Annotated in this window: 207 protein-coding genes and 1 pseudogene (2 of these 208 only partly in view); 87 read left to right on the top strand and 121 right to left on the bottom strand. The window is 62.4% G+C overall.

Features of this window, described 5'->3' with window-relative positions; genetic code table 11:
• The 4 genes from AAZQ98_RS01850 to AAZQ98_RS01865 form a co-directional block, all read right to left on the bottom strand.
• On the bottom strand, window positions 1-2,053 hold the 5' portion of the coding sequence (locus tag AAZQ98_RS01850; RefSeq protein ID WP_434689375.1) for an ABC transporter ATP-binding protein. 38 nt of this gene lie to the left of the window's left edge; the window shows 2,053 of its 2,091 coding nt (coding positions 1-2,053); it begins with the start codon at window positions 2,051-2,053; its stop codon lies off the left edge, out of view.
• A complete protein-coding gene (locus AAZQ98_RS01855) occupies window positions 2,054-3,787 on the bottom strand; it encodes an ABC transporter ATP-binding protein (protein ID WP_434689377.1) in 1,734 nt (577 codons plus the stop codon). It lies immediately after the preceding gene.
• Window positions 3,788-4,043: 256 nt separating this feature from the next.
• Complete coding sequence (locus AAZQ98_RS01860; RefSeq protein WP_434689379.1) at window positions 4,044-5,294, bottom strand: M20 family metallopeptidase; 1,251 nt, start codon at window positions 5,292-5,294, stop codon at window positions 4,044-4,046.
• A 142-nt stretch (window positions 5,295-5,436) separates the two neighbouring features.
• Entirely contained in the window at window positions 5,437-6,087 is a 651-nt protein-coding gene (locus AAZQ98_RS01865) for a 4a-hydroxytetrahydrobiopterin dehydratase (RefSeq protein ID WP_434689381.1), read from the bottom strand.
• 190 nt (window positions 6,088-6,277) lie between these two features.
• On the opposite strand from AAZQ98_RS01865, the gene AAZQ98_RS01870 reads away from it, so the two are divergent.
• Window positions 6,278-6,814: a hypothetical protein gene (locus tag AAZQ98_RS01870; protein ID WP_434689383.1), complete on the top strand. Its 537-nt coding sequence runs from the start codon at window positions 6,278-6,280 to the stop codon at window positions 6,812-6,814.
• On the top strand, window positions 6,814-7,269 hold the full coding sequence (locus AAZQ98_RS01875) for a DUF421 domain-containing protein (protein WP_133834812.1): 456 nt from the start codon (window positions 6,814-6,816) through the stop codon (window positions 7,267-7,269). Before AAZQ98_RS01870 ends, AAZQ98_RS01875 begins: the two co-directional genes overlap by 1 nt.
• Window positions 7,270-7,343: 74 nt before the next feature.
• On the opposite strand, the gene AAZQ98_RS01880 is transcribed toward AAZQ98_RS01875, so the two are convergent.
• The 4 genes from AAZQ98_RS01880 to AAZQ98_RS01895 are packed head-to-tail and all read right to left on the bottom strand — an operon-like array spanning window position 7,344 to window position 8,769.
• Window positions 7,344-7,682, bottom strand: a complete 339-nt coding sequence (locus AAZQ98_RS01880) for a hypothetical protein (protein ID WP_105656083.1) — start codon at window positions 7,680-7,682, stop codon at window positions 7,344-7,346.
• Complete coding sequence (locus tag AAZQ98_RS01885; protein WP_434689385.1) at window positions 7,673-8,269, bottom strand: cysteine hydrolase family protein; 597 nt, start codon at window positions 8,267-8,269, stop codon at window positions 7,673-7,675. Before AAZQ98_RS01885 ends, AAZQ98_RS01880 begins: the two co-directional genes overlap by 10 nt.
• A complete protein-coding gene (locus AAZQ98_RS01890) occupies window positions 8,266-8,478 on the bottom strand; it encodes a hypothetical protein (RefSeq protein ID WP_434689387.1) in 213 nt (70 codons plus the stop codon). Before AAZQ98_RS01890 ends, AAZQ98_RS01885 begins: the two co-directional genes overlap by 4 nt.
• 36 nt (window positions 8,479-8,514) lie before the next feature.
• Complete coding sequence (locus AAZQ98_RS01895) at window positions 8,515-8,769, bottom strand: hypothetical protein (protein WP_146112202.1); 255 nt, start codon at window positions 8,767-8,769, stop codon at window positions 8,515-8,517.
• Between the two features lie 193 nt (window positions 8,770-8,962).
• Between AAZQ98_RS01895 and AAZQ98_RS01900 the strand changes: the two genes are divergently transcribed.
• Complete coding sequence (locus AAZQ98_RS01900; protein WP_105662078.1) at window positions 8,963-9,379, top strand: CBS domain-containing protein; 417 nt, start codon at window positions 8,963-8,965, stop codon at window positions 9,377-9,379.
• A gap of 105 nt (window positions 9,380-9,484) precedes the next feature.
• Here the strand turns inward: AAZQ98_RS01900 and AAZQ98_RS01905 are convergent, their stop codons facing one another.
• The 3 genes from AAZQ98_RS01905 to AAZQ98_RS01915 are packed head-to-tail and all read right to left on the bottom strand — an operon-like array spanning window position 9,485 to window position 10,201.
• Complete coding sequence (locus AAZQ98_RS01905) at window positions 9,485-9,733, bottom strand: hypothetical protein (RefSeq protein WP_146112949.1); 249 nt, start codon at window positions 9,731-9,733, stop codon at window positions 9,485-9,487.
• A 27-nt stretch (window positions 9,734-9,760) separates the two neighbouring features.
• Window positions 9,761-9,916: a hypothetical protein gene (locus AAZQ98_RS01910; protein ID WP_166650857.1), complete on the bottom strand. Its 156-nt coding sequence runs from the start codon at window positions 9,914-9,916 to the stop codon at window positions 9,761-9,763.
• Between the two features lie 24 nt (window positions 9,917-9,940).
• Window positions 9,941-10,201 carry a DUF7218 family protein gene (locus AAZQ98_RS01915; RefSeq protein WP_105656077.1) on the bottom strand — a complete coding sequence of 87 codons (261 nt, stop codon included), beginning with the start codon at window positions 10,199-10,201 and terminating at the stop codon, window positions 9,941-9,943.
• A 311-nt stretch (window positions 10,202-10,512) separates the two neighbouring features.
• Between AAZQ98_RS01915 and AAZQ98_RS01920 the strand changes: the two genes are divergently transcribed.
• The gene (locus AAZQ98_RS01920; RefSeq protein ID WP_434689391.1) at window positions 10,513-11,433 is read left to right on the top strand and encodes an SDR family oxidoreductase; all 921 of its coding nucleotides are present in this window, start codon (window positions 10,513-10,515) and stop codon (window positions 11,431-11,433) included.
• A 37-nt stretch (window positions 11,434-11,470) separates the two neighbouring features.
• On the opposite strand, the gene AAZQ98_RS01925 is transcribed toward AAZQ98_RS01920, so the two are convergent.
• Window positions 11,471-12,565: a hypothetical protein gene (locus tag AAZQ98_RS01925; protein ID WP_434689393.1), complete on the bottom strand. Its 1,095-nt coding sequence runs from the start codon at window positions 12,563-12,565 to the stop codon at window positions 11,471-11,473.
• A 245-nt stretch (window positions 12,566-12,810) separates the two neighbouring features.
• Between AAZQ98_RS01925 and AAZQ98_RS01930 the strand changes: the two genes are divergently transcribed.
• The gene (locus AAZQ98_RS01930) at window positions 12,811-12,981 is read left to right on the top strand and encodes a hypothetical protein (RefSeq protein WP_426733327.1); all 171 of its coding nucleotides are present in this window, start codon (window positions 12,811-12,813) and stop codon (window positions 12,979-12,981) included.
• A gap of 47 nt (window positions 12,982-13,028) precedes the next feature.
• Window positions 13,029-14,201, top strand: coding sequence for an alcohol dehydrogenase catalytic domain-containing protein (locus tag AAZQ98_RS01935; protein ID WP_402696760.1), 1,173 nt, complete (start codon window positions 13,029-13,031; stop codon window positions 14,199-14,201).
• A gap of 3 nt (window positions 14,202-14,204) precedes the next feature.
• Here AAZQ98_RS01935 and AAZQ98_RS01940 read toward each other — a convergent pair whose 3' ends face one another.
• Complete coding sequence (locus AAZQ98_RS01940) at window positions 14,205-15,188, bottom strand: Ku protein (RefSeq protein WP_434689395.1); 984 nt, start codon at window positions 15,186-15,188, stop codon at window positions 14,205-14,207.
• A 165-nt stretch (window positions 15,189-15,353) separates the two neighbouring features.
• Here AAZQ98_RS01940 and AAZQ98_RS01945 point away from each other — a divergent pair, with 165 nt between their 5' ends.
• The 3 genes from AAZQ98_RS01945 to bcp all read left to right on the top strand — a co-directional run bounded on the left by AAZQ98_RS01945 (window position 15,354) and on the right by bcp (window position 19,005).
• Window positions 15,354-17,870, top strand: coding sequence for an ATP-dependent DNA ligase (locus AAZQ98_RS01945; protein ID WP_434689396.1), 2,517 nt, complete (start codon window positions 15,354-15,356; stop codon window positions 17,868-17,870).
• A gap of 14 nt (window positions 17,871-17,884) precedes the next feature.
• Window positions 17,885-18,142, top strand: a complete 258-nt coding sequence (locus tag AAZQ98_RS01950; RefSeq protein WP_105656071.1) for a DUF4235 domain-containing protein — start codon at window positions 17,885-17,887, stop codon at window positions 18,140-18,142.
• A gap of 386 nt (window positions 18,143-18,528) precedes the next feature.
• A complete protein-coding gene (gene bcp / locus AAZQ98_RS01955) occupies window positions 18,529-19,005 on the top strand; it encodes a thioredoxin-dependent thiol peroxidase (RefSeq protein WP_434689398.1) in 477 nt (158 codons plus the stop codon).
• 114 nt (window positions 19,006-19,119) lie between these two features.
• Here bcp and AAZQ98_RS01960 read toward each other — a convergent pair whose 3' ends face one another.
• A complete protein-coding gene (locus AAZQ98_RS01960) occupies window positions 19,120-20,199 on the bottom strand; it encodes a carboxylate-amine ligase (protein ID WP_434689400.1) in 1,080 nt (359 codons plus the stop codon).
• Between the two features lie 804 nt (window positions 20,200-21,003).
• On the opposite strand from AAZQ98_RS01960, the gene AAZQ98_RS01965 reads away from it, so the two are divergent.
• Entirely contained in the window at window positions 21,004-21,321 is a 318-nt protein-coding gene (locus AAZQ98_RS01965; RefSeq protein WP_434689401.1) for a hypothetical protein, read from the top strand.
• A 142-nt stretch (window positions 21,322-21,463) separates the two neighbouring features.
• Here AAZQ98_RS01965 and AAZQ98_RS01970 read toward each other — a convergent pair whose 3' ends face one another.
• On the bottom strand, window positions 21,464-22,840 hold the full coding sequence (locus AAZQ98_RS01970; RefSeq protein ID WP_434689403.1) for an NAD-dependent succinate-semialdehyde dehydrogenase: 1,377 nt from the start codon (window positions 22,838-22,840) through the stop codon (window positions 21,464-21,466).
• Window positions 22,841-23,270: 430 nt separating this feature from the next.
• Between AAZQ98_RS01970 and AAZQ98_RS01975 the strand changes: the two genes are divergently transcribed.
• The 4 genes from AAZQ98_RS01975 (at window position 23,271) to AAZQ98_RS01990 (ending at window position 26,692) form a co-directional block, all read left to right on the top strand.
• Window positions 23,271-24,143 carry a hypothetical protein gene (locus tag AAZQ98_RS01975; protein WP_434689405.1) on the top strand — a complete coding sequence of 291 codons (873 nt, stop codon included), beginning with the start codon at window positions 23,271-23,273 and terminating at the stop codon, window positions 24,141-24,143.
• A gap of 9 nt (window positions 24,144-24,152) precedes the next feature.
• Entirely contained in the window at window positions 24,153-24,572 is a 420-nt protein-coding gene (locus AAZQ98_RS01980; RefSeq protein ID WP_066142299.1) for a phage holin family protein, read from the top strand.
• Window positions 24,569-25,147 (top strand): DUF3618 domain-containing protein, encoded by a 579-nt coding sequence (locus AAZQ98_RS01985; protein ID WP_434689407.1) that lies wholly within the window; start codon window positions 24,569-24,571, stop codon window positions 25,145-25,147. Before AAZQ98_RS01980 ends, AAZQ98_RS01985 begins: the two co-directional genes overlap by 4 nt.
• A gap of 156 nt (window positions 25,148-25,303) precedes the next feature.
• Window positions 25,304-26,692, top strand: coding sequence for a cryptochrome/photolyase family protein (locus AAZQ98_RS01990; protein ID WP_434689408.1), 1,389 nt, complete (start codon window positions 25,304-25,306; stop codon window positions 26,690-26,692).
• A 44-nt stretch (window positions 26,693-26,736) separates the two neighbouring features.
• Here AAZQ98_RS01990 and AAZQ98_RS01995 read toward each other — a convergent pair whose 3' ends face one another.
• The 12 genes from AAZQ98_RS01995 to AAZQ98_RS02050 form a co-directional block, all read right to left on the bottom strand.
• Window positions 26,737-28,356 carry a cytochrome b/b6 domain-containing protein gene (locus AAZQ98_RS01995; protein ID WP_434689410.1) on the bottom strand — a complete coding sequence of 540 codons (1,620 nt, stop codon included), beginning with the start codon at window positions 28,354-28,356 and terminating at the stop codon, window positions 26,737-26,739.
• A 73-nt stretch (window positions 28,357-28,429) separates the two neighbouring features.
• Entirely contained in the window at window positions 28,430-29,404 is a 975-nt protein-coding gene (locus tag AAZQ98_RS02000; protein WP_434689412.1) for an electron transfer flavoprotein subunit alpha/FixB family protein, read from the bottom strand.
• A 42-nt stretch (window positions 29,405-29,446) separates the two neighbouring features.
• A complete protein-coding gene (locus tag AAZQ98_RS02005) occupies window positions 29,447-30,226 on the bottom strand; it encodes an electron transfer flavoprotein subunit beta/FixA family protein (protein WP_434689414.1) in 780 nt (259 codons plus the stop codon).
• Between the two features lie 56 nt (window positions 30,227-30,282).
• Window positions 30,283-30,996 (bottom strand): TetR/AcrR family transcriptional regulator, encoded by a 714-nt coding sequence (locus AAZQ98_RS02010; RefSeq protein ID WP_434689415.1) that lies wholly within the window; start codon window positions 30,994-30,996, stop codon window positions 30,283-30,285.
• 63 nt (window positions 30,997-31,059) lie between these two features.
• The gene (locus AAZQ98_RS02015; protein ID WP_434689417.1) at window positions 31,060-32,259 is read right to left on the bottom strand and encodes a CaiB/BaiF CoA transferase family protein; all 1,200 of its coding nucleotides are present in this window, start codon (window positions 32,257-32,259) and stop codon (window positions 31,060-31,062) included.
• Window positions 32,260-32,284: 25 nt separating this feature from the next.
• Complete coding sequence (locus tag AAZQ98_RS02020) at window positions 32,285-33,454, bottom strand: flavin reductase (RefSeq protein WP_434689419.1); 1,170 nt, start codon at window positions 33,452-33,454, stop codon at window positions 32,285-32,287.
• Between the two features lie 17 nt (window positions 33,455-33,471).
• On the bottom strand, window positions 33,472-34,434 hold the full coding sequence (locus AAZQ98_RS02025) for a phosphotriesterase family protein (RefSeq protein ID WP_434689421.1): 963 nt from the start codon (window positions 34,432-34,434) through the stop codon (window positions 33,472-33,474).
• Window positions 34,435-34,518: 84 nt separating this feature from the next.
• Window positions 34,519-35,811 (bottom strand): hypothetical protein, encoded by a 1,293-nt coding sequence (locus AAZQ98_RS02030; RefSeq protein WP_434689422.1) that lies wholly within the window; start codon window positions 35,809-35,811, stop codon window positions 34,519-34,521.
• Window positions 35,812-35,840: 29 nt separating this feature from the next.
• Window positions 35,841-36,653 carry an enoyl-CoA hydratase/isomerase family protein gene (locus AAZQ98_RS02035; RefSeq protein ID WP_434689423.1) on the bottom strand — a complete coding sequence of 271 codons (813 nt, stop codon included), beginning with the start codon at window positions 36,651-36,653 and terminating at the stop codon, window positions 35,841-35,843.
• A 5-nt stretch (window positions 36,654-36,658) separates the two neighbouring features.
• Window positions 36,659-37,447 (bottom strand): enoyl-CoA hydratase/isomerase family protein, encoded by a 789-nt coding sequence (locus AAZQ98_RS02040; protein WP_434689424.1) that lies wholly within the window; start codon window positions 37,445-37,447, stop codon window positions 36,659-36,661.
• Window positions 37,444-38,694: an acyl-CoA dehydrogenase family protein gene (locus tag AAZQ98_RS02045; protein ID WP_434689426.1), complete on the bottom strand. Its 1,251-nt coding sequence runs from the start codon at window positions 38,692-38,694 to the stop codon at window positions 37,444-37,446. Before AAZQ98_RS02045 ends, AAZQ98_RS02040 begins: the two co-directional genes overlap by 4 nt.
• A 12-nt stretch (window positions 38,695-38,706) precedes the next feature.
• Window positions 38,707-39,792, bottom strand: coding sequence for an LLM class flavin-dependent oxidoreductase (locus tag AAZQ98_RS02050; protein WP_434689427.1), 1,086 nt, complete (start codon window positions 39,790-39,792; stop codon window positions 38,707-38,709).
• 290 nt (window positions 39,793-40,082) lie between these two features.
• Between AAZQ98_RS02050 and AAZQ98_RS02055 the strand changes: the two genes are divergently transcribed.
• The 6 genes from AAZQ98_RS02055 (at window position 40,083) to AAZQ98_RS02080 (ending at window position 46,380) form a co-directional block, all read left to right on the top strand.
• Window positions 40,083-40,868 carry an SDR family oxidoreductase gene (locus AAZQ98_RS02055; RefSeq protein WP_434689429.1) on the top strand — a complete coding sequence of 262 codons (786 nt, stop codon included), beginning with the start codon at window positions 40,083-40,085 and terminating at the stop codon, window positions 40,866-40,868.
• A 146-nt stretch (window positions 40,869-41,014) separates the two neighbouring features.
• Entirely contained in the window at window positions 41,015-41,785 is a 771-nt protein-coding gene (locus AAZQ98_RS02060) for an SDR family NAD(P)-dependent oxidoreductase (RefSeq protein ID WP_434689431.1), read from the top strand.
• 65 nt (window positions 41,786-41,850) lie between these two features.
• On the top strand, window positions 41,851-42,396 hold the full coding sequence (locus AAZQ98_RS02065) for a TRAP transporter small permease (protein ID WP_434689433.1): 546 nt from the start codon (window positions 41,851-41,853) through the stop codon (window positions 42,394-42,396).
• Between the two features lie 35 nt (window positions 42,397-42,431).
• Complete coding sequence (locus AAZQ98_RS02070) at window positions 42,432-43,901, top strand: TRAP transporter large permease (protein ID WP_434689435.1); 1,470 nt, start codon at window positions 42,432-42,434, stop codon at window positions 43,899-43,901.
• A 380-nt stretch (window positions 43,902-44,281) separates the two neighbouring features.
• Window positions 44,282-45,037: a carboxymuconolactone decarboxylase family protein gene (locus tag AAZQ98_RS02075; protein ID WP_434689437.1), complete on the top strand. Its 756-nt coding sequence runs from the start codon at window positions 44,282-44,284 to the stop codon at window positions 45,035-45,037.
• Between the two features lie 50 nt (window positions 45,038-45,087).
• Window positions 45,088-46,380: a hypothetical protein gene (locus AAZQ98_RS02080; RefSeq protein ID WP_434689439.1), complete on the top strand. Its 1,293-nt coding sequence runs from the start codon at window positions 45,088-45,090 to the stop codon at window positions 46,378-46,380.
• Between the two features lie 166 nt (window positions 46,381-46,546).
• On the opposite strand, the gene AAZQ98_RS02085 is transcribed toward AAZQ98_RS02080, so the two are convergent.
• Genes AAZQ98_RS02085 through AAZQ98_RS02095 form a run of 3 tightly spaced genes read right to left on the bottom strand, consistent with a single transcriptional unit; the run spans window position 46,547 to window position 50,415 of the window.
• Window positions 46,547-47,917, bottom strand: coding sequence for an NAD-dependent succinate-semialdehyde dehydrogenase (locus AAZQ98_RS02085; RefSeq protein ID WP_434689441.1), 1,371 nt, complete (start codon window positions 47,915-47,917; stop codon window positions 46,547-46,549).
• Window positions 47,918-47,958: 41 nt separating this feature from the next.
• On the bottom strand, window positions 47,959-49,185 hold the full coding sequence (locus AAZQ98_RS02090) for an acyl-CoA dehydrogenase family protein (protein ID WP_434689443.1): 1,227 nt from the start codon (window positions 49,183-49,185) through the stop codon (window positions 47,959-47,961).
• 24 nt (window positions 49,186-49,209) lie between these two features.
• A complete protein-coding gene (locus tag AAZQ98_RS02095) occupies window positions 49,210-50,415 on the bottom strand; it encodes a CaiB/BaiF CoA transferase family protein (RefSeq protein WP_434689444.1) in 1,206 nt (401 codons plus the stop codon).
• Between the two features lie 130 nt (window positions 50,416-50,545).
• Here AAZQ98_RS02095 and AAZQ98_RS02100 point away from each other — a divergent pair, with 130 nt between their 5' ends.
• The gene (locus AAZQ98_RS02100; RefSeq protein WP_434689445.1) at window positions 50,546-51,448 is read left to right on the top strand and encodes a LysR family transcriptional regulator; all 903 of its coding nucleotides are present in this window, start codon (window positions 50,546-50,548) and stop codon (window positions 51,446-51,448) included.
• On the opposite strand, the gene AAZQ98_RS02105 is transcribed toward AAZQ98_RS02100, so the two are convergent.
• Together AAZQ98_RS02105 and AAZQ98_RS02110 are read right to left on the bottom strand one after the other, a co-directional pair.
• Window positions 51,445-52,320, bottom strand: a complete 876-nt coding sequence (locus tag AAZQ98_RS02105; RefSeq protein WP_434689446.1) for a 3-hydroxyacyl-CoA dehydrogenase family protein — start codon at window positions 52,318-52,320, stop codon at window positions 51,445-51,447. The genes AAZQ98_RS02100 and AAZQ98_RS02105 overlap by 4 nt on opposite strands.
• A gap of 23 nt (window positions 52,321-52,343) precedes the next feature.
• Window positions 52,344-53,162: an enoyl-CoA hydratase/isomerase family protein gene (locus AAZQ98_RS02110; RefSeq protein WP_434689448.1), complete on the bottom strand. Its 819-nt coding sequence runs from the start codon at window positions 53,160-53,162 to the stop codon at window positions 52,344-52,346.
• Between the two features lie 523 nt (window positions 53,163-53,685).
• Between AAZQ98_RS02110 and AAZQ98_RS02115 the strand changes: the two genes are divergently transcribed.
• Together AAZQ98_RS02115 and AAZQ98_RS02120 are read left to right on the top strand one after the other, a co-directional pair.
• Window positions 53,686-54,096 carry a DUF4383 domain-containing protein gene (locus AAZQ98_RS02115; protein ID WP_041650329.1) on the top strand — a complete coding sequence of 137 codons (411 nt, stop codon included), beginning with the start codon at window positions 53,686-53,688 and terminating at the stop codon, window positions 54,094-54,096.
• Window positions 54,093-54,767, top strand: coding sequence for a hypothetical protein (locus AAZQ98_RS02120; RefSeq protein ID WP_434689450.1), 675 nt, complete (start codon window positions 54,093-54,095; stop codon window positions 54,765-54,767). The genes AAZQ98_RS02115 and AAZQ98_RS02120 overlap by 4 nt, the downstream gene beginning before the upstream one ends.
• A 59-nt stretch (window positions 54,768-54,826) precedes the next feature.
• On the opposite strand, the gene AAZQ98_RS02125 is transcribed toward AAZQ98_RS02120, so the two are convergent.
• On the bottom strand, window positions 54,827-55,888 hold the full coding sequence (locus tag AAZQ98_RS02125) for a 2,3-butanediol dehydrogenase (protein ID WP_434689452.1): 1,062 nt from the start codon (window positions 55,886-55,888) through the stop codon (window positions 54,827-54,829).
• Between the two features lie 185 nt (window positions 55,889-56,073).
• Between AAZQ98_RS02125 and AAZQ98_RS02130 the strand changes: the two genes are divergently transcribed.
• From AAZQ98_RS02130 to AAZQ98_RS02160, 7 genes are all read left to right on the top strand, one after another.
• Window positions 56,074-56,604, top strand: a complete 531-nt coding sequence (locus tag AAZQ98_RS02130) for a very short patch repair endonuclease (protein ID WP_434689453.1) — start codon at window positions 56,074-56,076, stop codon at window positions 56,602-56,604.
• Window positions 56,605-56,657: 53 nt separating this feature from the next.
• Window positions 56,658-57,941, top strand: coding sequence for an MFS transporter (locus AAZQ98_RS02135; RefSeq protein ID WP_434689455.1), 1,284 nt, complete (start codon window positions 56,658-56,660; stop codon window positions 57,939-57,941).
• Between the two features lie 216 nt (window positions 57,942-58,157).
• Window positions 58,158-59,702: an ABC transporter substrate-binding protein gene (locus tag AAZQ98_RS02140; RefSeq protein WP_434689457.1), complete on the top strand. Its 1,545-nt coding sequence runs from the start codon at window positions 58,158-58,160 to the stop codon at window positions 59,700-59,702.
• Window position 59,703: 1 nt separating this feature from the next.
• Window positions 59,704-60,657: an ABC transporter permease gene (locus tag AAZQ98_RS02145; RefSeq protein ID WP_434689459.1), complete on the top strand. Its 954-nt coding sequence runs from the start codon at window positions 59,704-59,706 to the stop codon at window positions 60,655-60,657.
• On the top strand, window positions 60,650-61,501 hold the full coding sequence (locus tag AAZQ98_RS02150; RefSeq protein WP_286172304.1) for an ABC transporter permease: 852 nt from the start codon (window positions 60,650-60,652) through the stop codon (window positions 61,499-61,501). The genes AAZQ98_RS02145 and AAZQ98_RS02150 overlap by 8 nt, the downstream gene beginning before the upstream one ends.
• The gene (locus AAZQ98_RS02155) at window positions 61,494-63,032 is read left to right on the top strand and encodes an ABC transporter ATP-binding protein (RefSeq protein ID WP_434689461.1); all 1,539 of its coding nucleotides are present in this window, start codon (window positions 61,494-61,496) and stop codon (window positions 63,030-63,032) included. The genes AAZQ98_RS02150 and AAZQ98_RS02155 overlap by 8 nt, the downstream gene beginning before the upstream one ends.
• 68 nt (window positions 63,033-63,100) lie before the next feature.
• Window positions 63,101-63,847: a transporter substrate-binding domain-containing protein gene (locus AAZQ98_RS02160; RefSeq protein ID WP_434689463.1), complete on the top strand. Its 747-nt coding sequence runs from the start codon at window positions 63,101-63,103 to the stop codon at window positions 63,845-63,847.
• A gap of 104 nt (window positions 63,848-63,951) precedes the next feature.
• Here the strand turns inward: AAZQ98_RS02160 and AAZQ98_RS02165 are convergent, their stop codons facing one another.
• Entirely contained in the window at window positions 63,952-64,725 is a 774-nt protein-coding gene (locus AAZQ98_RS02165) for an SDR family NAD(P)-dependent oxidoreductase (protein WP_105656057.1), read from the bottom strand.
• A 245-nt stretch (window positions 64,726-64,970) separates the two neighbouring features.
• Here AAZQ98_RS02165 and AAZQ98_RS02170 point away from each other — a divergent pair, with 245 nt between their 5' ends.
• The 4 genes from AAZQ98_RS02170 to AAZQ98_RS02185 all read left to right on the top strand — a co-directional run bounded on the left by AAZQ98_RS02170 (window position 64,971) and on the right by AAZQ98_RS02185 (window position 69,024).
• The gene (locus AAZQ98_RS02170; protein ID WP_434689466.1) at window positions 64,971-66,308 is read left to right on the top strand and encodes an MFS transporter; all 1,338 of its coding nucleotides are present in this window, start codon (window positions 64,971-64,973) and stop codon (window positions 66,306-66,308) included.
• Window positions 66,309-66,360: 52 nt separating this feature from the next.
• Window positions 66,361-67,245 (top strand): transketolase, encoded by an 885-nt coding sequence (locus AAZQ98_RS02175; RefSeq protein ID WP_434689468.1) that lies wholly within the window; start codon window positions 66,361-66,363, stop codon window positions 67,243-67,245.
• Window positions 67,246-68,238, top strand: coding sequence for a transketolase family protein (locus tag AAZQ98_RS02180; RefSeq protein ID WP_434689470.1), 993 nt, complete (start codon window positions 67,246-67,248; stop codon window positions 68,236-68,238).
• A 123-nt stretch (window positions 68,239-68,361) separates the two neighbouring features.
• A complete protein-coding gene (locus AAZQ98_RS02185) occupies window positions 68,362-69,024 on the top strand; it encodes a GntR family transcriptional regulator (RefSeq protein WP_434689472.1) in 663 nt (220 codons plus the stop codon).
• 85 nt (window positions 69,025-69,109) lie between these two features.
• Here the strand turns inward: AAZQ98_RS02185 and AAZQ98_RS02190 are convergent, their stop codons facing one another.
• The 8 genes from AAZQ98_RS02190 to AAZQ98_RS02225 form a co-directional block, all read right to left on the bottom strand.
• Window positions 69,110-70,183, bottom strand: coding sequence for an alkene reductase (locus AAZQ98_RS02190; protein WP_434689474.1), 1,074 nt, complete (start codon window positions 70,181-70,183; stop codon window positions 69,110-69,112).
• Window positions 70,184-70,394: 211 nt separating this feature from the next.
• Window positions 70,395-71,147 (bottom strand): SDR family NAD(P)-dependent oxidoreductase, encoded by a 753-nt coding sequence (locus AAZQ98_RS02195; protein WP_434689476.1) that lies wholly within the window; start codon window positions 71,145-71,147, stop codon window positions 70,395-70,397.
• 115 nt (window positions 71,148-71,262) lie between these two features.
• Entirely contained in the window at window positions 71,263-72,663 is a 1,401-nt protein-coding gene (locus tag AAZQ98_RS02200; RefSeq protein WP_434689478.1) for an ABC transporter ATP-binding protein, read from the bottom strand.
• Window positions 72,660-73,418 (bottom strand): energy-coupling factor transporter transmembrane component T family protein, encoded by a 759-nt coding sequence (locus AAZQ98_RS02205; protein WP_434689480.1) that lies wholly within the window; start codon window positions 73,416-73,418, stop codon window positions 72,660-72,662. The genes AAZQ98_RS02200 and AAZQ98_RS02205 overlap by 4 nt, the downstream gene beginning before the upstream one ends.
• 7 nt (window positions 73,419-73,425) lie before the next feature.
• Window positions 73,426-74,232, bottom strand: coding sequence for a glycosyl transferase family 9 (locus AAZQ98_RS02210; protein ID WP_105659162.1), 807 nt, complete (start codon window positions 74,230-74,232; stop codon window positions 73,426-73,428).
• A gap of 117 nt (window positions 74,233-74,349) precedes the next feature.
• The gene (locus tag AAZQ98_RS02215; protein WP_434689482.1) at window positions 74,350-75,447 is read right to left on the bottom strand and encodes a nucleoside hydrolase; all 1,098 of its coding nucleotides are present in this window, start codon (window positions 75,445-75,447) and stop codon (window positions 74,350-74,352) included.
• A 37-nt stretch (window positions 75,448-75,484) separates the two neighbouring features.
• Window positions 75,485-78,469, bottom strand: a complete 2,985-nt coding sequence (locus AAZQ98_RS02220) for a DEAD/DEAH box helicase (RefSeq protein WP_434689484.1) — start codon at window positions 78,467-78,469, stop codon at window positions 75,485-75,487.
• A complete protein-coding gene (locus AAZQ98_RS02225; RefSeq protein ID WP_434689485.1) occupies window positions 78,469-78,858 on the bottom strand; it encodes a (deoxy)nucleoside triphosphate pyrophosphohydrolase in 390 nt (129 codons plus the stop codon). Before AAZQ98_RS02225 ends, AAZQ98_RS02220 begins: the two co-directional genes overlap by 1 nt.
• 1,240 nt (window positions 78,859-80,098) lie before the next feature.
• Here AAZQ98_RS02225 and AAZQ98_RS02230 point away from each other — a divergent pair.
• Together AAZQ98_RS02230 and AAZQ98_RS02235 are read left to right on the top strand one after the other, a co-directional pair.
• Entirely contained in the window at window positions 80,099-82,342 is a 2,244-nt protein-coding gene (locus AAZQ98_RS02230) for a hypothetical protein (RefSeq protein ID WP_434689486.1), read from the top strand.
• A 774-nt stretch (window positions 82,343-83,116) separates the two neighbouring features.
• Complete coding sequence (locus tag AAZQ98_RS02235) at window positions 83,117-83,299, top strand: hypothetical protein (RefSeq protein WP_434689487.1); 183 nt, start codon at window positions 83,117-83,119, stop codon at window positions 83,297-83,299.
• A 261-nt stretch (window positions 83,300-83,560) separates the two neighbouring features.
• On the opposite strand, the gene AAZQ98_RS02240 is transcribed toward AAZQ98_RS02235, so the two are convergent.
• Window positions 83,561-84,076 (bottom strand): polyketide cyclase / dehydrase and lipid transport, encoded by a 516-nt coding sequence (locus AAZQ98_RS02240; protein WP_434689489.1) that lies wholly within the window; start codon window positions 84,074-84,076, stop codon window positions 83,561-83,563.
• Window positions 84,039-84,303: pseudogene (locus AAZQ98_RS02245) on the bottom strand (IS481-like element ISAar28 family transposase); the annotation flags it as partial. The gene AAZQ98_RS02240 and the pseudogene AAZQ98_RS02245, both read right to left, overlap by 38 nt.
• A 187-nt stretch (window positions 84,304-84,490) precedes the next feature.
• Here AAZQ98_RS02245 and AAZQ98_RS02250 point away from each other — a divergent pair.
• Both AAZQ98_RS02250 and AAZQ98_RS02255 read left to right on the top strand, forming a co-directional pair.
• Window positions 84,491-85,246, top strand: coding sequence for a sce7726 family protein (locus AAZQ98_RS02250; protein ID WP_434690096.1), 756 nt, complete (start codon window positions 84,491-84,493; stop codon window positions 85,244-85,246).
• Window positions 85,247-85,300: 54 nt separating this feature from the next.
• Window positions 85,301-86,236 (top strand): sce7725 family protein, encoded by a 936-nt coding sequence (locus AAZQ98_RS02255; protein WP_434689490.1) that lies wholly within the window; start codon window positions 85,301-85,303, stop codon window positions 86,234-86,236.
• A gap of 103 nt (window positions 86,237-86,339) precedes the next feature.
• Here AAZQ98_RS02255 and AAZQ98_RS02260 read toward each other — a convergent pair whose 3' ends face one another.
• Window positions 86,340-87,065 (bottom strand): FadR/GntR family transcriptional regulator, encoded by a 726-nt coding sequence (locus AAZQ98_RS02260; protein WP_434689491.1) that lies wholly within the window; start codon window positions 87,063-87,065, stop codon window positions 86,340-86,342.
• Window positions 87,066-87,238: 173 nt separating this feature from the next.
• On the opposite strand from AAZQ98_RS02260, the gene eat reads away from it, so the two are divergent.
• The 5 genes from eat to AAZQ98_RS02285 are packed head-to-tail and all read left to right on the top strand — an operon-like array spanning window position 87,239 to window position 93,161.
• Window positions 87,239-88,675 (top strand): ethanolamine permease, encoded by a 1,437-nt coding sequence (eat, locus tag AAZQ98_RS02265; protein ID WP_434689493.1) that lies wholly within the window; start codon window positions 87,239-87,241, stop codon window positions 88,673-88,675.
• Between the two features lie 51 nt (window positions 88,676-88,726).
• Window positions 88,727-90,118, top strand: coding sequence for a glutamine synthetase family protein (locus AAZQ98_RS02270; protein WP_434689495.1), 1,392 nt, complete (start codon window positions 88,727-88,729; stop codon window positions 90,116-90,118).
• 19 nt (window positions 90,119-90,137) lie between these two features.
• The gene (locus AAZQ98_RS02275; RefSeq protein ID WP_434689496.1) at window positions 90,138-90,908 is read left to right on the top strand and encodes a gamma-glutamyl-gamma-aminobutyrate hydrolase family protein; all 771 of its coding nucleotides are present in this window, start codon (window positions 90,138-90,140) and stop codon (window positions 90,906-90,908) included.
• A complete protein-coding gene (locus AAZQ98_RS02280; protein WP_434689498.1) occupies window positions 90,905-92,305 on the top strand; it encodes an aldehyde dehydrogenase family protein in 1,401 nt (466 codons plus the stop codon). Before AAZQ98_RS02275 ends, AAZQ98_RS02280 begins: the two co-directional genes overlap by 4 nt.
• A 55-nt stretch (window positions 92,306-92,360) precedes the next feature.
• Entirely contained in the window at window positions 92,361-93,161 is an 801-nt protein-coding gene (locus AAZQ98_RS02285) for a 3-oxoacyl-ACP reductase (RefSeq protein WP_434689500.1), read from the top strand.
• Between the two features lie 100 nt (window positions 93,162-93,261).
• Here the strand turns inward: AAZQ98_RS02285 and AAZQ98_RS02290 are convergent, their stop codons facing one another.
• From AAZQ98_RS02290 to AAZQ98_RS02315, 6 genes are all read right to left on the bottom strand, one after another.
• Window positions 93,262-93,891 (bottom strand): TetR-like C-terminal domain-containing protein, encoded by a 630-nt coding sequence (locus tag AAZQ98_RS02290; RefSeq protein ID WP_434689502.1) that lies wholly within the window; start codon window positions 93,889-93,891, stop codon window positions 93,262-93,264.
• A complete protein-coding gene (locus AAZQ98_RS02295) occupies window positions 93,888-94,652 on the bottom strand; it encodes a tyrosine-protein phosphatase (protein WP_434689504.1) in 765 nt (254 codons plus the stop codon). Before AAZQ98_RS02295 ends, AAZQ98_RS02290 begins: the two co-directional genes overlap by 4 nt.
• A complete protein-coding gene (phnE, locus tag AAZQ98_RS02300) occupies window positions 94,649-95,485 on the bottom strand; it encodes a phosphonate ABC transporter, permease protein PhnE (RefSeq protein ID WP_434689505.1) in 837 nt (278 codons plus the stop codon). The genes AAZQ98_RS02295 and phnE overlap by 4 nt, the downstream gene beginning before the upstream one ends.
• Window positions 95,475-96,311 (bottom strand): phosphonate ABC transporter ATP-binding protein, encoded by an 837-nt coding sequence (gene phnC, locus AAZQ98_RS02305; RefSeq protein WP_434689507.1) that lies wholly within the window; start codon window positions 96,309-96,311, stop codon window positions 95,475-95,477. The genes phnE and phnC overlap by 11 nt, the downstream gene beginning before the upstream one ends.
• A complete protein-coding gene (phnD, locus tag AAZQ98_RS02310) occupies window positions 96,308-97,195 on the bottom strand; it encodes a phosphate/phosphite/phosphonate ABC transporter substrate-binding protein (RefSeq protein WP_434689509.1) in 888 nt (295 codons plus the stop codon). The genes phnC and phnD overlap by 4 nt, the downstream gene beginning before the upstream one ends.
• Window positions 97,196-97,340: 145 nt before the next feature.
• Window positions 97,341-98,066: an ankyrin repeat domain-containing protein gene (locus tag AAZQ98_RS02315; RefSeq protein ID WP_434689510.1), complete on the bottom strand. Its 726-nt coding sequence runs from the start codon at window positions 98,064-98,066 to the stop codon at window positions 97,341-97,343.
• Between the two features lie 441 nt (window positions 98,067-98,507).
• On the opposite strand from AAZQ98_RS02315, the gene AAZQ98_RS02320 reads away from it, so the two are divergent.
• Window positions 98,508-98,684: a hypothetical protein gene (locus AAZQ98_RS02320; RefSeq protein WP_434689512.1), complete on the top strand. Its 177-nt coding sequence runs from the start codon at window positions 98,508-98,510 to the stop codon at window positions 98,682-98,684.
• A 48-nt stretch (window positions 98,685-98,732) separates the two neighbouring features.
• Here AAZQ98_RS02320 and AAZQ98_RS02325 read toward each other — a convergent pair whose 3' ends face one another.
• The 3 genes from AAZQ98_RS02325 to AAZQ98_RS02335 all read right to left on the bottom strand — a co-directional run bounded on the left by AAZQ98_RS02325 (window position 98,733) and on the right by AAZQ98_RS02335 (window position 101,908).
• The gene (locus AAZQ98_RS02325) at window positions 98,733-99,203 is read right to left on the bottom strand and encodes a GNAT family N-acetyltransferase (RefSeq protein WP_434689514.1); all 471 of its coding nucleotides are present in this window, start codon (window positions 99,201-99,203) and stop codon (window positions 98,733-98,735) included.
• 70 nt (window positions 99,204-99,273) lie between these two features.
• Window positions 99,274-100,638: an MFS transporter gene (locus tag AAZQ98_RS02330; RefSeq protein ID WP_434689515.1), complete on the bottom strand. Its 1,365-nt coding sequence runs from the start codon at window positions 100,636-100,638 to the stop codon at window positions 99,274-99,276.
• Between the two features lie 184 nt (window positions 100,639-100,822).
• Window positions 100,823-101,908, bottom strand: coding sequence for a carboxylate-amine ligase (locus AAZQ98_RS02335; protein ID WP_434689517.1), 1,086 nt, complete (start codon window positions 101,906-101,908; stop codon window positions 100,823-100,825).
• Between the two features lie 421 nt (window positions 101,909-102,329).
• On the opposite strand from AAZQ98_RS02335, the gene AAZQ98_RS02340 reads away from it, so the two are divergent.
• The 3 genes from AAZQ98_RS02340 (at window position 102,330) to AAZQ98_RS02350 (ending at window position 104,623) form a co-directional block, all read left to right on the top strand.
• Window positions 102,330-103,124, top strand: a complete 795-nt coding sequence (locus AAZQ98_RS02340) for a YsnF/AvaK domain-containing protein (protein ID WP_434689519.1) — start codon at window positions 102,330-102,332, stop codon at window positions 103,122-103,124.
• 178 nt (window positions 103,125-103,302) lie between these two features.
• Window positions 103,303-104,001 carry a hypothetical protein gene (locus AAZQ98_RS02345; RefSeq protein WP_434689521.1) on the top strand — a complete coding sequence of 233 codons (699 nt, stop codon included), beginning with the start codon at window positions 103,303-103,305 and terminating at the stop codon, window positions 103,999-104,001.
• Between the two features lie 154 nt (window positions 104,002-104,155).
• Window positions 104,156-104,623: a DUF4383 domain-containing protein gene (locus AAZQ98_RS02350; protein ID WP_434689522.1), complete on the top strand. Its 468-nt coding sequence runs from the start codon at window positions 104,156-104,158 to the stop codon at window positions 104,621-104,623.
• 142 nt (window positions 104,624-104,765) lie between these two features.
• On the opposite strand, the gene AAZQ98_RS02355 is transcribed toward AAZQ98_RS02350, so the two are convergent.
• The 5 genes from AAZQ98_RS02355 to AAZQ98_RS02375 form a co-directional block, all read right to left on the bottom strand.
• Entirely contained in the window at window positions 104,766-105,074 is a 309-nt protein-coding gene (locus AAZQ98_RS02355) for a DUF4193 family protein (protein WP_365945421.1), read from the bottom strand.
• 159 nt (window positions 105,075-105,233) lie between these two features.
• Window positions 105,234-105,788, bottom strand: a complete 555-nt coding sequence (locus AAZQ98_RS02360) for a type 1 glutamine amidotransferase domain-containing protein (protein WP_434689524.1) — start codon at window positions 105,786-105,788, stop codon at window positions 105,234-105,236.
• Window positions 105,789-105,977: 189 nt separating this feature from the next.
• Complete coding sequence (locus tag AAZQ98_RS02365; protein WP_434689526.1) at window positions 105,978-107,507, bottom strand: tripartite tricarboxylate transporter permease; 1,530 nt, start codon at window positions 107,505-107,507, stop codon at window positions 105,978-105,980.
• Entirely contained in the window at window positions 107,508-108,068 is a 561-nt protein-coding gene (locus AAZQ98_RS02370; protein ID WP_434689528.1) for a tripartite tricarboxylate transporter TctB family protein, read from the bottom strand. It abuts the gene before it with no gap.
• On the bottom strand, window positions 108,065-109,051 hold the full coding sequence (locus tag AAZQ98_RS02375; protein WP_434689529.1) for a Bug family tripartite tricarboxylate transporter substrate binding protein: 987 nt from the start codon (window positions 109,049-109,051) through the stop codon (window positions 108,065-108,067). The genes AAZQ98_RS02370 and AAZQ98_RS02375 overlap by 4 nt, the downstream gene beginning before the upstream one ends.
• A gap of 155 nt (window positions 109,052-109,206) precedes the next feature.
• Between AAZQ98_RS02375 and AAZQ98_RS02380 the strand changes: the two genes are divergently transcribed.
• From AAZQ98_RS02380 to nhaA, 6 genes are all read left to right on the top strand, one after another.
• Window positions 109,207-110,844 carry an ATP-binding protein gene (locus tag AAZQ98_RS02380; protein ID WP_434689530.1) on the top strand — a complete coding sequence of 546 codons (1,638 nt, stop codon included), beginning with the start codon at window positions 109,207-109,209 and terminating at the stop codon, window positions 110,842-110,844.
• The gene (locus AAZQ98_RS02385) at window positions 110,837-111,601 is read left to right on the top strand and encodes a response regulator (RefSeq protein ID WP_434689534.1); all 765 of its coding nucleotides are present in this window, start codon (window positions 110,837-110,839) and stop codon (window positions 111,599-111,601) included. The genes AAZQ98_RS02380 and AAZQ98_RS02385 overlap by 8 nt, the downstream gene beginning before the upstream one ends.
• 95 nt (window positions 111,602-111,696) lie before the next feature.
• Window positions 111,697-113,184 carry an FAD-dependent tricarballylate dehydrogenase TcuA gene (gene tcuA / locus AAZQ98_RS02390; protein ID WP_434689536.1) on the top strand — a complete coding sequence of 496 codons (1,488 nt, stop codon included), beginning with the start codon at window positions 111,697-111,699 and terminating at the stop codon, window positions 113,182-113,184.
• Window positions 113,185-113,272: 88 nt separating this feature from the next.
• Window positions 113,273-113,914, top strand: a complete 642-nt coding sequence (locus tag AAZQ98_RS02395; RefSeq protein WP_434689537.1) for a GntR family transcriptional regulator — start codon at window positions 113,273-113,275, stop codon at window positions 113,912-113,914.
• Window positions 113,915-113,982: 68 nt separating this feature from the next.
• On the top strand, window positions 113,983-114,144 hold the full coding sequence (locus AAZQ98_RS02400; protein ID WP_166650850.1) for a hypothetical protein: 162 nt from the start codon (window positions 113,983-113,985) through the stop codon (window positions 114,142-114,144).
• Between the two features lie 134 nt (window positions 114,145-114,278).
• Window positions 114,279-115,511 carry a Na+/H+ antiporter NhaA gene (nhaA, locus tag AAZQ98_RS02405; protein WP_434689538.1) on the top strand — a complete coding sequence of 411 codons (1,233 nt, stop codon included), beginning with the start codon at window positions 114,279-114,281 and terminating at the stop codon, window positions 115,509-115,511.
• A gap of 54 nt (window positions 115,512-115,565) precedes the next feature.
• On the opposite strand, the gene pstS is transcribed toward nhaA, so the two are convergent.
• Together pstS and AAZQ98_RS02415 are read right to left on the bottom strand one after the other, a co-directional pair.
• Window positions 115,566-116,642: a phosphate ABC transporter substrate-binding protein PstS gene (pstS, locus tag AAZQ98_RS02410; protein WP_434690097.1), complete on the bottom strand. Its 1,077-nt coding sequence runs from the start codon at window positions 116,640-116,642 to the stop codon at window positions 115,566-115,568.
• Window positions 116,643-116,852: 210 nt separating this feature from the next.
• Window positions 116,853-118,412, bottom strand: a complete 1,560-nt coding sequence (locus AAZQ98_RS02415; protein ID WP_434690099.1) for an FAD-dependent oxidoreductase — start codon at window positions 118,410-118,412, stop codon at window positions 116,853-116,855.
• Between the two features lie 199 nt (window positions 118,413-118,611).
• Between AAZQ98_RS02415 and AAZQ98_RS02420 the strand changes: the two genes are divergently transcribed.
• The 6 genes from AAZQ98_RS02420 to AAZQ98_RS02445 all read left to right on the top strand — a co-directional run bounded on the left by AAZQ98_RS02420 (window position 118,612) and on the right by AAZQ98_RS02445 (window position 125,153).
• A complete protein-coding gene (locus AAZQ98_RS02420; protein ID WP_434689540.1) occupies window positions 118,612-119,316 on the top strand; it encodes an ATP-binding cassette domain-containing protein in 705 nt (234 codons plus the stop codon).
• On the top strand, window positions 119,313-119,987 hold the full coding sequence (locus tag AAZQ98_RS02425; protein WP_434689542.1) for an ATP-binding cassette domain-containing protein: 675 nt from the start codon (window positions 119,313-119,315) through the stop codon (window positions 119,985-119,987). The genes AAZQ98_RS02420 and AAZQ98_RS02425 overlap by 4 nt, the downstream gene beginning before the upstream one ends.
• Before the next feature lie 66 nt (window positions 119,988-120,053).
• Entirely contained in the window at window positions 120,054-121,589 is a 1,536-nt protein-coding gene (locus tag AAZQ98_RS02430) for an ABC transporter substrate-binding protein (protein ID WP_434689544.1), read from the top strand.
• Window positions 121,589-123,394: an ABC transporter permease subunit gene (locus AAZQ98_RS02435; RefSeq protein ID WP_434689545.1), complete on the top strand. Its 1,806-nt coding sequence runs from the start codon at window positions 121,589-121,591 to the stop codon at window positions 123,392-123,394. Before AAZQ98_RS02430 ends, AAZQ98_RS02435 begins: the two co-directional genes overlap by 1 nt.
• A 200-nt stretch (window positions 123,395-123,594) precedes the next feature.
• Entirely contained in the window at window positions 123,595-124,176 is a 582-nt protein-coding gene (locus tag AAZQ98_RS02440; RefSeq protein ID WP_434689547.1) for a TetR/AcrR family transcriptional regulator, read from the top strand.
• On the top strand, window positions 124,173-125,153 hold the full coding sequence (locus AAZQ98_RS02445; RefSeq protein ID WP_434689548.1) for a DMT family transporter: 981 nt from the start codon (window positions 124,173-124,175) through the stop codon (window positions 125,151-125,153). Before AAZQ98_RS02440 ends, AAZQ98_RS02445 begins: the two co-directional genes overlap by 4 nt.
• A gap of 186 nt (window positions 125,154-125,339) precedes the next feature.
• Here AAZQ98_RS02445 and AAZQ98_RS02450 read toward each other — a convergent pair whose 3' ends face one another.
• Genes AAZQ98_RS02450 through arsB form a run of 3 tightly spaced genes read right to left on the bottom strand, consistent with a single transcriptional unit; the run spans window position 125,340 to window position 127,078 of the window.
• Window positions 125,340-125,555 (bottom strand): hypothetical protein, encoded by a 216-nt coding sequence (locus tag AAZQ98_RS02450; protein ID WP_434689550.1) that lies wholly within the window; start codon window positions 125,553-125,555, stop codon window positions 125,340-125,342.
• Window positions 125,556-125,597: 42 nt separating this feature from the next.
• Window positions 125,598-126,011 (bottom strand): arsenate reductase ArsC, encoded by a 414-nt coding sequence (locus tag AAZQ98_RS02455; RefSeq protein ID WP_434689551.1) that lies wholly within the window; start codon window positions 126,009-126,011, stop codon window positions 125,598-125,600.
• An 11-nt stretch (window positions 126,012-126,022) separates the two neighbouring features.
• Window positions 126,023-127,078 carry an ACR3 family arsenite efflux transporter gene (gene arsB, locus AAZQ98_RS02460; protein WP_434689552.1) on the bottom strand — a complete coding sequence of 352 codons (1,056 nt, stop codon included), beginning with the start codon at window positions 127,076-127,078 and terminating at the stop codon, window positions 126,023-126,025.
• 143 nt (window positions 127,079-127,221) lie between these two features.
• On the opposite strand from arsB, the gene AAZQ98_RS02465 reads away from it, so the two are divergent.
• On the top strand, window positions 127,222-127,596 hold the full coding sequence (locus AAZQ98_RS02465) for an ArsR/SmtB family transcription factor (RefSeq protein ID WP_434689554.1): 375 nt from the start codon (window positions 127,222-127,224) through the stop codon (window positions 127,594-127,596).
• A 155-nt stretch (window positions 127,597-127,751) separates the two neighbouring features.
• Here AAZQ98_RS02465 and AAZQ98_RS02470 read toward each other — a convergent pair whose 3' ends face one another.
• Window positions 127,752-127,967, bottom strand: a complete 216-nt coding sequence (locus AAZQ98_RS02470; protein ID WP_434689556.1) for a CDGSH iron-sulfur domain-containing protein — start codon at window positions 127,965-127,967, stop codon at window positions 127,752-127,754.
• Complete coding sequence (locus tag AAZQ98_RS02475) at window positions 127,964-128,992, bottom strand: iron-containing redox enzyme family protein (protein WP_434689558.1); 1,029 nt, start codon at window positions 128,990-128,992, stop codon at window positions 127,964-127,966. Before AAZQ98_RS02475 ends, AAZQ98_RS02470 begins: the two co-directional genes overlap by 4 nt.
• A 429-nt stretch (window positions 128,993-129,421) precedes the next feature.
• Here AAZQ98_RS02475 and AAZQ98_RS02480 point away from each other — a divergent pair, with 429 nt between their 5' ends.
• The gene (locus AAZQ98_RS02480) at window positions 129,422-129,856 is read left to right on the top strand and encodes a hypothetical protein (RefSeq protein WP_434689560.1); all 435 of its coding nucleotides are present in this window, start codon (window positions 129,422-129,424) and stop codon (window positions 129,854-129,856) included.
• Window positions 129,857-129,961: 105 nt separating this feature from the next.
• Here AAZQ98_RS02480 and AAZQ98_RS02485 read toward each other — a convergent pair whose 3' ends face one another.
• Complete coding sequence (locus AAZQ98_RS02485) at window positions 129,962-130,924, bottom strand: cation diffusion facilitator family transporter (protein WP_434689562.1); 963 nt, start codon at window positions 130,922-130,924, stop codon at window positions 129,962-129,964.
• Complete coding sequence (locus AAZQ98_RS02490; RefSeq protein WP_434689564.1) at window positions 130,921-131,418, bottom strand: transporter substrate-binding domain-containing protein; 498 nt, start codon at window positions 131,416-131,418, stop codon at window positions 130,921-130,923. The genes AAZQ98_RS02485 and AAZQ98_RS02490 overlap by 4 nt, the downstream gene beginning before the upstream one ends.
• A 284-nt stretch (window positions 131,419-131,702) precedes the next feature.
• Here AAZQ98_RS02490 and AAZQ98_RS02495 point away from each other — a divergent pair, with 284 nt between their 5' ends.
• Window positions 131,703-132,923, top strand: a complete 1,221-nt coding sequence (locus tag AAZQ98_RS02495) for an MFS transporter (protein WP_434689566.1) — start codon at window positions 131,703-131,705, stop codon at window positions 132,921-132,923.
• Between the two features lie 75 nt (window positions 132,924-132,998).
• Here AAZQ98_RS02495 and AAZQ98_RS02500 read toward each other — a convergent pair whose 3' ends face one another.
• The 6 genes from AAZQ98_RS02500 to AAZQ98_RS02525 all read right to left on the bottom strand — a co-directional run bounded on the left by AAZQ98_RS02500 (window position 132,999) and on the right by AAZQ98_RS02525 (window position 141,035).
• Window positions 132,999-134,042, bottom strand: coding sequence for a hemolysin family protein (locus AAZQ98_RS02500; RefSeq protein ID WP_105662358.1), 1,044 nt, complete (start codon window positions 134,040-134,042; stop codon window positions 132,999-133,001).
• Window positions 134,039-135,385: a hemolysin family protein gene (locus AAZQ98_RS02505; protein WP_434689568.1), complete on the bottom strand. Its 1,347-nt coding sequence runs from the start codon at window positions 135,383-135,385 to the stop codon at window positions 134,039-134,041. Before AAZQ98_RS02505 ends, AAZQ98_RS02500 begins: the two co-directional genes overlap by 4 nt.
• 1,782 nt (window positions 135,386-137,167) lie before the next feature.
• Window positions 137,168-138,007 (bottom strand): SDR family oxidoreductase, encoded by an 840-nt coding sequence (locus AAZQ98_RS02510; RefSeq protein WP_434689570.1) that lies wholly within the window; start codon window positions 138,005-138,007, stop codon window positions 137,168-137,170.
• A gap of 11 nt (window positions 138,008-138,018) precedes the next feature.
• Complete coding sequence (locus AAZQ98_RS02515; protein WP_434689572.1) at window positions 138,019-138,435, bottom strand: nuclear transport factor 2 family protein; 417 nt, start codon at window positions 138,433-138,435, stop codon at window positions 138,019-138,021.
• Window positions 138,436-138,493: 58 nt separating this feature from the next.
• A complete protein-coding gene (locus AAZQ98_RS02520) occupies window positions 138,494-139,900 on the bottom strand; it encodes an NAD-dependent succinate-semialdehyde dehydrogenase (RefSeq protein WP_434689574.1) in 1,407 nt (468 codons plus the stop codon).
• Window positions 139,901-140,036: 136 nt separating this feature from the next.
• On the bottom strand, window positions 140,037-141,035 hold the full coding sequence (locus AAZQ98_RS02525; RefSeq protein WP_434689575.1) for an oxygenase MpaB family protein: 999 nt from the start codon (window positions 141,033-141,035) through the stop codon (window positions 140,037-140,039).
• A gap of 224 nt (window positions 141,036-141,259) precedes the next feature.
• Here AAZQ98_RS02525 and AAZQ98_RS02530 point away from each other — a divergent pair, with 224 nt between their 5' ends.
• A complete protein-coding gene (locus AAZQ98_RS02530; protein WP_434689577.1) occupies window positions 141,260-141,940 on the top strand; it encodes a hypothetical protein in 681 nt (226 codons plus the stop codon).
• A gap of 67 nt (window positions 141,941-142,007) precedes the next feature.
• Here the strand turns inward: AAZQ98_RS02530 and AAZQ98_RS02535 are convergent, their stop codons facing one another.
• The 3 genes from AAZQ98_RS02535 to AAZQ98_RS02545 form a co-directional block, all read right to left on the bottom strand.
• Complete coding sequence (locus AAZQ98_RS02535) at window positions 142,008-144,272, bottom strand: beta-glucosidase (protein WP_434689578.1); 2,265 nt, start codon at window positions 144,270-144,272, stop codon at window positions 142,008-142,010.
• A 226-nt stretch (window positions 144,273-144,498) separates the two neighbouring features.
• Window positions 144,499-146,724: a family 78 glycoside hydrolase catalytic domain gene (locus AAZQ98_RS02540; RefSeq protein WP_434689580.1), complete on the bottom strand. Its 2,226-nt coding sequence runs from the start codon at window positions 146,722-146,724 to the stop codon at window positions 144,499-144,501.
• Window positions 146,725-146,745: 21 nt separating this feature from the next.
• A complete protein-coding gene (locus AAZQ98_RS02545) occupies window positions 146,746-148,035 on the bottom strand; it encodes an MFS transporter (protein WP_434689582.1) in 1,290 nt (429 codons plus the stop codon).
• 219 nt (window positions 148,036-148,254) lie between these two features.
• On the opposite strand from AAZQ98_RS02545, the gene AAZQ98_RS02550 reads away from it, so the two are divergent.
• Window positions 148,255-148,881, top strand: coding sequence for a TetR/AcrR family transcriptional regulator (locus AAZQ98_RS02550; RefSeq protein ID WP_434689583.1), 627 nt, complete (start codon window positions 148,255-148,257; stop codon window positions 148,879-148,881).
• A gap of 124 nt (window positions 148,882-149,005) precedes the next feature.
• On the opposite strand, the gene AAZQ98_RS02555 is transcribed toward AAZQ98_RS02550, so the two are convergent.
• Window positions 149,006-149,209 carry a hypothetical protein gene (locus AAZQ98_RS02555; RefSeq protein ID WP_434689585.1) on the bottom strand — a complete coding sequence of 68 codons (204 nt, stop codon included), beginning with the start codon at window positions 149,207-149,209 and terminating at the stop codon, window positions 149,006-149,008.
• Between the two features lie 159 nt (window positions 149,210-149,368).
• On the opposite strand from AAZQ98_RS02555, the gene AAZQ98_RS02560 reads away from it, so the two are divergent.
• Entirely contained in the window at window positions 149,369-150,601 is a 1,233-nt protein-coding gene (locus AAZQ98_RS02560; protein WP_133833961.1) for a glutaminase, read from the top strand.
• A 10-nt stretch (window positions 150,602-150,611) separates the two neighbouring features.
• On the opposite strand, the gene AAZQ98_RS02565 is transcribed toward AAZQ98_RS02560, so the two are convergent.
• Window positions 150,612-152,498 carry a glycerophosphoryl diester phosphodiesterase membrane domain-containing protein gene (locus AAZQ98_RS02565; protein WP_434689586.1) on the bottom strand — a complete coding sequence of 629 codons (1,887 nt, stop codon included), beginning with the start codon at window positions 152,496-152,498 and terminating at the stop codon, window positions 150,612-150,614.
• 136 nt (window positions 152,499-152,634) lie between these two features.
• Complete coding sequence (locus tag AAZQ98_RS02570; protein ID WP_434689588.1) at window positions 152,635-153,111, bottom strand: hypothetical protein; 477 nt, start codon at window positions 153,109-153,111, stop codon at window positions 152,635-152,637.
• Window positions 153,112-153,391: 280 nt separating this feature from the next.
• Between AAZQ98_RS02570 and AAZQ98_RS02575 the strand changes: the two genes are divergently transcribed.
• The gene (locus AAZQ98_RS02575) at window positions 153,392-154,309 is read left to right on the top strand and encodes an LLM class flavin-dependent oxidoreductase (protein ID WP_434689589.1); all 918 of its coding nucleotides are present in this window, start codon (window positions 153,392-153,394) and stop codon (window positions 154,307-154,309) included.
• 125 nt (window positions 154,310-154,434) lie between these two features.
• Here the strand turns inward: AAZQ98_RS02575 and AAZQ98_RS02580 are convergent, their stop codons facing one another.
• Entirely contained in the window at window positions 154,435-155,136 is a 702-nt protein-coding gene (locus AAZQ98_RS02580) for a FadR/GntR family transcriptional regulator (RefSeq protein WP_434689591.1), read from the bottom strand.
• A 168-nt stretch (window positions 155,137-155,304) separates the two neighbouring features.
• Here AAZQ98_RS02580 and AAZQ98_RS02585 point away from each other — a divergent pair, with 168 nt between their 5' ends.
• The 4 genes from AAZQ98_RS02585 to AAZQ98_RS02600 are packed head-to-tail and all read left to right on the top strand — an operon-like array spanning window position 155,305 to window position 159,967.
• Complete coding sequence (locus AAZQ98_RS02585; protein WP_434689592.1) at window positions 155,305-156,753, top strand: four-carbon acid sugar kinase family protein; 1,449 nt, start codon at window positions 155,305-155,307, stop codon at window positions 156,751-156,753.
• A 28-nt stretch (window positions 156,754-156,781) separates the two neighbouring features.
• Complete coding sequence (locus AAZQ98_RS02590; protein WP_434689593.1) at window positions 156,782-157,675, top strand: NAD(P)-dependent oxidoreductase; 894 nt, start codon at window positions 156,782-156,784, stop codon at window positions 157,673-157,675.
• Between the two features lie 58 nt (window positions 157,676-157,733).
• Window positions 157,734-159,119, top strand: a complete 1,386-nt coding sequence (locus AAZQ98_RS02595; RefSeq protein WP_434689595.1) for a GntP family transporter — start codon at window positions 157,734-157,736, stop codon at window positions 159,117-159,119.
• Window positions 159,120-159,139: 20 nt separating this feature from the next.
• Window positions 159,140-159,967 carry a class II fructose-bisphosphate aldolase gene (locus tag AAZQ98_RS02600; protein WP_434689597.1) on the top strand — a complete coding sequence of 276 codons (828 nt, stop codon included), beginning with the start codon at window positions 159,140-159,142 and terminating at the stop codon, window positions 159,965-159,967.
• Window positions 159,968-160,100: 133 nt separating this feature from the next.
• Here AAZQ98_RS02600 and AAZQ98_RS02605 read toward each other — a convergent pair whose 3' ends face one another.
• The 6 genes from AAZQ98_RS02605 to purU all read right to left on the bottom strand — a co-directional run bounded on the left by AAZQ98_RS02605 (window position 160,101) and on the right by purU (window position 165,946).
• Complete coding sequence (locus AAZQ98_RS02605; RefSeq protein ID WP_434689599.1) at window positions 160,101-161,324, bottom strand: amidohydrolase family protein; 1,224 nt, start codon at window positions 161,322-161,324, stop codon at window positions 160,101-160,103.
• A 148-nt stretch (window positions 161,325-161,472) separates the two neighbouring features.
• Window positions 161,473-162,540: a M14 family zinc carboxypeptidase gene (locus AAZQ98_RS02610; protein ID WP_434690102.1), complete on the bottom strand. Its 1,068-nt coding sequence runs from the start codon at window positions 162,538-162,540 to the stop codon at window positions 161,473-161,475.
• Between the two features lie 78 nt (window positions 162,541-162,618).
• Window positions 162,619-163,113: a hypothetical protein gene (locus AAZQ98_RS02615; protein WP_434689600.1), complete on the bottom strand. Its 495-nt coding sequence runs from the start codon at window positions 163,111-163,113 to the stop codon at window positions 162,619-162,621.
• A complete protein-coding gene (locus AAZQ98_RS02620) occupies window positions 163,106-164,653 on the bottom strand; it encodes a sodium/proline symporter (protein WP_434689601.1) in 1,548 nt (515 codons plus the stop codon). The genes AAZQ98_RS02615 and AAZQ98_RS02620 overlap by 8 nt, the downstream gene beginning before the upstream one ends.
• A complete protein-coding gene (locus AAZQ98_RS02625; RefSeq protein WP_400341641.1) occupies window positions 164,650-164,778 on the bottom strand; it encodes a hypothetical protein in 129 nt (42 codons plus the stop codon). Before AAZQ98_RS02625 ends, AAZQ98_RS02620 begins: the two co-directional genes overlap by 4 nt.
• Window positions 164,779-165,073: 295 nt before the next feature.
• Complete coding sequence (gene purU, locus AAZQ98_RS02630) at window positions 165,074-165,946, bottom strand: formyltetrahydrofolate deformylase (protein WP_105658923.1); 873 nt, start codon at window positions 165,944-165,946, stop codon at window positions 165,074-165,076.
• A 450-nt stretch (window positions 165,947-166,396) separates the two neighbouring features.
• On the opposite strand from purU, the gene AAZQ98_RS02635 reads away from it, so the two are divergent.
• A complete protein-coding gene (locus AAZQ98_RS02635; RefSeq protein WP_400341643.1) occupies window positions 166,397-167,065 on the top strand; it encodes a GntR family transcriptional regulator in 669 nt (222 codons plus the stop codon).
• Window positions 167,066-167,092: 27 nt separating this feature from the next.
• Here the strand turns inward: AAZQ98_RS02635 and AAZQ98_RS02640 are convergent, their stop codons facing one another.
• The 3 genes from AAZQ98_RS02640 to AAZQ98_RS02650 form a co-directional block, all read right to left on the bottom strand.
• Window positions 167,093-168,964, bottom strand: coding sequence for a BCCT family transporter (locus AAZQ98_RS02640; protein WP_434689604.1), 1,872 nt, complete (start codon window positions 168,962-168,964; stop codon window positions 167,093-167,095).
• Between the two features lie 211 nt (window positions 168,965-169,175).
• Window positions 169,176-170,390, bottom strand: a complete 1,215-nt coding sequence (gene fdhA, locus AAZQ98_RS02645; RefSeq protein WP_133833949.1) for a formaldehyde dehydrogenase, glutathione-independent — start codon at window positions 170,388-170,390, stop codon at window positions 169,176-169,178.
• Window positions 170,391-170,518: 128 nt separating this feature from the next.
• Window positions 170,519-171,457 carry a LysR family transcriptional regulator gene (locus AAZQ98_RS02650; protein ID WP_434689606.1) on the bottom strand — a complete coding sequence of 313 codons (939 nt, stop codon included), beginning with the start codon at window positions 171,455-171,457 and terminating at the stop codon, window positions 170,519-170,521.
• A 151-nt stretch (window positions 171,458-171,608) separates the two neighbouring features.
• Between AAZQ98_RS02650 and AAZQ98_RS02655 the strand changes: the two genes are divergently transcribed.
• From AAZQ98_RS02655 to AAZQ98_RS02675, 5 genes are all read left to right on the top strand, one after another.
• The gene (locus AAZQ98_RS02655) at window positions 171,609-172,913 is read left to right on the top strand and encodes an aromatic ring-hydroxylating oxygenase subunit alpha (protein ID WP_434689608.1); all 1,305 of its coding nucleotides are present in this window, start codon (window positions 171,609-171,611) and stop codon (window positions 172,911-172,913) included.
• Window positions 172,910-174,301 (top strand): flavin reductase family protein, encoded by a 1,392-nt coding sequence (locus tag AAZQ98_RS02660; protein WP_133833948.1) that lies wholly within the window; start codon window positions 172,910-172,912, stop codon window positions 174,299-174,301. The genes AAZQ98_RS02655 and AAZQ98_RS02660 overlap by 4 nt, the downstream gene beginning before the upstream one ends.
• A 43-nt stretch (window positions 174,302-174,344) precedes the next feature.
• Window positions 174,345-176,864: a GcvT family protein gene (locus AAZQ98_RS02665; protein WP_434689611.1), complete on the top strand. Its 2,520-nt coding sequence runs from the start codon at window positions 174,345-174,347 to the stop codon at window positions 176,862-176,864.
• A 250-nt stretch (window positions 176,865-177,114) separates the two neighbouring features.
• Window positions 177,115-177,591: a hypothetical protein gene (locus AAZQ98_RS02670; protein WP_434689612.1), complete on the top strand. Its 477-nt coding sequence runs from the start codon at window positions 177,115-177,117 to the stop codon at window positions 177,589-177,591.
• Window positions 177,592-177,683: 92 nt separating this feature from the next.
• Complete coding sequence (locus tag AAZQ98_RS02675; RefSeq protein ID WP_434689613.1) at window positions 177,684-178,148, top strand: hypothetical protein; 465 nt, start codon at window positions 177,684-177,686, stop codon at window positions 178,146-178,148.
• Window positions 178,149-178,510: 362 nt separating this feature from the next.
• Here AAZQ98_RS02675 and AAZQ98_RS02680 read toward each other — a convergent pair whose 3' ends face one another.
• Both AAZQ98_RS02680 and AAZQ98_RS02685 read right to left on the bottom strand, forming a co-directional pair.
• Window positions 178,511-179,398 (bottom strand): bifunctional 5,10-methylenetetrahydrofolate dehydrogenase/5,10-methenyltetrahydrofolate cyclohydrolase, encoded by an 888-nt coding sequence (locus AAZQ98_RS02680; protein WP_434689614.1) that lies wholly within the window; start codon window positions 179,396-179,398, stop codon window positions 178,511-178,513.
• Window positions 179,395-180,045, bottom strand: coding sequence for a cyclodeaminase/cyclohydrolase family protein (locus tag AAZQ98_RS02685; protein WP_434689615.1), 651 nt, complete (start codon window positions 180,043-180,045; stop codon window positions 179,395-179,397). Before AAZQ98_RS02685 ends, AAZQ98_RS02680 begins: the two co-directional genes overlap by 4 nt.
• A 470-nt stretch (window positions 180,046-180,515) precedes the next feature.
• On the opposite strand from AAZQ98_RS02685, the gene AAZQ98_RS02690 reads away from it, so the two are divergent.
• Window positions 180,516-180,950 carry a MarR family winged helix-turn-helix transcriptional regulator gene (locus AAZQ98_RS02690; protein WP_434689616.1) on the top strand — a complete coding sequence of 145 codons (435 nt, stop codon included), beginning with the start codon at window positions 180,516-180,518 and terminating at the stop codon, window positions 180,948-180,950.
• On the top strand, window positions 180,947-182,344 hold the full coding sequence (locus tag AAZQ98_RS02695) for an MFS transporter (RefSeq protein WP_434689617.1): 1,398 nt from the start codon (window positions 180,947-180,949) through the stop codon (window positions 182,342-182,344). The genes AAZQ98_RS02690 and AAZQ98_RS02695 overlap by 4 nt, the downstream gene beginning before the upstream one ends.
• A gap of 74 nt (window positions 182,345-182,418) precedes the next feature.
• On the opposite strand, the gene AAZQ98_RS02700 is transcribed toward AAZQ98_RS02695, so the two are convergent.
• The 13 genes from AAZQ98_RS02700 to AAZQ98_RS02760 form a co-directional block, all read right to left on the bottom strand.
• A complete protein-coding gene (locus tag AAZQ98_RS02700; RefSeq protein WP_105662322.1) occupies window positions 182,419-182,715 on the bottom strand; it encodes an antibiotic biosynthesis monooxygenase family protein in 297 nt (98 codons plus the stop codon).
• A gap of 102 nt (window positions 182,716-182,817) precedes the next feature.
• The gene (locus AAZQ98_RS02705) at window positions 182,818-183,348 is read right to left on the bottom strand and encodes an ASCH domain-containing protein (protein ID WP_434689618.1); all 531 of its coding nucleotides are present in this window, start codon (window positions 183,346-183,348) and stop codon (window positions 182,818-182,820) included.
• A 71-nt stretch (window positions 183,349-183,419) separates the two neighbouring features.
• Window positions 183,420-185,666: a sigma-70 family RNA polymerase sigma factor gene (locus AAZQ98_RS02710; protein WP_434689620.1), complete on the bottom strand. Its 2,247-nt coding sequence runs from the start codon at window positions 185,664-185,666 to the stop codon at window positions 183,420-183,422.
• Between the two features lie 408 nt (window positions 185,667-186,074).
• Window positions 186,075-187,385, bottom strand: coding sequence for a hypothetical protein (locus AAZQ98_RS02715; protein ID WP_434689622.1), 1,311 nt, complete (start codon window positions 187,383-187,385; stop codon window positions 186,075-186,077).
• Window positions 187,382-188,746 carry a glycosyltransferase gene (locus AAZQ98_RS02720; RefSeq protein WP_434689624.1) on the bottom strand — a complete coding sequence of 455 codons (1,365 nt, stop codon included), beginning with the start codon at window positions 188,744-188,746 and terminating at the stop codon, window positions 187,382-187,384. Before AAZQ98_RS02720 ends, AAZQ98_RS02715 begins: the two co-directional genes overlap by 4 nt.
• A complete protein-coding gene (locus AAZQ98_RS02725; RefSeq protein ID WP_434689626.1) occupies window positions 188,743-189,663 on the bottom strand; it encodes an ATP-grasp domain-containing protein in 921 nt (306 codons plus the stop codon). The genes AAZQ98_RS02720 and AAZQ98_RS02725 overlap by 4 nt, the downstream gene beginning before the upstream one ends.
• Window positions 189,663-190,577 (bottom strand): PIG-L family deacetylase, encoded by a 915-nt coding sequence (locus AAZQ98_RS02730; RefSeq protein WP_434689628.1) that lies wholly within the window; start codon window positions 190,575-190,577, stop codon window positions 189,663-189,665. The genes AAZQ98_RS02725 and AAZQ98_RS02730 overlap by 1 nt, the downstream gene beginning before the upstream one ends.
• A 616-nt stretch (window positions 190,578-191,193) precedes the next feature.
• Window positions 191,194-191,412: an LPXTG cell wall anchor domain-containing protein gene (locus AAZQ98_RS02735; RefSeq protein ID WP_434689630.1), complete on the bottom strand. Its 219-nt coding sequence runs from the start codon at window positions 191,410-191,412 to the stop codon at window positions 191,194-191,196.
• A gap of 59 nt (window positions 191,413-191,471) precedes the next feature.
• Window positions 191,472-191,789 carry a hypothetical protein gene (locus AAZQ98_RS02740; RefSeq protein ID WP_434689632.1) on the bottom strand — a complete coding sequence of 106 codons (318 nt, stop codon included), beginning with the start codon at window positions 191,787-191,789 and terminating at the stop codon, window positions 191,472-191,474.
• A gap of 249 nt (window positions 191,790-192,038) precedes the next feature.
• Window positions 192,039-193,421: an allantoinase AllB gene (gene allB, locus AAZQ98_RS02745; RefSeq protein WP_434689634.1), complete on the bottom strand. Its 1,383-nt coding sequence runs from the start codon at window positions 193,419-193,421 to the stop codon at window positions 192,039-192,041.
• 151 nt (window positions 193,422-193,572) lie between these two features.
• Window positions 193,573-195,366 (bottom strand): glyoxylate carboligase, encoded by a 1,794-nt coding sequence (gene gcl / locus AAZQ98_RS02750; protein ID WP_434689635.1) that lies wholly within the window; start codon window positions 195,364-195,366, stop codon window positions 193,573-193,575.
• A gap of 267 nt (window positions 195,367-195,633) precedes the next feature.
• Window positions 195,634-196,533, bottom strand: coding sequence for a 2-hydroxy-3-oxopropionate reductase (locus tag AAZQ98_RS02755; protein WP_434689636.1), 900 nt, complete (start codon window positions 196,531-196,533; stop codon window positions 195,634-195,636).
• A gap of 37 nt (window positions 196,534-196,570) precedes the next feature.
• Window positions 196,571-197,374, bottom strand: coding sequence for a hydroxypyruvate isomerase family protein (locus AAZQ98_RS02760; RefSeq protein ID WP_434689638.1), 804 nt, complete (start codon window positions 197,372-197,374; stop codon window positions 196,571-196,573).
• A 642-nt stretch (window positions 197,375-198,016) separates the two neighbouring features.
• Here AAZQ98_RS02760 and AAZQ98_RS02765 point away from each other — a divergent pair.
• Together AAZQ98_RS02765 and AAZQ98_RS02770 are read left to right on the top strand one after the other, a co-directional pair.
• Window positions 198,017-199,540, top strand: coding sequence for an NCS1 family nucleobase:cation symporter-1 (locus tag AAZQ98_RS02765; RefSeq protein WP_286134071.1), 1,524 nt, complete (start codon window positions 198,017-198,019; stop codon window positions 199,538-199,540).
• An 8-nt stretch (window positions 199,541-199,548) separates the two neighbouring features.
• Window positions 199,549-200,295 (top strand): aspartate/glutamate racemase family protein, encoded by a 747-nt coding sequence (locus AAZQ98_RS02770; RefSeq protein WP_434689640.1) that lies wholly within the window; start codon window positions 199,549-199,551, stop codon window positions 200,293-200,295.
• Between the two features lie 160 nt (window positions 200,296-200,455).
• Here the strand turns inward: AAZQ98_RS02770 and AAZQ98_RS02775 are convergent, their stop codons facing one another.
• The 12 genes from AAZQ98_RS02775 to AAZQ98_RS02830 form a co-directional block, all read right to left on the bottom strand.
• Complete coding sequence (locus AAZQ98_RS02775) at window positions 200,456-202,339, bottom strand: FAD-dependent monooxygenase (protein ID WP_434689642.1); 1,884 nt, start codon at window positions 202,337-202,339, stop codon at window positions 200,456-200,458.
• A gap of 335 nt (window positions 202,340-202,674) precedes the next feature.
• Window positions 202,675-204,168: an aldehyde dehydrogenase family protein gene (locus AAZQ98_RS02780; protein WP_434689644.1), complete on the bottom strand. Its 1,494-nt coding sequence runs from the start codon at window positions 204,166-204,168 to the stop codon at window positions 202,675-202,677.
• Window positions 204,165-204,833: an HD domain-containing protein gene (locus tag AAZQ98_RS02785; protein WP_434689646.1), complete on the bottom strand. Its 669-nt coding sequence runs from the start codon at window positions 204,831-204,833 to the stop codon at window positions 204,165-204,167. Before AAZQ98_RS02785 ends, AAZQ98_RS02780 begins: the two co-directional genes overlap by 4 nt.
• Window positions 204,834-204,840: 7 nt before the next feature.
• The gene (locus AAZQ98_RS02790; RefSeq protein WP_434689648.1) at window positions 204,841-206,136 is read right to left on the bottom strand and encodes an NAD(P)/FAD-dependent oxidoreductase; all 1,296 of its coding nucleotides are present in this window, start codon (window positions 206,134-206,136) and stop codon (window positions 204,841-204,843) included.
• Window positions 206,137-206,138: 2 nt separating this feature from the next.
• Window positions 206,139-206,459, bottom strand: coding sequence for a 2Fe-2S iron-sulfur cluster-binding protein (locus AAZQ98_RS02795; protein WP_434689650.1), 321 nt, complete (start codon window positions 206,457-206,459; stop codon window positions 206,139-206,141).
• A 50-nt stretch (window positions 206,460-206,509) separates the two neighbouring features.
• Window positions 206,510-207,256: an SDR family NAD(P)-dependent oxidoreductase gene (locus AAZQ98_RS02800; RefSeq protein ID WP_434689651.1), complete on the bottom strand. Its 747-nt coding sequence runs from the start codon at window positions 207,254-207,256 to the stop codon at window positions 206,510-206,512.
• Window positions 207,257-207,362: 106 nt separating this feature from the next.
• Window positions 207,363-209,234: a PEP-utilizing enzyme gene (locus AAZQ98_RS02805; RefSeq protein ID WP_434689653.1), complete on the bottom strand. Its 1,872-nt coding sequence runs from the start codon at window positions 209,232-209,234 to the stop codon at window positions 207,363-207,365.
• Window positions 209,235-209,285: 51 nt separating this feature from the next.
• Window positions 209,286-210,365 (bottom strand): PEP/pyruvate-binding domain-containing protein, encoded by a 1,080-nt coding sequence (locus AAZQ98_RS02810; RefSeq protein WP_434689655.1) that lies wholly within the window; start codon window positions 210,363-210,365, stop codon window positions 209,286-209,288.
• A gap of 2 nt (window positions 210,366-210,367) precedes the next feature.
• Window positions 210,368-211,669, bottom strand: a complete 1,302-nt coding sequence (locus tag AAZQ98_RS02815) for a cytochrome P450 (RefSeq protein WP_434689657.1) — start codon at window positions 211,667-211,669, stop codon at window positions 210,368-210,370.
• Between the two features lie 132 nt (window positions 211,670-211,801).
• Window positions 211,802-212,629, bottom strand: a complete 828-nt coding sequence (locus AAZQ98_RS02820; RefSeq protein WP_434689659.1) for an IclR family transcriptional regulator — start codon at window positions 212,627-212,629, stop codon at window positions 211,802-211,804.
• 130 nt (window positions 212,630-212,759) lie between these two features.
• Complete coding sequence (locus AAZQ98_RS02825; RefSeq protein ID WP_434689660.1) at window positions 212,760-213,443, bottom strand: HD domain-containing protein; 684 nt, start codon at window positions 213,441-213,443, stop codon at window positions 212,760-212,762.
• Window positions 213,444-213,575: 132 nt separating this feature from the next.
• On the bottom strand, window positions 213,576-214,262 hold the full coding sequence (locus tag AAZQ98_RS02830; protein WP_434689662.1) for an SDR family oxidoreductase: 687 nt from the start codon (window positions 214,260-214,262) through the stop codon (window positions 213,576-213,578).
• 174 nt (window positions 214,263-214,436) lie between these two features.
• On the opposite strand from AAZQ98_RS02830, the gene AAZQ98_RS02835 reads away from it, so the two are divergent.
• From AAZQ98_RS02835 to AAZQ98_RS02860, 6 genes are all read left to right on the top strand, one after another.
• Window positions 214,437-214,649 (top strand): hypothetical protein, encoded by a 213-nt coding sequence (locus AAZQ98_RS02835; protein ID WP_105656406.1) that lies wholly within the window; start codon window positions 214,437-214,439, stop codon window positions 214,647-214,649.
• Window positions 214,650-214,682: 33 nt separating this feature from the next.
• The gene (locus AAZQ98_RS02840) at window positions 214,683-215,216 is read left to right on the top strand and encodes a DUF488 domain-containing protein (protein ID WP_434689664.1); all 534 of its coding nucleotides are present in this window, start codon (window positions 214,683-214,685) and stop codon (window positions 215,214-215,216) included.
• Between the two features lie 348 nt (window positions 215,217-215,564).
• Window positions 215,565-216,551, top strand: a complete 987-nt coding sequence (locus tag AAZQ98_RS02845) for a siderophore ABC transporter substrate-binding protein (RefSeq protein WP_434689665.1) — start codon at window positions 215,565-215,567, stop codon at window positions 216,549-216,551.
• A gap of 92 nt (window positions 216,552-216,643) precedes the next feature.
• Window positions 216,644-217,624, top strand: coding sequence for an ABC transporter permease (locus AAZQ98_RS02850; protein WP_434689667.1), 981 nt, complete (start codon window positions 216,644-216,646; stop codon window positions 217,622-217,624).
• 4 nt (window positions 217,625-217,628) lie between these two features.
• On the top strand, window positions 217,629-218,663 hold the full coding sequence (locus AAZQ98_RS02855; protein ID WP_434689669.1) for an iron chelate uptake ABC transporter family permease subunit: 1,035 nt from the start codon (window positions 217,629-217,631) through the stop codon (window positions 218,661-218,663).
• Window positions 218,660-219,415: an iron ABC transporter ATP-binding protein gene (locus AAZQ98_RS02860; protein WP_105656411.1), complete on the top strand. Its 756-nt coding sequence runs from the start codon at window positions 218,660-218,662 to the stop codon at window positions 219,413-219,415. The genes AAZQ98_RS02855 and AAZQ98_RS02860 overlap by 4 nt, the downstream gene beginning before the upstream one ends.
• 181 nt (window positions 219,416-219,596) lie before the next feature.
• On the opposite strand, the gene AAZQ98_RS02865 is transcribed toward AAZQ98_RS02860, so the two are convergent.
• The 3 genes from AAZQ98_RS02865 to AAZQ98_RS02875 are packed head-to-tail and all read right to left on the bottom strand — an operon-like array spanning window position 219,597 to window position 222,565.
• Complete coding sequence (locus tag AAZQ98_RS02865; protein WP_359195257.1) at window positions 219,597-220,247, bottom strand: RraA family protein; 651 nt, start codon at window positions 220,245-220,247, stop codon at window positions 219,597-219,599.
• Between the two features lie 23 nt (window positions 220,248-220,270).
• Complete coding sequence (locus tag AAZQ98_RS02870; RefSeq protein WP_434689671.1) at window positions 220,271-221,248, bottom strand: hydroxyacid dehydrogenase; 978 nt, start codon at window positions 221,246-221,248, stop codon at window positions 220,271-220,273.
• Between the two features lie 9 nt (window positions 221,249-221,257).
• Window positions 221,258-222,565, bottom strand: coding sequence for an MFS transporter (locus AAZQ98_RS02875; RefSeq protein ID WP_434689673.1), 1,308 nt, complete (start codon window positions 222,563-222,565; stop codon window positions 221,258-221,260).
• A 363-nt stretch (window positions 222,566-222,928) separates the two neighbouring features.
• Between AAZQ98_RS02875 and AAZQ98_RS02880 the strand changes: the two genes are divergently transcribed.
• Complete coding sequence (locus AAZQ98_RS02880) at window positions 222,929-224,434, top strand: IclR family transcriptional regulator (RefSeq protein WP_434689675.1); 1,506 nt, start codon at window positions 222,929-222,931, stop codon at window positions 224,432-224,434.
• 539 nt (window positions 224,435-224,973) lie between these two features.
• On the opposite strand, the gene AAZQ98_RS02885 is transcribed toward AAZQ98_RS02880, so the two are convergent.
• Window positions 224,974-225,212, bottom strand: partial view of a hypothetical protein gene (locus tag AAZQ98_RS02885; protein WP_434689677.1) — the 3' portion only. 28 nt of this gene lie beyond the right edge of the window; the window shows 239 of its 267 coding nt (coding positions 29-267); its start codon lies beyond the right edge, outside the window; the stop codon is at window positions 224,974-224,976.

A 225,212-nucleotide genomic window follows, 5' to 3' on the forward strand; every position in this document is an offset into this window, starting at 1 on the left:
GCGTCTCAGCCAGCGGAATTCCGCCGGTTACCGCGGGCACCGCAGCCGTATCCGGATTCGCATCCACGTCCTCGGCCGGGCCGGCGAACTGCGACTGGTACAGCCGGTAGTAGGCGCCTTGGGTCCCCAGCAGGTGCTCGTGGTTGCCCTGCTCCACGATCCGGCCGGACTCCATCACCAAGATGGTGTCCGCATCGCGGATCGTGGACAGCCGGTGGGCAATCACGAAGCTGGTGCGGTCGCTGCGCAGCGCGGCCATCGCCTGCTGCACCAGCAATTCGGTACGGGTATCCACCGAGCTTGTCGCCTCGTCCAGGATCAGCAGCGACGGGTTGGCCACGAACGCGCGGGCGATGGTGATCAGCTGCTTTTCGCCGGCCGACACGTTGGTGCCTTCCTCGTCGATGATGGTGTCGTAGCCATCGGGCAGCGCGCGCACGAAACGGTCCACGAAGGTCGCCTTCGCGGCCGCGATCACTTCCTCATCGGTGGCATCCAGCCGGCCGTAGCGGATGTTCTCCATGATGCTTCCGCCAAAGAGCCATGCGTCCTGCAGCACCATGCCCACCTTCGAGCGCAGGTCGGCGCGGGAAAGATCGGTGATATCGCGGTTATCAAGCATGATCTTCCCGGAATTCAGCTCGTAGAAGCGCATCACCAGGTTCACCAGCGTGGTCTTGCCCGCGCCAGTCGGCCCGACAATCGCCACCGTGTGCCCCGGATCCGCGTCGAAGGACAGGTCCTCAATCAGCGGCTTGTCAGGGCTGTAGGAGAAGGACACATTCTTGAAGGAGACATGCCCGTCGGCGCGGGCAGGAAGGCTGTCCTGCGCGTCGTCCGGTTCCTGTTCCTCGGCGTCCAGCAGCTCGAAGGTGCGTTCAGCCGAAGCCACGCCGGACTGCAGCATGTTCGCCACGCCGGCAATCTGGCCCAGCGGCTGGGTGAACTCGCGGCTGTACTGGATGAACGCGGTCGCGTCGCCCAAGCTCATCGTGCCCGAAGCCACGCGCAGCCCGCCCACCACGGCGATGCCCACGTAGGCCAGATAGGACACGAAGTTCATCACCGGCATGATCATGCCCGAGACGAACTGGGCGCCGAAGCTGGCCTTGTACAGTTCCTCGTTGCGGGCGGTGAAGCGGTCCACCATGTCCGCTTCGCGGCCGAAGACCTTCATCAGCTCGTGGCCGGAGAAGGATTCCTCGATCTGCCCGTTCAGCGCGCCGGTGTTCTTCCACTGCGCGGTGAACAGCTTCTGCGCCCGGGTGCCGATGATGCCCGCGGCAGCTGCCGACAGCGGCAGGGCCACCAGCGCGATCAGCGCCATCTGCCAGGAGACCACGAACATCATGATCACGATGCCGATAACGGTCATGGCCGAGGAGACCAGCTGGCTCAGCGCCTGCTGCAGCGCATTCTGGATGTTGTCCACGTCGTTGGTCACGCGCGAGAGCAGATCGCCGCGCTGGCGCGTGTCGAAGTAGTTCAGCGGCAGCTTGTTGATCTTGTCCTCTACGTCCTTGCGCAGGTTGTAGACCACGCGCATGACCAGCTTGTTCAGCAGCCAGCCCGAGGCCCACGAGAAGAGCGAGGCGACGAAGTACATGGAGAGCACGATCAGGATGTACTGCGAAAGCTGGGTGAAGTCGATGCCCTGCCCGGGGACGAAGTCCACCTTGGAGAGCATGTCGGCCTGGGTTCCCTGCCCGGAGTCGCGCAGCTGCTGGATCACCAGCTCCGCGGGCGTGCCGGCCGGGATGTTCTTGCCGATCAGCCCGGCGAAGATCACGTCCATGGCCTTGCCCAGGATCCGCGGTGCGATCACCGAGAGCACCACGTACACGGTGATCAGCGCGAACACCAGGACCATGCCCAGCTTGTACGGGGACATCAGCCCGACCAGGCGCTTGGCCGATGGCCAGAAATGCTCGGCCTTGCGCACCGGGGCGCCGCCGCTCCAGTCGTCGGCTCCCGCCGCGGCATCGAATTCGTTGACGTCCGCAAGCTCGCTTTCGAGCTGCTCCGGATCGATATTCTTCTGCTTCTTCGCCATTTAGGCCACCTCCTCCACGCTCAGCTGGGATGCCACGATTTCCTGATAGGTTTCCGAGGTTTCGAGCAGTTGCTCGTGGGTTCCCCGGGCCACGATTTCGCCATGGTCCAGAACCAGGATCTGGTCCGCACCGGTAATGGTCGATACGCGCTGGGCCACGATGATCACCGCGGCGTCCTTGGTCGGTTCGGCCAGGGCCGCACGCAGCCTGGCATCGGTGTTCACATCCAGTGCCGAGAAGGAATCATCGAACAGGTAGGTGCTCGGCTTCGCGGCCAAGGCCCGGGCAATGCACAGGCGCTGGCGCTGGCCGCCGGACACGTTGGTGCCGCCCTGGGAGATCTTCGAATCCAGCTGGCCTTCGCGTTCGGCGACGAAACCGTCGGCCTGGGCCACCCTCAGCGCATCCCACAGGTCATCTTCGGTAGCGTCCTGTGCGCCGAAGCGCAGGTTGCTGGCGATGGTCCCGGAGAACAAGTAGGGGCGCTGCGGCACCGCGGAGATGTTCCGCGAAATGGTGTCGCGTCCCAGTTCCCTCAGCGGCACCCCGCCGATCAGGATTTCGCCTTCGGTGGCGTCGTAGAGCCGCGGGATCAGGTTCAGCAAGGTGGTCTTGCCCGCACCGGTGGAGCCGATGATGGCAGTGGTCTGCCCCGGCTTGGCGGTGAAGGAGATATCGTTGAGCACCGGCGCCTCGGCTCCGGGGTATCCGAAGCTGACGTTCTTGAATTCCACGGTGCCTGGGGTGGGCAGCGCGATCTGCCGTTCGGCGGCATCGAGCATGCTCGGCTCGCTGTCGAGCACCTCGGAGATGCGGTCGGCCGAGACCATGGCACGGGGAATCATCATGGCCATGAAGGTACCCATCATGACCGCCATCAGGATCTGCAGCAGGTACTGCAGGAAGGCGGTCAGCGCGCCGACCTCCACCTGGTTGTTATCCACCCGGTGCCCGCCGAACCACAGCACGGCGGCGGTGGACAGGTGCAGGATCATGGTGATCGCCGGGAACATCAGCACGAACAGGTTGCCGACCTTGACACCGAGGTCGGTCAGCTTCTGGTTGGCGTCGGCATAGCGCTGCGTCTCATGCTCTTCGCGCACGAAGGCGCGCACCACGCGGATGCCGGTGATCTGCTCGCGCAGCACGCCGTTGATCCCGTCGATGCGGGTCTGCATATCGCGGAACAGCGGCATGAGCTTGATGACCAGCAGGCCCACGACAATGAGCACCAGCGGTACCGAAACCCAGACGAGCCAGGACAGTCCGGGATCTTCGCGGATCGCCATGATCACGCCGCCGATGGACATGATCGGCGCGGTGATCATGAAGTTCAACGCCATCAAGGTGAGCATCTGGATCTGCTGCACGTCGTTGGTGCCGCGGGTGATCAAGGTGGCGGCGCCGAATTTGTTGACGTCCTGTGCCGAGAAGGTCGAGACCTTCTCGAAGACCGACTGGCGGATGTCGCGGCCCACGCTCATGGAGGTCTTGGCCCCGAAGTAGACGGCGGCCACCGCGGTGGCTACCTGGATGAGGGCCACCACCAGCATCAGTCCGCCGGTACGCCAGATATAACCGATATCGGCAGTGACCACGCCGACATCGATGATCCTGGCGTTCAGGCTAGGGAGATAAAGTGTGGCCATGGTGGTGGCCAGCTGCAATATGACTACTGCAATGATCCACCCCGTGTACGGCTTGGAGTGTTTCAAGATGAGCTTGAGAAGCATGTGGAAAATCCTCGCTGGCATCAAGCTCTCCGGCATGCTTGACCTTCGGATTAAGGGCAGCGTGATTGAAGAGCGATTGCCAGTCTAGCGCTCGCCTTGGACACTTTGAATCATCCTTGCGATTGATTTTTATCAATCACTGGCAGACACCCGCATTCCCGCAGGATCCCGGGCATGGTGGCGTCAATCATAAACCGTGTATTTACCGGCAGGACAGGTGCTGGTTACTTGCCGCCAGCTCCACTTGCGGTGGACATCATCGTTCTGCCTGGTCCTGTGCCCCGCGGCCCAGATAGGCCAAGGCGGCCACCACCTGGGCGCGGGTTCCGGTTTCCAGGGTCGGATGGATCACCGGGGCGAAGAATGGCGAGTGGTTCGCCGGGATCTTCGAGGCAACGGTGCCCTCGGCGACCGCCGCCCGGTAGGCGTCCGGATCCGCGCAGCCCACCGTCCAGTAGGCGTACGGGATGCCGAAGGCATCGGGGATGATGCTGAAGTCCTCCGAGGCGGTGGCCGGTTCGGCCTGGTAGACCTGGCCCTGGTCGAAGTGGGCTTCGAAAGCCTTGGTGATCCGGTCGTTGGCCCCCGCGTCGTTGCTGGTCAGCGGGAACTGGTCGTAGAACTCGAAGTCCGGTTCCCGCGGCGAGCCGGCCGCGGCGCATTCGCCGCGCACGATGCGCTGGATGGAGTCGATGACGTGCTGGCGCAGCTGGAGATCATAGGTGCGGATGTTCAGCAGCAGCTGGGCCCGGTCCGGGATGATGTTCGCGGCGCTGCCGGCATTCAACGCGCCGACGGTCAATACGGCGAATTGCCCGGGCCGGGTTTCACGCGAAACAATGGTCTGCAGCTTGAGCACGATGGACGAAGCCATAACCACCGGGTCCACCGAATTATGCGGCATCGAACCGTGCGCCCCGCGCCCGTAGACGGTGATGCGCAGGCTGTCGCCGGCGGAAAGGATCGGTCCCGCGGTGGTGCCGATCTTCCCCGCTTCGACGGGCATCACGTGCTGGGCCAGCGCCACATCGGGCTTCGGGATCCTCTCCACCAGCCCGTCGGCCACCATGGCCTTGGCCCCTGCGGCGGTTTCCTCGGCTGGCTGGAACAACGCCAGATAGGTGCCGGACCAGCGCTCGCGGTTCCCGGCCAGGAACTTGGCCGCTCCCAGCAAGGTGGCCATGTGCATGTCATGGCCGCAGGCGTGCATGGCACCGGGGACCGTGGAGGAATATTCCAGCCCGGTGTCCTCGGCGACCGGCAGGGCATCCATGTCGGCCCGGGCCAGTACCGCAGGCCCCTCGCCATTGCGCAGGATTCCGACGATTCCGGTACCGCCGATCAGGCAGGTTTCATAGCCCAGATCCTCCAGTTCCTCGCAGATTCGCGCCGAGGTCTCATGCTCGGCCAGGCCCAGTTCCGGGTGCCGGTGGAAATGCTTATAGAGCTCGGCCTGCCAGGGCAGCTGCTGCGAGATCGAGGCGGTGATTTCCTGTGCGGTGCCCATTGGCTTCCTTCCATCGCGCCCAGCATCCGAGCCCCCAGAGGCCCCGCTGGCTTATCCGCTGTCAATCTATCCCCTGGCCGGCAGGACAGTCCAGATTCCGGCCGATTGCAACGGGAGCAATGGCCGGCTCAGGCCAAGGCCGCTAGCGGTCCTGCTCGGTGCAGATGCAGAAGCGGTTGCCCTGGTGGTCGCTGGCTATGGTGAAACCCGGAGCGCTGCGCTCATCGAGCACCGCACCTTGGCTCTCCAGCTGCGAAAGCACGGCAGCGCTTTCGGTGTGGGGAACCCACACATCCAGATGCAGCCGTGAGGGATGAGGCGTCGGGGTGTGCTGGAACCAGATGGCCGGCAACCTGCCCGCAGGATCGGCGAGGCTGCCGTCGGGCTGCTCGCGGTAGCCCAGGCCAGTGGCCCAATCCCCGGTTATGGCTTGGGCGTCGTCGGTGTCGATGCCGATTTCCACCACCTTGATCAAATCCAGGCGCGCTTTGGCATGCAAGGCGGCGGCCCGCTGCGAGATTTCGGAGGCCAGCGCGAGGTCCCTTTCGGTGATGTCGCCCCCGGCATCGTGGGACACGGTCGAAACGAACAAGAGGTTGTAGCGCCAGTCCACATCAGGATGGTGGTTGGCCATCTGCGCTGCGCCAGCGATGTCGCTGAACAATTCAATGGCCTCTGCCGAGCTCTTGGCCTCGTACACGGTGCAGAGCTTCCCGGCCAGCTTGCGCCACTGCGGCAGAGCCTCCAGCCGAGAGGCCAATTCGGTGCTTTCAATGCGGTCGTTTACGGTCATGATCTCCTCCTCCTGGTGCAACTGTGGCACCACTTCCGGGCCGGCTCAAGCGGTCGGCCGCAACGCACAGGTTGGCGCCAGCGCCAGCCGCTGCGAACTGGATGCCGCCTGTGAACCGGAACCCGGCTGGTCCTGGCGCAGGCGAATCGGCTTAGCCTCGATAGCAAGAGCGCAAGGAGGGCCCCATCCCATGCTGAATATCTTCCAGGCCAAGATCAGCGACTCGACGCTGGATGACATCACCTCGGAGGACAGCAATCGCAGGCGCCGGTTGCTGAGCCTCGCCGCCCTGCTCGTGATTGCATCCTTCGTGCTGGCGGCTCTGCTCGGCGCATTCGACCAGAAGAAGAGCATGGAACAACAGGCCGACGGCTTCGCCGTCCAGCTGCAGTTTCCCGCGGTGGTCCGTGCCGGCAATGAAATCCAGCTGAGGGTTGGGATCAGCTCTGCCGACCCTTTGCCCGAGACCGTCACGCTGGACCTGAGCGAGGACTATCTCATGCTCTTCGAGGACTTCTCGGCCTTTCCCGAACCCGAGTCCGAGTCGAGCCGAGCTGACGGAACCATTGAATTCGAGGTGGCCCCGGCACCGGGGTCGCGGCAGATGGTTGCCACCCTCACGGGCCGGGCTTCGGACGAATGGTCGCCGAGCGCCAAGGGCGTGCTCGGAATTACGGTCAACGGCGAAAGCACCGACCTGAAGATCAGAACTTGGAGGATCCCCTGATGGAAATAGTCATCCGCGCAGCCACCGCCTTCATCATCCTGTGGCTGGTCACGCGCGCCGCCGGCAGATCGACCCTGGGCGAGCTCAGTTCCTTCGAGCTGGTGCTGTTCGTCGTCCTGGGCGACCTGGTGCAGCAGGGCATCACCATGGAGGACCGTTCGCTCACCGGCAGCCTGCTGGCAGTATTCACCATGGTGGTCCTGGCCGCTGCGCTGAACTTCGCCAATATGCGCTGGCCCAAGCTGGGCAAGCTGATGCAGGGTCGCCCGATTGTGCTGATCCGCGACGGGGTCCTGGACCGCAAGGCCCTGCACAACGAGCGCATTGGGCTGGACGAATTGAGCATGCTCGCCCGCCAGGCAGGCATCGAGAACTACAGCAGCATCCGGCTGGCGATCCTGGAAGCCAGCGGCAAGATTTCCTTCTTCACCCAGGAAGCCGAATCCCGTCCGTGACCATGGGATGGCAAGGGCAGAAGGGGCATCCCTGCACGGGATGCCCCTTCTGCGGTTCTCAGCCCACCGGTGCGCTACTGCTGATCGGGTGTTTCGCGCTGGTCCGGCAGGTTGGCGGTCCGCTCGGCGTCCAGCCCTTGCTCGTCATCCTGGTCGGGGTAGTCCAGCAGCGTATCGTCGACCGGACGCTGCCCGTCAATCGGTTCGGGTAGCAGCGTTTCGGGATTGAGCGCCAAGGGATCGCCGTCGTTTTCCTCCAGCACCCGGTCTGCTCCGCGCAATGGATCCTCGGCGTCCTGGGCCTGGGGTGCATCCGATGACCCAGCCGCCGGCTGGCTATCGCGCCCATCCAACGGCTCGTCCGTGTCCGAGTCCTTGCGCACGTCGTCGAATTCAGAATTATTCAGTGACATTCCAGCTCCTTCTCGTGTTTCCAATCGGAAATGATTTCCGAGGTGGTCTTCAGCTTCTGCCGATGCTGCTTGCGCATGAATTCCAAGGTAGTCCCTTCGAAATCCGGGTCGGCCGATGCGGTGGCGTCGGTGGCCACCGCCACCGGCAAGTTCGCCGCGAAGGCATCGGCCGCGGTGGCGGAGATGCACGTCTCGGAAGAAACCCCGGCGAGCACCAGCGAACTGGCGCGGTGCCGCAGCAGCAGGTCCTTGAGCTCCGTATCCCAGAACGCGCTGTCCCGGCGCTTGACCACTTCGATGGCCCCGTCCAGTTCCAGCTCCGCCAGGTACGCGGCCTGCTCCGTGCCTTCGAACAGGTAGCCCTGGTCGTCTTCGAGCATCTTCAGCGTCCAGGTGGATTTGTCTTCCTTGTGCACGGTGCGCACGCTGATCACCGGGTACCCGCAGGCCCTCGCCGCCACAGCCAGCTGGTTGCAGCGGGCTGCCAGATCCTGGCGGGCCAGCGCCAGAGCCGGTTCCTCGAAGAATCCTTCTTGCAGGTCAATGAGCAGCAGCGCGGGGTGGCTGAAGTCGCTTGTCGCGCTCATGGCTCAGCGTGTTCGGCGCAGTGCTGGCAGCAGTACGCCTCCGGGCCGTGGTGGACGGCGTGGCCCAGAATGGCGCAACCGCAGTGCGCGCACCTTTCGGCCATGGCGTGGATGGCGCATTCGAAACTGTCGAAGCGGCCCGAGCGCCCGTTCCGGCTGAGCGTGAACACCGTTTCGCTTGCATTGCCGCAGATATCGCAGGTCTGCATGGGTTGCCTCCTGAACTCGGTTTGGCCATGGGACAGCTAGCGGTCCCCGTCGCCTTCGGAATACTGGTCTTCCGGGGAATCGTCGAGGTCCGGGTCGGCTCCTTGGACAGGAGGCAGGTGATTGCCGGGCTGTTCCAGTCCCTCTTCTGCCGGTTCCCCGGAATCGGCTGGCAGGTGCTCGTCGTCGGGTTGCCCCAGCGGCCAGAGATTCTCAACCAGGTCCTTGTCGGGATCCTTGAACCTGTCGGCAGCATGCGAAATGGCATCTTTGGCTTTGTCGATGAATCCCATGGTCGTTCTCCTCACGTTGCGTTTCCCGGTTCTCTACCAACTACCAGCTATCGGCTGCACAAGTACATGATTAATCGGCTGTTGCCAGAGTCGAGGGGGCTCATCTGCAAGCTCGCTGGCAATGGTTGAAGACCTGCTTGCTGTGCTGGAGCGTGGAGGGTGTCCCACAAAAATACGCGAAAGGAGCACGATCATGGTTGCAGCCAAGGAACTAATGACCTCGCCTGCCAAATGCGTCAAGGAGCAGGACTCGATTCAAGTGGCCGCCCAGATGATGAAGGACTTGCAGGTCGGCATGCTGCCCATCTGCGGCAAGGATGACCGGTTGGCCGGCACGATCACCGACCGGGACATCGTCATCAACGCCGTGGCCGACGGTGTGGTCACTTCCAGCACCAAGGTCGCCGATTACGCCCAGGGCAAGCCGGTCACCATCGGAGCCGATGATTCGGTCGAAGAAGCAATCCGCACCATGCAGGAGCACCAGGTGCGCAGGCTTCCAGTCATCGACGGGCATTCGCTGGTCGGAATGCTCGCCCAGGCGGATATTGCCCGCTATTACGACCAGCAGAGCACCGGCAATCTGGTCGAGGGGATTTCCCAGGACTAGAGCTGCCAGCCAAGCAGGATCGCAAGGGCAGAGCGTCCGGGAAAACCATGGTTTTCCCGGACGCTCTGCCCTTGTTCTGCTGCGATTCTCCTATATGGATCGCCGTCACCGTCCGTTGGCGTCGGTGCCGGCGCGTGGATCATCCAGTGAGCTCGGTCCTCGAATAATGCGGTACAGGCCGTAGATGAAGACCAATGCGCCCCAGCCGGCCACGATCCATAGCGGCCCCGAGGTGCTGTCCGGCGCTGCGAGCAGCGCATAGATGGCGAATCCCACGGCCACCAGTCCGCCCACAATCGCCAGCCACAGGCCTGGCCGACGCCTGCGGGTGCTGTCCACTGGTTTGCCAGTCATGGCGTGTCCTTTCGCTGGCAGGAAAGTTCAGCCCGCGTCATAGCGTTCTTCCCTCTCCTCGGATTCATCTTCGGTGTTCTCGTTGATGCTGCCCCGGCGAACCACGCGCTCGTCCCCTGGCTGGGCATCGTCATCGGGCTGCGTGGTGCGAGCCGGATTCTCGGGCTTCTCGCGTTCACTCATTGTGTCTCCTTCCGTGGCGGTCTGCTATGAATTGCGCAGGGCTTCGATGAGTTCGGCCTTGCGCATTTTCGAACGGCCATCAATGCCGATTTCCTTGGCCCGGTCCTGCAGTTCCCGGACCGTCCAGTCCTCGTAGTCCCCGGCCTTTCCTCCGCGCTTGCCCACTGCTGACCGGCCATCGCGGGCGGCGGCGTTGGCGATGCGCGCCGACTTCTGCTTGGAGTTCCCCTCCTCGCGCAGCTCCTCGTAGAGTTCTTCATCCTTGATCCGGCTCTTGCCTGCCATGGGTTTCCTCCCTCGTACGCTTCGCCAGCTGGCTCCTTGCAGTGCCAGCACTGTGCGTTCCACGCTAGCCACTTCGCTGATCAGGGGACAGTGCCCCTGACGGACTTTGCGCTGAATCCCAGACTTCAGCGGTAGCACAATTCATGCAGCGGGGTGCGAAACTGGATCTTCGCAGAAAAAAGTCTGGCTGTTGCCGCCGAAGGTGGAGGGGACCCTCGCGCAGCGGAAGGCCCGGAGCACACTGGATGTGAACCCGGACGCCGCTGAGCGCACCGCGCCGGCGTCCTGCCGCAACAGCAGGAGGAAATCCCATGCCCGAGAAGAACCCCCAGGACCGCACTGAGCCGCTCGGTACCGGAAGCGAAGACCGCGCCGGCAAGGAAAAGATCAGCCCGCCCGAACAGCGCCAGGAGGAACCGGGCCTGGACCGGGACCTGAAGCCCAAGGCGGATCACGGCGAGCGCAGCTACAAGGGCCGGGACCGGCTGTCTGGAAAGCGCGCCCTGATCACCGGCGGCGACTCCGGCATCGGCGCGGCGGTGGCCATCGCCTTCGCCCGCGAAGGGGCCAAGGTCGCCTTGGCCTATCTGCCCGCCGAACAGCCTGATGCCGACGCCATCGCCGGGGTCCTGGAAGATGCGGGAGTCGAAGTCCACCTGCTGCCCGGGGACCTGCGGGACCGCAATTACCGCGATTCATTGATCGATGAGGCGGTGACCGCGCTGGATGGCTTGGACATCCTGGTGAACAACGCCGGCAAGCAGATCAGCGTCGAGTCCCTGGAAGAGCTGAGCGACGAGCAGGTCGAAGCCACCTTCGATGTGAATATCTTCGCGATGTTCGCCTTGAGCCGCGCAGCCCTGCAGGTGCTTCCCGAAGGCGGCTCCATCATCAACACCACCTCCATCCAGGCCTTCGATCCGTCGGATCACCTGATGGACTATGCCGCCACCAAGGGCGCGATCAGCAACTTCACCAAGTCGCTGGCGTCCCAGGCAGCGAAGAAGGGCATCAGGGTCAATGCCGTGGCTCCGGGCCCCATCTGGACTCCATTGCAGCCTTCGGATGGCCAGCCGATCGAGGCGCTGCCTGAGTTCGGCCACGATACCTGGCTTGGCCGGGCCGGCCAGCCGGTGGAAGTGGCCCCGGCCTATGTGTTCCTGGCCAGCGATGAGGCTTCCTACGTGGTCGGTTCCACGGTGCACGTGAACGGCGGCAAGAACCAGCCGTAGGACGGTGAACAGGTCCCCGGGCCATAGGGCCCGGGGATCATTCCACGTCATCCTTGCTGATGGTGAATTCCATATTCCTCCGCTCGTATTCGCGCTGGCTGAAGGTAGCGCGCTGGACTTCCTTGACCTCGTCAAAGCTGGAGCCGATGGCTCCGCCCATGGTTCCCAGCGAGGATGCCAGCCAGGCAAGGTTGATGTATTCGGCCAGCGTGACATCGTGGCGCAACTGGTAGGCGAGGTATTCCTGGTCAATGACAATCAGCGAGCCTGCCAGCAAGGCGAGGAACAAGAGCAGGTACATGACCGTCGCGGCAAACCCGACCGTCAGCACGGTGGCCGCGTTGTAGACGACCATCCGCTCGCGGCGGCGGTTGCCCTTGGGCCTCTCCCACAACCGGTTGTGCAGCAGCAGCCAGAGCGTGAGGATCAGGATGCTTGAGACCGTGATCAGCGAAAGCCGCCCGGCAGGCAGGTAGTCGGCCATGGACCAGATGCTCGTGTAGAACACGCCGAAAGCACCGGTGGCCACCGCACCTGCCATCGCGGAGGAAAGCCGCGGCACCAGTGTCCACGGCTGGTTGCTGCGCACCATCCCGGCGATCAGCAGCAACCGCCCGCGCAAACCCTCGATGCTCGAGATGCGGTTCTGCTCGTTCTGCCCGTCCTGCCGGCTGGCGTGCACGCTCATCGCCCGTCCCAGCGGGGTCGGAGGCGGAGCCGGCTGCTTGCCGGTAGCCAATTCCCTGACCAGTTCGGCCAGTTCCCGTGCCACGGTGCGTGGTCGGGCCAACCCGAGGCTGGGCATGGAAAGCACGGCCGAGGCATCCTCGACGGAAATTACCGAACGCACTGGCCGGTTCTGCACGTAGTGCGGTGCATCGGTCAGGTAGATGATGAAGTCCCAGCCATGCTTTTCCCGCAGCCTGGGCACCTTGTCGTTCAGCGCGACCCGTCCGCTCTCCCCCAAGGGCAGGGAAAAGGGAGCTACCTGCACGTCCCACTGCTGCTCGTGCGCCTGCAGCTTCTCCATGACCCCTTCCAGCCGGGCAGCGATCCGATTGGCCATCGCATCGGCTATGCCAGGGTCGGCAATTAATCCCACCGTGCGCTTCTCGGGCTCTTGCACGCTCATCAGCACCTCGCAGCTCTCAGGGCAGCAGCTTGGCCCGCTCCCACAGCACACACTAGGAAGTCGCGCCCGGGCCTGCAGTGCCGTTCAGCAACCTTGCAGGAATCAGCACCGGCAGTGCACGCTTAATCCCCGGAATTCCGGGGATCACCGACTCACAGGCAATGCCCATCAAACTTGCCTTGTTGCCTGCTGCCCGGTGTGGAATGGTCGGTGCCATCGCCCATCTGATGAAGAAAGGACAGTCCATGGAATCCAACCAGCCAGAAGAAGAGCGGCACCCGGGGATCACTCCAACGCCCGATGAGCCCGCGGAGGAAAAGGAGAATTCTGTCGGGGACCACGAAGACGCGTTCGAGCAGCCAGCCGAGGAGCAGGATCCGGACCAGGTGGACACCGACCAGTTCAATACCGACTGATCCGCGCTTGCGTTCGGCCGGCAACGATACGACTAGGAGATAACCTCTTGAAAGCATTGACATGGCAAGGCAAGCGAAAGATCGGTTTCAGCGATGTCCCTGATCCGGTGATCCAGGATCCCGGGGACATCATCATCAAGGTCACTTCCACCGCGATTTGCGGATCGGACCTGCATCTCTATGAGCTGCTGGGCCCCTACATGCATGCCGGCGACGTGCTGGGCCACGAAACCATGGGCATCGTCCAGGAAGTCGGCAGCGGCATAACCAAGCTGTCGGTAGGCGACCGGGTAGTCATCCCGTTCAACATCTCCTGCGGCCACTGCTGGATGTGCCAGCACGACCTGCAGTCGCAGTGCGAGACCACCCAGGTGCGCAAGCACGGCAAGGGCGCCCAATTCTTCGGGTACTCCGAACTCTACGGACAGGTGCCCGGCGGCCAAGCCGAATACCTGCGCGTGCCCCATGCCGATTACGGTGCGGTAAAAGTAGGCGACCAGCTGCCCGACCACCGCTACCTTTTCCTCTCCGATATCCTGCCCACCGCGTGGCAGGGCGTGCACTACGCCAATGTCCCCGACGGCGGAACCCTCGCGGTCTACGGGCTCGGGCCGGTGGGGCAGCTCGCCGCGCGCATCGGCCGGCACCTGGGCTATGAGGTGCTGGGCATCGACCCGGTGGCAGAACGCCGCGCCATGGCCGAGCGCCACGGCATCCAGACCCTGGACTTCACCAAGGACACCGTGGGCGAATTGCGCGGGCGCACCGGCCGCGGCCCCGATGCCGTGCTCGATGCGGTGGGCATGGAAGCCCATGGTTCCCCGGTCTCCTCGATGTTCCAGCAGGCCACCGGGTTGCTGCCGGACAAGGCAGCGCAGCTGGCCATGGAGAACGTCTCCGCGGACCGCACCAGCGTGCTGGATTCGGCCATCGATGCCGTGCGCCGCGGCGGCACCCTGTCGATCAGCGGTGTCTATGCCGGGGCCGCCACCCCGATGCCGATGGTGAAGCTGTTCGACAAGCAGATCCAGATCCGCCAAGGCCAATGCAATGTGCGCTCATGGACCCAGAAGCTGCTGCCGCTGGCCGAGGATGCAGCCGATCCGCTGGGCCTGGACGACTTGGTCACCCACGAGCAGCCGCTCTCGAACGGTCCGGCGATGTACGAGACCTTCCAGAAGAAGCAGGATGCGTGCATCAAGGTGGTGCTCAAGCCCTAGCGGCTAGGCGCTTTTCTTCCCGGAACCGGAGGCCTTCTTCTTGTGTGGCGAGGAGGAGGCCTCCTTTGCCGTTGCCTTCTTCGTGGCTGGCTTCTTCGTGGCTGGCTTCTTGGCTGCCGCCGTTTTCTTCGCAGGTTTCTTCGCCGCTGGTTTCTTCGCCGCCGCGGCCTTCCCATCCTTGGCTGCCTTGGCCGGGGCCTTGGCATTGCGCCCGTCAATGCTGCGCTTGAGCGCCTCCATCAGATCGATGACCTCGCCGGACTCGCTGCCCTGGTCCGGGGAACCGAAGGTCGCCTCGGTATCCAGGTCCTCGCCCTGCTCGATTTTCGCTTCGATCAGCGCCTGCAGCTGGACCTGGTAGTCATCCTGGAACTCGTCCGGCGTGAAATCACTGCTGTACTGGTCCACCAGGGCGGCAGACATCTTCAGTTCCTGCTCGCTGATCCGCGGTGATTTCTCCGGTGCCACTGCCTCGGCATCGCGCAGCTCGTCCGCCCACATGACCGCTTGCAGCACCATCACCTTGGAACGGACACGCAAGATGCCCAGCCGGGTCTTCTGGCGCAGGGCGAAGCGCACCACTGCCAGCTTCTCGGTGTCCTGAAGCGTTCGGCGCAACAGCTCGTAGGCCTTGGGCGATTTGGAGTCCGCCTGGAGGTAGTAGCTCTTCTCCAGCATCAAGGGATCTACTTGGCTGGCCGGGACGAACTGGACCACTTCGATTTCACGGCTCTTCTCCGCAGGCAACGCATCCATGTCCTCATCGGTGAGCACAATGGTCCGCTCCCCGTCCTCATAGGCCTTGTCCAGATCCTTGTAGGCGATTTTCTTCCCGCACACTTCGCATCGGCGCTCGTAGCGGATCCGTCCGCCATCCTTGTCATGGACCTGGTGCAGGTCGATGTCGTGGTCCTCGGTGGCGCCGTAGGCCTTGACCGGCACATTCACCAGGCCGAAGGCAATTGATCCAGTCCAGATAGCTCGCATGGGCACAGTGAAGCATCTTTCCAGCCAGCGCGTCACGGCCCCCGGCGATATTGGCAGGCGGCGCTGAGGTTAGGCAGCGCGAAACGCAAAGCTTGCTTGGAACGCTGGATTCCCCGGCGCCGCTCGGGAAGATTGGCCCTCATAAGGCAAAGCAAAGGACAGCGCATGGCACGCAGGGAGCAAACCGTCACCGTCGCGGGGCACACGCTGAAGGTCAGCAATTTGGATAAGGTCCTGTACCCGCAGACCGGGACCACCAAGGGCGAAGTCATGGACTACTTCCAACAGGTGGCCCCGGTGCTGATTCCGCATGCCGCATGGCGCCCGGCCACCCGCAAGCGCTGGGTGGACGGCGTGGGGATCCCCGAAGAACCGGGCAAGGTGTTTTTCCGCAAGGATCTCGAGGACTCCGCCCCCGGCTGGATTCCCTCGGCCAAGCTGCAGCACAAGACCCATTCCAATACCTATCCGCTGGTCAACAACGAGGCGGTGCTGGCCTGGATGGCCCAGGTGGCCGCGCTGGAAATCCATGTTCCCCAGTGGCGCTTCGATTCCTCGCTGGAACCTGCCAACCCGGACCGGCTGGTGCTGGACCTGGATCCCGGTCCGGGTGCTGGTTTGGAGCAGTGCGCTGAAGTCGCCTTGATCTGCCGGGAGATCCTTGACGGCATGGACCTGCCCAGCTTTCCGGTGACCTCCGGTTCCAAGGGCATCCACCTCTATGCCGGACTGGATGGCAAATACACCTCGGAGCAAGTCAACGAGGTGGCCAAGGAATTGGCCTCCACCTTGCAGAAGGAGCATCCGCAACTGGTCCTCGCCAGCATGAAGCGCTCGCTGCGCGAAAACAAGGTGTTCGTGGACTGGAGCCAGAACAACGCCTCGAAGACTACCGTCTGTCCGTATTCGCTGCGCGGCCGCGCACGGCCCACCGTCGCCGCCCCGCGGACCTGGGAGGAAATCGAAGCGCCGGGGTTGGAGCAGCTGGACTTCCACGAGGTGCTGGACCGCATTGCCGATGGAATCGATCCGCTGGCGCAGCTGGCCTCGGGACAACAGCAGGACCCCGATCGCCTGGCGGTCTACCGCTCCAAGCGCGATGCGGCGCTGACACCTGAACCGGTGCCGGAGCAATCCGGGAATTCCCAGTCCGTGCAGCCGGGCGGAAAGGACGGCACCGGGCTGTCCTTTGTCATCCAGGAACATCATGCCCGCGCGCTGCATTGGGATTTCCGCCTGGAGCACGACGGAGTGCTGGTCTCCTGGGCGGTGCCCAAAGGCCCACCCTTGGAACCAGGAATCCAGCGCTTGGCGGTCATGACCGAAGACCATCCGCTCTCCTACGCAAGCTTCGAAGGCAGCATCCCCAAGGGCCAATACGGTGCCGGGGAAGTATCGATCTGGGATTCGGGCAGTTGCACCATCGAGAAGTGGCGCGAAGGCAAAGAAGTCATCGCAGTGCTCACCGGCTCCCGCGAGGGCGGGCTGGGTGGAGTGGACCGGCGGTTCGTGCTGATCCAGGCCGCAGGGATGGGCGGCAAGGACAATTGGCTGCTGCAGCTGGCCAAGGAACAGCCGGCCGGAGCCGATGCGGGAACGTCCGCTGATTCCGGTGGCGAAGAACCGGAGGCTGCTCGCGAGCCTAGCGCCAAGCAGGCCGTGGCTGACCTATCGGGCCAAGCGTTGCGCCCCATGCTGGCCACTGCCGGCACTGCTCGGGAGATCTCCGGCGAGCGGGGTTGGAGCTTTGAAATGAAATGGGACGGCTACCGCGCGTTGGCAGTAGTCGATGGCGCCAAAACCAAGCTGATCAGCCGCAACGGCCACGACCTGACCGGAGACTTCCCGGAACTCGAAATCCTCGGTTCACTGCTGCCGGAGCGCGCCGTGGTGGACGGGGAAATCGTCGCCCTGGATTCTTCGGGCCGCCCTGACTTCTCGCTGCTCCAGCAACGGGTGGCCCACCAGCGGAAGAAACGCACGAAGCAGGCCTCGGCCATCAGGATCCAGTACCTGGTCTTCGACGTGCTGCAATTGCCATATGACAAGGATGCAGGACTGGTGGATCTGACTGCCCTGCCCTACGAGCAACGCCGCCAACGGCTTGCGGGCCTGGATCTCGACCACCAGTACGTGCAGGTGCCGCCGGCCCACACCGGGACCTTGAAGCAGGCCATCGATACCAGCCGCGCGCTGGGCCTGGAAGGCGTGATGGCCAAGGAACGCGACTCGGTCTACGAGCTGGGCCAGCGCAGCACCAGCTGGGTGAAGCTCAAGCACCAGCGGCACCAGGAAGCTGTGGTGATTGGCTGGCGGTCTGGACAGGGGTCGCGCAGCCGCAGCCTGGCCTCGCTGCTGCTGGCCATTCCGGGAAATGGCGGCTTGGAATACGCCGGCCGGGTGGGCACCGGATTCAGCGACGCGCAACTGGCCGAAATCCGCGAGAGGCTTGAAAAGATCGAACGCAAGACTCCCCCGGCCAAGAACATCCCGGCAGCGCATCAAAGCGATGCGCACTGGGTGAGCCCGAAATACGTGGCAGAAGTCCGATACAGCGAACTGACCTCGGACCGCCTTCTGCGCCATCCGGTGTGGCGTGGCTGGCGCGATGAGAAGCAACCGGATGAGGTCCGCTGGGAACCGGCGGATCCGGCCGGGAACCAAACTCCAACTAACCGTTAACAGAGGAGCAGAACATGAAATTGCTGGTAAAGATCTTCGGAACCCTGATTTCGCTCGGTGCAGGCTGGCTCGGAGCCAAACTCGTCTCCGGGGTCTGGCATAAAGCCATGGGGGAAGAACCGCCATCGCTGGCCAACCCCGAAAAGCAGCAACAGGCCGCTGTAGGGAAGGTGCTGGCGTTCGCCGTGATCTCGGGGGCAAGCGCTTCTGCCATCCAGGCCATGGCCAAACGGTGGACGCGTTCCCTCGAAGCCAAGGCCGCCAACCGCTAGCAGGCCGCATTCTGGCCCGTACCCGGATGCACCGGGTCGCGCAGCTGCTGCCCAGTTGCACGGCTCGGTGTTTTCGTTGGTGCCGGGCAGCTTTCTGCGCGGTGTCCATTGCCCTGGTGCATCGCGGATGGCTGAAGGCCTGCGGAAATGTCATGGCGATTATTTGGCCGGTCGACAGCTTCTCCAGCAGGCAGAACTGCCAACGGGAACGCAAGCTTTTGCAGCATTCAAGCCTTCCTTGATGCCTTGGAAGTGTGCGTCACGGTCCATGGCGAGGTTATTGCCTTCCAGAAGTCCGTCGGAAATATATCCCAGAAGTCTCTGGCATTGAGTGCATCCACTGAATTAGAATGAAAACAAAATATCACTATATGAAAGTTGTATCGATGACTGCCCATTCTTCTCCGCTCACCGCCGGCCAGCCAGCGCCAGCCTTCTCCCTGCAAGATGCCAAGGGAGAGACCATCTCGCTTTCGGATTATTCAGGGCAGAAAGTGATCGTGTATTTCTACCCCAAGGCCGCGACTCCCGGCTGCACCACCGAGGCCTGCGATTTCCGCGACAACCTCAATTCGCTGCAGGCCGCAGGATTCTCCGTACTGGGCATCTCCCCGGACGCGCCAGAAGAGCTGGCAGCCTTCGCAAGCGATGAATCGCTGAACTTCCCGCTGCTTTCCGACCCGGGCAACGAAGTTGCCAAAGCCTACGGCTCCTACGGTGAAAAGAACATCGGCGAAAAGACCGTCGTGGGCACCCTGCGCTCCACCGCAGTCATCGATGAAGACGGCAGCATCCGCCAAATTGAATATTCCGTGGATGCCCAGGGGCATGTGGCGCGACTTCGCGATTCCCTCGGAGTCTAGAGGATTCCGCACCCGGATCTTTCCGGTGCCAGCCCGGATGCTTCGAGCCGGGGCCAGCCTTAACCGGCCCCGGCCACACGCTGCAGACTGCGTTGAGGATCCCTGGACAGCAAGCTACATCTGCATCTCGGAATGGGCATTGGCCAACAGATGCGTGAAAGCACCACGCTCGAATGCGGCCCGCTGGCGGACGGCGCCATTGCCTGTCTCCAGCATGTTCCTGAGTGAAATCACGGCATAGTCGTAATCTCCATGTTCCTTCAGTGCGCCCTCAATGAGTCGGAGCATTCTGCGAGCCAGTTCCTCCACAGCGACCGGCTCTCCGGTTCGCGTGTCCACGTGCACTCCGGTGATTCCGTTCTTGGCCGCTTGCCACAGTGACAGATCCAGGACTTCGGGCAGATACTCCAGCGCATCGAATTCGCCGGCCACCGCAGTCTCGACCAACCCTCGCATGAGCACGGCCACCAATACCGAATCCTGCGCTCGCAACTGCGAATCCGCGACCCGAATTTCGAGTGTCGGGTACTTTTCCGACAATCGGGCGGACCATCCGATATGGCCAGGGTCGGGAACCGCATCGGTTCCATTGATTCGCGCAAGCCGAGTCCCATAGTCTTTCGAATCCTTGAAATACGGCGGAATCCCCTGGACGGACCACTTTCGGTAATGAATGGTTCTCCACGATGAAAAGTTGCTGTCGACCCCTCTCCAATACGGAGAATTAGCGCCCAGGGCGCAAAGAAATGGCAGCCATCCGCGCAAGAAGTTCAGCGCACGAATTCCCGCTTCGGAATCAGGAATGGACACATGGACGTGCAAACCGCACATGTAATGCTCTGACGCTATTCCGGACACGAAGTTGCCGATTTCCCGATACCTTGCATTATCGGTCAGCTCCGGAGCCTGCTGGGCAATCATCGGCGCCGCGCCCAAACCCGCGACCAGCAGGCCGCGGGATGCCGCTTCGCCTGCCAGAGCCCTGCGGAAACTTCCCAGCTCATGCAGGGCCTGATCCCGGTCTTCGCAGATGGCGCTGGCATGTTCTATTTGGCAAGCAAGCAGTTCGTTCTGCACTTCGCCATCGCGTTGCGAATCCAGCGCTTGCCGTAGCGCTTCTTTATCCGTGCTGGCCGGCAACCCTGTTTCTGCGTCGAACATGAAGAATTCTTCTTCAATGCCAAAGGTGCTCATTTCGTGCCTCCCGGAATATGGTTGCTAGGGCGTCGGACCAGCAACCGGCCTGTGTGGACTTACTGCTGGCTGACCTGGTCTGCCTGATGCGAACTAGCGGGGAACTGCTCATCATTCTTCTTGCGCGGAACGGAATGCCACATGATCAATCCCCCTTCAGCTAGGCTGCGAATTTCCGGATGGCCGCAGCTTCATCCGCCTCGGCGGCTTGCGTTCCGCGAAAGCGGATTCTGAAACAGTAGATCCCGTAGCCTGGCTGCATCTGCTTGCCCGATGGATTCTCATGGTTTTCCCATCAACCCAGAATGAATCGGACATGAAATCCGAACTAGCTCTGGAAGCGGCAACAATCTGCCCGCAGCCGCGGGGAACAGCAAGCTCGGCTGTGGACCTTGGAAATGCAGTCCGTTCGGGCGTACATACGGAGCCTAGCCACGGGCAGTCCGCGGCAGGCCAAACAAGCTACTGACGAGGCCAGGAAATAAGTTCAAAAAGCTCTCCTCTATGCCTGTCAATAAGCTGGGAGCCCTAGGCCACCCCTCCCGGTCGCAGACGAAGTGGCCTAGGTTGGAAACACACTCCGCTTCCCAACGACGGCGATCCTTGCCCACTGGCAGGCTCGTCGGCAATCTGCGAAGTGGCGTGACTTATGGGGAGCACTCGAGAGTTACGAACAAAGTGGAGGTAGTACTAATGCCAGGACGTATAGTCAGGTCCAAGACTGCTGAACGTGTCGCCGAACTCCTGGGATCGCGCGAAGGACGCTCCCATCTGAGCGAGTACGGGTGGATCCAAGGAATGCCCGTGATCATTGCACAACTCAACGAGCCGGTAGACGATGTCATGGGCCTCGCTTCCGTTCACAATTGCGCTGTTCTCGTGGCGATACTGGACGGCCAGGGCGAGCAGCTTCGTTTCATCCATGTCTCGCCTCCCAACGGTGCTCTTCGAATCGTCGATGAGACTCCTGCGAATACCCGGATCTGCACGCTCTTCGAGCAAGCGGAGGAAAAAGGAATGCTGGCTTTCCGGGTTCGGTACTGGACCCACACGGCCATTGCCAACGCCCTGCCAGTCTTCACCCCGGAAGAACAGTGGCCGCTGGCGATGACGCGCAGCTAGCTGCCGGGGCACCGGAGGCCCCGCCCAGGTGCCGCTGATTCAACGACTCGTTGCTAACCTCATCTAGGCCATTTTCGACTGACGGTCCTGGCTTTCCCGGAACTCTCCGGGAAAGCCAGGACCGTTGCCGCAATCCCCTGGCTTAGCGCCCGGCGATCTTCACCAGCTTGTGGTTGATGAATTCGTCCATGCCGTACTTGCCCAGCTCGCGGCCAATGCCCGAGCGCTTCACGCCGCCAAAAGGCAGCTCAGGGTAGGAAGCCGAAGGCTCGTTGACGGCCACCATGCCGCTTTGCAGCTGCACGGAAACGCGCTCTGCGCGTTCCATGTCCCGGGTGTGGATGGAAGCTCCCAGCCCGTAGTCGGTGTTGTTGGCCAAGGCCACGGCTTCCTCTTCGCCATCCACCTTGTAGAGCACGGCGACCGGGCCGAAGAGCTCCTCGGAGAAGGCGCGCATCTCGGGGGTCACCCCGGCGAGGATGGTCGGCTCGTAGAATGCGCCCTCGCCCTGAATCGGCTTGCCTCCGGCCAGGACCTGGGCACCCTTGTCGATGGCATCCTGCACCTGTGCGGCCAAGCCGTCGCGGGCCGCGGCCGAAGACAGCGGGCCGAGGAAATTCTCCGGCTGGGCCGGGTCGCCCACCTTGATTCCGGCCACCTGCTCCACCAGCGCCTGGGAGAAGTCCTCGTAGACCGAGGAATCGATAATGAAGCGCTTGGCCGCGTTGCAGGCCTGGCCGGTGTTCCCGAAGCGGGCGCGCATGCCCAGCTTGGCGGTGCGCGCCACATCCGCGTCATCGAAGACCACGAATGGATCCGAGCCGCCCAGTTCCAGCACCACCTTCTTCAAGTTGCGCCCGGCAATCTCTGCCACGGCCGCTCCGGCGCGCTCGGAACCGGTCAGGGATACTCCCTGCACCCGGCGGTCGGCGATGATGTCCGCGACCTGGTCATTGGTGGCGAAGATGTTCACATACGCGCCCTGCGGGGCGCCTGCTTCCTTGAAGATCTCTTCCATGGCCAGCGCCGATTCCGGGCACTGCGGCGCGTGCTTGAGCAGGATGGTGTTGCCGTTCATCAGGTTCGGCCCGGCGAAGCGTGCCACCTGGTAGTACGGGAAATTCCACGGCATGATGCCCAGCAGCGCGCCGACCGCTTCCTTGCGCACCAGCGCCTTGCCGCCCGAAGCGATCTCCAGCTCCTCGTCGGCCAGGTACCCCGGACCGTTCTTGGCGTAGTAGCGGTAGATCGCCGCCACGATGCCGATTTCCCCCAGCGACTGCTTGATGGGCTTGCCCATCTCGCGGGTGATGATCGCGGCCAGCTGATCGGCGCGTGCCTCGTAGATGTCTGCCACGCGCTCCAGCAGGGCGACGCGTTCATCCAGGGCGGAGACCGACCACTGGGTGTAGGCGTTGTGCGCCTGGGCGATGGCATCCTGGATCTGCGCATCGGTGGCAGTCGGGTAGGTTGCTTCGACTACGCCGGTGGCGGGATTGGTAACGGCATAAGTGGACATGGTGCTCCTTCGAAGATTCGCTTGTTGGACACTTAGCGCCCAGTCTTCCAGCTCCCGTCGCCAATGCCCCGGACTCTTCGGGTATTGGCGTGTTCGCCACGGAAACTGCCGCTGCTCCTCCAACGCCGCGGACTGGGCCGCAGCAGGGATTGCAGTGCTGCTGGACTCCTCGCAGCTGCGCCGGGTGGTGCGCTGGACGCTCGGGATCCGGCTCGATCCTACTCGCTTGCCTCCTGCTTTCCTGGAAGCTCCGAGCTGTCGCCATCGAACCTGAATGCTTCCTGCGGATTGGCCGCGATCCGTGACCTGCGGCGCGCTCTTGCCTAGCGTCGTAGGCAACCAGCAGCGCTCCGCACGGACTGCGGAGCCGGATGCGCGGCCACCTGCCGCGCCACCCGCAGCTGACGACAGCAGCAGAGGAAGGGAAGACATGAGCACCAACGATTACACCAGTTCGAATCCATTCCCCGATGACCCGCGCAGCACCCCGCAACCCGGAACCGTCCGCCACGGCCTGAACGATCCGGATCCGTTGACCGAGCCGCAAACCGACCTGTTCCCGTCGGGCACTGTCGAACCGGTACCTGCCGACGCGCATGATTCCGATGACCTGCAGTCCGCAGGGAGCGGCAGTACGTCGGGCAAAGCGCAGGCAGCCCAGGATCTGGCGCGCGAGGGCCAGGAATCCGCCACCCACGTGCTTGACAGCGCCAAGCAGGAAGCCTCGATGCTCGCTGAGCAGGCCAAGGACCAGGCCACCCACCTGTGGGATGAACTCGGCTCCGACCTGAAGGAGCAGACCTCCGCGCAGCAGCGGAAGGTCGCGGCCAACCTGCGCGACATCAGCGATGAGTTCCGCGCCATGCTCGACCAGTCCAGCGCGAGCGGGACCGCCTCCATGCTGGTGGACCAGGCTTCGCATCACAGCGGACAGGCCGCCGATTGGCTCGAACAGCGCGAGCCGCACGACTTGCTGGATGAGGTCAAGGGCTTTGCACGCAAACGCCCTGCGGCCTTCTTGGGGCTGGCGCTGGGCGCCGGCCTGCTGGCAGGACGCATGACCCGAAATGCCAGCGAGCCGAAAGAGGGCACAGGGCACCGCGACCAGGCACCGCGCCCCGGCACCACCAGCGCACCGAACGCCGCGGCCGGAGATGGGCCAGGTCCGGTGCGGGTTGACCCGTCCTTCCAGGGAACCACCCGCGTGGATTCGGCAGGCAACCCGCTGCATGCCGATTCGGTGGACGTTGACCCGCTGCGTTCCTACCCTCCTGGGGATCCGCGCAGCACCGACTACCGCTAGGAGCATTCGATGACTCACACGACGCCAGATCCCGATTCCGCAGAACATGAACGCAGTTCCCTCGGCGCCCTGTTCAATGACCTGACCCAGAACGTATCGCTGCTGGTTCGCCAAGAGATCGAGCTGGCAAAGACGGAGTTGAAGGAGTCGGCCAGCTCCGCCGGCAAGGGTGCGGGCATGTACGCCGGTGCCGGTGTTGCCGGCCATTTCGTCTTGCTGTTCCTTTCCGTTGCGGCTTTCTTCGGATTGTCGCTCTGGATTGGCTACGGCTTCTCGGCCTTGGTGGTCGCCGCCCTCTGGGCGGTGATCGGTCTGGTCTTGGCAAGCGCAGCCAAGAAGAAGATGCAAGAGATCAAGGGATTGCCTAATACGGCCGAGACAGTCAAGAGGATTCCATCAGCTTTTACTCCGAAGGATGATGCACCATGAGCAAGAATTCAGAAGAACTCCGCGCGGAAATCGCCCAGACACGAGGCGACATGCAACAGGATGTGGATGCGATTGCCGACAGGGTCAGTCCCAGCCATATTGCCCACCGACAATCCGAAAAGGTCAAGGACTCATTCAGGAAGGTGAAGGACTCCGTCATGGGAACCGGTGAATCAACGAGTGACCAGCTGCACCACTACGGCGAGGACGCCGCGGAAGCCGTCAGGGACGCACCGCACAGGGTGGTGGAGCAGACCAAGGGCAATCCGCTGGCCGCCGGAATCATCGCCTTCGGGGCAGGACTGCTAGCCTCGTCGCTGCTTCCGGGGACCCAGAAAGAAGCCGAGCTGGTCCAGCGGGTCAAGGACAAGGCAGAACCGCTGGCCGAAGAGGCCAAGGATGCGGCGAAGCAGATTGCCGAAGACCTTCGGGAGCCTGCGCGGCAGGCCGCCGAGGACCTGCGGGATTCCGCCCAGGAATCCGTGCAGACCGTGAAATCCGAGGCCAACTCCGAAGCCGAGCATCTGCACGGCGAAGCGAAGGACACGGCCAAGGAGATGGGTAACGGCTCCTGATCCACTGGGGGCGGCAAGAGGCTGGTGCGTGCAATCACTGATTGGAACCACCAGCCTCTTGCTCTGCCCGGTAGGCGCCGAGCCAGTCAGGGCATCCACCATAATTTAGCTAGCTAAGCTAAATAACCACTAGGATGAGTCCATGGAGAATCCCAAATGACCCAGTCTGCTTTGCCTACGCAGCTGGTATGGTTCCGCGATGATCTGCGCACTAACGATCACCCAGCGTTGGATGCCGCGCTTTCTTCCGGTCCGGTGATCGCGGTGTATGTCCTGGACCAGGAATCTGCCGGCATCCGACCGCTGGGCGGCGCGGCCAAATGGTGGCTGCATCAGGCGCTGGAGGACCTTCGCCGGTCGCTGGGACAACTGGGAATCCCGCTCATCCTGCGCCAAGGCCCGGCCGCCGAGATCATCAGCGAACTCGTGCACGAAGGCAACGTGCAGACCGTGCACTGGAACCGCCGCTACGGCCACGCCGAACGCGCCGTCGACATGCAGATCAAGCAGGAGCTGCAGGCCCGAGGCGTCCACGCCCGCAGCTACAGCGGGATGCTCTTGCATGAGCCCTGGGAGCTGCTGACCAAGAACAACACCGGTTACAAGGTCTTCACGCCCTTCTACAACGCGTTGCGCGACAGCAAGACCAGGCCGCCGCTTCCAGCGCCCCGGGCGCAGGACGCCATCGCCAAAGCTTCGGTTCCTTCCGGCGAGGACCTGGACCATTTGGGATTGCTGCCGGATATCGAATGGACCGCCGGCCTTGCTGCGCGATGGGAGCCCGGCGAGGCGCCAGCGCGCCAGCGCCTGGGCGAGGTGCTGGAATCGATAGCCGAAGGCTACGCGGAGCACCATGACCGCCCCGATCTAGATGGCACCTCGGCTTTGTCCCCCGCCTTGCGCTGGGGGCACCTGGGCGCCCGCGAGATGTGGGACGCTTTGGGCCGGCTTGCCGCCGAGCATCCCGAGGCCGCGGCAGGAGCCACCGCCCTGCGGCGCCAGCTGGCCTGGCGTGACTTCTGCTGGCACCTGTACTACCATCACCCGCAGCTTCCGGAGCGGAATCTGCGTGCTGAGTTCGACCACTTCGACTGGGCCTGGCCTGAGCAGGACCCGCATGCCGCCGGCCAGGTGCGGCTCTGGCAGAAGGGGCGCACCGGCTTCGGGCTGGTCGATGCCGGCATGCAGCAGCTCTGGCAGACCGGCTGGATGCATAACCGGGTGCGGATGGTGGCAGCCAGCCTGCTGGTCAAGAACCTGCAAGTGCATTGGAAGGTCGGCGAGCGCTGGTTCTGGGACACCTTGGTTGATGCGGATCTCGCCAGCAATTCGGCCAATTGGCAGTGGGTGGCTGGAAGCGGCGCCGATGCGGCACCGTATTTCAGGGTGTTCAACCCGGAACTGCAGGCCAAGAAATTCGATCCCCAGGGAAGCTATGCGGCTCGATTCGCGCCGCTGGCTGCGGAGCCCATTGTGGACCTGAAGCAATCGCGGCGGGCTGCATTGGATGCTTACGAGCAGATGAAACTCTCGGCCGGCTCCTGAACGGCAATGCCGGTGCCATGGGGTTGGCACCGGCATTCGCAGCGTTAGTTCTTGGAGACCTTGCCCATGGCCCCGGCCAGCGGCCGGATGAACATCGGACTGGAGAGGAACCAAGCGGCGGCGATGGCCAGCACGGAGACTGCGAAGACCACCAGTCCCCAGAAATCGGCCACGTCCCGCGAGGTAAACATGTGGTTCAGGTTCCGGCGGGCTCCGGTGAAGAAGACCAGGAATACGTGCACCGCGACGAAGCCCACGAAGTAGACCATGACCGGGATATGGATTGCCCGGGCCGCTTCCACCGGGTAGAACTTCGAGAGTTTCCCACTGACTGAGGGCCACCAGGTGGACATCCGCACGCCGGAAATGACAGCCAGCGGGGCGGCAATGAAGACGGTGATGAAGTAGGCCATCACCTGCAGCGCGTTGTAGTGGATCCACCCGTTCTCATCTGGCCAATCCAGCGATGCGTATTGGATCCCGGCAGAGAGCATGTTCGGGAAGACATCCCAGCTGGTCGGGACGATACGCGCCCAGAAGCCGGTGGCGAACAACGCGATCACGAACAACACGCCATTGAGCACCCAGGCCACATCGAGCAGCTGGTGGAACCACTGCGTCAAGGAGATCTTCTTCGGTGACTGGCTGCCTGGCGAGAAGAAGGAACGCTTCTTGGCCGTCCAGTAGCCCGGAGGCTTGCTCTGCAACCGCACCTGCAGTCCCGAACGGACGATCAGCACCATGAAGAACATGTTCAGGAAGTGCTGCCAGCCCAGCCAGGCAGGTATGCCTTCCGGAGTCGAGGCCGGTTGCGAGGCGTGGCCAGGGTAGGTGTCGATGAACCCCTGGACAGCTTCGGTACCGCGCGCCCATTGGGCCAGCAGCACCGCAGCCACGCAAACCGCCAGGACTGCGCCGACTTGCCACGCCAGCTTGGCGTATTTCGACGGGAGCTTTTTGGCCGGCGGGGCAGCTTTAGCCGCGGCCGGCGCCGCCGGCGCAAGTGCAGTTTGTTGGGCAACCGCAGCAGGATCCTTGACCGGTGCACTCTGGGCTGGTGCGCTTTGGGCCCGGACCCGCTCCGCATCCGGACGCTCGATGGCGGCCGGCGCGGAAACAGCGGGCTGGTCTTGGACCGGCTCCGGGACTTGGTGCCGAGCTGGACTCTGCGGCTGTCCTGCGGCTACCAGCAAAGGGACATTCGAAGCGCCAGGCATCCGGCGGCCCTTGGGCTCAGCGATTGCCGGTGCAGGCTGGGCCTGGACCTCAGCACTGGTCTGCGCCGTGCCGGTCTGCGCCATGGCGGCATCCGGTGCCTGCGGGATCGGCTCGCTGGTCTGTGCCTGCTGCGCGGCCGGAACCTGCGGCTGCGGGAGAAGCAGCGGCACCGTGCTGGCTCCGCCCAGGCGGCGGCGGTGCGCCGAGACCTGGACCGGCTGCACTGCCGGGGTTGCCGGCATTGCAGCCGGCTCAGGCACTGCAGCGTCCTGCGGTGCGTGCCCCGCAGGGTGGACTTGGGCCGGCACCGGTGCAGCAGCCGATGCCGCGGCGGCGCGCTCGTCGCGGACCATGGCCACCGGTCCATCGATCACCAAATCGGGGGCCAGCGGCGGGATGCCGCCCATGCGGCGCTTGGTGCGCACGCCAGTTGCCATCTCATTCATGCGAATTGCTCCATTGCTACGTGCGCGCGAGCCGAGAACTGTGCCCTGCGCGCAGCGGAAGTGGCCCTTGGGCCTAGTTCTTGCGGGCGTTGACCTCGTCGATGATCCGCGGGACCACCGAGAAGAGGTCGCCGACAATGCCGAAGTCCGCGATCTCGAAAATCGGGGCATCCCCGTTCTTGTCGATGGCCACAATGGTCTTGGCGGTCTGCATGCCGGCACGGTGCTGGATGGCTCCGGAAATGCCCAAGGCGATATACAGGTCCGGAGATACTGCGACACCGGTCTGGCCCACCTGCAGGCTTTGCGGGACATAGCCGGCATCCACGGCCGCGCGCGAGGCGCCCACGGCAGCGCCGAACACGTCCGCGAGCTGCTCGACCAGAGCGAAATTCTCCTTCGAAGCGACGCCGCGGCCGCCGGAGACCACCGCAGAGGCCCCGTTCAGCGCTGGCCGGCCAGCGTCATTGGCAATCGCAGTGGTGCCCAGGATCCGTGCCCCGGCCTGCTCGCCTGCTGGCAAGGCAAGGATCTGCACCTGCGCGGTGCGCGGTTCGGCCCGCTGGGCGATGCTTCCTGCGCGCAGCGTGGCGATCATCGTTCCGCCCTCCACCGTTGATTCAGTAGAGAAATCGCCGCCGAATACCGAATGCTCGGTGATGATCTCGTCCTCTTCCCAGGCGACGCCAATGGCGTCGGCTGATACCGCAGCGCCAATTCGAGCCGCCAGACGTCCGGCGATGGCGCGGCCGACCACTGCATGTTCCAGGAAGACCGCCAGCGGGGCATGCGCGGAAACCGCATGCGCCAACGCGGCTACCTCGTCGGTGGCAAAGCGGGCCTCATGGCCTTCGGCGCGGGTCATGATGAGCACCGAACCGGCACCCAATTGCCCTAGCTGCTCGGCCACTGCTGGAGCTTGCCCCTCGGTGCTGCAGGCCACGGCGATCGGTTCGCCGACGCTCTGGGCAGCGCCCAGCAGCGCGGCGGTGCCGCCAGCCAGCTGGCCTTCCGGGTTGGTTTCCGCGAACACTAGGATATTCGGCATTTCTTCCTCAGGGTTGAAAGTTTGTCGGAGTGCAGGGGGTTCTCACACCAGGTGCTTGGATTCCAGGAAGTCCACGAGCTTGGCCACGGCCTGCTCGTCGTCTTCCAGCTTCGGACCGGTCTGCTTGGGCGCAGCGGCGGCGGCCGAGACCATCACTGAGCGGTTCGGTGCGTAGGCCGGCCCGGCCTGGATTCCCAAATCATCGAGGGTGAGCTTGTCCAGCGGTTTCTTCTTCGCGGCCATAATGCCCTTGAAGGAGGGGAAACGGGCCTCGGCGGCGCGTTCGGTCACGCTGAGCACTGCTGGGCACTGCGCGGCCAGCTGCAGCTCATGCTGTTCGGTGCGCATGGTGGCGGTGACTTCGCCACCTTCCACGCTGAACTCGGACAGGTCGGTGAGCACAGGGCGGCCGAGCATTTCGGCGATCATGGCCGGAACCATGCCGCCTTTGCCGTCGGTGGACTGGTTTCCGGCAATCACCAGGTCGAATTCCTCGCGCTTGATGGCCGCGGCCAGGACCTTGGCGGTCTGCAGCATATCCGAGCCGGCCAGCGTGCCATCCACCACCTGGATGGCCCGGTCCGCGCCCATGGACAGCGCCTTGCGCAGCGATTTCTCTGCGTCGGCGTCTCCGGCCGAGAGCGCGATGACCTCGACACTGCTGTCCTCATCCTTCATCCGCAACGCGCACTCCAGCGCGCGCTCGGTGATCTCGTCCGGGATCGCCTCGGTGGCGGCCCGATCCAGGATTCCGGTCTCGAGGTTCAGCAGCCGGGTTTCCCCAGTGTCAGGCACCTGCTTGACAAGGACAATGAGCTTCATGGTGTTTCCCTATCTGTTGGCCGGCATGGCGCCGTGCCAACGCTTACGCGCAAACGTCAGTGTTCGTTCCAGCCAATTCCGGCGCACCAGAAATTGGTCATCATCTCAATCAAATCGGCCGTGGGCTTGCGCTTCTTCCAGCCGATTTCCACCTGCGCGATATTGGTCATCATGGACAGCACCAAGGTGGCCGCGTCGCGGGCGTTCACGCTCTCGGCCACTGCTCCAGCGGCCTGCTGGCGCCGGATGCCGCGGGCGATGCGGTCGATGAACAGGTCCCTGATGACCAGGCGGATATTGCGGAATTCCTCGTCGTAATGGGCCACCTGCTCGATGACCAGCGACAGGTCCTGGGTGTTGGTGTAGTTGTTCATGAAGCGCTCGATGGTCTGCGTGACCTTGCCCCGGTAATCGCTCTTGTCCACGTTGGTCACGTTCGTCTGCGAGAGCCGCCCGCGCACATGCTCTTCCACCACCGAGGCGAAAACCGCCTTCTTGCTGCGGAAGTGCGAGTAGAAGGTGGCCCGGGAAATCCCGGCCTCGTGCAGCAGGTCCTCCACCGACGTGTCGATGTAGCCCATGCGAACGAAGACCCGGCGGGCCGCTTCGATGATCTGCATGCGGGTGTTGACTCCGCGCTTGTAGACCGGGGCGGCCTTGGACTTCGCGTCGGTCCAGCGGTTCAGCGCGTCGAGGAACAGCGCGATCTCGGCTTGCCGGACCTCGCTGCGGCTGGGCGGGGCTTGTTCTTCAACTGCTTCTGTTTGCATTGCTTGTCCTTCGAGCCGGAGTGATTTAGCTAAATTCTGCCAGCTATCGATGATTTCTGGGGCCTAGAGCCGTACCGGAACCGCGCGCAGCGCTTCGGCCTGTTCGGCATCCAGACCCAGCAGGCGGCCGAGCACTTCGGCCTGGTCCGCTCCGACCTTCGGCGCGATGCCCAGTTCGGCGCCGGGCTGCAGGGCGGACATTTTCAACGGATTGCCCACCACCGGCACCCGGCCGTTTTCCGGGTGGTCGACATAGCGGATCATTTCCCGCTCGATCAGGTGCGGGTCCGTATCCACTTCGCGCAGGGTCTTCACCGGGGCGAAGGGCACCCCGGCCCCGCCCAGCAGCTCGGAAATCTCGTCCCTGGTCAGCGCCTTGGTGGCGCCGGTGACCAGCGCATCGATCTCGTCCATGTGCTCGGCGCGGCCCACCGGGTCCGCGAAGCGCGGATCATCCACGGCCTCGCCGAAGCCCAGCGCCTTGGCTAGCCGGACCCAGTGGTGGTCCGAAGCGCAGATGATCGCCAGCCAGCCATCGGCGGCCTGGTACACGTTGTACGGGGCGATGGCCAGCCCGGAGTGCTGGTTGCCGGTTCGCTCGGGCAGCTGGCTATCGGGCTGGTTGTGCAGTGCACTGAGCGCGGAAGTGAGCATCGGGTAAATGGTGTCGTGCATGGAGACCTCGACGATTTGCCCCTTGCCTGTCGCGGTGCGGTCGAACAGCGCCGCCATGGCGCCACCGAACAGGTGGATGCCGCCGGAGAAGTCGGTGAAGGCCGGACCGGACTTGACCGGAGGGCCGTCGGCGAAGCCCGTGGAGCCGATGGCTCCGGACATCGCCTGGACCGTCAGGTCCATGGCCGGCATCTGCGAGTACGGTCCGCTGGTCCCGTAGCCCTTGCCCGAGGCGATGACCAGGCGCGGATTGCGTTCCAGCAGCGACTCCAGGCCCAGCCCCAAGCGCTCCAAGGTGTTCGGCGCGTAGTTCTCCACCAGCACATCGGCCTTGTCAACGAGCTTCAGGAAGGCGTCCTTGCCGGCCTCGCTCTTCAGATCCAGGGCGACGGACTTCTTGTTGGAGTTGAGCATGATGAATTCCTGCGGGTCCGCGTCGCCACGGGCGCGGGTGCGCAGCCGCTCGCCGGACAGCGGCTCCACCTTGATGACTTCGGCGCCCAGATGGGCGAACAGCAGCCCGCAGTAGGGCCCGTTGTAGATGTGGCCCAATTCGAGGACCACCAGATCGGTAAATGACTTCAGCATGTGACTGCCCTTTGTTCTCAGGTGGCTAGCGGGAGCGGAATTTCAGTTCCTGGCTGGCGGCATCTGCCGCGCGCTGCAGGCGTTCGACGATCGCCAGCACGTCCGCGCCGCTGGTCAGCGCATCCGAGCCCCATACGGTCATGGAGAACAGGCACGCCCCGTCCTTGTCGAAGACCGGTGCGGTAGCCGAGTGGAATTCGTAGTCGCCGTCGGCCTGGACCTGCGCGGTGTTGAAGGTCTCGGCGGCATCGTGCACCACCGCGCGCAGCTTCTCGCGGGCGGCGGGGTCCTTGCCGATGAACGCGGCGCGGGCCGAGACTTCGATGCCGGCGCCCTGCTCATGGCCGATGCCCGAGGCGTAGCCGCGTTCGCGGACCGTGGCCAGCCCCGCCTCGAAGTGCTCGCGCAGCGACGGATCGGCATCCGGGTGGATCTGCTCCAGCCACGCAGCCTCGGCTTCCGGTCCGCCGAATGCCGCGAATACTCCCCCGATCGGCGGCATGAACGGCACGTGGATTCCCACGCGGCTGGAACGGCCAGCACGGGTGGATGCTCCGGCGGAGCCCACGTTGACCAGTTCGCCTTCCAGCCGGGTCATCACCGAGACCTCGGCAACCAGCTCCGCGGAGAGCCGTTCCATCTGCGGGCGGATCAGATCCAGCTGGCCCAGCACGCTGACCGGGATGTCGGTGGTGATCGCCATCGAGCCCGGGGCGAAGGAACCGTAGCCGCCGCGGAAGAACAGCAGCGGGAGGCTGGAGGACAGCGTGAACAGGTCCAGCACGCTGCCCATCACCCAGTCGTGGTCCCCGGCATCGGAGACCGAGTGCATCTCGCAGTCGATGAAGGCCACGGAGTCGGCCAGGATCGGGCTGCCGTGCTCGGACAACTCCCACTCGAAGCCCTCGAGCTTGTCCTGCTTGCGCGAGGCCACGGCCCGGCAGAGGTCTTCCTGGTCGCTGGCCAGCACGTTGATGCCGAAGCGGGTGCCCTTGCGGTTCTGCAGCGCCGCCCAGGACGAGCTCGTCTTGGTAGGCAGGAAGCCCACCAGGGCCGGATCCAGCGAGACCGAGACGAAGGAGCCGACGGTCATCGCCAGCGGCTGTCCTGCATCGTCCATGCCGGTCACGATCACCACGCCAGTGGGGAACGCGCCGAGTACCCGGCGGAATTCGTAGGCTTCGATCTTTGCCATGACTGCTTCTCCTGTTTTCATTGTGCGTCCCCTAGGATTCGACGTGGATTGCTGATGAGCATTTGGGTGATGTCGGCCTCCGGAACTCCTAGTTCCCGCAGGCCCGGCACGACGTTGTCCATGATTTCGGTGGCCTTCCAGCGTGGCAGCCGCGCCGCGCGGGCTTCGTCCGGGAAGTTCATGGAGTAGGCCGAGGAGTCGGTGGAAATAACCACCTGCGCGGCGTAGCCGTCCTTGCACAGCCGCGCCACCGTGCTGAGCCGCTGCGCGAAGGGCAGCTTGGAATCCATGCCGAAGCGGTCCATGCCCAGCACCGAGCCGCGGTCCGCGACTTCCTTGAGGTAGTCCAGGTCATCGCTGTCACCGCAGTGCCCGATCACCACCCCCGCCAGGTCGACCCCGCGCGAGGCCAGGTAGTCCTGCTGTTCCAGGCCGTTGCGCCGGGACGGATCCGAATGGGTGAACACCGGAGCTCCGGTTTCCAGGTGCGCGTCCGCCACGGCCTGCATGATGATCTTCACCCCGTCGCTGAACCCATAGTGGTCGGTGGCGAATTTCAGCACCCCGGCCTTGACCCCGGTGTCGTCGATGCCCTCGCGGATATCCCGGATGAACATCTGCGCCAGCAAGTCCTCGCCACCCAGCAGCCGGCCTGGGCCGTTGAGCGTAGCGAAGGACGGCGCATCATGGAAGGTGTACCAGCCGGTGGCCCCGATGATGTTCACCGCGCTGCGCTCGGCGACCTGCTTGACCAGCGGGATATTGCGCCCGGTGCCCATCACCGTCAGGTCCACGATGGAATCCACTCCCCCGGCCTTGACCTGCTCCAGGTAGCCCACGGCGCGTTCAACCAGCTCCTGGGACGGGAAGCGGCCCGGATAGTTGAGCATCAGCTCGGCGTTGAGCACGAAGATGTGCTCATGCATCAAGGTGGTGCCCAGCGCCTCGGCGCTCAGTTCGCCGTTCAGCGTAGGAATCATGGCGACAGGTCCTTTCCGGGGAAGTTCGGTGCGGTGCCTTGGAAAGCCGGATTTGGGGGCTCCGGCTTTCCAAAGAGCATGTTATTACTGCGGACGCTGCGGAAGGATGATTTCCTCGTAGACCCGCTCGGCGAATGGCTTGAAGTATTCCTTGTCCGAGAAGTCGGTGGAACCCTCGTACCAGTCGGCGAAGCCGGTGACTTCGCCCTTTTCCTCGTAGCCCAGCTCCGCGGCGATCCCGGTCCACTTGGCGATGGAATCGGCCACAGCCTGGTTCACGGCTTTGCCGTCCAGGTGCTTGGAGTTCTCCACCTGTTCCAGCAGCTGCTCATTGGATTTGGCGATAGCCGCTTCGCTGTCCTCGTCCAGGAATCCGAGCTCACCGCCCTGCTTTGACGCGGTGTCGGCGGCAATCTTCAGGCTGGCCACGGCATTGAAGTCCTCGCCAGCCACGTAGTCTTCCATGCGGTCGAACATCAGCTGCTGGGCCAGCAACGGCAGGGAATCCCAGGTGGCGCCGGCAACCAGTCCCCCGGCGCCTGGCGCGAAGCTGGCCTCCTTGGGGATCATGATGTGCGGTGCGACTTCCAGCCAGCCCACGGAGTTGGCGGTGGCGGTGGACTGCAGCGAGCAGTTGAGCACGCCGCGCTCCAGCGCCTCATAGGTCTCGGCCAGTTCCACGGAGGTCAGCACGCCGCCCAGGGCCTTGGCCTGCACCTCATGGGCTGCCGCGTTGCCGCGGATCTGCGAGCCTGCCCACTCGGACGGGCTGTCCTTCTTATCGCGGCAGATGGCCGCGGTATTGCCGTTGGGGTTGGCCGGGTGCAGCACGTGCATGCCGCGGTCCTCGTAGTTGGCCATGACTTCTTCGGTGTTGAACCCCACTTCCATCATCACCGCGTGGGAGACCAGCTCGCCGACCAGCGGGCTGCTGGGCAGCTGCACCAGCGAGGTGGACATGTCCACGAAGGCGGCCATTTCCTGCGGCTCGTAAGTGGTGTAGTAGTGCGCCAGGTCCAGCCGGCCGTCGGAGAGCGCGGTCGGAACCTCGGTGGGCTTGGCGATCGCGCCGGAGGCATGCGCCTTGATGGTGATCTTTCCGCCGGAGTATTCCTCGACGGATTTCGCCCATTCCAGGTCGCGCTGCGCGGAGAAGGACTTGGCGTTGGTGCTGGAGTACTGGAAGTCGAGCTCGATCGGTTCCATGTCCGCGAACGCGGCAATGTACTCTTCCTTGGTGGCGCCGGCAGCGATGCCTTCGCCGCCGGCATTCTCGCCCCCGGACTTGGCATTCAGCCCGCCGGCGCAGGCAGAAAGCGACAGCGCTGCCACGGCAAGCATGGACAGGGCGCCGGCGAATTTCTTCGGTGAAATCATGGCTTATTCCTTATGCTGATCGTTGGTTGCTAGGACTGTCCGAAGTGCTTGATCGCGCCCTTCAGGCCCTTGTCTTTCATCAGGGCCTTGACCTCGCCGATGGAATCGGCGGTGTGCGAGATCGCATCCCATTCGGCGCCCGAGCGCAGGGAATCGACGAAGCCCTGGCGGTCGTAGACCTTGTTCAGCGCCTGCTTCTTCAGGTAGAGCAGATCCAGCGGGGTCTTGGCTACCCGGGCTGCCATCTTCTGGGCCGATTCCAGCGCGGTGCCTTCGGCCACGGCCTGATTGGCCCAGCCCAGATCCGCCGCTTCTTCACCGCTCATCGAATTTCCGGCGATGAAGGAAAGCTCCTTGGCCTTGCGCATGCCGATATGCCACAACGAGACCGGGGAGAGCAGGCCGCCGCCCAGCGGGATCGAAGGCCAGCCGATATTTGCGGTTTCCGAGACGATCACCAGGTCGCAGCAAGAGACCAGCATGGTCGCCCCGCCCAGGCAGTGGCCTTCGATGGAGGCGATCAGCGGCTTGGGGAAGCGGTAGATGCGTTCCCACAGGTCGATCTTCTCCTGCAGGTTGCGCCAGTCCTGGTAGGCGGTCTTCGAGGAGTAGCCGGAAACCACGTCGTAGCCGGCGCTGAAGCTCCTGCCGTTGCCGCGCAGGATCACTGCCGAAATATCATCGTCATCAGCCAGTTCGGCCAGCGCATCCATCAGCTGGTCGAGCAGCGCATTGTTGAAGGCGTTGAGCTTCTCCGGGCGGTTCAGCGAGAGCACGGCAGTCTTCTTGGCCGCATCGCGTTCGATGAGCACCAGCTGGGTTTCGTTGAGCACTTCGGTCATGGTTCCTACTCTCCTTGGAATTCGTAGCTGGTCTTGGCCTTGAAAGCCGCCACCGAGTTCTTGTGGTCCGCGGTCGTGGAGGTCACGGCCGAGGCGAAGGATTCAAGCTCCCAGGCCTGGGCCAGGGTCATGGTGTGCGAACCCTGGACGACCTTGCGGGTGGCGAAGTAGGCAGCGGTCGGACCGTCGGCCAGCTTCTGCGCGAAGTCCGCCACCTCGTGATCGAAGCTCGTGTCGTCGTAGACGGCCGAGGCGATGCCCAGATCCGCGGCCTGCGCGCCGGTGATCACCTCTCCGGTCATCGCGTAGTGCAGGGTGCGGCGGTTGCCGATCTGCTGCGAGAGCAGGTGCGGCACCGCGCTGTCCGGGGCCAGTGCGCGCTTGATGAAGCCGAACTGGAACTTCGCGGTATCCGAAGCCAAGATGATGTCGGCGGCCAGCGCCAGGCCGAAACCGGCGCCGACGGCGTGGCCTTGCACGGCGGCGATGACCGGCTTCTTGAGGTTCCGGATCAGCTCCACGAGCTCGCGGCCCGTGGAGATCCGCGCCGCCCCGTTGCTGGGGGTGTTCTTGCCCATGCGCTTGACATCGCCGCCGGCGCAGAAGTTGCCTCCGGCGCCGCGCAGCACGATGGCGCGCACGTTCTCATCGTCGTTGGCTTCGAGCAAGGCCTGGCGCAAATCCGCGCGCAGATCCGGGCTGAGCGCATTGCGCGCTTCGGCACGGTCCAGCAGCAGGGTGCGGACCCCTGACAGATCGGTGGCGGCAACGAGGCTGGTGCGGGTCCCAATCACAGCTTGGTATCTCCTGCCAGCAGTCGCTTGGCCACGGTGCGGCGCTGGATCTCGCTGGTGCCATCCGGGATGCGCAGCGTGCGCGCAAAGCGGTAGGCGCCTTCCAGGCCCAGCTCATTGGTCAGGCCCAGCCCGCCGTGGATCTGCATGACCTCGTCGATGACGCGGCCGAGCATCTCGGTGCAGGAGAACTTGATGATCGAGGTCTCCTTGACCGCCGGCATCCCGGCGTCCAGCAGGGCCGCGGTGCGCTGCACGGCGGACTTGCACAGGTAGATGTCGCGGGCGATCTCGGCGAGCTTGGCCTGGATCATCTGGTGCTGGCCAATGGTCTTGCCGAAGGTCTTGCGGGTCTTGGCATAGTCCAGCGCCTGGTCCAGGGCCCACTGGGCCACGCCGATGCAGGTGGCGGACATGGTGACACGGCCGCGGCTGATGCCTCCCATGGCCAGGTTCAGGCCCTTGCCCTCTTCGCCAATGATCTGCGCTTCGGTGACTTTGAGGTCGGTGAAGGACAGGATGGTCGCATTGGAACCGCGCTTGCCCATGATCGGGATGCCGGCATCCACCGAGAAGCCCGGTGCATCGGTGTCCACGAAGAAGCAGGTGATGCCGCCGGTGCGGTTGGCCACCGCTTCCGGATCGGTGATGGCGAAGACGAAGGCATGCTTGGCGTGCGCCGCGTTGGAGATCCACTGCTTCTGGCCGTTGACCAGCCAGCCGCCATCCACCTTGGTGGCACGGGTCTTCAGGTTGTAGACATCCGAGCCGGCATCCGGTTCGGATAGCGCGAAGCACAGGGTGGAGCTGCCGGCGCGGATCGCGTCGATGCGCGGGGCCAGCACTTCCTCGGAGAGCTTGAGCAGCAGCGGGCTCAGGCCGTTGGTGAAGGGCGAAGGGATGACCGATTCGTGGATCAGCGAACGTTCCGGGCCGTAGCGGTGGTGCAGGGTTTCCTGGATTTCCACGATGGCCGCGGCCGGCAGTTCGGCACCGCCCAGGGACTCGTCGCCGTACAGCGTGTAGAACCCTGCCTCGGCGGACATTTCGCGTACCTGCTGGCTGATCTGCAGGTACTTCTCGGTCATCAGGCCGCGTGCGTTGAAGATGTTGTTCTCGTCCTTGAGGAACTCTGCGTGTTCCTGCTCGATCGGCACGACGGCCTTCTCGATGAACTCGACCAACGCGTCGACGATTTCCTTGTACTCGCTGTGGCCCGCGCGGGGGCCGGCAGTCATGGTGGTCATAGGTGCTATTCCTTAGGCCTGTGCGGTCTCAACCGCGGAGGTACGGGAAGTCAGCTGCGGACGGACTTCCTCGGCGAACTTGGTCATCGAGCGCAGGACCTGCTCCTGCGGCTGGCTGCCGGCGTCGAACCAGCCCACCAGGCCGCCGATGCCGGTGACCTTCTTGTAGTCCTCGAGCTGCTGGGCCACATCGTCGGAGGAGCCGAGCAGGATGGCGCCCTTGTCCACGTATTCCTGGAAGTTCAATTCGGTCAGGCCCAGGCCCACCTTGGCGCGGTTGCTCAGGATGTTCAGGTACCACATCAGGCCGTGCTCGTATTCCTTGGCGGCGGTCGCGTGGTCATCGGAAACGTGGATGGCCTTGAGCTGCGAGGAGCGGGCGATGTTCGCATCGATCGCGTCGTAGCTGAAGCCGGCAGCGCGGGCTTCTTCGCGGTAGATGTTGACCAGGTGGGCCATTTCTTCCCAGGTCGGCATCTGGCCGAGCACGAAGGCGAAGCCTTCCCGGGCTGCGTAGCGCAGGGATTCCTCGGTCTTGGAAACCATGATGTAGACCGGCGGGTGCGGCTTTTGCAGCGGCATCGGCATCAGCTGGATTTCTTCGGCGTGCTCGCCCGGGCCCGGGACCTGGAAGTGCTTGCCCTTGTAGTTGATCTTGCCCTCGGTCCAGCCCTGCATGATGATCTCGAAGGTTTCCTGGTAGCGCTCGTCGCGCTCTTCCGGATCGATGCCGTAGGCCTGGAATTCCAGCAGGTCATAGGCCTTGCCGATGCCGAAGTTCAGTCGTCCGTCGCTGATGACGTCCAGCAGCGAGAAGTCCTCGGCCAGCTTCAGCGGGTGGTTCATCGGCAGTCGGGTGACGCCCGAGCCTAGGCGGATGTTCTTGGTGGTGCCGGCGACCGAGGCGAGCAGCATCTGCGAGGAGGAGATGATGCCGTAGCGGCGGGCGTTGTGCTCGGCGACCCATGCTTCCTCGAAGCCCAGCTTGTCGGCAAGGTTGATCTGCTCAATCCCCTTATGGACTGCCTCGCGTTCGTTGCTCCACTCGGGAACGTTGGTCAAGCAGAAAATTCCGAAGTGCAGATTGTCCTGGCTCATCTTGGCCTCCTGGCTGGCGCCCATCACCTGTGATGGGGATCATTTGTTTGGGTGAATGTGTTCATTGAATCACAATACATACAAGTTCGTCTAGAATTGCATCCAAGATCCTTCGCCCACTCGCCCCGCAACCCTGGAGCAGACCCATTTGAAAATGCAAAGTAGCTTGTCAGATTGTATTTTCAGAGAATCGATACGACCCGCGCAACGACCGTAACATCCGCCTGAAGCAGCTATTCGAGAGCCCGAATCAACCCGAAACCGCACGCCATCCGCACAAAGGAGCACTTATGAATACCCCAAACACGCCGCAGCCCGCCGGACGCCTCGCAGGCAAGATCATCCTGGTTTCCGGAGCGGCCAGCGGCATGGGCGCCCAGCATGCGCGGGCCATCTGCCAGGAAGGCGGCAGCGCGATCATCGCAGATATTGCGCACGAGGCCGGGCGGCAGCTGGCCGCGGAATTGAATGAGCTCCATGGCCGCAAGGCCGCGCTGTACGCGGAACTCGACGTTGCCGATCACCAGGACTGGACTCGTGCCGTCGCCGCAGCGAAGGAGCACTTCGGCGCGCTGCACGGACTGGTCAACAATGCCGGGGTGGGCTCGAAGGGCTCAGTGCTGGAATCGAGCATCGAGGACTGGAAACGCACCATCGACATCAATCTCACGGGAAATTTCCTGGGCATGAAAGCCGCGGTGCCCCTGCTGCGGGAGAACCCCACCAGCTCGATTATCAACGTCTCCTCGATTGCCGGACTCGTGGGTTTCAAGAACCGCGCCGCCTATTCGGCTTCCAAATGGGGCATCCAGGGGCTGACAAAAACTTCCGCGCTCGACCTCGGGGAACTTGGCATCCGGGTTAATTCCATCCACCCCGGCTCGGTGAACACCCCGCTCACCGCGGGCCTGAAGCGCGGCTTCGGGCAGGTGCCGGCCGGACGTGCCGCTGAGGTCGATGAGGTCAGCCCGCTGGTCATCTACCTGCTCAGCGACGAATCGCGCTACGTCAGCGGCGCAAACATCGCGATCGATGGCGGCGAGACGGCCGGCAACAATCTGCGTGCCTTCAATTAGCGCCAAGAAATAGACGTGCGTCACATTTGAAAAAGGTGATGACACAATCGGCATTTCATATGTATGGTGGTTCAGATCACAAAGTCAAACATACATGTCTATATTTCATATTTGCGGATATGGGCAGTAGCTAGTTCTGAAGGTTCATGATGACAGCACAACGCTCGGTGGTGATCACCGGTGGAAGCAGCGGTCTGGGCGCTGCAACGGCCCAGCTTTTCACAGAGGAAGGCTGGGTAGTCCACGCCTTCGACCTCCACCCCGGCACCCTGCCAGCGCAGGCGGTGTTCCGTCGCGTCGATGTCCGCGACGACCAGTCCGTGAAGGATGCCTTCGACGCGGTCCAGGACTCGGGCGTGCAGCTGCGCTGCCTCGTGCATTGCGCAGGCATCACCGCTTTCGGGCCTTCCCAGCCCGGTCAGCTGATCGATCCGGAAACGGGATCGGTCCTGCAGAATTTTGAAACCATCGAGAACGTGCTGCGCACCAACCTGCTGGGCACTTTCTCGGTGGTCCGTCACGGAGCGGCCCTCATGTCGCGCAACGCAGATGCCAGCGAGAACGGTGCCATCATCCTGACTTCTTCGGGTGCGGCGCTGGATGGCAAGGCCGGGCAGTCGGCCTATTCGGCTTCCAAGGCCGGCATCGCAGGGATGACCCTGCCGCTGGCCCGCGAGCTGTCCGATGCATCGATCCGCGTGGCGGCCATCGCCCCGGGGCTCTTCGATACCCCGATTCTCGCCGGGACTCCCAAACTGGAACGCCATGTGCCATTTCCCGCGCGGGTGGGAATCCCGCAGGAATTCGCCCAGCTGGCTATGCAGATCTACGAGAACAAATATCTCAACGCCGAAGTCATACGCCTTGATGGCGGCATCCGCGGCGGATTCATCTCCAACTCCCCTTTCGTTCGCTGAGCATTTGCCCATCGATACACGCTACTGACTGCTCTCAATGTTGAGACGAAGAAGTGGAGCACCTCATGCTGAAACTCACCAAGATCCTCGAATGGCTGATCTCCGGGCTGGCAGGCCTGGCATTGCTTGCCATGATGCTGCTGAGCCTGGCCAACGCCTTGGGCCGCACTTGGTTCCAATCCCCAATCTACGGAGCCAATGAAATCACGGCCAACTGGCTGCTGCCGGCCCTCGTCCTGCTGGCCATTCCCGGCGCCCAGGTCTGGAAGGAACATATCAACGTCGCCCTGGTCATCGAGAATCTGAGCAATCGCAGCCTGAGCTGGGTCCGCCTCTTCAGCTGCCTGGCCGGCGCCGCTCTCTCAGCCCTGCTGGCCTGGTACGGACTCCAGGAGGCGCTGGCCAAAACCGAAGTCCAAGCCACCGGCGGCATCACTTCGATTCCGATTTGGCCCGCCTACTACTTCGTTCCGCTCGGCTTCACCCTCACCACGCTGGTACTGCTCATCGATGCCTGGCTGGGCTTCACGAAGCCAGAGCATGAGATCAACACCGGCACCGGCAAACCAACCGCTGAACTGCAGCCTGATTCCCTGGTAGGTCTGAAATGATTGATTCACCAACACTTGCACCGGCCGATTCAGCCATGAGCACGCGAGCTGGTGCGCCCGAGCACAAGCCAAAGGCCACCGCGATCCGCTTCTGGATCCTGGTCGCGGTCAACATCGCCTGCCTAGTCGGCTTGTTCACCAGCAGCACCGCCACCGCGGCAGGGCTGTGGACCATCGGGCTAATGGTCGCCCTGATGCTCACCGGCCTAGCTGTCGGCTTCGCTTTGGCACTAGCCAGCTTGCTGGGCCTGGTCTATGTCAGCGGCACGAATGCCGCGATCAGCGTGCTCTCCACCGCTCCGTACACCGCGTCCAGCGGCTGGTCGATGTCGGTACTGCCGCTGTTCATCTGGATGGGCTTGCTGCTCACCCAGTCGGGGTTGACCCAACGCCTCTACCAGACCACCAACCAGTGGTTCGGCTGGCTGCCTGGCGGCTTGGCCATCGGCACCACTGCTGCCGGAGCCGGCCTGGCTTCGGTCAGCGGATCCTCCATAGGCATGACCTACGCCTTGGGTCGTGCCGGCATCCCTGAAATGCTGAAAGTGGGCTATGACCGCCGCGTCGCAGTCGGCGCAGTACTGACCGGCGGCCTGAGCGGCCAGCTGATCCCGCCGAGCATCATGATGGTTGTCTACGCGGGCATCGTCTCGGTTCCGGTTGGCCCGCAGCTGCTGGCTGGCGTGGTTCCAGGCATCGGCTTGGCCCTGATGTTCGCGCTCATCTACTTCATCATGGCACTGGTCTTCCCGCAGATGTTCGGCCGCGGCAAGGCCAAGGTGGCTGTGACCACTTCCAGCCCAGGCTGGGGCGACCGCTTCCGCTCATTGGGCGGCCTGTGGGGCCTGCCACTGATCATGCTGGTCCTCTTCGGCGGCCTGTTCACCGGCTACTTCACGCCCACCGAAGCCGGCGCAGCGGCAGCCTTCATGTCATTGCTGATTACCCTGTTCTACACCCGCAAGAACCAGCCATGGCGCCAGGTAGCCGCTTCGCTATCCAACGCCGCCAAGGCGACGGCATCAATCTTCCTGCTGCTCATCGGCGCCGAAATGCTCACCCGCGTCTTGGCAGTCACCGGTATCGCCGGCGATATCACCGACTTCATCGCCCAATTGGGCCTGTCGCGCTTCTGGTTCCTCATGGCCCTGGTCGTCTTGTATATCTTCATGGGCATGTTCTTCGACACCATGTCGATGATGCTGCTGACCATCCCGCTGCTGCTGCCGGTACTGGAGACCTACGATATCGGCCTGATGTGGTTCGGTGTCTTCGTCATCATCCTGGGCGAAGTCGGCATGATCACTCCCCCGGTGGGCGTGCTCGCGTACATTTGCTACAACTTGGCCAAGCGACGCGAGGTCAACCAAGGCGTGAGAATTACCCTGAACGACGTCTTCACGGCGATCCTCTGGTTCCTGCCATTCGCGATCGTCTTCATTATCATCATGATCTTCTTCCCGGAGATCACCACCTGGCTCCCCTCGATATCCTCGGCTTCCTAACTGGCAGCCAATCTATTCAGTATTCCCGCCGCCAATTCCAGCTACTGGATTTGGCGGCGGGAATTCTTTTATTTCCAATCCCGTAAATGGCGGACAAGCCGAAAAGAAACATTGCAGAAAGTGATGAATTTCACTCCCGTCTATGTTTTACTTTAAGTGGGAATTCCATACTTGGATGTTCAGGTACCACCTGCATCCACGATTCTCTAAGCGCCATGTGAAAGCACCAAAGCGCAACAATGCGACGCGAGTCAATCCAACGTCCATTTCATATTCAGGCACGGAATTTTTCACTAATTCTCCTCGCCTGGACTCTGTCAGGAAATTCAATTCACGATGAAATTATTAACGTGAATTTAAGCAACGGCACGGGAATGAAAATGACCAGTCTTCAAACGATACAATCCACTCGCGAACACTTCGAATCCATCCATGGATTCTGGAATGAGGATCTGCAAAACCTGCTGGAAACCGATTCTGAGTACTTCGCTGCCTACAACCAGCTGCTCCAGGTGTCCGCGCGGCGCAACACGCTGTGCGCCAAGGAACGCGAACTGATCTGCGTGGCGGTCAATGCCCAGGTGACCTATTTGAACCAGGCAGCCACCGGCCACCATATCCGGCAGGCGCTGGCCGCCGGCGCGAGCGTCGCGGAGGTCGCAGAGACCATTCAGCTCGCGGCTTCCCTGGGCACCCATTCAATGCTTATCGGGGTACCCATCGCCCACGAGGTCTTCCAGGAGCTGGGCATCGCCGCTCCCGTGGAAGACTCGCAAGATGCATACCGCGAGACCTTGAAGGCCCAATTCATTGATGACCGGAAATATTGGGCCCCGAGCTGGGATGCGGTCCTGGCCTACGCCCCGGAATATTTCGAAGCCTACCTCTCCCTGTCCCGCATACCCTGGGCTTCGGGTCCGCTCGATGAGCGGTTCAAGGAGTTGGTCTACATCGCCATCGACGTCGCAACCACGCACCTGTTCGAGTCCGGGATCCGCACGCATATCAAGAAATCGGTCGAATACGGGGCCTCTCCAGAGCAGATCATCGACGTGATGACGCTTGCGAGCAATATCGGAGCCCACACGAGCTTGATGGGCATCACCGCGCTAGCTGGCGCGCGCGGCGCGCGCTGATGCACTGGCCAATCGAACCACCGCACCGTACAGAAAATAAAGGATGGATCATGAGAAACAAGACACTGCTTCGCACGGCATCGCTGTTCGCCTGCGCCTCACTGGCCTTGTCCGCCTGCACCATGGCGGACAAGGGCTCTGCGGGCTCCGGTTCCTCGGGAAGCGGCACCGGCGTCGCTTTCGGCGCCCCGCAGGAAGACTTCCAAAAGGCCCTGGCCGATATGGAGGAAACCACACTCAAGCTGCAGGTCTCCTCCACCTCCGCCACCTCGATTTCCGGCCAGCGCGACCAGGCCTTCGCCGACGCCATTGAGCAAATCTCCGGCGGCAAGCTCAAGATCGACGTGGTCTACGCCAACGCCGTGGTTCCGCCTGACGGCATTTCCGATGCGCTGGCCGACGGCCGCCTGGATCTGGCCCACTGGCTGACCTCCTATCACAAGGATGAAATGCCCGCCTTCATGGCACTGCAGGATGCTTTGGTCGCGGCCCCCTCCAGCCCGTTGCAGGGCGAAATCGTCACGCACTTCGCTGCCCAGGAAGTCGCTTTCAATACCCCTGAAATCATGGCTGAATTCGAGGAGCAGGGCATGACGGTGCTCAATCCGCTGAACACCTTCGGTTCCACGGCACTGGCCTGCACCGACGAGAAGAATAAGCTCGCTGACTTCAACGGAACGCAGATCCGCGTCAATGCGGCAGCTCAGGTCATCCAATCCGAAGCCATGGGCGCTTCCACGGTGTCCCTGCAACTCGGGGAGACCTACGAAGGCTTGCAGCGCAATGTCATCCAGTGCACCTACGGCTCGATGACCACCATGGTTGGCAACGGCTGGCTGGAACAGGCCAGCAACGTGTATTTCCCGCAGGATGGTACCTTCGGCATCGGATCGGGCAGCATCGTAGCCGGTTCCAGCTGGTCCCAGCTTCCACTGGCCGCGCAACAGCTGATCTTCGATCAGATGAGCATGTACAACGTGGGCGAACTGGGCCAGTCCTATGTCGCGCAGGCCGAGGGCATCGAAGCAGCCCGCAAGGCGGGCGGCGGCATGCACTACCTGCCCGCGGACATCAATGAGAAGCTGACTGCCGGCAATGAGCAGATCCTGGACCAGGTCCGCGAATCCTCAATGCTGGACGGCGAGAAGCTCGTGGACAATGTACGCAGCACTTCCGAGAAGTGGAGCGGCATCGCCGATGAACTGGGCTACAAGGACGAGGGCGAGATCCTCGACTTCAGCCAGTGGTACCCGGGCAATGGCGAGGTCATGGACTCCGAATACCTGGAACCCATCGTTGACAAGTTCTTCGAGGAAGTCCTTCTGCCGCATCGTCCGGCCTAGATCCGAAGAGCAGGAAGCTGGCCTCCAGCGAGACTGCAAAGCTGGCCTCTGCCTTTCCTGAAGGGCGGAGGCCAGCTTTGCGCATGCAGGAACCCGGCAAGACAACGGCAAAGCCGGCCGCCTCCCGCTGCGGGGATACGGCCGGCATTGCTTTTGCCAGGCGTGGCTAGCCGCGGCGCACCAGCTTGAAGTTGGCGAATTCATCGATGCCGTAGGTGCCCAGCTCGCGGCCAATGCCCGAGCGCTTCACCCCGCCGAAAGGCAGTTCCGGAGCGCTCTTGGACACCGAGTTGATGTAGACCATTCCGGTCTCCAGGTCCTCGGCGAGCGCGGCGGCCGCCTCCTCGTCAGCGCTGAAGATCGCGCTGGATAGGCCATACTGCGAGTCGTTGGCCAGCTCGATGGCTTCCTGCACGGAGTCCACCATGAACACCATGGCTACCGGGCCGAACAGCTCCTGGTAGTACACGCTGTTGTCCTTGGAGACCCCTGCCAGCACGGTCGGCGGGTAATAGGCGCCTGGGCCATCGAGCCGGGTGCCGCCGGTCAAGACCTGCGCGCCCTCGGCCACTGCCTGCTGGACTTGTCCTTCCAGCTCCTGCAGCGCGGCCTCGGAGGACAACGGGCCCATCACGGTGGCCGGATCCATCGGATCACCCACCACTACCGCTTCCATGCCCCCGATGAACAGTTCCATGAACCGCTCGTAGACGCTGGAATGGATGATGAAGCGCTTGGCCCCGGTGCATTGCTGTCCGGCGTTGTTGCAGCGGCCCACGACTGCCGCCTGTGCGGCCTTCTCCAGGTCCGCATCGGCCAGCACGATGAATGGATCCGAGCCGCCCAGTTCCAGCACTGCCGGCTTGATGTGCTTGCCGGCCAACGCGCCGATGCGCTCCCCGGCCCCGTCCGAGCCGGTCAGCGAAATGCCCTTGATCCGCGGATCAGCCACCAGCGTCTCGATCTGGCCGTGGCTGGCGAAGATATTGGTGTACAGGCCCTCAGGAACTCCGGTTGCTTGCATCAGCTCGGCGATGTTCTGTGCCGACGGCGCGCAGATGGACGCGTGCTTGAGCAGAATGGTGTTGCCCAGCATCAGGTTCGGGGCCACGAAGCGGGCCACCTGGTAGTGCGGGAAGTTCCACGGCATGATCCCCAGCAGCACGCCGATGGGATCCTTGCGCACCATGGCGTTGCCGGACTCGTGCTCCGGAATGGCCCGCGGGGCCACCATGGCCGGGCCATGTTCCGCGTAGTACTCGTAGATCGAGGCGACCAGCGCCAGCTCGCCCTTGGCTGCGGTGACCGGCTTGCCCATTTCCAGTGCGACGTCGGTGGCCAGCGCGTCGGCACGCTCGCGGTAAGTGCGGGCAATGGCGCGCAGCAGCTGCGAGCGCTCTTCCAGCGAGGTCTTCTTCCAGGCCCGCTGGGCTTGGTTGGCCGTGTCCACGGCTTGTTCCAGCAGCTCATCGGTGAGCTGCTGGAATTCGGCAAGGATCTGTCCGGTGGACGGATTCACTGCGGCGATTGTTCCCATTGCGTGTCCTTGTCTCTTGTATTCAGTGGCGATGCTGCGGCTCAGCGTGCGGTGGCCGGAGTCTTGGATCGGCTGTGGCGGGTGAAGGCGGACAAGCCGGTGATATCGCGGCCGACAATCAGCGCCTGCATGGAGTCGGTGCCCTCATAGGTGGAGACCACTTCCATGTCGGTCAGGTGGCGGGCCACGTGGTTTTCCAGCAGCAGGCCGTTGCCGGCGAGCATGTCGCGGGCCTCGCGGCACATGGCCAGCGCCTTGCGTGAGGTGGTCATCTTGATCAGCGAGGCCATCGGGGCGGTCAGCTCGTCGCGTTCCTGCAGCTGGGCCATGCGGGTGCACATCAACTGCATGCTGGTCAGATCGGAAAGCATGGTGGCCAGCTTTTCCTGGACCAGTTGGTAGCCGCCGATCGGGCCGCCGAATTGCTCGCGCTCCATGGCGTAGCGGGCTGCCAGCTCGAACGCCGCCATGCCGTGGCCCACCGCTTCCCAGGAGGCCCCGCCGCGAGTGGCCTTCAGCACGCGGTTCACGCCGGCGAAGGACTCGCAGTTGGCAAGGCGGTTTTCCGCCGGGATGCGCATCTCTTCGATGATGATGTCCGCCTGGATGATGGCGCGCTTGCCGATCTTTCCCGGGATGGGGGTCGGGTTGTAGCCTTGCGGGTACTGTCCGTCAGCGCTCTTTTCAACGATGAACGCCTTGACCTGCCCGTCAGCTTCGTCTCGCGCGTAGAGCACAATGACATCAGCTTCGTGGCCATTGCCGATCCAGCGCTTGTGGCCATTGATGACCCAGGTGCCGCCTTCCAGACGGGCCGTGGTTTCCAGCGACACCGAGTCCGAACCGTGGGTGGGCTCGGTCAGGGCGAAGGCGCCGGTCTTTTCCAGGCGGGCCATGGCCGGCAGCCAGCGATGGCGCTGCTCCTCGTTGCCCAGCATGTAGATGGAGCCCATGCACAGATTCGAATGCACGCCCAGGAAGGTGTTGACCGAACCGTCGATGCGGCCCATTTCACGGGCTACGAGGCCCGCTGCCTGGCGGGAGAGACCCGGGCAACCGTAGCCAGGAATGAAGGTGCCGATGATTCCCAGATCAGCCAAGCCGGGTATGACTTCGCGGGGGAATTCTGCGCGTTCCCAGTAGCCGTTGATGATCGGTTCGATCCGGGTTTGCCCGAAGGCGCGGACCTTGTCGCGCAGGGCCAGGTCACTGGCCGAGAGATCCGAATCCAGCAGCAAGTAGTCAGGGTGGTCAATCACGTTGGTCATGGAGGATTCTTTCCTTGGCAATCTTCAGTGGCTTGAGACGGACAGCGTGCTGTCCGCGGGGCGTGGGGCGGTGCGGCTGATCCAGTCCAGCACCGAGTCACGGTCGGCTCCCAGCGCAGGCGGAGCCTTGTCGTAGCGGATCGTGCTGCGGCTGAACGTGGCGGGGTGGCTGATGGTAGGCACAGCCTCGGTGCCGACGCCTGCCTGCACAATCGGATCCAAGCCGAGCTCGGTGGCGAATTCCAGGCCTTCGGCGACATCGAGGATCGGCGAGCAGGGAATGTGCTGGGCTTGCAGGGCGTGGAACCATTCATCAGCGCTTTTGGCCGAGAGCGCTTCTTCGAGGATGGCGCGCAGCTGCTCGCGGTTGGCATTGCGCGCGCTCATGGTGGCGTATCGTTCATCGACGGCAACCTCCGCGATGCCCAGCGCGGCAACCAGCCGCGAGAACTGCACGTCGTTGCCGCAGCAGATCACCAGTTCCCGGTCGGCGGCCCGCAGCGGGCCGTAGGGGAAGAGGCTCGGATGGTCGTTGCCCATGCGCATCGGAATGTTGCCGGCGCCGGCGTATCCCATGGTCTGGTTCACCAGCCCCGAGACGGCCGAGGAGAGCAGGTTGACGCCGACGTGCTGTCCTGCCCCGGTGCGGTTGCGGTCCTGCAGGGCACCGAGGATGGCCACCGCGGCGTGCAATCCGGTCATCACGTCGAAGACTGCGACTCCGGCTCGCTGCGGCGGGCCGTCTGCGGCGCCGGTCAATGTCATCATTCCGGAGACCGCTTGGGCCAGCAGGTCGTAGCCGGGCATCTGGCTGCCGCCGGCCGTGCCGAATCCGGTGATCGAGGCATGGACCATGCGGGGCCAGCGCTCGGCCACCGCTTCCGGGTCCAAGCCGAACTTGGCCAGTGAACCTGGCTTGAAGTTCTCCACGAAGACATCGGCGCGGTCGATGATGTTGAGCGCTGTGGCCAGGTCCTCCGGCTTGTGCATGTCCAGCACGATGGAACTCTTGTTGCGGTTGATCGACATGTAGTAGGTGCTCACGCCGTCGCGATGCGGCGGGATCCAGTTGCGGGTGTCGTCTCCTGCTGGCCCTTCGACCTTGATGACAGTCGCGCCCATATCAGCCAGCAGCATGGTGCAATAAGGGCCGGCCAAGACGCGCGAGAAGTCTGCAATGACAATTCCCGCCAGCGGACCGGCAGTTTCAGCTTCCAAGGCGGGATTCATAAGCGCTCCTGATGTCTTGTAGTGGCTAGTGCTTCATATTCATCTCACCACCCGGATTCTTAATAGTCCAAGACCTAATCATGATTGAATTGATAACAGATTCACATCAAACCTATTGCGGAGATTCACCATGGACGTCCACCAGGCCAAGGCCTTCCTCGAAGTGGCCAAGGAATTGCATTTCGGGCGCGCGGCCGCCAATCTGCGCATGGCCCAGCCCGCACTGAGCCGGCTGGTCAAGCAGCTTGAGCACACCATGCATGCCCAGCTGCTGGAACGCAGCACCCGGCATGTGTCGTTGACTCCTGCGGGCCAAGCACTGCTGGGGCCAGCCGAGGAGCTGGTCAGGATCTCCCACATGGCGCAGCAGGTGGTGCGTGCCGCGGTGACCGGAGAGACCGGAGAGGTGCGCATCGGCTTTGCCGGGGCCTCGACCAATATGACCGTCGGCGCGCTGGCCCGGGAATTGCGCAAGGCCCACCCGGGCTTGCGCCAAGAATTCCACAGCTCGCAATTCTCGCATGTAGGCCTTGAAAGGATCCTGGATAATACGCTGGATCTGGCCATCGGCCGCTGGGACTTCATCCCGCCGGAAGTCGACTCCTACGTGATGGCCACCGAGCAGGTGATCGCGGCAGTCCCGGCATCGCACCCGCTGGCCACGCACGCATCGATCAGCATGAGCCAGCTAGCCGATGAGCAATGGATCGCTTTGCCGGGCGGGTTCAGCGCAGCGCTGCAAAACCGCTTGAACACACTGTCCATGAGCGCAGGTTTCGCACCGCGCATCATCCAGAGCGCTCCGGATACGCTCACCCAGCTGGTGCTCGTCAGCACCGAGATGGGTTGCGCGCTGACCGTGGATTCGGTACGCGGCAACATCACCGTGCCCGGGGTGTCCTACATTCCGCTGCGCGATGCCAATACCCAGCTCGAAGTGCGCCTGATCTGGCGCCGGGATGACGCGAATGCCGCCTTGCACAATGTCATTGCGTTGGCGAAAGAGGTCTTCCCAGGGCCCCCGGCAGGCTAGTTCGCGTAGCTGTACCAGCCCTGCCCGGTCTTGCGTCCGAAGTCGCCCTGCTCATAAAGCCGCTTGACGGACTGCGCCGGCAGGCTCTCCGGATTTCCGGTCTGCTCGTACTCGGCCATCCGGATCAGGTACACCACATCGATGCCCACAAGATCCATCAGCTCGAAGGGGCCCATTGGATGGCGCAACGCGGTCTTGGCTGCCACATCGATATCCTCAGCCGAGGCGATGCCTTCCTCATGCAGGCTCAGTGCCTCGCGGCGGATGGCGTTGAGCAGGCGGTTGGCAATGAACCCGGGAATTTCCTTGTTCAGCTTCACCACCTTCTTGCCGAAGGATTCTGCCAAGGCAGCCGCTGTCTCGACAGTCGCTTGCGAAGTCCTCTCGTGCGGGACAACCTCGACGCACTCCATAACCAGCGCCGGGTTGAAGAAGTGCATATTGCAGACCTTCTCCGGACGATTGGTCGCATCGGCGACCTTCGAGGAGACGATATTCGAGGAGTTCGTGGCCAAGATCGCGTGTTCCGGGGCAATCCGGTCGAGGTTCGCGAACAGCTCCCGCTTGATCTTCAGATCCTCGATAGCCGCTTCGATGACGAAATCAGAGACGGAAACTGCTCCTTCCAAATCGGTGGAGAAGTGCATGCGCGCCTTGGCTGCCTCGACGGCCTCCGCAGAACGGCGGCCCTTTTCAACATCACGGTCCACCCGGGACCATAGCTGGTCTTTGGCCTGCTCGAGCTGCCGCTCATTGATGTCCACCAGGCTGGTGCCGTATCCGGCCAGCGCCGCGACCATGGCGATCTGGGATCCCATGGTGCCTGCGCCGATTACGGTGATGTTCTTGATGGATGAGGTCAGGTCAGTCATATTCAGTCCTTGGTTGTCTAAGTTCAGTTGCGGGCGGCTTGAGGTTCTGCGGCACCAGCATTGTGGAAGTCAGGGCGTCGCTTCTCGATGAAGGCACTGGTGCCTTCCTGCTTCTGCGCTGAGCTGTAGGCCAATGCCTGGGCCAGTTGCTCCAGCAGCATGCCAGTTTCGTGGTCCACGTCGAAGCCGCGGGAGATCACCAGCTTGGCCAATTTGAGGGCCAGGGGTCCCTTGGACGCGACCTTTCGCGCCAGCTTGGCCGCAGCATCGAGCAGCTCTGCGGGATCCACCAGTTCGGTAATGAGGCCAGCCTGGAGCGCTTGCTCGGCGGTGAGCCGGCGTCCGGTCAGAATCATGTCGGTTGCCCGCCCGATCCCAATCACGCGGGCCAGCCGCTGGGTGCCGCCGGCGCCAGGGATGATACCCAGACCGGTTTCCGGCAAAGCGAATTGGGCTTCGGTGGAGGCGATGCGGATGTCGCAGGACAGTGCCAGTTCATGTCCCCCGCCAAAGGCGAATCCGTTGACAGCCGCGATGGTCGGTTTGGGGAACTGCGCGATGCGGTCATAGAGCTTCTGCATCTTGGCTTCCAGCGCGTCAATGGGCATTCTGGCGATCAGCTCATTGATGTCAGCCCCGGCAACAAAGGACTTCTCCCCCGCACCGGTAAAAATGACCACACGGGCGCTCTCATCGGCTTCGATGTCATCGAGGAGCTCGTGAATCCGCTCTATGACGTGCTTGTTCATCGCGTTATGAGCCTGCGGCCGGTTGATGACCAGCAGGACCGCGCCGTCGCTGTCATTACGCAGGACCAATTGTTCATTGACGGTTTCAGCCACGGGGCCAGTCCTTTCCTCGCGGATCCACTGAGGGAATCCGACTGCAAATGCACCAAGCCAATTTATACGCGATATGTGCCACTCGGAGATAGATCCCCGATGGATTAATGTGAATTGAGCATGAATAGTTGCGTGGATTCACATGGAGAAACTAACCCGCTACCGGCAGCAACCCCTGCGCCGGACCTTTGGGGAAACCGGGTAAATGCCCCTGCGTACGGTGGTAGCAGCGGGATCAGGAACACGGATCCCCGCTGGTCGATTCGCTCGCCCACCAGCGAATCGCGGTCAGCTCATTGGCGCATGCCTCGCAGAGGCCGGCCCGCGCTGAAGCCGGGCAACGCGGTCATCCAAAGTCAATACGCCCACCCGCATCCTTGCGTGCCTCCGGTGCCTGCAAAATAAGTCCAATCAAGACCAATCCGCCTTCCATCTTTCTCCGAAGAACTTCTACAGGGTTCCTTCCGGAACCCGCAGAACTCGACACGGACTAGAATCCGTGTCCCAGGAAGGACTGATTGCAATGCGCACATCGCCTAACCGCTTGCTCGCAACGATTTTCGGGGCCGTGTACCTCCTTGTCGGCCTGCTCGGGTTCCTTGTCACTGCCGGCGTGGATTTCTTCGCAACAGAGGGCGGGAAGCTGATCATTTTCGAGGTCAATCCACTACACAACGTCATCCACCTGGCCATCGGCGCAGCACTGCTCATCGCTGGGCTCGGATCCGTGCGTGCTTCCAAGCTCGCCAACACCACGGTGGGCGCCGTCTACCTCCTGGTTGGCATCCTCGGCCTCTTCTTGGCCTCGACAGCGCTGAACATCATTGCCCTGAACGGTGCAGATAACGTCCTGCATCTAGCTAGCGCAATTGTCCTGCTGTCGGTGGGTCTGTCCCAGGACCGGACGCCAGCAGCCCATACTGCACGGTCATGATTTCCCACGAGGCCATGGAGCCTGCCACCGAACCTGCCGCGCAAGGGCGAGATGCAGTTGCGGGCTCCGTTGCCTTCTGCGGCCTCTATGCCGGGATCGCTGGTCTGGGAGTCGCGGCGCTGGCCGCGGCCTCCTCCGCCAGCCTGGCCTCGGTATTCGGGGTCGGGTCCGCCCCGGCACCGTGGTGGGCATGGCTCGGCGCGATAGCATCCGCATCATGGGCCGGGATGGCGCTGGTGTATGCCGTTGCCAGTCTGCTGAAGGCAGCGGCCCCTGCCGTGAAGCTTGCGGTCCCCTGCCTGGCACTCGTCTCCTCCGTGCATTTTGCCAGCATTGTTGCCGGCCTTTGGGGGTTCCCGGAGGGAGCGAAGAATCTGGATCTCACTATTGCTTCCTTGCTGCTGCTTGAGCTGTCGGTGCTGGCGGTTTTCGTGTGGCAGCGCAAGCGGCGAAAGAACTATCCGCACCGGGCAGTGCGGTCCAGCAGCCTAGTTGTCCTCGGGAGCATGTTTGCCGGTTCAGTTGCGGTTGCGGCAGTTGCCAGTTTGGGGTTGGCAGCTTCGTCCGCCGGAGAACTGGCAGTACCGCATTCCGAGCACGGCGCTCATCATTCGGGAGACATCGACCCGGGAATCATTGGCAAGATGAAACAGGCAGAACACCACCACTAGCCGCAGCCCGGGGGCCAGTGCCAGTGATCCAACTGGCCCCGATAGCTGCGGGCTGCTGGCTAGGCCCGCGGATCAACAATGATCTTGACGTGTTCCTCATTGTTGTTGATTAGTTGGTCAAAGCCTTCGGACACCAGTGCATCAAGTCCGATGCGCCCGGTAATGAACGGGGCCAGATCCAACTTGCCGCTTTGCACCAATGCGATGGTGTCTGGATGGTCATTGGCGTAGCCGATGGTGCCGCGCAGGTCGATTTCTTTCAAGACCAACTTGGGCATGTCCACTTCCGGCTTATGCCCCCAAATCGAAACGTTGACGATCACCCCGCCGGGAGCCACCGCGTCCAGGAGCATATCCAGCACCACCGGGACCGAGGAACACTCGAATCCGGTATCCGCACCCCGGCCGCCGGTCGCTTCGCGCACCCGCTCGGCCACGTCCCCTTCCCTGGGATCGAAAACCCCGTCGGCAATTCCGGTTTCTCGTGCCTTGGCCTTGCGGGCCTCGGAGAGTTCCGAGATGTAGACCGTCAGCCCCTTGGCTTTGAGCACCGCTGCGGTCAGCAGGCCGATCGGGCCGGCACCTCCCACGATGGCTACCTGCCCGGCCTGAGCACCGGAGCGGACGAAGGCGTGGTGGGCCACCGACAACGGCTCGATCAGCGCGGCCTCATCCAGGGGGATCTTGCCGATGGGATGCACCCAGCGGCGTTCCACGACGATTTTCTCCGATAGCCCTCCGCCGCGGCCGCCCAGACCGATGAAGTTCATGTCCTGGGAAAGCTGGTACTGCCGGCCTTCGCCGGTGTCCACATCCTCATGGATGATGTAGGGTTCCACCACGACGTTCTCGCCGACTTCAAGGCCGGTGACGCCCTCGCCCAGGGCGGTAATGGTTCCGGAGAATTCATGGCCCATGGTCACCGGCGCGCTCTCCCCGGAAATCGGGTGCGGATGCCCTGCCGGCGGGATGAAAATCGGGCCCTCCAAGTATTCGTGCAGATCGGTGCCGCAAATGCCGCACCAGGCCACGTCGATGGCCACTGTTCCCGGTTTCAGCTGCGGCTCATCGATGTCCTCGATCCGGATGTCCTTCTGGTCGTAATACCGTGCTGCGCGCATGGTCCCCCTCGATTCTTCTGCCTGTTGTTGACCGGCCCGATCCCGGCCAGCCATTCCAGCTCCAAGCTACTGCGGCAGCATAGGTTTGGGAACCGTTGCAAGAGGTTTCATCCGATGGCTCCGGCAAACCGTCCAGCCAAAGCCCAGCCAGCAGTGCGCGGCCTGTTCGCGGCGCACAATGGACTATGGACATCATGTCGGCGGCGCAGCGTTCGGCGCTCATGTCGCGCATTTCCAGCAAGAACACCGGACCGGAACTGGTCCTGCGCCGGTTGCTGCATGCAGCGGGGTACCGCTACGGCGTGCACGGCGCCCTGCCCGCACGGCAAGTTGCCCAGCTGCGTTCTGCGCATCCCGGCATCCCGTTGCGGGGCGGAAAGCTTCCCGGATCCCCGGATCTGGTCTTCAGCGCCCGGCGCAAGGCCATTTTTGTCAACGGCTGCTTCTGGCACGGCCACGACTGCCCGGTGGGCCAGCGCCGCCCCTCGTCCAATACCGGGTACTGGTACCCCAAGCTGGATGCCAACATCGCCCGGGACCAGCGCAATCGCGATAACCTGGCGGCACTTGGCTGGGAATCGCTGACGCTCTGGGAATGCGAGCTGAAGTCGATGGATGGCGTCTTGAACAGGACTGCAAAATTCCTCGGACCGGTACGGATCCTGCCGCGCAGATCCACCGGGCAGGACCCGTCCCAGGGCACCGGTGTTGGCTAAGATCAAAGAGTCCGCCCGATCTGCCCGCAGCGCCTACCCGTTCCCCGAGGTCCATGAAAACCAGCACGTCCCGCTTCGAAGTCCCGGTACTGCTGGGAACCCAGACGCTGTTCAATATCGGCTTCTACGCCGTGGTCCCCTTTCTTGCCGTAGTGCTGGCCAACGACTTCCTGCTGGCAGGCGCCGCGGTGGGCTTGATCCTGGGCATCCGGACCTTCGCCCAGCAGGGCCTCTTCCTGGCCGGAGGCAGCCTGGCCGATCGCTTCGGCGCCCGGCGCATGATCCTCATTGGCTGCGCGGTGCGCGCCGCCGGGTTCCTCACGCTGGCCGCCTCCCTGTCCTTGGGCGACCCGAAGCTCTGGTTGTTCATCCTTGGCACATTGCTCACCGGATTCGGCGGGGCACTCTTCTCTCCGGGCCTGAGCATTCTGGTGGGCGCGGCCCAGAGCGCGCGCGACAGGGGCCAGCCCACGGGAGCCAAGCGGGCCACGCTCTTTGCCTGGCTGAGCGTCACTGGAGAAATCGGCGCGGTGGCCGGACCGCTGGTGGGAGCGGCACTGTGGGACTGGGGGTTCGCGGCCGTTGCAGGTTTCGGGGCAATCTTCTTCATCGCCATCGGACTGTTCCTGGCTGCGGCATTGCGCCGCTACGCTCCGGAAGGCACTTCGCTGGATCATGCCGGGCCACGAGCCAAGCGGCAGGCCCAGCCTGGCAGCCTGCGCCGATGCCTGGCGGACCGGAAATTCGTGGCCTTCTGCGCCTTGCATGCCTCTGACCTGCTGGCATACAACCAGCTCTATTTGGCCATTCCCCTGGAATTGGAACGCACGGGCCTGCCGACCCAGTGGCTGGGACTGGTTTTCGCGTGGATCTCCGTGCTGACTCTGGGCTTGCAATTGCCCATCGCATGGCTCGCCGCACGGATCGGCGCGGCCGCGACCCTGCGTTGCGGATATGTCTCCAGCGCCCTGGGTTTCGGCGTACTCGCCTTTCTCCCCGCCACGGCCTTTGGCGAGAATACCGCGGCGGTACGCATCTTGTGCGCGGTCACCCTGCTGGCCTTGGGGCACATGAGCGTGCACCCCGCAGCTCTTTCGCTGGTTCCCGGATTCGCCGCGCACCGGGGTACCGGATCCTACTTCGGCTTGCTGTCCAGTTGCGGCGGCCTGGCGGTGTTGCTGGGGAATCTGCTGGTGGGCTGGCTCTTGTCCCAGGCTGGCCAGGGCCAAGTCCCCGGATTCCTGCCGTGGCTGGTTCTCATCATTCCACTGGTCCTTGCTTCCTGGCTTGGCGCGTCGCTCGTGCGGCGCTCAGGCCTGCCGACCCAGGGCTCATGACCTGCGACACATGACGCACGGCCCTCGCAGAATTTCCACGGGGCACCCCAACTTTGCACTAATCAGCTTCTACTCTTCCCAGGCTCTCTGCGGGGGCTTTTCCTCCGCTTTCCTTGCCGGGTCATAACCAGCAAAACAAAGCAACTAATTAGGGTACGCTTACCGAGGCTCTATTGCATTAGATGCCAATCCATCACGTAATGCCGAAGGATTTCCATGAAACTTGGACGATTGAGCGCTGCCGCAGGTTTTGCGGCCATTGCCCTGGCGCTGACCGCCTGCAGCTCCACCCCTGCGAGCTCCGCCCCGGAACAAGCCGCGGACTCGGAAGCCCGCGTGGTCGTGGCCAATTTCCGCGCCCCGGTATCCAACTGGGCGCTGGAAAGCGACGACGCCTATGTGCTCTCCATCGCCGGTTGCCTGGAAACCCTAGCCAAATACAACCAGAGCACCAAAACCGTTGAGCCGATGCTCGCTGCTTCCTGGAAGCAGTCCTCGGATACCGAATGGGATTTCGAGCTGCGCAAGAACGTGCTGTTCCAGGATGGCACCGCCATGGATGCCAAGGCTGTTGCCGGCTCGCTGAACCACGTCCTGGAGGCCACCGCTCCAGCCCGTGCGGTGAACCCCAAGACCATCAAGAAGGTCCAGGCCCTGGATGCTGATACCGTGCGCGTCACCACCCCCGCCGCGGATCCGCTGCTGCCCTACCGCATGGCCAGCGTGAACGCCGGCGTGCTTTCCCCTGCCGCGTACACCAGCAAGGGCATCGACCCGATGAAGCACTGCACCGGACCATTTGCCCCGGTCTCCGAAAAAGCCGGGCAGTCCCTGACCATGGACCGCAATGAGAATTACTGGGACGGAGAGGTGAAGCTGGCCGGCGGCGAAATCCGCTACATCACCGAAGGCGCCACCCGCGCCACCCAGGTCCAGACCGGCGAAGCGGACATTTCCATGTCCATCCCGGCCACCAGCTTGGCGGCCTTGGAAGCCGATAGCAAGATCAGCGTGCTCAAGGCCGACTCGCCTCGCACCTCGACCCTGTACCTGAACAACTCGCGCGCTCCATTCGATAACCGGGAGCTGCGCAAGGCCGCCACCATGGCCTTGGACCTGCCGGCCATGGCCGCCAGCATCTACGAAGGCGCAGCGCAGCCTGCCACCGGCCCGTTCGCCCCGAGCGAGCCGTGGGCCAACCCGGGTCTGGCCGTACCGCAGGTGAATATCGAAGAAGCCAAGAAGCTGGTGGAAGCTTCCGGATACCAGCAGGCCAAGCCCCTGGAAATCATTGCGATCACCGAACGCGCGGAGTTCGCCGGCGTGGGCGCCATCATCCAGGAGCAGTTCAAGCAGATCGGCTTGCAGGCCAATGTGGTGACCAAGTCCTACGGCGCCGCAGAACCCGATGTGCTGGCCGGCAACTACGACATGATCCTCAGCCAGCGCAACCGGATGATCGACATTGCCGATCCGATCGGCTTCCTGCAGTCCGACTACACCTGCGAGGGCGGCTACAACCTGAGCCACTACTGCAACAAGGACTACGACCAGCTGATCGGCCAGGCACTGGCAGAGAAGGACGAGGCCCAGCGCCACGACCTGTACCGCCAGGCAGGGGATCTGCTCGCCGACGACGCCGCGAACGTCTGGCTGGTCAACGAGCAGGCTATCGACGGCGTGGGAGCCAAGGTCCAGGGCTACGTCCAGGACCCGCTGACCCGCTACGTGCTGACCAAGGATCTGGCGAAGACCAGCTAGCGTGTCTCCTCTTGCCACCATGCTGCGCCGGGCCATTGGACTCGGCGCAGCAGTTCTGCTTTCATCCTTCGCGGTATTCCTGGTCCCCTTCGTTTCCCCGGGGGACCCCGTGCGGTCCTTGCTGCGCGCCCGCATGGATATTGGAGCCGCCGACGAGGCAACGGTGCAGGCCTACGCGGAGCAATTCGGCCTGCATGACCCGATGCTGGTGCAATTCGGACGATGGCTGCGCCGGTTCGCCACCGGAGACATGGGCATCTCGCATATCAGCGGAACCCCCGTAGCCGACCAGGTGCTGCCGGCCATTGGCGTCACCCTGTCCTTGGCCGGCAGCGCGCTGCTGGTGGCCATCGCCGTGTCCATTGTGCTGGGAGTGCTCTCGGCCACCTGCGCCGGGAAATGGCCCGATAAGCTGATCACCTCTGCGACCCACGCGCTGATTGCCATCCCCGAATACGCGCTGGCTCCGTTGCTGGTCCTGCTCTTCGCGGTGCGCTTCTCGCTGCTTCCCTCGGCCGGTTTCGAATCCCCGGCCTCGATGGTGCTGCCGGTCTTCATTCTGGCCTTGCGCCCCATCAGCTTCTTCACCGTCGCGGTGCGCTCGGGGGTGCGCCAGGCATTGGACTCCGAGCATGTGCTGGCCGCCCGCGCCCGCGGGCTGAGCAGCACCCAGGGGCTGGTTCGCCATGTGGTTCCCCACGGTTTGCTGCCGCTGTGGACCATGGTGGGTGTCTGGTTTGCCGGGCTGCTGGGCGGGTCGGTCATCGTGGAAGTCATCTTTGCCATTCCCGGAATGGGCCGGCTGATCTTCGACTCCATCGTCGATGCCGATATCCCGGTCGCCCAGGGTGGCGTGGTGGTGGTCGTGACCTGTGCCGTAGCCGTGACCGGAATCGTTGACCTGGTGCACAGGATCAGCGATCCCAATGTGAGGATTGGTGTACGACATGGCTAGGAACCATTCCAGGGAAATCCTGCTTTCCCCTCCCGCGTTCATCTTGCTGGCGGTGGTCATCCTGACCATCGCCGCCCCGTGGATTTCCCCCTACAACCCCGACGCCCAGAACCTGGCGGACCGGTTGCAAGGTCCCAGCCTGTCCCATCTGCTGGGCACCGATGCCCTGGGCCGCGACACCTTGAGCAGGGTGCTGCACGGTGGCCGGTTCTCGCTATCGGTAGCACTGATCACCACGCTGTTCGCGCTGCTGGTTGGCACCGCACTGGGCCTGCTCAGCGCGGTGCGCGGCGGATGGCTCGATGAGCTCTTCCTGCGCGTGAACGACTTGCTGCTCGCACTGCCCGAAATCGTGATTGCGCTGCTGATCATCGCGGTCATGGGTCCCGGTTTCTTCACCATGGTGCTTTCCGTGGGCGTCGTGGCATGGACCCCCACCGCACGGTTGGTGCGTTCCATGGCGGCCCAGGCCTTATCCACCCACCATGTCGAAGCCTCCAGGCATGTCGGTGCTTCGCGCTGGTTCATCCTGCGCCACCACGTCCTGCCTTTCGTGGCTGGACCGGTGCTGGCCCAGGCGGCATTGCGCTTCGGGCTGCTGCTCGTATTGCTCGGCTCCTTGTCCTATCTGGGCATCGGCGTCCAGCCGCCGCAGTCCGACTGGGGTTCAATGCTCGCCGAAGCCCAGCCCCATGCCATCCGCTCCCCATGGGGCCTGATTGCGCCGGGCGCAGCCATCTTCCTGGTCAGCTTCTGCGTCACCCTGCTGGGCAATCGAATCACCCACGTGCTGGGCGGGCAGGACGTGCTTGCCACCGAGGCCAAGGCGGAAGCCCATGACTAGAGAACTTGAATTCATTGACCTTTCGGTCAGCTCCGGCGATCAGCGATTGCTTTCCGAGGCATGCGGCGCCCTGCGAGCGGGCGAATTGGTGGCGGTGGTCGGGCGTTCCGGTTCCGGCAAGACGCTGCTCACCAAGGCGATCATCGGCCTGCTGCCCCAGCAGCTGCGTGCCGAGGGGCAGATCCTGCTTGACGGCCAGCGCCTTGACCAGCTGGGCGAGAAGGCCATGGACTCGGTGCGCGGACGGCGCATCAGCATGCTGTTCCAGCAGCCCAAGCGCGTGATGAACCCGCGGCTGACCATCCGCGCGCATCTGCTCGAAGCCCTGGGAGCCCACGGCTGGGGCAAAGCCCGCCAGCACGAGCAGCAGGTGCTGTCCTTGCTCGAAGAAGTAGGCCTGTCCCCTGCCCAGCAAATTGCCGGCCAGCGCCCGGACCAGCTCTCCGGCGGGATGGCCCAACGCGCCATGCTGGCCATCGCCTTGGCCGCTGACCCGGAGTTCATTTTGGCTGATGAACCAACATCATCCTTGGATTCGATTCTCAAGGCCGAGGTGCTGCAGCTCTTGCGCCGCAAGCAGCAAGAACGTGGCGTGGGCGTCCTGTTCATCACCCACGACATCGCCAGCATCCAGCACATTGCCGACCGCGTTGTAGTGGTCAGCGACGGGCAAATTGTGGACCAGTGCCCCACCGCGCACATCTTCTCCAAGGACCGCCATTCCAAGACACGCGAACTGGTGGAAGCCAGCTTGCCTCCCCTGCGCGCGCCACGCGTTAAGGATTCCGCCTGCTTGCTGGAAGCAGTGGATGCGGGCAAGAACTACGCACGCCGTGCAAAGGGCCCGGCAGCATTGAATCCCACAAGCTTGCGCCTGCACGGCGGCCAGGTCCTGGGAGTGGTGGGCCGCTCCGGCTCGGGCAAGAGCACCTTCGCCCGGCTGCTGGCCGGGTTGGAACAGCCAACGACCGGACGGATCATCGATACGCGCCGCAATGGCGAAGCAACACGAGTGCAGGTCATCGCCCAGGAACCGTACTCGTCCTTCGATCCCCGGCTTTCCCTCCGCACGTCGATGAGCGCGGCGGTGCACCGGCTGCCGGCAATCCAGGCCGGCGAGCGCATGGCGCAAGCCATGGCCCAGGTGGGATTGACCGAGCAATTGCTCGATCGCAGGCCCGGCCAGTGCTCCGGCGGCCAGCTCCAGCGCCTGGCCATCGCGCGGGCGCTGCTGACCGACCCCCAGGTATTGATTTGCGATGAGTCCACCTCGGCACTGGATTCGGTAGCCCAGCGCCACATCCTCGACCTGTTGCTTGAATTGCGCGAGCACATGGGGCTGAGCCTCGTGGTCATCTCCCACGACATGGACGTGATCCGCTACGTGAGTGACGACGTGGCAGTGTTCTACGAGGGCGAGCTGGTGGAGCATCGGCCGCTCAACGATTTCCTGGGCAATGCGGAACATCAGCACAGCAAGGATCTCGTGGCCGCGCTGGACCTCACCGCAGCGGTTCCTGCTGCCGGCTGATTTCTGCTCGCGTAAGAAAACCCGGAACTCTTGTGCCCTGACTTGGAGCGCTTATAGATTGATGGACTATGACCGACAGTTCGCAGAAGAATCCGTCCATTACCCGCCGGTTGCCATTGCTGGCCAGCGTCGCTGAAGCCGGAACGCTGAAGGTCTGCACCACCGGGGACTACCGGCCGTTCACCTATCTTGACCCGGACACCGGGCAATGGTCGGGAATCGACATCACGATGGCCAAGAATCTTGCCGAGTCGATGGGCGCAGAACCCGAGTTCATCCAGACCTCCTGGAAGGACTTGATGCCGGACTTCCTCTCCGAATGCGATATCGCCGTGGGCGGGGTTTCCATTTCCATGGAACGCGCCCAGCAGGCCTACTACAGCGAAGCCACATTGGACGAGGGCAAGACGCCCATCACCTTGTGCGAGAACGTGGAGAAGTACGACACGGTCAAGGAAATCAACCAGCCCGGGGTCCGTTCCATCACCCCGATTGGCGGGACCAACGAGAAGTTCGCCGATGCGAACTACCTGAAGGGCGAGATCATTCGTTTCGAGGACAACAACAAGATTTTCGATGAGATCACCGCCGGGCGTGCCGACGTGATGACCACCGACGCCTCGGAAACCCGCTGGGTGGCCAACGTGCACCCCGAGCTGTGCGCGGTGCACCCGGACCAGCCATTCAATTTCTCCCAGAAGGCATACCTGCTGCCGCTGGGCGATGACGAGTTCCAGGAATACGTGAACCAGTGGCTGAACATGGCCAAGAACGATGGGACGCTCGCGGCTGCCGAGAAACCCTGGTTCGGATAGCCTCCGCCAGAACATGACAATAAGCCAGCGGCCACGCCCCGAACTTTCTCGGGGCGTGGCCGCTGGCTTCTTCTTTTCCTTGAACTGGCACAAGCCAGGAACTGCTAATGCATGTGGCTGCCACCGTTGATGTCAATGGTGGTGCCGGTCAGGTAGGAAGCACCTTCTGAGGCTAGGAAGCCAATGACCGATGCGACTTCCCCAGTGGCTGCGGTGCGCCCAATGGGGATGCCCGCGGCAATGGCCGCCTCCTGCTCGTCGGTGCTGCCAACACGGATGTTGGTATCCACAGCACCCGGCGCAATCGCATTGACGGTGACGCCGCTGGCCGAGATTTCGCGGGCCAGCGCCTTGGTGAACCCGAGGATTGCCGCTTTCGCCGAGGAATAGGGGACTTTGCCGAAGACTCCGCCGCCCCGCTGGGCAGAGACAGAGGACATGTTGATCACACGTCCCCATCCGCTCTCGATCATTTCCGGCAGGAATGCCTTGGTCACCAGGTACGTGCCTGTGGCGTTGACGTTCATGATCTTGTTCCAGATCTCCAAAGTCGTATCCAGGAAATCCACCGGGGAGGTAATCCCCGCGATGTTCACGACGGCGCCGGTAGGAGGCAGTTCCCCCGCGGCGACGCGGGCTGCCACCGCCGCCTGGGCCGCGGCGACCGAGGATTCGTCGGCAACGTCGATCTGGTGGCCGAATGCCGGCACGCCAAATTCCTCTGCAATCTCCGTGGCTACGCGCTCGGATGCGGAGTGGTCCAGATCCAGAATCGCTATGCCCCAGCCTTCCCGGGCCAGGTGCCGGGCGGTTTCGATGCCGATCCCCTGTGGCGAGGTAGCACCGGTTAGTACTGCAGTGCGCTGGGTTTGATTCATCGGATTCCTGCTTTCAATACGGCCCGCCCGAACAACGATGCGGCGAACTTGGTGGTTGCGGTGCTCTGCTCTGGACAAACGCACCAGAATCTTGTGGTGCACACCACGATAGTTTTGTTTACTGTTGACAGTCAACTGTTAAATTTTCTCTTGACAGAACTTGTGCCGTCACTCACACTTCTATTAGTGTTGACTGTCAACAATGAAAATTGCCCGCATCCCACAACTCACGAAGGGAGCCACTCATGAGCAGCGAAGCTCTAGAAATGCGTGGCCCGATCCACGGCACCAAGGACGCCAAGCGCGTCGCGATAGGCTCCAGCGTTGGAGCCACCATTGAAACCTACGATTTCATCGGCTTCGGCACCGCGGCCGCCCTGTATTTCGGACACGTATTCTTCCCCGGCGCTGACCCGCTCACGGGAACGCTTGCATCCTTCGCCACTTTGGGCGTAGGTTTCGCTGCCCGGCCCTTGGGCGGGATCATCGGCGGCCATCTCGGTGACAAGATCGGGCGCAAGCCGGTGCTTGTCACCTCGCTGATCGTCATGGGTCTTGCCACATTCTTCATCGGCGTGCTGCCCACCTACGAGCAGGTCGGCGTGCTGGCTCCAGCGCTTCTGGTCTTCGTGCGCATTGTCCAGGGCCTGGCCTTCGGCGCCGAATGGGGCGGGGCAATCCTGATGACCTACGAACACGCGCCATGGAAGCAAAAGGGCAGGTTCACCGGGATTGTCCAGTCCGGATTCCCGGTAGGGCTGCTGCTGGCCAATCTGGTGTTCCTGGTCAGCGTGCAGTTGCCTGGCGACTGGGGATGGCGTGTTCCGTTCCTGGCCAGCCTGCTGCTGGTGATCGTGGGACTGGTCATCCGTTCGAAGGTCCCGGAGTCCCCGGTCTTCGATGACGTGAAGAAATCAGGGCAGATCGTCAAGTCGCCGATCAAGGATGTCATTCGCACCGACTGGCGCAATATCCTGCGCGGCATCGGGCTTCGCATTGCCGAGACCGCGGGCTACGCGGTCTCCATCACCTACATGATCTCCTACCTGCACACCACTGGCTTGGCCGCGAACTGGCAGACGCTGATCGCCTTGAGCATCGCCTCGGCCATCGGCATCTACGCGACCTACCGCTGGGGCCGGCTCACCGACCGCGTTGGACGTCGCACCGTCTATCTCTTCGCTTGCGCCTTTGCCGCGCTCTTCGGCATTCCGATGTTCCTCATGGTCAACACCGGCTCGTTCCTGATGATCATCGCCACGATCGTGATCTCCTATGCCATCTGCCAGAACTCCATGGCAGGTGCCCAGGGGGCTTGGTTCCCGGAGCTCTTCCAGGCCAAGACCCGCTCCTCCGGCGCCTCACTGGCTTACCAGATTTCGGCCATGGTTTCCGGTTTCACCCCGTTCATCACCACCTTGCTTTTCATGCAGTTCGGCTGGATGGGCCCGGCCGCGCTCTTCATCGGCTACGCGCTAATCGGCTTGTGGGCGGCGCTGGTGACCAAGGAAACCTGGGGCCCTCGCGAACGCCACCTTGCTGACCAAGCCATCGCCGAGAATCCGCAGGCAAGTTGCGTCTGACTCGGTTAGCCAACCCGAACCCCGACCCGTTGAATTCCTGAAAGGACTTCCCATGGCAATTGCAGCCACCGACAACCAAACGCTGACTTTGGGCCAGCGCACCGAAAGGGTCCGCGACGCCGCCTACCGCATCCGCCACCACTCGCTGAACATGGGCGAGGTGCAGGGGCAAGGATATGTAGGTCAAGCATTGGGCGCCGCGGACATGTTCGCGGCCGTCTACGCGGACCAGCTGGACTTCCGTCCGGCAGAACCGGACTGGGAAGACCGCGATCGCTTCCTGCTTTCCACCGGCCACTACGCCATCGGCTTCTATGCCGCATTGGCCGAAGCGGGCATCATCCCGGTGGAAGAGCTGGAAACCTACGGGTCGGACGATTCGAGGCTTCCGATGTCCGGAATGTCCACCTACACCCCGGGCATGGAAATCTCCGGCGGCTCGCTGGGCCACGGCCTGTCCATCGCGGTGGGCATGGCCCTGGGCCTGCGCCACCAGAACAGGACCCAGCGGGTGATCAATTTCCTCTCCGACGGCGAACTCGATGAAGGCTCCACTTGGGAAGCGGCCATGGGTGCCGCACACCACCAGCTGGGCCATCTGACGGCCATGGTGGACATCAATGCCCTGCAAGCCGATGGCGCGACCGCCGGCGTACTGCGCACCGAACCGGTCACCGAAAAGTGGGAGGCCTTCGGCTGGTACGCCCAACGGATCAACGGCAATGACCCGCGAGCGCTGCTGCAGGCCTTCGACAACATCACGGCCCAGACAGCTCTGACCTCGCGCCCTTCGGTCATCCTGTGCGACACCAAGGTAGGCCGCGGCGTACCACTGCTGGAAAACCGCGAGAAAGCCCACTTCATGCGCATTGAAGACAACGAATGGCAGATCTGCCGCGACCAACTCACCGAAGGCTTCGAAGGGAGCAACTCCTAAATGTCTGCCACCGCTAAACCACGACTGAAAACCTCGGCCATGATTGCCTCCTTCGCGGAGCCCGGCCAGAAGACCGCACCAGCACCTTTCGGCCATGCCCTGGCCAAGGCAGCCGAGCAGGATCCGCGCATCGTGGGCCTGACTGCCGATCTGGGCAAGTACACGGACATGCACATCTTCGCCCAGCAGCATCCCGAGCGCTTCTTCCAGATGGGCATGGCCGAGCAGCTGCTGTTCGGGGCCGCCGCGGGATTTGCCGAAACGGGCATGATTCCCTTTGCTTCCACCTATTCGGTGTTTGCGGCCCGGCGGGCCTATGACTTCCTGTGCCTTGATATCGCCGAGCCGAACCTCAACGTGAACATCGTTGGCGGCCTGCCGGGGCTGACCACCGGCTACGGCCCGAGCCACCAGGCCACCGAGGACATTGCCATCTTCCGCGGGATGCCGAACCTGACCATCGTGGATCCCTGCGATTCGGTGGACATCGAGCAATCGGTGCCGCAGCTAGCGGCTTCTGAAGGGCCAACCTACCTGCGGTTGCTGCGCGGCAAGGTGCCTACCGTCCTGGATGAATACGGCTACAGCTTCGAATTGGGCAAGGCAAAAGTACTACGCGGTGGACGTGACGTCGTCTTCGTATCCAGCGGCCTGATGACCATGCGCGCACTGGATGCCGCGAAGGAACTGGCCAAGCACAACGTGGACGTTTCCGTGGTCCACTCCCCCACTATCAAGCCCTTCGACTCGGAAACGGTTCTGAAGGAGGTGGCCGGGGACCGTCTGGTAGTCACGCTGGAAAACCACTCGGTCATCGGCGGGTTGTTCGAAACTCTGGCTTCCACCATGATCCGCGGCGGTGTTTCCTCTAAGGTCGTTCCCATCGGCCTGCCCGATGAGTTCTTGGATGCGGGCGCATTGCCAACACTCCATGACCGCTATGGGTTGTCGATCAGCGCGATTGTGTCCAAGGTCCTCTCCGAACTCGGCTAGCTCGTCGGGTAATCCACCAGAACGATCGCCTTGGCGGGTGCGTTGCTCTCGACGCACCCGCCAAAGGCGCTAGAATCAACAGTTAACAATCAACAGTTGATCTCCAAGATTGAGGGGCGCTTTATGGCTATGGCCGATTCTTCCTTGGTGGGGCTTCGGAAAAAGAGCCTGCGCGAGCAGGCTCTGATCGCCCTGCGCCGCGCCATCACGACCGGTGAACTGGAGCAAGGCACCCATCTGGTGGAAACAGAGCTGTCTGCCTCCATGCAGATCAGCCGGGGCACCTTGCGCGAAGCCTTGCGCCAGCTGGAGCAGGAGGGCCTGGTCTCCGCAGGCGAACGCGGCCGGCTGTCAGTTCGCCACCTGGACAACAAGGAAATCCAGGACATCTTTGCGGTGCGTGCCTCGCTGGAAACCCTGGCGGCAACGACGCTGCTGCAGCGCGAAGACCTTTCAGATGCTCTCGCGCAGCTGCGCTCCGCGGTCAGCACCATGGAGCAACTCGAGGGCCATGAAATCGAGGAGCGGATCGAAGCGGATCTCGAGTTCCACCGCACTCTGTGCCGGCTGTCCGAGAATGACACCTTGCTGCATGCCTGGGAACAGCTTGAGGGCTCCATCCGCATGTCCATCATGTTCGGCGGCTACGAACGCGGGATGCGCAATATGGATGTCGCACGGCATTTCAAGCTGGTTGACACCATCGAAGCTGGCGACAGCGCCGCGGTCAACGCGGAAATCTCCGAGCATATGCGCATTGCCGCCGAGACCCTGATGGGCTCATAGGACAACCGCAAATATTGCAAAGGCCAGCGGCCCCGCCCAATGCAGATTGGACGAGGCCGCTGGCATCGCTATTCAGTTGGCGCTATCAGTTCTCCCAGAAGGGGTAGTCGATGTAGCCCTCGGGACCTTCGGTGTAGAAGGTCGCGAAATCTGGTTCGTTCAAAGGCAGCTGTTCCTTCCAGCGGCGCACCAGATCCGGGTTGGCAATCGCAGGGCGGCCCACGACAACCGCTTCGCCCCAGCCTTCGGCAGCCACGCGTGCGGCTTCCTCATAGGTGGTGATCTCCGCGAAGCCGGTGTTCAGCAGCACCGGTCCGCCAAAGGCCTTGCGCAGCGACTGGACCAGCTCGCCGGCTGGGTCATGGTGCAGGATGCTCAGGTTGGCCAGCCCCAGTGGCGCGATGCCCTGGACCAGTGCGGTGTAGGTAGCCAGCACATCCGCACGATCGTTTTCCACGGCACTCTGGACATTGTGTTCCGGCGAAATGCGCAGGCCCGTCTTGCCAGCACCAATGGCGTTGGCCACGGCGGTCACGACTTCAATGACAAAGCTGGCCCGGTTCTCCGGCGAGCCACCGTAGTTGTCGGTGCGGGTGTTGGCCGAAGGCGCCAGGAACTCGTGCAGCAGGTAGCCGTTGGCCCCGTGAAGCTCCACGCCGTCAAATCCGGCGGCGATGGCGTTGCGCGAAGCGGCAACGAATTCTTCGATGATCCTTGGGAGTTCTTCGGTGCCCAGGGCATGCGGAACCGGGTACGCGTGCTTTCCGGTGTAGGTGCGCGACTCGCCTTCAACCGCGATGGCGCTTGGTGCCTCGACGTAGTCTGCACCGGTGGTTTCCGGGTGGGTGACCCGTCCGGCGTGCATGACCTGGGCCACGATCAGGCCACCTTCGGCGTGCACCGCGTCGGTGACCTTCTTCCAGCCGGCAATCTGCTCCTCGGTGACCAGGCCCGGCTGGCGGACGAAGCCCTGGCCGGCAAAGCTCGGGTAGGTGCCCTCGCTGACGATCAGACCCAGGGACGCGCGCTGGCGGTAGTACTCGACGACGTCTGCGTTAGGCACGCCGTCCTTGCCCGAACGCGAGCGGGTGAGCGGTGCCATGACTAGGCGGTTGGACAGCTTGAGGTCGCCGAGGGCGAGAGGGGAAAACAGATCCATGGGGCGGGACTCCTGAATTGGAAATTGTAGTTGCACAGCGTAACTATCGCCGCAAGCAACTTATTCCGTTTCGGCTAAGAACATGAGCTGGCTAACGGATTCAAAGCACTGGAATCGCCTGACGCTCATTGTTTGGATTCGCGGACTCACCAGGAGCAATAAACCAGCGGATGCGGTACAGCTCCGCACCGCATCCGCTTGATCCGCTGGGCTATACGGCGGTATAGCCGCCGTCAACCAGGTGGTAGCTGCCGGTCACGAAGGACGCGGCATCGCTGGCCAGGAAGGCCACGAGCGCCGCCACTTCTTCCGGCTTGCCCAAGCGGGCAATCGGGTGCTTGTCAACCAGCGCGTCATAGGCTTTCTTGGGCATCTGCTGCAGCAGCGGGGTGTCGATGAAGCCCGGGGCCACGCTGTTCACGCGCACGCCCTGGGTCGCATACTCCACGGCGGCCGTCTTGCTCAGGCCCACCACGGCATGCTTCGTGGAAACGTAGGCGGAGCTGCCGGCGAAGCCCACCGAGCCGAGGATCGAGGCCATGTTCACGATGGACCCTCCCCCGTTCTCGCTCATGGCGTTGGCCTGGGCGCGGGTTCCGCGGAAGACGGCGTTGAGGTTCACGGAGATGACTTTGTCCCAGTCCTCGTCGGTCAGCTCGCCCACCTTGGCGGCGCGGCCGCCGATGCCTGCGTTGTTGACGCCGATCTTCAATGGAGCCATGGCGTTGGCGGCCTTGATGGTTTCGTCGATGACAGCCGAAGAGCTGGCATCTCCCGCAACAGCTACGGCTTCTCCGCCTGCGGCCTTGATGGTTTCCACGGTAGCGCCAGCGGCCTGCGCATTGAGGTCCTGGACCACCACCTTGGTTCCGTTGGCGGCTAAGAGGATGGCGATAGCCTGGCCGATGCCCGAACCGGCACCGGTGACTACTGCCGAACGATCTGCTACATCATACTGAGCCATGATGGACCCACTTTCCGTTTCAAGATGGTCACGGGATTTCCGTTGGCCTCACACCTAGGACGCTACTCCGAACCATCTCAAAAGTCGATGACGTGTCAATCAAAGGTCGGTGAGCTCAGTCACTGCTCCGCATGCGGTGCACCCTGTGCGCGGTGGACGACATGAACCGCTCATCGTGGGAGGAGAACAGCACTGCTCCCCCGCGTTCGAGTACCGAATCGATTGCCCGGTGCAGGCATTGAAGCCCCGCCGAGTCCAGCGCCTCGGTTGGTTCGTCGAGGAGGAGCAGCTGCGGTTCGCGCACCAGCACGGTGGCCAAGGCAACGAGCCGGCGGGCCGAAGCCGGCAGCTCATAAGGGTGGGTCTGCGCAGAGGATTCCAGTCCCAGCTGTGCAAGGACCAGCGGCACGCGGGCACGTTGGCTGCTCTTCTTGGGAAGGCCGAAAGCGACCTCCCGGGCTACGGTACGCTCGAAAAGCTGGTCCGAAGGGTTCTGCAGGAGCATCCCAGTATCACCTGCCACCCGCATTTTTCCTGCAGTTGGCTTGATGAGCCCTGCGGCGGCTCTGAGCAGTGTCGTCTTGCCCGTTCCGTTGGCGCCGGCCAGCCCCACGCATTCTCCGGCACGGACTTCGAGGTCAAGGTTGGAGAGGACCGGGGCGCTGGCGTCTTTGTATCCGAGTTGCACGCCGGCAAAGTCCAGCAAGGGCTTTGCAGATGCAGCGGGGACAGATGGTCTTTTTGGCTTGGAAGGCAACGCGGTGGTTGCAGCGCCTGCAGTTGCTCGCTGCAAGGTTCCTTCCGCCAAGTTCCACAGCGAATCCGCTTCTGCGTCCCATGCTTCTGTCGTCCGGCTCAGCACCACAAGTGCAGTGCCTTCGGCACGCAACCTGGTGATCATCGAGGTCACGGCCTGAGTTGCCTTGGAATCCAACCCGGCCACCGGTTCATCAAGCACAATGATGGACGGTTTGGCTGCGGACAACGCGGCCAGTGCGACCAGGCGTTCTTGGCCTCCTGAAAGCTTGGCGGGATCGCGTTCCAGCAGATGTTCCAAGGATAGCCGCGTGGATAGCTCGTCGATGAGCTCTGCCATCTCTTCACGGGGCATTCCTTCGTTCTCCCGCGCGAAGACCAGCTCTTCTGCAACCGTCTGGCGAATCCCCGAGAGGTAGAGCCCGGCATCCTGGGGCAGCAGTCCTACGTGCCTGGCCCAGCCTGCGACGTCGATGCGTGGCCAATGCTCCGGAGAGTAATCGATCCGTTGCCCCGCCAGGGTGACCGTTCCCTCGCACTGGTCCGCTCCTGGCCGCGGAAGCATGCCAGCTAATACTCCGCCCAGCGTGGACTTGCCGGATCCAGAGTCGCCGGCGATGACAGTCAGGGAACCCGGAGAGAATTCCAACTCGATTTCGCGCAAGGTCTCGGCGTGCGCCTCGGAGTAGCGGAAGCTTCCCAGCCTGAGGTGCAGCGCCGCGGTGGTTCCGGCAGGTGCACGGTGTTCCATATCCATCATGAGGCTCCCCCGAGTGGCACCAGAATCGCTACCGGCACCAGCACGGAACACAGCAGGGCAACCCAGCGGACGCCCTTCTGTGTCTGCGAGTCTGCGACATGGCGTAATCTGCTGTGCTCGCCGCGGGCGGGGAAACCGCGCGCAGCCAGATGCGCCGAACGGTCATGGGCATCTTGCACCGAGGAGAGCACCAGCGGTACGGCTCGCAGCCTCAGGCGCTGCAGCCAACCGGCCAAGCCCCGGCCGGTTCCTGCTTTCCGCAAGGCCTGGGCTTGGCCAATGGCATGCTGCTTTTCCATCATTTGCGGAAGAAGGAACAGCGTGGATGCCAACAGGTATCCCGCCTGCGGCGGAGCCGGAGACAAGTCGATAGCTGCGACCAGCTGGTGCTTGTCGATCAGCACACCGCAAAGCAAACCCGCCACCACCAGCACGGCGGTGCGCAAGGCCAGGGCCATGGCGATCTCCACTCCCCCAAGCGTCAGGCTGACTGGCCCCCATGCCGCGATCACCGCCGAAGAATCCTGTGAAGCCAGTCCATGGATCATCAGCAAGGACAGGAGGGTCGGGAGCATGATGGCACCGCTGAGCGCCGCGAGTTTGCGGGCCTTGCCCGCAACTGCGCCAATGGCCAGGCAAAGCACTATTACCGCACAGCTCAGCCACCAGCGGCTGGCAGCCGTGGCCACCGAAACGGTGAGCACGGCTAGGCAAAGCACGGTAAAAGGATGCAACTCAGCGATGCGGCGCTTCATAGGTGGCCTACTTGTTTCCGCTCTTGCCCAGCACCTTGTAGCGGCGGATGAATTCAAAAGAACCGCTCAAGCGCTTCGGCAAGGCGAAGACCAGCAACGCCGCGATGAGGAAGACAATTGCCTTGTCTCCCGGGTCGGAGATCAGGGCCTGCTTGGTGACCGCGGAGAGCAGCGAATCCCCCATGGAGCGGAAGGCCGCAACCACTGCCCCGGTACCGACACCCGAGGTGCCGCCGTAGACGAAGGCAGCCACTGGGGAGGAGACTACGCCAACCAGTACGCCGGAAACCAGGCCCGCGATTGGGGCAAGGTATGGCCGGCGCAGGGCGCCGTAGCGAGCGGCGGTTCCCGCAAGGAAACCGACCAGTGCGGCTCCGGCTGCGAACGGCAAGACGGTGGGGGCAAATAGCGACCAGATCAGCGTGCTGAGCACACCGGTGGCGGCACCGGCACGGCGGCCGGCCAGGAAGCCCACGAGAACAGTACCGATGGAATCCAGGTAGAGCGGGACCATGACGGACCCGACGAATTGGCCCAGGATGATGTTCAGTGCCAGCGCGACCGGGATCAGTGTCAGGGCGGAGACCGGCAGATCCGGCAGCACAGCGAGCAGCAGCAGGACGGCTGCAATCAGGTAGGCGGCGAAAGTTGCCAAGGCAACTCCCTGGCCCAAGCCCTCGACGATTCCCGCGGGTTGGGTGATGACCAGGAACAGGTAGGTTCCAACGAGCAACAGGGTTCCAGCTGCGCCGAGCACCCTGCGGCGCAGGAGCTGGGTCGCTGATGCTTCGGGCAAAAGAAGGTTCGGTGACATGATGAGGCAATCCTGGGGATACGAGTTTGGCTGCGCGCAGGATTGCTCCCGCAACGCGCGAATGGCGGGTCTATGTCACCTCGACCCGGTAGACGATTCTAGCCCACCTGCCTGCGCTCAGGAATTTTCGTTGAGTTTCCTTGCCAGCGCACCGAGACGCTGGACCAGCTCGGCAAACCCTGCCTCGGGGTCATTTGCCACAACCACCTGGGCATTCGCCGGCTTCCCCCACAGCCCGCGGAAATCGGCCACCGTGGTACCGAAGAGCAATTGCGATTCTGTTTCAACGTCAATTGTTGCTGGACGTGTTTCATAATCGAGGGTTCCCGCGGCAACGCCAGCGGCAAAGTAGTCGTGCACGTGAGCGATATAGCCCTGGTCGTAGTGCCTGTGGAATTCGAAGTAGAACCGCAGGGCGTCGGAGAGATAGCGCACCAGCGGGTTAGATGACTTGCTCAGGGTCCCCTCCGGGTCGCTAGCCTGGACGATCTCTGGTTCAGCGCATCCGGCTTCAATGGAAAGCTTCGTCAGGAAGTCCGGCTGCATCTCGAAGCGTTCCGTGGTGTCCAGAGAACAGACAATCGGCAGCTTCGAAGAGTCCAGTCCTTGTTCAGCGGCGGCTGTGTAGGCGGCAAAGACTTCCTTTGCGGCGTGCGGATCTACGTGAGTGTTCCACTCTGCGGTAGGAGTGGTGTTGCCCTGGTAGTAGAAAGCGCCGCCCATTATGACTACCTTGCGCAGCAACCAAGGAAGACGTGGTTCGCGGCGAAGCGCCACAGCGAAATTGGTCAGCGGCGCAGTCAGGAGCACTGTAAGCTCTCCTGGGTTGGCGCGTGCTGCATGAATCCAATAGTCAACGGCGTCATTGTCTGTAGCTGAGCCTGAGCCAGGATCGGGAAGCGTTGCGTAGCCAACCCCCTGAGGCCCGTGGGTTTCCGGAGTGGTCACAAGCGGAATTTCAAGTGGCTCTCGCGCACCGACGAGCACCGGGACGTCCGGCTTTCCGCAGAGCTTGAGTAGCGCGCGGTTGTTGGCCACAACCTGCTCAACGTCGACATTGCCTGGAGTGCTGGTGACCGCTTCGATTTCCACATGGCTAAGCGAGCAGAGGTATGCCAGCGTTAGCGCATCGTCAATTCCTGTGTCGTTATCAATTAGAAGACGAACCTGTGATTCACCTTCATCCCGTTCCGCATCGGATCGTACTGCATTCACTCGCACTCCTAGAAGCTCTAGAAAATCATCAGCCAGACTACGTGAGGTTTGCATTCGGGCTCAGGTAGTCGTACAGCGCGTTGTCGATCGCTTTCTCAAAATGCAGGTTCATCGTGACAACGTCAAGCTGCTCCTGGTTCTTTCCAAACATGTGAGTCTGCTCGGCATTACGTGAATCGGCCTGGCCCAAGTAAAAGAACTCGGTGCCTTCCGCATCGTCTTTCTTAGCGAAGACGTACAGATCAACCTCGTTACCCACTATTCGCCGGACTTCATCGCTCTGTAGCGTTCGCCTGGAGCGTGTGAACCACCGCAGATGGGAAGCATCAACCAGTTCATCCTGGTACGCGGTACTAGCCGAGATATCGTCCGATTTGTGCAGCGTCACAAAAATCGGGCAGGTCTTCGATTCTGGGTCGACTTTGTACCCGTAAAGCGTCGAAGTCCACTTTCGTGGCAGTCCCAAGAGACGCGTTACTTCCTTACGGGAATACTGTCCTCCAACGATAAACGGATCTCCAGCAACATACCGGTCTCGCACTAGGGCCATGCCCGTATGTATGATGTCGTCCACTTCGTTGCTGAATGCACGGTGAGAACGATATGAACTAAGAAAACCAGGCTCAGCCGATATAGACTCTCCGTCGATGTTCGCCAAGCGAATTCCATATCGACTTTGATCAACTTGTCCGTGATTAGCAAGATTCAGAGTTTCTACGGTGCTCATCAATTCGCGATGGACCGCGTCGATTCCTTCGTTCAAGAGGGCTGCTTGGAATTGGAGCAAGGTTACCGATCCGTGTGAGAGCAACTCACGGACAAGCACGAACTCGTGAATTCTCTTCGATGTCAGGACTTCATGAGATAGTAATGACAACGCTTTGAGCTCATCCTGGCTAAGCTCATGGTCAATCCGCAAAAGACTCTTGACCAACGCTGGATAGTTTTCTTTCTTCGTTGCCAGTAATACCGGATCGACAGACTCAAATCGATAAAAATCGAAGAGTTTCGGTGCGCGTCCGACACGGTTCTGCATCGACTGCATCGCACTGCGGAGCTTTTGAATGCTGTCCAGAGGAGTCGTACGGATGGAATCAAGTACACGCTGCTGCGAGACTTTATCGAATCGAACGCTCGATAAACCGGCAAGCACGCCTGCCTGCTCTGTGGAAATAAGCTTCTCTTTCAGCGACTCTTTGTTCAGCGATTCATCACCGAAAAGCGCGATCGGGATCATGTAGTTGTTCGCGTAGTTACCAATGAAGTCGATAACCACCAAGTAGTCCTTCATCGGTGCTTTACGTAGACCACGTCCGAGCTGCTGCACAAACACTATTGCCGATTGCGTTTGACGAAGCATCACGACCTGGTTCACCGTGGGGATGTCCACTCCCTCGTTAAAGATGTCGACAGTGAGGATGTAGTCGAGTTCTCCACGTTCCAGTTGCCCAACCGCTTGTTCTCGCTGTTCCACCGAATCGTCACCGCTGAGACTAACGGTTCGCAAAGTTTTCCCACGAAGCTGCTGCTGGTTCAGCGCTGCAGATAGAGCGGCAGCTTCCACTTTACGAGAACAGAAAATAAGCCCCTTAGGGGCAACGCCCGCCTGCCCATATTTAGCCAGCGCGTCAATAATGTGGTGAACACGGTCCGCCGTCACTAGATGTCCCAGGTCATCTGTGCTGTCAAGGGTCGTCTCGTCATCAAGCGTTACGTCGGCTATCCCGTAGTAATGAAATGGGCTCAGCATGTTCTCTTCCAACGCGTGATTCAAGCGAATCTCATAAGGCACGTTGTAGTCGAAAAACTCAAAAACATTGAACCCATCGCTACGTTCTGGTGTGGCCGTCAGACCAAGCAGGAAAGTAGGGTCGAGGTACCCAAGTACCTTCTTGTATGTTGGAGATCCAACGCGATGCGCCTCGTCAACGATGATGTAGTCAAAAGCGTCTGGCTGAATCTCGTGCAGCACACCATCTTGGGACAATGTCTGCACCGTTGCGAAAACAAACTTGCGGTCGCTTTGTTTGGAGACACCCGCAAGTTTGCCAAAATCGTTGTAGTCGCCGCCGATGACACGGCGGTACTCTCGGATGGTTTTATCGAGGATCTGCTCGCGGTGAACGATAAATAAGAAGCGGCCAGGGTGAGCTGCCCGTACTTCCAATGCCGAGAGGATCGTCTTTCCCGTGCCGGTAGCCGAAATAACGAGGGCCTTCGACTCCCCGCTCGACCGAACCTGTTCCAGCGCCTTGAGCGCCTCCGTTTGCATCCTGTTCGGGAGTATCGGCATGAGCAACTCGGACGATACAGCGCCATTCGGCGATTGGCCGATCACCTCAAGGTCCTTTTCAGCCCCTACCGGCAGTAGCTGCTCATCAACGTCAGTTCGAGGGACAGCTACTATTTTCCGACGTGTCGGAGGAGGTGTGTACTGTTCCGCATACGCATCTATCCACCGTTGGCTCAGTGCTACGGATTCTTCAAGCTGATTCTGGGTCAACAAATTTAGCTGGTCGGCTAAATCGCTGCCCTCGGATGCTGAAACTTTTAGGTTCCACTCATGATTTTTAACGATCGCGTTACCAGTTAAATTCGAACTGCCGATCATGGCCGTGACCATATTCTCGGTTTTGAAGATATAACCCTTCGGATGAAACGCTCCAGCGTTGTGAATTCGAACGTCGACCCCTAATGTCTCAAGGTTCAGCAGCTCGCTAAAGGCCGATGGCGAGTTGAAGCCCAAATAGTCGGAGGTGACAATCTTTCCGCAACCCGAAAACTCCACGAGCTCCTGTTTAAGCAAAGCAATCGCATTCGGGGTTACGAAGGCGACGGAGAAAATGAATTCATCACAACGGACGAGCTCCTCCCGAAGAATGCGCAGAACCGTATTGCCGTCAGCGTTCAATACGACGCGAGGGTGGTGATGGCGGCGGGATTCCTGCTTACCGTCTAAGAATCCGAAGGTGACGTCTCTAGAGAGACCACTACCAAGAACGAGATCAGTGTTAGCCTTCACTATGCCACCTGGATGATTTCCACCGCGGGAATGTCCGCGGGTGCCCACTCTAAAGACATAAGCTCATCGCGTTTGAGCCACCTAGCGTCTTCATGCTCGGTAAGCTGCGGTTCGCCTTCAACTAGTTTGCAATAGAAGGTTGTCAGAGTCACAATTCCAAAGTCGTATTCGTAGATAGTACTCGTTATCTCGTCGTCTACTCTGACCGTGCAGAGGAGTTCCTCCCGGATCTCGCGTTCCAAGGCTTCACGAGGAGTTTCTTTGGGCTCAATTTTTCCACCAGGGAATTCCCACATTCCGCCGAGACTTCCATTTAGTCCCCGTTGAGCGCAGAGGATTTCATCGTTTTTGACGATAACAGCACCAACAACATTGATTTGCTTCTTCAAGCTAATTCTCCTCTAACGTAAATCTCGAATCGCGACTTCCGATAGTTGTGATCTTATCTGTCTGTCCAGACGGAATCACATGCTGCTCCACAAGAGCCGTGGATTGCCGTGATATGGAAACAGAAACCGTATGACGATTTCAGCGGTATCGAGGTCAGGCCACATGAATTCTTGTTCCGTGATTGGCCGTACTACTCGGCGCTGCGTATAAGTTGACGGTAACGAAATCTGCTCCCCCTTTGCAGTAGGCCTGGCAGTTGCCTCTAGGGGGTTTCACCAACAACTGATTATTTTCAACTGCAGCACCGAACTGTTCTTGAAGTTCGAAGTCTTCCGGATCGTTTCTTGTCTTCGAAACAACGATGCTGGCTCGATTCGCTGTAACGCGTATCATTCTGCGTTTCATGAGGCATCCAGAGCAGCTTTGGTTTCTATTACGACTGACGGTATCGACTCAGTAGCCGGCGTATGTTCCAGAAGCTCCCATGCAGTTTGAAGTGTGGCCTGGATCAAAGGTAGAGGAGGATGACGCTGATAGTAATGTTCGCAGTAACGAGCAGAATTTATGTACCTCAGCAAGATTGCACGGCTTGTTTGCTTTCAGAAAACGCTGTGATTTCTGATGGGAGCGATCGCTCCTACCTGACGTCTTTGGCCGGGGTATGGACAGAAGGGAAATCTTGGCTACAGCTGCTCAGGCCGTCAAATCACGCAGAAAGTGCTTCACAGTCCACACTTACCTTCGGCTTCGATGTGAACAAACACGGCGGTGAAGCATCGCAATGTTGAGGAGTCATGTTGGCTTATGCTGCCCCTTGGGTCCGCGGTTGAAGGGAGTTGTCGCAACCACATTCGCTCCATGAGTTATGAATCGTTACTGCACGTTATATAAAGTTGTCAAGTCTTTATTTGCTTCTACAGCACATAAAGATGCTTAGGGTAACGTTCAGCATTGACCCCAACTCCCCTTGAATTCTATCTGTGGTTGCGTCCATCGGGTTGGTTACGCCTCCTTACCAAGCACGCCGTAAAAGACCCGGTAGCAACGTGTGAGTTGACGCCTAATTTCAGCCTCGAAGTTTGAGTAGGATGAGAACCAATAGGGGAACGTGACGAATCCAGGAAATTCGCGTATAAGAAACTTGAACAGTCATAACCCTGAATTACCGCACCCTCCATTTCATATGTTGAATTCACATAGGAGTCATAATTGGCAAATTCGGCTGTTAACACTGAGCTCATGATGATCGCTTTGGGGAAGATCCAAGGTTTCCCCTTCGAGGCATTTGTAAATGACTTTTTTGGATCCTTGCTAGGTAAAGACTTCACACCCCTCGGAGGGGTGAAAGATGGCGGAGCAGATGGGTTTGAGCGCTACGTGAGTGAAGATTCTTCCAAAAAATCGTTTATGCAGGCAAGTATTCGTATGGACGTAGAAACAAAAGTTCGTCAGACTGTGGATCGTCTAAGAGAATTCGGTCGCACTCCCACTTCTCTAACATATGTCACTTCTAAGCCCGTCAAGGCTGTTGATGCGTTGGAAGACAAGCTGACTGAAGAATTGAACATAACGATTCGCATTCGAGATGCCAATTACCTCGTAAGCCACGCCAATGACAGTCTTGGTACACAAGCTGCATATAATCAACATCTTCGCCATTTAACAGAGTCATTAGATCAAATTGGTTCATCTACAGTAGTTACTGCTTCCCGGCATGTCCGCGATCCCTCCGTTTTTGTCTTCCTTTCACAAGAACTTGAACGACGAGATGGTGCTGGCAATCAGACCTTGGTCGCAGATGTCGTCGACAGCCTAATAATGTGGGCGCTCGAAGGCACCGATCCCGACCAAGATAAGTTGATGAACGAAGCAGAGATTCTGGAAAAAATACTAAGTGTTCTTCCATCAGTCGAGAATTTGGTCAAGCCGCGTCTCCCTAAGCGGCTTGTGGCTCTATCTGCAAAGACACGCAACGATGGCCGGGCTATCCGTCGATACAAAAGCCGGGGAGAATACTGCTTACCCTACGAAACACGTCGATTGCTGAAGGATGAGAACCAATCTGACGAAGCCCTCCGAACAACCGTAGAATCATCAATTGAAGAACGGATTATCGGAAGCGTTCCTCCCGGATTAGGAGAAGTCGGGGTTCTTTCGGCTGTGAAAGTGGCAATTCGCACTTTGCAACTAACCTTCGAGCATCAAGGTCTAACTTTTATATCATCCTTGCAAAGCGACGAACCGACAGAACTCGTGGTTGTTTCGGATTCGCTTGCCGCCGCATTGGATGAGGAAAGCATTAATGGTCAGCGACGCACCTTGATCGGCAATGTCGTTTACGAATGCTTGCGCGGAGTGCTTTATGATTCGACGGCTGAAGAACGCGCATACTTGCACAAGCTTTCGCGGACATATGCCCTGCTGTTCACTCTCAATTCCGAACCAAAACTTATTGACTACTTCCAACGCATGGCAGGAGATTTCCATCTCTATGTTGGGTCGGACCAACTGGTACGCGCCCTGAGCGAAATCTGCCTCGATGACGCCGACCGGATCGTAACCAATACTTTAAAGATGGCCGCTCAAGCGGGAGCAAAGCTTATTCTCACAGAAGCAGCATTAGATGAAATCGTTTATCACCTACGCGGCTGCGATCATGAATTCCAGAATACTTTCGCGCCAATGGAAGACTTTATCACTTATGAGATAGCGCGTAATTCGCCAAAAATAATGGTTCGAGCCTATATGTACTCTCGACTAGGGAAAAGAAAAGAAGGCCCAAAAAGTTGGCCAGCATTCATAAACCAATTTTGCACTTATGGAGACCTTCATAAGTCTCAAACTTTCCTAGCTCTCAGAAGATATCTTCAAAACGAGTTCTCCATGTCTTATAAGGACCGCATTGAGCTCAGGGAGTTAGTTGATACTAAACAACTCGCCGAATTAACTGAAACTCTGGAAGAAGACGGAAATAAAAAATTTGAACTAGCCGAAAACGACGCCTTAATGGTGCTTAGCGTTTATGGCCATCGACGTAAGAACTATGAGCATTCTAATATATCCGAGTTTGGTTACCAAACATGGTGGCTTACTGGCGAAACCCGCGTGTTAAGACATACTGGGCAGATAGTCTCAAGCAATGCCGGGGGAAAGTATGTTATGAGACCAGACTTTCTATTGAACTTCCTCACCTTAGCACCAGCTGCTAGTCACGCGAGGGCGTCATTCTCCTCAATATTCCCTAGTTTACTCGGAGTAACATTATCTAGGAGGATGGCAGATGCACCATTCAAGAAGATGCTCGGATTCGTTCGTGAGTCCGAGAACTTAAATGAATCTCGGAGAATGGCAGTAATCGCGGACTATTCGGATAAACTGAAGAGCGATCTACACCGGCAGTACCTCACTGTTCACTCTGATTCTGGTGAACAATTCTCTGGGATTGATGCTCTTGCCGAACAATGGTGGAACGTAAACGACTAAAGCTTCTTAATCTCGGGAAATTTTGAGGAAATGATCTCTCGCTGAGATCGGCTGCATGCACCCTGCCCCTCATGAACAGTCGATCTAAGATGTGGGTCTACAAGTTGAGACGTCTTGCAATCCAAGGGTTGCAAGACGTCTCGTCAGACCTCAGTCCCCCGACTGAAATTCCTTGAAAACTCGATGGTAGAAAACTATTGCAACTATTCGTTGCAACTAAGAACCTGAAATAGGGTCAGCAGCCTTAGTTGCGAGACAACTTTAGCGAGTCTACGGCAAAATCCTTCGGACACACCCGGAAGTTATTGCTAGCCTTAATCCGACGACCGACAGATTCATGCTTTACGGCGTCTGGAATAGGCCATGTTGCCCTCGTCTATTGACCATGGTCTTTCTGGCACATTGAGTATCCGGGTGAATGCGACAATTCGCTCTATTTTCTGCACTCAAAAACACTTGTAAAAATGAGGAAGCCCCGGAGACGGCTAGGAACGTACAGGTTGCACTCCTATCCGCAGAAAACGCCTTTGCTTCCGACCGGATGCACCGAACAGTCTATCCCTCTGTGAAAGTAATAGGACCGTAGATTGCTGAATCTGGTATGAAAATCAACGCCATTCCCATCGTGAAGTTGGACAGAAGGTTGGCCTCCCCCACCGATTACCACGGTAGGATCTACACCGGCTACGGACAACACTAGCGGCCGGCACCGACCGGAACCGAGGGCCAGCGCGATTACCGCCCCCAGAGAATAGCAGCGTAAGGACCTTCATTGTGACACCCCGGCCGATGAGCACCCCGGCCAGGAACGCCACCGCACTCATGTACCAGTTATTCGTCGCCGCCGGGATGATCCCTGGGGCAAGCGCCACCATCACCGTATCTCAGTGTCTGCGCCCGGCGATCCGGACCGTCACCGACAAGAAATTCAGGACGAAGAATGCCAGGGCTCTGTAGAATTCGGCACCTGCGGCGAACACGTTCTCGGCGAACCTGCAAGCATCGAAGAGGGCAGTCCAGTCCTAATAGCAGGTTCAGGTGTAGGCGTTCTTGGAGGCGACGTCAACAGTGCGACCACCACGGTGGGGAGCGCCAGCACTCACTTGATTGTGAAGAGGCCCAGTTGCATCGCCCCGGATTGCGGTGTTTCCCAGCGGACCGCCGATGGGCTCGGTGCTTCGCCTCGTCATCGACGAGCTGCTCAGGGCAAAAGGCCCTTTACTCGGAGACCTCGGGGAACTGCGCGGCCAGCCGATCCAGAGTGCGTTCCATATTGGGCCCGGTGCTCCGGGTGAAGCTCATCAGCCTCAGCAGCCATTGGAGCCGCACCCGGCTCGCGTCCCAGGTTTCGCTGACCATTGTCCCGACCCCTATAGCTTCCAGCTCGTAGCGCCACCGATGCGCGCTGATGTGCCGCCAGGCGATCTGCCGGTCCTGCTCGAATTTCACCACGGTATTGCTGATCCGGTACGGGATCCCCAGGCGCATCTGCATGCCGAAATCGCTGCTCAGGCTGAGCTTGCTTCCCTGGGCGTTCGAGGCCCGCACCGTTCCGGATCCGTCGATGACCGAGTGCATGGCCGGATCCCTGAGCCTCGTGCACCGGTCTTCCAAGGACTGATGCCCACGCTGCGTGTTGTAGGCCTGGTCGAAGACGTCGATATGGTTTCCGGACCGCCACAAAAACAACTGGGCTAGCGACCAATGACGCGACGGCCAAACACGAGTAGTCATCGATGAGTTGGAATATCACGCGCTTGCGACCGCCCTCCAACGCCTTCTCGGTGACGTCCAGCTGCCAGCAGCCGTTGGACATCGGGTACCGGAAGGACGAGCGGGGGTGTTAGTTCAGGGCAGGGACGATCAGGTTGCGTCGCGGAAGATCCGTGCCAGGACGGGACGGACGGAGGTTGCATGCCGAGGTGGATCATCTTGTCGTGGACGCTGTTCGGGCAGCGGTCTCAGACGGATTCTTCCAGCTACTTACAAGCACTCCATCTCATGGTCTAAAGTTAGTCTGTGATCGGTCCCAGTACTTCCTCTAGCTTTGGCCCGCGGTTGGCCCCCGCGTTCTCCCCAACTGCCCTCAAAGGATTGGCTCGCGAAAATCTCGGAAAGACAATTTCAAGGCTTGAACCAATCGTCAGTATGGCACCAAGTCCTAGCTCAACTCTAGCTGACGCATACGACTCTGCGTTTAAGTACTTATTTCTCAACCGTCGAAATGAGTATGTGTTTAAAAATCAGATAGTTTCAAAGATCGTATTTGGACGGCATTCGCCACGAACTGCATCAGCCCTACTCGAACTACATATGGGTAAATCCATTGCTGACGTTGTAGTCATCAATGGGACCACCACGGCTTATGAGATCAAGACTGACTTAGACGATTTTTCGCGACTATCTTCTCAACTCGTGGACTACACGAGACATACGGAGCATGCCTTTGTAGTTGTGTCGGACAAGCGGGCTCACTTAGCAGAACAGCAGATTCCCGATTCTGTTGGCCTATATTCACTCCGTCCTAATGGTGCACTCTCATTGCTCCGGCCATCTGCATCGCATCTAGATCGATTCTCCACTGACAATTTATTCAAGCTTCTTCGCACATCCGAAGCCGCGGATCTTCTCCACCGCGTAAATGGGTATGAGCCTGATGTGCCGAGCGGTCACCTTTGGCTTCGTATGCGGGAACTTTTCAAAAGGCTCTCTATCGAAACAGTACATAAAGAAGTTTTAGTGCAATTAAAGAAGAGAAATTCGAATGCCACCAAACTAGTCAGTCCTCTCGAATTTCCAAGGAGCTTGCGTGCATTAGCATATAGCACTGAACTTTCTCGTGTGGGTGTCGAACGAGTGCACGAACGGCTTTCAACGAGAGCGTCAGAATTACTAGTCTCTTGACTAATGAGAATTATTGGATAAATATGGATGGTACGAAGATCTTTTGGAGTTTTAATGTACTTCCCTTATTTGTACGGACGCCAAGCAGAATTAAACGCAGTGAGAGACCTGGTCGACTCATTCGGCGCACCACAGCAAATTTTTCCAATTATCGAACCAGTGGGCACCGCTGATAAATTGCTCGGCACGCTTGCAGAACTAGAAACCAGGCGCCTAGCCGCCTGCATCGTTGTCAACCCCCATCTTGGTGACTTCGAAGAGGCCTCTTCTCGTGACACATGGTTCGATAACATGGCGCCAATGATTGCGAATCCAAGCGTCGTAATTCCGATCTTCAAAGAGCAGAAACACACTACGATTACGGACATAGCCAACTTCGTGGACTTGTACCCCCAAAGACGCATCGGAATTATCCTATGCACCGATCGCATACCTCCAGAAATCTTATTTACAACATTGCAGGAAGCCAATTGCATTGTATTTTTACACCCTGATGTAAATCCGAGTTCTTACCACATTGGGTCACTAATGAATAAGTTGGTTCAAATTTCCGAGAATTTCAAGCCAAAAGATCGAAACAAGGACTACTCGGGCGATGAGTGGCTCGGCGACAACCATAGAACCTGGATTGACAACGGATATGCTGGATTCTCGGATTTCACCGTACTGCCCAGCATTTTCAAGACAGGTGGCGGACCTGTGGGTGCGATTGCTCTGCATCTGAGTTACGAAGACAATAACAACATCAGAGTCCAACATTTCGTCTCTGCGACGAATGATCAGAAAATGCCCCAAGCCGTAAAATTCCATGAAGCATTAACGGACGTCAGTCACCAAATTGCTCTGACTCCTAATAGGTTTCACTACTCGCCAGGGCTGAAAATGTACCAGTCCCAGCACAGCAACGGACAATATACAAATCTCTCTGGCAGTAAACGTCAGCAAATTGCACACCACATATTCACAATTTCCAAGTCTCTTGGATGCTAGTAAATACGGGGCCCATTGCACACTCGAAATATTGATTCCTTAAATCAATTTACCGCTGTAGTGTAAGCTTCCGATTTCCAGGGCAGACGGGAACAGGAAAGTTCTAATCCAGGAATCCGCGCAGCAGAGTCGCAGTGCCATCAAGGTGTTCTTGCATCAGCTTCTTCGCGCTGGCTCCATCGCCGCGGAGGATGGCGTTCAAGATGTCCTCGTGCTGGCGGCCGGAGTGCGCGATATTCGGCTTCAGGAACGGAATCCGATCCAGCAGCTCGCTGGTTGCGTCGCGCGCTTCAGCGACAGCTTTTGCCAGCATGCTCGAAGCTGACAAATCGGCGATCATTACATGGAGCCGGGCATCCAGCGGCCGGTAGTTCGTCGCGGCGGCCGAATTGACGGCTTCGTGCGCCAGCATCAAATTATTTCGCTGGGTTGCAGTGAGCGATGCTCCCGCGGCCAATTCAGCTGCGGCAGGTTCCACGACCGATCTGAATGCAAGCACATCCTCAATGCGTGCACGGTCCGAATCATCCAATGGATTCTCATTCGAATTCGGATGCGCAGCAACAACCGTTCCGCCGTATCGGCCTCGCTGGACCTGCAAGTAGCCTGCGCTCTGCAATTCCGCCAATGAGTCGCGCAATGTTGCTCGTGAAACACCCAGGGCTTCAGCAAGTTCCCTCTCCGCAGGCAATTTTTCGCCGGGCGGGAAGACGCCTAGCCTCATGGCGCGCAACAGTTGCCCGAGGGTCTCCTCGAAGACGTTTCCCCGGCGCACTTGCCCAAGGAACCTCATCCCATCCCGGGAATCCAATGGTTTAGTTTCGGCCATGATCTAAGAATGGCACACTATTTGGTTCAAGAAAACACCTTTCATTTTCTCTTACCAGGTCTATTTTCAAACTACCTATTGACTTTTCTTCGTGATCCCTGCCACAGTTGAGCGCATGCAAAGGACTGATTTCAGTCCATTAGATTCAGGACTCATGGACCGAGGAAGCTCACATGACCAAGAATTCACACATCGACTACGCATCGGTCGACAAAGACTATCTACGACATAGGCAGCTCAAGAAAGGCGCCGCAGGTTGGATCCTGCTTGCCGGTTTGGGTATTGCCTACGTCATTTCCGGTGATTTTTCAGGCTGGAATCTCGGCTTGGCCGCTGGTGGCTGGGGCGGACTGCTCATTGCCTTCGTGCTGATGGGCATCATGTACACCTGCATGGTGTTCGGCCTGGCAGAAATGTCCTCGACGTTGCCCACAGCTGGTGCGGGCTACGGTTTTGCCCGCAGGGCCATGGGACCTCTGGGCGGTTTCGCCACCGGCATGGCAGTGCTCATCGAGTACGCCGTGGCCCCTGCCGCTATCGCCACCTTCATCGGCGGCTACATCGAGGCCCTCGGCCTGTTCGGGATGACCAATTCGTGGCCCGTCTACCTGGTCACCTACATTGTTTTCATCGGCATCCACATGTGGGGCGTTGGCGAAGCGCTCAAGCTGATGTTCGGCATCACCGCTATCGCCATTGTGGCGCTGGTTGTCACCGTCTTTGGCCTGATACCGCACTTTGAGCCAAGCAATCTCTTCGACATCGTGCCAGACGGTTCGGTCGGTTCCTCGGCCTTCATGCCGTTCGGCATTTCCGGAACCCTTGCCGCGCTGGTCTTCGGCATCTGGTTCTTCCTCGCAGTAGAGGGGGTCCCACTGGCAGCCGAGGAATCGCAAGACCCGAAACGCGATATGCCCAAGGGCATCATTACCGCAGTCATCTTCCTGGTCTTCTCCGGTGCTGCCATGCTCATCCTGGTGCCCGGAGTCGCGGGAGCCGAAGCCATGAGCGTCTCCGGCTCCCCTCTTCCCGAGGCGCTGCGCGAAGCCTACGGGCAGAATTCGGCGCTGGCGAACTTCGTGAATTATGCGGGCCTGGCGGGTTTGGTGGCCAGCTTCTTCTCTATCGTCTATGCCTACTCCCGGCAGCTGTTCGCCTTGTCCCGTGCCGGCTACTTGCCCCGCGTCCTCTCGCTGACCGGATCCCGCCACACTCCGTGGGTGGCCCTGCTGGTTCCAGGCACCATCGGATTCATCCTGGCAGCAGTCATCCGCAATGGGGACCAGCTGATCAATATCGCAGTGTTCGGCGCCACCGTCTCCTACGTACTACTGAATCTGAGCCACATTGTCCTGCGGATCAAGGAACCCGACCTGCCCCGCGGGTATCGCACCCCGGGCGGTATCGTCACCACTTCCATTGCGCTGGTGCTGGCTGTCATTGCCCTCATCGCAACGTTCGTCGTGGACATCCTCGCCGCAGGAATCACCGCAGGAGTCTTCGTCCTGGCACTCGCGTACTTCTGGTTCTATAGCCGGCATCGTCTGGTTGCCAGCGCGCCCGAAGAGGAATTCGCCATCCTGGAGTCCGAAGAAAATGCCCTGAAGTAAACCGGACCCAGGCCACAGAACCACACCCCGACAATCGAAGGAACATTCTCCATGCAAGACATCCAAGAACTCGTCAAGGCCTCCAAGAACGAACGCATGCTGAGCGTTGAACAGCTGACCGAGGGCATCCGCACCGGAGTCTATGATTCGGTCATTCTCGCCTTCACCGACATGCAGGGCCGACTCCAGGGAAAAATCGTCCATGCCCAGTTCTTCCTGGACACCGTGCTGAATCACGGCACCGAAGCTTGTAACTACCTGTTGGCAGTGGATACCGAAATGAACACCGTGGAAGGCTATTCGCTGACCAGCTGGGACACCGGCTACGGCGACATGGAGTTCGTACTGGATTACGACACCATCCGCCCAGTTCCGTACTTGGAACGCACGGCACTGATCCAGACCGACTTGGCCACCACGGACGGACGTCCGGTTCCAGTGGCCCCGCGGTCCCTGCTCAAGGCACAGCAGGAGAAAGCCGCTGCGTTGGGCTTGCGCGCCATGGCAGGTACGGAACTGGAATTCTTGATCTTCAACGACTCCTACGAAGATGCGCAGCAGCGCGGCTACCGGAACCTCACCCCAGCCAACCAGCACAACGTCGACTACTCGATCCTGGGCTCAATGCGCGTCGAACCGCTACTGCGCGATATCCGCAACGCCATGTACGAATCGGGCATGATCGTCGAATCGGCCAAGGGCGAGTGCAACTTCGGGCAGCACGAGATCGCTTTCAAATACGACGACGTGGTCACCACTGGCGATAACCACACCTTCTACAAGCTCTCGGCCAAGCACATGGCCTCGCAGCGCGGGCAATCCATCACCTTCATGGCCAAGCCCAACCAGCGCGAAGGTTCCAGCTGCCATATCCACATGTCGCTGCGCAAGCTTGATGGCTCGCTGGCCTTCTGGGACGAAGCCCGCGGAGAACGCACGGAGATGTACAACCACTTCATCGCCGGAGTCTTGGCCACGATGCGGGAGTTCACCCTGTTCTACGCCCCTAATATCAACTCCTACAAGCGTTTCGCCAAGGGGTCCTTCGCACCTACGGCAGTTGCTTGGGGTATGGACAACCGCAGCTGCGCTGTCCGGCTGGTGGGCAAGGGATACGGCGCACGCATGGAGAACCGCTTGCCGGGAGCGGACGCCAACCCGTACCTGGCCATGGCCGCCATGCTGGCGGCCGGTCTCTATGGCATGGAGAAGAAGCTTGAACTGCCCGAGATGGTGACCGGAAGCGCCTACGACTCCGGATCCCAGCATGTGCCCCAAACCATGGCCGAGGCCCGAGAGCTCTTCGCGAACTCGGAAATCGCTTTGGAAATCTTCGGCAAGGAGGTAGTGGAGCACTACACCCGCTACGCGGACGTGGAAATCGAGCAGTTCAACGCTGCGGTCACCGACTGGGAAGTTTCCCGTGGTTTCGAACGCCACTGATCACGAAGGACAACTACAAGTGAACTATCCATCGGACCCGGCAACGCAGCGCAGGCCGCGCATCGGGCTGACCACCTACTGGCAGGAAGCCAAATGGGGTGTCTGGGAAAGTACCGCGGCCATTGTCCCGGGAAAATACATCAAGTCAGTGGTTGCAGCCGGTGGTACGCCCATGCTCCTGCCACCGGTTGGCACCGACACCTCGGTCTTGGACGTCCTGGATGGGCTGATAGTCATCGGCGGCGTGGATGTGGATCCTGCCAGCTACGGCCAGCAGCCGCACCCGCGCACGGCGGCACAGCCGGAGCGGGACCTGCACGACATGGCCTTGGCCGCCGCCGCGCTGGAACGGGCTGTTCCGCTGTTCGCCATCTGCCGTGGCGCCCAGGTGCTCAACGTGCAGCAGGGCGGAACCCTGAACCAGCACCTGCCCGATGTCCTTCCGGATGCAGCCGAAAAGTACCAGCCAGCTCCCGGGGTCTTCGGCACAGTGGATTTCACCACCGCGCAGGGTTCTCTGGCGGAGCAGATCCTGGGCAACCAGGCCAGTGCTCCGTGCTACCACCACCAGTCCCTGCTGGACGTAGCCAAAGGTCTGGAGGTCACCGCCCGCGCCAGCGACGGGACGGTGGAAATCGTTGAAATGCCGCAGGCTCGAGGCTGGGTTCTGGGCACGCAATTCCACCCGGAAGAGAACTTGGAAGATATCCGGCTCATGCAGGCTTTCGTCCAGGCTGCGCATGACTACGCCACCAGCAAATCTATTTCGACACCACAGGAAGCGCTATGAGCACTGATACCGCAGTGAAAGACACCTTTACCGTGATCAACCCGGCGACTGGGCAAGCAGTCCAGGACGTCGCGCTGGCTGATACCGCGCAGGCGGATGCCGCAATTGCCCGAGCCTCCGAGGCTTTTCCCGCCTGGAGCCAGGTCGCTCCTGCTGAGCGCGCCGCGCTACTGCGCAGATTCGCGGCCGCAGTAGACCGCGATCTGGAGAATCTGGCCCAGCTGGAAGTGCTCAATGCCGGGCACACCATCGGCAACGCCCGCTGGGAGGCCGGAAACGTCAGGGATGTCCTGAACTACTACGCAGCAGCCCCGGAACGGAACTTCGGCAAGCAGATTCCCGTCGCAGGCGGGGTGAACGTGACCTTCCACGAACCGCTGGGTGTCGTTGGGATCATCGTTCCATGGAATTTCCCCATGCCGATTGCGGGGTGGGGGTTCGCCCCGGCACTGGCCGCGGGCAATACTGTCGTGCTCAAGCCAGCGGAGCTGACCCCGTTGACCGCCATCCGCCTGGGCGAGTTGGCCCGCGAGGCTGGTATCCCCGAGGGTGTCTTCACCGTCATCCCGGGCAAGGGCTCGGTAGTCGGCGAGCGCTTTGTCACCCATCCCGACGTCCGCAAAGTTGTTTTCACCGGTTCCACCCAAGTGGGCCAGGGCATCATGCGCGGATGCGCGGACCAGCTGAAGCGTGTCACCCTGGAGCTGGGCGGCAAGAGCGCCAATATCATCTTCGCCGATGCCGACCTCGACAAGGCAGCCGCCCAGGCACCGGGCGGTGTCTTCGACAATGCCGGACAGGACTGCTGCGCCCGCTCCCGGATCCTGGTGCAGCGCAGCGTTCTGGATGCGTTCATGGAGCGATTCACCCAGGCCGTCGCAGCGGTTACTGTCGGGGACCCGAGCGACGAGGCTACGTTGATGGGCCCTTTGGTCTCCGCCAAGCAACTGCAGACTGTGTCGTCCTTCCTGCTCGATGAGCAGGGAAATCGCCGCAAGGATATCGCCTACCAGGGCAAGGTTCCCCCTGGCGAGGGCTTCTGGTTCCCGCCTACGGTCGTGGTTCCCGAAGATCCGCAGGACCGGATCCTGCGCGACGAGATTTTCGGCCCGATCGTTGCGGTAATCCCCTTCGAGGACGAGGCCGATGCCATCCGCATCGCCAATGACTCGGAATACGGGCTCTCCGGATCCATCTGGACCCGGGATGTGGGCCGTGCCCTGCGCGTGGCCCGCGCGGTCGAGGCCGGGAATCTGTCGGTGAACTCCCATTCCTCGGTGCGCTATTCCACTCCTTTCGGCGGCTACAAGAAATCCGGACTCGGTCGCGAGCTGGGACCGGATGCGCTCGAAGCCTTCTGCGAGGTCAAGAACGTCTTCATTGACACCGAAAGCTGATTTATCGCAAAGCATCATCCAACTAAAACAAATCACTAGCAAGGAGAACCATCAAATGAGCGAAACTGCCCCGTACAACGGCTTGGTCACCAATCGGCTTGCCGGACGAGTCGCCACTATTACCGGAGGAGCCTCCGGCATCGGGCTGGCCACGGCCAAGCGCTTGGCCCATGAAGGCGCCAAGGTGGTCATTGGCGATATCTGCGCCGAGGAAATCGGCCAGAAAGCCGCCGAAGAAGTCGGCGGCCTTTTCGTCCGCACCGATGTCACCAATGAGGAAGACGTCAAGAACCTGTTCGCCACCGCCAAGTCGACCTACGGCTCGGTGGATATCGCATTCAACAACGCTGGGATTTCCCCGGCAGACGACGCTTCCATCCTGGATACCGGCATCGACGCCTGGCGCAAGGTGCAAGAGGTCAACCTGACCAGCGTGTACTACTGCTGCAAGCACGTGCTGCCCTACATGCAAGAACAGGGCCGGGGCTCCATCATCAACACCGCGTCCTTCGTCGCTGTCATGGGTGCGGCAACCAGCCAGATCAGCTACTCAGCTTCCAAGGGCGGAGTGCTGTCCATGAGCCGCGAACTCGGTGTCGAGTTCGCCCGGCAGGGCATCCGGGTCAATGCGCTTTGCCCCGGCCCGGTGAACACCCCGCTGCTAAAGGAGCTCTTTGCCAAGGACCCGGAACGAGCAGCACGTCGCTTGATCCATGTGCCGCTAGGTCGCTTCGCAGAACCGGATGAGCTGGCGGCCTCGGTAGCCTTCCTTGCTTCCGATGATTCTTCCTTCATCACCGCGAGCCAGTTCCTGGTGGACGGCGGCATCGCTGGAGCCTACGTTACCCCGCTGTAAATCACTTGCTTTGCTCCTACACGAGGCGTGAGCCGCAGGCAAACGGGATGCCGTCCGGAAGACCCAATCTTCCGGGAGGCATCCCGCTGCAAAAGCGAATCTATCGGGAAGGGAAAGCGACCATTCCCCGCCAAACCATGTCAAAGGCTTTTTCAAGCCTGGCGCGGGTTTCCGGCAAGCGGAAGCTCTCGCCGCGCACCACCAGCTGGTAGTACGCGGCTCCTGCCAAGGTGTCGAAGCAGGATTCGATATCCAGGTCGCTGCGCAGTATCCCGCTTTCCATCCCCGCTCGCAGCGCATCTTCAATCGGCACCCTGCGCACCTTCACGTGCGATTGCCAATAAGCGCGCTGGAGCTCGCGGTCAGCCATCACCAGGCGGATACGCTGCCTGAATCGGGATTCCGAGTACATCTCCACTGTCTGTTCCGCTCCGTGGCCAAAGAGCGCCTCGAAGATGTTCCTTCGCAAATCCCCGTCACCGCAAATGGCCGGCGGCACGACTCGTCCGGTGTTCAGCGCCGAAGCTATCAGCAAGGTCAGCGACGGCCACCTGCGATAGAGCGCAGCACGGCTGACTCCGCTGAACTCCACCAGCTTGGATACCGTGATCTCCTGCTCCGCATCGATCAATTCCAGCGCTGCATCCAGTACCTTCTGCTCCAGTTCCTCGTGCCGAGGACGGCCCGGTCGCCGGCGCACCGGAGCCTGTTCAACGGCCAAGTCGCTCATCGTTGCACTGCGCGCTCGGACAGGCGCTGGATGGTGTCCCCGCTCAGCCCAGCGGCGCGCAACGGAGCCAACGGATCACCGTGGCGCGCCCGCAGCTCTCCGAGCATCATTTCCATGGCCACGTCCATGGGGCCGTCGAACAGCTGCGCGGTGTCGACCTTGGAGAAGTCCATGCCCAAAGCCCGCCACATCGCTCCCATCACCGGCCGGTTGCGCTCCATGATGGCGCGCATGTTCTGCCCGGTCAACGCGTAGTCCGCCACGATGTCCTCGTCGCTGGCACCCAGAGCGAGCAGGAGCATGGCGGCCAGCACGCCGGTGCGGTCTCGTCCTGCCGCGCAATGGAAGGCTGTGGTCCCCGACGAGTAGGCAATGATGTTCAAAGCCGTGACCAGCTGCGCGGCGGAGTTCTCCACTATCTGCAGGTACATCCGGCCCATGGCCTCATGGGTGAATCCCTCGGCGCCCTTCGGTGTCGACCGCGAGACATCGCTGATCAGCGGCAGGTTGTGATAGGCCAGCGGGAATTCAGCCAGCGGACCTCGTCCGGTCATGGCGACTTCTGCCGGCGAGCGCAGGTCGATAACGACGGCCAGTCCCCCGCCCACCAGTTGGTGTGCGACTTCGCGGGTGGCATAGGCGATGTCATCGGTGCGGATCACCAGGTTCTTGCGCAGCATGCCCCCGGCAATCCGGATCCCGCCCAGGTCCCGCAGGTTGACCGGTGCGCTGAGCTCAAGTTCGATGGCTGGTGCACTCATGTGATTCTCCTTCTTATCAGGGCACTGCCCTGGTCGATGATCGTGACGAGCACGATGATGCAGATGATGATGGCGCTGAGGTGGCCGTAGTCGTACATGCGCATGGCGGTGGTCAGTTCCAGGCCGATGCCGCCGGCACCCACCAGCCCCAGGATGGTTGCGCCACGGACGTTGCCTTCGAAGAGCAGCAGCGTGTAGGAGACCAGCAGCGGGGCGGCCTGGGGCAGGATGCCGTACTGGATCACCTGCCGCTTGGACGCGCCGACGGCCTGCATGGCGGTCATCGGACCCTTGTCCACCGACTCCATGGCCTCGGCGAAGATCTTGCCGATGGACCCGAGCGAGCCCAGGGTCATGGCCAGGATGCCGGCGAAGGGCCCCAACCCCACGGCCGAGACGAACATCAGGGCGAAAACCAGGTCCGGCACGGCGCGGATCACATTCATGGCCCAGCGCGATGGGTAGTACAGCCATGCGGGAGCGATATTGGAAGCCGCGCCGAAGGCGACCAGCAGCGAGAGCACCACGCCCAGCACGGTGCCGACGATGGCCATTTGCAGGGTTTCGAGCAGCAATTCCAGGATGGTCGAGATCTTCGAGAAGTCCGGCGGGAACAGACGGGCGAGGAATTCGCCCATATTCAGTGTTCCCTGGCCGAGCTTGATGAAATCGAAGCCCACTCCGCCCGCGGACCACAGCAGAATCAGCAGGGCAACGGGGATGCCCAGCAGGAAGCGTGCGCGGGGGATGGTGAATGCCCGTTCAAGGCGGGCCCGCTCGGAGGCCGGCAGCTCATGGTTCGCCGGTGAAACGGTTCTGGTTTCAGTGGACATCGGTATCGCCGTCTTCGTAGATTCCCTTCAGCGACTGGGCATCCAGTTCGCTGCACTTTCCGGAAAACAGCATCTTGCCCTGGCGCAGCCCCACGATGCGATCGCTATGGGCCAGCGCGAGCGGTACCACATGCAAGCTGACCAGCACCGGGATTCCGTCCTGGACAGCGATATCCCGCAGCAGCTGCAGCACCGAATCGGCAAGCTTCGGGTCCAGCGACGCGACCGGCTCATCGGCGAGGATCAGCCGCGGCCGCTGCATCAGCGCCCGGGCGATGGCCACGCGCTGCTGCTGCCCGCCGCTGAGCGAACGTGCCGGCTCCTTGGCCTTGTGCGCAATGCCTACCCGGTCCAGCAGTTCCATGGCGTATTTGCGGTGGGCACTGGAGAAGCCGCCCACGAGATTGATGGCCCCGGCCTGGTGCAGGGCACCGGTGAGGACATTGGACAGGACGCTCAAGCGCGGGATCAGGTTGAACTGCTGGAAGACCTGGCCCACCTCGGAGCGCAATTGGCGCAACTCGCCGCGCTGGAGATTGCGCAGGTCATGGCCTGCCACGCGCACCGTGCCAGCTGTGGCCGGGGCGAAACCGGTCAGGCTTTTCATCAAGGTGGACTTGCCCGACCCCGAGGCACCCAACAGGGAGACCATCTCGCCCGGGAACAGGTCCAGATCCACGCCGTCCAGCACGGGCACCGGATTCTTCTTCTCGTAGCAGACCTCCAGCCCGCGCACAGTGGCCAACGGCAGGGCTCGGCGCAGTTCGGCGGTGCTCATCATTTCGGTGGGCAGCGCAGCTGCTCCGGTTTTGAGAACGGGACTCACTTCAGGTCCTCTAGCTCAACACCAGCCACCTCGGCAATTTCGGAGAAGGAGGCATACCGGCTCGGGTCCGGGCCGACCTCGACATCCAGTCCGACGAATGACGAATAGCTGGCCAGGGCCTCCTTGTTCTCTTCGGAGAAGATCTTCGGAATCGCCTCTTGCAGTGCGGTGCGGGTTTCCTCATCCAGCGACTGGCGAGCCAGCACGCTGCCCATGATTTCCATGGACGGACTCTGTCCAACCCCGCGCCACTGCCCCTCGGCGAAGGGGAACATCGGTGCTCCCATTTCGGTGAGCACATTCGCGGTGCAGGCCGCGTCCACTTGGCCTTGCTCCAACGCGGCGAAACTGCCCTCATGCCCGCCGGCGAAGATGGCCTCGTAGTCCTTGCCCTGCTCCAGCCCGGCCTGGTGCAGCATGTACACCGGCATGAAGTAGCCGGAGCTCGAAGCCTGGTCCGCGAAGGCAATGGTCTTGCCGCGGAAGTCTTCCAGGCTCTTCACCGGCGAGTCTTCGAGCACCACGCAGGTGGACACCGGATCGTCGCTGCCCTTCCACGCCAGCAGGGAATCGACTTCGCCGGTGTTCAGCGCGAGCGCCGAGGGGAAACCGCTCATGATCCCCATGTCGACGTGATCCGCGCGGATGGCTTCAACCACGCTGAGATAGTCGGGAACATCGGTCACTTCGACCTCGCGCCCGGTTTCGGCTTCGAGCAGTTCCACCAGCGCCTCGTTGGGATTCACCGCGGTCGGATCATCCGAAACGGGCAGGGTGGCGATCTTGATGGGCGCATCGGCTGCGGTGGCCGAAGCTTGGCAACCTGTGAGGGCCAGGGCGGCGAGGCCGAGCAGGCTCACGGAAACGAGCGCAGGGTGGCGCATGAGGCGGACCTTTCAAAACGGTGCGAGTGCCCTCGATTTCGAGAACACCATTACTCAAACACCGGAAAGTGACAGCGAATTACGAGACTGCCGTACTCGTTAGGAAACTCGGAATGAATGGTTGGTAACGCGCCGCTGGCCGGCCCTACCCGTGTGATTCGATGACTTCCGCCAGCTCCTTGAAACCCAGGCGCCGCGCATTCTCCAGCGCGGTTCGGCCCTGCGGGTCGGTGATCTGCGGATCCGCTCCGGCGGCCAGCAGCAGCCTGGCGACCTCTTGCTGCTTTGGTCCTCCATCGCCAAGCAAGACGGTTTCTTGCAGCGCGGTCCATCCGGGATTGTTCACATGGTCAAGCGGAACACCAGCCTCGATGAGGATCTTCACGGTTCCCACATGTCCGTGCTCGCTGGCCGGAATGAGCGCTGTTCCGCCGTAGCGGTTCAAGCTCTCCACGTCCGCGCCGTGCTCCAGCGTGAGCTCAAGGATCTCGTTGAAGCCTTCGGCCCCGGCATAGAGGAAAGCCGAATCCTGGAGCGAGTCCTTGGCATTGACGTCCCCGCCGGCGGCGATCAGTTCACGGACCTGTTCCACGTCATTGGCTTTGGCCGCGCGTACCAAGCGCTGGTCCAGTTCATCCTGCGCTTGGGTGGAAAGTCCCGAGTCCGGCACGGCAGTTTCCGGTGCTGCCGAGGCAGCAAAGGACGGAGCGGCGGAGGCAGGAGCCGGGGTTTGCTTTTCCGGCGCTGCCGCACTGCAACCGGCCAGCATGAACGTCGTGGCAAGGCAAAGAAGACCCAAGGCCGGGCCGCGTCGCGCGAGCTTCAGCTTGTTCGGCATCGAGGCGGCTGATATTTTCTGGTTCGTGGTCATGGGCACTCCTTGATCGGCTTCTTCCCATCTTGCAGTATCGTTCCCGGTTGCGGTATCGGCCAAGAGGCCATGAAAACCAGCCAGATGGCGGAGTGAAAAACCCGCTTCGAGTTCTAGTATGGGGAAACCACCCCTTACCGTTCCCGCGTCGGACTGCACACCGGCTCCCTGATTCGCGACGGCTTCGGTTCCAGTGGTGCTTGCTCCGAGCTTTGCATGGTCTCCGCCCGGTTGTTCGTCCTTTGCCGCCGGGCGCTGTAGGGAGTGATCGACTATCTGGCCGGCGGGCTGACTGTCGTGGCCGCCACAGTGAGCTAGTTCCGGTTGAGCGAGTAACTTTCCAGCGCGCCGCAACAGCTCGCGGCGAGCGAGCGCCGGGCCGGGATCCCCACCGAGACGAGGCACGCCCTGCTCCGGGTGGTGCACAGCGCCGTGGCCAGCGTGAAGTTACATTCCGGGGCCGAGCAGGCCACCATCGCCATCGGCTTTCTCCAGGACACCGTCACGCTGGACATCCACGATAACGGCTGGGGATTCGATCCGGAGCAAATCATGCTCCCTTCCGAGTCCGGCGGTTACGGCTTGCCCGGAATTGACCGCTACTTGTGTCCTTCATAGCCTTAGGTGCGCGGGCACAGAAATTCGTGGCAGTGCCCTGCCCAAGAGCTAGTCCAATTCAAGGATCCGGGTCATGTAGATGCTATTGGGGTCCGCCAGATATGAACCGAAGGGCTGGCACTGCTTGAAGCCGTGCTTTCGGTACAGCGAGCGTGCAGGTGCGAAGAACTCCATCGCTCCCGTTTCAAGGGATATGCGCGATAGCTTGCGCTCTGCGGCATCCCTCAGAGCATGGAGCAGCAACCGGGAAGCGACGCCTTGCCCGCGGAAGTCCGGGTCCGTCCGCATGCTCTTGAGCTCCTCGTGGCCCGGCTCCAATACCGCCAACGCGCAAGTACCCACGATGCGATGGTTCTTCTGCGCAGCCCAGAGCCGGACGGTTGGCTGGCGTAGCGCAGCCAAGTCCAAGGCATGCTGGGACTCCAGCGGCGACTGCGGCGCCATGTCAGCAAGGTGGGCTTCGAGGAAGGCTCTCAGGGAGGGATCCTCGAAGTCTGCGGGTTCAATGGACAACGTCATGAGCGACAAGATATCAGCAGTTTGTATCGCAGATGTTACGAGCAGCTAGTTGCCCTTTAGCCACCACGGCTCACAAATGCTCGGGGCCCGCTTCTTCTGTGTGGCCTCCCCATTCCCCGGTTGCGCCCTCCTGCGGATACAAATCAGCTCCGGTGCGATCCTTCAAGGTCAGCGTTGCGATCAGCGAAGCGCCCACCCAGATGAACAGGTAGGTCGAGACCGCCACGGTGGTATTGAACTGCCCCACCAGCGCCGCGGCAATGGTCGGGGCGAACGCGCCACCGATCACCGAGCCCAGGGCGTAGCTGATCGAGGAACCGCTCAGGCGGATGCGGGCCGGGAACAGCTCGGCATACAGCGCCGGCAACGGGCCGTAGGAGAAGCCCATGAAAGCGCCGAAGACCACCAGGGACACGGTAACCCAGGCCAGATTCCGGGTTTCGATCAGCAGGAACAACGGGAAGAGCCAGGCCAGCAGCAGCACCCAGCCGATGATGAACATCTTCTTGCGGCCAATGCGGTCCGAGACCACTCCGCCGATCCAGGTGGAGATCAGCCAGGCCAGCGAGCCGATGGTGATGATGTTCAGGATGTCGCCAGCCTGCAGTTCCAGCTTGTTCGTTGCATAGCCCAGGATGAAGCCGCCGGTGAGCATGTACCCGGCAGTGTTGTTGCCCATGAATACCAGCGTCGCCTGGATGACCTTCTTGGGGTGCTTGCTGAACAGCGTGGACAGCGGGGCCGACTCGGTCTGCTTGGTCCGGGCCATTTCCTCGAAGACCGGGGACTCCTCCACGCGCTGGCGGATGTAGTAGCCGATGAGGATCAGCACGAAGCTGAGCAGGAACGGGATGCGCCAGCCCCAGGCCATGAACTGCTCCGGTGAGAGAACGGCGGCGATAATGGCGCTGACCGCGGAGGCCAGCAGCATTCCGGCCGGGACGCCGAGCTGCGGGAAGGCACCGAATTTGCCGCGGGCATGATCCGGCGCGTGCTCCACTGCCATCAATGCCGCACCGCCCCACTCGCCGCCGGCGGAGAAGCCCTGGACGATGCGCAGGAAGATCAGGAGAATCGGAGCCCAAATGCCGATGGTCGCATAGGTGGGCAGCAAGCCCACCAATGTGGTGCCGACGCCCATCAGGACCAGGGTGATGATCAGCACCGCGCGGCGGCCGTACTTGTCGCCCACCCGGCCCATCACGATGGCGCCCAACGGGCGGAAGAGGAAGCTGATGCCGACGGTGGCGAAAGCGATGATGGATCCCAGTGACACTTCGGCGGGAGTGAAGAATTGCGGGGCCAGGACCAGGGCCGCCGCATTGGCGTAGATGAAGTAGTCGTACCACTCCACGGTGGTGCCCACCATGGTCGCTCCCGCGACGCGTTTCTGCTCCTTGGTCATGCGCCCGGGTACTGCAGCTGGAGTGCTCATGATTCCCCCTCGTTGTTGCGAGTATGCAGGAATCACTTTCCTCCGCCCCAGCACCCCCGTGCTGGCCGTTCATGCAGGATCGACTCCCTGCCTTGATAGTAGGCCTCTGCCGAACCCGCTACAAGCGGTATTTCTCCTAGCGCCCCGCTCCCCTGGTTGTACGCGCTGCTCCTGCGAAGACCAGTCAGGCTTGCGCGAACAGCTTGGCGGCATCAGCGACGACCTGCTTCGCCCCGCCCTGGTTCCAGCTCTCGAGTTGGCGCGTGGCACCATTGCCGAAATTCGCGAGCGAATCCAGATAATCGGCCACGAACTGTTCATCGCCATTGCGCTGCAATTGACGGCCCGCGTAATCGAGCACCCGCTGGATCATGGCCTTGGCAGGCACGGGAGTCCTGGCTTCGCTATCGAAATAGGTGCCTTCCACTCCCGACTTCGCCGCTTGCCACAGGCCCAGGTCGAGAACCTCGGACGCTGCCGTGCTGGCAGGGCTGTCCGTGACCGAAGCGGTATCCACGATGGCCCGGATGAGCAAAGCCAAGGCCACCGATTCGCCGGCTGCCATCTGCGTGTCCGCCGCGCGGACTTCAATGGTCGGATGGTTCACCGACAAGCGGGCGAACCAGCCGATATGCCCCGGATCAAGCAACGCCCCGGAGGTGATCATGTCCTCAATGCGCTGCTGGTATTCCTGCGCTGTCGCAAAAGCCGGCGGGATGCCTGCCGCAGACCATCTGCGGTAGTGCACCGTCCGCCACGAGGCGAAGCCGGTTGGCTCCCCGTTCCAGATCGGAGAGTTCGCGCCCATTCCTGCAATCAGCGGCAGCCAGCCGCGCAAGGCATTCAGCGCCCGGACTCCGGCGGCGGCATCCGGGACATGCACATGGATGTGCAGTCCGTTGATGAAATGCTCGCGGGCGATCCCCGGGACGAACTCGTGGATGGTTGCGTAGCGCTGGCCCTTGGTGAACTCCGTAGAGCTCGGGAGTTCCAGCGCCGTTCCCGAAGCAAAGGGAAGCACCTGGTGTTCGCGGCAGATCCGCTCAATGGCGACGCGCCGCAGCACCAGCGCTTCCACGGCTTCTTGCGCAGAGGTGCAGATTCCGGTGACGATTTCCAGCTGGCTGGCCAGAAGTTCGCGGTGGACCGTGGTGCCCGGCAGATCGAGGCCAAGCAGCTGGGCGCTGAGCTCTTCGGCCATCGGCACCGGGGCGGCAGTTTCCGGATCCACGAGGAAGAATTCCTCTTCGATCCCAAAGGTCCTGGTCATGGATGCTGGTTCGCCTTCCCTGGGCAGCAATACGATCTGAACACTAGACGGCAGCTGTCCCGGCCGGCCGTTTCCCGGCAGGAAACCCAGCGATTTTCCAGCTTCGCAGCAGCTGCGGACACGGCTGTCCGCAGTCACCCATTCACCCGCCTCGCCCTACGCCCGATAGCTGCCCCGGGCACTTGCTGACCGCTTTTCACAGCTGCTACTGAGCTTGCGGCCATGCAAGCACAAGCCCCGGCGCAAGGGCTTGCAAAGTGTGCCACGCTCTAATCACCGCGGCTCGGCAAAGCACTGCAAGAAGCCAAGCTGCGGGCCGTCACGCCCACTTGGAGGCGCAGCTTCAGCCGGCCGGCCACTGGCCAGCCGGACTGGAATTACTGGATTGATCCGAAGTCGAACGCAGCAGGAGGACAGACCCATGATCAGCACAGAACAACTTCAGGAACTCAGCGCAATCGGCGGCACCGTCATTGGCCCCGACGGCCAGAAGATCGGCAAATTCGGCCAGATTTTCCTTGACGACCGCAGCGGGCAGCCGGAATGGGTGACCGTCCGCACGGGCCTCTTCGGCCTCTCCGAGAGCTTCGTTCCGCTCAGCCAGGCAACCGTCGCCGGCGATACGCTCTCGGTGCCCTATGACAAGCAGACCGTCAAGGACGCCCCGAACATCGATCCGGAGGGCCAGCTCACCCCAGAGCAGGAGCAGGAGCTCTACCACTACTACAGCCTGTCCTACCAGGAAGCGGACCAGGCCGCCGTGCAGCCCGGCATCCCGGACACCGATGCCCGCGCCGAGTATTCACGGGAAGACGTGCGTGATCCGGTGGACGGCACCTCCCAGGCATCTGCCATCCGTTCCGAGGAGCGGCTGCATGTGGGAACCGAAAGCGTGGAAACCGGCAAGGTGCGCCTGCGCAAGCACGTGGTCACCGAGGATGTGGCCACCACGGTGCCGGTGAGCCATGAGGAAGTGCGGCTTGAGCGCGAGCCCATCACGGATGCCGAAGCCGCTGGCACCAGCGGAGAACTGGTTGAAGACGAGCAGGAGGTGACCTTGCACGAGGAACGTCCCGTCGTGGAGAAGACTGTTGAGCCAGTTGAGCGGGTCAGCCTGGAAAAGGAAACAGTCATCGAGGAAGAGCGCCTCGAAGCGCAGTTGCGCAAGGAACAGGTGCAGGCCGAGGGCTGGGAAGGCGGCCGGCAAACCCGCTAGCGCTGGCGCGCTGGCTTTGCGCAGGATCCGAACCTGCACGCAGCGGTGATCGGGGCGGAATCAGGCGGGTGCCGGGTTCCGCCCCGATCCGCTTTCCGGAAGCATGCTGGGTATCCGCCGTTGCCCTCGAATCCATTGCCGCACCCGGTTAGATTTGGGATCCAAGGAGGCGAGCACCATGGCGAAGCACAAAGGACACCGGATTTACCGGTGGGAACGGGCCGAGCTGCTTGCCAAGCGCTTGGACCGTCCAATGGGGATGCTCGGCGTGATCTTCCTCTTTGTGGTTCTCGGGCAGTTGCTGGTGACCGACCCGTTCTGGACCCGGACGCTGGCCATCGCAGGATGGATTTTCTGGGCAATCTTCGCCGCAGAATTCTCCTTGCGGGCGATCATCGCCAGGTCCCAAGCTGATTTCTGGCGCCGCAACTGGTGGCAGGTGCTGTTTCTGCTGTTCCCTTTCTTGCGTTTTCTGCGCGCTTTCCAGGCCTCCCGCCTGCTGCGGGTTGGCCGTGCCGCCCGGGTGAGCGGCATCCTCTCGGCAGGGGTCCGCGGTTCGCGCTCCGCAGGCAGGTTGCTCAGCGACCGCATCGGCTGGCTGGCTGCGGTGACCGCCGTGGTCATCCTCGCCTCCAGCCAACTGCTCTACGCGATGGAATCGGCCAGCGACTATTCTTCCGCACTGTACGAGAGCGCCATGGCAACGATTACCGGCTCCGGGATCACCAGCACGGATACGTTCTCCAAAGCCCTGCAGCTGATCTTGGCGAGCTACTCCGTGGTGGTCTTCGCTACCTTGGCAGGCTCACTCGGCGCATTCTTCCTCCAGACGCAAGACGAAGCGAAGAGCAAGGCTCACGCACCGCGGCACCAGTGATCCACGCACCACCGTTGCTGGACGTTCCCTAGGTACTGGAAGATTCCCGTGCCATCCAGTCGGCAATCCCCTAGCGTGGCTAGCATGACGGCGGCCAGCATCACGGGCCAACGTTTCCTTCCGATCGCAACAGCCAGAATGAAGGAGCAAGATCATGGAACATCCAAAAGATCCTGTCATAGCAACACGTCCGATGGTGCAAAAGGCCGCACTGGCGGTCGGCATCGTGTTCTTCCTGGTCGGCGTCCTCGGATTCATTCCGGGAATCACCACCAACTACGAATCGCTCTCTGGTGCCGGCCACCACTCTGAAGCCAAGCTGCTGGGCATCTTCCAGGTCTCGTACCTGCACAATGCCGTGCATCTGCTCTTCGGTGTGGCCGGCTACCTGATGGCGCGAACCGTGCCTGCTGCCCGCAGCTACCTCATTGGCGGCGGAATCATCTACCTGGCCCTGTGGGTCTACGGGCTGGTCATTGATTTCGACAGCGCCGCCAACTTCATCCCGCTGAACGATGCCGATAACTGGCTGCATCTGGGGCTCGGTGCGCTCATGATCATCTTGGGATTGCTCCTCTCCCGCAAGGCGACCGGACAGCATCGGGACCCGCACGCGGCTTGACCAGATGCTCAATTGCTGAAGCGGGCACCCCGGCATGCCGGGGTGCCCGCTTTTCCATGCAGTCCATGGCAAAGTCCTCAGCGTCATCGCCATACCCAACGCCTAGATCGCCGAACGCCGGGATTCTGGGAATCCCAGGAATCTAGGCGAGTTCGCTGGCGCAGTCGCGGCAGATGACGCCTAGGCCAGTCTTCTGCACGGCTTGGCTGCGATGGCGGATAGTGAAGCAACTGGCGCAGTGGAACTCATCCGCTGCTTGCGGGAGGACTTCAACGCTCAGCTCTTCCTCGACGATGGCGCCAGGGAGCTCCACGCCATCGGAAAGGTCGGTTTCTTCAAGCTCGGCCACAACGCTCTTCGCGTCGGGGGCATCGGCTTGTTGCACGTCTTTGAGCGTCTTCTCGGACGCCGCGGCGAAATCTGGACGAACCTCATCATAATCTGCAGCCATGTTCCTGCCTCCACAGGTGGGAAAATACGCGACAACCACAACGTGGTGGCGTGCCATTGGGTCACCAAAGCCCTGGATGGCGGGCTCCGGTCCAGCGCAGCGAAGCCGCCGTCCGGAAGGCTGGCTTCGACGGCGGCTTGGCCGGCTGGCGGCCAATTGCTAGGAGCTGAGCTCCGCGGCAATGGCGCTGTTGAACGCATCGAGGTCGCCTGGATTGCGCGAGGTAATCAGCACGAAGCGGTTTGCCGGGCAGCGGAAAACCTGCTCGTCCTTCCAGGTGCCGCCGGCATTGACGACATCGGTCTTAATCGAGGTGTATGAGGTCAAGGTCTTGCCCTTGGCCAATCCGGTTTCCACCAGCAGCCATGGCCCATGGCAGATGGAAGCGATCGGCCGGCCCGAACCGGCAAAGGACTTGGCAATGCGCTGGGCATCGGCATCCAAGCGGAGGTTGTCGGCATTCAGCGTTCCGCCGGGGAGCAGCAGCAGATCGAAATCCTGCTCGTTCACTGTTGCCAGCGTTTCGCTCGCTTCGAAGACCTCCCCCAGATCCCAATCGCCGACCAGCGACTTGATCTGGCCGGCCTCCGGGGCCGCGATCACCACTTCCGCACCGGCTTGGCGCAAATACTCCACTGGCTTCTTCAGCTCATCCTGCTCGACTCCGCGGTTGGAAACTGCCGCAAGAACTTTCTTGCCTGCTAGGTCTGGCATATTCATGCTCCTTTCATTGTCCACAGCCCACTGTGCTCTGGGCAGCTACCGCAGGCAAGCCGCAGTCAGGAAGCATCCAGCCGCCGGCTTCGGGTCGGGCTTTCGCCGTGCTGCCATGCGGCTTGAACGCGCACAGCAGGCCTTGCCGCGGTGGAGGCGGCAAGGCCTGCTGTGCTGTGAAGAAGATGATCAGGCGTTGATCAGCTCGGCATCTTCCTTGGCCTTCTTGCTAGCACGCACGTGCTTGTAGGCGGTGAATGCCAGCGTCAATGCGAGGATCGAGTACAGGGTAATCGTGATTCCGCTGGAAACCAGGATGCTCGCATCGCCTTCCGAGACGGTCAGTGCACGGCGCAGCTCGGTTTCGGCCAGCGGGCCGAGGATCACTGCAATCAGTACCGGAGCCAAGGGGATCTCGTAGCGACGCATCACGAATCCAACCAGTCCCACACCCAGCAGGATCCACAGATCCAGCAGCGCGGCGCTGATGGCGTAGACGCCGAGGACCGAGAGCACGGTAATGCCTGCGTACAGGTAGTGGCGCGGGACCAGCAGCAGCTTGGCCCACAGCACCGCGAACTGCATGTTCATGACCAGCAGGATCACCAGTCCGATGAACAGCGAGGCCAGCAGGGTCCACACCATGGGGCCGCTGCGTTCGAACAGCAGCGGGCCTGGCTGCATGCCGTACTGCTGGAAGGCGGCGATCATGATCGCCGCGGTAGCACTGGTGGGCAGGCCCAGGGCCAGCAACGCGCCCATGGCGGTGCCCGCGGTGGCATTGCCAGCGGCTTCCGGAGCAGCCACGCCTCGGATGGAACCAATCTGGCCGAATTCGATATCGCCGCGGCGCTTGGCCAGGCGCTTTTCGGTGCCGTAGGCCAGGAAGGTCGGAACCTCGGAACCGCCAGCAGGGATGATGCCGAAAGGCAGGCCGAAAGCGGTACCGCGCAGCCATGCCGGCAGGGCCTTCTTGATGTCGTGGCGGTGCAGGCGCGGACGGCCGCTTGGCTTGATCTTCACGGCTTCCGGATCGCGGTGGATGCGCGAGGCAATATGCAGCACTTCGCCCAGGGCCAGCAGGCCCACGGTGATCACCACAATGGAGATGCCGTCGAAGAGCTGCGGCAGGCCCAGGGTGTAGCGGATGGTTCCCGAAGGGCCATCCACCCCGACCATGGCCAAGACCAAACCGATGCCCAGGGCCACCAGGCCCTTGATAATCGAATCGGACACCACCGAGGAGATTGCAAGGAAGGCGAAAACCGCCAGCGCGAAGTATTCAGCCGGACCGAAAGCGGTGGCCAGCTTGACCAGGGTCGGGGCGAAGAACACCACGACGGTGGTGGCCAGCAGGCCGCCAATGAAGGCGCCCATGGCCGCAGTTGCCAGGGCCTTGGCGGCCAGGCCGTTGCGGGCCATCCGGTGGCCTTCGAAGGTCGAGGCGATCGCCGAGGAATTGCCCGGCGTATTGAGCAGGATGCCGGAGGTGGAGTCGCCGAACAGCCCGCCGTAGTAGACGCCGGCGAACATGATGAACGCCGCGGTGGGATCCAGCGAGAAGGTAATAGGCAGCAGCAGCGCCACGGCCATTGCCGAGCCCAGGCCAGGCAGCACGCCTACGGCGGTGCCCAGCAGGGCGCCAAGCAGCACCCACAGCAGGTTCATGGGGGTCAGTGCGTTTGAGAATCCCTCAAGCAGCAGATTGAGCTGTTCCATCTAGAGCAGTCCTTCCAGGAATCCTGCAGGCAGGTTCAATCCCAGTCCGGCGTTGAAAGCCAGCTGGATCACGCAGGAGAAGAGCAGTGCAATGCTCACGTCGAATAGCGCTTTCTTGCTGCCCAGTGCGCGGGCAACGACCCAGAACAGGGCTGCGGCGCTGAGGATCCAGCCGGCATAAGGCAGGATCAGGATGAAGCCGATGACGCCGGCCACCACCGCGCCCATGGTCTTCCAGTCCGACTGGGTCTTGTACTGCTTTTCTTCCGCAGCCGCCGCGGCTGCGCCGCCGCGCGGGGAGCGGAAAATCTGGATGGTGTGGGCAAGGACCACGCCGTAGAGCAGTATGCACACGATGGTCGGGAAGAACTGCGGGCCGGGGACCGACTTTCCCAGTACCTCCATGGTGGCGGTCTGCCAGGTCAGGAAGATCGCCAGGGCCAGCAGCAGTGCCGGGACGATCAGTTCGCTGCGCCCGCTGAAGAAGCTCTGGGCAGGGGTGGCGTTGCGGCCGGTGCCGTTGCCGGTGCCCTCCGTTGCTTGGGGTGCTTGAATGCTCATAGTCCCAGTCCCTTGACGATTTGTTCCGTGACTTCGATTTCGCTGTCCACGTAGTCTTCGAATTCCTTGCCGATCATGAAGCTGTCGGTCCAGTCGTTGCGCTCCAGCGCATCTTTCCACTGCTCGGATTCATGGATTTCGTGGACCATGTCCACGAAGACCTGCTTATCCTCTTCGGTGATGCCCGGGGCACCGACGAAGCCGCGCCAGTTGGCCATGACCGCGTCAACACCCTGTTCCTTGAAGGTCGGGACGTCGACCCCGGGCAGCCGTTCTTCCGAGGAGATGGCCAGCGCCCGCAGGTTTCCGGCTTCGATCTGGTCGGCTACTTCGTTGTAGCCGGACATGCCGCCAGCGGTGGTGCCTGCCAGCATCGAGGTCAACGCCTCGCCGCCGCCGGAGTAGGCGATGTAGTTGGCCTTGGACGGGTCGATGCCCACTTCCTGGGCCACCGCACCGGTGAGCAGGTGGTCGATCGAACCCAGCGAACCGCCGGCAATCGAGGTTTTCCCCGGGTCCTTCTTCCAGGCCGCGATGAACTCGTCCAGGGTCTTGATCTCGGACTTGGCCGGCACTACCAGCACCGCGTAGTCATCGGACATGCGCGCGATCAGTTCCACGTCCTTCATGGTGGCCTCGGAGTTGGCCAGCTCGATTGCGCCGATCATCACCCCGCCGGTGGCCATGAGCATGTCGTGACGCCCGGTCATCTGCACGAATTGGCTCAAGCCGATGGTGCCGCCAGCTCCCGGGATGTTCGTGACCTGCACGTTGTTCACTGCGCCGATGGACTTCAATGCCTGCTGGGCTTCACGGGCGAAGCCGTCCCAGCCGCCACCGGGCGAGGCAGGTGCCATGATGACCAACTTGTTCCGCGCCGAGGACTCTCCGCCCGACGCTGCCGCGTTGGTGAATGCGAGTCCCGCTACCGCCACGACGACAACGCCGTACAGGGACCGGCTCAAGATGCGTTTGCTCACCATTTTCCGTAACCTCATTGTTAGTGATTCACCTCACCGATTCCCGGTGCGGCCTTTCCCAGTGTGCAGTCAAAGTGAGCCGAAACACACCGGGAATGCGGTTCTGGTCATAACGGGCAATTAAGAAAATAAAAACAACGGGAGCAAGCGGGTCCACCATGCAATGGATAAAGAACAGCCAGCGCTTCCGGGTTCGCATCCTGTTCCTGCAATTAGCCATCGTGCTGATCACGCTGCTGGCAGTTTCGGTGATCGTGATGCGCTTCGAGATCAACCGGGTGGAAGACAGCGCTTTCAGCCGCGTCGCCCTGGTGGCCGAGGAAACGGCCCAGCTGGCCCCGATTGGCCACGCGCTGGCCGAGGATCCCGGAAACGCAGCCGAAGTCGTCGCCCCGCTGGCCCACCTGGCCGAGTCGGCCTCCGGAGTGGACTATGTAACCATTGCCGACTTGAACGGCATCCGCGTGGCCCACCCCGAGCCAGAGTCCATCGGCCAGCCGGTTTCCTCGGATCATGAATCCATCCGCAACGGCGAAACCTTCAGGGGCGTGGAGGAAGGCCCCCTGGGCGTCACCCTGCGGGTGAAGCAACCGGTCTTCGAGGAGGGGAAGATCGTTGGCACCATCTCCGTGGGCATCCTGCAAAGCAAGGTGCGCGCCAGCCTGGTTGATATTGTCTGGGCGTTCGCGCCGTGGATTATCCTGGCCGTGGCCATCGGCTCCCTGGCGGCCGCGCTGGTGGAACGGGCCATTCGCAGGATCTACCGGGTTGATCCCGAAGAAGTGGATTCGCTGAAGCAGGCGCAGCAGGCGGTGCTCTACGGAGTCAGCGACGGCGTGCTGGGCGTGGATGGCAATGGCCGGCTCACCCTGGTCAACGGTGAAGCGCGCCGGCTGCTGGATCTTCCCGAGGACACTGTGGGCCAGCAAGCCGAAGAGGTCCTGGACCAGAGCCTGGTGGACCTGCTGCGCAGCGACTCCCCCGAGGCCGAATCGGTGCAGAACGTGCTTTCCGGAGAGCGCGTGCTGATTGCCACCCGCCGCGAGGCGATGCTGGGACCCAAGCACTATGGACGCACCCTGACCTTGACCGACCATACCGAGCTGGAAGAGACCTTGCGCGAGTTGCGCGGCCAGAGGTCCCTGGCCGATACGCTGCGTGCCCAGGCCCACGAATTCACCAACCGCTTGCACCTGCTCTCGGGGCTGATGTCCATCGGCGAATACGAAGAAGCCAAGGAGCATATCCAGCGTTTCTCCGGCGCTCGCGGCGAGCATCCGGAGACGCATCTGGGCGACCCCACCCTGTCAGCGCTGTTCGTTGCCAAGCAGGCGGTGGCCAGCGAAGCCGGGGTCCGGCTGGAACTGCATCCTTTCTCCGCGGTGGTGCCTGGAACCGCGATTGACGACGATGCCATCACCGTCGCCTCGAACCTGCTGGCCAACGCCATCGAGGCCGCCGGCGATGGCGGCGTGGTGTCATTGCACTTGAACGCCGGATCCACCGGCATGCGCATCGCGGTCAGCGATTCCGGCCCGGGCATCAGTGAAGGCGACGCGGCCCGCCTGGTGCAGCTTGGCTACAGCAGCAAGACCGGCGCGCCGGGCGCAGTCCACGGACGGGGCATCGGCTTGGCCCTGGTTGACCGCATCCGGGCCCGGCGCGGTGGCGTGCTGAAGTTCGGTTCCAGTGATCTGGGCGGCGCCGAGGTCATCGCCGCCTGGCCTCCGTCGAAGCGACCTATGGTTAAGCAGAGCACTCCCATTCCCGTGCAAGGAGATTACTTCAATGATTAAGACACTCGTGGTCGATGACGACTTCGCAGTGGCCGGGCTGCACCGCCGCTACCTGCAGGGCATGGAGCATTTTGAAGTGGTCGGCGTGCTGGAGCGCGGTTCCGGCGTGGTTCCCTTTGTGCAATCCGGGCAGGTGGATCTGGTCTTGCTCGATGTGCACCTGCCGGATCTGACCGGTCTGGAAGTATTGGCCCAGTTGCGCGCAGCCGGGTTCGACGCGCACGTCATCATGATTACCGCCAACAATGAACGCGATGCGGTGCGCCAAGCAGTAGGCCACGGCGTCGAGGATTATCTGGTCAAGCCTTTCACCGTGGACGAGTTCAAGCAGCGCCTGGCACTCTATGCCCAGCGTGTTTCCGAGCAGCCCGAAGCGGTGGCGCAGCAAGAGGAGCCGATCGACGAGCTGGGCCAGGCCGAGATCGACCAGCTGCTCCAGGCCGCCAGTGGACGAGGGGATGCCAGGATCCCCGAAGTCCTCGAACTGGCACCCGGGGCCGTCACCGGAGCGCAGACCGAGCGGCTGCCCAAGGGCTTCACCGCACCGACCATGGCACTGGTCGGAGAAGCCTTGCGCAGCGCACCGGGCCATCCGGATGGCACACTGTCTTCCTTGGAGGTTGCCGAAATTTGCGGGATCTCCCGGGTCAGCGCCCGGCGCTACCTGGACTTCCTGGTCACGGCGGGCAAGGCCCAGCTGCGTCCGCGCTACGGTTCGGCAGGCCGTCCCGAGCACCGGTATTCGTGGGTCAGCTGAATTTCCTGCACCGCACTGGCTTTTAATGCACATTAGTGTATACACTAATTTCGGATCCACGTTTTCCCACGTCTTCATTTCCGAAAGGCCATCTCATGACAACCCATGCTCAGGAAACCGCTGCCAACGCCGCAGACGTCATTGTGGTCGGCGGCGGCAACGCGGCCTTCACCGCGGCGCACGCGGCAGTGACCCGCGGCCGCAAGGTTCTGCTCCTGGAAAAGGCTCCGCGCGACCAGTTCGGCGGCAACAGCTACTACACGGCAGGCGCAACCCGCATTGCGCACAACGGCCTGGAAGACCTGCAGGATCTGGTGGAATTCGATGAGCGCCACCCGGTCTCCGAAGTCCCGCCCTACTCCGAGGCCGACTACGCTGGCGACATCGCCAAGGTGACCGAGGGCCGCAACGACAAGGAAATGACCGAGGTCCTGGTCAAGGAAGCAGCTCCCGGCCTGCGCTGGCTCAAGTCCCTGGGCCTGAAGTACCGCCTGATGTATGAACGCCAGACCTACAAGACCCCGGAGGGCGGCTACTTGTTCTGGGGCGGGCTGCATGTGGGCAACGTCGACGGCGGCGAAGGCCTGATGAAGGACCACCTGGAAGTAGCCCGGAAGCTGGGCACCGAAGTCCGTTTCGAGCAGGACGTCTACGGCCTGATCGTGGAAGAGGGCAAGGTGGTGGGCGTGAAGGTCCGCGCCAACGGCGAAGAGCAGGAACTGCGCGCCGAGTCGGTCATCCTCGGCGCCGGCGGCTTCGAATCCAGCCCGCAATGGCGCCAGGAGCACCTGGGCGAAGGCTGGCAGAACGCCAAGGTCCGCGGCACCCCATTCAACAATGGCGAGATGCTGGCCGCCGGCCTGGAGATCGGCGCCGCCAAGGGCGGGGACTGGAGCACCTGCCACTCGGTCCAATGGGACGCGCTGACCCCGAAGAACGAATCCAATCGCGAGCTGACCAACCGCCTGACCCGCCAGTCCTACCCGCTGGGGATCATCGTGAACAACCGCGGCGAGCGCTTCCTGGACGAGGGCGCGGACTTCCGCAACCTGACCTACGCCAAGTACGGCAAGGTCATCTTGCAGCAGCCGGACTCCATCGCCTACCAGGTCTTCGACGCGTCGCTGCGTCCGATGCTGCGCGCCGAAGAGTACGAGATGCCGGAGATCTCCGAGGTCATCGCCGACACCGTTGAGGAATTGGCGCAGAAGATCGGCGTGGATCCAGCGGCGCTGTCCAAGACCGTCTCGGAATTCAACGCTTCCATCGACACCTCCATCGCCTACGACCCGAACGTGCTCGATGGGCGCGCCGCGAAGGTGACTCCCCCTAAGAGCAACTGGGCCAACCCGCTTCAGACCGGCCCGTTCTACGCCTACCCGGTCACCTGCGGCATCACCTTCACCTTCGGCGGCCTGAAGGGCAACACCGACGGCCAGGTGCTGGACGAAAACGGCGAGATCATCGAAGGCCTGTACGTCTGCGGCGAAATGCTCGGCGGCTTGTTCTCGGCCAACTACCCGGGCGGTTCCGGCCTGGCAGCCGGTGTGGTCTTCGGCCGGCGTGCCGGTAACCTTGCCTAAGTACTAATTCCCATTGTTCCGCCAGTACGCCTGTACTGGCGGAACAATGGTTTTACCCGCCATCCAGCCTTAGACGAGAATGGGGATCATGGCCAAGCTCGATTCGGATTCAATCCATGCCCAGCTCAAGGACGACTTGCTGCAAGGCGCATTCCAGCCCGGGGATGCCCTGCGCGAGGTCGCCCTGGCAGAACGCTTTGGAGTGTCCCGCACCCCGGTGCGCGAAGCCCTGACCCGGCTGCTGCATGAAGGGCTGCTGGAGCGCCGCGCCCGCGGTCTTTTCGTCAAGGAAATCGACCCCGAGCAGATCATGCAGGTCTACGACCTGCGCATCCTGCTCGAAGGCCAAGCCGCCCAGGAAGCCGCCTCGGTGCGCACCGAAGTGGACCTGATGCGCCTGCAAGCCCTGGTTGACCGGGACCGTGCACTGGCCGAACCAGATGACGCCACCCGCTTGGCCACCAACATCGAGTTCCACCGCGCGCTCTGGCGCGCCGCGCATAACCCGGTGCTGGAGGATCTGCTCGAGCGCCTGGCCACCCACCAGATCCATGCCCCGACATCCACGCTCTCGGTCGGCTCGCGGTGGACCGAAGCGCTGGAGGAGCACCAGCGCATCGTGGAGAACATCCGCGAGCGCGACAGCGCCAAGGCCTGCGGGCTCATCCAGGCCCATATGGCCACCGCCAAGGCGCTGCGCTTGAAGATGTTCGCCAGCCTGATGAATTAGCGCCAGGCCCACGGCAGCCGGGACGTCTCGAGTTAGGCCAATGCATCACCGGTCTGTAGACTGGAAGCATGGCTCTGGTCGTCTCAACGCATGCGCAGCGGCTTCTCGCTGCCGTTTTCCCCAAGGGAAAACTGCTGACCAAGCTAGCCAGCGGCACCAATGGGTGGTTGAGTTCCTGGGGAACTAACGCCCACGGCGAGATCGCCGGCTGCCCGCCACCGCGCCACTAATAGTTGCGCGGCCCCGATTCCTGGTTTTTCTCCAGTGGATTCCGCGCACCCTCGTGCCCTTTTCCCGGATCCCAGAAAGACCCGTTACTTTGCCACACCCTTCAACTGGCGTACCCCGCCAAGCACCCCACGCCATGTGGCGTGGAATCCACCAAACCCTCAAGCAGGACTCGATGGGCGGACTGCTGCTGCTCTGCGCCACCGTCGCCGCCTTGATCCTGGCCAATTCCCCTGCGGCCCCCTGGTACGAGGGGTTGCGCGATTTCCGCTTCGGCCCCGAGTCCCTGCACCTGAATCTCTCGGTCGGAGCCTGGGCCGCTGACGGCCTGCTCGCCATCTTCTTCTTCGTTGTCGGCTTGGAACTCAAGGAAGAATTCGTTGTCGGCAAATTGCGCAATCCGCGCACCGCACTGGTTCCGGTGGCTGCGGCCGTGGGCGGCGTGGCACTGCCGGCACTGTTCTACGTCCTGGTCATCTCCGCCTCGGGAAGCTCCGCCATCAACGGCTGGGCAATCCCCGCAGCCACTGATATCGCCTTCGCGATCGCCGTGATCGCAGTGGTGGGCAAGTTCCTGCCACCTGCCCTGCGCACCTTCCTGCTTACGCTGGCGGTGGTCGATGACCTGCTGGCCATTTCCATCATCGCCATTTTCTACACCGATGACCTGGCCTGGCTGCCGCTGATCCTCGCGCTGCTGCCGCTGGCGGCATTCGCGCTGGCAGTGCAGCGCGGGGTCCGCGCCTGGTGGGTCCTGATCCCGCTCGGCGCCACCGTCTGGGCACTGGTGCATGCCTCGGGAATCCACGCCACGGTGGCCGGCGTGCTGCTGGGCTTCATGGTTCCGGTAATTGCCACCAAGCGGGCGCACGTGCGCACCGGGAGCACCGAGCAGGGCGAAGCGATCCACGAAGGCCTGGCGGCCCACTTCGCGGACCGTTGGTCCATTCCCTCATCCATCATCGCCATTCCGGTATTCGCCTTCTTCGCCGCCGGTGTTCCGGTCGGCGGCCTGTCCGGACTGGGAGAAGCGCTGGCCAGCCCGGTGGCACTGGGCATCATTGCCGGCCTGGTGCTGGGCAAGTCGATTGGCATCACCGCCGCCACCTTCCTGGTCACCAGGCTCCCGGGAATCAAGCTGGATGGCAGCATCAAATGGCCTGATGTGCTGGGGCTGTCCTTCGTGGCAGGCATCGGCTTCACCGTCTCCCTGCTGGTCGGCGAGCTGGCCTTCGGCCAGGGCGGCGAGGAAGCGCAGTACGTGAAGGTCGGAGTGCTGTGCGGTTCGCTGCTGGCCGCGGTCATCGGCGCGGCGCTGCTCGGGTCGCGAAATCGCGCGTACCGCGCGGCAGCCAAGGCTTCTGCATAGCCAGCCCTGCTGCATCCGTCCTGCGGATGGATGCAGCAGGGCTGTTCGCCCGAATCAGGAGCGCGCGGTGATCGAATCGATGGCTTCGCGGGCCTCTTCGGCCAGCTGCTGCGGCATCGGCGCGCTCTTGGCCGAGTCGGCTGCGGTCTTCTGCCCCTGGTCGCTGACGACGTACTGGCCGAAGGTCTTGGCCAGTTCCACGGTCTGCGGATCCTCGTAGCCGCTGCAGAACAGCAGGTAGGAGACCAGCACCATCGGGTACGCGCCGGCGGCGGTGGTCTTGCGGTCCAGCTCCAGGGCAATATCGTGCTCGCCGCGGCCGTGGACCCGTTCCGATTCGGCCACGGCCTTGGCCGCTGATTCCCCGCTGACTGCCACGAATTCCTCGCCGACCTTCAGCTTCACCTTGCCCAGCGACGTATCCACCAGGGAATCATCGGCATAGGTGACCGCGCCCACGGCGCGGGTCACGGTGGTCACCACACCGGCATTGCCCTGGGCCTTCTCCAGCCCGGTGGCATCCGGCCAGCCGCCATCCGGCTCGTGCGGCCAGGCTTCGGGAGCAACCGCATGCAGGTACTCGGTGAAGTTCTCGGTCGTGCCCGAATCGTCGGCGCGCGCCACCCCGGTGATCGGCAGGTCGGGCAGCTGGACCTGCGGGTTCAGCTGGGCGATGGCCGGGTCCTGCCAGGAGCGGATCTCACCGGAGAAGATCCTGGCGATCGTTGGGGCATCCATGTTCAATTCCTTGATGCCCGGCAGGTTGAAGGCGATGCTGATCGGGGAAATATACGCCGGGATATTGATCGCGCCCTGCGGGCCGCAGGTCTCGATGGAGCGCTGGACTTCCTCTTCCTTCAGGTAAGCGTCGGATCCGGCGAATTCGGTGCCGCCTGCCAGGAGCCCGGCGCGTCCGGCGCCGGAGCCCACAGAGGCGTACTGCACCTGGACCTGGGGATGCATGGTGGAGAATTCGGTGGTCCAGGCGTTCATGGCGGAATTCTGCGCGGTGGATCCGCCGCCGGTCAGCGTGCCTTGGAGGCTTGAGGTATTCGATTCAGCGGCCTTGCGCTGCTCTTCTCCCAGCGGGTAGTCCGATCCGCAGCCCGAAAGCAGCAGGACCAGGCCCATGCTGGCAATCGCGGTGAAAGCGGCGGTTCGTGGCAGAGGTGGCCTGGCAGGTCCGGTGGTTCGCAAAACTTCTCCTGGGTTCCAAGGTGAACGGCGGGTGTACTTGAAATTCCAGTGAATCATCATCCCTGCACTTTCCGAAATCATTCCCTGGCCACAGCCGATGAGTATTCGGCGGGCCCGCGGTCGTTGAATAACTTTTCCAGGCACCTAGTCCCCGCCGGTGCCAGCCGTCGAGTCAATGGCAGCGAGGTCCTGCGTCGCCGGCCCCTCCAATACTTCCCCGGCCGGACTGAACCTGGACCCGTGCAGCGGGCAATCCCAGGATTTCTCCGCGTCATTCCACGACAGCACGCCACCTAGATGAGTGCAGATCCCGGACACCCGGCAGGTGGCCCCGCCGATTGTGGACTCGGCGACCGATCGCAGGCCCTCGCGCAGCACCAGGCCTTGGCCCTCGGCGGGCGGAGTCCGCTCCCCGCCAGACACGCCGCCTGCATCCTGCGCGGCGCCCTTGCCTGCCTCGCCAAGCAGCGAGCGCTTCCATCCCGCTACGAGTTTTCCAGCAACCCGTGAGTTGATCTTCGCCCCGGCGACCAGGTCGGCCGGGGTGGTGGCGCGCTGCGACAACGCCTGCGCCCAGGCGATATTTCCGCCGAGGATGTTCGCGCTGAGCTGGAGGGCGGCGGCAATCGCATTGGCCATCCCCCACTTGTTGTAGCCCGTGGCCACATGGATGTTCCCTCCCCCGCGGGGCAATTGGCCCACGAACGGAACCATATTGGCCGACTTGTAGTCCTGCGCCGACCATTGGCCGGCGAGTTCGGCCCCGGGGAAATGCCTTCTGGTCCAGATATCCAGGTCCTTGAGCTGGCCGAGCTCGGAGAGCTGCTGGCCCACCGGATGGCCGTTGCCGCCCACCAGCAGCAGCTCCTGCCCGTCGAGAGGAACGGTCCGCAGCGAACGTGCTGGCTGGTCGATGGACAGGTACATCCCCTGGGGCAGCGCACCGGCGGCTGCATCAATGCGATGCGCAACCACGTAGGAGCGCGATGGCTCGACTTTGGCGAAATACAGTCCCCGATCCAGGATGGGAATACCCGTGGCCAGGATGACCTGCTGGGCACGGTTCTCGCCTTGGCTGGTATGCACTGTGGCCAGGGCGCCGGCACTGGCATCGCGCACCCTGACGCCCTCGACGATCCTGCCCCCGCGCGAGCGCAGGTCGCTGGCCAAGGCCTGGAGCACTTCCATGGGGTTGAATTGCGCCTGGCCAGGCAGGGCCAGCGCCGCGGCCACGGGAAACGGCAATCCGATGTCCGGGCCGCACCAGCTGGCCTCCAACCCGGCGCTGCGGGCCGCCTCTGCTTCCTTCTCCAGCCTGGCACGTCCGGATTCGGCTTCGGTGTACGTGTAGGCATCCCGCCGCTGCACGGCGACATCCCGCTCCTCCAGATAGCGCAGCAACCACGACTGCCCTTCCAGATTCCCCTGGACATAGGCGTCCACAACCTCTTGGGAACAATGCTCCCGGATCCCGGAGAGCACCGTGCCCTGCAGCAAGCTGAGCTTCGCGGTGCTCGCTCCTGTTGTTCCGGCCCCGACGAACCTGGCTTCGAGCACCGTGACGCTCAATCCGGCACGGCTCAGCAGCACGGCGGTGGCCAGCCCGGTCAGCCCCGCGCCTACGACGATGGCGTCATAGGTTGCGCCCGGCTGGAATTGGTCGGCGCCACCGGAAGAACGCTTCGCCTGCCATAACGACTCCATCATCGCTTTCTCCTCTTGCTCCGTGTGCTGCCGCACCCTGATTCCACGGTATGCACAAGCGCCGAGGTTCGGTACGGCAACGGAAAATTAGGCGAATTCACCCAGCTTGGCCAATGGCCGCGGACCGCCACGGCTGCCTTGCCGATCGCGGAGGCTGATTTGCGCTGCCGAGAAAAGTTAAGTGATAATGATTCTCATTATGACTCATGAAGAGCCCGGGTTCGCCCGCCAGCCCCGCGCCCCGCTGCCGTCCAGCCCGGTCTTCTGCCTGCGCAATGCGCGCCTGGGACTGCCCGGCGCCACCAGCCCGCTGCTCGACGTCGAGGAGTTCACGCTTCTTCCCGGCGAGCGCGTGGTCATTACCGGCCCGTCGGGTGCTGGCAAGTCGCTGCTGCTGTCGATGATCACCGGGAACTGGGCGCCCGGACTGGAATTCAGCGGAACCCGCACTCCCGGCTCAACGCGCATCGGCTACATCCCGCAGCGCGGCCAGGACGCCCTGCATCCACTGCTGCCGCTGGGACGGCAGCTGCGCAAGGCCACCGGCGCCAGCGCGCAGCAAGTCCGCGACGTCCTGCAAGACGCCGGGCTGGGCGATCCGCAGCTGCTCGCACGACGTCCCGCGGAACTCTCCGGAGGGCAAGCTCAGCGCGCCGCCATAGCCCTGGCCGTGCTCAGCCAAGCCCCGGTGATCCTTGCCGATGAACCGACCAGCGCCCTGGACCACACCTCCCGGGACCTCATCCTGGAACTGCTGGGCACCCTCCTGGGCCAGCAGCAGGCCCTGGTACTGGTCACCCACGACGCGGCAGTCGCCCAGGCGCTGGCCACCCGGCACCTGGTCCTGGACTCCGGGAAGATCGCCAGCACCACCGCGCCCCGGCTGGAACGGGTACCGGCTTGAGCATCCCCGCCTTGGAAGTATCCGCGCTCAGCGCACTGCGCGGGCATGGCGCAGCCCGCCGACTGGTCCTGGAGCCCCTTGGCTTCACGCTGGCCCCGGGCGAATCGGTGGCCATCACCGGGCCATCCGGCGCCGGCAAATCCACCCTGGCCGACATCGTGCTGGGCCTGGAACTGCCGGACTCCGGAGAAATCCGCGTGCTGGGCCAGCACTGGAGCGCACCGAAGCGCAGCCACGCGCCAGCACGCCGCCGGCTGGTCCAGGGCGTGCCCCAGGATCCTGCCGCCGCCTTCGTGCCGCGCTGGAGCATCCGCACCTCGCTGCAGCAGGCCATCCACCGGCTGGCTCCCCCAGCCGGCCCCGGAACGGGCATCGACCGGGCTGCGGAGCTGGCGCAATTCGACACGGCGCTGCTGGATCGGCGCCCGCACCAGCTCTCCGGAGGACAGCTGCAGCGGGCCGCGCTGGCCCGCGCCGTGGCGGTGAACCCCTCGGTGCTGGTGGCGGACGAGCCGACCAGCGCCCTGGATCCGGACACCGCCCAGGCGGTCGCCGGCCAGCTGCTCTCCACCGCCGCCAACTCGGGCATTGCCTTGCTGCTGATCACCCATGACCCGCAGCTGGCCGCGCAATGCTCGCGCACCATCGCCATCCGCCCACCGTCCCGATAACCCGCCCACCAACTGATCACCCATCACCGATCCCCCCATCACACACTTCCCAAGGACCTCGCACCCATGAATCGACCCCGCCCCAAGACCCTGGCCTTGCTCACCATCCCGCTGGCCGCGACACTTGCCCTCAGCGGCTGCTTCTCCGCGGCCGCCGAGCAGGCCGGAAGCGCCGACCGCATCTCCGTAGCCCACATGCAGCCGCCCCGCTCCGGGCTCAGCCCGCTCAGCGACGACGCGTTCAAGCTCTCGCGCTGGTCCGCCGCCGAAACCCTGGTCAATCTCGACGCGTCCGGGGACGCCCAGCCGGCACTGGCTACCAGCTGGGAACGCAGCGGCGAGCTGGCTTGGGACTTCAAGATCCGCGAAGGCGTCAGCTTCCACAACGGGCAGCCGCTGACCGCCCAAACGGTGGCGAACTCCTTGCAGCGGGCCATCGACTCGACCCCGGTGCCGCGCATCCTGAACGGAACCGCCTTGAAGGTCGAGGTGCGCGGGGAGCACGGACTGCAGATCACCACCGCGGATCCCGACCCGCTGCTGCCCCAGCGGCTCTCCAGCCCGCAGCTGGCCATCTTCGCCGCCGAAGCATACACCGCCAACGGAGTGGATCCGGCCGGCCACGGCACCGGCCCCTTCCAGATCGTGGACGTAGACGGGATCTCCGGGGCCACCCTGGACCGGTACGAGGGCTACTGGGGCGAAAAGGCCGCAGCCTCGGGCATCGACGTGAAGTTCGTGCCCGATGGCACCGCCCGCGCCGCCGCGCTGCGCACCTCGGAAGCAGATGTCATCGAGGCGATCCCCGCCGGTCAGGCCGCCACGGTGGACCGGGAGCTGCTCACCGAAGTGCCGATGCCGCGCACCAACACGCTGTACCTGAACACCGAAAAGGGCCCGTTCGCCGACCCGGCGGTGCGCGCCGCGGCCCGCGAAGCCATCGACCGGGCGGCCATCGTGGAGTCGGTGTACGAGAACCGCGCCGATATAGCCGAGGGCCTGCTCGGCCCGGCCCTGCCCTACGCCGCCGGGCTGCGCGATTCTGGAGAATACCGGCAGCTGCTGGCCCAGCGTGCCGAACCAGCCAAGGTCAAGGACGTGGAAATCACCCTGGGCACCTTCACCGACCGCGCCGAACTGCCAGAAGTCGCGGTGATCCTGGAGCAGCAGCTGGAAGCGGCCGGATTCATCGTGAAGCAGGATGTGCGCGAATACCAGTACATCGAGGCCGACGCACTGGACGGCGACTTCGATGCCTTCATCCTCTCGCGCGCCACCGTGCTGGATTCCGGGGACCCGGTTGCGTACTTCGCCTCCGACTTCACCTGCGAAGGCGGCTTCGCCATCGCCCAGCTCTGCGACAAGGACGTGGACCAGGCGATCGCCCGGGCCTCGGAAACCGAAGCCGGGGAACAGCGCCAGCAGCAGATCATGCTGGCCGAAGCCCGGATCCTGGGCACCGACGCGGCCATCGCGCTGCTGCACGAACGCGTGATCCAGGGCGAGGGCCCCGCCGTGCGCGATGCCGCGCAGGATCCGCGCGAACGCGAGCTGATCACTGCGCAGACCCGCCTGGACAGCGACCAGGAGCCGCAACGCTGATGAACTGGTTCGCCCTGAAGGCGCGGCGCCTCTCCTGGCCGTCCTTCGCATCCTGCCTGCTCAGCGCGCTGGCCCTGCTGCTGGTAGCCGGCGCGCTGCCCTGGCTTTCGCGCACGGACCCGGCCGCCGCGGTGCTGCGCGCACGCTATGCCGAGCTGGAACCCACCGAGCAGGCGTTGGCCTCCGTGCGCGCGCAGCTGGGCCTGGACCAGGGCCCGCTGGCCACCAGCCTGCACTGGTGGTCCGGGGTGCTGCACGGGGATCTGGGCAACTCCTGGGTCAGCGGGGCAGAAATCGCTCCCGGCGCCTGGCGGGCCCTGTCGGTCTCCGCCACGCTCACCGCCTTCGCCACCATCATCGCGCTCGCCGTGGCCTTCGCCCTGGTGCTGCCCGCCGCGCTGCGCGTGTTGCGCAACCGGCCGCATTCCGGTTCCGGGCCGCTGGGCGTGGCACTGACCGCCTTGCCCGAATTCCTGCTGGCCAGCTTGCTGCTGGTACTGGTGGCGGTGCAGCTGCAATGGCTTCCGCCCTACGGGTGGACCGGGCTGGACACCGCGATCCTGCCCGCACTGGCCCTGGGCATCCCGGCCGGCGGATTGCTGGGCCGGCTGCTGGCCGATGCCATCGCTTCGGTGGCCGCCGAACGCTGGGCCGGGATCTGGCACCTGGCCGGAGCTCCGGCGCCGGCCATCCTCTCCGGGGTGCTGCGCCGGGCCGCCGCAGCGGTCGTCGACCAGCTCGGCTTGGTGTTCATCGGCTTGCTCGGCGGCGCGGTGGCCGTGGAACAGGTCTTCGCAGTGCCAGGACTTGGCCGCTACCTGCTCGGGGCGGCCAATGCGCAGGACATTCCCGCCTTGCAGGCCGGCCTGCTGCTGATGGCGGGATCGGCGCTGCTGATCGGGATGCTCACCGCAGCGGCCCGGCGCGCGCTGCGCGGCGGTGCCCTGCCCGCCGGGTCGCTGCCGGCCCCGCCCGAGGCGCGCGGCAACGGCAGGATCCAGCGCTGGACTGCGGCGATCACCTGCACCGCGCTGCTGGCCATCCTGGCTTTCGGACTGCCTCGCGACCCCTACACCCTTGCTTTCCAGAGGCTGCAAGCCCCCGGGGCCGGTTTGCCATTCGGCGCCGATTCCAGCGGACGGGATCTGCTGGCCCGCGTGGCCCACGGAACCTTGGGCACGGTAGGCCCGGCACTGGCGATCGTGGCCTGCGCAATCCTGATCGGCCTGCTGCTCGCGGCAGCAGGCGAGATCTCGCGCGGGCCGGCGGTAATCGCCAACGCGACTCCGCCGATTCTGGCCGGAGTGGTCATCGCGGCCCTGCTTGGCCCGTCGGTCGGCGGTGCGGCGCTGGCCGTGCTCTGGGTCAGCTGGCCTCCGCTGGCCACGCATGCGGCTTCGCTGCTGGACGAGGCCCGGGCCATGCCGCATATCCGCTGGCTTCCGCTCTCCGGGGTACCGCGCGGCCGGATCTGGGTCCAGCATCTGCTGCCCGCGGTGCTTCCGGCCCTGCTGAGGCACGGGATGCTGCGGCTGCCCGGGGTGGCACTGGCCTTGGCCGCCCTCGGATTCCTCGGGCTCGGGGCTCAGCCGCCCACCCCGGAGTGGGGCCTGCTGCTGGCCGAAGGCATCGGCTATGTCGAGCGGGCTCCGTGGACTGCCATCGCCCCGGCTACCGCACTGGTGCTCACTTCCGTGTGCGCGGTAGCGCTCGCCGGAATCCCGGCGCCGCAGCGTGCAGGTTCCCCGGGCACGGCTGCGCAGCAGGCTCCGGCGGCCGAGAACTCGCCGGTCCCGGTGAGCTGAGAGACGAAAGCCCCCAGTTTTCCCTCAAGGTCCCCGGACTATCGATCCATGCCCCAGAGGCTTTACTGGGCAGCCGGCAGCTTCGGCATGGGAGCAAATATTCGCAGGCTCTCTGCCGGCACGCTTCCGCACCGCCGATTTCTGGCTTCTCCATTCCACAGTAGGTAGACTAGGCTACCTACTGTGGAATGGAGCTGGCAATGAACACAAAAAATGGCCGGGAACGACCCGCACGCGATCGGCTGATGAAGGCCGCCGCCGAATTGTTCTACGCCCACGGGATGGCCGCTACCGGCATAGATGCAATCACCGCCAGGGCAGGTGTGGCAAGGAAAAGCCTCTACAACAACTTCGCATCCAAGGACGACTTGGTGCTTGCCTATATCGAGGAGAGGCATCTGGAATGGCTGGCTCTGCATGAACGCCGTGCGGCGATGGCGCAGAACCCACGGGACCGCGTACTGGCGGTGTTCGACGCCTATATCGACCATGCAAGCACCGGCTACCTCCACGGGTTCCGCGGGTGCGGCCTGCTCAACGCGGCGGCCGAGCTGCCCGCCGGTGATCCCGGCAGGGTGGCAGTTCGCGCCCACAAGGAACAAGTGGAATCAATCCTGGCCGACGCACTGACCGGTATTCTCGGACCGGACCGGACCGGGGACTTGGCGGAGCAGCTGGCTTTCGTGCTCGAAGGGGCGGTCGCCCGTGCCGGACTGGAAGGCCGTGCAGATCGCCTGGTCCATGCCCGGGCCATCGCCGCCTCGCTTGTGGACGCGGCGTGAAACGCGAAAGATCGCTCGCCATCTGCGCGATCACCCTCACCTCGATCCTCTGGGGCACCACGGGCACCGCTGCCACGTTTGCACCCGATGCCGGCCCCCTGGCGATCGGAGCAGCAGCCTTGGGGATTGGCGGCATCATGCAAGCGCTCATTGCACTTCCGTCGTTACGCGCCGCCCGCGGAGAACTGCGTGCCAATCTGCCGCTGCTCGCTCTGGGCGCGGTGGCCGTGGCCATCTATCCGTTGGCGTTCTACAGCTCGATGCACCTGGCCGGAGTGGCGCTGGGATCCGTAATATCCCTGGCATCAGCCCCATTGGCCGCAGGAGTGCTGGAGCTGCTCGTGGAGCGGGTCCCGCTGAGCCGGTGGTGGATGCTGGCAGCCGGACTCGGCGTCGCCGGCAGCGCACTGCTGTGCATATCCAAAACGGCGCACGATCCTGCCGGCGCGGGAGCGACCGTGGCAGGCATCGGTCTCGGCCTGCTCGCTGGGGCCACCTATGCCGCCTATTCCTGGGCCACGCGGCAGCTCATCGACCGAGGCGTGAGCCGCGCGGCCTCAATGGGCGCCGTGTTCGGCACCGGCGGGCTCCTGCTTATGCCTGTCCTGTTGTCGACCGGCGCACCGCTGATCGCCAGCACGCAGGCGTTCACCGTCGCGGCCTACATGGCGCTGGTTCCGATGTTCCTTGGTTATCTGCTCTTCGGGTACGGACTGGCTCGCCTGAGCGCCAGCACGGCCACCACCATTACCCTGAGCGAGCCAGCCATCGCGGCCCTCCTGGCGGTGGCTATTGTAGGCGAACGCCTGAGCAGCATGGGCTGGACCGGTCTGGGCATTATTGCCGCGGCCTTGGTAGTCCTCGCGTTCGCACCGGCCAACAGGGGCATCCCCCTGCCGGCAACACGTTCGCATCACAACAGCAGACGCACGGCAGGGGTTGGTTCGGGGCAGGATGAAGCGCATCTCGGGGACTGACTGCTGGCTATTATCGGCCGTCAAGACCCAGGGCCGCGGCCCAGATGGCCAGCACGACGCATGGGTTGAGACCATGCGATGCCGCTGCCGGACGGCCAGGGATCTCGACCCCATCCAAGGGCCTGGCGAGCATGCAACACCATTGCGCCGGCCCTTGCATTGAAACGCGGGTTTTCGGGCTGGGAATCAGCGCCGGAATGTTGGCGCATTCATCGGCCCTGCCAACGATTCCAGCGATCTGCGTGCGGCCATCTTCCACCGTTTGGGAACGCATCCATACCGTGCCCGGCTTGGCACCCACTTCGTCGAAAGCACTTCCTGCCCGCGCTCGCGCAGGTGGGCGGCGGTGGCAAGGCCGATGGGGCCGGCGCCGATGACGATGACTGGAAGGTTTTCCCGCATGGGTTTCTCCTTGGCTGCTGGAATTCTGGAGACGGTCTGCGCTTAGCTGGCCGGCAGCAGGTCGGCGATGAGGTTCTCAATCCGGGCACGGATTTCATCACGGATTGGCCGCACGCCGTCAATGCCCTGCCCTGCGGGGTCTTCCAGCTTCCAGTCTTCATAGCGCTTGCCCGGGAAGAATGGGCAGGCATCTCCGCAGCCCATGGTGATCACCACATCGGAGTCCTTCACGGCTTGGGTGGTCAGCACCTTCGGGGTTTGCGCCGACATGTCGATGCCGACTTCCTTCATGGCTTCCACGGCGGCCGGGTTAACCGAGTCGGCTGGGGCCGAACCGGCCGAGCGGACCTCAATGCGCCCTCCGGAGAGGTGGGAGAGTAAGGCCGCGGCCATCTGGGAACGTCCTGCGTTGTGCACGCAGACAAAGAGAACTGAAGGCTTGTCGGCAGCAGTCATGGGTGTTGTCCTTAGGAAGAAGTAGTGGAAGTGCTTACAGCCGGGAAGAATTTACGGGCCCACAGGGCCACGTAGACCAAGGCAACCAGGATCGGCACCTCGATCAGCGGGCCGACCACGCCGGCGAGGGCCTGGCCGCTGGTGGCGCCGAAAGTGGCGATGGCTACGGCGATGGCCAACTCGAAGTTGTTGCCGGCGGCGGTGAATGCCAAGGTGGTGGTGCGCGGGTAGCCCAGCTTCAACCAGTGGCCGATGAGCATTCCGGCGCCGAAGACCACCACGAAGTAGGTCAGCAGCGGGATCGCCATGCGCAACACATCCAGGGGCTTGGAGATGATGTTATCGCCTTGCAATGCGAAGAGCAGCACGATGGTGAACAGCAGCCCGTACAGTGCCCACGGCCCGATTTTCGGCAGGAATTTTCCTTCGTACCAGTCGCGGCCCTTGGCCTTTTCGCCCAGGGTGCGGGTCAGGTAGCCGGCCACCAGCGGGATGCCCAGGAAGACCAGCACCGAGGCGGTGATGGCGGCAATGGAGAACTCGGCGCTGGTGGTTTCCAGCCCCAGCCACGATGGCAGCAGCTGCAGGTAGAACCAGCCCAGGGCACCGAAGGCGATGACCTGGAAAACGGAGTTGATGGCCACCAGCACGGCGGCCGCTTCGCGGTCCCCGCAGGCCAGGTCGTTCCAGATGAACACCATGGCGATGCAGCGGGCCAGGCCCACAATGATCAGGCCGGTACGGTACTCGGGCAGATCGGCCAGGAATACCCAGGCCAGGACGAACATGAACGCCGGGGCCAGGACCCAGTTGATCACCAGCGAGGTGACCATCAGCTTCTTGTCGGCCAGCACGCGGCCGGTTTCGTTGTAGCGGACCTTGGCCAGCACCGGATACATCATGACCAGCAGGCCGAGGGCGATGGGCACCGAGACCCCGGCCACGGTGAAGCGGTCCAGCAGCTCGCCCAGCTGCGGGAAGATGCGGCCCAGGCCCAAGCCGACGCCCATGGCCAGCAGGATCCACAGGGCCAGGTAGCGGTCCAGGAAGGAAAGTTTTGCCGCCACGGGGGCAGTGTCTAGCGCAGGCGCGGGTGCCACTGATTCATCACTCCAAGAATAGGCATCGACGATTGTCGATGTTTTGAGTATGATGAAACATATCGACGTTTGTCAATCTCTGGCGCCAGCCAAGAAAAGAGCCAAGGTCCGTGAGCACAGCCACCGTGAATCCTGCCGGAGGAACTTCCACAGCACCGGCAGCCGACGCCTGCTGCACGCCATCCCAAGGCGAAGCAATCCTCAACGCTGGCCAGGCCGAAGCGCTGGCGCTGCGCTTCAAGGCCCTGGGCGATCCCAACCGCCTGCGCATCCTGTCCATCGTCTCCGCCAGCGAGTCGGCCGAGACGTGCGTCTGCGACCTGCCCGAACCACTGGGCCTCAAGCAGCCGACGGTCTCGCACCACCTGAAAATCCTGGTGGAGGCCGGAATCCTGCACCGCGAAAAGCGCGGGGTGTGGGCGTACTACTCTGTCGTCCCTGGTGCTTTGGAATCCCTGGGCGCCAGCTTGGTTGCCAAGCCCTAGACAGGCTTGACGAGGTTGCATTCCAGGCGGCTGGGATCGCGCCATCCGGGATCCGTCCGCTAGCCGCATTCCCGCGCCCGCGCAGGCAGCTCGGCGAACGGCATCAAACGGTGCAGGTGCCGGATGCGCAATAGCCCGCTCCAAGAGCCAGCGCCCTACTTCGGGCGCTCGAACTTCAACAGCTTGTGCGTGCCATCGCAAAAAGGCTTGATGGCAGAGCCCCCGCAACGGCATAACGCGACCGGCCCTTTCCGGGCCTCGATGGATTGCCCCTCGGCATCCACGATTTCAAAATCTCCCCTGAGCAGCAAGGGACCCTGCGGGCAAACGGTAATCATGGCAGCTTCCGAAGCGCTGTGCCCCTCGCTCATACCACTGCCCCCGCTCCGGCATGCAACGCAGATCTTCCAGCTTCCCACGCGTCCAAGTACTTCGCGCCGGCCAACGCGTCAACCGCTGCCGCGGCTTGGGCTCCGAAGAGTATGTCGGGCACCAGATCCGGTTCGGATTCGGCCAATCCGCCAGCCAGGTCGCGGCCGGCGATTTGCTCATGGACCGCGTCAGCTTCCACATGCTCATCGAAGTAATCGGTCACCGGGGATTCATATCCCAGGCGCCGGAACCCGCGGGCGTAAGCGGCCTGGGGTATCGAGGAAGTCATCTCGTACAGTGCCAGGTGGCCAGTGATTGCTCCCCGCAGGCGCCGGTGCATGCCGAAGAGCGAAATCATGTTCACTGCCGCCAGCGTCACCGCCGGAATGCGGTCCACGTACGCGCCAAAATCATCACGCAACCCCAGGCCCTCCATGGTCTGCCTGAACAGCTCGCTATGCATTCGCGGCAGCTGCCCATTTCCGTATTCATCAGCCTGGATCTCCACCATGGCGGCTTTCGCACGGCCTTCGAGTTTCGGGATCGCCCAGGTATGCGGATCAGCTTCCTTGAGCTGGTAAATCGACTTCAGTATCAGGAATTCGCGTGCTTGGCTGGCAGTGGCCTTGCGCTGGATGAACTTCGAGACCGATGGTCCAGCATCATCAGCAGCAAGCTCGAACAGGGCTTGGGCCACCTTCGCGGAGCTGGGTTCCACGCTTGGAATCGGGCCTGCCGCCTCGCGCAGCGCTTGCTCGAAAGCCTCCTCGATCCGGGCCCGAAGCGAAAGGAGCCCGGGGTCCCATTCCCAGCGGTCATCGGCTTCCTCAAATCCCCGATAGTGCAGTTCGTAGAGCACGAAAAGGCTCAGTTGCAGGTCCCCGTCATCCAGCACATCCGAAGCCGCAGCCAACCGATCTCTTGCGACCGTTGCCAGATAGGCTGCGTATTCCTCCGAGGGGTTGCACAGCAACGCATTGTTCAGCGCTTGGGACAGGTCTCCGCGGGGTACGGGCAGATGCATGATGCTCCTTTGTTCACGCTGATCGCACGGTCAGCAATAGTGGCAGTAGGATGATCGTGCCAGCATCCCCGGGATATAACCACCATTGGGAGGAAAAGCCAAGGTAAGCCCCCGCACCGCGTCTCAGGAGCATCCTTGCGCCGGCGTGGCCGAGAACTTTCCATGATCCCGAAATCGCCGATCACCTCCAACAATTCGGCCGTTGGATCCCGCTCACGATGGCAACTGGTTCGAAATCCGCAGTCCTCCCGGGCCTGCGCTGCGCGGAATGTGCTTCGCAGCGCGAAATAGGAGTATCCTCAGAAGAACACTCCACGATGAACACCGAGCGCCAAAGGCGAAACCCGGGGGATTCCGCGGCTCAACACCGCAGGACTTCGTGGGCGGTCACCTTTCGGAGAGCTGCCATCAGCGGAGGATCACATGAACATGCCTGAACTACATATGCGCGCCATGCAACGCGTCGAAAAACTTTTGCATTGCCCCGAGGCCAGAACCCATCTCACTGCCTACGGCTGGATGGAAGGCATGCCCGTGGTCTTCGCGCAACGCGCTGATCCAGTGGATGAAGTCATGGGCTTCGTATCGGTCCATGGCCGGGCGGTACTCATGGTTCTTGACGATGGCCAAACCGATGACCTGCAGCTATGGCACATCACGGTACCCAGCCCGCTCTTTCCCAAAGTTCCCCACTTGCCAGCTGGAACCACCATCAGCGAACTCTGCTCCCGGCAGCACACGGAGAAACTGATGCCCTTTCGCGTCGCTTTCTGGTCCCATAGCGCGGCAATCCATGAGATTCCCTGCTTTGTGCGCAGCGACTGGCCTGGCCAAGTAGCTACGTCACCCACTGATATCGGCTAGTCCGGCGGGTTGCTGGCTCCAGCGCCAGCACCCTGCCGCGTCAATTCTGCTCGCCGGATCGGCCTGCTTCCACTGCCCTCCAGACGAGGGCGTGGGCCTCGGTTCTCAGTCCTGCTTGAGGAACTCAGGCAGCTCGGGAACTATCGTCACCACCACGTCATATGCTTTCCAGTCGGTTCCCTCTAGCACTTTTCGCGCTTGTTCGGATTGGGCCAGCGTCACGGTTTCGGATTCCGGAACGATGAACGCTTCCGTGTGCTGGACCTGGCCGAGTTCGCGAACCCTCAATCCCGCTGTGCGAACCCAATCCAGGGAATGGAGCTGCTCCTCCATGGACGGGATCAGCGGGTGCGGATCCGTGCCGTCGACACCCTTGGAACGGCGATCCAGCAAATCCGACGTTGCGGACTTGGTACTATCCCAGCCGTCCTTCAGAATGCCGGCAGCGATCACCAGCGCCGCCGTGGAATCCAGCCACCACAACCCAACCCCGATTCCGGCCACACCCACGATCGAAGCGGCATTGGTCTGCCAGTCGGCCTTGGCCATCTTGGAGTCAGCGTAGAGCAGCTTATTGTGCAGGGGTTGGGCAATCTTGATTTTCAGCCGTCCCAGCACCACGGCCGGTGCCGCGATCAGCGCCATGACCGCCATCATGATCCATCCTTGCCATACCGTATGGCCAAACAGGTTCATGGTTCCGATGGTCGGGTGCTCCAGTTTAACCAGTGCCGATACCGATTCGTACGCGAGCATCGCTCCAACGACCAGCAACGCTACTCCGGCGACCAGATGCCCAGCTCCCATGGACCGGTGGTATCCGTAGGGGTGGGAGCGCCGACGAGCCCTCCGGGTGAACTGCAGTGATGCCAAGAAAGCCAGCTGCGGCAGGACTGAAAGCATGTCTTCGATCCATGCTGTGCGCATGGCCTGCGAATTTCCCACCACTAGGGCCACAAGGGTAATGGTGAGCGCCGTGTATCCGATGCTGATCCACTCGAGCTTCGCGGCGCGCGCCATGAGTTCGCGTTGCTCGGGAGGCAAGTGCGTTCCGGCAGCGTTTTTCATGGCATCTCCTGCGTCTGGTCCAGGAAGTACTCCAGCTCGGATAGGAAAGCATTTTCGCCCGGAGGCACGAGCAGGACTATTTTCCTTTCCTTGCCCTTGGCGTCAATGGCGGTCGTGTAGGGACGAGTGACTCCAGCCTTTTCCGACCACGGCGACTTGGAGGTGATGCCTCCCGCCACCAAATCCAGCTGGCCTGCTTCCAGCTGCTTCACTAGCTGTTCTTCGCCGCCAATGGTCCATTGGATTTCGGCACCTGCATGCTGGGCAAAGTCCTCTATGAGCGCTGGTTCGGCGCCCTGGGGTTCTCCATCCCGGATTTCAACGAAATCCGAAGCAGGGGATACTCCGGCCCGAAGTGTCCCGGAACGGACCGTGTCGAGGGTTCCCTCGGGGTCCACCGGCACCGCTGGGAAGCAGGCTGTCGCCAAGAAGACGCATCCAAGAGCCGCTGCTGCCTTCACTTGCCGGGTGCGGAACGAACTGCGCCGGAACATCATTCCTCCTGAGCTTGATCGGCCGGGTTGGACTCCAAACTACTCCGAGGACTTGTTCTGCAATGCAACGGTCGGGAAATATCGGCGAACTCTCAGCTCGCCCCCGCAACCTGCCGAAGGAGAATTCGCCCCGGGCTAGTGGATCCAGCCCGGAGTGCCGCCGCCAGATCTTCCCGTTCAATGACACGAATACCGGATCGCTGCCCGGCCCGTGCCACAATCCGAAGTGGAAAGTAGCGCCGAGCACCAGTTGGCGCGTCCTATGCGAGGAGGCATCGGCGGCAGTGCAAGCCAAAATGGAGCAGGTCCAGCAACGGACCAACGCGGCCTGGATCATCATCGTGGCCTCCGGCGTGGTGGCCGGCCTGCACATCTGGAAGCTCGCCCCCGCGCTGACCGTGATCCAGGACGAACTGGGCTTCTCGCTGATTTTCTCCGGCGTGCTGCTGGGCGTGGTGCAGGTAGCCGGCATGGCCGGCGGCCTGGCCGTTTCCCTGCTTTCGGAAGTCATCTCCCAGCGCCGCACGCTGATCCTCGGCTTGCTGCTGCTGGTGCTGGGCAGCGCGTTGGGCGCCTTGTCCCCCAGCGCGCCGCTGCTGCTGGCCACCCGCGTCCTGGAAGGGGCGGGCGTGATCATGGCTACCGTCATGGGGCCGGGGCTGGTGCGCCTCCATGCCCCCATCCGGAACCTGAACATGGCCGTGGGGTGGTGGGCCGCCTACATGGGCATGGCCACCTTCATCGGGGTCTTCTCCACGGCGCTGGTGCTCCAGCACCTGTCATGGCACCTGTGGTGGGGCATTCTCGCGTTCATCACCCTGCTGCCGATTCCGCTGATCTTCAAGTTCGTGGGTGCGGATGAACCCGCCGGATCGGCGGCCCTGCGCGAGGCCGCCCGGCGCATCGCCATTACCGCCCGGGCATCGCGCGTGTGGATCAGCGGCCTGATTTTCGGCTGCTACACGGTGCAATGGATGGCAGTAGTGGGGTTCCTGCCCACCATCTACGAGGAATTCGGCCTGGATCCGGTGGCCGGTGGTTTGGCCTCGGCCGTGGTGGGCGGGCTGAACGCGGTGGGCGCGATCATCTGCGGAGGGCTGCTCCAGCGTGGCGCCAATGTGCGCACGCTGCTGCTAGCCGGTTTCGCGCTGATGTCCCTGGCATCGTTTTGCACCTTCGCCTTCGACTACCCGCCTGGGTTGCTGTGGATCCAGATGATCTGCGTTGGCTTCTTCTCGCTGGCCGGAGCGGCCATCCCGACCACCATGACCCGCGTGGTGGTCGACCTGGCTCCGCCCGGCGGTTCGGCCCCTGCCTCGATGGGCTTGACCCAGCAGATCTTCAATATCGGCAACTTCACCGGCCCGATGCTGCTGGCATCCATGGCGACACTCACCGGCGGCTGGAATGCCACGTGGTTGCTGACCACAGGCTTCGCGCTGCTCGGGGCAATGCTGACCTTGCTGCTTTGGCGCAAGAACTCGCCCTTCGCCACGGCGCAGTAGTCCCCAGTGCCAGAAAGGGCCGAAGCCAGGACGGATTCCCGTCCTGGCTTCGGCCCGTGCATTGCGCGGCTGCGGCTAGCTTGCGCTGCGGTGCTCGTCCCTGATCTGGCCAACCAGCTCTGCGAGCATGTCTTCCAAGGTCACCATGCCGGTGACCTTGCCCGTTTCGCCATCACGCACCAGAGCCAAATGGGCTCCGGAGAGCTGCATTTCCTGCAGCGCGGTGCGCACGCTTTGCTGCTGCCCGAAGGACGGCAGCTCACGGATGCCGCTGCGCTGCAGCGGCTGCGTCCGTGCTTGCGCGTCGGCGCCCAGCACGTCCTTGACGTGGACATAGCCCACCGGGGTGCCGCCGGCGTCCACCAGCGGGAAGCGCGAGAAGCCGTGCGCGGCCGCCGCCTCGATCTGCTCTATCGTGGCGTCCACCGGCAAGGTCTGCACCTTTTCGAAGCTGATCGCCACGGACTCGATGCTCCGGGCATCGAAGTGCAAGGCTCCCAGCAGCAGCTGTTCGTCATGCGCATCGAGCAGGCCTCCCTCCCGGGATTCGGCCACCATGGAAGAGACCTCGTCGCGGGTAAAGGTGCTGGCCACTTCGTTCTTCGGAACGACGCCGAAGATCCGCAGCACCAGGTTGCCCATGGCATTCATCAGCCACAGCACCGGGCGCAGCACCTTGACCAGGATGACCATGCTCGGGCCCAGGATCAGCGCCATGCGCTCGGGTCCGGCCAAGGCCATGTTCTTGGGGACCATCTCGGCGAGCACCACGTGCAGGTAGGTCACCGCGATCAGCGCAATCGCGTAGGACAGCGCGTCGATCATGCCTGCCGGAACGCCGATGGCTTCGAAGGGCCCGGCCACCGCGTACTTCACCAGCGGCTTGGTGACATAGCCCAGCGCCAGCGAGCAGACGGTGATGCCCAGCTGGGCACCGGCCATGACCAGCGAGACGTTCTCGATGGCCCACAGCGTCATCTTGGCGCTGCGGCTGCCTTCCATGGCCTTGGGCTCGATGATGCTCCGGCGTGCGGAGATCAGCGCGAATTCGGCGCCGACAAAGTAGAAGTTCGCTGCCAGCAGCGCGACCGTAACCAGAATTCCCATAAGGTCGCTCATCGCGCGTCCTCCCCTTCTGCCTGCTCGGACACCGTCACGTCGACACTGGCGATCCGCTGCCCATCGGTGGCGTGGATGGTGAATTCAAGTTCCTTATGCGGTTCACCGGGCTCGCCCGGGACCACGAGGCGCACGACATCGCCCACCTCGCCGAACTTGCCCAGCTGCACGGTCAGCAGTCCTGCCAAGGTCTCGTAGTCCGAGTCCTCGGGGATCTGGCAGCCCAGCAGCTCATTGGCCTCATCCGGGCGCAGTGCCGCATCCAGCCGCCAGGAGTTCCCGGAGAGCACCTGGATGGTGGAATCCTCCGGGTCGTGCTCGTCGCGCACTTCGCCGACGATTTCCTCCACGAGGTCTTCCAGCGTGAGCATGCCGGCAACGTCGCCGGTTTCGTCGATCAGTACCGCCAATTGCAGCCCGCCGTTGCGCATCTGGTCCATCAGCTCATCGAGCTCGATGGTATCCGGAACCAGGAAGGCCTCTTCGGCGCTGTCCCCGGCCGCGGACTGCTGCCGCTGCGCGTAGGGGATGGCGAGCAAGGCGCGGATGTGCACCATGCCCAGCACGCGGTGCCCGCCCTCGTCCACCAGCGGGAAGCGGGAATGCCCGGTACGCGCGGCAAGCTCCAGCACTTCGTGCACCGTTTCCTGGGCGGTCACGGTGATCATCCGCGACCGGGCGGTCATCACATCATGGGCCCGGCGGTTGCCGAAGGCCACGGTCCGGCGCAGCATTTCGGCAGTTTCCGAGGGAAGCAGTCCCTCGCGGGCCGAATGCCCCACCAAGGCCACCAGTTCCTCGGCCGAACGGGTCGAGGCCAGCTCTTCTTGCGGCTCGATGCCGAAGCGGCGGACAATCCAGTTGGCGTTGCCGTTGAAGAATGAAAGGAAGGGCTTGGTCACGATGCTGAAGCCGCGCTGGAACCCCACCACGGCCTTGGCGGTTTCGAAAGGCTTGGCAATGGCCAGGTTCTTGGGAACCAATTCGCCGAAGACCATGGTCAAGATGGTGGCCAGGATCAGTGCAATGGCAATGGAGACCGAGCGGGCCAGGGTTTCGTCGAGGCCGAAGTCCTGCAACGGCCCGACGACCAGGGCCGCGATGGCCGGTTCAGCGAGGAAGCCGATGCCGAGGTTTGTCAGCGTGATGCCCAGCTGGGCGCCCGAAAGCTGGGTGGACAATGTTTCCATGCCCTTGAGAACACCGGAGGCTCGGCGGTCGCCGTTCGCGGCGGCCTGCTTGACCTGATTCCGGTTTACCGTGATCAGCGCGAATTCAGCGGCAACGAATAATCCGCAACCGAGAATGAGGAGAAGCGCTATGAGTAGCGAGATCCATTCCAATTACATGCACCCCCTGACCTGCGGAGCCTGGCCGGCATGCCTGCCGGGCAGAGGGTTGGAACTATGAGATCTACTGTCGCCTGAAGCGTCCATCATTCCCTTCCGACCGGAGTATCTTCCTCCGGCCTGCTGTGTTCCATCAATTATCCGGCATGCTGCGCGCCAAATTGGTTGAACCGTACAATTGTTTGCCCAATCCCCTGCTCTTGCATAGAGATTTCACAAGATTACCGGGAGCCGGTCTTGGACTTGCAATCGGCGATGGGAGGCAAAATGTTATCGCTGGCGCCCACTGGTGCTCGCAAGTAGCCCGCTTGGCCCTGTGCTCTGGAGGTTCGCTGCACCGGATATTTTCTCCGCAGGCACCAACAGCCAGCCTATTTCTCGACGGAGGAATTCACATTCGCGTATCAGACGGTGCACTCACACTATAGTGGCTTGGAGATCTTCCGTTTTCGCGATATTCCAAATTCATTTCGTGCCTTCCAGTCAATTCGCCAATATGCCCCATAGGTACGCTCTATGGAGCGGCTACCGTAGTTGACCGCACGTTATTTTGTTGACAGCCCCTAAAAGAGGATCATAGGGACTGCCGGCTGAACAATCTCGGTATGGTCTCTTACCCTTGCTTATCCAATGATCCGGGGTCTTGCCACGAATTTTAGGCGATCCGCAGCACTGGCTTCATACTCTGGCCTTGCAACACCCACCGACCAGCAAAGACGTTGTTCAAGTCCCAACGTGTGGATATTGAAGGAAACAAGTACGTGAAACAAGCGTGGTTCCTCACAGCGTTTACGACCATCGTTCCTATCCGGCTATCTAGGATTGCTTTGACGGGAAAGGACTGCAATGCAGACGCCACGGCCAAGTACACCTCGCGCTGGAGCACTGCCGGCTAACGATCCTGTTCGCGACGATCCGAGACAGGCAGCTGCGATCATCGTTGCTCCGTCGCATTTGGAGGCCGGCTACCAGTTACGCATCTTCTCCGTAGCCCAGGAATTTCCCTTTGCCGAGCATAGGACGCTCGGCTCGGCATCCGCTTGACTTGAGGCCGGCGTGCCGCCAAGGAACAAGGAGCACCTCATCCGGGAAGCAGCACAGGCCTGGTCAAGATCCGGATTGTTGATGGCCTCCTTACCTTCCAGGCCCCGCCGCTGACGAGATATGAATCGGCCTATGAATCCATCGATCCGAGATGTTGCTGCCGCACTGAGCATTTCGCATGATCGCATCCTCGACGCGGTATGGCTGGTGAACGGCCCGTAATGGAATGGGGTGCGGCTGGCAGATGTGCGGGAGGTGCTTGATCTGGCATCGGACCCCGCAGACCTGGGAACCCTGTCCATCGACGTAGCAGGTCCCCAAGAACCCTGCCACGCGACCGCGTTTGAAGTCAGGGCTTCCCTCGAAGGAGACCCTGTCTGGGAAAACCCGTCATGGGTAGCCTTCATGCCGAGCTCGGGCGATGGCTGTTCGACACGGGCATGGCCCGGGGGAACTACGCGGCTACCCAGGGAACAGCCGTCGGCTGCCGCGGCCGCGTTCATTCCACCATCGAAGCGGGCGAGGTCGGGTCTGCGGAGCGGTGTCGGCCTGCGTCCAGGGAGAAATTTGCATCGGAGATCAGGCAGGTCCCCGAAAGCTGCACTAACTGAATACTAGCCCAACCTCAGGCTGCGAGGGCATGGTTCCGATATCTTGTTGGCGCCATGCCCTCCACCTGATCCTGATGCTCTTTCATGTTGCACGAGCAGCGATGCACTTCATTCGTTGAGCCTAGTAAGTAAACAAATCCCCGCTGGCCCTGATGGTGACATCGCTTATCGAGACACCCCATGGCTGGTCTATTGCCCAGATAATCGAATCAGCGATGGCTCCGGGCTGCAATGACCCAAAGCTGATGCTGTCCTGATCGCTGTACGAAGCATCAAGTTCATTACGCTCGGAAAGTTCAATGCGCCTTGAGAATTCAGCAACATTCCCGCCCAGAATGCCGAAAAAAGCTTCAGGATTCACGACGCTCCCGGCAAGATTAGTGCTCATGACTCCTGTGGGTTTGATCGTGGTGACCTTGATCTTGCCCTTGGATTCATTGCGCAGCGAATCGGAGATGGTGTTCACCGCGGATTTTGTGGCGCTGTAAACACCGCTGCCAGCTATGCCTGCGTTGCCATAAATGGAAGAAACATTGACAACGTGGCCTCGGCCTTGAGCAATCATCTGATCATAAACTGCCGAAATGCCATGGACTACGCCCTTGATATTGATGTCAATGGATTTGCTCCAAGCAGTGGCAGCCCGCTCATGGTCCTTGAAATAAGCAAGCGGCATGATTCCCGCATTATTGATCAGCACGTCAATGGCACCGAAGTTTTCGACCGCTGCTTTGGCGACCTTGGTCATATCCTCGGCCGACACTACATCTGCATGGACATGGACTGCCTGGCCGCCAGCCTCCCGGATCTCCTCCATGACGTGGGCTACGGCCTCCTTCTGGATATCCGCGCCGGTGATCAAGGCTCCCCTGGCCGCCAGCTTTTGGGCGACCAGCTTGCCGAATCCGCTGCCTGCACCGGTGATCAGAACTGATTTTCCTGCGATATCGTCTTTGGCCATGGGTTCCACTGCTAAGCCTCTGCTTTCGCATCGGTGCATAGCTCACGATGCTCGAAACGCCACTTTCCATCGCTCTTACTCAGCGAGTCGAGGTAGGTGCCAGTGGCGGCGAGCTGGCCATTGGACACGTTGAGAACTATCAGGTAGGCGCGTCCAGCAGCGGTTGTCCCGTCCACGGATATGCCAATGTTTGAAATATAGTGCCGCATGCTCTTTTGCGAATAGTCTTCGAATTGGGAAAACCAGACGGAAAGCTGGTCTCGGCCTCGCACAGCAGTGCCATCTATATCAAAGACTCCGTCCTCGGCGAAGGTGTCCAGCCACCCTTGCTGATCAAAGTCATCAATGGCGTGTGTGTACCTCGAGTAGAGCTGGTTAATTCCGATCTGGTCTTCGAGCGTTGACGGATTCAAGTCGGTTTCAGACATTTCGTGCCTCTCTATTGGGGAATATTCATGCTTACGATTAGTGGAATACTGTTGCCGATCAGGCGATTCCGTAGGTCTTGACGTTGGCAAATGGATCCATGCCGGTATTGCCGAGTTCTCGGCCGATTCCGGATGATTTGGTGCCCCCGAAAGGAATTTCTATCGGCGCTCCGATAAACCCGTTGATCCCTACAGCGCCGGTATCAAGCATGCTGGCAGTGCGTCCCGCTTCTTCCAGGTCTTCACCGAACACAGTGCCACCCAAGCCGTATTTGCTGACGTTTGCCAGACGCACGGCGGAATCGGCATCTGGAACCCGGTAGATCATCCCCAACGGCCCAAAGGCTTCTTCGCTGAAAACCCTCATGTCCTCGGTGATGCCGGTCAGCACCGCCGGCCGGAAGAAGGCTCCGGGGCCATTCATCCTCCCGCCAGGGACCAAGACCGTTGCGCCCCTTTCGATGGCGTCTTGATATTGCGCCTGCAAGCTGTCAGCGGCGCCTTTCGTGGACAACGGCCCGACCGTGACGCTCGGATCAAATGGGTCCCCGACAATCTGGTTTGAGAAGATCTGCGTGAATTTTTCGATGAACTCATCCGCTACCGCTTCGGTGACGATAATTCTCTTCGGGGACACGCAGACCTGACCGCCAATAGCCAGCCTCCACGCAGCGGCAGTGGCCACGGCTTTGTCGACATCCGCAGAATCGAGGACGATAAAGGCATCCGATCCGCCGAGTTCCAAAACAACCGGCTTGACGTTTCGCCCGGCCTGCGCCCCCACCTCGGCTCCCGCACGGTCGGACCCGGTCAGCGTCACCGCTCGGACGCGGATATCTGAAATGAGTTGAGAAACCTGCTCGCGCGAGATGAGAGAGGTCTGGTACACATCTGCAGGAAAGCCGGCTTCGCGGAAGAGCTTGTCGAAATACAGCGTCGAACCCGCTGAAATTTCCGACGGCTTGAGGAGCACCGTATTGCCCAGCATGAGATTTGGAACCGCGGCTCGCATCGCCTGGTACATCGGAACGTTCCACGGCTCAATTCCGAGCACGACGCCTATCGGTTCCCGCCGTGTGTAAGCGTTGCTGAACCCAGGAACTGCCACTTCCTGATCGGCAAGCATCTGCGGGGCGTGGTCTGCGTAGTATCGGAACATGGAGGCCACGATGGAAACTTCGCCTTGCGACTGGGCCAGCGTCTTCCCCATCTCCAAGGTTGCCAGTCGCGCCAAGTCGTCGCGGCTTCCTTCGATGAGATCTGCCATTCGGAGGAAAAGCTCGACTTTTCGGGATACTGCAACGTGCCTCCATTCTAGGAAGGCCGCATGCGCCCGCTCCAGCGTTTCTTGTATCTGCGAATCCGTGAGCTGCGGGAAGCTGTCGAGCACTTCATCGGTAGCAGGGTTGATCGTCTGGTAAAGACGCGTTGAAGTCTCTGAACTTGCCGTCGGAACGCTGTTCATGGGTGCTGCCTGTTCTTTCTCTCATTGCCCCGGCATCGACGCCGGGCATAGGGTTCTTTAGGGGCGTGGATGCCCGAGTCGAGTCGCGGCCTTCATAGAAGGTGCGCCACGGATGTTGCACCATTTTCTTCTGCACTCACACAACGACGCGGGAGTCCATGGCTTCCTTATGGAGCTTGCGTGCAGACAGGATCAGCTTCACGGCATCCGGGCCCCACATCATGCGCATGAAATACCGTTCCACGAGTGGTTGTTGAACGAGCCAAATGAACGGCATGAGCAGCTTTGTCACCGCGAATGCCAGTCGTTCTTTTCGCTTCGAAATTCCCATTGAGCGTCGAGTCTTTCCCGAAACCGAAGCCAGGACAGGCAATTCGAAGAGCTTGTTATGGATCAGCAGCTGCAATTTGACCCGGATTTGCGAGGGATGCTCATTCTTCCGGATGGATTCCTGAGCGATCCGCGGAAAGTTTTCCCCTGTGGCCGGGATGATGTCCATCGTGTCACTGTGGCCAAAGAGGGACTTGTCCCGTTCGTACAGGGCGTTGAGCTCAGTCATTGAGGTAGGAAGATTCTCGTTGGCTGCAGGGAACAGCTTGCAGTATTCGGCCACTTCTGCGATGAACTGGTCCCTCTTTTCCGGATCCAGTCGTCGCGGAGCTTGGAGCCCTTTGAAAGCCAGTGCTTCATATACCCAGAGCATTGAATGCATTTCGGTCAACGCGGCCCACATTGACTCGCGGGGCGAATTGGCTGAGTATCCACCTAGTTCGGGATGCCCAATGTCGATAACGTCGGAAGCGACCTTCGCGTGGATATTGCCAAGATGCTTCGCTACTCGCTGAGCTGTTTCCTTATTTCCTAGCCACATGGGTGCATGGATCCCGGAGTTACGCTGCGACCGGTCGAAGAGGTCGAAAGCGGTCAATTCGCCCGTGCGTGCTTTGCGGGAGATCGGATCCCAATCCCTGACGCCTGCAGCGATCGGCTTGTAGGTGAGCTGGAGGACGAATTGCGCCGCACTTTGGAAAACTATGGTGGCCGGATGCAGCAGAATCTCCCAAGCGACCGTGCCCGGGCCGAAGACTCCGTAGTCATTCTCGGCTTCCGGACTAGCTTGGGCACCAGCTGGCATCGGTTCGCCAAATCTTCGCCACCTCGACGCCGTGCCCAGCAACCGCTCTTTTGTAACAACCGGATCGATTCTTCCGCTCTTGCTGCTGACCGATGCCATTTAACCCACCATGCCTTTCTCCAAGCTTATTCCCGAACGGGAATTAGTGGTCTCGATCATATGTTCCGAATACTGGTAGTGTCAACAGGCGTACTCAGCTCAAAACAACATGGCGAAAGGAACAGATGGCGGCGCAACTTAGAGCGGACCGCGGCCGGGGCGAGCGAGCTGGATTGAACATCCAGCAGATCATCGCCAAGGCACGCACCATGGATATGAATGCACTAACAATGCAGAACGTAGCCAATGAGCTTCATGTTGACCGGAAGGCGCTTAATTACCACGTGAAAGACCGGCAAACGCTGCTGGAATTAGTAGCCCGCGATACCTTTGCCGACGGCTTCGGCTCCGAAGGAATAGAAAATGCGGCCACTTGGCAAGAAGCATGCAGAGCCTTCGCTCACAGCTTGACTGATGGCGTACTGGAAATGGGACGGCTCGTTGAGCATTTGTGGTTTGGGGATGCGAGCTCCGTCTTTGCGCTCAAACCCATCGAAGCCCTGTTCGCGCAATTCAACCGGGCAGGCTGTGCCGACGTCGATTCCATTCGCCTCGCCACGATGTTGAGCACACTGTGCCTGGGACATGCACGCGACATCGTCCAGTCTGGACAAGTCGCCACACGGCCTCGGCGCGACGCGCTGAAGTCTGACTTGGAAACGGTGGACAAATCCGACTTCACCCACCTCGTGCGCATCGCCGCAGTGGGTCTTAGCACGTACGACCGGCAACAGCTCGACTACTCTGTCGAGATATTCATTCAGGGCTCCGCCCAGATCATCGAGGCGAAAGCCTCCGGCAAATAGAAAGGCGCACAGGACAGGCGCTGGGCGCACAAAACTGATCCCGATGGCTGCTGTCTGCGCGCCCGTCCTAGAGGCCTAGGATTTCCTGATACACCCCGGATGAGCTGCCTGCCAGGCCGACTTCTTCGAGCAGCTCGCGGACTTTATCCTCGATGTTGAAATCCAGTTGAGCCGACTGCCGCGCAAAATTCAATAAGGTGCCCAGCGGCATCGAACCCAGAAGGCGGATGACCTCTTCATCATTGACCAGAACAGCAGCGTCACCCATGTGGGCCATTTCCGCTTGAAGCACTCGAGAGCCTGCTGGCACACTCAGCCATTCTTCGAGTGTCGAATCCGCGTGGAGCACCCTGGCAGGTGCAGGAACGTCCAAGCGAATCTGTTGGCTATGGGGCAAATCCCGGGAATTTGGCCCAACTTCGATCTGGAATTCGCCAGGCTCGACTATCCAGCCCACATCGCCCCAGAAGGCGAATGACCGCTCATCCAGTTCAATGACGATCGTTTTCCGCTCGCCCGGCTTCAACAGGACTTTGGCGAAGCCCTTGAGTTCCCGAGGGGAACGTTTCACCGTGGATTCCAGATCGCGAACGTACACCTGCACCACGTCGGAGCCTTCTCGCTCGCCAACATTCTCAATGGTGAGAGAAACGACCGCACGCGCGACCTTGGCGTCGGGAACGTGCACAGCGAACTGCGAATATTCGAACGAGGAATAGCTCAAGCCGAAGCCAAAAGGAAACTCGACCTCGCGCTGGGTGGCGTCATACCAGCGGTATCCGACGAACGTACCCTCGCCATAGCGCACCACGCCATGATCGCCCGGCCAATTGACATGGGCCGGGGTATGCGTCAGTTCGAGCGGGATCGTCTCGGCAAGTCGACCGCCTGGCTCGGCATGACCGAACAAGATATCAGAGGTGGCAGATCCCGAAGCCTGCCCGCCGAGCCAGGTTTCCACAATGGCCGGTACTCGTCCGTGGATCCCTCGCAGCGACACCACTCCGCCGTTGCTCAAGACGACAGCAACGTTCGGGTTCCGGGCAACGACCGCCTCAAGGAGGTCAATTTGCACCTGGGGCAAATGCAAATGTTGCCGGTCGAACCCCTCAGACTCTTCCTGCGCTGGAAGACCGAGAAACAGCACCACAACGCTGGAGTTCTGCGCAAGCTCCACGGCTTCATGGTGCAGCTCGGGGGCATCGCTTCCATCCAAGGTGAATCCTGGTGCAAAGACCATCTCACGCGATGAGGCCTCCCCCATGGCCGTCAGGGCATTGTCCAACCGGATTGGATTGATGTGGGAGCTGCCTGCTCCTTGATACCGCGGCGTTCTTGCAAATTCACCGATGACAGCGACGGTACCGCCGCTCTCAGGGTCAAGTGGGAGCAGGTGACCTTCATTGGCCAGCAAGACGGTGCTCGCGGCCGCGATTCTCCGCGCGAGTTCATGGTGCTCTTGATAATCGACGGCTCCGGGCTCAGGCCGCCCATCGAGCAGATCCTCATGCACAGCGATGATTCTGGATACAGCTTGGTCCAGGGAGCCTTCACTGAGTTTTCCCGAGTTAATGGCATCGACGATACGTTTCGGGCTGCGCTGACCCGAAGACGGCATTTCAAGTTCAAGGCCCGCTGCAATGGAAGCCACCGGATCCACGACCGCGCCCCAATCCGAGACAACATAGCCCTGGTATCCCCACTCGCTGCGGAGAATTTCCTCGAGAACCCTTGAGTTCTCTGAAAGGTGGACACCATTGAGCTTGTTATACGCAGCCATGATCGTAGCCGGGTTGGCTTCATGGACTATCCGCTCGAACGCCGGAAGATAGATCTCGCGCAGAGTCCGTTCATCGACTTCCGCGCTGACGCGCATGCGATCAGTTTCCTGGTTATTAGCGGCAAAGTGCTTCACCGAGGCTCCGACGCCTTCGGACTGAAGGCCTTGGATCCAGGCCGCGCCCAGGGAGCCGGAAAGCAACGGGTCTTCAGAAAAGTACTCGAAGTTGCGCCCGCACAAAGGAGAGCGCTTGATATTTACCCCTGGCCCGAGCAAGATATCGGCGCCCAATGCCCGGGCCTCCGCGCCGAGCGCCCTGCCCATTTCCTCCAGCAAGTCGACATCCCAGGTGGATCCTGTGGCCGCTGCCGTGGGAAAGCTCGTGGCCGGTTCGCTTTCATTCAGCCCAAGGTGATCGGCAGATTCCTTTTGCATTCGGACACCATGCGGCCCATCAGCCATGGTGATCGCAGGTATTCCCAACCGTTCGACAGCTCGCGTCTGCCAGAAGTTCCCGCCAGAGACGAGGCTTGCTTTTTCTTCCAGGGTCATTTTCGAAACTAGAGGATGCATACTGGATCTTTCTTGCTGAAAAGGCTCAGCAGGTTCATTACTTGGTTAACTTGGTGCGGCTCAAGGGCACGTCGTTGCTTGGCTTCGTGGTGGAGCATCCATCGAGCGGACCTTCGACCCAAGGGCAGCACAGCAGGTGAATCAATCAGCGCTGGCTCCGTCTTCGGCGGATCCTTCTAGACAGATGCCCGCAACCGGTCGCCGCTTAGATTTCGAAGCTATGCAGGCCAGGGCCGATCTCGTGGATCCTCGCATCCGGCAAGTGGACTTCAGCGGTGGCTCCCTGAGGTACTCGGAAGTCGAATTTCATTCTGTCTGCTTCCCGTTTCCACCCTGATTCAACTAGACCGTAGGTGGTGAGAAACCGCGCCTTTGCGTAGTCCAGTCCCGGGCCTGGTACCGGCTTGAAAAGGATTTTCCCGTATCCTGGCTCGGCTGCCTGCAATCCTGCAACATCGCTATACAGCCAGTCGACTACGGCGCCCAGCGCATAATGGTTGAAGCTCGTCATGTCCCCCGGGTTGATGGTCCCGTCTTCCAGCATGGAGTCCCAGCGTTCCCAGATGGTGGTAGCACCCATGCGCACCGGGTATAGCCACGAAGGGCTTTCCGTTTCCAAGAGCAACCGGTAGGCCTCGTCGATGTGGCCAGTCTGCGTCAAGGCGCGATTGATATACGGTGTGCCCGCGAAACCTGTGGAAATCCGGTACTTCGCTTCGCGCACCAGTTCTGCCAATCGTCGGCCCGCGGCTGCGTCCGCCTGTGTGTTAAGCAGGCCGAAGCAGATCGCCAAGGTATAAACGGTGGTGCAATCCGAGGTGATCGTTCCGTCATCCTGAACATAAGCCCGATTAAATGCGTGCCGAGTCCGACGCGCCAGGTCGCGCCAGCGTTCGGCATCTTTTTCCAGGTTGAGGAGTTCAGCGGTTTGAGCCGCAAACGCAGCTGATCGATACAGACACGCTGTGGCTACCACGCCTTGATCCGCTTTGGCTTTCCAAGGCTCCTCGGGCGCTGCATCGGGATCCAGCCAGTCACCGAATTGAAACCCTTCTCGCCACGTGCCATCGTCGGAGATCCGCGGAAAAACCGATTCCAAGTGCAAAACCATGCCCGGGTAATGTTCCGCCAACCGGTCTTTATCGCCATAGGTGTTCCAAAGTGCTTCTGGAACCCATACCGCTGCATCTCCCCATATGGCTTTCGGCCCGGCAACGAGCGCTTCCAGTTCCGCATGCTCTGGCGGGTAGTTGGAGTATTTCAGCACGTCAGGAACTACATGGGGTACACCATGAACACTGTTTGCAGTCTCCGCGGCCAAGTCCATAAGCCACTTATGCAAAATGCCACTGGTTTCGAACTGGAAAGTTGCAGCAGGCGCATAGGCTGCAAGATCACCCGTCCATCCAAGTCGTTCATCGCGCTGCGGGCAATCCGTGGGGACATCCAGGAAATTTCCCCTCTGGCTCCAGATCGAATTGCTGACAAGCTGGTTGACAAGTGGGCTGGAACATTCGAACCAGCCAGTACGCTGCATCTGCGAATGGACTACGACGGCTTCCAGATCATTGACGCCCAGCTCGCCGGGCCAGCCTTCCACCTCTGCGAAGCGAAAACCGTGGAATGTGAATGTCGGCTCAAACGAGTCGGTTCCACCTGAGAGGATGAAATTGTCAGTAGCCTGAGCACCGCGCAGTGGACGTGTACCGAGCTCGTCGTGCTCCAGTACCTCTGCGTGGCGCACAGTGATCTCGGTGCCCGCAGGACCTTGGACTTGGAAACGCAGCCATCCCACCAGATTCTGTCCGAAATCGACGAGCGTTTTACCCTGGGGCGAACGCCAGATTCTCTTTGGCCGCAGGCTCTCCTGCCGCTGCACGGCAGGTCCTGTCTGCTCGACTAGAACCGCATGATCGAAGTCGATTTCCTTCAGTTCCAACGGTTCCTTGCCAGCACGCTTGCGGGCATCGATTCGCTGGCCGTTATAGAGGCTATTGGCGACAGTATCGCTCTGCCATGCTTGCCAAGACGAATCAGTCACGATGATCTCTTTGGCACCGTCAGTGTATTCGAGCTCCAATTCGGCGATGAATCCAATCTCCTCACCGTAGTTCGCCAAAGCATTCTCGAATCCCAGATCTCCCCGGTACCATCCGTTGCCTAGGAGAACCTCAAGCTCAGACGCTTCAGTGATAAGCGCGGTGACGTCCGTTTGCTGTACTTGCAATCGCCATTCGTATGAGGTCCACCCGGGTGACAGCAATGCATCGGAAACAGGAATCCCGTTGATGCGGATCTCGTAGATGCCGTGGGCGGTAGCGCGCAGAACAGCTCGCCTCAGTTGTCTATTGTGCAGTGCGATATCTTTGGTGAGCCTCGCCGCAGCTTCACGGGTTGTGACGGCGGCAATCATTTTCGCGGATTCAAGCATGAGATGTTCCTATCGATTATTTCAATATTTGGCGGGTTCAGATTGACACCCTTCGCCGGCTTCGCGCCTGGTTGCGGGGCGTGCACGAAAACCCCACCAGCCCATCACCAGACCAGCAGCCGTGACTGTTCCCAGGAGGATGTACAGGCCGCTTGGACCTAGCGACCCCAGAAGGCCCGGAGTTACGAAAGCCAAAGTTCCCGCCGCAAAACGAGCGATCGCCAGAATTGTTCCCTGTGCCGATGCCCGGAGCAGTGTGGGGAAGGATTCTTGGGTCCAGACCTTCATGATCGCTTCAAAGGCGAAGGCCATGCCGAATAGGCTGAAGAGCCCTGAAACGATAAAGACCGGCACTGTGAACCCAAAGATCACCGGAATGAAGTTCGAAGCGACAAGCAGAACCGCACCGGACACGAAGTAGGCCATCCTTCGCGGTGTCCCGACAATCTTCATGAACCACAGGCCAGCGACTATCGCCAGCGGGAAGAAGGCCAAACCGATCAGTGAACTTTGCTGAACCGACAAGCCGACAACTTCGACCGCGATCTTCGTTCCAAACTGGCCACCGGTGTTTGCGGCAAGATTGACGAGAGCGTAGAAACCGATGAGGGCGATGAACGGGCGCGCAAAGGGCGGGCTCAACAATAGTTTCAACGAACCTGCTTGGGCTTCTAGTGGCGTTCCACCGCTCTGGTTCTTATGCTGTCGCGCTGCAAGCCATTCTTCCGACTCGGGAATGGTGAAACGAAGTAGCAAGACTACGAATGCCACGATTCCGACATGGGCATAAAGCGCTTGTCCGCCAAGGTGGCCCATACCGCCGACAATGCTAGACAGTATCGTCGTGGCCAATACGCCAATGCTCCAAAGCATGTGGCTGAATCCGATTATTGCACCGCGATTCTTGTCGGTTGATGACTCCGCAATCGTCGCTAGTGACACCGGCAGGTCGGCACCTGCACCTAAGCCCACCATGACGACACCTAGCAAGAGGACTGTGAAGTCAGGAGCCAGAACATTGAGTAGGCTGCCGAGAACGATCATGGCCATGGTGACAATGAAGATCACGCGTCTGCCGAATCGGTCTCCGAGCCGGCCGCCAGCGAGAGCTCCAACGGCAATGCCGAATGTCAGTGCAGCGGACAGGATGCCGAATTGAAGGTCGCTAAGACCCATCACGCCCTGGTAAAGAACCAACGCAATTCCGTTGGAAACGATGGCTGCTGCATCAATGTAGGACGCCATCCCGGCAACCACCCCTACGTACCACGCACGCCTTTTGGTCTTGTTTTCACTTGCAGCGAGTGCCATGCCTCCCCCTCGAGGTCTCTTCAGATCCCGCATGAGTCGTCCCCACGCGGTCACCCCAACAGTCCAGCCCGAAAGCCGGGCATTGGAAAACGAACTATTGAAAGGTTTCAATATTGGTATTGAACCCTACATTCAGATCCTAATGCAAGGAAAATTGTGATCTGGATTGCAAAACTAGCTTAAATTTCAGGCTTGCGCCCAGTTTGTTATGATCGAGAGATGACAGCCAGGGGACCTTATGCCAAGAGCCGAGAGCGCAAGAACGCCATTGCCGACACAGCCCTCAAGATGGTGGTCGAATTTGGCCACGAAAACCTCAGCATCGCGCAGATAGCCAGTGCCGCTGGCATCTCTGAATCTTCGTTGCAGTATCATTTCCCCACCCGTGACGAGATATTTGTCGCCGCACTAGCTGCAGCAGATGAGAGAGAACGCAGCGAATATTCCAAAGTCGGACTTCTCGCGGATATCGACTTCCTTCGCATGGTTGCTCGCCGAGGTGTCAGTGAGCCGAATCGAATCCGGCTCTTCACTGAAATGCTTGCAAGTGCCTCCGATGCCAATCACCCAGCACACGAGTACATCCGTGAACACCACCGGTACGCATTGGAGAACAACGCCAATTTGCTGCGCGAACGCCAGCGAACGGGAGCCGCGCATCCAGATCTTAATCCCGATGAATTCGCAAGACAGCTCGTGGCGGTATGGGATGGATTGCAAGCACAATGGCTGGTAAGTCGCGACTTTGACTTGGAAGAATCTATCGTAGAGGCATGCCGGCGGCTCTCAGGCGAAGACGTGATGAATCTGAGGCGCTCCCTCTCGCAATTGGTGGAGAAGCTGTAGCGGCGCGCGATTTCCGGGGAAAGGTCCCCGACGCGCCGTTCCTGAGGGCGGTCCGGACTTTGGGCCCAGATGGACAAAGCAGTGCCAAACGCCAGCTGGTTCTGCTGCTGTGATGCTGCCGGCGCTAAGGGCCAGCTGCCTGCATCGGAATTACTGAGAACACCAGCAGTTCGAGCCAATCACCCATAGCGGGATTTCCAAGTTTCTTTGCGCCACGCTTGGCGACGCGACGGTATTTGGCAGGCACCAGCGGAATCGTCTCCGCCTCCTGAACGAACTTGCCAGCTTCGCCCAGGATCCAGCGCAGGAGTGGGATCTGGGCGGGCACCGCGTGTCATTCTTTCGCCTCAGAGACGAATCGACAGGCCGACGTCTACGATCAGGACATAGGGATCTTTCCAGCGAACGGCCGGAATTACTCCGCGAATCCGCATCAGCCGGACTTGCTGATCCTGAACTCCGCAGCCCCAACCCGAAGGATGCTCACATGAAGAATCCGATTCCCGATTACCTCCACGAAGTGCTCGATGCGCTGCGCGACGACACCTCCGGACAGCGCGCCGGCTACATTCCCGAGCTGGCCGACGCCAATCCGGATTTCTTCGCCCTGGCCGTGACCACCGCCATGGGCAGCACCTACACCGCCGGGGATGCCGGGATCGAGTTCACCATCCAGTCCATCTCCAAGCCCTTCGCCTACGCGGCGGCCATCATGGACCGCGGGCTGGAGCATGTGCTGGAACATATCGGAGTGGAGCCTTCGGGCGAGGCCTTCAACGAGCTGTCGCTGGAAGATGGCACCAATCGGCCGAAGAACCCGATGATCAATGCCGGGGCCATCGCCGCCCACGGCCTGATGGTCGGCGCCGACGCCACCGGCGAGCAGCGCGTTGACCGGGCACTGGATTTGTTCTCCGCACTGGCCGGGCGCCGGCTGCGCATCGACGAAGCGGTTTTCAACTCGGAGCTGGGCACCGCGGACCACAACCTGTCCATGGCCCACATGCTGCGCAAGCACGGGATCATCGACGATGACCCGCATGAGGTGGTCACCGGCTACACCCGCCAGTGCTCCATCCTGGTCACCGTGGCGGATCTGTCGGCGATGGCCGCCACCTTGGCCAACGGCGGGGTGCAGCCGTGCACGCACGAGCGGATCATGGACGAGGCCACGGCCCGCCAGGTGATGTCGGTGATGGCGGTGGCCGGAATGTACGACGGGGCCGGAGACTGGCTGACCCGCGTCGGGATCCCCGCCAAGAGCGGGGTGGCCGGCGGTCTGGTGGGCGTGCTGCCGGACCAGGTGGGCATCGGCGCGTTCTCGCCGCGGCTGGATTCGCACGGCAACAGCCAGCGGGCGCGGCGGGCCTTCGAGCGGCTGTCCACGGACATGGGCATGCACTTGCTGGCCCCGAGCCATGGCCGGCTCGATGTCATCGATGTGCAGCGCGGCGGCACGCGCGAGACCTTCTCGCTGCAGGGCAACGTGCAGTTCACCGCTGCTGCCGAACTGCTGGATATCATGTCCGAGTCGCGTTTCGACGGAGACGTGCACGTGGATATTTCCCGGGTGTTCTCCTTCACCGATGTGGCCCGGAGAATGACCTTGGAAGGGCTGCGCCGGCTGCGCAACGAAGGGCGTCGGGTGTTCTTGCATGATCCGCTGCAGTCGCTGGCAAATCCGGATTTGGGCGATGGCACCTATCCGGAGACGCCCTGAGCGCCGGAATCTAGCGGAAGATGTCCAGGTACGCCAGCGCGGAACCCACCCGGTACTCCGCGGCGGGGTTGTTGGCCACCAGGTAGCGGTCCCGGATGGCCAGTTCCACGTTGTCGGTGACGATGCCGTCCACGCCGAGGCCCAGCAGCTCGCGGATGGTGGACTCGTCATTAACGGTCCAGGCATACACCTCCCGGTCCAGTGCGTGGGCCTGGTCCAGGAATTCGCGGGTGAAGGAGGCCTGCTCCAGAGTGTAGAAATCGGCGTTTGCCTTCGGCAGCCCGCCCACGCTCATGGCCACTGTCAGCCCGACCCGCAGCTCGGGGCGTTTCGCCTTGATTTCCTTGACTGCCCGGGGGCTGAGCGAATGGTAGATGTTCTGCGTGGTGGTCCCGGTCGCGTCCAGCTGCGCCAGGAAGCGCTCCAGGTAGCCCTTGGATTCGTGGCCGGTGACCTTCAGTTCCACGAGCACCGGGATGCCCAGCTCATCGGCGTGCTCCAGGTACTCCTGCATGGTGGGGATGCGGTCGGCGAAGCCGCCTTCGCGCACGGTGATCTTCCGGACTTCGGCCAGGGTCATCTCGTGGATGTTCCGGTTCACCCCGGCGACCACCAGCAGGTTGGTATCGTGGCTGGCTACGAAATGCCCGTCCGCGGTTTCCTGGAAATCGGCCTCGACGATGTCGGCCTGATGCGTTGCCGCGGCTTCCAGGGCTCCCAAGGTGTTTTCCACCCCGCCTGCCGAGTAGCCGCGGTGGGCCAGGATCTGCGCGTCCCCGGCTCCCGTTGCGGTCTGCCCCAAGGCAGGGGATGCGGCAAAGCTCGCTGAAAGCACCAAGGCCGCGGCCGCGGTCCCGGCGGTGGCCTTCAGTGCGCGCGACTGCGCGCTGCGATGCCGTTGCGAGCGTTCCTGCAGGGTGATAGGCAGTGCCAGGTGCTCGCGGCTCAGGGCCACCACAACCTGGATCGCCACCACGGTCGCGGCTCCGATCAGCAGGAAACCGAGCGTGTGGCCCACGCCGATGCACAAGGTCGCCACCAGCGCGGAGTTCTGCACGCCGAGCAGATTGGCGGCCAGATCCGAGGTCCATACCAGCGCCTCGACCAGCAGCGAGACGCACAGGGCGCAGACTCCCAGCGGGATCCCGATCAGCAGCAGGTAGCGCAGGCTGTTGCGGTGCGTGGCCTTCAGGCTGGTGCCCAAGGCGGCCAGCGGCCGCTTCGGCCCGACAGCCAGCAGCGGCAAGGTGAGCACCAGGCGGAGGTTGGCGTAGATGATCGCCCCGATCATCAGCAGGTAGATCCCCGTGCTCAGCGGCGCTTTGAGGTACTCGCGGGTCACGAAGGGCGGGATGCCCACACCCTGGATCAGCACGGAAGACAGGCCCAAGCCGCCCAGCGGCAGGGCGAGGAAAAAGTACACCATCATCAGCGGCGAGGGGTAGGACAGCATCCGGCCAAGGCAGGCGGCGGTCTCGCGGCACTCGGCCCGCAGGTTGGGAGGCTTCCCGGATTGCTGGCGGTTGACCATCACGATCAGTGCCACGAACTGCACGCTCACCGCGCCCAGTGCCAGCACCGCGATGGCCAGCAGGAGCAGCACCGAGACCGGATGGGCCAGCAGCGCGGTGTAGGTCCGGTCGGTGACGTTGTTCAGCTTGCTGTTCTCCAGCGCCAGGCCGAAGAGGTATTTGATCGCAGGGATGACCAGCAGGCCATTAGCTGCCTGCAGGGTGGTGATCACCGCCAGGTAGCGGAAAACGCGCACGTGGCCAAGCTTCAGCACGCGCAGCAGGAAACCGAGGATCTGCCCCAGGGCAGGCAGGCCGCGGCCTGAGGGCAGCGCAGCGGCAGGAAAGTTCTGCCTGTCCTTGCGCGATGGAATCCTTGGGGCCACTGCTTTGCTATGCCTTCCCGCCCGCCGGGTACACCTCGGCGGCTCCTTGCAATTCTATCGCCGCCACGTGCCGTTCGCTGTGCGCCTGCTGGATGGCAGCTGGATACCTCGCCTGCTCGGGGCGGCGATGGCAGGGCTATTTTTCCCCGAAGGCAGGGGTCGTTACCGCGCATTCCACGCGTTCGCCGGGCTTGCCGGTTTGCGCCGCGATCTCCTTCACCCCGTCGAGCAGGATCCGGCAGGTGGCGGTGCTGCCTGCGGCCGGCGTAGCCGCGATGGCTGCATCCTTTTCGGCGGTGATGACGCTCTGGGCAGTCCAGGTTGATTCGCTGTTCTTGCCAGCACCGCTGGTGGTGGCCACCGCTTCCTCGGTCACTTCGGCCGAGTCTTCGCCGCGGCTGGGCGAGTCCAGGTAGGACACATCGCTCAGCTCATCGGCGGCTTCCCCGCTCACGGTGACCTCGTAGGTCACCGCCCAGGCATCCGCGATCGATTTGTCATAGCTTTCAATGGCGCCGCAGCCAGTCAGGCCTATGCCGAGGGCAAGGGCGGCGGACCAGGCCGCCAGCCAGGTCGAAGTGCGGTTGGATGCTGAACGCGAAGTGCCGTGCACGGGATTCCTTTTCTCAGGTGGACGCAGCTGCTGCTTTCTCTACGTGTCAACACTAGATCCGTGCGCCGGCGATGTCCTCCCGACCGGGAATGATATCCGTTGCCCCGCCTCCCCCTCAGGGTGGAGGCAAGGATCGCCAGCGCTCCCCTGCCTGCCGCGTCTTGGATGCCCCGCTGCCCTGCGCGACGCGGTAAGCTCACTGACTGGACCCTCGCCGCTGAAAGGACATGATCATGCAGCTGCAGCTTGCCCCGGAGAATCGCAAAGCAGGCCTGCCTGCATGAGGCTTTCCATACTTGACCAGGTCCCGCTAACCGAGCATGCCCCCACCGCAGGCCAGGCCTTGTCCAGCGGCCTGCAATTGGCTCAGGATGCGGAAGCGCTGGGCTACCACCGCATCTGGTTTGCCGAGCACCACCATTCGAAATCCTTCGCCAGTGCCGCCCCGGAAATGATGACCGCGCTGGCTTTGGAACGCACGGAGACCATTCGGGTCGGCACCGGTGCCATCTTGCTGCCGTACTACCAGGCGCAGAAGGTCTTAGAAGCCATGGGCCTGCTGGCCGCCGTGCACCCGGACCGGGTGGACCTCGGCGTGGGCCGTGCTGCGCTCTCGGACCCGCATTACGCGCAGAAGATTGCCGCCCTGGTGCATGATTCGGACGCCGTCCATGAGCCCTCGGATACCGAACCGGCAGGCCGCGTCTGGGTTCTGGGCGCCGGCGGTTCCACCGCGCCCTTGCCCGGAACGCTCGGGGCGGGCTACGTCCATGGCCACTTCCTGCGCCCTGCTGGCGGCGAGCCTGCCACCCGGGCCTACCGCGAAGCCGCGGCCAACGCAGGGCATGCCGCCCACACCGTGCTGGCCGTTCGCTTTGCCACCGCCGCGACCGAAGAGAAGGCGCAGGCCCTGGCCAATGCGCTCTTGCTCTGGCGTGTGCGCAAGGACCTCGGCCACGATGGACCGATCCCCTCGACGGCAACAGCGGCGAGCCACCCGTGGAATGCGCAGGAACGGGCCCGTGCCGAGGAGCGCAGCAAAGCGCTGATCGTAGGCACCCCGGACCAGGTCCGCGACCGGCTGCTGGCCTTGGCCGAGGAGCACGGCGCCGATGAGCTGATGCTCAATACCTTGGTCTGCGACCCGGCAGACCGGTTGGATGCCTATCGCCTGCTCGCCCAGAGCTTCAACGCCTGAGCTCGGCTTCTGCGTCATTGCCATGCATCCCGGTCAGCTGCTGATGGCCCAGCACGCAGGGATGCACTCCATATCCCTGGATACCGCGTTCCCGCCAGGGTGCCAAACGGCAATTGGCCCGGTGGCTACCGATTGAGCACGAAGGTATTCAAATCATCCAGCGTTTGCTGCATGTGGTTATCCATGGCTTGGCGTGCTTGGGAGCTGTCGCGCCGCTGTAGCGCAACGAGGATCTGCTCGTGCTCGGCGATGGCGTGCTGCTGGATTTGCGCGAAGGCGCTGGTCTCGCGCCGCCGTGAGGAGAGCACTCGGCCCAGCGGCTCGTAGAGCGCCGAAACGAAAACATTTCCGGAGGCCCGCAGGATCACGTCGTGGAATTCCAGGTCTGCTTCGACAAAACCGTCCAAATCCTTGGCCGCGTGTGCTGCGCGCATGGCTTCGAGCAGTTCGCCCATTGCTGCCATCTGCTCCTCGGTGATCCGCGAGGCGGCCAGCTCGCAGGCGCCGGTCTCCAGCATGCGGCGCAACTCGATCAGCTGCACGGCGGCCGCGGCCGCCCCCACGCCGGCGGTTGTGGCGCGCACTACCGCCTCCAGCGAGTTCCACATGTTGACCGGATTCACATAGGTCCCGCGGCCCCGTTCGACGCGGATGATGTTCTGCGCCGCGAGTGTCTTGATCGCTTCGCGCACCGTCATCCGGCTGACTTCCAGGGTCTCGCAGAGTTCCAGCTCGCCAGGAATCAACTCGTCAACCGACAGTTCACCGCTGACTATGCGGTCCAAGACGCTGTCGGCGACCTCTACGACCAATGACTTCCGGGCCATGCTTCCTCCATCCCCGGGACAATTCATCCCGCCAAAGACCTGTCCAGTCTATGTCCCGCAGGCAGTTGCGGCCGACCGCGATCCATGTAACACTAATCGTCATGACAGATGTCTGACATCTTACCTATGATGCCAAGACGTTGCCCAATGACGAAGGAGTCCTTGACCATGCTTGAGTCCGAGTTGCTCGCCGGATACCTCCCGGAGCGCGAGATCGCGCCCGCGAAAATCGCCGAGGCCGCGCACTCCACCGGCAGCGTGCTGGTGGTCCTGGATGACGACCCGACCGGAACCCAATCGGTCAGCAACCTTCCGGTGCTCACCCGCTGGGACGTCGAGGACTTCCGCTGGGCCTTCGACCTGCAGCTGGATGGCGAACGCCCGCTGGCCGTCTACGTGCTCACCAACGCCCGCTCCCTGGACGCCGGCGACGCCGCGCTGCGCAATGAGCAGGTGGCCCGGGCCGCCCTGCAGGCAGCGGCGGAAACCGGCCTGTCGGTGTCCTTTGTCAGCCGCAGCGACTCCACCCTGCGCGGGCATTTCCCGCTGGAAACCGACACCTTGGCCGCCACCGCGGCGGCCGTGGATCCGGATTCTTCGGTGGATGCCGTGTTGATGGTTCCTGCTTTCGGCGAAGCCGGGCGGATCACCGTGGCCGGCGAGCACTACATGCGCACCATCGATGGCCAGGTCGCCAAGGTCAGCCAGACGGAGTTCGCCAAAGACGCCACCTTCGGATTCAGCACCAGCTATCTGCCGGACTACGTCGCCGAGAAGACCGCCGGGCGCATCGCGGCCAAGGACGTGATGGTCCTGGACTTGGACACCATCCGTTCCGGCGCTTCCTCCATCGCCACCCGCCTGGCCGAAGCTTCCAACGCGCAGGTCGCCACCGCGGATATCGTCACGGAAAACGACCTGCTGGCCTTGTCCGAGGGCCTGCAGCAGGCCGAAGCGGCCGGAACCCGCGTGCTGTGCCGCGTGGGCCCGCCCTTCGTGCGCGCCCGCATCGGCCAGCAGCAGCGCCAGCCGTTGTCCGCCGAGGAGATCTACGCGGGCAACGGCGCCGAGCGGCGCACCGACGGCGGGCTGATCGTGGTGGGCTCCCACGTGGGCGTGACCACCCGCCAGCTGGCCGACCTGACCAGCCGGCACTCGAATGCCACGGTGATCGAGCTGGATGTCCCGGAAATCCTCGCCGACGGCTCCGAGGCCTACCTCAAGGGCAAGGCCGCGCAGATCAGCGCCGCCCTGGCCACCCAGGATGTCATCGTGCACACCTCGCGCAAGCTGGTGAAAACCGATGACGCGGCGCAGTCGCTGGAGATCGCCCGCACCGTGAGCGCTGCGGTGGTTTCGGTCGTCAACCTGATCCTGCATGCCACTCCCCCGCGCTTCGTGATCGCCAAGGGCGGGATCACCTCCTCGGATGTCGCCGCCCATGGCCTGGAAATCCGCCATGCGATCGTGCGCGGGCCGATGCTCCCGGGCATTGTCTCGCTCTGGGAATCGGTGGACGGACCTGCCGCCGGCATCCCCTACATCGTCTTCGCCGGCAACGTGGGCGACGACAGCTCGCTGACCGCCGTCACCGCCAAGCTGAGCGCCACTTTCTAACCATCTTTACAATTTCTTGGAGATCCCAATGAGCACTACCAAAGTTGCAGTCCTCGGCCTGGGCGCCATGGGCCTGCCCATGGCAACCCGCCTGGCCACCAAGCTGGAAGTCAACGGATTCGACATCTCGGCCGAACGCATGGCCCTGGCCAGCCAGTCGGGCATCGCTACCTACGCTTCCGCCCGCGAAGCGGTCACCGGCGCTGATGCACTGCTGCTGGCAGTACGCAACGGCGAGCAGCTGGATGCCGTGCTCTTCGGCGAGCAGGGCGTGGCCGGGCAGCTGAAAACCGGCGCGGTGGTCATCCTGACCTCCACCGTTGGCCTGGAAGCAGTGCCCGCCACCGCCAAGCGCCTGGCCGAACTGGGCTTGGGCCTGGTGGACGCGCCGCTCTCCGGCGGCCCGGTGCGCGCCGGCGAAGGCGACCTGCTGATCGTGGTCGGCGCTGAGCCGGCGCAGCTGGAGAAGGTCCGCCCGGTGCTGGAGCTGCTGGCTTCCACCCTGAGCATCGTGGGCGACAAGCCCGGCGATGGCCAGGCCCTGAAGACGGTGAACCAGCTGCTGTGCGGCGTGCACATCGCCGCGGCCGCGGAGGCCCTGGCCCTGGCGGACAAGCTCGGCCTGGACCAGGCCACCACCCTGGAAGCGCTGCAGGCCGGCGCCGCGAACTCCTTCATGCTCGGCAACCGCGGCCCGCGCATGCTCGAGGCCTACTCCGAGGATGGCGCCGAAGTGCTCTCGCGCCTGGACATCTTCGTCAAGGACATGGGCATCGTGACCTCCGCGGCCCGCTCCCTGCACCTGTCCACCCCGGTGGCTTCGGCGGCCGAACAGCTCTACCTGCTGGGCGAAGCCCACGAGCTGGCCGCGGCCGACGATTCCGCTGTCATCAAGGTCGTAGCCCCGAAGGCTGCCCAGTAAAGTCATCAGCGCGCGGGTTCGACACCCGCGCACCGCGTCAAAGGAGACGACACAACCCATGAGCCCGCTAATGCTGCTACTGATCGCAGTGGCCGGAGTGGCCCTGCTGCTGCTCGGCGTCATCAAGTTCAAGATGCCCGCCTTCATCGTCCTGCTGCTGGTCAGCATGCTCGTGGCCCTGGCCGCGGGCATCCCCATCCAGGAGGTGGCCGGCCTGGTGACCACTGGCATGGGCGGCACGCTGGGCAGCGTGGCCGTGCTGGTGGGCCTGGGCGCGATGCTCGGCAAGGTCATCGAGATTTCCGGTGGAGCCCAGGTGCTTTCCACCCGCTTCACCGCGCTCTTCGGCCCGCGCCGGGTGATCGCCGCGCTGACCACCGCGGCCTTCCTGCTGGCCATTCCGGTGTTCTTCGACGTGGGCTTCATCGTCCTGGTGCCGATCATCTACGGCTTCGCCAAGGCCCTGGGCGTTCCGCCGGTGAAGATCGGCCTGCCGGTGGGCGCAATCATGCTGGCCATCCACGTAGTGGTTCCGCCGCATCCGGGTGTCGTCGGCGGCGCTGAGATCCTCGGCGCCGACATCGGCTGGGCCACCATCCTGGGCCTGGCGTTCTGCGCCCCGCTGGGCGTCTTGAGCTACTTCGTGGCCAAGCGCATCAACCGCCGCGAGATCCCGATGCTTCCCGAAACCGCCGAGCAGTTCGAATCCTTCGGCGCTTCCGGAGCCGGCACCACCCTGGCCAAGACCAAGACCAAGGCCCCGACCTCGTCCATGGTCATTTCCATGATCCTGCTGCCGATCCTGATGATCATGCTCGGCACCGTGGGCGGTTCGCTGGTGCCCGCGGAATCAACTGCCGCGAATATCCTGGGCTTTGTCGGATCCCCTGCTGTCGCGCTGCTGGTCACCGTGCTGGCGGCCTACTACCTGCTGGGCGTGCGCAGCGGCTGGACCAGCGAGCAGACCGGCAAGGTCATGGACTCCGCCCTGGCCCCGGCGGCCATCGTGATCCTGGTGACCGGCGCCGGCGGCGTGTTCGGCAAGGTGCTCACCGAATCGGGCATCGGCACCGTGCTGGCGCAGTCGCTGTCCTCGGCAGGACTGCCGATCATCGTGATGGCCTTCATCCTGGCCGCCATCCTGCGCGCCTCGCAGGGTTCCGCCACGGTCGCGATCATCACCACCACCGGCCTGCTGGCCGCAGCAGTGGAAGCCGGCGGCTATTCCACCGTGCAGACCGCACTGATCCTGGCAGCGGTGGGCTTCGGCGCCTTCGGCCTGAGCCACGTGAACGACTCGGGCTTCTGGATTGTCACCCGCTTCCTGGGCCTGTCCGTGGCCGAGGGCCTGCGCACCTGGACCGTGCTGACCACGGTGCTGGGCGTGGCCGGATTCGCGCTCACCGCCATCACCTACGCCATCATCACCGCTGCAGGAGTGTAATTATCCCGATGCTCACCCCCATGAACCAGATGGTCGCCCAGGCCATCACCGCAGGGCATGCCGTCCCGGCTTTCACCTGCTACGACTTCACCACTGCGCTGGCCGTGGTCGCCGAGGCCGAAGCCCAGGACCGCGCGGTCATCCTGAACGTTGCGCCGAAGGCCGCCGGGTCCACCGCGGGCCTGCGGCTGATCTCCGCCCTGCGCATCCTGGGCGAGCAGGCCGCCGTGCCGGTGGCGATCCAGCTGGACCATGCCAGCGACGCGCAGCTGATCGCCCGCGCCGTGCAGGCCGGCGCCACCGCGGTGCTGGCCGACGGCTCGGCCGGGACGCTGGAGGAGAATACCGCCTTCGTCCAGCAGGTGCGTTCGCTGATCGGTCCGGACGTGGTGCTGGAAGCCGAGCTGGGTGCGCTTCCCGGCAATGAGGACAAGGCCTTCGAGCAGAGCGCCTCCCAGCTGACCGATCCGGCGCAGGTGGCCCGGTTCGTCCAGGACAGCGGCGCGCAGCTGCTGGCCGTGGCCATCGGCAATGTCCACGGCCGCTACAAGGGCGAACCGAAGATCCACTGGGATGTGCTGGAAGCCATCCACGCCGAATCACCGGTGCCGCTGGTGCTGCACGGGGCGTCGGGCATCGCGCCCGCGGACCTCTCGCGCTCCATTTCCTTCGGGGTGGGCAAGGTCAATTTGAACACCGAGCTGCGCACGGCGACCCTGGCCGCGCTGGCCGGGCAGCTGGATGCCCGCCGCGCCGATGGGCAGAACATCCTGGGCCTGCTTAGCGACTGGGAGCGCGCGGTCACCGAGGTCGCTTCGGCGACATTTGCCGCGCTGCGCGCCACCTAGCTTGCTGCCGTCGAAGGCCGCGGTACAGGGACTTTCCGGTTCCTGCACCGCGGCCTTCGGCTTCTCCGGTGGCGGCGGTGGCAGCACGGTCCAGCGATCGCTGGACCGTGCCCAGCTGGAGCAACGCACCGGCTCAGTACGGATTCCCGGCCGACAGCACCTTCAATCCTTCGGCCACCACCCGCCCATCGTGGATGACGGTGCGGTCGGTGCCCCGGTCCATCACGGTGGAGGCAATGCTCTCGCCATCCACCAGCACCAGGTCGGCGCGGTCTCCTGCAGCCAATCCCGGGCGGTCGGCCACCGAAGCCAGGCGCGGCACCGTGCGGTCCATGATCGAGGCGCCGCCCATGGTGGCCACGGCCAGCGCATGCCCGATCAGTTCGTCCTGGCGGAACCCGTTGACGAAAGCCAGCTGCCAGGTCCGGTCCAGCAGATCGCAGTTCCCGTAGGGGCTCCAGTAGTCGCGCTGCCCGTCCTCCCCCAAGCCGAATCGCACCCCGGCTCCAACCAGGTCCACCAGCGGCAGATGATTGGAGGTACTGGGCGCAACGGAAGTCAACGAGATGTCCAGCTCGGCGAAGGTGTCGATCAGCCGGCGGCTGGTAGCCTCGCTGACACTGCCCAGCTCGTAGGCATGGGACAGGTTGACCCGGCCCTGCATGCCCAGCGCCCGGGTGCGTTCGGCAATCAACTCTGCCGAGAAGACGGCGAGCGCACCGGGCTCGTGCAGGTGCACGTCGATGTCCACCTGGTATTTATCGGCCAGCCCGAACACCACGTCGAGGTGGCGGACCGGGTCGCGGTCCAGTGCGCAGGGGTCGATGCCGCCCATGGCATCCGCACCGGCTTCCAAAGCGTCCTCGAGATGCTTGACGGTACCCGGCTCGCGCAGGATCCCTGCCTGCGGGAAGACCATGATCTGCACCTCGGCCTCGTTGGCGAACTTCTTTTTCGCGGCCACCACGGCCTCGTATTTCTCCAGCTTGGAATCCACATCCACCTGGGCGAAGGAACGCACCCGGGTGGTGCCTCGGGCGATCATCCGTTCCAGGGTTCCGGCCACGCGCTCGGGCAAGCTGATTTCGGCGTCCCGCCAGTTCTCCCGGTCGTTGCTCATCATGCCCCACACCCCCGGGCGTCCAGTGTGCTCGCGGAAAGGCAGTCCGATGCGCGTGGAATCCAGGTGCACATGCACGTCGGAGAAGGACGGGAGAAGGATGCGCCCGCGGCCATCGACGTCCGCCAGGTTGCGCATCTGCTGCGGGTCGTGCGCGGAGATCGCTGAAATCTTGCCGTCGCCAATCAGGATGTCGCTGGGCGGACCGCCCCAGGGGCGGGCATTGCGGATGAACATGGGTCAGCTTCCTTGCCGGTATGGACAGTGCTAGTAGAAACGTACCGGAGGCGCCCCTAGGGCCAGCAGAGCTTCGGGCCGAGCGCGGTTCTCCTGCTCCAGGCAGGACAATGGCGGGCCCTTGCAGGCCCGCCATCAACTAGGTCGGCTATTCGTCAGCCTCTTCTCCGGGCAATGTCGACTGCTCCGGCAGGCTGTCCCAGAACGAGGTGTCCATGGTTTCCACGGAGCCATCGGCTACCGCCTTGATGGTGCTCTCCAGGGTGAGGATGGTCTGCTGGCGCAAGTAGCCATTGGATTTCTGTCCCAGGACATAATCCGGGTTGCTGTGGTCGCTCATGCCGCGCATTTCGAAGAGCAAGGTGGAAATGCCGTATTCGGCCGCGATGCCATTGCGCGCAATGGTGTTGGCGGTCCCGCCCACGTATTTGCCCAAGTGGCCCCAGCCGGTCCGGTCGACATTCTGGTAAACCACTGCGCCCAGGCGCTTGGAACCCTCGCGGACTTCCTCAGGCACGTCCGGGGTCGTCGGGTAGAGGATCGAGCCGGATACCAGCTGGCCGTCCACCGCCGAGCGGGTGCCCTGGTGGTGCAAATCGATCATGTAGTCGATGCCGTAGGCGGAGAGCACATTGTTGTGCAGCGCCTGGATTTCCGGCTGCGTCTTGGCCACGTGGTCCCGGTTGATGTCCACGTTGTTGGCGTTGTAGCGGGTCAGGTGCCGGTCCCCCGAGGCGATGTAGTCATCGAGCGGGAAGTCCACATCGCCCATGGCGCCATCCGGGTTCAGCATCGGCACCACCAGGATGTTGACGTCCGCGAGCACCTCCTTCATCCGCCCCGAGCCCAGGTGCTTGATCACTTCCAGGGTCCCCTCGGTGGTCAGCTGCTCGTTGCCGTGCTGCTGGGTGAGGAACATGATCGTGGGATTTTCCGGGTCCGACAGGTACTTGGCCAAGAACAGATCGCGTCCCTTGGCCGATTGGCCGATGACTTCCAGTTCCATCGCCGATTGCTTGGCATCCTGCTTGCGCAGTTCGGCGGCCATCGATTCGTGCGTATGCAGGATCGAGGTGTTGATGGTTTCATTTCCGGTGTAGTCCGGCCCGTTGCCTACAGCGTTGGCCGGGACCAGCCCCAAGCCGAGGAACAGTGCCGAGCCGGCAACGATGCAGGAGCCCTTCTTCAGCATCCGGGCGGGGAACTGCTTTGGCATATTCTTCATTGAATCTCCGATGTCTTCCTGTGATGGGATGGATCTTGGTCATTGCGCCGTCCTCCGGCGTTTCCGGTCTCAGCTGCCGATGAAGAAGTAGCCGCCGTTCAGTCCATCCACCATGACGCGGTAGGACTTCTTCTCCAGGCTCGCTTCGATCACCCAGTTGGGTTTCCAGACCTTGGCGACACTGCTCTTTTCGCGGATCCCGCCGCGCCAGGCCAGCCGGGCCCGGCGCAGCGCCGCGGTGGACAATAGGGCCTTGGCCCGCCGGCGTGCGGTGTCGAAATCGATGGTGTTCCACTGCGGGTCAGCCACCCGGTCCAGCGCTTGGCCGGTTTCCGCATCTTCGGCTTGCCACGGATCGCAGACGAAGGCCTTGCCCGAGTAGTAGTCCACCAAGGCGTGCGCCTGCCCGGTCCGTCCGGCCAGCTGCGGCACCTCGAAGATGAACCCCGCAAAGGGATGGTGGCGCAGCTTGGCCGACTCGACTCTCAGCCCTGGCGCCTTGGCGGCAAGGATGCGCTGCGCGTCCTGGTCATCAACCAAGGTTTTCAGCACCAGTTCATTCATCGCGGGCCGCCATTTCCGCCTGGCTGGCCAGCAGGGAGTCCTGGCCCATGAGCATCTTCTTCGGGATTGGGCCGATCTTCGCGGTCTCATCCAGGGCCCGGCCAATATGCTCCGGCACGGGATGCGACTTCTGGCTGGCCAGGCTGCCGATGACCATGGCCGCGGTGGAGGCCAGGATGCCGGTGACCATCGGATCGATGCCGGTGGCATCCGGAGCCCCGGACACCTGCCAGAGCACCGAGACCAGGGTGCCGGCGGCCATCGAGGAGATCGCGCCAACGGTATTGGCCTTCTTCCACCACACCGCGCAGATATAGGAAGGGACGAAGGCGCTGCCCAGCACGGTCGTTGAGAAGATCACCACGGCGGCCACCGCGGGAGGATCAAAAGCGGCAATGCCATAGCCGATGATGGCCAGGGCCAGCACGGTGATCCGCGAGACCCAGACCATCTGCGCATCGCTCATCTTCTTGTTGATGAACCGGGCGTAGATGTCCTGGCTGGCGATGGTGCCGGCCTGCAGCAGCAGGGCATCGGCGGTGGACATGATGGCTGCCATGATCGCTGCCATGACGATGCCCACGGCGAAAGTCGGCAGTACCGCGTCGGCGACCTCGAAGATCGCGGTTTCCGGGTTGGCCAGATTAGGCAGCAGGATCAGCGCGAACAAGCCCACCAGGTAGGGGCCGGGGATGAACAGCAGGTTGAAGGCCAGCGAGTAGGCTCCGGCGGTGCGTGCCACCGATGGCTTCTTCATGGCCATGTGGCTGACCACCACGTGCGGCCATCCCATGTAGCCGATGGAGAAGACCAGCAAGGCACCGATGATGACGCCCCACTGGCCCTGGTAGCCCAGGTCCGCTCCCCACATGGTCAGCAGGTTGGGGTTGATGGCGCCCACGGCCTCGTTGCCCTTGGTGAACCCGCCGATGGCGATCAGCGTGGCAATCAGGATCCAGACCATGCCCACCACCATGATGATGGCCTGCACGAAGTCGGTGTAGGCCACCGCGAGGTAGCCGCCCAGGAAGGTATAGAGGACAATCACGCCGATGGCGATCGCCAGGGCCACCGGGAAGGAGACCCCGGTGACCATTTCCAGTCCGCGGCCGCCGGCGATGAACTGGGCCAGCACGTAGAAGAACATGCAGAACAGCGCCACGGGAGCGGCGATGAGCCGGATCCACTTCGAGGGGTAGCGGTGCTCCAGGTATTCGATGGAGGTGATGGAGCCCAGGATCTGGGAGAGCTTGCGCATCCGCCGGCCCAGGACCGAGAGGTTCAGGATGCCGCCGCCCAGGTCGCCCAGCGCGTACCACATGCTGAAATAGCCCTGGGTGTAGCCCATGGATCCGGCACCCATGAACATGTAGCCGGACATGGATGAGCTTTGCAGCCGCAGCGCGGTGACACCGGGGCCGAGGCTGCGTCCGCCGAGCAGGAACCCTTCGGCATCCTGCTTGCCGCGCTTGAGCGCCCAGAAGCCGATGCCGGCCATGGCGATGAAATAGATGATCAGGAACAGGATCTCGATGCTCACTGCTGCTCCTGCGCATCTTCGCGCTTCCAGCCGCGGCTGAGCCACAGGAAAACACCTGTATAGATCACCCAGAGGGCCGGAACCCCGATGATGACCATGGTCGTGAACGCCGGTAGTCCAAACATCGACACATTCCTTCTGGGAGCCGCTGGTTCTTATTTCATGAGCTGGGTCACAAGCACCCGTTTGATCCATAGCCTTGCATACCCCCAGCAGCCAAGACAAGGATAATTCCTAGGTTAACTTGGGAAAACTTCCGCGCCCCTGCATTCGACCGCACGACCATCCCCGCCTCTGTGCCTCCGGCCAGGCGCCTCCGGGCCCAAATGGCCGGCAGCAGCAAAGGCCCCGGCCGGGTTCGGCGGGCATCGTCATACGATGTCCATCGAATCCCCGCCGGGGCCTGTAGCCCGGAGGGTGCTAGCGCAGCACCACGGTGCGCGAGCCGCTGAGGAAGACCCGGTCTTCGCAGTGCCAGCGCACCGCATCGGACAGGGCCTTGCACTCGGTATCGCGTCCGGCGGCCACCAGGTGCTCGGGCGCGTAGCTGTGGTCCACTTCCTGGACTCGCTGGGTGATGATCGGCCCCTCGTCCAGTTCCGAATTCACGTAGTGCGCCGTGGCGCCCACGGTCTTCACCCCGCGCTCGAAGGCCTGGTGGTAGGGCTTGGCCCCCTTGAAGGAGGGCAGGAACGAATGGTGGATGTTGATGGCCCGGCCGGTGAGCTTGCGGGTGAGGTCATCGGAGAGCACCTGCATGTAGCGGGCCAGCACCACCAGATCCACCTCGAAGCGCTCCACCAGGTCCATCAGCTTGGACTCGGCCTCGGGCTTGGTCTCAGGGGTAACAGGAATGTGGAAGAACGGGATCCCATTCCACTCGACCTGCTGCCGGTGGTCCGGGTGGTTGGAGACTACTGCCGCGATCTCCACCGGCAGCTCCCCCATCCGGGCGCGGAACAGCAGATCGTGCAGGCAGTGGCCGAATTTGGAGACCATCACCACCACGCGCTTCTTGTTTCCGGCCGGGCGCAAACCCCAGGTGGCCTGGTGCTCATCGGCGAGCTGGCCGAGGCCCGATTCGAGCTCGGCGATCTCGGCGGGGATATCCTCCGCCGCGGCGACCTCGAATTCGATGCGCATGAAGAGCGTCCCGGAAAGCTGGTCGTCATGCTGCTTGAGCTCCCGGATGTCGCCATGGTGCTTGAGCAGCAACCCGGTGACCGCATGCACGATGCCCGGGCGCTCGGCGCAGGTGAGGGTCAGGACATACTTGTTGTTCGGTTCGGTCATCGTGCCGCTCCTTGGTTTCGCCGAGATGGCATTAGCTTCGCCATGGCTCGTAGTGGTTTTTCGGGGGATTTTCATGCGGTTGCACCTGGCTTCCGCGCAGTGCTCTGCGCCGCGGATTCAAAGCCGTCCGGCCTGAGTCTTCCCAGCGGAACTGCGCGCTGCCCCTGCCTTCGGAAGCAGCTGCGGGCAGACCCGCCAACCTCTGGCCGGATACTGATATATCAATTGATGATCACAATACTATGTGTGCTTCAGCACAGCGTCAACAACTTTTCCGGCCGTTCTTCCTGGCGCCTTTCCCAGCGCTTCCAGAGCGGTTTTCCGCTCTGCCGTTCGCCGGCAAGCCAAGGGCTGTTGAGCGCATCGACGCAGGAAAAGCGCCTAAATCGAAGCCGGGGCGATACTCTTTGTGTGTCGGCAATTGATTTTTGAACAGTGATAGAGAGCGATATGCCAAGGCCCACCGAACTGACCAGCGTCGCCACCGAGCAAGGCTCGATGGCTGATCGAGCCTACAACGCATTGCGCGACCGGCTGGTGCTGCTCGAAATCGCTCCGACGCACCCGATCCACGAGCCTCAGCTGGCCGAGGAACTGGGCATTGGGCGCACCCCGATGCGCGAGGCTCTCAAGCGGCTGGAAACCGACCACCTGGTGGTGTCCTATCCGCGCCGCGGCACCTTCGCCACGGCCGTGGATTTCCATGAGCTGAACTACATCTCCGAAATGCGCCAGGTGCTCGAGCCGCTGGCCGCGCGCAACGCGGCCGCGAACAAGGACCCGCAGATCCGCGAGCAGCTGGCCGGCTACCTGCAGCAGATCGATGCCCTGGATCCCGCCCTGGACCAGCGTTCGCTGCTGCTGCTGGATGTGCGCATCCACCGGCTCATCTACAAAGCGGCGGCCAACAAGTACCTGGAGGAAACCCTGGTGCGCCTGGATAATCTGGTGACCCGGATCTGGTGCCTGGTCATCGACCAGATGCCTCCGATCGCAGAGCATATTTCCGAGCATTCGGCCTTGCTGCGCGCCATCCTCGATGGCGACGCGCAGCTGGCCGCGCGGCTGGTCTCCGAGCATGTGGCCCACTTCGAGCAGGCCCTGCGCCGCGCCCCCTAGCTGGATGCCGGGGACGCGAACCGGCCGCTAGCGGCCGGCGCCCTCGGGTTCCAGATCCGTTTCGGGCCGCGGCTGCGGTTCGCGCGCCGGGGCTTCCAGCTCCTGGGCTACCGGCTCCGGCCGGTCTCCAGCTGGCAGGCCCGACGCGGCCACAATGGAGTTCTCCCTGGTCATCAGGCTGAACTGCTCGCCTTCGTGGCGGTCGATTCCGTCATCCACTGCCTGTTCCAGCACCTCCATGGCCACCTTGCCGCGCAGTACCAGCGGATCACGGCACAGGTCCTTCCACAGCGCCACGCACAGCAGCAGCATCACCAGCACGAAGGGCAGCGCCGAGACGATGGTGATGTTCTTCAGCCCGTTCAGGGCCGCCGCCGGATGGTCCCCGCCGGCCAGCAGCATGACCGCGGCCACCGCTCCCACCGAGACGCCCCAGAAGACCACCGACTTCTTAGAGGGTTCCTGCGCGCCGCGCTCGCTGAGCGCACCCATCACGATCGAGGCGGAGTCCGCCCCGGTGACGAAGAAGATGGCAATCAGCACCACGGCCAGGGCCATCAGCGCGATGGAGAACCACTCGGGGAACGGCAGTGCGCCCAGCAGCTCGAAGAGCACCGAGTTGAAGTCGATATCCGGGGCCCCGTCCACCATCTGGGCCAGGGCCTGGCCCATGTCCCCGTTGCGTTCGGCCCGTTCCTGCAGGCCGATGGCGCCGCCGCCGAAGATGGCGAACCAGAACAGCGTGACGGTGGAAGGTACCAGCAGCACCCCGGTGACGAACTGGCGGATGCTGCGCCCGCGCGAGATCCGCGCGATGAACAGGCCCACGAACGGGGTCCAGGACACCCACCAGGCCCAGTAGAAGATGGTCCAGGAGGAAAGCCAGGCGGCCATGTCGCCGTCCCCGGAAGCCGCGGTCCGCGATGCCATTTCCGGCAGGTCAGCGATGAAGGAGCCCACCGCATTGGGGATCACGTTCAGGATGAACAGCGTCGGTCCGCCGATGAATACGATCAGCGCCAGGATCACCGCCAGCACCATGTTGATATTGGACAGCCACTGGATGCCGCGCTCGATCCCGGAGACGGCCGAGGCCACGAACAAGGCGGTGAGCACCGCAATGATCAGCACCAGGACCCCGGAACCCACCGAGGACAGCAGCCCGGCGGACTGGATGCCTCCGCCGATCTGCAGCGCGCCGAGCCCCAGCGAGCAGGCCGAGCCGAAGAGCGTGGCCAGGATGGCCAGGATGTTGATCGTCTTCCCGCCCCAGCCGTGGACGACCCTTTCGCCGAAGATCGAGGTGAACATCGAGGAGAACAGCTGCGGGCGGCCCAGCCGGAAGCTGCCGTAGGCCATGCCCAGCCCGACAATCGCGTACATGGCCCAGGGGAACAGCGTCCAGTGGAACATGGTGGTGCCCATGGCCGTGCCCACCGCGGCCGAGGTCTGCCCGCCCACGGTTTCCGGCGGCGGGGACATGTAGAAGTAGAGCGGCTCGCCCACCCCGTAGAAGACCAGGCCGATGCCCATGCCGGTGGCGAACATCATCGAGATCCAGGAAACCGTGCTGAACTGCGGCTTCTCCCCGTCCTTGCCCAGCGGGATGCGACCGAAGCTCTTGGCCGCGACCACCAGCACGAACAGGGTGAAAACGGTAGCGGCGATCACGAAGATCCAGCCGGTGTTCGTGATGACCCAGTCCAGGGCCTTCCCGGCCGCGGAGCCCAGCCCTTCGGGCGAGGCGAAGCCCCAGGCGATGAACGCCAGGGCGAGGAGTCCGGCAATGCCGAAGACCCAGTAGTCGGTGCCGGAGGACAGGTATCTTCTGGGCCGGCGCCGGCGAGCCGAGTGCAGCTCGCTGACCAGGTCGTTCACGGGTTGCTCAGTGCGTTTCATTTCGGTTTCCTTCAATAAAGGCAATAGGCGGCGGGCCGGCAGGGGAATGCGGGCGCGCCGAATCAGCCGGGGTCCCCGGGGTTGCTCGTGCGTGGTGGCCGGGGCCGGCAAATCGGCCGGGCTCAAGAGCCGGCCGGAGGTGCGCCGTGCGGGCCGGGAATTGTTCCCGGCCGGCACGGCGGGCAGCGGTTAAGTGCGCGTCAAGCGCGGGTCAGGCGCTGATCAGCCCGTGCGGGTCGAGCACGAACTTCTGCGCGGCGCCTTCGTCGAAGGCCGCGTAGCCCTGCGGGGCCCGGTCCAAGCCAATGGCCGTGGCGTTGACGTTCTTGGCAATCGAGACCTTGTCCGAGAGGATCGCCTGCATCAGCCCGCGGTGGTACTTCATCACCGGGCACTGGCCCGTGACGAAGGTGTGGGACTTGGCGAAGCCCAGGCCGAAGCGCATGGACAGCGAACCGACCTTGGCCGCTTCGTCCTCGGCGCCCGGATCCCCGGTGACATAGAGTCCCGGGATGCCCAGGCTGCCGCCGGCACGGGTGATTTCCATCAGCGAATTGAGCACCGTGGCAGGCTGCTCCTTGCCAGCGTCATGCCCGTGCCCGCGCGCCTCGAAGCCCACCGCGTCGATGCCGCAGTCGACCTCGGGCACGCCCAGGATCTGGGCGATCTGCTCGGCCGGGTCGCCCTGCGAGACGTCCACGGTTTCGCAGCCGAAGCTGCGCGCCTGGGCCAGCCGGTCGGCGTTCAGGTCCCCGACAATCACGGTGGCCGCACCCAGCAGCTGCGCGGAGGTGGCCGCGGCCAGGCCCACCGGGCCGGCGCCGGCGACATAGACGGTGGAGCCGACGGTGACCCCGGCGCCGATGGCTCCGTGGTAGCCGGTCGGGAAGATGTCCGAGAGCATGGCCAGGTCCAGGATCTTCTCCATGGCCTGGTCGCGGTCGGGGAATTTCAGGGCGTTCCAGTCCGCGTAGGGCACCAGCACGTATTCGGCCTGGCCGCCCACCCAGCCGCCCATGTCCACGTAGCCGTAGGCGGAGCCGGGGCGGTCGGGATTGACGTTCAGGCAGATGCCGGTTTGCCCGACCTTGCAGTTGCGGCAGCGGCCGCAGGAGATATTGAAAGGCACCGAGACGACGTCGCCGACCTTGAGGAATTCCACATCGCGGCCCACTTCCACCACTTCGCCGGTGATCTCGTGGCCCAGCACCAACCCGACGGGGGCGGTGGTGCGGCCGCGGACCATGTGCTGGTCCGAACCGCAGATGTTGGTGGCGATGGTGCGCAGGATGACCCCGTGGTGCACCTGACGCCCGACGTTTGCCGGGTGGACCCCGGGCCCGTCCTTCAATTCGAATTCGGGGTACGGGGTGTCGATCAGCTCGACCTTGCCTGCCCCGGCGTAGCTTACTGCCAAGTTGCCCATAGCGGACCACTTCCTTGAAATATCAGTTGGATACCAAATCGGATGTGCCCAAGTCTGGCTACTGAATGTGATCCATGTCAATAGCCCGGTCCGAAATCCGCCGGGTCCGGCAGCCCGCCAGCGGCCGGCTACCCGTCCAGTTCCTCGGCCGAGCGCAGGGAAATGATGTCCTTGGCGGTGCGCTGCAGGATATCCAGGGATTCCTCGATCAGCGGCGAGCCGCGGCTGCCCTTGCGGGTCACCGCCACGATGCGCCGCGAGGGCTTGGCCGCCCCGGAAATCCGGCGGCGCACCACATTCTGCGCATCGCCCAGGGTGGCCAGCCGGGGCAGCAGCCCCACGCCCAGGCCCGCCCCGATGAACGCGATCATGGTTTCCCACTCCACCGCCTCGTGGGCGATGTGCGGGGTGACCCCCAGCGAAGTGAAGGCGGCAACGAACAGCGCCCGGTAGACCGACTGCCCGGATTCGGAGATCCACGGGTCATCGGCCAGGTCCTCCAGGGCCACGGACTTGTGCTGCGCCAGCCGGTGCGTGGCGGGCAGCACCACATCCAGCGGGTCATCGAGCAGCACGGTCTGCTCGAACCGGTCCCTGGCGGCAGAACCCCCGGACGTCTGGCTGGCCACAATCACGGCCAGGTCGATCCGCTCCGCGAGCAGCAAGTCCAGGCAGCGCTGCGGCTGCGCTTCGATCAGCTGCACCTCGGTATCGGGCCGGGTGGCTCGCAGGTCCGCGGCCAGCGGGGCAAGCAGCTGCGCGGCAGCGGTGGAGAATCCGCCCAGGCCGAACTGACCCTGCACCTGCCCGGAGGCGTTGCGTGCGGACGCCGCGAGCAGCTCCCATTGCGTCACAATCCCGTCCAGGCCCGCAACGAAATGCCGGCCCGCGGAGGTCAGCCGCACCCCGCGGCCCTCCTTGGTGATCAGCTTGATGCCCAGGGTGCGCTGCAGTTCGCGCAGCTGCGCGGAGACCGCCGAGGCCGAGTAGCCGGTCAGTTCCGCGGTGCGCGCTACCGAGCCCGTGGAAGAGAAGACCCGCAGGGTGGCGAAGCGTGGATCAATCATGCACTAATTGTGCACGGTTCCGTTCAATTTCTTGCGCTTTTCTTGCCGACTATTTCTTCCTAGTCTCGATTCATGCGGTGACCGGCCTCACATCGGCCCGCGCAACCACAGCCAGAGGACGCCAGCCGCGTCGTGTTCCAAGGAGTAACAGATGACCGCTTCGGTAAGCGCACCGCGCACTACGCGTGGGAAGCTCGCTACGTCGGTGAACCAAGAACAGCTCGCCGAGATCACCGAACTCTTCCGCAACCGGCGCAAGGGCTACTCGCTCGAAGCCCCGCTGTACACCGACCCCTCAGTATTCGATGTCGAAATGCAGGCCATCTTCGGGACCCACTGGCTGTTCGCCGCGAGCATTGCCGAGATCCCCGAGCCCGGGGACTACGTCACCGTGGACTACGGTCCGCATTCGCTGATCGTGCTGCGCACCGAGGACGGCGGGGTCAACGTGCTGCACAACGTCTGCCGGCACCGCGGCGCCCGCGTGCTCACCGAAGCCTCGGGCAGCACCGGGAACCTGGTCTGCGGCTACCACTCGTGGACCTACTCCCCCGAAGGGGACCTGATCCACGCTTCCGCCCCGGGCGAAGGCAAGTTCGACAAGAGCTGCTTCGCGCTCAAGCGCGCTAACGGCCGGGTCCACGCCGGGCTGGTCTTCGTTTCCCTGGCCCAGGACCCTCCGGCGGACTTCGACGAGGTCGCCGGCATCTTCGAGCCCTACCTGGCCCCGCACGATATCGCCCGCGCCAAGGTCGCCTACCAGCAGGACATCATCGAGGAGGGCAACTGGAAGCTGGTGATGGAGAACAACCGCGAGTGCTACCACTGCGACGGGCACCCCGAGCTGGCCTGCTCGCTGTTCCCCACCTGGGGGCTGAGCGACGACACCGTTCCGCCGCATCTGGAAGAGGTATGGGAGCGCAACCAGCAAGCCCAGGCGGCCTTGGAGGAACGCTGCCGCCGCTACGGATTGCCCTACGAGATCGTGGAGCAGCTGGACACCCGCATCGCCGGCATCCGCATCTCCCGCGAATCCCTGGACGGCGACGGGGAATCCTTCTCCGCCGACGGGCACCGCCTGTCCAAGAAGCTGCTCGGCGAGCTGCGCGACTTCCGGCTGGGCCGCTGCTCCATGCACCTGCAGCCCAACAGCTGGTTCCACTTCCAGTCCGACCACGTGATCACCTTCGCGGCCTTCCCGATCAACGAGCACCAGACCCTGGTGCGCACCACCTGGCTGGTGGCCGATGACGCGGTCGAAGGAGACGACTACGACCTGGAGAAGCTCACCCACACCTGGAAGCAGACCAACCTGCAGGACAAGGCCTTCGTCGAGCTGTGCCAGAAGGGCGCAGCCAGCCCCGCCTACCAGCCGGGCCCGTACATGAAGAGCGAATACCAGGTCGAGGCGTTCATCAACTGGTACACCCAGCGCGTGCTGGAGCACCTGGCATGAGCGCAGGCGCCCAGCTGGCATCGAGCGTAGCGGCCCAGCGCATCCGCGGGCTGGAAATGCCGTGGAACCGGGTCCTCAGTTCCCAGGAAGGCCCGGCGAGCGCGGCCCGCGCGCTGGGACCCTGGCACCCCCAGGAGTTCCTGGCCGAATGCGTGCAGACCATCGAGGAAGCCGGCGGGCTGATGACCTTCGTCTTCCGCCGCGCCGACGGCGCCCCGCTGGCCTTCCGCGCCGGGCAGTACCTGAACATCGCCTTCCCGGTGCATGGCGAAGACCAGGACCCGGTGGACCGCAGCTACTCGATTTCCAGCGCGCCCACCGTGCCCTGGACCTTCAATGTCAGCATCAAGCGCGATCCCAAGGGCCTGGTCTCCTCCTGGGCGCATGAGAACCTGCGTCCGGGCATGGTGCTGGAGATGCTCGGCCCGGTGGGCGCCTTCCACCTGGGAGATTCCGACCGGCGCGCCCGCTACCTGTTCCTTTCGGCCGGAGCCGGGATTACCCCGATCATGTCGATGGTGCGCACCATCCACTCGCTGCCCGGCCAGGCCGATGTGGTGGTGCTCTGCCACGGCACCGTGCCCGGGGACTTCGCCTTCTGGCCCGAGCTGGAATACATCGCGCAGGTCGATTCGCGGATCAAGGTGTTCTACTCGCTGGGCGACCGGGCCAAGCCCAAGAGCTGGAAGGGCTTTGCCGGGCGGCTGACCACGGCGATGATCGACGCGGTGGCCCCGGATGCCAATGGCCGCAAGGTGTTCGCCTGCGGACCGGAAGGCTACCTGAATTCGGCCACCCAGCTCCTGCGCGAGGCCGGGGTGGATGACACCTCGGTGTTCATGGAGTTCTTCTCCGGGGACCGCAAGACGCTGCTCGAATACCAGGAGGAAATCGCTCTGGCCGGGTCCATCGCCGAGGAGGTGGCCGAATCCGTGGAGGAGTTCTACGAGAGCCAGCCGCCGGAGCTGGGGATGTACGAACCCGAGTACGACCAGAGCGGCACCATCGAGGCCAGCGGCCAGAAGCTGGTGGCGGTCGATTCCAATGCCCCGCTGCCGCCGGCCTCACCGCGGGTTCCCGCGCAGGACCCGCCGGATACCGCTTCCTTCCCCACCGTGGGCGAAGGCGAGCTGACCATGACCTTCCTGCGCACCGCGGTGAATGTCCGGATCAGTTCCCAGGAGCACATCCTGGGTGTCGCCCAGCGGGCCGGGGTGCGCATCGGCGCCAACTGCCAGGAGGGCATGTGCGGCTCGTGCAAGGTCGTCAAGCTCGAAGGCGAGGTGGCGATGAACCACCAGGGCGGCATCCGCGCCCGTGAAATCGCGGCCGGGAAATTCCTGCCCTGCTGCTCCACCGCCCAATCGGATCTGGTCATCGACGCCTAGCCGCGCCGGCCACCACCACACCATCAGCTTTCAAGGAGTCCCCATGTCCCGTCTTTCCCCTCGGATCCTCATCATCGGCGCCGGCATCGTCGGCGCCAACCTCGCGGACGAACTGGCCGCGCTGGGCCACACCAATACCCTGGTCATCGAGCAGGGTCCGCTGGATCTTCCCGGCGGCTCCACCTCGCACGCCCCGGGCCTGGTCTTCTCGTCCAACCCGTCCAAGTCCATGACCGAATTCGCGCAGTACACCATCGAGAAGCTCACCGGCCTGGTGGGCGCCGACGGGCGCGGCTCCTTCCTCCCGGTGGGCGGGCTGGAAATCGCCACCACCGATGAGCGCCTGGCCGACCTGCATCGCCGCGCCGGCTGGAACCGCTCCTACGGGGTCGACGCCGAAGTCATCGACGCCGCCGCCTGCCTGGCGAAGTTCCCGATGCTCAACCCGGAGAAGGTCCTGGGCGGCCTGTTCACCCCGGGCGACGGCCTGGCCCTGGCCGCCAAGGGCACCGCGCTGGTCATGGAACGCGCCAAGGCCGCGGGAGTCGAGTTCCGCGACCGCACCATCGTCACCGACATCGAGGTCTCCGGCGGCAAGGTCGCCGCGGTCATCTGCGGCGAGGAGCGCTTCGCAGCGGACATCGTGGTCTCCTGCGCAGGCTTCTGGGGACCGAACATCGGCAAGATGGTGGGCACCTCGATCCCGCTGCTGCCGCTGGGCCACCAGTTCGCCTGGAGCACCCCGGCGCCGTCGCTGGCCGGAGTCAACGAGCTGCCGGCCGGTGCCAGCCGCCCGATCCTGCGCTACCAGGACCGCGACCTCTACTACCGCGAGTGGGGAGATCGCATCGGCATCGGCTCCTACGCCCACCGCCCGATGCCGGTGGACCTGGACACCTTGCAGGCCTACCGCCCGGAAGAGATCACCCACGAGCGGATGCCTTCCTCGCTGGACTTCACTCCGCAGGACTTCGCCGCCGAATGGGAAGCCAGCCAGGAGCTGCTGCCGGATCTGCGCAACACCCGGATCCAGCGCGGCTTCAACGGCATCTTCTCCTTCACCCCGGACGGCGGCTCGCTGGTAGGCCAGTCCAGGGAAGTGGACGGCTTCTACGCGGCCGAGGCCGTGTGGGTCACCCACGCGCCGGGCATCGCCAAGGCCGTGGCCGAGCTGATCACCACCGGCACCTCCACGACGGACCTGAGCGACTGCGACCTGAACCGCTTCGAGGACGTGCAAACCACCAAGGAGTACGTCAGCGAGACCTCGCAGCAGAACTTCGTGGAAATCTACGATGTCCGCCACCCGCTGGAACCGCGCACCAAGCCCCGCGCCGTGCGAACCAGCCCGTTCTACTCCCGCCAGCAGAAGCTGGGCGCCTTCTTCCTGGAGGGCACCGGCTGGGAGCGCCCGCACTGGTACGAGGCCAACGCGGCGTTGCTCGATGAAATGCCGGCGGAGTGGGTGGCCCCGGAGCGCGACAGCTGGTCAAGCAAGTTCCACTCGCCGATTGCCGCGGTGGAAGCCTGGAAGACCCGCACCGCGGTGGCCATGTTCGACATGACCCCGCTCAAGCGCGTGGAAGTCACCGGCCCCGGTGCCGGGCCGATGCTCCAGGGCTTGACCACGGCGAATATGCTGCGTGCCCCGGGCATGGTCAGCTACACCCTGCTGCTGGACCATGCCGGCGGCATCACCAGCGACATCACCGTGGCCCGGCTCTCCGAGCAGGTCTACCAGGCCGGCATCAACTCCAACGTGGATGTCGCCTACCTGGACCGCGAAGCGCGCAAGTTCAATGAGGCCAGCCCGGGCCAGTGGGTGTCAGTTCGCGATATCACCGCCGGGACTTCCTGCATCGGCCTGTGGGGCCCGCTGGCTCCACAGGTCATGGCCAAGATCAGCGACGACGATATGGGCAACGAGGGGCTGAAGTACTTCCGCACCAAGCAGATCTCCATCGCCGGCATCCCGGTCACCGCGATGCGCCTGTCCTACGTGGGCGAATTCGGCTGGGAGCTCTACGCCTCGGCGGATGTCAGCGCCAAGCTCTGGGATGCGATCTTCGAAGCCGGGCAGGAGCACGGCATCATTGCCGGCGGGCGCGAGGCGTTCAACTCCATGCGACTGGAGAAGGGCTTCCGTTCCTTCGGCACCGATATGACCAGCGAGCACGAACCGGAACAGGCCGGTTTGGGCTTCGCGGTGAAGGCCGCCAAGACCGCGGACTTCGTGGGCAAATCGGCGCTGGCCGAACGTGCCGCGGCGGCCACCAAGCGCCTGCGCTGCCTGACCGTGGATGATGGAGTGTCCATGGTCCTGGGCAAGGAACCGGTCTACGTGGATGGCAAGCCTTCCGGCTACGTCACCAGCGCCGCCTACGGATACACGGTCCGCAAGCCGATCGCCTACGCGTGGCTGCCGATCTCGGTGGAAACCGGTGACCCGGTGGCGATCGAGTACTTCGGCAAGCAGATTGCTGCCACCGTGGTCGATGATCCGCTGTACGATCCGCAGATGGACCGCTTGCGCGGAGTTTCGCTGGCCACTTCGGCCAGCTAGCGGCCAGACGCACGTACCCGGGGCCGGGCACCGCTCATGCGAGCGGTGCCCGGTCCTTTTCCATCTGCACCGGCAGCCGGCTGGCTGGCCCATGCCCCTGACAACCCTGTCGCCTGATGCGGCCGCAGCGCTCTCTTGGACTCACTGGCTTCACTGGCCTTCTAGCCGCGTCTGGGAAAAACCAGCTTGCCCATTTGGAGAGAATACATGTAGCCTATCTAATAGTTAGCCTGTCTAAATAAATTAGGCATTGAAGCAACTCAACACAGCGGAGCAGATGATGAGTGGTTCCTTGGCAGTTCCCGCAGATGCAAGTTCGGTTCACAGCTCGGCCTGGGACACCCGGATCAGCCAGGTCGCCGCGCTGGCAACCCGGCTGTGCCAAGAGAAGGATGCAGTCCACTCCGCCTACTGCAGCATTTCCGGATCCCCGAATGAGCTCATCGTGAATCTGGCCTGCACCGCCACGGGCGAAGAGCATGTCCCAACGATCATGCTCTACGTGAACGACACGTTGCTTCCGCAAATGGAAAGCTCGCTCGGCATCCAGTTCGAGGTGCGAAACCTCTACTTCGCCGTTGCCGGGAGGGAAATCCATGCTCCCGCAACCGCTGGGTTGAAGGGCAGCTCGCCCACCATGGATTGGCTGGACCAGCCATTGACCGAGCCGATCCCTGCCACCTCGAAGGATCCCCGGGGTGCCCACGCGGACCTGACGTTGATTTAGCCCCTCGGCCAGTGAAGGAATCCACTCTCGGGTGACGATTCCTTCGAGCTTGCTTGTTTTCTTATCCAGCGCAAGAAAAGGAAGTAACTGAAATGGCAGGTCGCATCGCTAGAACCCAAACCGCGCTCAGGGTCGCGGATTTCCTCGCGACGCGCGAGGGCAAAACGCATCTGTCGCAGTACGGATGGGTTCCCGGAATGCCCATCGTGATGACTCGGGCCACAGAATCAGCAGATGACGCCACGGGAATGGTCTCGATCCATGGACGTGCGGCCCTGGTGGCAATGCTCGACCCGCTGACCTCGGAACTGCGGATACTGCATATCACCACCCCGCAGCCTGCACTCAAGAAGGTCCAGGTCTCTCCGGCAGGTCTCACCATGGGGGACTTGTTCGAGCAGCTTGCTTCGACGCTGATCGTCGAATTGCGCGTCAGGTTCTGGAACCACACCGCCGTAGCGCACATCATCCCGTCGTGCCCCGGCATGAAGAATGCGAATGACTCCTGGGGTGCTGCCTTCCCACGGACCCAGCGGCCGCTGGAAACCACCGTCTAGGCACCTGTCCTCCCCTGATCCGGCGTGACTGCCGGTAACTGGGCGAAGGGATCCGGGAATGGAATCGAAGCCAGTGCGCGCTGGGATCAACTGCGTCTCCACGCGCTGAACCCCTGCCAGAGAACCTTCCCTGCCCGCCGCGGAACAGCACCCATGGGAAAGCCGCCGCATCATCAACCTCCCAATCGATGATGCGGCGGCGGCACGTGGTGCACCTGGCCGGCGGCAGATCCCAGTTCATGTCCCCGCCGGCGTGCACCGTGCCCGTGGTTCGCTTCGCCATGGCAATTGCGGTTCCGGCGTTGAGGGTTCCACTGCCTGCTGGCTTGCCCGCAGCGGAATCCGGAACACCGGCCAGCCAGCTACCGGCGTCCGGCCATGTGCGCTCCCTTCGCCGGGGCCGCCTGCTGGCTTGCCGCCGCGGCCTGCGCGGCATGCAGGACCAGCAACGCCGTCGTCACCGTGCCCACGCCGCCGGGAACCGGGCTCAGTGCCCTTACCAGCGGACGCACCGATGCCGCATGGACGTCCCCCACCAGCTTTCCTTCGGCATTGACGTTGGTTCCGACATCGATCACCACAGTGCTTTCCTGCGCGTCATTGCCGGTGAGCAGGTTCGCCTTGCCCACGGCCATGACAACCACCGCGGCGGACTTCGTGAAATGGGCCAGATCGGCGGTCCTCGAATGGCAGATGCTCACCGTGGCATCACGCTGCAGCAGCAGCTGGGCCAACGGCTTGCCCACCACCGCAGAGCGCCCAACCACCGCGACATGCTGCCCGGACAGCGGGATCCGGTAGTGCTCCAGGATCTCGATGACCGAGCGTGCGGTAGCCGGGGCAAAGGCCGGCTGGCCGACACTGAGCCGTCCCAGGCTCAGCGGATTGGCCCCGTCAATGTCCTTGGCCGGGTCGATCAGCGCCACCAGCGCCGCGGCATCCACCCCTGGCGGCAACGGGGTCTGCAAGATGATTCCGTGCACCGAGCTGTCCTCATTCAAGGCGGTGATCGCTTCGGACAGCTGCTCCTGGCCGGACCCGGTCAGATCCACGACCTGGCAGTCCACCCCGAGCTGCGCGGCGGCCCGTTCGATCGAGCGCACATACCAGGCGGTGGCCTCGTTGTCGGTGGCCAGCACGACTGCGATCCGGACACTGGTGCCCTCGCTGGCCAGGCCCACCACAAGTTCTGCGGTGCGGGCGCGGATCGCTTCAGCCACCGGCTGCCCGGCTAGATTGCGTGCCGTCATGCTGCCACCACCGTGCGGGCCTGCGCGCTGAGCTCTTCGGCGTGGATGATCGCCTCGCTGGCCTGGCTGGCGATCTGGACCAGCCGGTCGCGCTGGGCGACGTCCCTGATTGAGCTGATGTTCATTTCCAGGGTGGCCAGCGCGGTAGCCAAGGCCGCCCGGGCAGCTTCGGCCGCGGCGGCCACGTCGCTGAGGACCGATCGGTTGCCAATGGGCAGCAGGCGCTGGCCCAGCTTGAGGACCTCAATGGAGGCCTCGACGGTAGAGACCAGCGGTGCGGCGGCGGCGATGGTGGCGTTTTGGATGGCCGCGCTGCGCTCCGACTTCTGCTCACTGCTTTCCTTGGGCAGCTTGTACGCGGCACCCAGGGCGCCGAACAGCCTTTCGTCTTCCTCGGCGGCGAAGAGCCCCTGGCGCATCAGCAGCCGGGCATGCTCGGAAATCTGCTGGACCTGCTCCTGGACGTCCGCGTACCGCGGTCCGGAAGTGAATTCGGCAACCATGGACACCAATGCCGCGGCCTGCGCCGCATGCAGGCCCGCGGCCGCGCCCCCTCCTGGCGTCGGGGCGCCCGAGGCAAGCCGCTCAAGGTAGCTGCTGACAGTTTCATTGGAGATCAATGGGGTTTCCCCTCGTTCGGGACGCATGGAAGTTGATCCCTGCACCGTTCGGCGGGATTTCCGGCGCGCAGGACCACGGTCCAGGCCACCGGAAACCCTTGGTATCCGACTGGTATATCAGGTTATCTTGAAGCCTAGAGCACCTACCGAACGCGGGTCAAGGGTTTTCTGCCACCCGGAACACCCCGGCCTCCAAGCGCCACGCGACAGGATCCGCCACTAGTCCATCCAAGTCTTGCCCATGCCGGCCAGCAGGGTCCGGAAGGCATTTTCCCTGCGGCGCACACGCGGCCCCGGCGCAGGGCCAGGCGTGCGCCGCACGAGCCGGAATCCATCAGGAGTGCACAATTGGACAACCACTTGCAGCGGCGACATGCCAGCGAACCGCGGGGCCAAGCGAGCGAGCACCACCTTCCCGCGCCCGATGGATCGGGGCAGTGTCCAGCCTCACGAGCATCCCACAAGAAACTTGTACAAGTTAATTGTATTCTATAGCTATGGAAATTGATCCCGAGCCCGCAGACCTTCCCCAGCAAATGCTCGAGGTGCTCTTGCCATTGCTGAGCCTGATACGCACGGCACGATCCATCTCCCCGGGCAAACTGGGAATCCTGCACACCTTGGCCACCGAAGGCCGTGCCAGCGCCGCCCGGATGAGCCAGGCCATCGGGGTCAGCCAGCAGGCCATCTCGCTGACGACCAAGGAATTGGAAGGCCTCGGACTGATCGAGCGGCACCGGGATGAGGCCGACCGCCGCAAGCTCTGGTTCCAGCTCACCGATGCCGGCCGCCAAAAGCTGGACCAGGAAATCCTGCTCGGCCGGACCGCGCTGCTCCAGGCCATGGGCGAGAACCTGAGCGATGAGGACCGTTCCCTGATCCGCTCCGCCTTGCCCGCGCTCAAGAAAATCAATACCGCGGTCCGCCCATGATCCGCAACGCATCCAGCCAGAGCCCGCTGGTGCCCACGCTGGTCTTCGCCGCGCTGGCCACGGCAATCGTCTCCTCGCTGGGCATGCTGCTGGTCCCCTCGATTTCCCTGCGGTTCAATGTCGATATTGCCGCCGCCCAGTGGATGCTCACCGTGAATCTGCTGGCCGGCGCCGTGGCAACACCCATCATGGGACGCCTCAGCGACGGACCGCATAAGAAGCGGCTGCTGCTCGTCTCGCTGGCGGCCATGTTCCTGGGTTCGGTCATGGCAGCGTCCGCACCGAGCTTTGGCGTGTTTCTTGCCGGACGCGTGCTCCAGGGATTGTCCTACGGCATTGTTCCGGTCACCATCGCCATCGCCAGGCGCTATGTAGCGGCCGAGCACGTGCAGAACACCATCTCCACCTTGTCGGTGACGGTTGCTTCCGGAATCGGCATCGGCTATCCATTGACCGGCATCATCGCTGGCATTTTCGACTACTCCTACGCGTTCTGGTTCGGTGCGCTATTCGTGCTGGCCACCATCTGCGTGGTGTGGAAAGTTGTTCCTGCAGGCCCCGATACCCAGGCCGAGCAACGCCCCTTCGACTACACCGGCTCCGGCTTGCTGGCCCTGGGGCTCACCTCCCTGCTGCTGGCCATATCCGAGGGGCCCAAGTGGGGCTGGGCTTCACCTGCCACGCTTGCTTTGGGCGCTTTCTCGGTCATCGTGCTGATCATCTGGGTGAAGGTAGAAAACAGCCTTGGCCACCCGCTGATTAATCTGCGCACGCTCAAGCAGGGCGAAGTCCTCCTGGCCAATATCTCGGCCATCGCCCTGGGCGCCGCACTGTATATCGGCATGTCCGTATCATCACTGGTAGCCCAGGCAGATGCGGCAACTGGCTACGGGCTGAGCCTGCCGGTCTTCTGGGCAGGATTTGTCATCTTCCCGCTCTCGGTCGGCAGCTTGGCTGCCAACCGCGTGGTGCGCATACTTGCCAAACGCGTTGGCATCCAGGTCATGCTTCCCATTGGAGCGATCATCATGGCCGCAGCAGGCACCATGCTCTGGCTGCTCCACTCGGCGCTCTGGGAGATCTTGCTGAGCATGCTGGTCTTCGGCATCGGCATGGGCGCAAGCTATGCGGCCATGCCGGCATTGATCGCCCGCAGCGTGGCGACCAAGGAGCTAGGCAGCTCGGTAAGTTTCAACCAGGTGCTGCGGACTGTAGGTTCTTCCTTCGGCACGGCGATTTCCGCGGCCATCATCGCCACCCACCCCGGACTCAATGGCGAGGCCAGTCCAGAAGGCATCGACATGACCTTCTTGATCGGCGCACTGCTTTGCATCGCCTTGGGTGCTGCGTTGCTGGCCGATTCGGCACGGCGCAAGTTCAAGGGACGCAGGTAGGCGAAAAGGTCCCGGATGCAGATAACGCCCCGATACCATGAAGGCATCGGGGCGTTGCCCGCAGGCTGCAGCGCCTAGAATTCGACAATCTCGAATTCGAGAAGCTCAGCGCCGCTGGCCACTGGCTTCTTGGCATCGCTGCCAGCATGGGCCGCATCAGCGCGCTGGGTACGCCAGTTCTCGAAGTCCTCGCGGGTTGCCCACTGGGTGTACACGAAGTACTTGTCTCCACCATTGACCGGACGCAGCAACTTGAACCCTTCGAACCCCGGTGAAGAATCCACCGAATGCTTGCGAGCAGCAAAACGCTTCTCCAGTTCCGGTCCAGCTTCGCCGGGAACCGATAGGGCATTGATGACGACAATCGACATGTTCAACCTTTCTTTTCCGGGCTTCTTTCACGGGAAACCCTCTGTCTCCACCCTACGCCCGCGCGTTCTCGACCGCAGGCCAGCGTGACGAAGTTCGACCGGCTAGTCGGCATGCTCCTGTGGCCAGCAAACTTCAAAGCGTTCCAAGACCAGCTCTCCCCCGGCGTTGGCGGTGTCTTCAGGGTTCCAGTCGATTCCTATGGATTTCTGCGTTCGGCGCCAGAATTTTTCATGTTCTGCGCGCCAGTATTCCAGCGACAGATCCCCTTCGCCCTCGGCCGCGGCAAACTGCGCGTCTACCTCGAAGAACGAGGAGCGCTCGACGGAAAGTACTCGCAAAATTGCTCGCGGCTGCCCTTGCCCATCGCAGACAATGCAGTGGTCTTCAGGTTGCGGGACACGTTCGTTGTAATAGGCATAATCGCTAGCCAGAGATGAAGTCGCTCGCTTGGTTCCGTGCAGCATTTCATCCAGAAGCTCATCGGCAAGCGCAGGATGATCACCGAATGATTCGGCGACATAGTGCGGTGCCTTGGTCCGCGGAATCCCTTTGCTCTCCAGGTACGCAGACCACATCTGTTCAGCAGCTTCTGCATTGACAGGCGGCAACACTGGAAGAGATTTTTCAGTCATGGAACGATCCTAGCCGCGACGCAGATTCCGCATGGCCCTGGAATGGCTATGGGAGGACGGTTGGGCTGCGCCTAGAGTCCTGGAATCTTGAATTCGAACTTCTCCTTCGAATTCCCTTGGCTTTCAAATGCAATAGTCCGGCCCCCAAGGAGGTAGAACTGCTTCAGCTTTATTGTCACTGGACCTTCGCAGCTAAGCCTGAACGAATTAGCTCGCATGTTCGAGGGAACGCAGTTCCCTTTGTACGTCATGTTATCCACCCAAAGCCAGTTGAGCCGCACCTCGAAACTTATTGGATCGCTTTCAGAAGCTCCGCTGATATCGAAGGTGTAATTCGCAAAGAATCCACCTTCCTCTTGTGCCATGATGACCTGGAATCCAGACCCGTCTTGGTCGTCTTCCGGCTCAACTGTTGGTTCCGAGGTTGGTTCCGCAGTCGGCTCCACCGTTGGCTCCGGGGTCGGTTCTGCAGTCGGCTCGACTGAAGGCTCCACCGTTGGTTCCGGAGTCGGTTCCGGGGTTGGTTCAGGAGTCGGTTCCGGGGTTGGTTCCGGAGTCGGCTCGACTGTAGGCTCCACCGTTGGTTCCGGAGTTGGCTCGACTGTAGGCTCCACCGTTGGCTCCGGGGTTGGTTCCGGAGTCGGTTCCGGGGTTGGTTCAGGAGTCGGCTCGACTGTACGCTCCACCGTTGGTTCCGGGGTTGGCTCCGGGGTTGGTTCCGGGGTTGGTTCAGGAGTCGACTCGACTGTAGGCTCCACCGTTGGCTCCGGGGTTGGCTCCGGGGTTGGTTCCGGAGTCGGTTCCGGGGTTGGTTCAGGAGTCGACTCGACTGTAGGCTCCACCGTTGGCTCCGGGGTTGGCTCCGGGGTTGGTTCCGGAGTCGGCTCCGGGGTTGGTTCAGGAGTCGACTCGACTGTAGGCTCCACCGTTGGCTCCGGGGTTGGTTCCGGGGTTGGTTCCGGAGTCGGCTCGACTGAAGGCTCCACCGTTGGTTCCGGAGTCGGTTCCGCAGTCGGCTCGACTGAAGGCTCCACCGTTGGCTCCGCAGTCGGCTCGAAAGTAGATTCAGAGGTCGCTTCAGGCGACGGTCTTGCCGCTGGCACATGTGACAGCGGGTAAAACGGCCTCGTGGATGGCGATTCCACTTGGTTTGTGAATTCTAATTCGTCTTTCGCATCAGGAACGGTTCGCCCAGTCAGGTCCCGCAAGAACATGGCACGGCTCATGACGGCAGATGGCTCGGCCCCAACCATCGGGGCTTCGACTCCTTCCAGCTGGGGCTGGACTGCGCTTTCGGGTGCGGCCCATTCTCTTTCATCATGCACGATCAGTTTCGGTATCAGACCGATGGCGGACGCTGTTACGGCGACACCCACCAAGCCAACGCCTAAAGTAACGGCCAGGCTACTACCTCCTGCAATACTCACACCGGCCCCCGAAGCAACAGAAGCTGCTGTCCCGGCAGTAGCTCCACCAGCAGCCGTTGCCGTGGCTGCCGAAGCTCCCATTCCTGCAATACCTCCCGAGGCAGGAATCCCCAGCGCAGTAATCCCTCCAACGACCAGAGGAAGGACGAAAGCACGCAAAGTAGCACCGATTTCGTCCAGTTCCCCGAACACTACTGCGCAATTCGCGCACGACTTCAAGTGCGCCTTGACTCCACGCTCGTTCCGGCTCCCCAGCGTTCCGCGGATAAAGGCCGGCAGATGTTCACGAATATCGGAACAACTTGCGGGCAACCCTGACTGGCCATTCATATGCGCAGCCAAGTAGGCTTCGCGCAGTCCCTCTCGCGCGCGTACCGCCAATGCGGAAACCGCATTGGGTGTCATGCCGAGCATTGGCGCAACGTCTCTCGGCGGCAGTTCCTCTACTTCGGTGAGCCACAGGACCGTCTTCCAGCGCTCGGTCAAGGCCTTGAACGCGAGGATGGCAAAGGTGGATTCATGTCGTTCCATCGCCTCGTCCGCGTGCGCATCGCCTGGCAGGAAGTCCTGGACGTCTTCGACGGTAATCTGCTTTGAGGCTGATTTGTTCCTGGAAAAGGCTTCGCGCGATACCGCGGTCAGTAAATAGGCGCGGAAGAACTCATCAGGCCCTGCCCCACGTTCGATGATACGGAAGACCCGCAGGAAAGCTTCGGAGACGACATCCTCGGCATCGGAAGGAGAGTTCGTATGCCTAAACGCTACGTTCAGCGCCACTTGCCTGTGCCGTCGATACAGGTGGTCCTGGGCCTCGCTGCTTCCGTTCCTAACGCCACGAATTAAATCTGCATCGCTGACGTCAGCAAAGCGTGCCCCAGAATCTATTGTCATTACGTCCCCATAACGTTTCACGCGACAGCGCCGGTACCCGCCGCCGATCGCCCCAAGGATTCCCCAATCCCCGGAGCCGGCAAACGGCAACCAATGCCCCGTCGACAATGCCGCCCGACTTTGGACGGCATTTTCATCCTTTAGAACCTATCAGGATTTTTCCAATATCTCTATGAAATGGGTTCGAAAATCCTGAAAGGTGGGCGAGCTCCATCCCCCAAGCTTGCAACTCGCCCACCCGTCAGCATCTTCCCCATAAGACAACTGGACGTCTCGAAACCTCATAATTCCTTGTTGCCCAGTTCAGCGCGTACACCACTTAGATACGCGGAAAAGGGAATCATGACGCAAGAATCCGGATTAATCTGGATTTTTTTCTTCGAGCCGGAATTCGCATAGATTCCGCGGCTAGTCCGCATCCGGGCGAGTAGCAGGAAGCTGGCTCCAAGCACCCTCCAATGCGGACCATATGCTGTCGTCCATTAACGAAGTGGGGGTAACGGAGACATGCAGCAATGAATGGTCCTCGGCATTCCGCAGTTCCTTGCTCACGGAACTGCTGTCTATGGAGCCCGCGCCTTCCCAAAGCCCGATTTCCAAGGAATACTTTTCAGGTTCCTGCTTCATGTACCGCTTCACCAATTCGTCTGTCGAAACCCGATTGGACGATGCGATGCCCCGAAAATTCCAGATGTTCAGGCGGTCAACAACGTTCAGAAGCTGCCCGTAGTCTTGGCCGGAATCGGGGCGTCCCCTTGGATCTCCGTTGGCAGGTGATCGCACATCCATGGTGAGCACCGGACCGGTTTCGTCCAGACTTCCAGCCACTTTCTTCATGATGGAGGTGACTGCGTTTGACCGCCATAGGTAAATTTGCTCTGACGTGGAATCAATCGTTCCGTCAGCCGACCTCGGCCAATCAGGGCGCTCGCTGAACTTCGCAAAATTCTCCAAATCATCCTCGCCGAACGTGTAGCTGGGAAACATCAGCTCCGTGACGTTAATGCCATCGGGCGCGTAGCGCCGAACGGCTTCACTAACCAGCTCGACAAGCCTGGTATCAAGTCCACCCTCTTTCCACGCCGAAATGCTTGCCCAGTTCTTGGAAGGATGCCCCTCGGAGTTGATTCCTGCTAGCGATGGACGGCGCTCCAGCTCTCTGCCCAGCAAGGTATCGATATTCAAGTAGATTGTTCGAGATCTACCCTGCTCATCGCAGCGGAAGGCACTAATCGCTTCGGCAACATAGTCCCGCCCGGTTTGCGTGACTTCGCTGGATTCGACATCGCGTTGGGCTGGCCAGGGGAAAGCCACCCAGTCGAGACGTCCAATGGAGAGCGATACTCCTGTCGCCCTGACCGAATTTAATCGACGGGCAATTTCCGGGATACGGGCAGGATCTTCGGCGGTAATATCTTCAAAACCGACGTTCACAACTCTGGAAAATCGGGGAAGTTGGGTGTCTATCTTGGAGTGGCGCATGCCGAGGTTGTCTCCTGGGGAACTGGTGCCCTCTGCGCGAGGGGAATCTTGGCAGGCATGCTGCGGAGGCATCGGCTCGACCACCGTGGGGTCCGGCGTCGGGGTCGGTTGATGCGCTGCAGAAGTGGGGAATCCGGTCATGTAGCAAGCAGCCGCCAACAAAAGAAAAGTCACCAAGCCCGCTATGGCTGCCATTGCCAGTTTCCGGCGTTGACGCTGCATCTTGGCCGCGCTCATGATCCGCTTCCAAGAATGGCAGAGAACTCACCGCTGGAAATGACACCGGTTCTTTGCAGCTTGTTCCATTTGGCGGGCCTCCCGCGGATCTCAAACGCTACCGCTGCGAGCATGGTGAGCCCCATCCCCGTGGCATAGAACGGCCATAGCGGAAGGGTCCACAGGTTCGCCAAATCCCTCCATGCAGTGTTCAACGCAATGCCAAGAACCACCGAAGCCAGCGTGATTCCGATGCCAATCCAACCGACCACCATCGCGGTGCGACCAATTAAGGTTGCTTCTTCTTCGCCGCCGAAGGTAATCAGCCCGGCCGGGATGAAATAGAGCAATCCGGCAAGCACCAGGATCTGAGCCAGTGGCACCACCACCATCGTGAGAAAATTGAACAGCAGGAACACTCCGAACGGCCCGAACCGGGGGTTGCCGTGCATCCGCCAATGTATCTTGATCGATTGCAGCAGGCCCCGTGCCCAGCGGACTCGTTGCTTCCACAGCGCCTGCAGCGTAGAAGGCGACTCCGCCAAGACAATCGCGCGTGGTTCAAAAGCCACACGATATCCGGCACCATAGAAGCGCCAGGTCAATTCCAAGTCCTCTCCAACAGTATCGGTGCGGAACCCGCCAAGATCCCTGACCAGATCAGCACGGAATGCACCTATATTCCCGGAAACCACCGGCAAGCAATGAATCAGGGACAGCGCCCGCCGAACAACTCCCGTTCCCAGATGCGAAAGGACCGAAAGCATCTTGGTCAGCACCCTGTCCAGGTTTACAGGCCGGTCATCACCGCAAACCGCGCCCACCTTCACATCGCGGAATCCAGTGAGCAACCACGGAATAGTCACCGGCGAAAAAATTCCATCGGCATCGACAAAAACCAGTATCTCTCCAGTCGCGAGGGCAATCCCACGATTAAGTGCCGCGCCTTTGCCGGCGTTCTCCTGGCTGATGGCCTGCACCAGGCGATGCTCCTGAGCCAGCTCATGCATCAGCCGTGCGGTGCCATCAGTGGATCCGTCATCGACAATCACCACTTCAGCGAGGTTTCCCTTGCTGCGGACAATTGATTCAACGCAGGCGCGCAATACCACTTCCTCGTTATAGGCCGGGATGATTACCGATACCCTGTAGTCCGGGATCTGCCCGAAATGTCTCGACGCCCGGGTTCGACGGCGGGGCCGCAGAATAGCGTTTGCCGGGATGCCAGGAGGCAATGACGACAGCTTCCCGTACCGGGTGAAAAGCAGACCCCGGCGGCATTCGAAAAGCAACGCCAAGGGGATCAACCCCAGCTTGAGCACACCGACGGAAAGGATGACTGCGGTCAGTGTGTAATAGCCAAGAACGAGTGCCGAACTCATGCACAGCCAACTTGCGCTGTGGACGCCACCCCGAGCAAGCGCAATGCAGCATCCAGCAGTTCCGGCGCGGACTGGCTATTGGCCCCAAAACGGGCATTGACCTCGAGCACCACCGGTTGCCCATCGCCACCCAGGCGCACGTCCATGTCTACCGGCCCGACCAGCTCGAGCGACTGCACTGCATTCTTGGCCACCCACGCAACATGAGCGGCTATTGGATCATTCGACTCGCAGCGGCGCACCGATACTGCGTTGCCCACGAGCCCCTCGCGCAGCTCGGTCTTCTCCACCACCACGCAGGCCTCGATCTCCCCGGAATCAGGGTTCCTGAATATCATCGGCGCGAATTCGCGTCCGGGGGCAAAGCGCTGCACAAGATCCCGAGTACCAGCCGGTACACGGCCTGCCCCGAGGTCTCCTGCCGTAGCCAAGCGGACGCCCCGTCCTCCGCGCGATACGCGTGGCTTGATGATGATCTGCTCTTCCGGGCTGAACTGCGCCAAGGCTTCGCCATTGCCAGCGTTGATCCGGGCAAAATCGGGGACGGGCACGTTATCCCCTCGCAAAGTCAGCATCGTGTAGTACTTGTCGTCGCTGATCAGCACGGATTCTTTCGAGGAAATCAATAATCGGGCTCCGGCCGATTCCAGCAGCTCTCGGATGCTCCCTGCCGAAAGCACCGGGAGTTCTTCGCTGACGGTCGGGATAACCAGTTCAGCTGAGTGCTGGAGAACAATCTCTTGAAGCCGAGTGGGGTACTGCTGGTGACTGGCTGCTGGCACCTGGTGGAAGGCCTCGAGCAGCGGATCAGTTGTTGGCACCATGTCAGCGCCGATGACGCTATGTCCTCGCGCATGCAGCTGCCGCGCAAGCGAGCTTCCTGCTGGACCGCCGACCCCGGTGACTAGGATCTTCATTAGAAATCCCCCACTGTGGTTGATACGAGGCGCATTACTTCAAACCCTTCGGCCCGCTGCTGCTTGACCTGATTGCCACGGAAAGTGGCCATGGACTCGATCCGCGCACGGGTCATATAGGGCTTGTTCCGCTGATCGGCATGTAGCTTGATGGCTTCGACCTTGACGTCGGTGTAGTTCTCGACGTCAACGAAGAAGCTTGGAGAGAAATCATTGCCCACCGAGGGGCTCTCGAAGCAGAGTATGGAGGGCAGCCGCCTCCCGGCGCGCATTACTGCACGGTGCACCGCCTCATGGTCTTGGTGGATATCAGTAGCAGAATGGGTCAGCACGACATCCGGTTCGAAAGCAGCGATTTCCTCCTCGATCGCTGCAACCATCAGGTTGGAATTCTCCGACAGCCGCGTATCGCAAAAGGACCGCACCGTATGGGACTGGGCACCCAGGTAACCGGCTCCGCGTCGGGCTTCTTGAATCCTGCGAGGAGCATGTCCGCCACTTTCACCCTGCGACATGACCACGATACGAACATCATGGCCGGCATCGACCAATTTCGCGATGGTCGCACCGCAAGCCAGCTCGACATCATCAGGATGTGCTCCGACTGCCAGGAAGCGTCTCGGACGGGTGTTGTTCTGAGGCCTTCGTTGCAGCGTCAACATGGACAGGCAGAAAATCAACAATGAGATGGCCATCATTATGGCCACTACTGCCCCGATGTCCGACTGCTCTTGGGAGAGAAGATGCCAGCAGGCCGCGGCGACGAACACCAAGTTGCCAACAATCCAAACAACAAGGATGGTCTTGTAGTGCGTAAAGTCGCGCACCAGCCATCGTCGTCCCCGCCGGCTCAATGCACTGAAGATCGCGGTTATAGAGGCCACAATGCCGAAGATTGCGAGTGACATACTCATGACGTTCCCTTTCTATGGAGCGTTCAGAAGCGGATCCTTTGCGTTCTTGGCTCTGGTCCTCCTGATAGGGAAGAAAGCCGCATCCCCATGCTGCGCCCGGATTGCTGGGAGATTCCTAAAGCGCATGCTTTCATGCCATCAACGAGTGCCCATTCAATGGATCCATGGAGTTAGAGGGCGCCTGGGTTCACTTCGTGACGGCACTTTCGCAGGAATTCCGAAACTGCGTATCGGCGAGCAAGCAATACCGATGGCAGTGAGAGCTACAACTGTCAGCTCACTAATGGTTTCAACCGAGAGTTTTGGATTCTGATGACTCATCGCTGCAGGTTCACAGTGCGGAGGGAACCAGACCGGTGAAGTTCAGATGAGATCACCGGGCGGAAAGGCCATCAGCAACGCACCAAATAAGCCGGCCGGTCGAGTCAAGCTCAGAGCGGTCTGAAACAGCTGCCCGTTTTTGCACATCGTCCAGATACGCAAAACGCCCGACCGGAAAATTAATTCCAGTCGGGCGTATGCGCGAACTATCTGCAAGAGCCTAGACGATCGGTCCTACGACGATCGCAAGAGCCTGCTCCGCGAACAGTTCACAGCCTCATTCGAATCCTAGGCTTTAGCCATGGCGGCGGTTGCTGCGCCGAGAAATCAGCACACCAGCAGCTGCCAAAAGGAGTCCAGCGATCAACACGTACATCGCAGTGAAACCTGTGTCCGCAAGCTTGTCATCCTTTTCAGATGGCTGCGGAGCTTCGGCTGAGCCTTCAGCCGGAGCTGCCTTCTGAACGAGATCTTCCTCGGCTTCCTCGGATTCAGTAAGTTCCGTAGGATCCACAGTCGGCTCAGTCGGGTCAACTGGCTCAGTCGGGTCAACAGTCGGTTCCGAAGGCTACCTCATCTGCTGTCCTCTAAACCGCGGTTCAAGGCACCTGTCCGGCGCAGGTCCCCGAGCGCCGAAAGCACTTCAATCCGCGGTGCTGGGAGTTGCCGGGTACCGCTGGCTGGACTCGGAGCCTCATCACGCTCGGCCGGACGCTGATCAGCTGGAGTGCCGTTGGCATGACGGCGCCAATGGACATAGGTCTTGAGCCCGAAGGCAAGGAGCACAGCCATGAGGATTGCGCCGAAGACCAGCGACGCCTGGACCACTTCGTCCAACGCCAGATCGTCGACTTCTTTGCTCATTATCGAAGCAGCAGTAATCGCGTTCATACCCATTTCCTGTATTCAGAGTGACGGCTGCTCTATCCCCATAGTGCTGACAGTCTATGAGCTGGGCAGCCCAATCCTTTAACGCCACATCCAATCGATACCTGTTTGTTATGCGCCAGGGAAATAGCCTGCGTACCACCGGTGAATACGCTTCGAATCTGCGGTGGCCAAAGCACGCCGGGGCTATCATTGCCCACGGCGCAGCAGAGCCCCCGTCCTGCGGACAGGGGCTCTGCGAGGTACCGGTTCCTAGCTCTCGCGGCGGATCAGCTGACCTGTTGGATTCTGGAAGTCCACGTCGGTCCCGGCAATGATGGACCGGCGGACTACGCCGTTCAGGGTCTTGCCCTGGTACGGGGAAATCGGGTTCTTGTGGTGCAGCTTCTGGACGTCCACCTCGAAGGTGTCCTCCGGAGCGAAGACCGCGAAGTCCGCGTCCTTGCCTACTTCGATGCTGCCCTTGGCGCCCAGTCCGGCAAGCTTCGCGGGATTCAGGCCCATCCACTGCACGACCTGTTCCAGCTTCAGTCCGCGCTTCTTCGCCTCGCTCCAGATCAGCGGCAGCCCCAGCTGCAGCGACGCCACCCCGCCCCAGGCCACGCCGAAGTCGCCGTTCTCCACATCCTTGAGGTCAATGGTGGATGGGGAATGGTCCGAAACGATGCAGTCGATGATGCCTTCTTCCAGGCCCTTCCACAGCAGCTCGCGGTTGTCATTCTCGCGGATCGGAGGGCAGCATTTGAAGGCTGTGGCGCCGTCGGGGATTTCCTCGGCCAGCAAGGTCAGGTAGTGCGGGCAGGTTTCCACGGTGAGCAGCACGCCCTCGGCCTTCGCTTCGCGGATCATCTGGAGCGCATCCGAGCTGGACAGGTGCAGCACGTGGGCGCGCACTCCGGTGGTGCGGGCACGCTCGATCACCTGCGCGATGGCGGTGTTCTCGGCATCGCGCGGGCGCGAGTCCAGGAAGCCGGCGTACTTGCCGCCCACCGGCTGCGGGGAGTTGCCGATGATATCGGAGTCCTCGGCGTGCACGATCATCAGCGAGTCGAAGGAGGCCAATTCGGCCATGTCCTCTTCCATCTCGCCAACACTCAGGGACGGGAACTCGTCGACTCCAGAATGCAGCAGGAAGCATTTGAAGCCGAAGACTCCGGCTTCGTGCAGCTCGCGCAGATCCTTCTTGTTGCCCGGGATGGCACCGCCCCAGAAGCCGACGTTGACATAGGCGTTCTTGGAAGCGGCCGCGCGCTTGATTTCCAGCGCTTCGAGGTTCACCGTGGGCGGGATGGAGTTCAGCGGCATGTCCACGATGGTGGTCACCCCGCCGGCAGCGGCGGCCTTGGTCGCCGACTCGAACCCTTCCCATTCGGTGCGTCCTGGCTCGTTCACGTGCACATGGGTATCAACGAGTCCGGGCAGCAGGACCTCGTCGGAGGCCACCTCGATGACGCGCTCTGCGGCCAGTCCGGCACCCAATTCCTGCACGGCGACGATCTTTCCGTCGCGTACGCCGATCTCGCGCGGGCCAATGCCCTGCGCGGTCAGCACTTGCTGGCCGCGCAGCACCAGGTCATAGGTGGTACCGGTGGCGGTCGGGGACGATGTGCGGCCAACAGCTTCGTTGATGCTCATGAGGTGTTCCTACTCGTTAATTGCTAGGTGTTCTTGGGGCTCGGCAGCTCTATGCCAAGTCTAAGTTGTTGTGGCGCGGGGCACACCCGTATTGGTGAACCGGTGCCCCGCGCCAAACTTTGCGGGTTGCTGGTCAGCGACGACTGTCCTTTCACGCACCCACGGTGGCCGAGGCTGCCATCGGCACCAACGCGGTTGGTGCATCGACGGCGTCCAAAGCCAGGTCTTCGAATTCATTGACGGCATCCAGCTGCGCGCCCATGGCGATGTTGGTGACCTTCTCCAGGATCACTTCCACCACGACCGGCACCTGGTGCTCTTCGGCCAGCGCATTGGCCTGCGCGAATCCGGCAGCCAGCTGGCTCGGATCCTCGACGCGCACGGCCTTGCAGCCCAGGCCCTCGGCGACCTTCACATGGTCCACGCCGTAGCCGTTGGTTTCCGGGGAGTTGATGTTATCGAAGCCCAGGGACACGTGGTAATCCATCTCGAAGGCGCGCTGCGATTGGCGGATCAGTCCGAGGTAGGAGTTGTTGACCACCACGTGCACGTACGGCAGCTTGAACTGGGCACCGACGGCCAGCTCCTCGATCATGAACTGGAAATCGTAGTCTCCGGAGAGGGCCACGACCTTCTCCCCCGGCTTGCCGCGCACGACGCCCAGGGCGGCCGGTCCGGTCCAGCCCAGCGGGCCGGCCTGTCCGGCGTTGATCCAGTTGCGCGGCTTGTAGACATGCAGCATCTGCGCACCGGCGATTTGGCTGAGCCCGATGGTGGACACGTAGGTGGTGTCCTGGCCGAAGGCGGCGTTCATTTCCTGGTAGACGCGCTGCGGCTTGATCGGCACGTTCTCGAAGTTGGTCTTGCGGTGCCCGGTGGACTTGCGGGCGGTGGCCTCGTTGGCCCAGGCCGAGTAGTCCGGCAGGGTGCCGGCGGCCTTGCGCTCGCGCACGACTTCCAGGATGGCCTCGATGGCGGCCCCGGCATCCGAGGTGATTCCCAGGTCCGGGGAGAACACCCGGCCGATCTGCGTGCCTTCGATATCCACGTGGATGAATTTGCGTCCGGCGCGGTAGGTGGCCAGATCCCCGGTGTGGCGGTTGGCCCAGCGGTTGCCCAGGCCCAGCACCATATCCGATTCCAGGAAGGTCTGGTTGCCGTACTTGGTGTGCGTTTGGATGCCGACCATGCCCGACTGCAGGCGGTGGTCATCCGGGATGGCGCCCCAGCCCATCAGGGTCGGGGAGACCGGGATGTCCAGTTCCTCGGCGAGTTCGACCAGCTGCGCGCTGGCGTTGGCGTTGATCACGCCGCCGCCGGCGATGATGATCGGCTTGCTTCCGGAGAGCAGCAGGTCCACGATCTTCTCGGCCTGGCCGCGCGTGGCCTTCGGCTTCTGGACCGGCAACGGCTCGTAGGCATCGATGTCGAAGTCGATCTCGGCCATCTGCACGTTGATCGGCAGGTCGATCAGGGCCGGGCCCGGGCGGCCCGAGCGCATGATTTGGAAGGCCTTGGCGAAGGTGCCCGGAACCAGTCCCGGCTCCAGCACGGTCGAGGCGTACTTGGTCACCGGCTTGGCGATGGACTCGATGTCCACGGCCTGGAAGTCCTCCTTGTGCAGCACATTGGTCGGGGCCTGCCCGGTGATGCACAGCATCGGGATGGAGTCGGCGATCGCGGCGTACAGGCCGGTGATCATGTCGGTGCCGGCAGGGCCGGAGGTGCCCAGGCACAGGCCGATCTTGCCGGTGGCCCGCGAGTAGCCGTCGGCGGCGTGGCTGGCACCCTCGACGTGGCGGTGCAGGGTGTGGCGGATGCCGCCGTGGGCCTTCATGGCCGAGTACAGCGGGTTGATCGCGGCTCCTGGCAGGCCGAACGCCTCGGTGGCGCCCTCCTTGGCCAGGATCTGGACGACGGCGTCGATTGCGCGCATCTTAGGCATGGGAATACGTCCTTTGGAACGAGAAGAAGAAAAGAAGGATACCTACGGCGGGAAGCCAAGGTGCATGAGTCACCACAACGCCGCTTCCTTGAGCACCAGCTAGCGGCGATGAACTGGAACAAAGCCCATTGCGCAGCGGATACGGTGCGTCGGGCCCCTGCCGTGTACCAGGGGTCCGGCGGCACCGGAGCGTAGCCGGTATTGCGCGGCCGCTAGCTGAAGAAGCGGGTTACCTAGTTGTCCCCGCCGTAGGAAGATGTGGCGGCGCTAGGCCGGGACCGGGGCCTCGATTTTGCCGGCCAGGCGCTGCACCCCGCGGAAGAGGCCCGAATGGTCCAGCGCCCCGTCGCCGGAAGCCACCGTGGAGGTGACCAGCTGGGCAACCAGTGCACCCAGTGGCAGCACGACACCGGCTTCGCGGGCCGCGGAGGTCACGATGCCCATGTCCTTGTTGTGCAGGGCCAGGCGGAAGCCCGGGGCGAATTCGCGGTCCAGGATCTTCTGGGCCTTCTGGTCAAGCACCTTGGAGCCGGCCAGGCCGCCGCCGAGGACCTTGATGGCCGCGTCGGTGTCCACGCCATAGGCTTCGAGGAAGAGCACCGCTTCGGACAGGGCCTGGATATTGGCCGCGACGATCAGCTGGTTGGCCGCCTTGACGGTCTGCCCGGAGCCCGAAGGACCCACCAGCACGATGGTCTTGCCCACCGCTTCGAGCACCGGCTTGGCCGCCTCGAAGTCAGCTGGCTCGCCGCCGGCCATAATGGACAGCACGCCCTCGATGGCGCCGGCCTCGCCGCCGGAGACCGGGGCATCGAGCGGGCGCAGTCCGGCGTCGCGGGCCGCGGCCGCAAGCTCGACGGCCACGTCGGGACGGATCGAGGAGTTGTCGATCCACAGCGCTCCGGCCTTCGCGTTGGCGAAGACGCCCTCTGCGCCAAGGGTGACGGCCTGGACGTCCGGGGAATCCGGGACCATGGTGATGACCACGTCCGCATTGGCCACTGCTTGCGCGATGGAGGCGGCCTTGGTTCCGCCAGCGGCGGCCAGCTCATTGCCGGCCTTGTCGCTGCGGTTGTAGCCGGTGACGTGATAGCCGGCGTTGACCAGGTTCTTGGCCATCGGCAGGCCCATGATGCCCAGTCCGATGAAGGCGATGTTCTGCGACATGTGATTCTCCAAAAATTCTTGTGCGAAAAGGTGTTCTCTAGACTGCGGCGCTGCTGCTGGCGCTCTGGAGCCAGTCGAAGGCGGTGGCCGCTTCCTGCTTGTACTCCAGGGCGACGTTGCCGGTGTAGCCCAACTCGCGCGAGCGCTTGATCCAGTCCTGCAGCGGCAGGTCCCCGGTGCCCGGTGCTCCGCGGCCCGGCGCATCGGCGATCTGGATATGGCCGAAGTCCTTGGCATGCGCTTCAATGACGGCGGCGACGTCATCGCCGTTGACTGACAGGTGGTAGAAGTCGGCCAGCAGCGCGATGTTCCCTTCGCCCTGGGCCTTGACAGCGTCGATGACCGCAAGCGCCTGGGCCGCAGTTTTCAGCGGGTAGGCTTCCGTGCCGGAGACCGGCTCGATCAGCACGGTGCCGCCGGCCTTGGCCACGCCCTGGGCCGCGGCCACCAGGTTCTCCAAGGCCAGCGCATCCTGGGCCGCCGGGTCGGCGCCCTCGATGCGGTTGCCGTACAGGGCATTGAAGGCTTTGCAGCCGGTAGCTTCGGCGATCGCCACTACCGCGTCGACGTTGTCCTTGAATTCGGACTCGCGACCCAGCCATGAAACCAGTCCGCGGTCGCCTGCCGGCATGTCGCCGGCGAAGAAGTTCAGTCCGTCCAGCTGGACGCCGGCGTTGGCCAGCGAGGCGAGAAATTCGTCGACCTGCTTGCCGGAGGGGGCGGCTTCGCCAAATGGCCACCAGAATTCGACGCTGTCGAAACCCGCCTGCTTGGCGGCATCCGCGCGCTGCAGCAGCGGCAACTCGGTGAGGAGGATCGAGCAGTTCAGAGTGTAGGACACTGGATTTCCCTTCAAGAACACCTTCCAAAGATTCCGCTTTATGGAAGTTAGCTTTTGCTTTATGAAAACTCTAGGACGAGACGCCAATCACTGTCAAGAAGGTTTCGGGACGAAGTGCCGATGCGCGCAGAGTCGCGCAGAAGGGCGCTGCGGTGGCATCAGGACAGGAATGGCGCCCGGTGCGATCCTGGTAAAAGCTGGCTCATCAGCGGATTCCGGGAATGGAATAAAAGGCTCCGGAATCCGGCCCAAAATACCATCTGGTGAAATTATCATTTTCTATTGCGGGAATGTGATCCAGTGCATACAGTGGTGGTTACTCACCTGGCACATATCTCGGAGTGACTTCCTAGCTCAGGAGCAGCCATGCTTTTTCCACCGTGCATCACGCACAGCGCACAGCGGCTTGCCGTTGCGCCGCGCCCGGCCATGCCGCTTCTCGGCTCGCCGGCCGAGTTCTACGTTAATTTCGGACAGCCGATCTACCCGTAAGCGGGCCCGCCTACCTGCCCTGCGTCCCCGCAGGCAGGCACGGGCCGTTCCCCTGAACGCTCCGCTTCCCCAGATCTGTCATCTTCCCCTGCCGCAGTGCGCCCGAATGCGCCTGCCCGGATGCATGACCCTTTGACAAGGATGTCCATCATGTCGCAAAAGACCCCTGAAATGGTGCCCGAGGCCGCACCGCAGGAAAACCGGCCCGCTATCGACCGGGCCAATCCCTTCGAGTTGAGCGCGTCGCTCTACAACCAGGACCTGGCACCAACCACCCGCTCCGGACGCACCTGGAGCTCTTACAGCATCTTCACCCTGTGGGCCAACGACGTGCACTCGCTGGGCAACTACACCTTCGCCATCGGGCTCTTCGCGCTGGGCATGAGTGGCTGGCAGATCCTCGGCGCGCTGGGCATCGGAGCGGTCCTGCTCTTCGCGCTGCTGAACTTCTCGGGGTTCATGGGCGAGAAAACCGGTGTCCCTTTCCCGGTGATGAGCCGCATCGCCTTCGGCATCAACGGCGCCCAGATCCCCGCACTGCTGCGCGGGGCCGTGGCCATTGCCTGGTTCGGCATCCAAACCTACCTCGCCGCCCAGGTCCTCGCCGTCATGGTGATTGCCGTGGCCCCGGGGTCCGCAGCCCTGGAGCAGACCAGCTTCCTGGGACTGAACGCCCTGGGCTGGATCTGCTTCGTCGCCCTCTGGGCGGTGCAGCTGGTCATCGTCAGCTACGGCATGGAGATGATCCGCAAGTACGAGGCCTTCGCCGGCCCGGTCATCCTGGCCACCTTCCTGGGCCTGGCCATCTGGATGCTCTTCGAATCGGGTTTCAACGTCTCGATGAGCACCGGCGAGTCGAAGACCGGCATCGAGATGTGGACCGCGATGTTCGGCGCAGCCGCCCTGTGGGTCTCGATCTACGGCACCTTCGTCCTGAACTTCTGCGACTTCACCCGTGGCGCATCCTCCAAGAAGGCGATCGTCAAGGGCAACTTCTTCGGCATCCCGCTGAACATGATGTTCTTCGGCGCCATCGTGGTGGTCCTGACCGGTACGCAGTTCTCCATCAACGGCCAGGTCATCACCTCGCCGTCGGATATTGTCGGCGCGATCCCGAACACCTTGCTGCTGTTGCTGGCCTCCGCCGCCCTGCTGGTGCTGACCATCGCGGTGAACCTGATGGCCAATTTCGTGGCTCCAACCTACGCATTGACCAACCTGCTCCCGAAGAAGCTGAACTTCCGCACCGCCGCACTGATCTCCGGGGTCATCGGCCTGGTCATCCTGCCCTGGAACTTGTACAACTCCCCCGAGATCATCAACTACTTCCTGGGCGGCCTGGGCGCGCTGCTTGGCCCGCTGTTCGGCATCATCATGGCCGACTACTGGCTGATCCGCAAAGCCCGGATCAACGTCATGGACCTGTACCGCTCGGATGCCGAAGGCACCTACTACTTCACCCGCGGCGTGAACTACCGGGCCGTCGGGGCACTGGTGATCAGCTCGGTGATCGCACTGGTGCTGGCCTTCGTCCCTGCCTTGCACGTGGTCGGCCCGTTTGCCTGGTTCCTGGGTTCGGGCGCCGGCGCCCTGGCCTACCTGGCCTTGGCCAAGCGCCAGCACGATCTGGCGGACATCGATGGCGAGCCGATCGCCGTGGCACCAACCCACTAGGACAGCTCATGCGCATTCTGATCCTGAACGTCAACACCACGCAGTCCATGACCCGCGCCATCGGGGATTCCGCCCGGCAGGTCGCCTCGCCCGGCACCGAAATCGTCGAGCTGACCCCGGATTTCGGGGCGGACTCCTGCGAAGGCAATTTCGAAAGCTACCTGGCGGCCATCGCCGTGATGGACAAGGTGGTCCGCTACACCGAGCCATTCGACGCGGTCATCCAAGCCGGCTACGGCGAGCACGGCCGCGAGGGCCTGCAGGAGCTGCTGGATGTCCCGGTCGTGGACATTACCGAAGCCGCCGCCTCCACCGCGCAATTCCTGGGCCACAAGTATTCGGTGGTCACCACGCTGGACCGCACGGTGCCGCTGATCGAGGACCGGCTGAAATTGGCCGGCCTGACCGACCGGCTCGCCTCGGTGCGCGCCAGCGGGCTGGGCGTGCTGGAACTCGAATCCGATCCGCAGCGCGCGGTAGCGGCCATCGTCGAGCAATCCCGCCAGGCAGTGGAGCAGGACAAGGCCGAGGTGATCTGCCTGGGTTGCGGCGGCATGGCCGAGCTGGAGGATCAGGTGCGGCTGGCCACCGGCGTGCCAATTGTCGATGGCGTGCGCGCAGCGGTGACCATCGCGGAGTCGCTGGTCCGGATGGGGCTGAGCACCTCCAAGGTGCGCACCTACGCCCCTCCGCGGCCCAAGACCGTGACCGGCTTTCCGATGACTCCGGCGGCCGTCGTTCCGGCGGGCCTCTGAATGCCAAGCCAAATAGCAGGCTCAGCCCAGCGCGCTCACAGTCAGCCGTCCTAGAGTTTTAAGTACCTCATGAAGGTGCGAGTGATGACAAAAGGAAACCCCGGTGCTTCGGCACCGGGGTTTTCTTCTTGCCCTGCTCTCCATCGAGGACCGGATTGGCCTAGGAGAATTCAGGAACCTTCGGCAAAGCCATGTTCTTCGAGAAGAACTCGGCCAGTTCCGCGCGGGCAGTCAACGGCAAGACCTGAGCGACATACATGTCCGGGCGGACGACAACCAGGGCCCCGGCCCGGTCGATCTTGCGTTCGGCGAAGATATCCTGATGCGGGATCGCGGCATAGACCTTCTCCCAGTCGGTGATCTGGACCTGGCCCACCTTCGGCAGGAACAGCCGTGGCACCTTGTTAATTTCCACCTCATGGTAGTCCTGCTGGTAGATCACCTTGGCGTCGAATACGCTGTCAATGTCTTGGCCCTCAGCGGTGTAAGCGGTGATTGGCGAATCGGCAGAATTCTCCAGCCATTGCGCCAGCTGTTCGAGCTCTTGCCCCGATTCGTCGGCGAAGGCGTAGAGCCTCCAGCGCCCATCGGCACGGAAGTGGTGCCCCAGTTGGACCGTGGTCGTATCGCAGACGCGGGAGACCTGCGCGGATTTGAAGCGCATGCCTACCGGGAAGCCTTCGGCCAGCTTCTGGTGCGCGGTCCCGCCGGTCAGCGTGGACAGCTCGTACTTGGTGTCGAAGCCGCCGGGGAAGTTGGCGGTCTTCACGAAGAAGTCGATGATCTCGTGCGGGCCTTCCATTTCCTCCGGGCTGCGCGACATCATCGCGGACCATTCCTTGTCGTAGTCGATGAGCTTCTGCGCAACATCCTGGCGCTCTTCGTTATAGGTCTTCAGCAGCGACTCGTCGCTGCGTCCGGTGAGCACCTGGCCCAGCTTCCAGGACAGGTTCCACCCGTCCTGGATGGAAACGTTCATGCCCTGGCCGGCCTTGGCGCTATGCGTATGGCAGGCATCGCCGGCGATGAACACATGCGGGTTCAGCGATGGATCATTCTTCGCGGCCACATCATCGAAGCTCTGGGCCACCGAGTGGCGCACCTCGTAGATGCTGAACCAGGTCACCTCGCGCACATCCACCGAGTACGGGTGCAGGATGCGGTTGGCGCGGGCGATGGCTTCTTCGGCGGTGGTGGCGCGGACCTGCGCCCGGTTCTGGTCGTTCGGGGTATCCAGCGACACGTAGAAACGCGTCAGGAAGCCGCCTTCGCGGGGAATCAGCAGGATGGATCCGTCCTTGTCGGACTGGATGCCGCTGCGCGTGCGGAAGTCCGGGAAGTCGGTGTTGGCCAGCATGTCGATCACTGCCCAGGCCTGGTCGGCAGGGTCGGTGACCACCTCGACGTCGATGCAGCTGCGCACCTTGCTCCGCGCGCCGTCGCAACCGACAACGTACTTGGCGCGCACCGTGCGCTCGATGCCGTGCTCGTCATTGATGCGGACTTCAACCGGATATTCTCCGGAATCGTGGACCACCAGGCCCAGGAACTCCACACCGTAGTTGATGTTGATGCGGGCCGGGCCGTTTTCTGCGCGCTCTGCGAAATAGTCGATCACGCGGGCCTGGTTGACGGTGAGGATCGGGAATTCGCTGACATAGGCGGGCGGATCATCAGCACGGGCGCCACGGGCAATTTCGGCAGGGTTCTGCGGATGCGGACCCCAGAAGCTCATTTCGCGCATGTGCGCTGCCTCGTGCGCGATCTCATCGTAGAACTCGAAGGCCTGGAAGGTTTCGCAGCTGCGCGGGAACAGTCCGTCGGCGCGGCCCGCGGCCAGCCGCTCCGGGCGGGCTTCGATGATGCGGGTGTGGACCTCTGGATACTCGGTCAACTGGGCGGCCTGGACGATGCCGGCCGGTCCGGCACCGACAATGAGCACATCCATCGTCTCGGGCAGTTCAGCAGTACGGTTCAGTCCCGTACCTTCTGCATTCCTGATACGAGGGTTGCGGCCGACATATCCGTCGTGGTGGTACTGCATCCTGGAGCTCCTTAGCTGGGTCGCATGATCTTCAAGCAGGAACTGCACTGTCGCTGCCGATCATCCGAAAAAGTTCTTCATGTCCGCTTGATTGTGATGCGGAACACGTTGAGGACTAGTAGCAATCCTGCGCCCTTCTGCGGGGAAGCACCACGTGAATCTTCCACCCAGCGGAAGCCTTCTTTTAAATCTCCATGTATGGCACTTGACCTGGGGTTCCAGTGATTCCAAGGCGCTTTCCACGGCCAGCGCCGCGGCCAGAAAAGGGCAGCAGGGCGTCCCGGGCCATTTGGCCCGGGACGCCCTGCTGCGCTGCTTGCCGGCCGGTGTTCTTGCTAGCGGACCTGGCGATGGATGGACTTGTAGCTCAGGTACGCCGAGAGGCCCTCGGGCCCGTATTCGGCGCCCAGGCCGGAGTCATGGCGTCCGCCAAATGGCGCCGCATGGTTCGAGGCGAAGAAGTTGATGCCCACACTGCCCGAATCGATCTGGTCAGCGACCTGCACCGCATGCTGCTCGTCGGCACCGAAGACCAGGCCGCCCAAACCGAATTCGGTGTTATTCGCCAGGGCAATGCCCTCGGCTTCATCCTGGTACTTGAGCACGGTGATCACCGGTCCGAAGATTTCCTCGCGCGATATCCTCATATCCGGGGTGACACCGGCAAAAACGGTTGGCTCGATGAAATATCCACCGGCCAGCTCGGCCTCCATCATGGCCTTGCGGCCACCGGTCACCGCCTGCGCGCCTTGCGCATGGCCCGATTCGAGGTACTCCAGGACCGTCTCGTACTGGCTCTTGTTGGCCGAGGGGCCGAACACCGTGCCGGCCTGCAGCGGGTCCCCTTGGGTTCCTGCGGAAATCGTTGCGCGCACCGTCTCCACGACGTCGTCGTAGTGCTGCGCTGGGGCCAGGATCCGGGTGGAGATGTAGCACGTCTGCCCGGTATTGCGCATGCACGAGCGGATCAGCCGCGAACTGAGCACCTCCAGATCGGCATCCGGCAGCACCAAGGCGCTGGACTTGCCGCCCAGTTCCAAGGTGACCGGCCGCAGCAGCTCGCCGCAGGCCGCGGCGATCTTGCGCCCTACCGGCGTGGACCCGGTGAATGCGACCTTGGAGACCAGCGGATGGCGAACCAGTTCATCGCCCATGCGCCCCGGCCCGGTGACCAGGTTGGCGACGCCCGCCGGCACTCCGGCGGCAGCCATGGCATCCATGATGATGCGGAAGGACAGCGGTGTTGGCGAAGCCGGCTTCATCACCACGGTGCACCCCGCCAGCAAGGCCGGGGCCAGCTTGATCACCATCAGGTTGATGGGGAAGTTCCACGGGGCAATCAGCGCGCAGACCCCCACCGGGTCACGGCGGACCAGGGATTCCCCGGGCCCGTTCGGGAAGGGGCGCAGGTCCTCGTTTTCCAGCAATGGAGCCAGCGACGCGAAGTAGCGGAAGATTGAGGCGGCATTGGCAGCCGCTCCCTGCGTTTCCGAAATCGGGGACCCGTTTTCCAGGGTATTGGTCAGCGACAATTCGGTGGCCCGGGCCTCCACTTCGTCGGCGATGCGCAGCAGCAAGGCCGCACGATCCGACGGCGAGCAGCTTCGCCACTGCGTTCCGTGGAACGCGGCGTGCGCGGCGCCCACCGCGCGATCGATGTCCTGGCTGGTGCCTGCCGGGACCGAGCCCCATACTTGCCCAGTGGCCGGATCGGTGACCTCGATGCGCCCGGTTCCCGCAGAGCCAACCCATCCCCCGTCAATGAAATGCGTATCGACATGGCGGTACGGGATCGCCAAGCTGTCGCGGGTGCTTGCGGCCGCGCTCATCGCAGGGCCTTGGTCCGCAGCAGCGACCGGGAGCGGGCCAGGTCAGCGGTGGCCATGGCCACGGCCGCCTCGGTGATCAGCTCCGGGATGATCTCGGTTTCCAACCGGTCGGTGTAGGTGCTCGGGTCCTGGCCGAACCAGCCCGACGCCAGTGCGATGCCCGCCTGGTCGAAGCGCCACAACCGATCCGCGTCGCGCATCAGCGCATCCTCCAGCGAATAGGCCACCGCACGGGTGTCATGCCCGTCGATGATCGCGCAGACGGCTTCGACGAACTGCGCGCCATAGCCCAGCGGCGGCAGCACGCGCCGGGCCACTTCGCAGCCCTCGCGCTCGTGCTCGTAGCGGATATCCGCTGTGCGCCAGTCGCCGCGGAACCCGTCGGAGATGATCTTCTCCTCATCCACGTGGGCCCAGCCGGTGTCGTGCAGCAAGGTGGCCACCAGCACCAGGGTGCGGTCCGCTTCCGGATAGGCGTCGCACAGGCGACGGGCGAAGGACAGCGAAATCGGCAGGTGGATGTCGTTGCCACGGGCACGGGTTTCCGGTTCCACCGCGGCCCAGATCTTATCCAGTTCACCGTCGAAGTGCTCATCCAGGGCTATGGGCGTGGTGTTGACTGAGCCCTGCGCAGGCAGTGGCCGGGTGTCATTCAAAGTGGTCATGATGTCCTCAGGCAATCAGGGTCTTGAGTTGGACAGCGGCATCAGCGCCAGCTTGCGGGTCGATGTTCTTCCCGGCCGCCAGGGCCTGCTTTACCGCCATGAAATCCAATGGCGCATTCACGCAGTCGGCCGCGATGATCTGCCCTTCGCGGTAGTACAGCACGGTGAATTTCCCCTTCTCGGGGACTTCGCGCTTCACCATCTGGTCGAAGCACATGGACAGGCCGGCGATCTGCAATTTCATGTCGGCCTGGTTGGACCAGAACCAGGGGATGCCGGCGTAGGCTTCGCGCTGGCCCATCAGGGCGTAGGCAGCCACCTTGGCGTGCTCCACGGCGTTATTCACCGATTCCAAGCGGATCCGCTCGCCTTCAGGCGCGCCGGGCAGCGGGTTGGGCATATTGGCCACGTCGCCGACTACCAGCGTGTGGCCGTCCGAAGCCAGGGCCGCGTGGTCGACGACGATGCCGTTATCGATGCGCAGGCCGAGCTTTTCGCCCAGCTCGGTGTTCGGAATGACGCCGATGCCGACCAGCACGATTTGCGCCTCGATCATTTCCCCGGATTCCAGTTCGACGGCGCTCACCTGGCCGTTGGCGCCGTGGATCTCGCGCACCCGGGCGTCCAAGTGGATATCGAGCCCGCGTTCGCGGTGCCTGCGCAGGAAGTAGCTGCTGGTGTCCTCGCCCACGGCGCGGCCCACCAAACGTGGCCCGTATTCCAGCACGGTGACTTTCTTGCCCATCGCCTGCAGCGAACTGGCTGCTTCCAGGCCGATGAATCCCCCGCCAATGACCACCACGTCGGCGGCCTTCGGGGCCAGGTCCTTCAGGTGCAGGGCGTCATCGGCGTTGCGCAGGTACACCACGCCGTCCAGGCCGCTGCCTTCTGCTTCGAAGCGGCGTGGGCGCGCGCCCACCGCCAGCGCCAGGCGGGTGTAGGGGTAGCGGGTGCCGGAGCTGCCCACGGCGATGCCGGAACCATCCGCATTGGAGGCGATTTCCTCGATGCGCTCGGCCTTGACCAGGGTGACATTGTGCTCGTCCCAGTACTCGTTGGAGCGGAAGATCAGCGACTCGCTGCCGATCTTGTCCTGCAGGAATTCCTTGGACAGCGCCGGGCGCTGGTAGGGACGGTGGTCTTCATCCCCGAGCAGCGTGATGTGCTCGTCGTAGCCCAGCGCGCGCAGCGAGATCGCCAGCTGGACGCCGGACTGGGAAGCTCCGACAATCAGCAGGCCGGTGGCGGTGTGCGGCTCGGGGGCCGGGGCGCCGGCAGTGGATACGGCGGTTGCGGTTTTCATGGCTACACCTGGGTTTCCGGAGTGGTGACGTTGATCGTTTGCCCTTCGCACATCTTGATCTGGCAGGACAGCCGGGAGTTGTCCTCGCGGTCCTCGGCGGTGCCGTAGAGCATCTCGTCTTCCATCTCGCTCATTGGCTCCAGCGAATCCAGGTCATTGCCGGCAACGAATACGTGGCAGGTGGCGCAGGATAGCGAGCCGCCGCATTCGCCAACAATGCCTTCGACACCGTTGCGTACAGCGGTTTCCATCACCGAGTCGCCGATGCCGGCCTCGATGCTGCGTGCGTTGCCTTCGAAATCAGTGAAATTTACTGTCGCCATGATGATCACTCCTAAGTTGGTGATTGACGTCTTGTGCGATGAAGCATGAATCAGATGAATTGGCGTCCGCCGTCAACCACGAGCGTCTGCCCGGTGATGAAGGAGGAATCCTGGCCGGCCAGGAAGAGTGCGGCTCCGACGATGTCGGCGGGCTGGCTGGCCCGCTTCAGCGCCCCGCGGTCCACGCCGTAGCTGGCGGCGTCTTCCATCAGCCCCAGGCTGGCTTCGGTGAGGGTAAACCCCGGTGCGATGGTGTTCACGGTGATGTCGCGCCGGCCCAGTTCCTTGGCCATCACCCGGCTCAGGGCAATGACCCCGCCCTTGGAAGCCACGTAGTGGGCCCACTGCTCGGAGCCGGAGTACACGGTGGCGCTGGCCAGGTTGATCACGCGGGATCCGGCGGCCAGGAACGGGGAGACCGCGCGGGTGACCATCCAGGGGCCCTTGAGGTTCACGCCCATGACCTGGTCCCATTCGCCGGGGTCGATGTCCTCGAACAGCGAGCGGGTCACGGTGGCGTAGATCGCGGCGTTGTTGATCAGCACCTCGATGTTCCCGCCCGCGAATTCCGCGGCGCCGCGGGCCATCTGGTCGGTGGATTGCGGGTCGGTGACATTGACTTCGAAGGCCGAGGCCTTCCCGCCGGCCTCGCGCACCAGCTGCACGGTCTGCTCGGTGCCCGCCAGGTCGATGTCCGCGGCGGCGATCCGGTAGCCGCGTTCGGCAAACCCGAGGGCGAAGGCCCGGCCCAGTCCGCCGGCGGCTCCGGTGATCAGCACCGTAGGTGAGCTGCTCATGGATCGTGCCTTTCGTCAGTTGGAGATTCGTTTCGATGGGTGCCGGACCTTTGGGGGCAGGGCCGGCACCCGGGGGTGTTCCTGGCTTTGGGGTGCCAGGAAGGATTTAGCCGTGATGGTGCGAATGGGCTCCGGGCCCGGCCAGGACGGGCTCGTCCACCAGGATCTCCACGGTTCCCTTGCCGCCATCCACCCGCAGCCGGTCGCCGGTCTTGATGGTGGTCGATGCGCTGCCGGTACCGGTCACGGCGGGCAGGTCGTATTCACGGCAAACGATCGCCGCGTGGGACATCATGCCGCCGATGTCCGTGACCGTGGCCTTGATCTTGCCGAAGATCGGTCCCCAGCTCGGCGCGGTAATCGGCGCCACCAGGATTTCTCCCGGCTGGATCAGGCCCAGCTCGTCGGCGTGCATGATCACCCGGGCCACGCCCTCGACAGCGCCTGGCGAGGCGGCCATGCCCTTGAGCACGTTCTCCTGGGCATCCTCGTCATTGCCCAGCCACGATTGCACCTGCTCTGTGGTGATGCCCCACAGCATGCGGGTGAATGGCTCGGTGATCGATTCCGGCGGGGTGTTCAGCGCCGGTGCCGGGCGTGCGGTCTTCAGCGCGGTGACGATCTGGCGGCGCTTGGCGATCTTCGCAGGCAGGGCCACCGCGGCGATCGGCGCTCCGGAGCCGATGCCGAAGGAGGTAACCAAATCGAAGATGACATCGCGCAGCTCGTTGCGGCCCAGGTAGAGCAGGTCTTCTGGATCCTGGAAGACCCCGGCATCGGCCATCATCCGCGAGAGCTCGCGGATCTTGCGCCAGAAGACGCCCATGGTCCAGTGCTCGATGTAGAAGTTGTGGTTCTCCACGTAGGGGTAGGCAGTAGCAGCCAGCGAGCGCTTGGCCTCGAAGACCTCGGCGGTCTCGGAATCCAGCAGATCGCTGTATTCCTCGACGATGCGTTCCTTCTCGGCAATCAGCTTTTCGGTGGGACGCAGGATCTGCGCGCCTTCCTCAGCGCGGCGGATGTAGTCGGCGATGAAACCCAGCGGAATTTCCGGGTACTCGTTCCAGTACTTGTCATGGCCGTAGAAGCCGTTGCCGATGGTGAAGTTGAACCATGGCTCGTGGGCTGCTTCCCACTGGGCGATCCAGCGCTCGCCGCCCGGGGCCGCGGCGATGGCCGCCAGGGTGGCCTGCGGGTCATCGGTGTTGGTGAAGAGACCCGAGAGCTTGAGCTCGACGGCCAGCAGGGCCAGCGACTTCAGCTCGTCATCGGGCTTGAACAGCTCCATGTCCACGCCCTGCACCATGGTGGCGATGGACTGGTCGGGGATGTTCGGGAAGACTTCCTTGCAGAAGTTGAAGAAGTCCAGGTAGGCGATGTAGCCCAGGTTCAGGAATTCGAAGTGGTACTGCCAGTTCTGGTAGGTGAGCGAGATCAGCCGGTCGTAGTTATCCAGCAGGATCTGCGAGCCGTCCTTGCCCACGCCGTTCTCGATGTCCTGGAACGGGACAATTCCAGGCAGCGGGTCGAAGCGCAGTTCTTCCATGTCCGCAATGGTGCCCTTGACCTTCTCGTGCCAGGCCGCCAGCTTGTTTTCCCAGTCGCCGAAGTAGTGGCCGATGCGCGCCTCGAATTCCGGGACGCGGGCCGCGATCTGGTCCTCGGGCACCGGAATCGGGGACATGTACAGGTAGCCCAGGTGCACGCGGAAGTCGATGCCGTTGGCGTTCGGGATCATCAGGTGGCGGGCGTTGTACTGGCCCAGGCACTTGACCGCGAATTCGCCGCCAATGGTCTCGAAGGGCTTGAAGACCGTTGGCCAGTGCGAGGAGTCGCAGAACCAGAACTTGGCGTCTTCAGCTTCCTTGAGTTCGTCCTGGAACACCAGGTAGTACGGGTAGATCTCTTCCCATCCTTCGGCACCTGCTGGTACCGGCAAATCGGATGGCTTGGGGAACGACTTCATTGTCATGGTCATGCACCCTTTCAAGGGGTAAGGGAAAGCGCGGGTGGAAAACTTCAGTGCGTGCTAGCCGCTGATCCTGGTCAGCGATGCGGTGATGGAGCCGAAGCCGAGGGACGAGGAGTAGCCGGTGCTCTTGGGCTTGGCTTCGGTGGCCTTGGCAGAGTGGACCGTTTCCGGCCGGGACTGCAAGAGCAGCAGGTTTTCGCCATCGGGCAGATCCGCGTCGATCGCCCATTCGATATCCTGCGGTGCCTTGTAATGCTTCTCGGCGCGCTTGGCCAGCTGGGCCACGGCGGCCAGCTCGGTGCCCGAGAGGCACCGCACGTTGCGGCGTGCTTCCTCGACTTCGCGTTCCACCAGGGTGTTGGTGGCCGCATCGGGGACCATCTCGGCATGCTTGTCGCCAACATGCTCATGGATCACTGCCAAGGTGACCTTGTCCAGCTGGATGTTATCCGGGGTGACGGTGCCCGAGACCACCATCTCGCCAACGCCCCAGGAGGCGTCCACGGTGATCTTGGAGCGGTCGCCGTTGGCGGGGTCCAGGGTCATGGCCACGCCGGCGGTCTTGGCGTTGACCATCTTCTGCACGACCACCGCCATGCACAATCCCTCATCGGGGATCCCGTTCTTGATGCGGTAGATGATCGCACGCGTGGTGTACAGCGAAGCGAAGCATGCGCGGATATGCTCTGCGACCTGGGAGTAGCCGTTCAGCCAGAGGTAGGTGTCCTGCTGTCCGGCGAAAGAAGCATCGGGCAGGTCCTCCGCGGTGGCCGAGGAACGCACCGCCAGCGGCACTTCGCTTTCAAAGCGGGACTGCAGCTGCGCGTAGGCCTCCTTGGTTGCGTTGCCCAGCTCGGCGGGAACCGGACGGGAAAGGATGATTTCGCGGATGGCCGCGCTGGCGGCGTCCGCCGCCTGGACATCCTCCGGGTCCAGGCCCTTGAGCTGCTGAGCGATCGCCTCGGAGAGCCCGGAGTGCATGAAGGTGCGGAAGGCCTGGGTGTTGACCACGAATCCCGGGGGCACCGGCATGCCCGCGGCGGTCATGGTGACCAGGGAAGCCCCCTTGCCGCCCAGGGAGTCGAGGGTCGGCGCCTTGCCGCCGTCGAAGAACTCAATGAATTCGTTGCTGCTCATCTCTAGGCCTCTTTCAGCGAATCGGGATCCGCGTTCAACGTGACATTCACGAAGTCCGGGACGCGGAAGGAAATGTTCTTGCGGAAGGTGATGGAATCCCCATCCACCAGTTCGAGCTGCGGCAGTGCGCTGGTCAGTTCTTCCAGCGCGATCTTCGCCTGCAGCTTCGCGAGCATATTGCCCAGGCAGTAGTGGATGCCGAAACCGAAGGACAGGTGGTCGCGGGCGTTGGCGCGGGTGATATCGAAGTCCTCGCCGTTCTCGAAGCGGGCCTCGTCGCGGTTGGCCGAGCCCATCAGCAGCAGGATCTCTGCGCCCTGCGGGATCTGCACGCCGGCGATTTCGGTGTCCGCCAGGGCCTTGCGGCGCCAGCCGACAATGGAGCCGGAGTAGCGCAGCACCTCGTCGATGGCCTTGGGGATCTGCTTCGGCTCGGCGACGAGCGCTTCCCACGCATCGCGGTGCTCAAGCAGCACGCGCACGCAGTTGGAGATCAGCGTCGTGGTGGTCTCATGGCCGGCGAAAAGCAGCGAGTAGAGCAGCGAAGCGATTTCGTGGTCGGAAATCTCCGCACCTTCGCGCTGCGCCTTGACCAGGTCGGTGGTGAGGCTGTCGCGCCCGGTTCCATGGGCTTCGGCGACCAGCTTCTGGCATTCGTCCCAGTATTCGACGAGGTTGTGGGCGTGCGGGATCTGCTCCTCGTCGCTCAAGTCCCCCCAGGTCATCGCCGCGCGGGAGTCGCTCCAGCGCTTGTAGGTGTCGACCTTGGAGATATCTGCGCCGATCAGGGTCACGATGGTGATGGTCGGCAGCGAGTAGGCCAGGTCGGCAACGATTTCCGCATGTCCCTCGCCGCGGGCGAGCATCTGCTCGATGGCGCTGCGCACGTTTTGGCGGATCATTGGCTCCAGGGCCTTGAAGCGCCTGGGGGTGAACGCCTTTTGCGCAATCGCGCGGATGCGGGTGTGCTCCGGCGGGCGGCGGGCGGAGAGTCCGGAGTAGGTGGTGAATCCGCCCTCGTCCATGATCCTGGCAGCCTGCGGGCCGCGTTTGCGGACCGGGGCCTGCGCATTCTCCGAGGAGAAGGTCTCCCAGTCCTCGAAGACGGCCTTCACATCGTCATAGCGGGTCAGAACGTACAGGCCGGTTCGCTCGTCGAACATGACCGGCTGTTCGCTGCGCATCTTCGCGTAGGACGGGAAGGGATTCTCCATCGCAAACGGCTCGTACCCGTGATGGCCTGCCGGCGCTTCGGCGCCGAAGCCCATTGGGCATCCGCCCGAGATGGCTGGGGTGCTCGTCATGGAACTGCTCCTTGGGAAATCGATGATGCACGGTGTTTCCCGTGCCGCATTCACTAACCCAAGTGTTACCCACGCCACACCCCAAGCAAAGACTGGTCTTCCATCCAGTGGAAGCTGTCTTTCTCCGGGCCCTTATCCTTCTTCCGAGAGGTCTTCCTCGGGAACATTCATGTCGGGGCCGGATATGATGCCCAGCAATGTTTCCAGCGGAATATGCACGGTCGCGGCTTCCAGCCGCTGGGAGGTTCCATGGAGCACCGGCAGGAAGCGGTCCATGCTCGCGGCGTGGGAGGTCGGGATGACCAGCCCGATGGAGCAGCCCAACCGGCCGGTATGGAATACCGGCACCGCTATCGACGAGGTGCCCAGCCGGACTTCCTCATTGGTGGTGGCATAGCCGTTCTCACGGACCCGGCCCAGCTCCTCGCGCAGCTGCTTTGCGGAGCTGCGGGAATGCGCGGTCATCTTCTGCAGCGGCAGTTCCAGGTACGCGTCGGCAACCCAGGGTTCGGAGAATGCCAGGATGACCTTGCCTACGGCGGTCGCGTGCAGCGGCAGGCGTCCGCCAACCCGCGAGGCCCGTGCAATGCGCTTGGTGCCATAGACGCGGTCGATATACAGCGTCATGTTCCCATCCCGGATGGCCAGCTGGCTGGTCTCACCGGTCAACGAGAACAGGTCCTGCACATAGGGCCGGGCCGTATCGCGAAGCTGCCGGCCGGTGTTCTGGGCTATCGCCCACAGCCGCAGGCCCAGCTGGATGCCGCCGTTGGCCGAGCGACTGAGCATCCCGGACTCGACAAGCTCGCCTACCAGGCGGTGGGTGGTGGATAGCGGCAGGTCCGCCGCCACGGAGATCTCGGTCAGGCTCAGCGATCTCCTGGTCGTCTCGAATGCGGCCAGGATCGCCAGGATCTTCGATGTGACGCTGCGCCCTGGCTGCGAACTGCCACCGGCCATTGATGCCTCCTGTAGGAAATCTGCTCATGCCCCTCGTTGCACGTGCCGCCAAGGCCCACACTAGTCCCCTTGGCCCGATGCGCCATGGCGCCGGCAGCCCAGGGCGCCTGGCCGGCGGGGGAAGTGGCGGCTACCGGCGGTCGAGCAAGAGCCGCTGCGGCAGCATGTTGGCACGCTCCACCGCGATGAATCCGCTGGCCATGCTTCGAGCCTGCTCGGTAAAGAGATGTCCGGCAACCCGCGATTCCACCAGCGTGAAAGCCTGGCTGCGGGTCAGGCCGAACCAGTCCATGATGGTATCCAGCCCATGGCCGGTCAGCCTCCATAGCTTGTCCGCGTCCTTGACCACGGAATCCTCGATGCTGGTGGATTCCTTGCGGGAATCGTGGCCGTCGATGATGAATACGATGCGCTCGATATCCGCCGCTGCCACGCCCTGGCCCGCCAGCAGCCGCCTGGCCAGCTTGGCGCCTTCCTTTTCATGCTGCAGCACCAGCTCGGCATTGCCCGCACCCGGTGCAATAGCGCCCAGCACGAGAGCCGGATCCACGGCAGACCAGCCGATATCGTGCAGCAGCATGGCCGGCAGCACGATATTGGCATCGGCTTGCGGGTGATGGCCCAGCAGCTGATGGGCCAAGGACACCGAATACAGGGTGTGCGCATCATTGCTCCGGACCGCGAGAAGCTCCTTGGCGTCCTCCCACAGCTTGGCCAGCAGCGGGTACTGCTCGAACAGGCCGGGTCCGGCGCTCCCGATCCGGTTCGAGACATCGCGCCCGTAGTGATTCGCAGCGGGTTCTAGTTTGGTCATGGGCACATGATCCCACCGCTTGCCCGCGGGCAGAAGGCCCCGCATCCACTCAGTGGAAGCCGCAGAACTTTCATCCGCAGACGCAGAACAGCCCTGCCCCCGTTGCGGAGGCAGGGCTGCGGCTGCGCTTTACTAGACGATCGCTTCCACGATCGGCATGTTGCCGTTGTAGAAGTTCACGGTGGAGCGGCGTGCTGCATTATTGGCCACCACATGGGTGATCACTTCGGCGACGTTCTCGCGCGAGGTCTGCGATGCCTCGCCTTCAACGTCCGCTCCGCCCACCTTGCCCGCCTTGTCAGCCAGCACCACGCGCTGGCTGGCCGGTTCCAGGGTCAGCGCCCCCGGGCCCAGGATCGTGTAGTCCAGCTCCGTGCCGCGCAAGTACGCGTCGGCGTCGTGCTTGGCCTTGGCATAGGTGTAGAACGAGTTGGCCGGATCCAGGCTGTCCACATCCACCAGGGCGCGGCTGTAGGAGACCATCACGAAGCGGTCCACGCCGGCCTGCTTGGCGGCCTGCATGGAACGCACCGCGGCGTCATAGTCCACGGCGCGGGTGCGATGCTCGTTGCCACCACCGGCACCTGCGGAGAAGACGATGGCGCTGGCACCGGAAAAGGTCTGGGCCAACTGGTCCACGCCAGCGCTTTCGATGTCGATGACTACTGGGGTGGCGCCCGTGGCGCTGATGTCGGCTGCATGCTCCGGGTTGCGGATCAGCGAGTTGACCGCGTAGCCGCGCCCAACCAGCTTGGGCGCTGCCAGCAGGGCAACCTTCCCGTGTCCGCCAATGAGAACTACTCGATTTTCTTCAGCCATGAACTGCTCCTTCTGATCGATGCTCGTATTCGGCACAACAAGGCCTGCCACGAGCCTATTCCCGGCGAGCTTCGGCGACGACTTTCTGAGTGCCAGCTTGATAGCAGTCATTTCGGCTGGCAATGGGCGTACGCTCGGGTTCATAGAATTCGCACTCGACCCAGGATGAAGCTCATGAAGCAGAGAACCTTGAACTTGGAACTGAGCAATGACCAATTCGCGGACCTGGCCAATGCGCTGGAGGACCACCGGGACTATTTCAAGAAACGCGCCGATGAAGCAACGCTCGGCTTCGGGCTCGATACCGGCTACTGGCAGTCCCGTGCTGCCGAAGTCGAAGAGCTGCTCCAACTAGTCCTCAGCTCCGCCAAGCACGATCAGCATTAGCCCCGCCCCTCCCCCACCCAAGGAGCCAGCATTTTGCCCGCCGGAATTTTCACCATTGGACATTCGGCACGATCCATCGAGGATTTCCTCGCACTGCTAACGCAGTACGGAATCACGGATGTTGTGGATGTCCGCAAACTGGCCGGCTCCCGCAAATTCCCGCAGTTCAATGCGGATGCCTTGGAAGCCTCCTTGAGCACGGCGGGAATCAGCCTGCACCGCGAGGAAGCGCTGGCCGGCAGGCGTCCTGTGAGCCGCAGCGTCGATTTCGCAGTCAATGCATGGTGGACGAACCGCAGCTTCCATAATTACGCCGACCATGCCCTCGGGGAGGATTTCCTGCAGGCGCTCCAGCGGCTGCAGGCGCGGGCCACCGGCCAGAAGACCGCGATCATGTGCGCCGAAGCTGTCTGGTGGCGTTGCCATCGCAGGATCATTGCCGATCACCTGCTGGCCCGCGGTGCCGAGGTATTCCACATCATCGATGGGCATCCGGCCAAACCTGCCGAGCTGAGCCCGGGCGCGGTGATCGGCCAGCAGTCGCGGATTACCTACCCGGCAGCCTGATCCCGGCGCGCAAAACGGGCATCAATGGCAGCACCTGCGCCAGGGCTCGGCTCATGCAATGAGCTGGAAGTGCAATTCATTACGCTGCCTGACGCAGCTTCTTCCATGCCTTCGGACACTAATTAAACAAGGCCGATGATCGTTATTTCTCCCTGAAATAGCCCAGTCAGCTGGGGCAAGCCTCAGCAAGAGCCGCATTTGCGGAGGGTTCCGGCCTTCAATTCACGCATTTGGGTGACCTAGCTAACATAAGAGCCGTTTGGCTTAATTCGCTCAGATAAGGCTAAGCTAATTATCAGATCACTCAATAGCGCAACCAACGCCGGTTGCTGTCCGAAGAAGGAATACATGTCCTCCATGAAGCTTCGCGCTGCCGCACTGCTGAGCATCGCCGCACTGTCCCTGACCGCTTGCGGTTCCGCTACCGATACGGCAGCTGAGGCCAAGGCCGGCGACACCAAGACCGTCACCATCACCGACAATGAAGGTGAGAAGAAGATCGAGGTTCCCGCGAAGTCTGTTGTTGCTACCGACAACCGCACCTTCGAGACCCTGGATTCCTGGGGCATCAAGCTCACCGCTGGCGCTGTCTCGCTGATGCCGGACACCATCTCCTACACCAAGGACGAGAAGGTCCTGGACTTGGGCAGCCACAAGGAGCCGAACCTGGAATCGGTGGTCACCGTCGACCCTGACCTGATCATCAACGGCCAGCGCTACACCCAGCACGCGGCGAAGTTCAAGGAACTGGCTCCCGAAGCCGCCATCGTTTCCCTGGACCCGCGCGAAGGCGAGCCATTCAACACCGAACTGGAACGCCAGGTCACCACCCTGGGCGAGATCTTCGGCAAGCAGGCCGAGGCCAAGAAGCTCGTTGAGGATTTCGAAGCCGCTGAAAAGCGCGTCACCGATGCCTACGACAAGGACCAGACCGTCATGGGCCTGATCGCCTCGGGCGGCGAGCTGGGCTACTCGGCTCCCACCACCGGCCGCACCGTTGGCCCGCTGTTCGACTTCCTGGGCCTGACCCCGGCGCTGGAGCTCAAGGAGTCCTCCACCGACCACGAGGGCGACGACGTGTCGGTCGAAGCCATCGCCAAGTCCAACCCGGACTGGATCATCGTCATGGACCGCGACGCCGCGGTTGAAGCCGACGGTGCGGACTACCAGCCGGCAAAGGACCTGCTGGAGAAGTCCGAGGCGCTGCAGAATGTCACCGCCTCGAAGGAATCCCAGGTTGTCGTCATGCCTGCTGACACCTACACCAACGAGAGCATCCAGACCTACACCGAGTTCCTGAATACTTTCGCTGACGCGCTGGAAGCTGCCAAGTAGCATTCCGGACACCCCAGCCAGCTAGTGGCGAAGCCGAATTCCGGCTTCGCCACTAGAGCTGTTTTCCCACCACTTATTTCCACGGCGGCATAATGACAAGCACGATCCCACCGGCCCGGACCAAGGGCAAGGTCCTTTCCGGCAAACTCGCATTGGGCATCCTCGGGGTGCTGGTGCTGCTGGCGTTCTCCCTGTTCACCGGCGTCTACGACATCTTCGGCAAGGACGACGGCGCCATGATGTTCGCCGTCACCCGCATCCCGCGCACCATTGCACTGGTGCTGGCCGGAGCGGCCATGGCCATGAGCGGATTGGTGATGCAGCTGCTGACCCAGAACCGCTTCGTGGAGCCGACCACCACCGGCACCACCGAATGGGCGGGCCTGGGCCTGCTGGCCATGCTGGTGCTCTTCCCCAGCGCGTCGCTGCTGGCCAAGATGAGCGTAGCGATTGTCTTCGCCTTCATCGGCACCATGATCTTCTTCCTGTTCTTGCAGCGCATTTCGCTCAAGGCCTCGCTGACCGTGCCGATCGTGGGCATCATGCTCGGCTCGGTAGTCGGCGCCTTCTCCACGTTCTTCGCGCTGTCCACCGACAAGCTGCAGTCCATGGGCATCTGGCTGGCCGGTTCCTTCACCTCGGTGATCCGCGGGCAGTACGAGGTGCTGTGGATCGTGGCCATTGTCGCCGTCGCCATCTACATCGTTGCCGACCGCTTCACCGTGGCCGGCCTGGGCGAGGAAATCGCCACCAACGTCGGCCTGAACTACCGCCAGGTGATGCTGCTGGGCACCGCGCTGATCGCGGTCGCTACCGGCGTGGTCACCGTGGTCATCGGCAACCTGCCATTCCTCGGCCTGATCGTTCCGAATATCGTCTCCATGGTCCGCGGCGACGACCTGCGCAGCAACCTGCCTTGGGTCTGCTTGCTGGGCATTGCCATCACCACCGTGTGCGACCTGATCGGACGCACCATCATCATGCCTTTCGAGATTCCGGTCTCGCTGATCCTGGGCGTGCTCGGCGCGGCCGTCTTCATCTTCCTGCTTCTGAGGCAGCGCAAAGTTGGCTAATCTCATGACTCACCCCGCATTGGGCATGCACCGCTCCGGCCGTTCTGCCGGCCCGCTGCCCACCCCAAAGGTCCGCAAGCGCTACTGGATCACCCTGTCCATCATGATCGGGCTGGCCCTGTTCTTCGGGATCGGCTTGCTCGCCTGGGATAACCCCATGCCATTGGGCTCCGACGGCTTCTGGATCATCGCCAAGCTGCGCGCCAGCAACATCCTGACCATGGTGATCGTGGCGGCCTGCCAGGCCATCGCCACCGTGGCTTTCCAAACGGTGACCAACAACCGCATCATCACCCCGTCGATCATGGGCTTCGAAGCCTTGTACCGGGTGGTGCAGACCGGTGCGATCTTCGTGCTGGGCGTTGCCGGCATCACCTTCTTCACCGGTGTCAGCCAGTTCGTCCTGCAAGTGGCGATCATGGTGGGCCTATCGGTGGCGCTGTACGGCTGGCTGCTTTCGGGCAAGCTGGGCAACATCCAGATCATGCTGCTGGTGGGCATCATCATCGGCACCGGGCTGGGCTCGATCGCGACCTTCATGCAGCGGCTGCTGACCCCGAGCGAATTCGATGTGCTCACCGCACGCCTGTTCGGCTCGATGGCCAACGCCGACATGAGCTACATGCCGGTGGCTATCCCGCTGGTGGCCATTGCCGGCGGCTACCTGGTGCTGTCCTCGAAGAAGATGAACATCCTGGCCCTGGGCAAGGAAACCACCATCAACCTGGGGATCAACCACCGCCGCGAGGTCATGAAGACCTTGTTCTTCGTATCGATTCTCATGGCGGTCACCACCGCACTGGTGGGCCCGCTGACCTTCCTCGGCTTCCTGGTGGCCACCTTGGCCTACCAGCTGGCGGACACCTACGACCACCGCTACATCTACCCGATGTCATTCCTCATCGGCTTCGTGGTCCTGGCCGGCGCCTACTTCGTCATGAAGAACATCTTCTACGCAGAAGGCGTAGTCGGCATCATCATCGAAGCCGTCGGCGGCATTACATTCCTGATCTTCATCCTGCGAAAGGGCCGGCTGTGATTACCCTCAATTCCGTCAGCAAGAAGTACAGCTCCACGGTCTCCATCGGCCCGGTCAGCTTGGAAATCCCCACCGGCGGCATCACCGCCCTGGTAGGCCCGAACGGCGCCGGCAAGTCCACCATGCTCACCATGGTCGGACGCCTGCTGGGCATCGACCAGGGTTCCATCGAGGTCTCCGGCTACGACGTATCCAAGACCAACTCGAAGGATCTGGCCAAGATCGTCTCGATCCTGCGCCAGGAAAACCACTTCGTGACCCGCCTGACCGTGCGCCAGCTGGTGGGCTTCGGCCGCTACCCGCATTCCAAGGGCCGGTTGACCCAGGCCGATGAAGAGATCATCTCGCGCTCCATCGACTTCCTGGACCTGGGCGAATTGGAAAGCCGCTACCTCGATGAGCTCTCCGGAGGCCAGCGCCAGCGCGCCTACGTGGCCATGGTCCTGGCCCAGGACACCGACACGGTGCTGCTCGATGAGCCGCTGAACAACCTGGACATGAAGCACTCGGTAGTGATGATGCAGCACCTGCAGCGCGCTGCCCGCGAGCTGAACCGCACCATCGTGATCGTGCTGCACGACATCAACTTCGCCGGCCACTACGCCGACTACATCTGCGCAATGAAGCAGGGCAAGGTCGTCGAGTTCGGCACCCCTGATGAAATCATGTGCGATGAGGTGTTGACCAAGGTCTTCGAAACCCCGGTAAAGGTCATCCCGGGCCCCAATGGCCCGCTGGCGGTTTACTACTAGGCTCATTCCCCGCTGCAGCAGTCCGCTTGTTTCCGGGCGTCTTGGTCCAATGCGCAGCCGGCATGCGCTGGCAGTTGACCGGAATCATTCCCGTCAGCGATCAGCGCAGAAGCCGCCGTCAGGTGATGACGGCGGCTTCTCTCATGCTGCCAAGATTCCTAGCGAACTTGCCGAGTCGCGATCACGCCTTGATTCTGGAGTCCTCCGACGGAATCAGCGCGCGCAGGTTATTTTCTGCGGCGTCCTGCGCCATAGTCAGCTCGAGCACCATTTCAAGATTGGCCGACGGGACAACGACGAGCCCATCCTGATCACCGAAGATGCCGTCACCGGGGTTGCATACGACATTGCCGCAGGCCACCGCACGCCCGATGGTTCCTGGCCCGTATTTAAACGGTCCCGCAGGGTTAACACCCCTGGCGAAAACTGGCAGACCAAGTTCTGATAGGTCGGCAACGTCTCTAGTCGCGCCATCGATGACGACACCAGCGATGCCCTTGCTCACGCACAGTTCGCCCAAGATATCTCCGAAGCAAGCCCTGTTGGTTTCGCTATTTGCATTGATGACTAGAACGTCGCCCTCCCGAGCATCATCCAAAGCACGGTGGATCGCCAGATTGTCGCCTTCCCTCGTCAGGATCGGAAGCACGGAACCAGAAAGCGCCAAGCCCGTGGTGATTGAGCTCAATGCTGAATTCATGACCCCCATGCGCCCTTGCGCGTCCGCTATGAGCGCCACGGGAAAATGTGACAGCTTGGCGATGGTTTCCGGGTTTGGACGCTCCCACGCAGCGTTTATCTGCAGGGAATCTGTTGGGGCTGAGATGATCATTATTCTTCCTTTTTTCTTGCTTTTCAGACCAAAGACACGAGGTTGAGTGCTGCTGAGGGCACCTTGCCCCGCAACGCACTGTCGATGGATTCGAATGCCTGGATGCCGGCAGCCAGGAATGCTTCGGCGCTTTGACCAGCAACGTGCGGAGTCAGGATGAGGTTGGGCAGCCCGGCGGCCGCTAGGACAGAATGTGGCAGCGGGTTCTTCATATCAACGCTTTCGCTATGCAAGACGTCTAAAGCTGCTCCATGCAGGTGGCCGTTTTCCAGGGCCTCAAGCAAAGCCTGCTCGTTCACCAGCCCGCCGCGGGAAGTATTGACCAGAATGGCGCCCTGCTTCATATGCGCCAGCGCCTGGGTACTAATAATTTCTGCTGTCGAATCGGTTAGCGGCAGATGCAGGCTCAGCACATCTGACTGCGCGATGAGCGCGTCGAAATCCGCGGGGCCGGCACCGGCGGCAAGTATGTCGCTATCAGAGACAAACGGATCGTGCACTAGAACTTTCATGCCGAAACCTGTTGCAATCGCGTGAACCATCCTGGATATGCTCCCGTAGCCCAGCAATCCCAAGGACTTCCCATGCAATTCGAATCCGAGCATGTGGGGCTTGGCTTCAGACCAGCTCCCTTGGCTGACTGCTTGCACGCCGTAAGGCGTTCTGCGCGCTAGAGACAGCAGCAGCGCAAAAACATGCTCGGCAACTGCGCGGCTATTGCTTCCCGGTGTACTGGTGACCCAGATACCTGCACGCGTCGCCGCCTCGATGTCGACGTTGTCCGTGCCAACGCCATGACGCGCGATGACCTTGAGTTTCGGAGACGCTTCGATTTTTTCTGCATCGAAGATTTCAGCACGAAGCATGACTGCATCGATCTGCTCGCTGACGGATTCATATGCAACTGCATGCTCTCCGTACCCCTGGTACACAGTTCCCAAAGCACTGAGTTTCTTCAAAGCTTCGGCATGGATGGCATCCGAAACATAAATTGCTGGCATTGGGTATTCCTATCGGTAAATATGGGAGAGTGATGTGCCGTTGGTGCGGACAGTACCCAGGACTACTGCAAGCCCAATGAGCCCGAAAAGCACAAGCATGTAGGCGGGGACCAAAGTGTCTCCTGTGCTCCCGATGAGCCAGGTTGCAATGTACGGTGCGCCGGCGCCTCCAAGCACCGCTCCAACCGAGTGGCCAAAGGAAACTCCCGTCTGGCGAACCTCAACAGGGAAGAATTCCGGCATCGAGGCATAGGTGCCGGCTTGGCATAGCGCATAAGGGATCATCCCGAGCAGCAATCCCAGGATCGCCAATTTCATGCTTCCCGCGTTCATCATCGAGAAGGAAGGAATGGTGATGACAATGTATGCAAGGTAGGAGATAACAAGGATTTTCTTACTCCCGATCTTGGTGCCCCACTGGCCGGCGACCGGAATGAAGAAGGCAGCTGCAATTACCGCAATGAGTACGATTGTTGATGATTGCGCCTTGCTGAATCCAAGAATCGAACTGAAATAGGTAGCAACGAAGACAGTGCCAATGTACGTGCCGACATTCTGGACCAGCGCAATGGAGAACACTTTGGCAAGTGCCGGACGATGGTCCCGGAACATCTCCTTAAGTGGAGTATGCTCGCGGGTTTCCGAAGCGGCTTTCTGGCTGAACTCGGGGCTGTCTTCGATCTTGAGCCGCATGATCAGGCAGGCAATACCCAACGGGATAGCTAGCAGGAAAGGCAGTCGCCAGCCCCATTCCAGCATTGCTGCCGCCGGCACGAGTGTGGCAGCCAGCGCGGCCAGTCCAGCCGCAAGGGCTTTGCCCATCACGGCAACGCTGGGAATCAGCGAAATGTAGAAGTTGCGTCGTTGCGCCGGGGCCCACTCCCGGATGTAGCTGGCAGCACCACCGATTTCCCCGCCTGCTGAGAATCCTTGCAGCATGCGGCAAATGCACAGAAGCAGTGGCGCCCATAGTCCGATTTGCGCATACGTCGGAAGCACCGCAATCAAGGCAGCTGCCACGCTCATAAGGATCACGGAGCCAATGAGGCTTGCCTTGCGACCGTACTTATCGCCAATGTGCCCGAACACGAGCGCACCGGCCGGGCGGACGACAAATGCCGACCCGAACACCAGGAAGGTGTTCATGATGCCTGCCATCGAGTCGCCGCTCGGGAAGAATACGACTGCGATCGTTGCCGCGACGTAGCCGAAAACACTGAAATCGTAGTACTCGATAAACGTACCGAGAACGGCTACTCCTGTGGCTTTCTTTGCCTTCTTTTTGTACAAGTCATCTTTGACCGATACCGAAGTCATGGTCGCCTCCAATCAGAATGAGTTTAAAAACTGGGACAGTGTCCTATTATGTAATTAGAGTGTGAGGGCACGCACATGGTCGTGTCAAGTGCATGAATTCGATCTACCGATCGTTTGCCCCGGGCTAGAGCCCAGCAGCAGATAGCCAAGCCGATCGAATTCTCGGGTAAACCCGCGAGACAATAAACGATGCTGGCAATGTTGGAACAGTTACGACGTGCGAGAATTGAGAAGTCTCATCTTCAGGTTTCCCGGTACGGCAGAGTTGCTTTCTGGGAAATAGTGCTTAGGTGGAAAGGAATTACGGATCGCCCGGGAACGTGTTATCACGATTGTCTCGGCGGGAATGTCATGACTGAAATTGTGGCCAATAACGAGCGTATTCTTGCGGTTCTCCATGCTCTCATCACGAGGACCGAAGCCATCGGCGTGCGCGAACTCGCTTCAGCCCTCGAATCGAGCCGAAGCACCATCAACCGCATCCTCCTCGGGCTTACCGAGCATGGGCTGGCTGTCGCTTCGCCACAAGGAACCTATACCTGCGGTCCAAGGCTCAGTGTCCTAGCATGCGCTCTCCAGGACCGCCACCCGCTTTTTGCTTTGGGAAGAACGCTGACCGAGGACCTCTCGGTCAAAACCGGAGCGACTGCTTTAATGGCTGTCCACGATGCGATGAACCGGCAGGCCGTCGTGCTCACATCGCACTCCCAGCCCGGTCCCGTGGCCTACTCCCTCGATCCAGGCACCGAACTTCCACTCCATGCCGGCGCTACTGGCAGAGCCATTCTCACGCGTACCGGAATTGAAGCGCTCGGCCAGCTGCCCCTTGAGCCGAGAACTGCGGAGACAGTGACCGACTACGAGGAACTGGGCAAGCTCCTGCGACATGATCGAAAAGTCGGCTATACCATCAGCGTCGGGCACCAATTCCCCTTGGCTGCCGGTGCAGCTGCGCCCTTTGCCTTTGGCAATCTCATCGGTTCCGTTTCGATAACCCGCCCAACCTACTCGACTAGTGACGAAGACCTAACCGTATTCGGCTATATGGTCCGCCAGGCCTCAGATCAGATCTCCAGTTCCCACGCCACGGATGTATCCCTGCAGAGCACGGACAGAATCACCAATCCTGCAGGGGCAACGGCACTCGAACGCGTCGTTCGTCTTTTGACAGCATTGTGCACCTCACCCCTCAGCGTTTCGAGCGGGAAGTCCCTGGCGAGCAGAATCAATGGAAATCCCGCAACGACCAACCGTCTGGTGTCCAGCCTCGTCGCCGTAGGCCTCGCCACCGAAGACGCAGGGGTGCTGCAAGCCGGACCTCGCTTGCTGCACTGGGCCGCATTGCTTGGTCCGCAGTTGGATTTCTCTTCCATGGCGCGGCCAATTCTGGAGAATCTTTCCCGGGAAACTGGTGAAACCATTGGCTTGTCAGAATACAATCGTGAATCGGCGAACGCCGAAATGACGCTGGTCATCAATGGCGTCAAGCCGCTTCATTACCGTCTCGCCTCCAACGTTCCCATCCCGCTCCATGCGGGCTCCGCTGGAAAATCGATTCTGGCGTTCTGCGACGAGCGCGTCCTGGCTTCCGTTCCGCTAGATCCACTGACCGAGAAGACACCGGTTAACCGCAAGGACCTAGCCAAGGATCTTGCGGAGATTCGCGAACGCGGCTGGGCAATCGGCCATGGAGAACGCTTGCCAGATGCGTTTGGAATCAGCGCCCCGATCTTCCAAGATCGCGTCATTGCGGGGTCTGTTACAGCAACCATCGCTCAGGTACGTCTGCCGGAAACCGACCTGGATCTGCTCATTGAAAGTGTCCAAGGCGCCGCAGCCCAAATTACGCGGTTGCTCTCGGTCGAATAGCCGCGAAGCTCCGGCTGCTGGCCCGCACTAGGCCGGCAAGGACCCGACGTGAACACTAATCCTGCACGGCAACGGAACCAACCAGTCAAGGCCAGCGGCAGGCCAACCGATATTGGGGTCGATTGCCGAAGCCATAGACCCAGCTCCCCCAACCCGGTAGGGAGGCAACGATGCGCCCGATCCATGAAACAATGACGCGAAAGACCCCGCAACACGCATTTTCATGGCTTTTGGCTCCAGCCAGCAGCGTCGTTCATACCGTGCTCGCCGAACAGAATTTTCCGGCTCCCTCAAGTATTCTCTACGCCACTGAAGCTGTCCCGGACTAGCTATCGCCGAAAATGAACTGTCGACACGAAAGACCATCCCCCGAGCATCAATGCACTCCGGCTCGCACCTCAAATGCAGGACAGTTCACAATCGACGATCCGTGGGCGGTGGCTCAGTTTGGGGTGTCTTGCTTCTGTTCGGCAAGGCGATCCAGCTCGCTTCGCGAGCACGCACCTTCGTGCATGCCTACCGCGCACGGACAGTTTTGGCTATTGCTTGGTTTTCCCCAGCGCATTGATCGCGTCAACCATCGTCGCGCCCGGATGCTGACGGCGGTATTCCTTCACATCCCTGGGTGAGAGCCCCTGTGCATCGACGGTGATTTCCTGGGGCTTCGGATTGCCAGTCCAGCCCCAAAGCATCAAGGTCCAGCTGCCTACGAGCAACCCCCAGGTAGGTTCCTCCGACAGCGCCATGAGCAGAATTGCGGCGGTTGCCAGCGCCAAAA

Origin of the sequence: Glutamicibacter sp. Je.9.36 (genome assembly GCF_051129975.1) — a bacterium.
GTDB lineage: Bacteria > Actinomycetota > Actinomycetes > Actinomycetales > Micrococcaceae > Glutamicibacter.

Bases quoted from the DNA above. Each gene is read 5' to 3' on its own strand.
- AAZQ98_RS02035 (WP_434689423.1), bottom strand. From the start codon at position 36,653: ATGACCGAAGTGCTCAACGAAACCCAGCTGGTGCTCATCGAACGCGAT.
- AAZQ98_RS02805 (WP_434689653.1), bottom strand. From the start codon at position 209,234: ATGACCATGACAATGAAGTCGTTCCCCAAGCCATCCGATTTGCCGGTA.
- AAZQ98_RS02850 (WP_434689667.1), top strand. From the start codon at position 216,644: ATGACAAGCACGATCCCACCGGCCCGGACCAAGGGCAAGGTCCTTTCC.
- AAZQ98_RS02660 (WP_133833948.1), top strand. From the start codon at position 172,910: ATGAGCGCAGGCGCCCAGCTGGCATCGAGCGTAGCGGCCCAGCGCATC.
- AAZQ98_RS02730 (WP_434689628.1), bottom strand. From the start codon at position 190,577: ATGAGTATGTCACTCGCAATCTTCGGCATTGTGGCCTCTATAACCGCG.
- AAZQ98_RS02415 (WP_434690099.1), bottom strand. From the start codon at position 118,412: ATGGAGTCGTTATGGCAGGCGAAGCGTTCTTCCGGTGGCGCCGACCAA.
- AAZQ98_RS02490 (WP_434689564.1), bottom strand. From the start codon at position 131,418: ATGTTCCGGCGCAGTTCGTTCCGCACCCGGCAAGTGAAGGCAGCAGCG.
- AAZQ98_RS01995 (WP_434689410.1), bottom strand. From the start codon at position 28,356: ATGAATGAGATGGCAACTGGCGTGCGCACCAAGCGCCGCATGGGCGGC.
- AAZQ98_RS01990 (WP_434689408.1), top strand. From the start codon at position 25,304: ATGACCCAGTCTGCTTTGCCTACGCAGCTGGTATGGTTCCGCGATGAT.
- AAZQ98_RS02260 (WP_434689491.1), bottom strand. From the start codon at position 87,065: ATGGCCGAAACTAAACCATTGGATTCCCGGGATGGGATGAGGTTCCTT.
- AAZQ98_RS02230 (WP_434689486.1), top strand. From the start codon at position 80,099: ATGATGATCGCTTTGGGGAAGATCCAAGGTTTCCCCTTCGAGGCATTT.
- AAZQ98_RS01920 (WP_434689391.1), top strand. From the start codon at position 10,513: ATGCCCGAGAAGAACCCCCAGGACCGCACTGAGCCGCTCGGTACCGGA.
- AAZQ98_RS02835 (WP_105656406.1), top strand. From the start codon at position 214,437: ATGAAGCAGAGAACCTTGAACTTGGAACTGAGCAATGACCAATTCGCG.
- AAZQ98_RS02070 (WP_434689435.1), top strand. From the start codon at position 42,432: ATGAGCACGCGAGCTGGTGCGCCCGAGCACAAGCCAAAGGCCACCGCG.
- AAZQ98_RS02195 (WP_434689476.1), bottom strand. From the start codon at position 71,147: ATGGCTCAGTATGATGTAGCAGATCGTTCGGCAGTAGTCACCGGTGCC.
- AAZQ98_RS01985 (WP_434689407.1), top strand. From the start codon at position 24,569: ATGAGCAAGAATTCAGAAGAACTCCGCGCGGAAATCGCCCAGACACGA.
- AAZQ98_RS02380 (WP_434689530.1), top strand. From the start codon at position 109,207: ATGCAATGGATAAAGAACAGCCAGCGCTTCCGGGTTCGCATCCTGTTC.
- AAZQ98_RS02095 (WP_434689444.1), bottom strand. From the start codon at position 50,415: ATGAATCCCGCCTTGGAAGCTGAAACTGCCGGTCCGCTGGCGGGAATT.
- AAZQ98_RS02535 (WP_434689578.1), bottom strand. From the start codon at position 144,272: ATGACCCTGGAAGAAAAAGCAAGCCTCGTCTCTGGCGGGAACTTCTGG.
- bcp (WP_434689398.1), top strand. From the start codon at position 18,529: ATGACTGCCCATTCTTCTCCGCTCACCGCCGGCCAGCCAGCGCCAGCC.
- nhaA (WP_434689538.1), top strand. From the start codon at position 114,279: ATGTGGCGTGGAATCCACCAAACCCTCAAGCAGGACTCGATGGGCGGA.
- AAZQ98_RS02810 (WP_434689655.1), bottom strand. From the start codon at position 210,365: ATGAGCAGCAACGAATTCATTGAGTTCTTCGACGGCGGCAAGGCGCCG.
- AAZQ98_RS02695 (WP_434689617.1), top strand. From the start codon at position 180,947: ATGATCCGCAACGCATCCAGCCAGAGCCCGCTGGTGCCCACGCTGGTC.
- AAZQ98_RS02355 (WP_365945421.1), bottom strand. From the start codon at position 105,074: ATGGCTGCAGATTATGATGAGGTTCGTCCAGATTTCGCCGCGGCGTCC.
- tcuA (WP_434689536.1), top strand. From the start codon at position 111,697: ATGACAACCCATGCTCAGGAAACCGCTGCCAACGCCGCAGACGTCATT.
- AAZQ98_RS02315 (WP_434689510.1), bottom strand. From the start codon at position 98,066: ATGACCACGAACCAGAAAATATCAGCCGCCTCGATGCCGAACAAGCTG.
- AAZQ98_RS02530 (WP_434689577.1), top strand. From the start codon at position 141,260: ATGGCGGCGCAACTTAGAGCGGACCGCGGCCGGGGCGAGCGAGCTGGA.
- AAZQ98_RS02055 (WP_434689429.1), top strand. From the start codon at position 40,083: ATGAATACCCCAAACACGCCGCAGCCCGCCGGACGCCTCGCAGGCAAG.
- eat (WP_434689493.1), top strand. From the start codon at position 87,239: ATGACCAAGAATTCACACATCGACTACGCATCGGTCGACAAAGACTAT.
- AAZQ98_RS02175 (WP_434689468.1), top strand. From the start codon at position 66,361: ATGGCAATTGCAGCCACCGACAACCAAACGCTGACTTTGGGCCAGCGC.
- phnD (WP_434689509.1), bottom strand. From the start codon at position 97,195: ATGCGCCACCCTGCGCTCGTTTCCGTGAGCCTGCTCGGCCTCGCCGCC.
- AAZQ98_RS01855 (WP_434689377.1), bottom strand. From the start codon at position 3,787: ATGCTTCTCAAGCTCATCTTGAAACACTCCAAGCCGTACACGGGGTGG.
- purU (WP_105658923.1), bottom strand. From the start codon at position 165,946: ATGACCGAACCGAACAACAAGTATGTCCTGACCCTCACCTGCGCCGAG.
- AAZQ98_RS02765 (WP_286134071.1), top strand. From the start codon at position 198,017: ATGTCGCAAAAGACCCCTGAAATGGTGCCCGAGGCCGCACCGCAGGAA.
- AAZQ98_RS01895 (WP_146112202.1), bottom strand. From the start codon at position 8,769: ATGGGATTCATCGACAAAGCCAAAGATGCCATTTCGCATGCTGCCGAC.
- AAZQ98_RS02500 (WP_105662358.1), bottom strand. From the start codon at position 134,042: ATGAGCGACCTTATGGGAATTCTGGTTACGGTCGCGCTGCTGGCAGCG.
- AAZQ98_RS02710 (WP_434689620.1), bottom strand. From the start codon at position 185,666: ATGACAATAGATTCTGGGGCACGCTTTGCTGACGTCAGCGATGCAGAT.
- AAZQ98_RS01880 (WP_105656083.1), bottom strand. From the start codon at position 7,682: ATGTCACTGAATAATTCTGAATTCGACGACGTGCGCAAGGACTCGGAC.
- AAZQ98_RS02010 (WP_434689415.1), bottom strand. From the start codon at position 30,996: ATGCAAACAGAAGCAGTTGAAGAACAAGCCCCGCCCAGCCGCAGCGAG.
- AAZQ98_RS02685 (WP_434689615.1), bottom strand. From the start codon at position 180,045: ATGCGTCCCGAACGAGGGGAAACCCCATTGATCTCCAATGAAACTGTC.
- AAZQ98_RS02000 (WP_434689412.1), bottom strand. From the start codon at position 29,404: ATGCCGAATATCCTAGTGTTCGCGGAAACCAACCCGGAAGGCCAGCTG.
- AAZQ98_RS02420 (WP_434689540.1), top strand. From the start codon at position 118,612: ATGACTCATGAAGAGCCCGGGTTCGCCCGCCAGCCCCGCGCCCCGCTG.
- AAZQ98_RS02255 (WP_434689490.1), top strand. From the start codon at position 85,301: ATGTACTTCCCTTATTTGTACGGACGCCAAGCAGAATTAAACGCAGTG.
- AAZQ98_RS02180 (WP_434689470.1), top strand. From the start codon at position 67,246: ATGTCTGCCACCGCTAAACCACGACTGAAAACCTCGGCCATGATTGCC.
- AAZQ98_RS02680 (WP_434689614.1), bottom strand. From the start codon at position 179,398: ATGACGGCACGCAATCTAGCCGGGCAGCCGGTGGCTGAAGCGATCCGC.
- AAZQ98_RS01910 (WP_166650857.1), bottom strand. From the start codon at position 9,916: ATGAGTGAACGCGAGAAGCCCGAGAATCCGGCTCGCACCACGCAGCCC.
- AAZQ98_RS01970 (WP_434689403.1), bottom strand. From the start codon at position 22,840: ATGTCCACTTATGCCGTTACCAATCCCGCCACCGGCGTAGTCGAAGCA.
- AAZQ98_RS02615 (WP_434689600.1), bottom strand. From the start codon at position 163,113: ATGAATGAACTGGTGCTGAAAACCTTGGTTGATGACCAGGACGCGCAG.
- AAZQ98_RS01940 (WP_434689395.1), bottom strand. From the start codon at position 15,188: ATGCGAGCTATCTGGACTGGATCAATTGCCTTCGGCCTGGTGAATGTG.
- AAZQ98_RS02015 (WP_434689417.1), bottom strand. From the start codon at position 32,259: ATGCTGAAGTCATTTACCGATCTGGTGGTCCTCGAATTGGGCCACATC.
- AAZQ98_RS02560 (WP_133833961.1), top strand. From the start codon at position 149,369: ATGAAGAATCCGATTCCCGATTACCTCCACGAAGTGCTCGATGCGCTG.
- AAZQ98_RS02640 (WP_434689604.1), bottom strand. From the start codon at position 168,964: ATGAAACGCACTGAGCAACCCGTGAACGACCTGGTCAGCGAGCTGCAC.
- AAZQ98_RS02475 (WP_434689558.1), bottom strand. From the start codon at position 128,992: ATGCATCTGCCCGTACCCCGCGGAGACCTGTCCCAAGCGCTGAACAAT.
- AAZQ98_RS01870 (WP_434689383.1), top strand. From the start codon at position 6,278: ATGCTGAATATCTTCCAGGCCAAGATCAGCGACTCGACGCTGGATGAC.
- AAZQ98_RS02430 (WP_434689544.1), top strand. From the start codon at position 120,054: ATGAATCGACCCCGCCCCAAGACCCTGGCCTTGCTCACCATCCCGCTG.
- AAZQ98_RS02100 (WP_434689445.1), top strand. From the start codon at position 50,546: ATGGACGTCCACCAGGCCAAGGCCTTCCTCGAAGTGGCCAAGGAATTG.
- AAZQ98_RS02725 (WP_434689626.1), bottom strand. From the start codon at position 189,663: ATGAAGATCCTAGTCACCGGGGTCGGCGGTCCAGCAGGAAGCTCGCTT.
- AAZQ98_RS02795 (WP_434689650.1), bottom strand. From the start codon at position 206,459: ATGGCGACAGTAAATTTCACTGATTTCGAAGGCAACGCACGCAGCATC.
- AAZQ98_RS02065 (WP_434689433.1), top strand. From the start codon at position 41,851: ATGCTGAAACTCACCAAGATCCTCGAATGGCTGATCTCCGGGCTGGCA.
- AAZQ98_RS02330 (WP_434689515.1), bottom strand. From the start codon at position 100,638: ATGAGCACTCCAGCTGCAGTACCCGGGCGCATGACCAAGGAGCAGAAA.
- AAZQ98_RS02705 (WP_434689618.1), bottom strand. From the start codon at position 183,348: ATGACTGAAAAATCTCTTCCAGTGTTGCCGCCTGTCAATGCAGAAGCT.
- AAZQ98_RS02675 (WP_434689613.1), top strand. From the start codon at position 177,684: ATGGCAGGTCGCATCGCTAGAACCCAAACCGCGCTCAGGGTCGCGGAT.
- AAZQ98_RS02790 (WP_434689648.1), bottom strand. From the start codon at position 206,136: ATGAAAACCGCAACCGCCGTATCCACTGCCGGCGCCCCGGCCCCCGAG.
- AAZQ98_RS02360 (WP_434689524.1), bottom strand. From the start codon at position 105,788: ATGCCAGACCTAGCAGGCAAGAAAGTTCTTGCGGCAGTTTCCAACCGC.
- AAZQ98_RS02250 (WP_434690096.1), top strand. From the start codon at position 84,491: ATGGCACCAAGTCCTAGCTCAACTCTAGCTGACGCATACGACTCTGCG.
- AAZQ98_RS01960 (WP_434689400.1), bottom strand. From the start codon at position 20,199: ATGAGCACCTTTGGCATTGAAGAAGAATTCTTCATGTTCGACGCAGAA.
- AAZQ98_RS02120 (WP_434689450.1), top strand. From the start codon at position 54,093: ATGATTTCCCACGAGGCCATGGAGCCTGCCACCGAACCTGCCGCGCAA.
- AAZQ98_RS02210 (WP_105659162.1), bottom strand. From the start codon at position 74,232: ATGTCACCGAACCTTCTTTTGCCCGAAGCATCAGCGACCCAGCTCCTG.
- AAZQ98_RS02130 (WP_434689453.1), top strand. From the start codon at position 56,074: ATGGACATCATGTCGGCGGCGCAGCGTTCGGCGCTCATGTCGCGCATT.
- AAZQ98_RS02030 (WP_434689422.1), bottom strand. From the start codon at position 35,811: ATGATTTCACCGAAGAAATTCGCCGGCGCCCTGTCCATGCTTGCCGTG.
- AAZQ98_RS01945 (WP_434689396.1), top strand. From the start codon at position 15,354: ATGGCACGCAGGGAGCAAACCGTCACCGTCGCGGGGCACACGCTGAAG.
- AAZQ98_RS02540 (WP_434689580.1), bottom strand. From the start codon at position 146,724: ATGCTTGAATCCGCGAAAATGATTGCCGCCGTCACAACCCGTGAAGCT.
- AAZQ98_RS02610 (WP_434690102.1), bottom strand. From the start codon at position 162,540: ATGCCAAAGCAGTTCCCCGCCCGGATGCTGAAGAAGGGCTCCTGCATC.
- AAZQ98_RS02385 (WP_434689534.1), top strand. From the start codon at position 110,837: ATGATTAAGACACTCGTGGTCGATGACGACTTCGCAGTGGCCGGGCTG.
- AAZQ98_RS02375 (WP_434689529.1), bottom strand. From the start codon at position 109,051: ATGGTGAGCAAACGCATCTTGAGCCGGTCCCTGTACGGCGTTGTCGTC.
- AAZQ98_RS02115 (WP_041650329.1), top strand. From the start codon at position 53,686: ATGCGCACATCGCCTAACCGCTTGCTCGCAACGATTTTCGGGGCCGTG.
- AAZQ98_RS02270 (WP_434689495.1), top strand. From the start codon at position 88,727: ATGCAAGACATCCAAGAACTCGTCAAGGCCTCCAAGAACGAACGCATG.
- AAZQ98_RS02365 (WP_434689526.1), bottom strand. From the start codon at position 107,507: ATGGAACAGCTCAATCTGCTGCTTGAGGGATTCTCAAACGCACTGACC.
- AAZQ98_RS02825 (WP_434689660.1), bottom strand. From the start codon at position 213,443: ATGACCAAACTAGAACCCGCTGCGAATCACTACGGGCGCGATGTCTCG.
- AAZQ98_RS02770 (WP_434689640.1), top strand. From the start codon at position 199,549: ATGCGCATTCTGATCCTGAACGTCAACACCACGCAGTCCATGACCCGC.
- AAZQ98_RS02510 (WP_434689570.1), bottom strand. From the start codon at position 138,007: ATGGCCAAAGACGATATCGCAGGAAAATCAGTTCTGATCACCGGTGCA.
- AAZQ98_RS01915 (WP_105656077.1), bottom strand. From the start codon at position 10,201: ATGGCAGGCAAGAGCCGGATCAAGGATGAAGAACTCTACGAGGAGCTG.
- AAZQ98_RS02140 (WP_434689457.1), top strand. From the start codon at position 58,158: ATGAAACTTGGACGATTGAGCGCTGCCGCAGGTTTTGCGGCCATTGCC.
- AAZQ98_RS02845 (WP_434689665.1), top strand. From the start codon at position 215,565: ATGTCCTCCATGAAGCTTCGCGCTGCCGCACTGCTGAGCATCGCCGCA.
- AAZQ98_RS02285 (WP_434689500.1), top strand. From the start codon at position 92,361: ATGAGCGAAACTGCCCCGTACAACGGCTTGGTCACCAATCGGCTTGCC.
- AAZQ98_RS02635 (WP_400341643.1), top strand. From the start codon at position 166,397: ATGCCAAGGCCCACCGAACTGACCAGCGTCGCCACCGAGCAAGGCTCG.
- AAZQ98_RS02775 (WP_434689642.1), bottom strand. From the start codon at position 202,339: ATGCAGTACCACCACGACGGATATGTCGGCCGCAACCCTCGTATCAGG.
- pstS (WP_434690097.1), bottom strand. From the start codon at position 116,642: ATGGGCCTGGTCCTGCTGCTTTCGGGCTGCGGATCGGACTACCCGCTG.
- AAZQ98_RS02060 (WP_434689431.1), top strand. From the start codon at position 41,015: ATGATGACAGCACAACGCTCGGTGGTGATCACCGGTGGAAGCAGCGGT.
- AAZQ98_RS01875 (WP_133834812.1), top strand. From the start codon at position 6,814: ATGGAAATAGTCATCCGCGCAGCCACCGCCTTCATCATCCTGTGGCTG.
- AAZQ98_RS02755 (WP_434689636.1), bottom strand. From the start codon at position 196,533: ATGTCGCAGAACATCGCCTTCATCGGACTGGGCATCATGGGCCTGCCG.
- AAZQ98_RS01950 (WP_105656071.1), top strand. From the start codon at position 17,885: ATGAAATTGCTGGTAAAGATCTTCGGAACCCTGATTTCGCTCGGTGCA.
- AAZQ98_RS01905 (WP_146112949.1), bottom strand. From the start codon at position 9,733: ATGACTGGCAAACCAGTGGACAGCACCCGCAGGCGTCGGCCAGGCCTG.
- AAZQ98_RS02485 (WP_434689562.1), bottom strand. From the start codon at position 130,924: ATGAAAAACGCTGCCGGAACGCACTTGCCTCCCGAGCAACGCGAACTC.
- AAZQ98_RS02075 (WP_434689437.1), top strand. From the start codon at position 44,282: ATGACCAGTCTTCAAACGATACAATCCACTCGCGAACACTTCGAATCC.
- AAZQ98_RS02370 (WP_434689528.1), bottom strand. From the start codon at position 108,068: ATGAGCATTCAAGCACCCCAAGCAACGGAGGGCACCGGCAACGGCACC.
- AAZQ98_RS02780 (WP_434689644.1), bottom strand. From the start codon at position 204,168: ATGAGCGCGGCCGCAAGCACCCGCGACAGCTTGGCGATCCCGTACCGC.
- AAZQ98_RS02525 (WP_434689575.1), bottom strand. From the start codon at position 141,035: ATGCCAGCTGGTGCCCAAGCTAGTCCGGAAGCCGAGAATGACTACGGA.
- AAZQ98_RS02050 (WP_434689427.1), bottom strand. From the start codon at position 39,792: ATGAGCCAGGACAATCTGCACTTCGGAATTTTCTGCTTGACCAACGTT.
- AAZQ98_RS02590 (WP_434689593.1), top strand. From the start codon at position 156,782: ATGAGCACTACCAAAGTTGCAGTCCTCGGCCTGGGCGCCATGGGCCTG.
- AAZQ98_RS02155 (WP_434689461.1), top strand. From the start codon at position 61,494: ATGACTAGAGAACTTGAATTCATTGACCTTTCGGTCAGCTCCGGCGAT.
- AAZQ98_RS01980 (WP_066142299.1), top strand. From the start codon at position 24,153: ATGACTCACACGACGCCAGATCCCGATTCCGCAGAACATGAACGCAGT.
- AAZQ98_RS02870 (WP_434689671.1), bottom strand. From the start codon at position 221,248: ATGCCAGCAATTTATGTTTCGGATGCCATCCATGCCGAAGCTTTGAAG.
- AAZQ98_RS02830 (WP_434689662.1), bottom strand. From the start codon at position 214,262: ATGGCTGAAGAAAATCGAGTAGTTCTCATTGGCGGACACGGGAAGGTT.
- AAZQ98_RS02005 (WP_434689414.1), bottom strand. From the start codon at position 30,226: ATGAAGCTCATTGTCCTTGTCAAGCAGGTGCCTGACACTGGGGAAACC.
- AAZQ98_RS02400 (WP_166650850.1), top strand. From the start codon at position 113,983: ATGGCTCTGGTCGTCTCAACGCATGCGCAGCGGCTTCTCGCTGCCGTT.
- AAZQ98_RS02450 (WP_434689550.1), bottom strand. From the start codon at position 125,555: ATGCGGGAAAACCTTCCAGTCATCGTCATCGGCGCCGGCCCCATCGGC.
- AAZQ98_RS02665 (WP_434689611.1), top strand. From the start codon at position 174,345: ATGTCCCGTCTTTCCCCTCGGATCCTCATCATCGGCGCCGGCATCGTC.
- AAZQ98_RS02170 (WP_434689466.1), top strand. From the start codon at position 64,971: ATGAGCAGCGAAGCTCTAGAAATGCGTGGCCCGATCCACGGCACCAAG.
- AAZQ98_RS02435 (WP_434689545.1), top strand. From the start codon at position 121,589: ATGAACTGGTTCGCCCTGAAGGCGCGGCGCCTCTCCTGGCCGTCCTTC.
- AAZQ98_RS02090 (WP_434689443.1), bottom strand. From the start codon at position 49,185: ATGACCAACGTGATTGACCACCCTGACTACTTGCTGCTGGATTCGGAT.
- AAZQ98_RS01975 (WP_434689405.1), top strand. From the start codon at position 23,271: ATGAGCACCAACGATTACACCAGTTCGAATCCATTCCCCGATGACCCG.
- AAZQ98_RS02020 (WP_434689419.1), bottom strand. From the start codon at position 33,454: ATGGCAAAGATCGAAGCCTACGAATTCCGCCGGGTACTCGGCGCGTTC.
- AAZQ98_RS01865 (WP_434689381.1), bottom strand. From the start codon at position 6,087: ATGACCGTAAACGACCGCATTGAAAGCACCGAATTGGCCTCTCGGCTG.
- AAZQ98_RS02455 (WP_434689551.1), bottom strand. From the start codon at position 126,011: ATGACTGCTGCCGACAAGCCTTCAGTTCTCTTTGTCTGCGTGCACAAC.
- AAZQ98_RS02295 (WP_434689504.1), bottom strand. From the start codon at position 94,652: ATGAGTGCACCAGCCATCGAACTTGAGCTCAGCGCACCGGTCAACCTG.
- AAZQ98_RS02470 (WP_434689556.1), bottom strand. From the start codon at position 127,967: ATGAGCGAGGGGCACAGCGCTTCGGAAGCTGCCATGATTACCGTTTGC.
- AAZQ98_RS02550 (WP_434689583.1), top strand. From the start codon at position 148,255: ATGACAGCCAGGGGACCTTATGCCAAGAGCCGAGAGCGCAAGAACGCC.
- AAZQ98_RS02395 (WP_434689537.1), top strand. From the start codon at position 113,273: ATGGCCAAGCTCGATTCGGATTCAATCCATGCCCAGCTCAAGGACGAC.
- AAZQ98_RS02580 (WP_434689591.1), bottom strand. From the start codon at position 155,136: ATGGCCCGGAAGTCATTGGTCGTAGAGGTCGCCGACAGCGTCTTGGAC.
- AAZQ98_RS02815 (WP_434689657.1), bottom strand. From the start codon at position 211,669: ATGACGAGCACCCCAGCCATCTCGGGCGGATGCCCAATGGGCTTCGGC.
- AAZQ98_RS02690 (WP_434689616.1), top strand. From the start codon at position 180,516: ATGGAAATTGATCCCGAGCCCGCAGACCTTCCCCAGCAAATGCTCGAG.
- AAZQ98_RS02350 (WP_434689522.1), top strand. From the start codon at position 104,156: ATGGAACATCCAAAAGATCCTGTCATAGCAACACGTCCGATGGTGCAA.
- AAZQ98_RS02150 (WP_286172304.1), top strand. From the start codon at position 60,650: ATGGCTAGGAACCATTCCAGGGAAATCCTGCTTTCCCCTCCCGCGTTC.
- AAZQ98_RS02105 (WP_434689446.1), bottom strand. From the start codon at position 52,320: ATGACTGACCTGACCTCATCCATCAAGAACATCACCGTAATCGGCGCA.
- AAZQ98_RS02520 (WP_434689574.1), bottom strand. From the start codon at position 139,900: ATGAACAGCGTTCCGACGGCAAGTTCAGAGACTTCAACGCGTCTTTAC.
- AAZQ98_RS02820 (WP_434689659.1), bottom strand. From the start codon at position 212,629: ATGGCCGGTGGCAGTTCGCAGCCAGGGCGCAGCGTCACATCGAAGATC.
- AAZQ98_RS02240 (WP_434689489.1), bottom strand. From the start codon at position 84,076: ATGACTACTCGTGTTTGGCCGTCGCGTCATTGGTCGCTAGCCCAGTTG.
- AAZQ98_RS02440 (WP_434689547.1), top strand. From the start codon at position 123,595: ATGAACACAAAAAATGGCCGGGAACGACCCGCACGCGATCGGCTGATG.
- AAZQ98_RS02595 (WP_434689595.1), top strand. From the start codon at position 157,734: ATGAGCCCGCTAATGCTGCTACTGATCGCAGTGGCCGGAGTGGCCCTG.
- AAZQ98_RS02200 (WP_434689478.1), bottom strand. From the start codon at position 72,663: ATGATGGATATGGAACACCGTGCACCTGCCGGAACCACCGCGGCGCTG.
- AAZQ98_RS01930 (WP_426733327.1), top strand. From the start codon at position 12,811: ATGGAATCCAACCAGCCAGAAGAAGAGCGGCACCCGGGGATCACTCCA.
- AAZQ98_RS02625 (WP_400341641.1), bottom strand. From the start codon at position 164,778: ATGTTTGGACTACCGGCGTTCACGACCATGGTCATCATCGGGGTTCCG.
- AAZQ98_RS02575 (WP_434689589.1), top strand. From the start codon at position 153,392: ATGAGGCTTTCCATACTTGACCAGGTCCCGCTAACCGAGCATGCCCCC.
- AAZQ98_RS02545 (WP_434689582.1), bottom strand. From the start codon at position 148,035: ATGGCACTCGCTGCAAGTGAAAACAAGACCAAAAGGCGTGCGTGGTAC.
- AAZQ98_RS02185 (WP_434689472.1), top strand. From the start codon at position 68,362: ATGGCTATGGCCGATTCTTCCTTGGTGGGGCTTCGGAAAAAGAGCCTG.
- AAZQ98_RS02045 (WP_434689426.1), bottom strand. From the start codon at position 38,694: ATGACCACCATGACTGCCGGCCCCCGCGCGGGCCACAGCGAGTACAAG.
- AAZQ98_RS01885 (WP_434689385.1), bottom strand. From the start codon at position 8,269: ATGAGCGCGACAAGCGACTTCAGCCACCCCGCGCTGCTGCTCATTGAC.
- AAZQ98_RS02715 (WP_434689622.1), bottom strand. From the start codon at position 187,385: ATGAGCGCGGCCAAGATGCAGCGTCAACGCCGGAAACTGGCAATGGCA.
- AAZQ98_RS02080 (WP_434689439.1), top strand. From the start codon at position 45,088: ATGAGAAACAAGACACTGCTTCGCACGGCATCGCTGTTCGCCTGCGCC.
- AAZQ98_RS02025 (WP_434689421.1), bottom strand. From the start codon at position 34,434: ATGATTCCTACGCTGAACGGCGAACTGAGCGCCGAGGCGCTGGGCACC.
- AAZQ98_RS02585 (WP_434689592.1), top strand. From the start codon at position 155,305: ATGCTTGAGTCCGAGTTGCTCGCCGGATACCTCCCGGAGCGCGAGATC.
- AAZQ98_RS02740 (WP_434689632.1), bottom strand. From the start codon at position 191,789: ATGAACGCGATTACTGCTGCTTCGATAATGAGCAAAGAAGTCGACGAT.
- AAZQ98_RS02340 (WP_434689519.1), top strand. From the start codon at position 102,330: ATGATCAGCACAGAACAACTTCAGGAACTCAGCGCAATCGGCGGCACC.
- AAZQ98_RS02800 (WP_434689651.1), bottom strand. From the start codon at position 207,256: ATGAGCAGCTCACCTACGGTGCTGATCACCGGAGCCGCCGGCGGACTG.
- AAZQ98_RS01925 (WP_434689393.1), bottom strand. From the start codon at position 12,565: ATGAGCGTGCAAGAGCCCGAGAAGCGCACGGTGGGATTAATTGCCGAC.
- AAZQ98_RS02480 (WP_434689560.1), top strand. From the start codon at position 129,422: ATGCCTGAACTACATATGCGCGCCATGCAACGCGTCGAAAAACTTTTG.
- AAZQ98_RS02605 (WP_434689599.1), bottom strand. From the start codon at position 161,324: ATGTTCATCCGCAATGCCCGCCCCTGGGGCGGTCCGCCCAGCGACATC.
- AAZQ98_RS02280 (WP_434689498.1), top strand. From the start codon at position 90,905: ATGAGCACTGATACCGCAGTGAAAGACACCTTTACCGTGATCAACCCG.
- gcl (WP_434689635.1), bottom strand. From the start codon at position 195,366: ATGCCTAAGATGCGCGCAATCGACGCCGTCGTCCAGATCCTGGCCAAG.
- AAZQ98_RS02345 (WP_434689521.1), top strand. From the start codon at position 103,303: ATGGCGAAGCACAAAGGACACCGGATTTACCGGTGGGAACGGGCCGAG.
- AAZQ98_RS02125 (WP_434689452.1), bottom strand. From the start codon at position 55,888: ATGCGCGCAGCACGGTATTACGACCAGAAGGACATCCGGATCGAGGAC.
- AAZQ98_RS02290 (WP_434689502.1), bottom strand. From the start codon at position 93,891: ATGAGCGACTTGGCCGTTGAACAGGCTCCGGTGCGCCGGCGACCGGGC.
- AAZQ98_RS01900 (WP_105662078.1), top strand. From the start codon at position 8,963: ATGGTTGCAGCCAAGGAACTAATGACCTCGCCTGCCAAATGCGTCAAG.
- allB (WP_434689634.1), bottom strand. From the start codon at position 193,421: ATGAGCATCAACGAAGCTGTTGGCCGCACATCGTCCCCGACCGCCACC.
- AAZQ98_RS02720 (WP_434689624.1), bottom strand. From the start codon at position 188,746: ATGAGTTCGGCACTCGTTCTTGGCTATTACACACTGACCGCAGTCATC.
- AAZQ98_RS02600 (WP_434689597.1), top strand. From the start codon at position 159,140: ATGAACCAGATGGTCGCCCAGGCCATCACCGCAGGGCATGCCGTCCCG.
- AAZQ98_RS02650 (WP_434689606.1), bottom strand. From the start codon at position 171,457: ATGATTGATCCACGCTTCGCCACCCTGCGGGTCTTCTCTTCCACGGGC.
- AAZQ98_RS02875 (WP_434689673.1), bottom strand. From the start codon at position 222,565: ATGACTTCGGTATCGGTCAAAGATGACTTGTACAAAAAGAAGGCAAAG.
- AAZQ98_RS02855 (WP_434689669.1), top strand. From the start codon at position 217,629: ATGACTCACCCCGCATTGGGCATGCACCGCTCCGGCCGTTCTGCCGGC.
- AAZQ98_RS02865 (WP_359195257.1), bottom strand. From the start codon at position 220,247: ATGATCATCTCAGCCCCAACAGATTCCCTGCAGATAAACGCTGCGTGG.
- AAZQ98_RS02085 (WP_434689441.1), bottom strand. From the start codon at position 47,917: ATGGGAACAATCGCCGCAGTGAATCCGTCCACCGGACAGATCCTTGCC.
- AAZQ98_RS02160 (WP_434689463.1), top strand. From the start codon at position 63,101: ATGACCGACAGTTCGCAGAAGAATCCGTCCATTACCCGCCGGTTGCCA.
- AAZQ98_RS02785 (WP_434689646.1), bottom strand. From the start codon at position 204,833: ATGACCACTTTGAATGACACCCGGCCACTGCCTGCGCAGGGCTCAGTC.
- AAZQ98_RS02515 (WP_434689572.1), bottom strand. From the start codon at position 138,435: ATGTCTGAAACCGACTTGAATCCGTCAACGCTCGAAGACCAGATCGGA.
- AAZQ98_RS01890 (WP_434689387.1), bottom strand. From the start codon at position 8,478: ATGCAGACCTGCGATATCTGCGGCAATGCAAGCGAAACGGTGTTCACG.
- AAZQ98_RS02700 (WP_105662322.1), bottom strand. From the start codon at position 182,715: ATGTCGATTGTCGTCATCAATGCCCTATCGGTTCCCGGCGAAGCTGGA.
- AAZQ98_RS02205 (WP_434689480.1), bottom strand. From the start codon at position 73,418: ATGAAGCGCCGCATCGCTGAGTTGCATCCTTTTACCGTGCTTTGCCTA.
- AAZQ98_RS02135 (WP_434689455.1), top strand. From the start codon at position 56,658: ATGAAAACCAGCACGTCCCGCTTCGAAGTCCCGGTACTGCTGGGAACC.
- AAZQ98_RS02165 (WP_105656057.1), bottom strand. From the start codon at position 64,725: ATGAATCAAACCCAGCGCACTGCAGTACTAACCGGTGCTACCTCGCCA.
- fdhA (WP_133833949.1), bottom strand. From the start codon at position 170,390: ATGGGCAACTTGGCAGTAAGCTACGCCGGGGCAGGCAAGGTCGAGCTG.
- AAZQ98_RS01860 (WP_434689379.1), bottom strand. From the start codon at position 5,294: ATGGGCACCGCACAGGAAATCACCGCCTCGATCTCGCAGCAGCTGCCC.
- AAZQ98_RS02325 (WP_434689514.1), bottom strand. From the start codon at position 99,203: ATGACGTTGTCCATTGAACCCGCAGACTTCGAGGATCCCTCCCTGAGA.
- AAZQ98_RS02655 (WP_434689608.1), top strand. From the start codon at position 171,609: ATGACCGCTTCGGTAAGCGCACCGCGCACTACGCGTGGGAAGCTCGCT.
- AAZQ98_RS02335 (WP_434689517.1), bottom strand. From the start codon at position 101,908: ATGACCAGGACCTTTGGGATCGAAGAGGAATTCTTCCTCGTGGATCCG.
- AAZQ98_RS02190 (WP_434689474.1), bottom strand. From the start codon at position 70,183: ATGGATCTGTTTTCCCCTCTCGCCCTCGGCGACCTCAAGCTGTCCAAC.
- phnE (WP_434689505.1), bottom strand. From the start codon at position 95,485: ATGTCCACTGAAACCAGAACCGTTTCACCGGCGAACCATGAGCTGCCG.